218 protein-coding genes, 3 tRNA genes, 1 pseudogene, 1 riboswitch and 1 other annotated feature (2 of these 224 only partly in view) are annotated in these 230,686 nt (G+C 56.4%); of the genes and pseudogenes, 113 read left to right on the top strand and 109 right to left on the bottom strand.

Annotated features, from left to right (window positions below; all coding sequences use genetic code 11):
• A protein-coding gene (pdhR, locus tag V1603_RS06975; protein WP_014882565.1) for a pyruvate dehydrogenase complex transcriptional repressor PdhR crosses the window boundary here: on the bottom strand, positions 1-320 show its 5' end (the start). It extends 445 nt beyond the left edge of the window; the window shows 320 of its 765 coding nt (coding positions 1-320); the start codon lies at positions 318-320; the stop codon falls past the left edge of the window.
• A 263-nt stretch (positions 321-583) separates the two neighbouring features.
• On the opposite strand from pdhR, the gene V1603_RS06970 reads away from it, so the two are divergent.
• From V1603_RS06970 to V1603_RS06955, 4 genes are all read left to right on the top strand, one after another.
• Positions 584-811, top strand: a complete 228-nt coding sequence (locus tag V1603_RS06970) for a hypothetical protein (protein WP_116342538.1) — start codon at positions 584-586, stop codon at positions 809-811.
• A gap of 46 nt (positions 812-857) precedes the next feature.
• A complete protein-coding gene (gene aroP / locus V1603_RS06965) occupies positions 858-2,228 on the top strand; it encodes an aromatic amino acid transporter AroP (RefSeq protein WP_028015528.1) in 1,371 nt (456 codons plus the stop codon).
• Between the two features lie 165 nt (positions 2,229-2,393).
• Entirely contained in the window at positions 2,394-3,791 is a 1,398-nt protein-coding gene (locus V1603_RS06960; RefSeq protein WP_395313685.1) for a glycoside-pentoside-hexuronide (GPH):cation symporter, read from the top strand.
• Between the two features lie 10 nt (positions 3,792-3,801).
• Positions 3,802-4,752 (top strand): family 43 glycosylhydrolase, encoded by a 951-nt coding sequence (locus V1603_RS06955; protein ID WP_395313684.1) that lies wholly within the window; start codon positions 3,802-3,804, stop codon positions 4,750-4,752.
• Positions 4,753-4,770: 18 nt separating this feature from the next.
• On the opposite strand, the gene ampE is transcribed toward V1603_RS06955, so the two are convergent.
• Positions 4,771-5,625 carry a beta-lactamase regulator AmpE gene (ampE, locus tag V1603_RS06950; protein WP_116342532.1) on the bottom strand — a complete coding sequence of 285 codons (855 nt, stop codon included), beginning with the start codon at positions 5,623-5,625 and terminating at the stop codon, positions 4,771-4,773.
• A 9-nt stretch (positions 5,626-5,634) separates the two neighbouring features.
• The gene (gene ampD, locus V1603_RS06945; protein WP_395313683.1) at positions 5,635-6,186 is read right to left on the bottom strand and encodes a 1,6-anhydro-N-acetylmuramyl-L-alanine amidase AmpD; all 552 of its coding nucleotides are present in this window, start codon (positions 6,184-6,186) and stop codon (positions 5,635-5,637) included.
• Positions 6,187-6,273: 87 nt separating this feature from the next.
• Here ampD and nadC point away from each other — a divergent pair, with 87 nt between their 5' ends.
• The 4 genes from nadC to hofC all read left to right on the top strand — a co-directional run bounded on the left by nadC (position 6,274) and on the right by hofC (position 10,346).
• Entirely contained in the window at positions 6,274-7,167 is an 894-nt protein-coding gene (gene nadC, locus V1603_RS06940; protein WP_395313682.1) for a carboxylating nicotinate-nucleotide diphosphorylase, read from the top strand.
• Positions 7,168-7,341: 174 nt separating this feature from the next.
• Positions 7,342-7,779: a prepilin peptidase-dependent pilin gene (ppdD, locus tag V1603_RS06935; protein ID WP_395313681.1), complete on the top strand. Its 438-nt coding sequence runs from the start codon at positions 7,342-7,344 to the stop codon at positions 7,777-7,779.
• A gap of 10 nt (positions 7,780-7,789) precedes the next feature.
• Positions 7,790-9,172, top strand: coding sequence for a type II secretion system protein GspE (gene gspE / locus V1603_RS06930; RefSeq protein ID WP_395313680.1), 1,383 nt, complete (start codon positions 7,790-7,792; stop codon positions 9,170-9,172).
• Positions 9,162-10,346 carry a protein transport protein HofC gene (gene hofC, locus V1603_RS06925; protein ID WP_192982002.1) on the top strand — a complete coding sequence of 395 codons (1,185 nt, stop codon included), beginning with the start codon at positions 9,162-9,164 and terminating at the stop codon, positions 10,344-10,346. Before gspE ends, hofC begins: the two co-directional genes overlap by 11 nt.
• A 41-nt stretch (positions 10,347-10,387) precedes the next feature.
• Here hofC and V1603_RS06920 read toward each other — a convergent pair whose 3' ends face one another.
• Positions 10,388-11,431, bottom strand: a complete 1,044-nt coding sequence (locus V1603_RS06920; RefSeq protein WP_163330321.1) for a GMP reductase — start codon at positions 11,429-11,431, stop codon at positions 10,388-10,390.
• 228 nt (positions 11,432-11,659) lie between these two features.
• On the opposite strand from V1603_RS06920, the gene coaE reads away from it, so the two are divergent.
• The 3 genes from coaE to yacG are packed head-to-tail and all read left to right on the top strand — an operon-like array spanning position 11,660 to position 13,227.
• The gene (coaE, locus tag V1603_RS06915) at positions 11,660-12,280 is read left to right on the top strand and encodes a dephospho-CoA kinase (RefSeq protein WP_395313679.1); all 621 of its coding nucleotides are present in this window, start codon (positions 11,660-11,662) and stop codon (positions 12,278-12,280) included.
• Positions 12,280-13,023, top strand: a complete 744-nt coding sequence (zapD, locus tag V1603_RS06910) for a cell division protein ZapD (RefSeq protein ID WP_028015517.1) — start codon at positions 12,280-12,282, stop codon at positions 13,021-13,023. The genes coaE and zapD overlap by 1 nt, the downstream gene beginning before the upstream one ends.
• A 9-nt stretch (positions 13,024-13,032) precedes the next feature.
• A complete protein-coding gene (gene yacG / locus V1603_RS06905; protein ID WP_028015516.1) occupies positions 13,033-13,227 on the top strand; it encodes a DNA gyrase inhibitor YacG in 195 nt (64 codons plus the stop codon).
• Between the two features lie 34 nt (positions 13,228-13,261).
• Here yacG and mutT read toward each other — a convergent pair whose 3' ends face one another.
• The 23 genes from mutT to leuO form a co-directional block, all read right to left on the bottom strand.
• The gene (gene mutT / locus V1603_RS06900) at positions 13,262-13,654 is read right to left on the bottom strand and encodes an 8-oxo-dGTP diphosphatase MutT (RefSeq protein ID WP_116342516.1); all 393 of its coding nucleotides are present in this window, start codon (positions 13,652-13,654) and stop codon (positions 13,262-13,264) included.
• A gap of 56 nt (positions 13,655-13,710) precedes the next feature.
• On the bottom strand, positions 13,711-16,416 hold the full coding sequence (secA, locus tag V1603_RS06895) for a preprotein translocase subunit SecA (RefSeq protein ID WP_116342514.1): 2,706 nt from the start codon (positions 16,414-16,416) through the stop codon (positions 13,711-13,713).
• Between the two features lie 57 nt (positions 16,417-16,473).
• The gene (gene secM / locus V1603_RS06890; protein WP_116342631.1) at positions 16,474-16,977 is read right to left on the bottom strand and encodes a secA translation cis-regulator SecM; all 504 of its coding nucleotides are present in this window, start codon (positions 16,975-16,977) and stop codon (positions 16,474-16,476) included.
• Positions 16,978-17,258: 281 nt separating this feature from the next.
• A complete protein-coding gene (lpxC, locus tag V1603_RS06885) occupies positions 17,259-18,176 on the bottom strand; it encodes a UDP-3-O-acyl-N-acetylglucosamine deacetylase (RefSeq protein WP_061099229.1) in 918 nt (305 codons plus the stop codon).
• A 101-nt stretch (positions 18,177-18,277) separates the two neighbouring features.
• The gene (gene ftsZ, locus V1603_RS06880) at positions 18,278-19,429 is read right to left on the bottom strand and encodes a cell division protein FtsZ (RefSeq protein WP_008501978.1); all 1,152 of its coding nucleotides are present in this window, start codon (positions 19,427-19,429) and stop codon (positions 18,278-18,280) included.
• Positions 19,430-19,492: 63 nt separating this feature from the next.
• A complete protein-coding gene (ftsA, locus tag V1603_RS06875; protein ID WP_006173845.1) occupies positions 19,493-20,749 on the bottom strand; it encodes a cell division protein FtsA in 1,257 nt (418 codons plus the stop codon).
• Positions 20,746-21,588 carry a cell division protein FtsQ gene (ftsQ, locus tag V1603_RS06870; protein WP_116342512.1) on the bottom strand — a complete coding sequence of 281 codons (843 nt, stop codon included), beginning with the start codon at positions 21,586-21,588 and terminating at the stop codon, positions 20,746-20,748. The genes ftsA and ftsQ overlap by 4 nt, the downstream gene beginning before the upstream one ends.
• 1 nt (position 21,589) lies before the next feature.
• Positions 21,590-22,510: a D-alanine--D-alanine ligase gene (locus V1603_RS06865; RefSeq protein ID WP_192981997.1), complete on the bottom strand. Its 921-nt coding sequence runs from the start codon at positions 22,508-22,510 to the stop codon at positions 21,590-21,592.
• On the bottom strand, positions 22,503-23,978 hold the full coding sequence (murC, locus tag V1603_RS06860) for a UDP-N-acetylmuramate--L-alanine ligase (RefSeq protein WP_116342508.1): 1,476 nt from the start codon (positions 23,976-23,978) through the stop codon (positions 22,503-22,505). Before murC ends, V1603_RS06865 begins: the two co-directional genes overlap by 8 nt.
• Before the next feature lie 56 nt (positions 23,979-24,034).
• Positions 24,035-25,099 carry an undecaprenyldiphospho-muramoylpentapeptide beta-N-acetylglucosaminyltransferase gene (gene murG / locus V1603_RS06855; RefSeq protein ID WP_166710113.1) on the bottom strand — a complete coding sequence of 355 codons (1,065 nt, stop codon included), beginning with the start codon at positions 25,097-25,099 and terminating at the stop codon, positions 24,035-24,037.
• Positions 25,096-26,340 carry a cell division protein FtsW gene (ftsW, locus tag V1603_RS06850; protein ID WP_028015508.1) on the bottom strand — a complete coding sequence of 415 codons (1,245 nt, stop codon included), beginning with the start codon at positions 26,338-26,340 and terminating at the stop codon, positions 25,096-25,098. The genes murG and ftsW overlap by 4 nt, the downstream gene beginning before the upstream one ends.
• Complete coding sequence (gene murD / locus V1603_RS06845; protein WP_166710111.1) at positions 26,340-27,656, bottom strand: UDP-N-acetylmuramoyl-L-alanine--D-glutamate ligase; 1,317 nt, start codon at positions 27,654-27,656, stop codon at positions 26,340-26,342. Before murD ends, ftsW begins: the two co-directional genes overlap by 1 nt.
• A 2-nt stretch (positions 27,657-27,658) precedes the next feature.
• The gene (gene mraY, locus V1603_RS06840; protein ID WP_008501985.1) at positions 27,659-28,741 is read right to left on the bottom strand and encodes a phospho-N-acetylmuramoyl-pentapeptide-transferase; all 1,083 of its coding nucleotides are present in this window, start codon (positions 28,739-28,741) and stop codon (positions 27,659-27,661) included.
• A complete protein-coding gene (murF, locus tag V1603_RS06835) occupies positions 28,735-30,093 on the bottom strand; it encodes a UDP-N-acetylmuramoyl-tripeptide--D-alanyl-D-alanine ligase (RefSeq protein WP_116342502.1) in 1,359 nt (452 codons plus the stop codon). Before murF ends, mraY begins: the two co-directional genes overlap by 7 nt.
• Positions 30,090-31,577, bottom strand: a complete 1,488-nt coding sequence (gene murE, locus V1603_RS06830; RefSeq protein ID WP_163330313.1) for a UDP-N-acetylmuramoyl-L-alanyl-D-glutamate--2,6-diaminopimelate ligase — start codon at positions 31,575-31,577, stop codon at positions 30,090-30,092. Before murE ends, murF begins: the two co-directional genes overlap by 4 nt.
• Entirely contained in the window at positions 31,564-33,330 is a 1,767-nt protein-coding gene (locus V1603_RS06825; protein WP_028015504.1) for a peptidoglycan glycosyltransferase FtsI, read from the bottom strand. The genes murE and V1603_RS06825 overlap by 14 nt, the downstream gene beginning before the upstream one ends.
• 15 nt (positions 33,331-33,345) lie before the next feature.
• Positions 33,346-33,711 carry a cell division protein FtsL gene (ftsL, locus tag V1603_RS06820; protein ID WP_006173860.1) on the bottom strand — a complete coding sequence of 122 codons (366 nt, stop codon included), beginning with the start codon at positions 33,709-33,711 and terminating at the stop codon, positions 33,346-33,348.
• Entirely contained in the window at positions 33,708-34,649 is a 942-nt protein-coding gene (gene rsmH, locus V1603_RS06815; RefSeq protein WP_028015503.1) for a 16S rRNA (cytosine(1402)-N(4))-methyltransferase RsmH, read from the bottom strand. The genes ftsL and rsmH overlap by 4 nt, the downstream gene beginning before the upstream one ends.
• Before the next feature lie 2 nt (positions 34,650-34,651).
• Positions 34,652-35,110 carry a division/cell wall cluster transcriptional repressor MraZ gene (gene mraZ, locus V1603_RS06810; RefSeq protein WP_014882537.1) on the bottom strand — a complete coding sequence of 153 codons (459 nt, stop codon included), beginning with the start codon at positions 35,108-35,110 and terminating at the stop codon, positions 34,652-34,654.
• 599 nt (positions 35,111-35,709) lie between these two features.
• A complete protein-coding gene (cra, locus tag V1603_RS06805; protein WP_014168621.1) occupies positions 35,710-36,717 on the bottom strand; it encodes a catabolite repressor/activator in 1,008 nt (335 codons plus the stop codon).
• A gap of 179 nt (positions 36,718-36,896) precedes the next feature.
• Positions 36,897-37,388, bottom strand: a complete 492-nt coding sequence (gene ilvN / locus V1603_RS06800; protein ID WP_045259452.1) for an acetolactate synthase small subunit — start codon at positions 37,386-37,388, stop codon at positions 36,897-36,899.
• 1 nt (position 37,389) lies between these two features.
• Positions 37,390-39,114 carry an acetolactate synthase 3 large subunit gene (gene ilvI, locus V1603_RS06795; RefSeq protein WP_166710107.1) on the bottom strand — a complete coding sequence of 575 codons (1,725 nt, stop codon included), beginning with the start codon at positions 39,112-39,114 and terminating at the stop codon, positions 37,390-37,392.
• Positions 39,115-39,494: 380 nt separating this feature from the next.
• Positions 39,495-40,457, bottom strand: a complete 963-nt coding sequence (gene leuO / locus V1603_RS06790; protein ID WP_395313678.1) for a transcriptional regulator LeuO — start codon at positions 40,455-40,457, stop codon at positions 39,495-39,497.
• Between the two features lie 590 nt (positions 40,458-41,047).
• Here leuO and leuL point away from each other — a divergent pair.
• The 5 genes from leuL (at position 41,048) to leuD (ending at position 45,907) form a co-directional block, all read left to right on the top strand.
• Positions 41,048-41,134: a leu operon leader peptide gene (gene leuL, locus V1603_RS06785; RefSeq protein WP_071786497.1), complete on the top strand. Its 87-nt coding sequence runs from the start codon at positions 41,048-41,050 to the stop codon at positions 41,132-41,134.
• A 91-nt stretch (positions 41,135-41,225) separates the two neighbouring features.
• Positions 41,226-42,797, top strand: coding sequence for a 2-isopropylmalate synthase (gene leuA, locus V1603_RS06780; protein WP_116342492.1), 1,572 nt, complete (start codon positions 41,226-41,228; stop codon positions 42,795-42,797).
• On the top strand, positions 42,797-43,888 hold the full coding sequence (gene leuB, locus V1603_RS06775) for a 3-isopropylmalate dehydrogenase (protein ID WP_163330310.1): 1,092 nt from the start codon (positions 42,797-42,799) through the stop codon (positions 43,886-43,888). Before leuA ends, leuB begins: the two co-directional genes overlap by 1 nt.
• Before the next feature lie 2 nt (positions 43,889-43,890).
• Complete coding sequence (leuC, locus tag V1603_RS06770) at positions 43,891-45,291, top strand: 3-isopropylmalate dehydratase large subunit (protein ID WP_163330309.1); 1,401 nt, start codon at positions 43,891-43,893, stop codon at positions 45,289-45,291.
• A 10-nt stretch (positions 45,292-45,301) separates the two neighbouring features.
• A complete protein-coding gene (gene leuD / locus V1603_RS06765) occupies positions 45,302-45,907 on the top strand; it encodes a 3-isopropylmalate dehydratase small subunit (protein ID WP_023345432.1) in 606 nt (201 codons plus the stop codon).
• Between the two features lie 86 nt (positions 45,908-45,993).
• Here the strand turns inward: leuD and V1603_RS06760 are convergent, their stop codons facing one another.
• Entirely contained in the window at positions 45,994-47,172 is a 1,179-nt protein-coding gene (locus tag V1603_RS06760) for a sugar efflux transporter (protein WP_116342482.1), read from the bottom strand.
• Positions 47,173-47,292: 120 nt separating this feature from the next.
• Positions 47,293-47,445, bottom strand: coding sequence for a glucose uptake inhibitor SgrT (sgrT, locus tag V1603_RS06755; RefSeq protein ID WP_116342480.1), 153 nt, complete (start codon positions 47,443-47,445; stop codon positions 47,293-47,295).
• A gap of 88 nt (positions 47,446-47,533) precedes the next feature.
• Here sgrT and sgrR point away from each other — a divergent pair, with 88 nt between their 5' ends.
• The 14 genes from sgrR (at position 47,534) to V1603_RS06685 (ending at position 63,495) form a co-directional block, all read left to right on the top strand.
• Entirely contained in the window at positions 47,534-49,189 is a 1,656-nt protein-coding gene (gene sgrR / locus V1603_RS06750) for an HTH-type transcriptional regulator SgrR (protein ID WP_395313677.1), read from the top strand.
• Positions 49,190-49,225: 36 nt separating this feature from the next.
• Positions 49,226-49,326, top strand: a riboswitch (TPP riboswitch).
• Between the two features lie 31 nt (positions 49,327-49,357).
• Entirely contained in the window at positions 49,358-50,341 is a 984-nt protein-coding gene (thiB, locus tag V1603_RS06745) for a thiamine ABC transporter substrate binding subunit (RefSeq protein WP_192981989.1), read from the top strand.
• Positions 50,317-51,927 carry a thiamine/thiamine pyrophosphate ABC transporter permease ThiP gene (gene thiP / locus V1603_RS06740; protein ID WP_166710100.1) on the top strand — a complete coding sequence of 537 codons (1,611 nt, stop codon included), beginning with the start codon at positions 50,317-50,319 and terminating at the stop codon, positions 51,925-51,927. Before thiB ends, thiP begins: the two co-directional genes overlap by 25 nt.
• On the top strand, positions 51,911-52,612 hold the full coding sequence (thiQ, locus tag V1603_RS06735; RefSeq protein ID WP_248096201.1) for a thiamine ABC transporter ATP-binding protein ThiQ: 702 nt from the start codon (positions 51,911-51,913) through the stop codon (positions 52,610-52,612). Before thiP ends, thiQ begins: the two co-directional genes overlap by 17 nt.
• Positions 52,613-52,948: 336 nt before the next feature.
• Positions 52,949-55,459, top strand: coding sequence for a type VI secretion system Vgr family protein (locus V1603_RS06730; RefSeq protein WP_395313676.1), 2,511 nt, complete (start codon positions 52,949-52,951; stop codon positions 55,457-55,459).
• Positions 55,459-57,639: a DUF3274 domain-containing protein gene (locus tag V1603_RS06725; RefSeq protein ID WP_395313675.1), complete on the top strand. Its 2,181-nt coding sequence runs from the start codon at positions 55,459-55,461 to the stop codon at positions 57,637-57,639. Before V1603_RS06730 ends, V1603_RS06725 begins: the two co-directional genes overlap by 1 nt.
• A 17-nt stretch (positions 57,640-57,656) precedes the next feature.
• Complete coding sequence (locus V1603_RS06720) at positions 57,657-58,352, top strand: hypothetical protein (protein WP_395313674.1); 696 nt, start codon at positions 57,657-57,659, stop codon at positions 58,350-58,352.
• Between the two features lie 3 nt (positions 58,353-58,355).
• Positions 58,356-59,051: a hypothetical protein gene (locus V1603_RS06715; RefSeq protein WP_395313673.1), complete on the top strand. Its 696-nt coding sequence runs from the start codon at positions 58,356-58,358 to the stop codon at positions 59,049-59,051.
• Between the two features lie 3 nt (positions 59,052-59,054).
• Positions 59,055-59,750 carry a hypothetical protein gene (locus tag V1603_RS06710; protein ID WP_395313672.1) on the top strand — a complete coding sequence of 232 codons (696 nt, stop codon included), beginning with the start codon at positions 59,055-59,057 and terminating at the stop codon, positions 59,748-59,750.
• A 3-nt stretch (positions 59,751-59,753) separates the two neighbouring features.
• Positions 59,754-60,449 carry a hypothetical protein gene (locus V1603_RS06705; protein ID WP_395313671.1) on the top strand — a complete coding sequence of 232 codons (696 nt, stop codon included), beginning with the start codon at positions 59,754-59,756 and terminating at the stop codon, positions 60,447-60,449.
• Between the two features lie 3 nt (positions 60,450-60,452).
• On the top strand, positions 60,453-61,145 hold the full coding sequence (locus V1603_RS06700; RefSeq protein ID WP_395313670.1) for a hypothetical protein: 693 nt from the start codon (positions 60,453-60,455) through the stop codon (positions 61,143-61,145).
• Between the two features lie 3 nt (positions 61,146-61,148).
• A complete protein-coding gene (locus V1603_RS06695) occupies positions 61,149-61,841 on the top strand; it encodes a hypothetical protein (RefSeq protein WP_395313669.1) in 693 nt (230 codons plus the stop codon).
• Between the two features lie 17 nt (positions 61,842-61,858).
• Positions 61,859-62,116 (top strand): PAAR domain-containing protein, encoded by a 258-nt coding sequence (locus V1603_RS06690; protein WP_039024331.1) that lies wholly within the window; start codon positions 61,859-61,861, stop codon positions 62,114-62,116.
• The gene (locus tag V1603_RS06685; RefSeq protein WP_395313668.1) at positions 62,116-63,495 is read left to right on the top strand and encodes a hypothetical protein; all 1,380 of its coding nucleotides are present in this window, start codon (positions 62,116-62,118) and stop codon (positions 63,493-63,495) included. The genes V1603_RS06690 and V1603_RS06685 overlap by 1 nt, the downstream gene beginning before the upstream one ends.
• Before the next feature lie 12 nt (positions 63,496-63,507).
• On the opposite strand, the gene V1603_RS06680 is transcribed toward V1603_RS06685, so the two are convergent.
• Together V1603_RS06680 and araC are read right to left on the bottom strand one after the other, a co-directional pair.
• Positions 63,508-64,275 (bottom strand): DedA family protein, encoded by a 768-nt coding sequence (locus V1603_RS06680; protein ID WP_163330303.1) that lies wholly within the window; start codon positions 64,273-64,275, stop codon positions 63,508-63,510.
• 128 nt (positions 64,276-64,403) lie between these two features.
• On the bottom strand, positions 64,404-65,249 hold the full coding sequence (gene araC / locus V1603_RS06675) for an arabinose operon transcriptional regulator AraC (protein ID WP_116342460.1): 846 nt from the start codon (positions 65,247-65,249) through the stop codon (positions 64,404-64,406).
• 337 nt (positions 65,250-65,586) lie between these two features.
• Here araC and araB point away from each other — a divergent pair, with 337 nt between their 5' ends.
• The 6 genes from araB to rluA all read left to right on the top strand — a co-directional run bounded on the left by araB (position 65,587) and on the right by rluA (position 75,691).
• Positions 65,587-67,296, top strand: a complete 1,710-nt coding sequence (gene araB, locus V1603_RS06670; protein ID WP_395313667.1) for a ribulokinase — start codon at positions 65,587-65,589, stop codon at positions 67,294-67,296.
• Between the two features lie 10 nt (positions 67,297-67,306).
• Positions 67,307-68,809 carry an L-arabinose isomerase gene (gene araA / locus V1603_RS06665; RefSeq protein WP_032649842.1) on the top strand — a complete coding sequence of 501 codons (1,503 nt, stop codon included), beginning with the start codon at positions 67,307-67,309 and terminating at the stop codon, positions 68,807-68,809.
• Between the two features lie 47 nt (positions 68,810-68,856).
• A complete protein-coding gene (araD, locus tag V1603_RS06660) occupies positions 68,857-69,552 on the top strand; it encodes an L-ribulose-5-phosphate 4-epimerase (protein WP_025758012.1) in 696 nt (231 codons plus the stop codon).
• 74 nt (positions 69,553-69,626) lie between these two features.
• Entirely contained in the window at positions 69,627-71,984 is a 2,358-nt protein-coding gene (gene polB, locus V1603_RS06655; RefSeq protein WP_395313666.1) for a DNA polymerase II, read from the top strand.
• Positions 71,985-72,112: 128 nt separating this feature from the next.
• The gene (rapA, locus tag V1603_RS06650) at positions 72,113-75,019 is read left to right on the top strand and encodes an RNA polymerase-associated protein RapA (protein WP_395313665.1); all 2,907 of its coding nucleotides are present in this window, start codon (positions 72,113-72,115) and stop codon (positions 75,017-75,019) included.
• A gap of 12 nt (positions 75,020-75,031) precedes the next feature.
• Complete coding sequence (gene rluA, locus V1603_RS06645; RefSeq protein ID WP_395313664.1) at positions 75,032-75,691, top strand: bifunctional tRNA pseudouridine(32) synthase/23S rRNA pseudouridine(746) synthase RluA; 660 nt, start codon at positions 75,032-75,034, stop codon at positions 75,689-75,691.
• A 30-nt stretch (positions 75,692-75,721) separates the two neighbouring features.
• On the opposite strand, the gene djlA is transcribed toward rluA, so the two are convergent.
• Positions 75,722-76,537 carry a co-chaperone DjlA gene (gene djlA / locus V1603_RS06640; protein WP_163330299.1) on the bottom strand — a complete coding sequence of 272 codons (816 nt, stop codon included), beginning with the start codon at positions 76,535-76,537 and terminating at the stop codon, positions 75,722-75,724.
• Between the two features lie 239 nt (positions 76,538-76,776).
• Between djlA and lptD the strand changes: the two genes are divergently transcribed.
• From lptD to apaH, 6 genes are read left to right on the top strand one after another with little or no spacing between them, the layout of a single operon-like run.
• Positions 76,777-79,128, top strand: coding sequence for an LPS assembly protein LptD (lptD, locus tag V1603_RS06635; protein WP_166710090.1), 2,352 nt, complete (start codon positions 76,777-76,779; stop codon positions 79,126-79,128).
• A 53-nt stretch (positions 79,129-79,181) separates the two neighbouring features.
• A complete protein-coding gene (surA, locus tag V1603_RS06630; RefSeq protein ID WP_116342448.1) occupies positions 79,182-80,468 on the top strand; it encodes a peptidylprolyl isomerase SurA in 1,287 nt (428 codons plus the stop codon).
• The gene (gene pdxA / locus V1603_RS06625) at positions 80,468-81,454 is read left to right on the top strand and encodes a 4-hydroxythreonine-4-phosphate dehydrogenase PdxA (protein ID WP_163330298.1); all 987 of its coding nucleotides are present in this window, start codon (positions 80,468-80,470) and stop codon (positions 81,452-81,454) included. The genes surA and pdxA overlap by 1 nt, the downstream gene beginning before the upstream one ends.
• Entirely contained in the window at positions 81,451-82,272 is an 822-nt protein-coding gene (gene rsmA / locus V1603_RS06620) for a 16S rRNA (adenine(1518)-N(6)/adenine(1519)-N(6))-dimethyltransferase RsmA (protein ID WP_110915128.1), read from the top strand. The genes pdxA and rsmA overlap by 4 nt, the downstream gene beginning before the upstream one ends.
• A 3-nt stretch (positions 82,273-82,275) precedes the next feature.
• A complete protein-coding gene (apaG, locus tag V1603_RS06615; RefSeq protein WP_014882505.1) occupies positions 82,276-82,653 on the top strand; it encodes a Co2+/Mg2+ efflux protein ApaG in 378 nt (125 codons plus the stop codon).
• 4 nt (positions 82,654-82,657) lie between these two features.
• The gene (gene apaH, locus V1603_RS06610) at positions 82,658-83,506 is read left to right on the top strand and encodes a bis(5'-nucleosyl)-tetraphosphatase (symmetrical) ApaH (protein ID WP_116342444.1); all 849 of its coding nucleotides are present in this window, start codon (positions 82,658-82,660) and stop codon (positions 83,504-83,506) included.
• Between the two features lie 81 nt (positions 83,507-83,587).
• Here apaH and folA read toward each other — a convergent pair whose 3' ends face one another.
• The 13 genes and pseudogenes from folA to V1603_RS06545 all read right to left on the bottom strand — a co-directional run bounded on the left by folA (position 83,588) and on the right by V1603_RS06545 (position 98,888).
• Positions 83,588-84,067 carry a type 3 dihydrofolate reductase gene (folA, locus tag V1603_RS06605; protein ID WP_006173915.1) on the bottom strand — a complete coding sequence of 160 codons (480 nt, stop codon included), beginning with the start codon at positions 84,065-84,067 and terminating at the stop codon, positions 83,588-83,590.
• 114 nt (positions 84,068-84,181) lie between these two features.
• Positions 84,182-86,047, bottom strand: a complete 1,866-nt coding sequence (gene kefC, locus V1603_RS06600) for a glutathione-regulated potassium-efflux system protein KefC (RefSeq protein WP_395313663.1) — start codon at positions 86,045-86,047, stop codon at positions 84,182-84,184.
• Positions 86,040-86,570, bottom strand: a complete 531-nt coding sequence (gene kefF, locus V1603_RS06595) for a glutathione-regulated potassium-efflux system oxidoreductase KefF (RefSeq protein ID WP_395313662.1) — start codon at positions 86,568-86,570, stop codon at positions 86,040-86,042. The genes kefC and kefF overlap by 8 nt, the downstream gene beginning before the upstream one ends.
• 103 nt (positions 86,571-86,673) lie before the next feature.
• Positions 86,674-86,907, bottom strand: a complete 234-nt coding sequence (locus V1603_RS06590) for a YgdI/YgdR family lipoprotein (RefSeq protein ID WP_116342438.1) — start codon at positions 86,905-86,907, stop codon at positions 86,674-86,676.
• A gap of 139 nt (positions 86,908-87,046) precedes the next feature.
• Positions 87,047-90,271, bottom strand: a complete 3,225-nt coding sequence (gene carB, locus V1603_RS06585; protein WP_395313661.1) for a carbamoyl-phosphate synthase large subunit — start codon at positions 90,269-90,271, stop codon at positions 87,047-87,049.
• 18 nt (positions 90,272-90,289) lie between these two features.
• Complete coding sequence (gene carA / locus V1603_RS06580; protein WP_010427050.1) at positions 90,290-91,438, bottom strand: glutamine-hydrolyzing carbamoyl-phosphate synthase small subunit; 1,149 nt, start codon at positions 91,436-91,438, stop codon at positions 90,290-90,292.
• A gap of 454 nt (positions 91,439-91,892) precedes the next feature.
• On the bottom strand, positions 91,893-92,714 hold the full coding sequence (gene dapB, locus V1603_RS06575; protein WP_163330295.1) for a 4-hydroxy-tetrahydrodipicolinate reductase: 822 nt from the start codon (positions 92,712-92,714) through the stop codon (positions 91,893-91,895).
• A 205-nt stretch (positions 92,715-92,919) separates the two neighbouring features.
• Positions 92,920-93,870, bottom strand: coding sequence for a 4-hydroxy-3-methylbut-2-enyl diphosphate reductase (gene ispH / locus V1603_RS06570; protein ID WP_116342434.1), 951 nt, complete (start codon positions 93,868-93,870; stop codon positions 92,920-92,922).
• 1 nt (position 93,871) lies between these two features.
• On the bottom strand, positions 93,872-94,321 hold the full coding sequence (gene fkpB, locus V1603_RS06565) for an FKBP-type peptidyl-prolyl cis-trans isomerase (protein WP_003856450.1): 450 nt from the start codon (positions 94,319-94,321) through the stop codon (positions 93,872-93,874).
• Positions 94,322-94,373: 52 nt separating this feature from the next.
• Positions 94,374-94,874: a signal peptidase II gene (gene lspA, locus V1603_RS06560; protein ID WP_028015470.1), complete on the bottom strand. Its 501-nt coding sequence runs from the start codon at positions 94,872-94,874 to the stop codon at positions 94,374-94,376.
• Positions 94,874-97,690: an isoleucine--tRNA ligase gene (gene ileS, locus V1603_RS06555; protein WP_395313660.1), complete on the bottom strand. Its 2,817-nt coding sequence runs from the start codon at positions 97,688-97,690 to the stop codon at positions 94,874-94,876. The genes lspA and ileS overlap by 1 nt, the downstream gene beginning before the upstream one ends.
• A 45-nt stretch (positions 97,691-97,735) precedes the next feature.
• On the bottom strand, positions 97,736-98,662 hold the full coding sequence (gene ribF, locus V1603_RS06550) for a bifunctional riboflavin kinase/FAD synthetase (RefSeq protein WP_116342430.1): 927 nt from the start codon (positions 98,660-98,662) through the stop codon (positions 97,736-97,738).
• A 7-nt stretch (positions 98,663-98,669) separates the two neighbouring features.
• Positions 98,670-98,888, bottom strand: a pseudogene (locus V1603_RS06545) (DUF2575 domain-containing protein).
• Between the two features lie 101 nt (positions 98,889-98,989).
• Here V1603_RS06545 and rpsT point away from each other — a divergent pair.
• Entirely contained in the window at positions 98,990-99,253 is a 264-nt protein-coding gene (gene rpsT, locus V1603_RS06540; RefSeq protein ID WP_003856458.1) for a 30S ribosomal protein S20, read from the top strand.
• 57 nt (positions 99,254-99,310) lie between these two features.
• Here rpsT and nhaR read toward each other — a convergent pair whose 3' ends face one another.
• The 4 genes from nhaR to dnaK all read right to left on the bottom strand — a co-directional run bounded on the left by nhaR (position 99,311) and on the right by dnaK (position 104,764).
• A complete protein-coding gene (gene nhaR / locus V1603_RS06535; RefSeq protein WP_080328999.1) occupies positions 99,311-100,210 on the bottom strand; it encodes a transcriptional activator NhaR in 900 nt (299 codons plus the stop codon).
• Positions 100,211-100,268: 58 nt separating this feature from the next.
• Complete coding sequence (gene nhaA / locus V1603_RS06530) at positions 100,269-101,444, bottom strand: Na+/H+ antiporter NhaA (RefSeq protein ID WP_116342428.1); 1,176 nt, start codon at positions 101,442-101,444, stop codon at positions 100,269-100,271.
• A gap of 173 nt (positions 101,445-101,617) precedes the next feature.
• A complete protein-coding gene (gene dnaJ / locus V1603_RS06525; RefSeq protein WP_008502040.1) occupies positions 101,618-102,763 on the bottom strand; it encodes a molecular chaperone DnaJ in 1,146 nt (381 codons plus the stop codon).
• An 87-nt stretch (positions 102,764-102,850) separates the two neighbouring features.
• Positions 102,851-104,764, bottom strand: a complete 1,914-nt coding sequence (gene dnaK / locus V1603_RS06520) for a molecular chaperone DnaK (protein WP_163330292.1) — start codon at positions 104,762-104,764, stop codon at positions 102,851-102,853.
• Positions 104,765-105,060: 296 nt separating this feature from the next.
• Here dnaK and satP point away from each other — a divergent pair, with 296 nt between their 5' ends.
• Entirely contained in the window at positions 105,061-105,627 is a 567-nt protein-coding gene (gene satP / locus V1603_RS06515) for an acetate uptake transporter (RefSeq protein ID WP_061099280.1), read from the top strand.
• On the opposite strand, the gene V1603_RS06510 is transcribed toward satP, so the two are convergent.
• From V1603_RS06510 to tal, 3 genes are all read right to left on the bottom strand, one after another.
• The gene (locus V1603_RS06510) at positions 105,604-106,926 is read right to left on the bottom strand and encodes an MFS transporter (protein ID WP_116342423.1); all 1,323 of its coding nucleotides are present in this window, start codon (positions 106,924-106,926) and stop codon (positions 105,604-105,606) included. The genes satP and V1603_RS06510 overlap by 24 nt on opposite strands.
• Before the next feature lie 122 nt (positions 106,927-107,048).
• On the bottom strand, positions 107,049-107,636 hold the full coding sequence (mog, locus tag V1603_RS06505) for a molybdopterin adenylyltransferase (RefSeq protein WP_061099282.1): 588 nt from the start codon (positions 107,634-107,636) through the stop codon (positions 107,049-107,051).
• Between the two features lie 110 nt (positions 107,637-107,746).
• Positions 107,747-108,700, bottom strand: coding sequence for a transaldolase (tal, locus tag V1603_RS06500; RefSeq protein WP_008502045.1), 954 nt, complete (start codon positions 108,698-108,700; stop codon positions 107,747-107,749).
• 262 nt (positions 108,701-108,962) lie between these two features.
• Here tal and V1603_RS06495 point away from each other — a divergent pair, with 262 nt between their 5' ends.
• Both V1603_RS06495 and yaaA read left to right on the top strand, forming a co-directional pair.
• Positions 108,963-110,393: a sodium:alanine symporter family protein gene (locus V1603_RS06495; protein ID WP_166710082.1), complete on the top strand. Its 1,431-nt coding sequence runs from the start codon at positions 108,963-108,965 to the stop codon at positions 110,391-110,393.
• Between the two features lie 66 nt (positions 110,394-110,459).
• Positions 110,460-111,233 carry a peroxide stress protein YaaA gene (gene yaaA / locus V1603_RS06490; RefSeq protein ID WP_061099284.1) on the top strand — a complete coding sequence of 258 codons (774 nt, stop codon included), beginning with the start codon at positions 110,460-110,462 and terminating at the stop codon, positions 111,231-111,233.
• 116 nt (positions 111,234-111,349) lie between these two features.
• On the opposite strand, the gene thrC is transcribed toward yaaA, so the two are convergent.
• The 6 genes from thrC to yjjY form a co-directional block, all read right to left on the bottom strand.
• Entirely contained in the window at positions 111,350-112,636 is a 1,287-nt protein-coding gene (gene thrC, locus V1603_RS06485; protein WP_163330291.1) for a threonine synthase, read from the bottom strand.
• A 3-nt stretch (positions 112,637-112,639) separates the two neighbouring features.
• Positions 112,640-113,569: a homoserine kinase gene (gene thrB, locus V1603_RS06480; RefSeq protein WP_047957721.1), complete on the bottom strand. Its 930-nt coding sequence runs from the start codon at positions 113,567-113,569 to the stop codon at positions 112,640-112,642.
• 1 nt (position 113,570) lies between these two features.
• Complete coding sequence (gene thrA / locus V1603_RS06475; protein WP_395313659.1) at positions 113,571-116,033, bottom strand: bifunctional aspartate kinase/homoserine dehydrogenase I; 2,463 nt, start codon at positions 116,031-116,033, stop codon at positions 113,571-113,573.
• A gap of 24 nt (positions 116,034-116,057) precedes the next feature.
• Positions 116,058-116,175: a sequence feature (Thr leader region), on the bottom strand.
• On the bottom strand, positions 116,114-116,182 hold the full coding sequence (gene thrL / locus V1603_RS06470) for a thr operon leader peptide (RefSeq protein ID WP_015572623.1): 69 nt from the start codon (positions 116,180-116,182) through the stop codon (positions 116,114-116,116). Its footprint overlaps the feature before it by 62 nt.
• A gap of 211 nt (positions 116,183-116,393) precedes the next feature.
• A complete protein-coding gene (locus tag V1603_RS06465; protein WP_320720980.1) occupies positions 116,394-117,080 on the bottom strand; it encodes a tRNA/rRNA methyltransferase in 687 nt (228 codons plus the stop codon).
• A 399-nt stretch (positions 117,081-117,479) separates the two neighbouring features.
• Entirely contained in the window at positions 117,480-117,620 is a 141-nt protein-coding gene (gene yjjY / locus V1603_RS06460; RefSeq protein ID WP_085928893.1) for a protein YjjY, read from the bottom strand.
• A gap of 95 nt (positions 117,621-117,715) precedes the next feature.
• Here yjjY and arcA point away from each other — a divergent pair, with 95 nt between their 5' ends.
• The gene (arcA, locus tag V1603_RS06455) at positions 117,716-118,432 is read left to right on the top strand and encodes a two-component system response regulator ArcA (RefSeq protein WP_003856501.1); all 717 of its coding nucleotides are present in this window, start codon (positions 117,716-117,718) and stop codon (positions 118,430-118,432) included.
• Positions 118,433-118,478: 46 nt separating this feature from the next.
• Here arcA and creD read toward each other — a convergent pair whose 3' ends face one another.
• Genes creD through creA form a run of 4 tightly spaced genes read right to left on the bottom strand, consistent with a single transcriptional unit; the run spans position 118,479 to position 122,486 of the window.
• Positions 118,479-119,831, bottom strand: a complete 1,353-nt coding sequence (gene creD / locus V1603_RS06450; protein ID WP_395313658.1) for a cell envelope integrity protein CreD — start codon at positions 119,829-119,831, stop codon at positions 118,479-118,481.
• A 56-nt stretch (positions 119,832-119,887) separates the two neighbouring features.
• Entirely contained in the window at positions 119,888-121,312 is a 1,425-nt protein-coding gene (creC, locus tag V1603_RS06445; RefSeq protein WP_395313657.1) for a two-component system sensor histidine kinase CreC, read from the bottom strand.
• Complete coding sequence (gene creB / locus V1603_RS06440; RefSeq protein WP_116342409.1) at positions 121,312-122,001, bottom strand: two-component system response regulator CreB; 690 nt, start codon at positions 121,999-122,001, stop codon at positions 121,312-121,314. Before creB ends, creC begins: the two co-directional genes overlap by 1 nt.
• 14 nt (positions 122,002-122,015) lie before the next feature.
• The gene (gene creA, locus V1603_RS06435; protein WP_014882476.1) at positions 122,016-122,486 is read right to left on the bottom strand and encodes a protein CreA; all 471 of its coding nucleotides are present in this window, start codon (positions 122,484-122,486) and stop codon (positions 122,016-122,018) included.
• Positions 122,487-122,697: 211 nt separating this feature from the next.
• Between creA and robA the strand changes: the two genes are divergently transcribed.
• Positions 122,698-123,567: an MDR efflux pump AcrAB transcriptional activator RobA gene (gene robA / locus V1603_RS06430; RefSeq protein WP_116342407.1), complete on the top strand. Its 870-nt coding sequence runs from the start codon at positions 122,698-122,700 to the stop codon at positions 123,565-123,567.
• On the opposite strand, the gene gpmB is transcribed toward robA, so the two are convergent.
• Positions 123,564-124,211 carry a 2,3-diphosphoglycerate-dependent phosphoglycerate mutase GpmB gene (gene gpmB / locus V1603_RS06425; RefSeq protein ID WP_008502057.1) on the bottom strand — a complete coding sequence of 216 codons (648 nt, stop codon included), beginning with the start codon at positions 124,209-124,211 and terminating at the stop codon, positions 123,564-123,566. The genes robA and gpmB overlap by 4 nt on opposite strands.
• A gap of 49 nt (positions 124,212-124,260) precedes the next feature.
• Between gpmB and yjjX the strand changes: the two genes are divergently transcribed.
• The gene (gene yjjX, locus V1603_RS06420) at positions 124,261-124,776 is read left to right on the top strand and encodes an inosine/xanthosine triphosphatase (RefSeq protein ID WP_166710072.1); all 516 of its coding nucleotides are present in this window, start codon (positions 124,261-124,263) and stop codon (positions 124,774-124,776) included.
• Here yjjX and trpR read toward each other — a convergent pair.
• Positions 124,767-125,096 (bottom strand): trp operon repressor, encoded by a 330-nt coding sequence (trpR, locus tag V1603_RS06415; RefSeq protein WP_061099291.1) that lies wholly within the window; start codon positions 125,094-125,096, stop codon positions 124,767-124,769. The genes yjjX and trpR overlap by 10 nt on opposite strands.
• A gap of 55 nt (positions 125,097-125,151) precedes the next feature.
• Entirely contained in the window at positions 125,152-127,089 is a 1,938-nt protein-coding gene (gene sltY, locus V1603_RS06410) for a murein transglycosylase (protein WP_163330286.1), read from the bottom strand.
• 226 nt (positions 127,090-127,315) lie between these two features.
• Between sltY and ettA the strand changes: the two genes are divergently transcribed.
• The gene (gene ettA, locus V1603_RS06405; protein WP_032660788.1) at positions 127,316-128,983 is read left to right on the top strand and encodes an energy-dependent translational throttle protein EttA; all 1,668 of its coding nucleotides are present in this window, start codon (positions 127,316-127,318) and stop codon (positions 128,981-128,983) included.
• A 91-nt stretch (positions 128,984-129,074) separates the two neighbouring features.
• Here ettA and V1603_RS06400 read toward each other — a convergent pair whose 3' ends face one another.
• Entirely contained in the window at positions 129,075-129,974 is a 900-nt protein-coding gene (locus V1603_RS06400; protein ID WP_166710068.1) for a LysR family transcriptional regulator, read from the bottom strand.
• A 108-nt stretch (positions 129,975-130,082) separates the two neighbouring features.
• Between V1603_RS06400 and V1603_RS06395 the strand changes: the two genes are divergently transcribed.
• Positions 130,083-131,084, top strand: coding sequence for a zinc-binding alcohol dehydrogenase family protein (locus V1603_RS06395; RefSeq protein WP_395313656.1), 1,002 nt, complete (start codon positions 130,083-130,085; stop codon positions 131,082-131,084).
• Positions 131,085-131,180: 96 nt separating this feature from the next.
• Here V1603_RS06395 and nadR read toward each other — a convergent pair whose 3' ends face one another.
• The 3 genes from nadR to serB are packed head-to-tail and all read right to left on the bottom strand — an operon-like array spanning position 131,181 to position 134,814.
• Positions 131,181-132,413 (bottom strand): multifunctional transcriptional regulator/nicotinamide-nucleotide adenylyltransferase/ribosylnicotinamide kinase NadR, encoded by a 1,233-nt coding sequence (nadR, locus tag V1603_RS06390; protein ID WP_006810194.1) that lies wholly within the window; start codon positions 132,411-132,413, stop codon positions 131,181-131,183.
• A gap of 35 nt (positions 132,414-132,448) precedes the next feature.
• Positions 132,449-133,834, bottom strand: coding sequence for a DNA repair protein RadA (gene radA, locus V1603_RS06385; RefSeq protein ID WP_395313655.1), 1,386 nt, complete (start codon positions 133,832-133,834; stop codon positions 132,449-132,451).
• A gap of 11 nt (positions 133,835-133,845) precedes the next feature.
• Complete coding sequence (serB, locus tag V1603_RS06380) at positions 133,846-134,814, bottom strand: phosphoserine phosphatase (RefSeq protein WP_116342399.1); 969 nt, start codon at positions 134,812-134,814, stop codon at positions 133,846-133,848.
• 117 nt (positions 134,815-134,931) lie between these two features.
• On the opposite strand from serB, the gene V1603_RS06375 reads away from it, so the two are divergent.
• From V1603_RS06375 to V1603_RS06345, 7 genes are all read left to right on the top strand, one after another.
• Complete coding sequence (locus tag V1603_RS06375; RefSeq protein WP_116342397.1) at positions 134,932-135,576, top strand: YtjB family periplasmic protein; 645 nt, start codon at positions 134,932-134,934, stop codon at positions 135,574-135,576.
• Positions 135,577-135,615: 39 nt separating this feature from the next.
• A complete protein-coding gene (lplA, locus tag V1603_RS06370; RefSeq protein WP_395313654.1) occupies positions 135,616-136,632 on the top strand; it encodes a lipoate--protein ligase LplA in 1,017 nt (338 codons plus the stop codon).
• A 226-nt stretch (positions 136,633-136,858) separates the two neighbouring features.
• Positions 136,859-137,563, top strand: coding sequence for a DUF1120 domain-containing protein (locus V1603_RS06365; RefSeq protein ID WP_395313653.1), 705 nt, complete (start codon positions 136,859-136,861; stop codon positions 137,561-137,563).
• Between the two features lie 54 nt (positions 137,564-137,617).
• The gene (locus V1603_RS06360; RefSeq protein ID WP_395313652.1) at positions 137,618-138,301 is read left to right on the top strand and encodes a DUF1120 domain-containing protein; all 684 of its coding nucleotides are present in this window, start codon (positions 137,618-137,620) and stop codon (positions 138,299-138,301) included.
• Between the two features lie 78 nt (positions 138,302-138,379).
• Entirely contained in the window at positions 138,380-139,087 is a 708-nt protein-coding gene (locus tag V1603_RS06355) for a fimbria/pilus chaperone family protein (RefSeq protein ID WP_395313651.1), read from the top strand.
• 25 nt (positions 139,088-139,112) lie between these two features.
• Complete coding sequence (locus V1603_RS06350) at positions 139,113-141,536, top strand: fimbrial biogenesis usher protein (protein ID WP_395313650.1); 2,424 nt, start codon at positions 139,113-139,115, stop codon at positions 141,534-141,536.
• Positions 141,533-142,105 (top strand): hypothetical protein, encoded by a 573-nt coding sequence (locus V1603_RS06345; RefSeq protein ID WP_395313649.1) that lies wholly within the window; start codon positions 141,533-141,535, stop codon positions 142,103-142,105. Before V1603_RS06350 ends, V1603_RS06345 begins: the two co-directional genes overlap by 4 nt.
• 39 nt (positions 142,106-142,144) lie before the next feature.
• Here V1603_RS06345 and deoD read toward each other — a convergent pair whose 3' ends face one another.
• From deoD to deoC, 4 genes are all read right to left on the bottom strand, one after another.
• Positions 142,145-142,867, bottom strand: a complete 723-nt coding sequence (gene deoD / locus V1603_RS06340; RefSeq protein ID WP_010427122.1) for a purine-nucleoside phosphorylase — start codon at positions 142,865-142,867, stop codon at positions 142,145-142,147.
• A gap of 128 nt (positions 142,868-142,995) precedes the next feature.
• Positions 142,996-144,219 carry a phosphopentomutase gene (deoB, locus tag V1603_RS06335; RefSeq protein WP_127729560.1) on the bottom strand — a complete coding sequence of 408 codons (1,224 nt, stop codon included), beginning with the start codon at positions 144,217-144,219 and terminating at the stop codon, positions 142,996-142,998.
• A gap of 53 nt (positions 144,220-144,272) precedes the next feature.
• Entirely contained in the window at positions 144,273-145,595 is a 1,323-nt protein-coding gene (gene deoA, locus V1603_RS06330; protein ID WP_395313648.1) for a thymidine phosphorylase, read from the bottom strand.
• Positions 145,596-145,704: 109 nt separating this feature from the next.
• Positions 145,705-146,484, bottom strand: a complete 780-nt coding sequence (gene deoC, locus V1603_RS06325; protein ID WP_032644972.1) for a deoxyribose-phosphate aldolase — start codon at positions 146,482-146,484, stop codon at positions 145,705-145,707.
• Between the two features lie 262 nt (positions 146,485-146,746).
• Here deoC and V1603_RS06320 point away from each other — a divergent pair, with 262 nt between their 5' ends.
• Both V1603_RS06320 and V1603_RS06315 read left to right on the top strand, forming a co-directional pair.
• Positions 146,747-148,294 (top strand): YjjI family glycine radical enzyme, encoded by a 1,548-nt coding sequence (locus tag V1603_RS06320; RefSeq protein WP_395313647.1) that lies wholly within the window; start codon positions 146,747-146,749, stop codon positions 148,292-148,294.
• Complete coding sequence (locus tag V1603_RS06315) at positions 148,269-149,129, top strand: YjjW family glycine radical enzyme activase (protein ID WP_395313646.1); 861 nt, start codon at positions 148,269-148,271, stop codon at positions 149,127-149,129. The genes V1603_RS06320 and V1603_RS06315 overlap by 26 nt, the downstream gene beginning before the upstream one ends.
• On the opposite strand, the gene V1603_RS06310 is transcribed toward V1603_RS06315, so the two are convergent.
• The 8 genes from V1603_RS06310 to V1603_RS06275 form a co-directional block, all read right to left on the bottom strand.
• Entirely contained in the window at positions 149,124-149,906 is a 783-nt protein-coding gene (locus V1603_RS06310; protein ID WP_116342387.1) for a TatD family hydrolase, read from the bottom strand. The two genes, V1603_RS06315 and V1603_RS06310, sit on opposite strands and share 6 nt — an antisense overlap.
• Positions 149,903-150,955, bottom strand: a complete 1,053-nt coding sequence (locus V1603_RS06305) for a patatin family protein (protein WP_116342385.1) — start codon at positions 150,953-150,955, stop codon at positions 149,903-149,905. The genes V1603_RS06310 and V1603_RS06305 overlap by 4 nt, the downstream gene beginning before the upstream one ends.
• Before the next feature lie 120 nt (positions 150,956-151,075).
• Positions 151,076-151,237 carry a DUF1328 domain-containing protein gene (locus V1603_RS06300; protein ID WP_003856556.1) on the bottom strand — a complete coding sequence of 54 codons (162 nt, stop codon included), beginning with the start codon at positions 151,235-151,237 and terminating at the stop codon, positions 151,076-151,078.
• A gap of 127 nt (positions 151,238-151,364) precedes the next feature.
• Positions 151,365-151,982 carry a molecular chaperone OsmY gene (gene osmY, locus V1603_RS06295; protein WP_028015434.1) on the bottom strand — a complete coding sequence of 206 codons (618 nt, stop codon included), beginning with the start codon at positions 151,980-151,982 and terminating at the stop codon, positions 151,365-151,367.
• Between the two features lie 300 nt (positions 151,983-152,282).
• Positions 152,283-153,872, bottom strand: coding sequence for a peptide chain release factor 3 (gene prfC / locus V1603_RS06290; protein WP_028015433.1), 1,590 nt, complete (start codon positions 153,870-153,872; stop codon positions 152,283-152,285).
• A 91-nt stretch (positions 153,873-153,963) separates the two neighbouring features.
• Entirely contained in the window at positions 153,964-154,641 is a 678-nt protein-coding gene (gene yjjG, locus V1603_RS06285; RefSeq protein WP_116342383.1) for a pyrimidine 5'-nucleotidase, read from the bottom strand.
• A gap of 19 nt (positions 154,642-154,660) precedes the next feature.
• Entirely contained in the window at positions 154,661-155,104 is a 444-nt protein-coding gene (rimI, locus tag V1603_RS06280; RefSeq protein WP_395313645.1) for a ribosomal protein S18-alanine N-acetyltransferase, read from the bottom strand.
• Positions 155,073-155,486 (bottom strand): DNA polymerase III subunit psi, encoded by a 414-nt coding sequence (locus V1603_RS06275; protein ID WP_116342379.1) that lies wholly within the window; start codon positions 155,484-155,486, stop codon positions 155,073-155,075. Before V1603_RS06275 ends, rimI begins: the two co-directional genes overlap by 32 nt.
• A 102-nt stretch (positions 155,487-155,588) precedes the next feature.
• Between V1603_RS06275 and rsmC the strand changes: the two genes are divergently transcribed.
• The 4 genes from rsmC to V1603_RS06255 all read left to right on the top strand — a co-directional run bounded on the left by rsmC (position 155,589) and on the right by V1603_RS06255 (position 157,112).
• The gene (rsmC, locus tag V1603_RS06270) at positions 155,589-156,617 is read left to right on the top strand and encodes a 16S rRNA (guanine(1207)-N(2))-methyltransferase RsmC (RefSeq protein WP_047363626.1); all 1,029 of its coding nucleotides are present in this window, start codon (positions 155,589-155,591) and stop codon (positions 156,615-156,617) included.
• Between the two features lie 174 nt (positions 156,618-156,791).
• Positions 156,792-156,878: transfer RNA gene (locus V1603_RS06265), tRNA-Leu, on the top strand.
• Positions 156,879-156,906: 28 nt separating this feature from the next.
• Positions 156,907-156,993, top strand: a tRNA-Leu gene (locus tag V1603_RS06260).
• 33 nt (positions 156,994-157,026) lie between these two features.
• Positions 157,027-157,112 (top strand) — tRNA-Leu (locus V1603_RS06255).
• Between the two features lie 41 nt (positions 157,113-157,153).
• Here V1603_RS06255 and V1603_RS06250 read toward each other — a convergent pair.
• The gene (locus V1603_RS06250; protein WP_116342625.1) at positions 157,154-157,384 is read right to left on the bottom strand and encodes a DUF1435 domain-containing protein; all 231 of its coding nucleotides are present in this window, start codon (positions 157,382-157,384) and stop codon (positions 157,154-157,156) included.
• Between the two features lie 254 nt (positions 157,385-157,638).
• On the opposite strand from V1603_RS06250, the gene V1603_RS06245 reads away from it, so the two are divergent.
• Complete coding sequence (locus V1603_RS06245) at positions 157,639-158,703, top strand: GGDEF domain-containing protein (RefSeq protein WP_061099315.1); 1,065 nt, start codon at positions 157,639-157,641, stop codon at positions 158,701-158,703.
• Between the two features lie 94 nt (positions 158,704-158,797).
• On the top strand, positions 158,798-159,586 hold the full coding sequence (gene fhuF / locus V1603_RS06240) for a siderophore-iron reductase FhuF (RefSeq protein ID WP_395313644.1): 789 nt from the start codon (positions 158,798-158,800) through the stop codon (positions 159,584-159,586).
• Positions 159,587-159,725: 139 nt separating this feature from the next.
• Here the strand turns inward: fhuF and V1603_RS06235 are convergent, their stop codons facing one another.
• A complete protein-coding gene (locus V1603_RS06235) occupies positions 159,726-161,030 on the bottom strand; it encodes a PTS sugar transporter subunit IIC (RefSeq protein WP_395313643.1) in 1,305 nt (434 codons plus the stop codon).
• A gap of 328 nt (positions 161,031-161,358) precedes the next feature.
• Between V1603_RS06235 and V1603_RS06230 the strand changes: the two genes are divergently transcribed.
• Entirely contained in the window at positions 161,359-161,817 is a 459-nt protein-coding gene (locus V1603_RS06230; protein WP_023331967.1) for a YbaK/EbsC family protein, read from the top strand.
• Between the two features lie 38 nt (positions 161,818-161,855).
• On the opposite strand, the gene bglJ is transcribed toward V1603_RS06230, so the two are convergent.
• Entirely contained in the window at positions 161,856-162,491 is a 636-nt protein-coding gene (gene bglJ, locus V1603_RS06225) for a DNA-binding transcriptional activator BglJ (RefSeq protein ID WP_116342372.1), read from the bottom strand.
• Complete coding sequence (locus V1603_RS06220; RefSeq protein WP_395313642.1) at positions 162,488-163,225, bottom strand: LuxR C-terminal-related transcriptional regulator; 738 nt, start codon at positions 163,223-163,225, stop codon at positions 162,488-162,490. Before V1603_RS06220 ends, bglJ begins: the two co-directional genes overlap by 4 nt.
• A 411-nt stretch (positions 163,226-163,636) precedes the next feature.
• Between V1603_RS06220 and V1603_RS06215 the strand changes: the two genes are divergently transcribed.
• The 18 genes from V1603_RS06215 to V1603_RS06130 all read left to right on the top strand — a co-directional run bounded on the left by V1603_RS06215 (position 163,637) and on the right by V1603_RS06130 (position 178,838).
• Positions 163,637-164,413 carry a threonine/serine exporter ThrE family protein gene (locus tag V1603_RS06215; protein ID WP_116342367.1) on the top strand — a complete coding sequence of 259 codons (777 nt, stop codon included), beginning with the start codon at positions 163,637-163,639 and terminating at the stop codon, positions 164,411-164,413.
• Entirely contained in the window at positions 164,404-164,877 is a 474-nt protein-coding gene (locus V1603_RS06210) for a threonine/serine exporter (protein WP_024908279.1), read from the top strand. The genes V1603_RS06215 and V1603_RS06210 overlap by 10 nt, the downstream gene beginning before the upstream one ends.
• 67 nt (positions 164,878-164,944) lie before the next feature.
• On the top strand, positions 164,945-165,586 hold the full coding sequence (locus V1603_RS06205; RefSeq protein WP_395313641.1) for a TetR family transcriptional regulator: 642 nt from the start codon (positions 164,945-164,947) through the stop codon (positions 165,584-165,586).
• 41 nt (positions 165,587-165,627) lie between these two features.
• Positions 165,628-166,080: a MarR family winged helix-turn-helix transcriptional regulator gene (locus V1603_RS06200; RefSeq protein WP_395313640.1), complete on the top strand. Its 453-nt coding sequence runs from the start codon at positions 165,628-165,630 to the stop codon at positions 166,078-166,080.
• 84 nt (positions 166,081-166,164) lie between these two features.
• On the top strand, positions 166,165-166,593 hold the full coding sequence (locus V1603_RS06195; protein ID WP_023310299.1) for an organic hydroperoxide resistance protein: 429 nt from the start codon (positions 166,165-166,167) through the stop codon (positions 166,591-166,593).
• Positions 166,594-166,728: 135 nt separating this feature from the next.
• Entirely contained in the window at positions 166,729-167,274 is a 546-nt protein-coding gene (dnaT, locus tag V1603_RS06190) for a primosomal protein DnaT (protein ID WP_166710044.1), read from the top strand.
• Positions 167,271-168,008 (top strand): DNA replication protein DnaC, encoded by a 738-nt coding sequence (dnaC, locus tag V1603_RS06185; RefSeq protein ID WP_045327555.1) that lies wholly within the window; start codon positions 167,271-167,273, stop codon positions 168,006-168,008. Before dnaT ends, dnaC begins: the two co-directional genes overlap by 4 nt.
• 84 nt (positions 168,009-168,092) lie before the next feature.
• Positions 168,093-168,575, top strand: a complete 483-nt coding sequence (locus tag V1603_RS06180) for a DUF2501 domain-containing protein (RefSeq protein ID WP_116342359.1) — start codon at positions 168,093-168,095, stop codon at positions 168,573-168,575.
• Positions 168,576-168,843: 268 nt separating this feature from the next.
• The gene (opgB, locus tag V1603_RS06175; RefSeq protein ID WP_395313639.1) at positions 168,844-171,135 is read left to right on the top strand and encodes a phosphatidylglycerol--membrane-oligosaccharide glycerophosphotransferase; all 2,292 of its coding nucleotides are present in this window, start codon (positions 168,844-168,846) and stop codon (positions 171,133-171,135) included.
• A 180-nt stretch (positions 171,136-171,315) separates the two neighbouring features.
• Positions 171,316-171,954, top strand: a complete 639-nt coding sequence (locus tag V1603_RS06170) for an EAL domain-containing protein (protein ID WP_395313638.1) — start codon at positions 171,316-171,318, stop codon at positions 171,952-171,954.
• Positions 171,951-172,490: a helix-turn-helix transcriptional regulator gene (locus V1603_RS06165; RefSeq protein ID WP_395313637.1), complete on the top strand. Its 540-nt coding sequence runs from the start codon at positions 171,951-171,953 to the stop codon at positions 172,488-172,490. Before V1603_RS06170 ends, V1603_RS06165 begins: the two co-directional genes overlap by 4 nt.
• 32 nt (positions 172,491-172,522) lie before the next feature.
• Positions 172,523-173,020 (top strand): spore coat protein U domain-containing protein, encoded by a 498-nt coding sequence (locus tag V1603_RS06160; protein WP_116342353.1) that lies wholly within the window; start codon positions 172,523-172,525, stop codon positions 173,018-173,020.
• Positions 173,021-173,022: 2 nt separating this feature from the next.
• Positions 173,023-173,799, top strand: coding sequence for a molecular chaperone (locus V1603_RS06155; RefSeq protein ID WP_116342351.1), 777 nt, complete (start codon positions 173,023-173,025; stop codon positions 173,797-173,799).
• Positions 173,720-176,011, top strand: coding sequence for a fimbria/pilus outer membrane usher protein (locus V1603_RS06150; RefSeq protein WP_395313636.1), 2,292 nt, complete (start codon positions 173,720-173,722; stop codon positions 176,009-176,011). Before V1603_RS06155 ends, V1603_RS06150 begins: the two co-directional genes overlap by 80 nt.
• On the top strand, positions 176,002-176,958 hold the full coding sequence (locus V1603_RS06145) for a spore coat U domain-containing protein (RefSeq protein ID WP_395313635.1): 957 nt from the start codon (positions 176,002-176,004) through the stop codon (positions 176,956-176,958). Before V1603_RS06150 ends, V1603_RS06145 begins: the two co-directional genes overlap by 10 nt.
• A gap of 128 nt (positions 176,959-177,086) precedes the next feature.
• Positions 177,087-177,827 carry a transcriptional regulator gene (locus V1603_RS06140; protein ID WP_395313634.1) on the top strand — a complete coding sequence of 247 codons (741 nt, stop codon included), beginning with the start codon at positions 177,087-177,089 and terminating at the stop codon, positions 177,825-177,827.
• Between the two features lies 1 nt (position 177,828).
• Complete coding sequence (locus V1603_RS06135) at positions 177,829-178,302, top strand: hypothetical protein (RefSeq protein WP_166710036.1); 474 nt, start codon at positions 177,829-177,831, stop codon at positions 178,300-178,302.
• A gap of 29 nt (positions 178,303-178,331) precedes the next feature.
• The gene (locus V1603_RS06130; protein WP_302219298.1) at positions 178,332-178,838 is read left to right on the top strand and encodes a GNAT family N-acetyltransferase; all 507 of its coding nucleotides are present in this window, start codon (positions 178,332-178,334) and stop codon (positions 178,836-178,838) included.
• Positions 178,839-178,928: 90 nt separating this feature from the next.
• Here V1603_RS06130 and tsr read toward each other — a convergent pair whose 3' ends face one another.
• Both tsr and hpaR read right to left on the bottom strand, forming a co-directional pair.
• Positions 178,929-180,593 (bottom strand): methyl-accepting chemotaxis protein, encoded by a 1,665-nt coding sequence (gene tsr, locus V1603_RS06125; RefSeq protein WP_395313633.1) that lies wholly within the window; start codon positions 180,591-180,593, stop codon positions 178,929-178,931.
• 83 nt (positions 180,594-180,676) lie between these two features.
• Positions 180,677-181,117 (bottom strand): homoprotocatechuate degradation operon regulator HpaR, encoded by a 441-nt coding sequence (hpaR, locus tag V1603_RS06120; RefSeq protein ID WP_395313632.1) that lies wholly within the window; start codon positions 181,115-181,117, stop codon positions 180,677-180,679.
• A 272-nt stretch (positions 181,118-181,389) separates the two neighbouring features.
• Between hpaR and hpaG the strand changes: the two genes are divergently transcribed.
• The 15 genes from hpaG to V1603_RS06045 all read left to right on the top strand — a co-directional run bounded on the left by hpaG (position 181,390) and on the right by V1603_RS06045 (position 198,347).
• Positions 181,390-182,667, top strand: a complete 1,278-nt coding sequence (gene hpaG / locus V1603_RS06115) for a 4-hydroxyphenylacetate degradation bifunctional isomerase/decarboxylase (RefSeq protein ID WP_116342339.1) — start codon at positions 181,390-181,392, stop codon at positions 182,665-182,667.
• Positions 182,664-184,130, top strand: coding sequence for a 5-carboxymethyl-2-hydroxymuconate semialdehyde dehydrogenase (gene hpaE / locus V1603_RS06110; protein ID WP_116342337.1), 1,467 nt, complete (start codon positions 182,664-182,666; stop codon positions 184,128-184,130). The genes hpaG and hpaE overlap by 4 nt, the downstream gene beginning before the upstream one ends.
• Positions 184,131-184,132: 2 nt before the next feature.
• Positions 184,133-184,984 (top strand): 3,4-dihydroxyphenylacetate 2,3-dioxygenase, encoded by an 852-nt coding sequence (hpaD, locus tag V1603_RS06105; protein ID WP_116342619.1) that lies wholly within the window; start codon positions 184,133-184,135, stop codon positions 184,982-184,984.
• Between the two features lie 9 nt (positions 184,985-184,993).
• Entirely contained in the window at positions 184,994-185,374 is a 381-nt protein-coding gene (locus V1603_RS06100; RefSeq protein WP_192981915.1) for a 5-carboxymethyl-2-hydroxymuconate Delta-isomerase, read from the top strand.
• Positions 185,375-185,505: 131 nt separating this feature from the next.
• The gene (hpaH, locus tag V1603_RS06095) at positions 185,506-186,309 is read left to right on the top strand and encodes a 2-oxo-hept-4-ene-1,7-dioate hydratase (RefSeq protein WP_023305397.1); all 804 of its coding nucleotides are present in this window, start codon (positions 185,506-185,508) and stop codon (positions 186,307-186,309) included.
• Between the two features lie 10 nt (positions 186,310-186,319).
• Positions 186,320-187,117, top strand: coding sequence for a 4-hydroxy-2-oxoheptanedioate aldolase (gene hpaI / locus V1603_RS06090; RefSeq protein WP_395313631.1), 798 nt, complete (start codon positions 186,320-186,322; stop codon positions 187,115-187,117).
• 21 nt (positions 187,118-187,138) lie between these two features.
• Positions 187,139-188,485: a 4-hydroxyphenylacetate permease gene (gene hpaX, locus V1603_RS06085; RefSeq protein ID WP_116342331.1), complete on the top strand. Its 1,347-nt coding sequence runs from the start codon at positions 187,139-187,141 to the stop codon at positions 188,483-188,485.
• Positions 188,457-189,389: a 4-hydroxyphenylacetate catabolism regulatory protein HpaA gene (gene hpaA, locus V1603_RS06080; protein ID WP_116342329.1), complete on the top strand. Its 933-nt coding sequence runs from the start codon at positions 188,457-188,459 to the stop codon at positions 189,387-189,389. The genes hpaX and hpaA overlap by 29 nt, the downstream gene beginning before the upstream one ends.
• 177 nt (positions 189,390-189,566) lie before the next feature.
• Positions 189,567-191,129: a 4-hydroxyphenylacetate 3-monooxygenase, oxygenase component gene (hpaB, locus tag V1603_RS06075; protein ID WP_010427196.1), complete on the top strand. Its 1,563-nt coding sequence runs from the start codon at positions 189,567-189,569 to the stop codon at positions 191,127-191,129.
• A 17-nt stretch (positions 191,130-191,146) separates the two neighbouring features.
• Entirely contained in the window at positions 191,147-191,659 is a 513-nt protein-coding gene (locus tag V1603_RS06070; RefSeq protein ID WP_163331020.1) for a 4-hydroxyphenylacetate 3-monooxygenase reductase subunit, read from the top strand.
• 178 nt (positions 191,660-191,837) lie between these two features.
• Entirely contained in the window at positions 191,838-192,755 is a 918-nt protein-coding gene (locus V1603_RS06065) for a YafY family protein (RefSeq protein WP_302219284.1), read from the top strand.
• Between the two features lie 190 nt (positions 192,756-192,945).
• Positions 192,946-195,099: a carbon starvation CstA family protein gene (locus V1603_RS06060; protein WP_163331018.1), complete on the top strand. Its 2,154-nt coding sequence runs from the start codon at positions 192,946-192,948 to the stop codon at positions 195,097-195,099.
• Positions 195,100-195,150: 51 nt separating this feature from the next.
• Complete coding sequence (locus tag V1603_RS06055) at positions 195,151-195,354, top strand: YbdD/YjiX family protein (RefSeq protein ID WP_116342321.1); 204 nt, start codon at positions 195,151-195,153, stop codon at positions 195,352-195,354.
• A 10-nt stretch (positions 195,355-195,364) separates the two neighbouring features.
• Positions 195,365-196,318: a GTPase gene (yjiA, locus tag V1603_RS06050; protein ID WP_395313630.1), complete on the top strand. Its 954-nt coding sequence runs from the start codon at positions 195,365-195,367 to the stop codon at positions 196,316-196,318.
• 184 nt (positions 196,319-196,502) lie between these two features.
• A complete protein-coding gene (locus V1603_RS06045) occupies positions 196,503-198,347 on the top strand; it encodes a 3'-5' exonuclease (RefSeq protein ID WP_395313629.1) in 1,845 nt (614 codons plus the stop codon).
• A gap of 72 nt (positions 198,348-198,419) precedes the next feature.
• Here V1603_RS06045 and V1603_RS06040 read toward each other — a convergent pair whose 3' ends face one another.
• Complete coding sequence (locus tag V1603_RS06040) at positions 198,420-199,778, bottom strand: esterase-like activity of phytase family protein (RefSeq protein WP_395313628.1); 1,359 nt, start codon at positions 199,776-199,778, stop codon at positions 198,420-198,422.
• A 410-nt stretch (positions 199,779-200,188) separates the two neighbouring features.
• Here V1603_RS06040 and V1603_RS06035 point away from each other — a divergent pair, with 410 nt between their 5' ends.
• Both V1603_RS06035 and V1603_RS06030 read left to right on the top strand, forming a co-directional pair.
• Positions 200,189-200,734, top strand: coding sequence for a YfaZ family outer membrane protein (locus V1603_RS06035; RefSeq protein WP_116342315.1), 546 nt, complete (start codon positions 200,189-200,191; stop codon positions 200,732-200,734).
• The gene (locus V1603_RS06030) at positions 200,734-201,054 is read left to right on the top strand and encodes a hypothetical protein (RefSeq protein ID WP_116342313.1); all 321 of its coding nucleotides are present in this window, start codon (positions 200,734-200,736) and stop codon (positions 201,052-201,054) included. Before V1603_RS06035 ends, V1603_RS06030 begins: the two co-directional genes overlap by 1 nt.
• A gap of 44 nt (positions 201,055-201,098) precedes the next feature.
• On the opposite strand, the gene V1603_RS06025 is transcribed toward V1603_RS06030, so the two are convergent.
• Complete coding sequence (locus tag V1603_RS06025; protein ID WP_116342311.1) at positions 201,099-202,469, bottom strand: NAD-dependent succinate-semialdehyde dehydrogenase; 1,371 nt, start codon at positions 202,467-202,469, stop codon at positions 201,099-201,101.
• 151 nt (positions 202,470-202,620) lie between these two features.
• On the opposite strand from V1603_RS06025, the gene V1603_RS06020 reads away from it, so the two are divergent.
• Complete coding sequence (locus tag V1603_RS06020; RefSeq protein WP_395313627.1) at positions 202,621-203,364, top strand: helix-turn-helix domain-containing protein; 744 nt, start codon at positions 202,621-202,623, stop codon at positions 203,362-203,364.
• Positions 203,365-203,411: 47 nt separating this feature from the next.
• Positions 203,412-204,050: a LysE family translocator gene (locus V1603_RS06015; protein ID WP_163331013.1), complete on the top strand. Its 639-nt coding sequence runs from the start codon at positions 203,412-203,414 to the stop codon at positions 204,048-204,050.
• Between the two features lie 30 nt (positions 204,051-204,080).
• Here V1603_RS06015 and V1603_RS06010 read toward each other — a convergent pair whose 3' ends face one another.
• Entirely contained in the window at positions 204,081-204,383 is a 303-nt protein-coding gene (locus V1603_RS06010; RefSeq protein ID WP_395313626.1) for a BrnA antitoxin family protein, read from the bottom strand.
• Complete coding sequence (locus tag V1603_RS06005) at positions 204,370-204,657, bottom strand: BrnT family toxin (protein ID WP_163331012.1); 288 nt, start codon at positions 204,655-204,657, stop codon at positions 204,370-204,372. The genes V1603_RS06010 and V1603_RS06005 overlap by 14 nt, the downstream gene beginning before the upstream one ends.
• 170 nt (positions 204,658-204,827) lie before the next feature.
• Here V1603_RS06005 and V1603_RS06000 point away from each other — a divergent pair, with 170 nt between their 5' ends.
• Entirely contained in the window at positions 204,828-206,096 is a 1,269-nt protein-coding gene (locus V1603_RS06000; protein ID WP_395313625.1) for a DUF445 domain-containing protein, read from the top strand.
• Here the strand turns inward: V1603_RS06000 and V1603_RS05995 are convergent.
• Entirely contained in the window at positions 206,086-206,949 is an 864-nt protein-coding gene (locus V1603_RS05995; RefSeq protein ID WP_395313624.1) for a LysR substrate-binding domain-containing protein, read from the bottom strand. The two genes, V1603_RS06000 and V1603_RS05995, sit on opposite strands and share 11 nt — an antisense overlap.
• Before the next feature lie 96 nt (positions 206,950-207,045).
• Here V1603_RS05995 and V1603_RS05990 point away from each other — a divergent pair, with 96 nt between their 5' ends.
• Positions 207,046-207,354 carry a carboxymuconolactone decarboxylase family protein gene (locus V1603_RS05990; protein WP_395313623.1) on the top strand — a complete coding sequence of 103 codons (309 nt, stop codon included), beginning with the start codon at positions 207,046-207,048 and terminating at the stop codon, positions 207,352-207,354.
• On the top strand, positions 207,354-207,734 hold the full coding sequence (locus V1603_RS05985; RefSeq protein WP_395313622.1) for a tautomerase family protein: 381 nt from the start codon (positions 207,354-207,356) through the stop codon (positions 207,732-207,734). The genes V1603_RS05990 and V1603_RS05985 overlap by 1 nt, the downstream gene beginning before the upstream one ends.
• Here V1603_RS05985 and V1603_RS05980 read toward each other — a convergent pair.
• The 7 genes from V1603_RS05980 to V1603_RS05950 form a co-directional block, all read right to left on the bottom strand.
• On the bottom strand, positions 207,725-208,789 hold the full coding sequence (locus V1603_RS05980; protein WP_045259544.1) for a DUF2955 domain-containing protein: 1,065 nt from the start codon (positions 208,787-208,789) through the stop codon (positions 207,725-207,727). The two genes, V1603_RS05985 and V1603_RS05980, sit on opposite strands and share 10 nt — an antisense overlap.
• A complete protein-coding gene (locus V1603_RS05975; RefSeq protein WP_395313971.1) occupies positions 208,779-209,846 on the bottom strand; it encodes an HlyD family secretion protein in 1,068 nt (355 codons plus the stop codon). Before V1603_RS05975 ends, V1603_RS05980 begins: the two co-directional genes overlap by 11 nt.
• Positions 209,843-210,313: a MarR family winged helix-turn-helix transcriptional regulator gene (locus V1603_RS05970; protein ID WP_116342297.1), complete on the bottom strand. Its 471-nt coding sequence runs from the start codon at positions 210,311-210,313 to the stop codon at positions 209,843-209,845. Before V1603_RS05970 ends, V1603_RS05975 begins: the two co-directional genes overlap by 4 nt.
• Positions 210,314-210,866: 553 nt before the next feature.
• Positions 210,867-211,562 (bottom strand): ArsR/SmtB family transcription factor, encoded by a 696-nt coding sequence (locus V1603_RS05965; protein ID WP_395313621.1) that lies wholly within the window; start codon positions 211,560-211,562, stop codon positions 210,867-210,869.
• Positions 211,537-211,932, bottom strand: a complete 396-nt coding sequence (locus tag V1603_RS05960) for an amino acid-binding protein (protein WP_163330746.1) — start codon at positions 211,930-211,932, stop codon at positions 211,537-211,539. Before V1603_RS05960 ends, V1603_RS05965 begins: the two co-directional genes overlap by 26 nt.
• On the bottom strand, positions 211,925-212,248 hold the full coding sequence (locus tag V1603_RS05955) for an antibiotic biosynthesis monooxygenase (RefSeq protein WP_163330745.1): 324 nt from the start codon (positions 212,246-212,248) through the stop codon (positions 211,925-211,927). The genes V1603_RS05960 and V1603_RS05955 overlap by 8 nt, the downstream gene beginning before the upstream one ends.
• 75 nt (positions 212,249-212,323) lie before the next feature.
• A complete protein-coding gene (locus tag V1603_RS05950) occupies positions 212,324-213,739 on the bottom strand; it encodes an aldehyde dehydrogenase family protein (RefSeq protein WP_395313620.1) in 1,416 nt (471 codons plus the stop codon).
• 100 nt (positions 213,740-213,839) lie between these two features.
• Here V1603_RS05950 and V1603_RS05945 point away from each other — a divergent pair, with 100 nt between their 5' ends.
• Positions 213,840-214,742, top strand: coding sequence for a LysR family transcriptional regulator (locus V1603_RS05945; RefSeq protein ID WP_233002899.1), 903 nt, complete (start codon positions 213,840-213,842; stop codon positions 214,740-214,742).
• On the opposite strand, the gene V1603_RS05940 is transcribed toward V1603_RS05945, so the two are convergent.
• Positions 214,729-215,208 carry a carboxymuconolactone decarboxylase family protein gene (locus tag V1603_RS05940; protein WP_013095424.1) on the bottom strand — a complete coding sequence of 160 codons (480 nt, stop codon included), beginning with the start codon at positions 215,206-215,208 and terminating at the stop codon, positions 214,729-214,731. The two genes, V1603_RS05945 and V1603_RS05940, sit on opposite strands and share 14 nt — an antisense overlap.
• A gap of 101 nt (positions 215,209-215,309) precedes the next feature.
• Here V1603_RS05940 and V1603_RS05935 point away from each other — a divergent pair, with 101 nt between their 5' ends.
• Entirely contained in the window at positions 215,310-216,698 is a 1,389-nt protein-coding gene (locus V1603_RS05935; protein ID WP_163330743.1) for a PLP-dependent aminotransferase family protein, read from the top strand.
• A 40-nt stretch (positions 216,699-216,738) separates the two neighbouring features.
• Here V1603_RS05935 and V1603_RS05930 read toward each other — a convergent pair whose 3' ends face one another.
• Positions 216,739-216,900 (bottom strand): DUF1127 domain-containing protein, encoded by a 162-nt coding sequence (locus V1603_RS05930; RefSeq protein ID WP_116342282.1) that lies wholly within the window; start codon positions 216,898-216,900, stop codon positions 216,739-216,741.
• A 176-nt stretch (positions 216,901-217,076) separates the two neighbouring features.
• Here V1603_RS05930 and V1603_RS05925 point away from each other — a divergent pair, with 176 nt between their 5' ends.
• The gene (locus tag V1603_RS05925; RefSeq protein ID WP_395313619.1) at positions 217,077-218,495 is read left to right on the top strand and encodes a PLP-dependent aminotransferase family protein; all 1,419 of its coding nucleotides are present in this window, start codon (positions 217,077-217,079) and stop codon (positions 218,493-218,495) included.
• Between the two features lie 495 nt (positions 218,496-218,990).
• Here V1603_RS05925 and V1603_RS05920 read toward each other — a convergent pair whose 3' ends face one another.
• The 3 genes from V1603_RS05920 to V1603_RS05910 all read right to left on the bottom strand — a co-directional run bounded on the left by V1603_RS05920 (position 218,991) and on the right by V1603_RS05910 (position 221,671).
• Positions 218,991-220,112: a JmjC domain-containing protein gene (locus tag V1603_RS05920; RefSeq protein WP_395313618.1), complete on the bottom strand. Its 1,122-nt coding sequence runs from the start codon at positions 220,110-220,112 to the stop codon at positions 218,991-218,993.
• 122 nt (positions 220,113-220,234) lie between these two features.
• A complete protein-coding gene (locus V1603_RS05915; protein WP_028015368.1) occupies positions 220,235-220,837 on the bottom strand; it encodes an ATP-dependent Clp protease proteolytic subunit in 603 nt (200 codons plus the stop codon).
• Positions 220,838-220,900: 63 nt separating this feature from the next.
• Positions 220,901-221,671 (bottom strand): DeoR/GlpR family DNA-binding transcription regulator, encoded by a 771-nt coding sequence (locus V1603_RS05910; protein WP_395313617.1) that lies wholly within the window; start codon positions 221,669-221,671, stop codon positions 220,901-220,903.
• Between the two features lie 81 nt (positions 221,672-221,752).
• Between V1603_RS05910 and V1603_RS05905 the strand changes: the two genes are divergently transcribed.
• Both V1603_RS05905 and V1603_RS05900 read left to right on the top strand, forming a co-directional pair.
• Positions 221,753-222,139, top strand: a complete 387-nt coding sequence (locus V1603_RS05905; RefSeq protein ID WP_395313616.1) for a VOC family protein — start codon at positions 221,753-221,755, stop codon at positions 222,137-222,139.
• Between the two features lie 179 nt (positions 222,140-222,318).
• Positions 222,319-222,936, top strand: coding sequence for a response regulator transcription factor (locus V1603_RS05900; protein ID WP_116343923.1), 618 nt, complete (start codon positions 222,319-222,321; stop codon positions 222,934-222,936).
• 3 nt (positions 222,937-222,939) lie between these two features.
• Here the strand turns inward: V1603_RS05900 and V1603_RS05895 are convergent, their stop codons facing one another.
• The 5 genes from V1603_RS05895 to V1603_RS05875 all read right to left on the bottom strand — a co-directional run bounded on the left by V1603_RS05895 (position 222,940) and on the right by V1603_RS05875 (position 230,162).
• Complete coding sequence (locus V1603_RS05895; protein ID WP_395313615.1) at positions 222,940-228,522, bottom strand: ATP-binding protein; 5,583 nt, start codon at positions 228,520-228,522, stop codon at positions 222,940-222,942.
• Positions 228,523-228,531: 9 nt separating this feature from the next.
• The gene (locus tag V1603_RS05890) at positions 228,532-228,912 is read right to left on the bottom strand and encodes a response regulator transcription factor (RefSeq protein ID WP_116343925.1); all 381 of its coding nucleotides are present in this window, start codon (positions 228,910-228,912) and stop codon (positions 228,532-228,534) included.
• Positions 228,913-228,935: 23 nt separating this feature from the next.
• Positions 228,936-229,196, bottom strand: a complete 261-nt coding sequence (locus tag V1603_RS05885; RefSeq protein WP_395313614.1) for a XapX domain-containing protein — start codon at positions 229,194-229,196, stop codon at positions 228,936-228,938.
• The gene (locus tag V1603_RS05880) at positions 229,193-229,414 is read right to left on the bottom strand and encodes a DUF1427 family protein (protein WP_163330737.1); all 222 of its coding nucleotides are present in this window, start codon (positions 229,412-229,414) and stop codon (positions 229,193-229,195) included. Before V1603_RS05880 ends, V1603_RS05885 begins: the two co-directional genes overlap by 4 nt.
• A 61-nt stretch (positions 229,415-229,475) precedes the next feature.
• Positions 229,476-230,162, bottom strand: a complete 687-nt coding sequence (locus tag V1603_RS05875) for a hydrolase (protein ID WP_028015361.1) — start codon at positions 230,160-230,162, stop codon at positions 229,476-229,478.
• 219 nt (positions 230,163-230,381) lie between these two features.
• On the opposite strand from V1603_RS05875, the gene V1603_RS05870 reads away from it, so the two are divergent.
• A protein-coding gene (locus V1603_RS05870; RefSeq protein WP_395313613.1) for an amidohydrolase crosses the window boundary here: on the top strand, positions 230,382-230,686 show its beginning. The gene runs 1,567 nt beyond the window's last position; the window shows 305 of its 1,872 coding nt (coding positions 1-305); its start codon is at positions 230,382-230,384; the stop codon falls past the right edge of the window.

The raw sequence follows: 230,686 nt of genomic DNA, 5'->3' as shown, positions 1-230,686 counted from the left end.
AGCGCGTGACGGGTCTCAAGCAGATCAAACTGGGATTCTGGGTGGTCAGAGAGAAGTTCTACCAGCGGATCGCTGAAGCTCTGCCACAGGCTGTTTTGCACAAAGGTTCCGCCGCCCTGGCGACGAAGCAGCAAGCCCTTTGCTTCGAGGCGTTGAATCGCCTCACGCAGAGAGGGGCGTGAAACGTCGAACTGTTTTGCCAGCTCGCGTTCTGGCGGAAGTTTCTCACCCGGGCGCAGAGTCCCTTCGAGGATTAAAAACTCCAGCTGCTGCTCAATCACATCAGATAGTTTTGGTTGGCGAATTTTGCTGTAGGCCATATTCCCTGTCTTACGCCTTTTTGCCCGGAGTCAATTGGTCTTACCAATTTCTGGTTCGTATCGCTAAAGTAACAAAGTATTCACCTTCTGTCCATATTGGTTTTGATTGAAATCAGTAAACCCTGCACATTTTAACAACCTTACAGAAATAACGTTTCAGAAATGTAACTTTGCACAAATGAGTTGATTACTCCCAAAGAGGGAGTTTTAACCATAATGAAACGAGGGTTTTTGCAATCTGAAGCGATTCAACAGGGCAAATAATGAAAATTCGTCCACTTAATAAGCATTTCTATTCTATAGGTTGGGTTAGGAAGAATAAGCGGGCCGATTTACAAATGCTTTCTTTTTATTCAAGTCGTCAGCATCCCTTCATAAAGCAGGTGCATTCGCAGGCGCTTACCACTATTCTGGCGCGTACGGAAGTCATCACCGCTTTTTTCGGTTTGTTTAACCGTAAAGAAATAAATACAGAATATGGACTTTCATAATTACACACGCTCAGCGTGAACATAACAACCACACACGAGGTTTCAAATGGAAGCTCAACAGCACGGCGATCAGCTAAAGCGCGGGCTTAAAAACCGCCATATACAGCTCATCGCACTGGGCGGTGCGATTGGTACCGGCCTGTTTCTGGGCAGCGCATCCGTTATCCAGTCAGCCGGTCCCGGCATTATTTTGGGTTACGCGATAGCCGGTTTTATTGCCTTTCTGATTATGCGCCAGCTGGGAGAAATGGTCGTTGAAGAGCCGGTAGCAGGCTCATTCAGCCATTTTGCCTATAAATACTGGGGTAGCTTCGCGGGTTTTGCCTCCGGCTGGAACTACTGGGTGCTGTACGTTCTGGTTGCAATGGCAGAACTGACCGCCGTCGGGAAGTACATTCAGTTCTGGTACCCCGAGATCCCCACCTGGGCCTCCGCAGCGGCATTCTTCGTGATTATCAACGCCATTAACCTGACCAACGTGAAAGTGTTCGGCGAGATGGAGTTCTGGTTTGCCATCATCAAAGTGATTGCCGTTGTGGCGATGATCATCTTTGGCGGCTGGCTGCTGTTCAGCGGCAACGGCGGCCCGCAGGCTACCGTGCGTAACCTCTGGGAACAGGGCGGCTTCCTGCCTCACGGCATGACCGGTCTGGTAATGATGATGGCGATCATTATGTTCTCCTTCGGCGGCCTGGAGCTGGTGGGCATCACCGCCGCAGAAGCAGACAATCCGGAGCAGAGCATTCCGAAAGCCACTAACCAGGTTATCTACCGCATCCTGATCTTCTATGTGGGCTCGCTGGCGGTGCTACTCTCCCTGTTGCCGTGGACGCGCGTGACCGCTGATACCAGCCCGTTTGTTCTCATCTTCCACGAGCTGGGCGACACCTTTGTCGCAAACGCCCTTAACATCGTGGTGCTGACCGCAGCGCTCTCCGTTTACAACAGCTGCGTATACTGCAACAGCCGCATGCTGTTCGGCCTGGCCCAGCAGGGCAACGCGCCTAAGATGCTGCTCAACGTTGATAAACGCGGCGTGCCGGTCAATACCATCATTGTTTCAGCCATCGTGACCGCGCTGTGCGTGCTGATTAACTATATGGCACCGGAATCGGCGTTTGGCCTGCTGATGGCGCTGGTGGTCTCTGCGCTGGTCATCAACTGGGCAATGATCAGCCTGGCGCACATGAAGTTCCGCCGTGCAAAACAGCAGCAGGGCGTCACCACGCGCTTCCCTGCCCTGCTGTATCCGCTGGGTAACTGGATCTGCCTGCTGTTTATGGCGGCCGTGCTGGTGATCATGCTGATCACGCCGGGTATGGCGATTTCCGTCTACCTGATCCCGGTCTGGATTGCGATCCTGGGCGTTGGCTATCTCTTTAGCCAGAAAAGCCGTAATGCCATGAAGGCGCACTAAGCCTCCCCCCGCGGCACCTTGCTTTTGCGGGTGCCGCGCGTTGTTACCTCCCTCACACTTTCACGCCCATAGCGCATTTATCCATATCACCGCCCTGATACTGCAACGCATATATTCCTTTGCCAGCAAATAATTCTCTCCATACCGTAAACCGGAGAGCTGTCGATGGATAACAACAAACTGTCAGTAAAAGAAAAGATCGGCTATGGGATGGGCGACGCGGGATGCAACATTATCTTCGGCGCCATCATGTTGTTTGTTAACTATTTCTACACGGATATTTTTGGCCTGGCGCCTGCGCTGGTCGGGGTACTGCTGCTTTCCGTCCGCGTGATTGACGCCGTAACGGACCCGATCATGGGGGCGATTGCCGACCGTACCCGCAGTAAATATGGCCGGTTTCGTCCATGGCTGCTGTGGATTGCCTTCCCCTACGCGCTGTTCAGCATCCTGATGTTCACCACCCCGGAGTGGAGCTATAACAGCAAAGTTATCTATGCGTTTGTCACCTACTTCCTGCTGTCGCTCACCTATACCGCCATCAACATCCCCTACTGCTCGCTGGGCGGGGTGATCACCAACGATCCAAAAGAGCGCGTGGCCTGCCAGTCGTATCGCTTCGTGCTGGTCGGCATCGCCACGCTGCTGCTCTCATTAACGCTGCTGCCAATGGCCGACTGGTTTGGCGGGGATAACAAAGCCAAGGGCTACCAGATGGCAATGACCGTACTGGCGCTGACAGGTACCTGTATGTTCCTGTTCTGCTTCGCCACCGTGCGCGAGCGCGTACGCCCGGCGGTACAGACCAACGACGAGCTGAAAAATGACCTGAAAGACGTGTGGAAGAACGACCAGTGGGTACGCATTCTGCTGCTGACGCTGTGCAACGTCTGCCCGGGCTTTATCCGCATGGCGGCGACCATGTATTACGTCACCTGGGTGATGGGTCAGAGCACCCACTTCGCCACCCTGTTTATCAGCCTGGGCGTTGTCGGCATGATGCTCGGCAGCGTGCTGGCAAAAGTGCTGACTGACTGCTGGTGCAAGCTGAAGGTCTTCTTCTGGACCAACATCGTGCTGGCGGTATTCTCCTGCGCCTTCTACTTCTTCGACCCGAAAGCCACCGTCACCATCGTGGTGCTCTACGTCCTGCTGAACATCCTGCACCAGATCCCGTCTCCGCTGCACTGGTCGCTGATGGCCGACGTGGACGACTACGGCGAGTGGAAGACCGGGAAGCGCATCACGGGCATCAGCTTCTCCGGCAACATCTTCTTCCTGAAATTAGGGCTGGCGATTGCCGGTGCGATGGTCGGCTTCCTGCTCTCCTGGTACGGTTATGACGCGGGCGCGAAAGCGCAAAGCGCGGACGCCATTAACGGGATCGTGCTGCTCTTTACCGTTATTCCCGGCATTGGATACTTAATTACCGCGGGCGTGGTACGTCTGCTGAAGGTGGATCGCGAAACCATGAAGCAGATTCAGGCCGATCTGGAGAAGCGCCGCACCAACTACCGCGAGCTGAACGACTATCAGGAACTTAAAGCCGCTGAGACTAAATAAGGAAAGCCGAATGCAAACCTGGCCAAATCCGTTTATCGAACAACGCGCCGACCCGTACATTTTACGCCATGAGGGGCAGTACTATTTTATTGCCTCCGTGCCGCAGTACGACAGGCTGGCGATCCGCCGCGCAGACTCGCTGGAAGGGCTACGCGACGCTGAAGAGGTGGTAGTCTGGCGCAAACCCGACACCGGCCCGATGAGCCAGCTAATCTGGGCGCCCGAACTGCACCACGTCGACGGCAAGTGGTACATCTATTTTGCCGCGACGCACACCCAGGCGCTCGACGCGCTCGGGATGTTCCAGCACCGCATGTTCGCCATTGAATGTGCTGACGGCGATCCGCTCACCGGTACGTGGACGGAAAAAGGTCAGATAAAAACGCAGTTCGACACCTTCGCCCTGGACGCCACCACCTTTGTTCATCAGGGGAAACGCTGGTATTTATGGGCGCAGAAAGCGCCGGATATCACCGGCAACTCCAATCTTTATCTGTGCGAAATGGCGAACCCGTGGACGCTGAAAGGCGAGCCGGTGATGCTCAGCAAACCGGAATACGACTGGGAATGCCGCGGTTTCTGGGTCAACGAAGGCCCTGCGGTGCTGTTCCATGACGATAAGCTGTTTATCAGCTACTCTGCCAGCGCCACCGATGAGAACTACTGCATGGGATTACTGTGGATAGATATGAACGCCGATCCGCAAAACCCGGCAAACTGGCACAAATCCCCTCGCCCGGTTTTCGTCACCAGCTTTGAGAACCGCCAGTACGGGCCAGGACACAACAGCTTTACGCAAACGCCGGAAGGGGAAGATGTACTGGTGTATCACGCGCGTAATTACACCGAAATTGAGGGCGATCCGCTGTACGATCCGAACCGTCATACCCGCCTGAAGCTTGTCCGCTGGGACGAAAACGGGATGCCTGATTTCGGCATCCCGCCTGCGGATACGCTGTAGCGTTTGCGGCGCGCTGGGTTACACCAGCGTGCCGTAAATGGTCAGCAGCGCCACAATAACGACCACCGCAAACGACGTTTTCTTCGCCATTGAAACGGCGGCTTTTGGCGTTTCAATCTTGTCGGTATGCGGCTCGCGCGCCAGTGAGAACTGAGCCAGGCGCGTTAACACCTGGTACTGCGACGTATGGCGGTCGCCAAGAGAAGCGAACCATGCGGGCAGCGCTTTTTCACCGTGGCCAATTAACGCGTACACCACGCCCACCAGACGCACCGGAAGCCAGTCGAGCACGTGCAGGATGGCATCAATGCCGGACAGCAAACGCTCATGCGGCGTCAGATAACGGGCAAGCCAGGTCTGCCAGGCGCGCAGAAACGCATAGCCCATCAGCAGTACTGGCCCCCACGGGCCGCCCACCACAAACCAGAACAGCGGTGCCAGGTAGTAGCGGAAGTTAATCCACAGCAGCGCGTTTTGCAGCTCGCGCAGGAACTCGCGCTCGTCGCAGTCCGGCGGCACGCCGTGGATCATCGTCAGCTCGCTCGCCATCGCTCCGCGCGCGTGGGCATCGTCACGGGAGGCGGCTTTCAGGTAGGCATGATAGTGCAAGCGCACCTTGCCCGCACCAATACACAGCACGCCGAGCAGGATCCACACCACCAGCAGCGGCACGTTGAAAAACAGTCCGTACAGCGAGCGCAGCAGCAGGAAGGTAATCGCCATCACACCCGCCATCATCAGCAGCGTGCGCAACATGGAAAAGTGCTTGATGCGGCGGAATAACACTTCCAGCCGGTGATCCAGTTGCCAGTGTTCGCCGAGCTTGAACAGGCGTTCAGCGATGATAACCAGCAGCATGGTAAACAACGTCATGGTATCTCCTTATTCTGACGACGCGGCAAGCATGGCGCGAAACCGTGACCAGTCAAATGCCGGGCCGGGATCGGTTTTTCTCGCCGGAGCGATATCGCTGTGCCCGGTAATATTGTCGGCGATTGCCGGGTAGAGTCCGATAAGCGTGAGGGTAATAGCAACCAGCTGCTGATACTGAGCATCGGTGTAGGGGGTCGTGTCCGTACCTTCCAGCTCGATCCCTATTGAGAAATCGTTGCACCGTTCGCGCCCGTGATACATCGACACACCGGCATGCCAGGCACGCTTATCAAAAGGAACATACTGAACCACCTCACCATCACGGCGAATCAGGCAGTGAGCCGACACGCGCAAATGCGCAATCTCAGCGAAGAAAGGATGGGCATTGGGATCTATCGTTCCCGTGAATAACGCATCGATCCACGGGCCGCCAAACTCACCCGGCGGGAGGCTAATATTATGAACCACCAGCAGTGTGGGCTTTTCATCCTCCGGGCGGCAGTCGTGGTGCGGCGAGGGCACATGCCGCGCATCCACCAGCCATCCGTTTTCTAACAACATGCTGGAACTCCTTCTGTATGGTGCAATGACTCGGTTCAGAGTAGCATGTTTCAATATTATGATTCGTTACCAATTTGGAGTTTTATCATGCCGCCTCGCCGCTACAACCCCGACCACCGACGTGAAGCGCTTCTGGAACGTATTAATATGGATATTCCGGCAAGCGTTGCCCATGCGTTGAAAGAAGACCTGGGGGGTGACGTTAACGCCGATAAAGACATTACCGCACAATTGTTGCCAAAAGAGACACGCTCGCACGCGGTCATTATCACCCGTGAGGAGGGCGTTTTTTGCGGCAAGCGTTGGGTTGAAGAGGTCTTTACTCAGCTGGCGGGCGACGATGTGCAGGTGACATGGCACGTTGAAGATGGTGATGCGGTGACCGCCAATCAGCCACTGTTCGAGCTGGACGGGCCATCCCGCGTATTGCTGACCGGCGAGCGTACCGCGCTCAATTTTGTCCAAACGCTCTCTGGCGTCGCCAGTGAAGTTCGCCGCTACGTTGAACTGCTGGCCGGCACCCGAACCCAGCTGCTGGATACCCGCAAAACGCTGCCAGGCCTGCGCACCGCCCTGAAGTATGCGGTACTGTGCGGCGGCGGCGCAAACCATCGTCTCGGTTTATCCGATGCCTTCCTGATTAAAGAGAACCACATAATTGCTTCTGGCTCCGTCCGTCAGGCGGTGGAGAAAGCCTTCTGGCTGCACCCGGATGTGCCGGTTGAGGTGGAAGTTGAAAGCCTGGAAGAGCTGGAGCAGGCGATTAAGGCCGGGGCCGATATCATCATGCTCGATAACTTCGAAACGGAGCAGATGCGCGAGGCGGTGAAACTGACCAACGGCCGGGCCCAGCTTGAAGTCTCCGGAAACGTCACTTTCGACACGATCCGTGAGTTCGCTGAAACCGGCGTGGATTACATCTCCGTCGGCGCGCTGACCAAGCACGTTCGCGCCCTCGACCTCTCAATGCGCTTCAAATAACGCGCGCTCCCCTCTCTGCCCGGAGAGGGGAATTTCAGCTCTGCTCGCAAATCCATTGTCTCTTCCTGCAACACGGAATGAATTCTCTGAAGCCTCTTTCCCGTTCCCTTATTTGCCCCTCGTTTCTGCCCTGTCCCGCTGACAAAGTAGCGCCACTTTGCATAAGGAGCAGATATGGACAGACAACAAGGATTCACGCTCATTGAGCTGATGGTGGTCATTGGCATTATTGCGATTCTGAGCGCCATCGGCGTTCCCGCCTATCAGAACTACCTGCGTAAAGCAGCCCTCACCGATATGCTGCAAACTTTCGTGCCTTACCGTACCGCCATTGAGCTTTGTGCGCTCGATCGCGGCGGCGTGGAAAGCTGCGATGCCGGCAGTAACGGTATTCCCTCTCCTGCCACGACGCGTTACGTTTCAGGAATGAGCGTGGCGAAAGGGGTCGTGGCCTTAACGGGCCAGGAAAGCCTGAACGGACTGACGGTAACCATGACGCCACAGTGGAACAACGGCAACGGTATGACGGGCTGGACGCGTGACTGCAACATCAGTGATGACAGCGCGCTTAAGCAGGCCTGCGAAGACGTCTTCCGCTTCGACACTTACTGAGGAGCGGATAATGAACACCGATCAACTCGTGGCACTTTGTCTTCGCCACCATGCGCTGCTGCTCACCAGCGACAGCGACATGATTAGCATCGCCGTCGTGGGAAACCCCGCGCCTGAACTGATGGAGGCCCTGCGCTTCGCGACCCAGAAGCGGATTGATATCGAATGCTGGAGCGCTGAACGCATGGAAAAGCACCGGCAGTTAACCGCGCAATCGCATCTGCCTGTCGTTTCACAACCCCACTCCGCGGTGGATATCCTCAACCACACGCTGCAGCAGGCAATAAACCAGCGCGCGTCTGACATCCATATCGAACCGATGGAGCACGCGTGCCAGATCCGCTTGCGTATCGACGGGGTACTTTACCCGCAGCCTCCCCTTTCCGCCGCGCTGACGACGATGCTCAGCGCCCGGTTAAAAGTGCTGGGTAATCTGGATATTGCAGAACGCCGCTTACCGCAGGACGGTCAGTTTACGATTGAGCTGACAAACGAGCCGGTCTCGTTTCGTATCTCCACGCTTCCCTGCAGCTGCGGGGAAAAAATTGTGCTGCGCCTGCTGCACCAGGTTCAGCAGGCGCTGGAACCGAACGCGCTTGGCATGAGCGCTAAACAGCTGGCCTGTTTTAATGAGGTACTCCACCAGCCTCAGGGGCTAATTCTGGTCACCGGCCCAACGGGCAGCGGCAAAACCGTAACGCTCTACAGCGCGCTGCAGGCGCGTAACACCCCTGACGTCAACATCTGCAGCGTGGAGGATCCCATTGAGATCCCGCTTGTAGGGTTAAATCAGACTCAGATTAACCCCCGCGCGGGCTTAACATTCCAGAGCGTACTTAGGGCGCTGCTCCGTCAGGATCCGGACATCATTATGGTCGGGGAAATTCGTGATGGTGAAACGGCAGAAATTGCCATCAAAGCCGCACAGACCGGACACCTGGTGCTGTCGACGCTGCACACCAACTCGACGATGGAAACCCTCATTCGTCTGGAGCAGATGGGCATTGCACGCTGGATGATCTCTTCCGCGCTCTCGATGGTGATTGCCCAGCGGCTGGTTCGACGCCTTTGCCCGCACTGCCGACAGAAAACAGGGGAGCATACGGACTTACCGCGCTCGGCCTGGACGCGGCAACTTCCTCGCTGGCAGCCCGCAGGCTGCGATCGTTGTTATCACGGTTTTTACGGCCGCGTGGCCATTTTTGAAGCGCTTGCGATCGATAATCCCCTGCGCCAGGCGATTGCCAGCGGGGCAGGCATTGAGGTGATAGAAGCCAGTGCACGGCAGGCGGGACTCATCTCGCTGTTTGAACACGGCTGCATGGCCGTCGAGCAAGGGCTCACTACGCTTGAAGAGTTAGTGCGTGTTCTGGGAATGCCCGATGGCCGCTAATCAACTCTGGCGCTGGCGAGCAATCTCCGCTGAAGGAGAACCCCGAAGCGGGGTTCTCTGGGCCACAGACCGCAGCGCGGCCTTCACCAGGCTGATGCGTAACGACCTCCATCCTCTGGCCCTGACCCGATGCGCTCAAAGACACCGCTGGCGTCCACATCACTGCTACGAGATGTTTCGTCAGCTCGCAACGCTTCTGCAGGCCGGCCTGACGCTCGCACATAGTCTGCAAATGCTGGCAGACCAGCATCCAGTAGAACCGTGGCGGGGGCTACTGCAAAGCGTTGCCGATGAACTCAGCGAAGGGCGTCCTTTTTCTGAGGCGCTTAAACGGTGGCCAGCAGTCTTTAGCCCACTGCATATCTCAATGGTGAAAACCGGAGAGCTAACAGGGAAGCTTGAAGCGTGCTGCCGGGAGCTTGCAGAGCAGCAAAAAGCGCAGCAGCAACTCAACGCGAAAGTGAAAAAAGCGCTGCGCTACCCGGCGATCGTCCTGACGCTGGCGGTGCTCGTCGTGCTGGCAATGGTCACCCTGGTTTTGCCCGAGTTTGCCGCGATTTACAAAACGTTTAACACCCCGCTTCCGGCACTGACGCGAATAGTGATGGGGATAGCCGCGTTTATGCAGTCATATGCCCTCGTGCTGTTCGCGATGCTACTTGTTCCCGTAACCGCTGCCTGGGCTCTGCGTCACCATCCTCGCTGGCAGCGTATTCTGCTGAGTTTTCCCGTAATGGGAGCGCTGGCGAAAGGGCAAAAGCTGGGGCAGATCTTCACCGTGCTGTCACTTACGCAGCAGGCGGGCATTGCCTTCTTACAGGGTCTTGAGAGCGCAGAAGAGACCGCTGAAAGCCGGTACTGGCAAGGGATACTCAGCAGCATAAGGGAGGACATCGAAAAAGGTCTCCCCGTCTGGTCTTCCTTCCAGAAAGCGGCGATGTTTACCCCGCTCTGCATCCAGCTCTTACGAACCGGCGAGATGTCAGGTTCGCTGGACGTCATGCTGGCAAACCTTGCCCGCCATCACACGGAACAGACCTTTCAACGGGCAGACAACCTGGCGGCGCTTCTGGAGCCGCTGCTGCTGGTTGTTACTGGAGTCATCATCGGCACGCTGGTGGTGGCAATGTATCTGCCGATTTTCCATCTGGGAGATGCGATGAGCGCGGGGTAGTGCAACAGCGCTGGCGCACGGGCATGCGCCAGCGAAAGCCATTACAGGCTATTGAAAACGCGGTTTTCCTGCTCCTGAACGCGAATAAACGTCGTGCGTTTCGTCAGCTCTTTCAGGCGGGATGCACCTACGTAGGTGCAGGCTGAGCGCAGGCCACCGAGAATATCGCGCGCGGTGTTTTCAACCGGACCGCGCAGTGGCAGCTTCACGGTTTTGCCTTCTGCCGCACGGTATTTAGCCACGCCACCGACGTGACGGGTCATCGCGGACTCAGAGCTCATACCGTAGAACAGCATGAATTTCTCGCCGTTCTCTTCCACTACGGTGCCGCCGCTCTCTTCGTGACCTGCCAGCATACCGCCGAGCATCACGAAGTCCGCGCCGCCGCCAAAGGCCTTTGCGACATCGCCCGGCATGGTGCAACCGCCGTCGCTGATAATCTGGCCGCCCAGGCCGTGCGCCGCATCGGCACATTCAATGACCGCGGAAAGCTGCGGATAACCAACTCCGGTCTTAACGCGCGTGGTGCATACGGAGCCCGGGCCAATGCCCACTTTCACGATGTCGGCACCGGAAAGGATCAGCTCTTCACACATTTCACCGGTCACCACGTTGCCCGCGATGATAGTTTTGTTCGGCCAGGCTTCGCGCGCCTTGCTGACGAACTGTACGAAGTGCTCGGAGTAACCGTTCGCCACATCAATACAAACGAAGCTAAGCGCTGGGTTGGCATTCAGGATCTGTTTGGTCTTTTCGAAATCTGCATCGGAGGTACCCGTGGAGACCATTACGTGCTTCACCACATCAGCAGAGGCGGACGCAACAAACACGTTCCACTCTTCAGGAGTGTAGTGCTTGTGGACTGCAGTAAGAATATCGAACTGAGCCAGCGCCGTTGCCATCTCAAAGGTACCGACCGTATCCATGTTGGCAGCAATGATTGGCACGCCAGACCAGGTCTGACCGGAGTGTTTAAAGGTGAATTGACGTTCGAGTTCAACGTCTGAGCGACTTTTCAGTGTAGAGCGTTTAGGGCGGATAAGAACGTCTTTGAAACCTAACTTCAGATCTTCTTCGATACGCATGTGCGGATTCCTGGGGTTAGAGGCAAATATGTTAAAAGCACAACTCCAGTGACGCTATCATACGCACTAATACCTGCTCCGCAAGACTGCGAAATTCTCTTTTTTTACGCTACAATCCTATAAATTTACCTGGTAAAAAGCGGGTAAAGAGAATCAAACAATTACTGTCGCACGTTTGTTTTTTAAGCAACTGATTTTCATAATGAATAATTCCCAGGATTTGATTTAATGGGGTATATCGTCGCAGTAACCGGCGGCATCGGTAGTGGCAAAAGTACCGTTGCGGACGCGTTTTCTCGTCTCGGCATCGCGATTATTGATGCCGATATTATTGCCCGTCAGGTGGTAGAGCCCAATACACCCGCGCTAAAGGCCATCGCAGACCATTTCGGTCAGGCAATCATCAATGCAGACGGCACGCTGAACCGCCGTCAGCTTCGCGAATATATTTTTTCTGATTCTGCGGAAAAAGCCTGGCTTAATGCCCTGCTCCACCCCATTATCCACCAGGAAACTCAGCGTCAGATAGCCGCAGCCCGCTCGCCCTATGTCCTGTGGGTGGTTCCGCTCCTGGTGGAAAATCAGCTGTATAAGAAAGCCAATCGGGTACTGGTGATTGATGTCACACCCGAAACGCAAATCCAGCGAACCATGACGCGCGATCACGTCTCGCGTGAACATGCTGAACAAATTCTTGCCGCTCAGGCCACGCGCGCTCAGCGCCTTGCCGTTGCGGATGATGTTATTGATAATAACGGCGCACCAGATGCCATTGCATCGGATGTTGCCCGTCTGCACGCGCAGTATCTGACGTTCGCCGCGCAGGCCGTTGCACAGGAAAAACCATAATGTCCACTCACATTCTTTTTGAGCACCCGCTTAATGAAAAAATGCGTACCTGGCTGCGCATTGAATTTCTTATCCAACAGCTTTCACAACATCTTCCTGTTAACGATCATGCCACGGCGTTGCACTTCTTTCGCAACGTAGGCGATCTGCTGGATGTGATTGAGCGTGGCGATGTCCGTACGGAGCTGTTGAAAGAGCTGGAGCGCCAGCAGCGTAAATTACAGGCCTGGGCCGAAGTGCCGGGCGTGGATCAAAGCCGGATTGACGCCTTACGTCAGCAATTGAAAAACAGCAGCACAACGCTGATGGCAGCGCCGCGCGTTGGGCAATATTTACGAGAAGACCGTTTGATTGCGCTGGTGCGCCAGCGCCTGAGCATACCGGGCGGTTGCTGTAGCTTTGACCTGCCAACGCTGCATATGTGGCTGCATATGCCGCAGGAACAGCGCGATCGTCAGGTAAACAGCTGGCTGGGCAGCCTGGAGCCGATGAATCAGACGTTATCGCTGATCCTCGATCTTGTACGTAACTCTGCCCCGTTCCGCAAGCAAACCAGTCTCAACGGTTTTTATCAGGACAACGGCGACGACGCCGATCTTCTGCGTCTAAATCTGTCTCTTGGCGAGCAGCTTTATCCACAAATTTCCGGGCATAAAAGCCGTTTCGCGATCCGCTTTATGCCGCTGGACAGTGAAAATGGCACCGTGCCGGAACGCCTCGATTTTGAACTGGCCTGTTGTTAAGGAGTGCCAATGTCTGACGTCACCACCGTAAACTGCCCAACCTGTGGCAAAACCGTTGTCTGGGGCGAAGTGAGTCCATTTCGCCCATTCTGCTGCAAGCGCTGTCAGCTCATTGACCTGGGCGAATGGGCGGCGGAAGAGAAACGTATTCCGAGCGAAGGGGACCTCTCGGATAGCGATGACTGGAGCGAAAGCCAGCAGTAACGTTCAAAGCCTGCTGGCGCTTCGTCCGGCAGGCCTACATATTTGCCGCTAAGCGGCGGATCACAGGCTCATTGGCTGGCGGGAATTTATCGGCATCACTGGCCTGAAGTTCCACCCAGTTACCCGGCTGTCCTTCTTTTCCCCATGGGTCACCTTCCCAGCTTTCCACCAGCCAGAACCACAGCGTGATGTGCCTGTCGGGAAACTGGTATTCCAGCTTATCAAACAGCGTGGCGCCAAGCGGGGTAATCCCCACCTCTTCCTGCAGCTCACGCACCAGCGCCTCTTCCGGCGTTTCTCCTGATTCGATTTTCCCACCAGGAAACTCCCACTTGTTCGCCATATGGGCGTCGGCAGCGCGCTGGGTGATGAAGATTTGGTTTTGCGGGTTGCGAATAATCCCGACGGCAATTTGCAGTATTTTCATAGTTTCACTTCCATAAAAAAGGCGCAGATGTCTGCGCCTTTTCTTTTTTTATGAACTTAGTTCAGACGGCCGTGGCAGGCCTTGTATTTTTTACCAGAACCACATGGGCATGGATCGTTACGACCCACTTTACGATCGCCGGTCTGCGCGGCGATCGCTGCTGCGGCTTCGCTTTCGTCGGTCTGGTGGCTCAGCTGCTGCATCTGCGCCAGACGCTCAGCTTCTTCACGACGCTGCTGCTCCATCGCTTCCACTTCTTCCGGCATACGCACCTGAACCTTACTCAGGGTGCTGATCACTTCATACTTCAGCGACTCCAGCATAGAGGCAAACATGGAGAAGGATTCACGCTTGTACTCCTGCTTCGGATCTTTCTGTGCATAGCCACGCAGGTGGATACCCTGACGCAGGTAGTCCATCGCCGCCAGGTGCTCTTTCCACAGGGAGTCCAGCGTCTGCAGCATCACGCCTTTTTCGAAGTGACGCATCATCTCAGCGCCAACCACTTCTTCCTTACGCTTGTAAACCTCCAGCGCGGTTTCAAAGATACGTTCGCGCAGGGTCTCTTCATGAAGCTCAGGCTCTTTGTCCAGCCACTCTTTGATTGGCAGATCGAGATCGAAGTCGTTTTTCAGGCGTTCCTGCAGGCCTTCAACATCCCACATCTCTTCCAGAGACTGCGGTGGAATATGCGCGTCGATGGTGGCTTTGAACACATCCTCGCGGATGCTGTTGATGGTTTCGCTCACGTCGGACACGTCCAGCAGTTCGTTACGCTGGGTGTAGATTGCACGACGCTGATCGTTGGCAACGTCATCGTATTCCAGCAGTTGCTTACGAATATCGAAGTTGCGGCTTTCCACTTTACGCTGGGCGTTAGCGATCGCTTTAGTCACCCACGGGTGCTCAATGGCTTCGCCTGGCTTCATGCCCAGCTTACGCATCATGCCGGACACGCGGTCGGAGGCGAAAATACGCATCAGCGCATCTTCCATAGACAGATAGAAGCGGGAAGAACCGGCGTCCCCCTGACGACCCGCACGGCCACGCAGCTGGTTGTCGATACGACGAGATTCGTGACGCTCGGTACCAATGATGTGCAGGCCACCGGATGCCAGCACCGCGTCGTGGCGCACCTGCCAGTCGGCTTTGATCTGCGCGATCTGCTCTGGCGTTGGGTTTTCCAGCTCTGCAACTTCAGCCTGCCAGCTACCGCCCAGCATAATATCGGTACCACGACCCGCCATGTTGGTGGCGATGGTCACGGCTGCCGGATAGCCAGCCTGAGCAACAATGTCTGCTTCTTTAGCGTGGAACTTGGCGTTCAGAACGTTGTGCTTGATGCCAGCTTTGGTCAGTTCGTTAGAAACCACTTCAGATTTCTCGATGGAGATGGTCCCCACCAGAACGGGCTGACCATTGGCAGTACGGTCACGAATATCTTCGATGATCGCCTGAATTTTTTCCGCTTCGGTCATGTACACCAGGTCCGGCATATCCTTACGGATCATCGGACGGTTGGTTGGCACAACCACGGTATCCAGCTTGTAGATGGAGCTGAATTCAAACGCTTCGGTATCTGCAGTACCGGTCATCCCTGCCAGCTTCTCGTACAGACGGAAGTAGTTCTGGAAGGTAATAGACGCCAGCGTCTGGTTTTCGTTCTGGATATCCACGCCTTCTTTCGCTTCAACGGCCTGGTGCAGACCGTCAGACCAGCGACGACCCTGCATGGTACGACCGGTGTGTTCATCGACGATAATGACTTCACCGTCTTTCACGATGTAGTCGACGTCGCGGGTGAACAGCGCGTGCGCACGCAGCGCGGCGGTCACGTGGTGCATCAGCATAATGTTGCTCGGAGAGTACAGAGACTCGCCTTCTTCCATAATACCTTCAGCCACCAGCAGCTCTTCAATTTTCACCAGACCACGTTCGGTCAGGTTCACCTGGCGCGCTTTCTCATCAACGGAGAAGTGGCCTTCACCCTGGAAGGTATCGGAGTCTTCTTTCTCCTGGCGCAGCAGGTGTGGAATGATTTTGTCGACTTTACGGTACATGTCAGAGCTGTCTTCGGCCGGGCCGGAGATGATCAGCGGGGTACGCGCCTCATCGATAAGAATGGAGTCAACCTCATCCACCAGCGCATAGTGCAGCTTGCGCTGGACGCGCTCTTCCGGGCTGAACGCCATGTTGTCACGCAGGTAGTCGAAGCCGTATTCGTTGTTGGTACCGTAGGTGATATCAGCGTTATACGCTTCACGCTTGGCGGGCGCCGGCAGGCCGGACATGTTGATGCCGACGGTCATGCCGAGGAATTCGAACAGCGGACGGTTGTTTTCGGCATCACGCTGGGCCAGATAGTCGTTGACGGTAACGACGTGAACGCCCTTCCCGGTCAGTGCATTCAGGTAAGCCGGCAGCGTTGCGGTCAGTGTTTTACCTTCACCGGTACGCATTTCCGCGATGCAGCGCTCGTTAAGCACCATACCACCCAGCAGCTGAACGTCGAAGTGACGCATGCCAAATACGCGTTTACTCGCTTCACGCACAACCGCGAAAGCTTCCGGAATAAGGCTCTCCAGGGTTTCGCCTTTTTCCAGGCGCGCGCGGAATTCCGCGGTTTTCGCCTTCAGCTCATCATCAGAGAGCTTCTCCATCGCCGGTTCCATACCGTTGATTACGTTTACAGCTTTGCGCATACGGCGCAGGGTACGATCGTTACGACTACCGAAAACTTTGGTTAATAATTTGATTAGCATAATAAATTCTCAAACGCCCCAGACGGGCAGATAAATTAAGGTATTGAAAAAGTTAATTTAGCTGAGGCGTTGAGGCCCGGCGCGGATGCCGTGAACCTGGCTAATCCATGTCGAAACGGAGAATGATACAGGGGGGACAAACCCGGTTTGCGCCGTCTGACTCACGTTCAGAGGCGGCTGGTTGTCCTGCGTCAGAAGCGCATTAAGCGTATCGAGCAGGGCAAGATGCTGAGCCTGAACCGGCAGCGTTTCTTCAGCAACAGGCATCGTCTGCGGCGCCATCGCGAACGACAGATGACGGATAACCGTGCGGATGGCGTGCTGCTGCCAGTAATCAACGGAGAAATTAGGACGACGGCTGGCTTCAAGCCACGCGAGATTAGTAAAATTAACCCGCGTCGAGAGATCGTGTTTAGTCGTAGTGGAACGTGCTGGTGTCGCCGCTTCCGCACTGTTGCTGAGCGCAGGCAAGCCGAAACTCGCCGCGACCATCCCTAATAAGAGATGCGGCCAGAAGTAACGTCTGCCAAATTGTCGCCAGCGCGTCAGTATTCCGCTCACTTGCTCCACCACATTCGCCCGCCAGTGCAGGCTGAGTTCAGTTATTCTTTTTTTAGCGCCCAGATATTACCACTAAAGCCACTACACAGCAGCAGGAATGACACCTTGTAGCAGGTAAAAACGGTCAATAATGCAGCGAACACACCGTTATTCGGCACCCGACAAAGGCCAGGGAATAGAGGGACAAATCAAAGAAGGGCAGAAATAAAAACGACTGGCTTCCCTGGTCGGAGAGAGTACCAGGTGAACCAGTCGCTTTTCTTACGAAACGGCGTTAACCGTTACGCCAGGACCATAGTCGGTGCTTTGAACGCCAGCGGCAGCTCAGCTTCGTCTTCGAAGGTCACATATTCCCAGGCTTCCTGTTTTGCCAGGACGGCCTGCAACAGTTTGTTGTTCAGTGCATGACCGGATTTAAACGCGGTAAATGCACCAATGATGTTGTGACCACACATGAAGAGGTCGCCGATCGCGTCCAGCATTTTGTGACGAACGAATTCATCTTCAAAACGCAGGCCGTCTTCGTTCAGTACGCGATAATCGTCAACAACGATGGCACAATCGAAGCTGCCGCCCAGGCACAGGCCGCGGGACTGCAGATATTCGATATCACGCATGAAGCCAAACGTACGTGCGCGGCTGATCTGGCGCATAAACGCATCAGCAGAGAAGTTCATCGCATAGCGTTGGGTGCTGGCATCAATCGCCGGATGGTTAAAGTCGATGGTAAAGTCCAACGAGAAACCATTGTACGGTTTGAATTCAGCCCACTTGTCGCCATCTTCGACGCGAACGGTCTCTTTAATGCGAACAAATTTCTTCGCACAGTTCAGTTCTTCGATGCCGGCATCCAGCAACAGATAAACGAACGGCGCAGCACTACCATCCATAATCGGGATTTCTGGCGCATCGACTTCAACAATAATGTTGTCGATACCCAGACCCGCCAGGGCGGCGTTCAGGTGCTCTACGGTAGAAATCCGCACGTCATGCTCGTTCACCAGACAAGTACAGAGCATAGTATCACGCACAGATTTGGCATCGGCCGGAAAATCTACCGGTGGATTCAAGTCGGTGCGACGATAGATGACCCCGGTATTGGCCGGCGCAGGGCGTAACGTCAGTGTGACTTTCTTGCCGGTATGTAAACCGACACCCGTCGCCTGAACGATACGTTTAAGTGTCCTTTGTTTGATCATCGTATAATCTCGCCAAATTAACTATCCAACCGAGAGTGTATATCACTAACGGTGGGCCAGTTTAGCACAAAGAGCGCAAATCCCCAAATTCCAGCCAATTCTTAGTCAGCTTGCTTACGCAGGAACGCCGGGATGTCCAGATAATCTGGCTCTTTTGCCGTTTGCGGTGTTGGGTCGTTCACCACTTTCGCGGCCGGTTTTTGCTCCTGAGTCAGAGGAGACATACCGTGCTGCTGGTAACGATCCATTACCGGTTGCTGAGTCTGCTTGTTGGTCACCAGGGTGATCTCAGGACGCTTGTCCATACCGATACCGGTCGCAACAACGGTAACACGCAGCTCGTCGTTCATTTCCGGGTCAAGAGACGTACCGATTACCACGGTCGCGTTGTCAGAGGCGAACGCACGGATGGTGTTACCCACGGTTTCGAACTCATCCAGACGCAGGTCAAAGCCAGCGGTAATGTTGACCAGCACGCCGCGTGCACCAGACAGATCGATATCTTCCAGCAGTGGAGAAGAGATAGCCATTTCAGCCGCTTCTTCTGCACGGTCTTCACCGCTCGCCACGCCAGAGCCCATCATCGCGTAGCCCATTTCGGACATCACGGTGCGAACGTCTGCAAAGTCAACGTTCATCAGGCCAGGACGGGTAATCAGTTCAGCGATACCCTGAACCGCGCCTTTCAGCACGTCGTTTGCCGCGCCGAAGGCGTCCAGCAGGGAGATACCGCGACCCAGAACTTTCAACAGTTTGTCGTTCGGGATAGTGATCAGCGAGTCCACATGCTTGGACAGCTCGGTGATACCCTGCTCAGCGAAGGCCATACGCTTTTTGCCTTCGAAGTTGAAAGGCTTGGTCACGACAGCAACGGTCAGGATACCTAAATCTTTTGCCACTTCAGCCACAACAGGTGCTGCACCGGTACCAGTACCGCCGCCCATGCCTGCTGCGATGAAGACCATGTCCGCACCTTCCAGTGCAGCACGCAGGGCTTCACGATCTTCTTCAGCCGCGTTACGGCCAACTTCCGGGTTAGCTCCAGCGCCCAGGCCTTTGGTGATACCACCGCCGATCTGGATAGTCTGGCCAACTGCCGTCTTACGAAGTGCTTGCGCATCGGTGTTAACTGCAAAGAATTCAACACCTTCAATGCGTTCACGCACCATATGCTCTACGGCGTTACCGCCGCCGCCACCGACGCCGATGACTTTAATCACCGCGTCGTTGGTCAGTTCCATAGGTTCAAACATAATTTCTCTCTCCGTTGTGCCTGTCGCCCGAGACCGCTAATTCTCTCCGGTCTCTTTAAAAAATTAAAACTCTTTTCGCAGCCAGTTGTTCAGTCGTTTGACCCACGACCCCACTGAGACGCGTTTTTCCACTTCTGCTTCACCACTGAGATGAGATTCCTTCCCGTAGTGGAGCAGGCCCACTGCCGTTGAATAGTACGGCTCCTGGGCATAATCCGTTAAACCGGTAATATTCAGCGGCGCACCAATACGCACCTGCGTATGGAACACGCGCTGAGCGCAGGCCGCAAGACCTTCAATTTGCGCTGCACCGCCGGTTAATACAATCCCCGCCGCAAGATGATGTTTCACGCCCTGCTGACGAAGCTGTTCCTGTAACTGTAAAATCTCTTCGTTGACCAGGTTGAGCAGCTCGGTATAGCGTGGCTCAATCACCTCTGCCAACGTCTGGCGCTGCAGGCTACGCGGCGGACGACCGCCCACGCTCGGCACTTCAACGCTCTCATCTTTGCCAACAATAGACCCCAGCGCACAGCCGTGGCGCACTTTAATCGCTTCTGCATCGCTCGGTGGCGTACCAAAAGCGTAAGCAATATCGCTGGTCACAACGTTCCCTGCGTATGGGATCACTTTGGTGTGGCGCAGCGCACCGCCGGTATACACGGCCATGTCCATTGTACCACCACCAATATCGACCACACAGACACCCAGTTCACGTTCGTCTTCGGTCAGCACGGAATAACTTGCCGCCAGACCGGCGAAAATAAGTTGGTCAACTTTCAGGCCACAACGTTCAACGGCTTTCACAATGTTCTTCGCCATATCGTTGTGACATGTGATCAGGTGCACTTTTGCCTGCATACGCACGCCAGACAGACCAACCGGGTTCTTGATCCCTTCCTGGTAGTCGATCGCATACTCCTGCGGGATCACGTGCAGCACGCGATGCTCATCGCGAACGCGCACGGACTTCGCCGTATGCACAACGTTTTCAACGTCTTCCTGCGTCACTTCTTCTTCGGAAATCGGCACCATACCGATTTCGTTCTGGCAGCTGATGTGCTTGCCAGAAAGGGCCAGATAGACAGAAGAAATCTGGCAATCTGCCATTAATTCAGCCTGATCGATGGCGCGCTGTACGCATTTCACCACCGACTCAAGGTCGTTTACCCCACCTTTATCCATACCACGGGACGGGCAACTGCCCACGCCAATGATATTGACCATACCGTCGGGCAGAACTTCCCCTACTAAAGCGGCAACCTTCGCGGTGCCAATCTCCAGTCCAACTACCAGTTTTCTGTCCGTCGCCTTGATCATTGTTGTTCTGCCTGTACCTGTGCCTGATTCTGTTGCTGATTAGGTTCCTCGACCGGAGCCGGCTCCCAACCGACTGCTGCGCCTGAGTCATAGCGCAAATCAACGTAGCTTATCCGTTTGCCGTCCGTCTGCGCCTGCTGCTGTAAAACCGGGTAAAGTTCTACAAAACGCGCCAGACGTTTCATTGTGTCGCCGCGTCCCAGGTTGAGCTTAATGCCGTTCGTCAACGTCAGCTGCCAGGAGCGGCGCGCCGTCATCGCAGCATCTTTTAACGTAAACCTGTCCTTCGCCAGCACCTGGCCCATTTCACGAAAACCCTGCAATACTTCGTTTTCGCTGCCTTCCGGGCCATACAACATCGGTAAATTTTGCTTGTTGACACGATCGCTCGGGACGCTGAAGGAATTTCCGTCTACGTCAACCATGTGCTGATCATTCCAACGCGCAATGGGCACATATTCAACCAGATGAATCTTCAATTCATCAGGCCATTGTTTTCTGACGCTCGCCTGTTTTATCCATGGCAGACGTTCAATCTGGCTCTGAATAATATTGACGTCCTGCGTCATAAAGGTGCCGGGCGATCCCAGCGCCAAAATTGACTGGCGAATATCATCGTTACGCGTGTAGTGACGCTCACCGGTCACCACCAGCTTCGACAGCGGCAGCCGCTGCGCATCTTCCATCCAGCCCAGCACCATCCAGCCGCTGATAAACACGGTGCACAGCACCCCGAGCAGGAAAATAATCCCTGCAAGACGCGTTCCATTACTCCGGCGTGAAGAAGTATATTCTTCTTCGTCATCGCGGTTGCGCGTGTTCAATGCAGCCTGAGACATATCAGCCCGCCTGGTCCAGAATACGTACGACTAACTGAGAGAAGCTCATTCCCGCCTGACGCGCCGCCATCGGCACAAGGCTGTGGCTGGTCATTCCCGGCGAAGTATTGGCTTCCAACAGATAAAACTGCCCGTCATTGTCCTGCATCACATCAATGCGTCCCCAGCCGCGACACCCGAGAACATTCCAGGCTTTTACCACCAGGGACTGTAATTCGGCTTCACGCTCACCTTCAAGACCACAAGGGCAGAAATATTGCGTCTCATCAGAGAGATACTTCGCCTCATAATCATAGAAGACTCCGGCGGGTTGGATGCGAATTGACGGTAAAATTTCTTCGCCAAGCATCGCGACGGTAAATTCCGGCCCGCTGAGCCATTTTTCAATCAGAACTTCTTCATCGTGTTGAAATGCCAGCGCTAAAGCAGATGACAAATCTTCAGCTTTATCGACCTTTGACATCCCGACGCTCGACCCTTCCCGGCTCGGCTTTACAATAACCGGTAAGCCCAGTGACGCAATGCGTGTATTAACGCTGTCCGACAGGCCCAATTCAAATTCGCGACGGGTCAGCGCCACCCAAGGTGCAACAGGTAGCCCCGCGCCCTGCCAGAGTAACTTACTGCGCAGTTTATCCATAGAGATGGCGGAAGCCATCACGCCGCTGCCGGTGTAAGGCATGCCGATCAGATCCAGAAGCCCCTGCAGGGTTCCGTCTTCACCGCCACGACCATGTAGCGCGATAAAGACCTTATCGAAGCCCATCGCTTTTAATTGCGTCACGTCGACCTCTTTTGGATCGACCAGGTGCGCGTTTACGCCGCCTTCACGCAGGCCCGCCAGCACGGCAGCCCCGGAATTCAGGGAAACCTCGCGCTCGGCGGAGGTGCCGCCAGAGAGGACTGCAATCTTATCAGCCATGATGCTCATCCTCCTGGGTTTGCGGCTTCAGTTTGATTTCGGCTAAAGTACGGGCGATTTTGCCGATATTTCCCGCACCCTGAATCAGGATCAGATCGTTACCGGTCAGGACCGGTGCCAGAATTTCCGCCACCTGCGCCGGATCAGATACCAGAATAGGGTCAACTTTACCGCGCCCGCGAATGGTACGACACAGGGAACGACTGTCCGCACCCGGAATCGGCGTTTCGCCTGCGGCGTAAACATCCAGCATCAGCAGGGTATCCACCTGCGACAGGACGCTGGCGAAATCGTCATACAGATCGCGGGTACGCGTGAAGCGGTGCGGCTGGAAGATCATCACCAGATTCTTCTCCGGCCAGCCCGCGCGTGCGGCTTTGATGGTCGCGTCTACTTCGGTCGGATGGTGACCGTAGTCGTCTACCAGCATCGCGGTGCCTGGCTTACCATTCACCGCATCCAGCGGGAATTCACCGAGGAAGTCGAAGCGACGCCCCGTGCCCTGGAAGCTTTCCAGCGCGCGCAGGATCGCTTCATCGTCAATGCCTTCTTCCGTCGCAACAGCCACTGCCGCAGCGGCGTTGAGCGCGTTATGGCGCCCTGGCGCATTGAGCGTGACGTGCAGCAGCTCTTTGTCCTGACGCGCCAGAGTGAAATGGCCCTGCGCACCAATCTGTTTGTACGCTTCCACGCGGACGTCAGCGTCTTCGCTGAAACCATAGGTAGTGATTTGACGACCGACGCGCGGCAGCAGCTCGCGGATCACCGGGTCGTCGACGCACATTACCGCACGCCCATAAAACGGCAGGTTGTGCAGAAAGTTGATAAAGGTCTGCTTTAAGTTCTCGAAGTCGCCCTGGTAGGTATCCATATGGTCAGCTTCGATGTTCGTGACAATCGCCACCATCGGCTGCAGATGCAGGAACGACGCGTCACTCTCATCCGCTTCCGCAATCAGATAACGGCTGTGGCCCAGACGCGCATGCACGCCTGCCGCTTTCACCAGACCGCCGTTGACGAACGTCGGATCGAGCCCGGCTTCCGCATAAATACTGGAGACCATCGCCGTGGTCGTGGTTTTACCGTGGGTGCCGGCAATCGCAATGCCGTGACGGAAACGCATCAGTTCCGCCAGCATTTCAGCACGGCGGATCACGGGAATGCGCGCTTCATGCGCGGCAACGATTTCCGGGTTGTCAGAGGAGATGGCGCTTGAGACCACCACCACGCTCGCATCGCGCACGTTTTCCGGGCGATGGTTGAAATAGATAGTCGCCCCAAGCGACGCCAGCTGCTGCGTTACAGGGTTTGGCGCCAGGTCAGACCCGCTGATCTGATAGCCTTCGTTAGCTAACACTTCGGCAATACCGCCCATGCCAGCACCACCGATGCCAACAAAGTGAATGTGCCGGACGCGACGCATCTCGGGCACGATTGAACGCAGTTTTGCCAGTTGTTGTGTATTCATTCTCTAAACGCCATCGACTACTTAAAATTCGTGCCGCGCTTCACGCGCTGCGAGGGTTAAGCCTGGACTGCCAGGCTCACTTCTTTTGCCACCCGTTCTGTCGCATCCGGGATAGCAACCGCGCGCGCGCGTTGTGCCATCTCCAGCAGTGCGTCTCTGTTCCAGCCCGCCAGGGTGGTGGCGACCGCATCGGCGGTAAATTGTGGCTGTTCAAAAATTTTCGCCGCGCCGGCTTTCTCAAGCGGCAGCGCATTCCAGTACTGCTGTCGGTCTTTGTGCTGGAACGGCACGAACAGCGCGGGTAAACCGGCGGCGGCAATTTCGCTCACCGTCAACGCCCCCGAGCGGCAGACCACGACATCGGCCCAGGCATAGGCTGCGGCCATATCGTCAATAAATTCCGTCACTTTATGCTGCGGTTTTCCCGCTTCGGCATAAGCCTGCTCAACGGTCTGCTGAGCGCCTTTTCCGCTCTGGTGCCAGATCGTCACGGCATCCCCCAGCTTTGCCGCCACCTGCGGCATCGTCTGGTTTAAAATACGCGCCCCCTGAGACCCACCGACAACCAGCACACGAACCGGACCTTCACGTCCCGCCAGGCGGGCATCCGGCAGCGGTAGCGCCAGCACGTCCACGCGCACCGGGTTGCCCACCACGTCCGCTTTCGGGAACGCGCCGGGAAACGCCTGCATCACTTTGGTCGCGATTTTCGCCAGCCACTTGTTGGTCAGGCCGGCAATACCGTTCTGCTCATGCAGCACAACGGGAATACCCAATGACCATGCGGCCAGCCCGCCGGGTCCAGAGACATAGCCGCCCATGCCCAGCACCACATCGGGCTTAAAGCGCTTCATGATGGTGCGCGCCTGACGCCAGGCGTTGAAAATACGCACCGGTGCCAGCAGCATGGCCTTGAGGCCTTTTCCCCGCAGGCCAGAAATTCGAATAAAGTCGATCTCGATACCGTGCTTCGGTACCAGGTCGGCCTCCATGCGGTCTGCGGTTCCCAGCCAGCGTACCTGCCAGCCCTGATCCATTAAATGGTGCGCAACCGCCAGTCCCGGGAACACGTGTCCGCCGGTACCGCCCGCCATCACCATTAACCGCTTCGGTTGATTCATCGTGAACCTCGTGTAAACGCCTGGGCTTTCTCCAGACGCGTCTCATAATCTATGCGTAACAAAAACATAATGGCCGTCGACATGATCAACAGACTCGAACCACCATAGCTGATCAGCGGCAACGTCAGACCTTTGGTCGGCAGCATACCCGCTGCGGCCCCGACGTTAACCAGCGCCTGGAAGCTAAACCAGATACCAATTGAGCAGGCTAAGAAGCCTGAGAAGCGGTGATCGATCTCCAGCGCTTTCCGGCCGATGGACATAGCACGGAAAGCGACGAAGAATACCATTAATAGCGCTAATACCACACCGATATAACCCAGTTCTTCCCCAATAATGGAGAAGATGAAGTCAGTATGCGCTTCCGGTAAATACTCCAGTTTCTGAACCGAATTGCCCAGGCCTTGCCCCCAGACTTCACCGCGGCCAAACGCCATCAGCGACTGCGTCAGCTGATAACCGCTGCCGAACGGATCTTCCCAGGGGTTCCAGAATGAGGTAACGCGGCGGATACGGTAAGGCTCAGCGAGGATCAGCAGCACTACCGCTGATATCCCCATTCCGATAATGGCAATGAACTGCCACAGCTTGGCCCCTGCCAGGAACAGCATCGCCAGCGTCGTCACGAACAGCACCACCACAGTACCGAGGTCAGGCTGCGCCAGCAGCAGGATCGCCAGCACCAGAATCACGCCCATCGGCTTTAAGAAGCCGCGAAGGTTATTACGCACCTCATCGACCTTACGGACCAGGTAGTTCGCCAGATAGCAGAACAATGAAAGCTTGGTAAATTCCGCCGGCTGAATACGCAGCGGGCCGAAGGCGATCCAGCGCGATGCCCCGTTAACGGAGCTCCCGACAACCAGCACGATCAACAGCATGATGATAGAAGCGATCAGCATCGCGGTACTGTGCCGCTGCCAGAACGCCATCGGCAGACGAAGCGTCACCAGCGCCAGGCAAAACGCCAGAATGATGTACAGCCCGTCACGCTTGGCGAACAGGAAGGGATCGTTCGCCAGACGCTGCCCAACGGGCATGGAAGCCGAGGTCACCATGATAAAGCCGATCGCCGCCAGCCCCAGCGTCAGCCAGAACAGGGTGCGGTCGTACATAATCAGGCTATCGGAATCTTTATCCCGTGAAGCCATCACCCAGCCTTTCAGCGCCGCAAACAGCCACACCAGGATCCCAAATCCTGGCAGGCGCGGCATTTTCAGGCGAGGGAGAGATAAACGCATCAGCCTAACTCCTTCGCAAGGCGGGTAAAGACATCGCCACGCTGTTCGAAATTCTTAAACTGATCGAGACTGGCGCACGCCGGGGAGAGCAGAACCATGTCGCCAGGCTGTACGCGCGGGGCGATCAGGCGCATCGCCTGTTCCATCGTTTCAGTTTGCTCGGCAATTTCCGGGCGTAGTTCAGCCAGCTCGCTGCCGTCGCGGCCAAAGCAGTACAGGCGGATGTTATCGCCGGTGAGATACGGCTTCAGGGAGGAGAAATCTGCGGATTTGCCGTCTCCCCCCAACAGCAGATGCAGGGTACCGTCAACGTGCAGACCGTTCAGCGCGGCCTCCGTGCTTCCCACGTTGGTCGCTTTGGAGTCGTTAATCCAGCGCACGCCGTTATGCTCCAGCGCCAGTTGGAAACGGTGCGCCAGGCCGGAAAACGTGGTCAACGCTTTCAGGCTGGAAGAGCGCGGCAGCCCTACGGCATCCGCAAGCGCCAGCGCCGCCAGGGCATTGGTGTAGTTGTGCTGGCCGGAAAGCTTCATCTCTTTCACGTTCAGCACTTTCTCGCCTTTCACGCGCAGCCAGGTTTCTCCCAACTGACGGTTCAGATGATAATCACCCATGGTGATACCAAAGCTGATACAGCGCTCATCCGCGCCACGCACGGGCATGGTCAGCGCGTCATCGGCGTTAACCACGCAGACTTTGGCGTTTTCGTATACGCGCAGCTTGGCCGCGCGGTACTGCTGCAGACCAAATGGATACCGGTCCATATGATCTTCAGTCACGTTGAGGATTGTTGCCGCCGCCGCATGCAGGCTGGAGGTGGTTTCAAGCTGGAAGCTGGAAAGTTCCAGAACGTACAGCTCGCAGCCTTTGTCCAGCAGCATCAGCGCGGGCAGACCGATATTGCCGCCTACCCCTACGTTCATGCCTGCGGCTTTTGCCATTTCACCCACCAGGGTGGTAACGGTGCTTTTGCCGTTAGAACCGGTGATCGCGATAACCGGCGCCTGCGCTTCGCGGCAGAACAGTTCGATATCGCCAACAATCTCAACGCCCGCATCCGCGGCAGCGCTCAATGAAGGGTGCGCCAGCGCCATTCCCGGGCTGGCGACAATCAGATCGGCTGCCAGCAGCCAGTCATCATTCAGACCACCAAGGTGGCGTTCAACCTGTTCCGGCAGCTTGTCCAGACCCGGCGGAGAGACACGCGTATCCATCACGCGCGGCGTAACGCCGCGCGCAAGGAAAAAGTCCACGCAGGAGAGGCCTGTAAGGCCTAACCCGATGATAACGACTTTTTTGCCCTGGTAATCTGCCATGATTAACGTACCTTCAGCGTTGCCAGGCCAATCAGCACCAGCATCAGCGAAATAATCCAGAAGCGCACAATCACGCGCGGCTCCGGCCAGCCTTTCAGTTCATAGTGGTGGTGGATCGGTGCCATACGGAAGATGCGCTGACCGCGCAGCTTGAAGGAGCCAACCTGCAAAATCACCGACAGGGTCTCAACCACAAACACGCCGCCCATGATCACCAGCAGGAACTCCTGACGCAGCAGTACGGCGATAATGCCGAGCGCACCGCCTAAAGCCAGAGAACCGACGTCGCCCATAAAGACCTGCGCCGGGTAGGTGTTGAACCACAGGAAGCCCAGCCCCGCGCCAACAATCGCCGTACAGACGATCACCAGCTCACCCGCGTGGCGCAGATAAGGGATGTGCAGGTAGTTCGCAAAGTTCATGTTACCGGTCGCCCACGCCACCAGCGCGAAACCGGCGGCCACAAAGACGGTTGGCATAATGGCCAGGCCATCCAGACCGTCGGTCAGGTTAACGGCGTTGCCGGTGCCAACAATCACAAAGTAGGCCAGCAGGATGTAGAACAGCCCCAGTTGCGGCATCACGTCTTTAAAGAACGGCACCACCAGCTCGGTGGCAGGCGTGTCTTTCCCGGCCAGATACAGCGCGAAGGCCACGCCCAGCGCAATCACTGACATCCAGAAATACTTCCAGCGGGCGATCAGGCCCTTAGTATCTTTACGAACGACTTTGCGGTAATCATCCACAAACCCGATAATGCCGTAGCCCACCAGTACGGTCAGCACGCACCAGACGTACGGGTTGGACGGGTAGGCCCACAGCAGCACGGAAACAACGATCGCGGTAAGGATCATGATCCCGCCCATCGTCGGCGTACCGCGCTTGCTGAAGTGCGACTCCGGACCGTCGTTACGTACGACCTGGCCGAAAGAGAGTTTTTGCAGACGGGCAATCATGCGCGGGCCCATCCACAACGAGATGAACAGCGCAGTCAGCAGGCTGACGATGGCGCGAAACGTCAGATACGAAAAGACGTTAAAGCCAGAATAATATTTGACCAAATGTTCGGCCAGCCAAACTAACATGTCCCGTTCTCCTGTAATGCGTGCACAACCTCTTCCATGGCGGCACTACGTGAACCTTTCACTAACACTGTCACAATTTGTTTTTCTGTAATTAATGCCTTAAGGCGCTCAATTAAGGCGGCTTTATCGGCAAAATGTTCGCCAACGCCGCTGGCACGGCTAATCGCCTGGCTCAGTTTTCCTGCGCTCAGCACGCAGTCCAGCCCCGCCGCTTTTGCCGCTTCACCGACCTGGGTATGACAGGCTTCGCTTTCATCGCCCAGCTCGGCCATATCGCCAACCACCATGATGCGGTAGCCCGGCATTTCAGATAATACCTGCACCGCCGCCGTCATCGAGCCGACGTTCGCGTTGTAGGAGTCATCCAGCAGCAGCTTGTTTTCCGAAAGCTGAATCGGGAACAGACGTCCCGGCACGGCTTTCAGGTTCGCCAGCCCCGCTTTGATCGCCTCATGCGACGCGCCCACCGCCGTCGATAACGCCGCTGCCGCAAGCGCATTGGCGATGTTATGGCGTCCCGGCAGCGGCAGCAGCACGTCTACGCCACCCGTCGGGGTGGTGAGGGTGAACTCCGTACCGTGCGACGTCACATGGATATTGGTCGCGGTAAAGTCACTGTTGGCCGCATTCGGCGAGAAGCGCCAGGTTTTACGCGAACCAATGATGCTTTGCCAGTTCAGCCAGTCGTTGTTATCGGCGTTAAGAATGGCAATACCGTCATCCGGCAGGCCGGTGTAAATCTCACCTTTCGCTTTCGCCACGCCTTCCAGCGAGCCGAAGCCTTCAAGATGCGCCGCCGCCAGGTTATTCACCAGCGCCGCTTCCGGGCGAGTCAGGCTTACGGTCCAGGCGATTTCGCCCTGGTGGTTTGCCCCTAACTCAATCACCGCAAATTCATGTTCTTTGGTCAGGCGAAGTAATGTCATCGGCACGCCGATGTCATTATTGAGGTTGCCCGCGGTATAGAGCGTATTGCCGCACTGGCTGAGGATCGCCGCCGTCATCTCTTTCACCGACGTTTTGCCTGATGACCCGGTCAGTGCGACAACGCGAGCAGGCACCTGCTGACGCACCCAGGCGGCCAGCTCGCCGAACGCGAGACGCGTATCGTTCACCACAATCTGCGGCAGATCGATATCGAGCCTGCGGCTGACGAGCAGCGCACCGGCGCCGTTCTCTTTGGCCTGTTCTGCAAAATCATGCGCGTCAAAACGCTCGCCTTTCAGCGCCACAAACAGACAGCCCGCAGTAATTTTGCGGGTGTCCGTCGTCACGGCATCAATGGTCAGGTCTTGCCCGTGCAGGTCGCCCTGCAGGATGGCAGCGGCCTGACGTAACGTGATGCTAATCATGCCACTACTCCCAGCAGGCGTGCTGCCGTTACGCGGTCCGAGTAGTCCAGACGGCGATTGCCAACAATCTGATAATCTTCATGCCCTTTGCCCGCCAGCAGAACAACATCATTCTCCTGCGCCTGCATAATGGTGTTGGTCACGGCTTCCGCACGGCCTTCCACCACGCGGGCACGACCGGCGTCCAGCATTCCCGCCAGAATATCGTTGATGATGGCGCGCGGCTCTTCGGTACGCGGGTTGTCATCGGTCACAACCGGAATATCCGCGAACTGCTCGGCAATAGCCCCCATCAGCGGGCGTTTGCCTTTATCGCGATCGCCGCCGCAGCCAAACACGCACCAGAGCTTACCGGTGCAGTGCAGGCGCGCTGCTTCCAGTGCTTTTTCCAGCGCGTCCGGGGTGTGGGCATAATCAACCACTACGGTCGGTTTACCCGGCGCGCTGAACACTTCCATACGGCCGCAGACCGGCTGCAAACGCGTTGACGTTTCCAGCAGCTCCGCCATCGGATAACCCAGCGCCAGCAACGTCGCCAGCGCCAGCAGCAGATTGCTGACGTTAAACGCCCCCATCAGGCGGCTTTCAATTTCACCTTCCCCCCAGGAAGAGGCAAAGCGTATCGTCGCGCCGCTGTCGTGATAGTTAACATCAACGGCCTTTAGCCAGCGGCCGTGGCAGTTCGGATTGATATGGTCTTCCATCGACACCGCAACCGCGTCCGGCAGCTTCGCAAGCCAGCGGCGGCCCACTTCGTCATCGGCGTTGATGATAGCCTGGCCGTAATGGTGAGTAGAGAACAGCAGCCATTTCGCGGCTTCGTAGTGCTCCATATCACCATGGTAATCAAGGTGATCGCGGCTCAGGTTGGTGAACACTGAAGCAGCAAATTTCAGCGCCGCGACGCGGTGCTGAACCAGACCGTGCGAAGAGACTTCCATCGCGGCAAAGGTTGCCCCCTGCCCTGCCAGACCGGCAAGCACATGCTGTACGTCAACCGCCGAGCCGGTGGTGTTTTCCGTCGGGCTCACTTTGCCCAGCAGGCCGTTGCCTACGGTGCCCATCACGGCCCCCGTTTCACCCAGCAGCTGAGCCCACTGCGCCATCAGCTGCGTGGTGGTGGTTTTTCCGTTCGTGCCCGTCACGCCAACCAGACGCAGCTGGTCAGAAGGTTCGTGATAAAAACGTCCTGCCAGTGCAGAGAGACGCTCATTCAACTGGCTGAGATAGACAACCGGCACCCCGTGAATTTCACGGATCTCACCGTCGGTTGCCTCGTCTTTGGCCTCAGCAATAATGGCAGCAACACCTTGCGCAATCGCCTGCGGGATATAACGACGCCCGTCCGCCTGATGACCGACCACCGCCACAAAAAGATCGCCAGAAGCAGCCACGCGGCTGTCCAGTACCATCTCTCGTAGTGCTCGCGCAGGTAACATAGGCACCCACGGAGCGAGAAGGTCGCGCAAATTACGATCTGCCACCTGTACCCTCGCCTTGATTAATTACAAATTCACTTTTTTCGCCCGTCGCCAGCGCATCCGGTTCAACGTTCATGGTGCGTAACACGCCGCCCATGATGGCGCCAAACACAGGCGCAGAAACGGCGCCGCCGTAGTATTTACCCGCCTGCGGATCGTTAATGACGACCACAAGCGCAAAACGCGGATTGCTTGCAGGCGCAACGCCTGCGGTATAGGCAATGTATTTGTTGATGTAGCGACCGTCTGGCCCCACCTTTTTCGCCGTACCGGTTTTAATGGCGATGCGGTAGCCTTTAATGGCCGCCTTCACGCCGCCGCCACCCGGCAGCGCCACGCTTTCCATCATGTGCACAACGGTACGAACGATGGATTCCGGGAAGATACGCTCGCCCGGAACCGGTGGATCAACTTTGGTGATGGACAGCGGGCGATAGACGCCATAGCTGCCAATCGTTGCGTAGACTCGCGCTAACTGTAACGGGGTTACCATTAGCCCGTAGCCGAAAGAGAAGGTGGCCCTCTCTATGTCAGACCACCGTTGTTTTTGAGGATATAAGCCACTGCGTTCTCCGACCAACCCCAAATTGGTCGCCTTTCCCAGTCCAAAACGTGAGTAAGTCTCTACTAACGCTGAGGACGGCATCGCTAACGCCAGCTTTGAAACACCGACGTTACTCGACTTCTGTAACACCCCGGTCAGGGTCAATTCGCTGTAGCGCGCCACGTCTTTAATCTCGTGGCCGTTAATACGGTAAGGGATCGTGTTCAGGACCGTGTTTTCATTGACGATACCGCGCTGAAGCGCCGTCATCACCACCATCGGTTTCACCGTGGAGCCGGGTTCGAACACGTCGGTAATCGCCCGGTTACGCATCGCATCTTTTGCGGTGCCGGTAAAGTTATTCGGGTTGTAGGACGGACTGTTGGCCATGGCCAGCACTTCGCCAGTGCTGACATCCACCAGCACGGCGCTGCCTGACTCGGCCTTGTTAAACGCCACGGCGTTGTTGAGCTCGCGGTAGACCAGCGCCTGCAGGCGCTCGTCAATACTCAGGGCCAGGTTGTGCGCCGCCTGGCTGTCCGTAGAGGAGATATCTTCGATGACGCGCCCGTAGCGGTCCTTACGCACAATTCGCTCGCCCGGCTGGCCGGTAAGCCACTTATCGAAACTTTTTTCAACGCCCTCAATCCCCTGGCTGTCGACGTTGGTGAAGCCAATGAGGTGAGCGGTTACTTCACCGGACGGATAGTAACGACGGGATTCTTCGCGCAGATGAATGCCCGGCAGCTTCAGTTTTCGAATGTAGTCCGCCATGTCAGGGTTAACCTGGCGCGCCAGATAGATAAAACGCCCTTTCGGGTTCGCGTTGACGCGGGAGGCAAGCTGATCCAGCGGCATTTTGAGCGCATCTGACAGCGCTTTCCAGCGGTTATCAAGCGTGATGCCACCGGCATCGTGCAGCTCTTTCGGGTCGGCCCAGATCGCTTTCACCGGCACGCTCACCGCCAGCGGGCGGCCTGAACGGTCGGTTATCATTCCGCGAGAAGTCGACACTTCCTGAACGCGAAGGGAGCGCATATCCCCCTGGCGTACCAGCATGTCAGGGGCGATGATTTGCAGCCACGCCACGCGCCCCAGCAGGAAACCCAGCGCCAGTAAAATGCAGCCGCAAAGCAACGCAAAACGCCAACTGATAAAGTTGGCCTGTTCTTCCTGACGTTTTGGTTTTAGCGTTTTTGCCGCTGCTTTCATGCGTCGCGTTTTCCCTTATTTTTGTACTACGATATTTTCCTGGGAAGGATCAACATGCTGCAGTTGCAGCTTTTCCGTTGCGATCCGTTCAACCCGGCTGTGATCGCCGAGCGCGTTTTCTTCAAGGATCAGATTTCGCCATTCAATATCCAGCGCATCGCGTTCAAGCACCAGCTGCTCGCGCTGCGCAGTCAATAAACGTGTATGGTGAGCCGTGGTCACCACCGTAACTGCCGTAACAATGATGCAAATGAACAGGCAGAGTGGCAGCTTCCCAAACCGCAAAAGATCGTCGCCGATCACGCCAGGCAAAGCATGGCGCTCGTTGCTTCCTAACGATCCCTTAACTTTGCTTAGGGTCTCTGTCACTCTGCCGATCATGCGTTCGTCCTCTCTGCAACTCGCAGCACTGAACTACGGGCGCGTGGATTCTCTGCCACCTCTTCTTCGCCCGGCATCAACTTGCCTAATGCTCGCAACTGACGGCCACCCAGCTTCCTGAGTTGTTCTTCCGTCATCGGCAGCCCCGCTGGCACTTGTGGACCGCGGCTCTGTTCACGCATGAAGCGTTTCACAATGCGGTCTTCCAGCGAATGGAAGCTGATGATGGATAACCGCCCACCCGGGGCCAGCACGTCGAGCGAGCTTTTTAGCGCCAGCTCTATTTCCTCCAGTTCACTGTTTACCCAGATGCGAACCGCCTGGAAGGTACGGGTCGCGGGATGTTTGTGCTTATCCTTCACCGGCGTCGCCGCCGCAATCACTTCGGCCAGCTCTTTGGTGCGGGTCATTGGCTCAACGCGGTTGCGCTCAACGATGGCGCGCGCAATGCGCTTGCCAAAACGTTCTTCGCCAAAGGTTTTGATCACCCAGGCAATATCCGCTTCGTCAGCGGTCTGCAGCCATTCGGCGGCAGACTGGCCACGCGTCGGGTCCATACGCATGTCCAGCGGACCGTCGCGCATAAAGGAGAAGCCGCGTTCTGCATCATCAAGCTGGGGTGAAGAGACGCCAAGATCGAGAAGAATCCCGTCGATCTTGCCCGTAAGATCGCGCTCGGCAACGTAATCCGCGAGCGCAGAGAAAGGTCCATGCACGATGGAAAAGCGTGGGTCATTGATGGTCTGTGCAACGGCAATCGCCTGCGGATCGCGATCGATTGCCAGCAGACGCCCTTCCTCTCCAAGCTGGGAGAGGATCAAACGCGAGTGACCACCGCGACCAAACGTGCCATCAATGTAGATGCCATCCGGACGAATGTTCAGGCCGTTCACGGCCTCGTCCAGCAGCACCGTTTTGTGTTTATAATTTTCCATCATATTTATAGAGACAAGTCCTGCAGCCGTTCCGATAAAGTTGCGGAATCAGACTGCTCAGCGTCGATATCTTCCTTGACCTGTTGATACCAGGTCGTTTCGTCCCACAGTTCAAACTTGTTGAACTGTCCGACCAGCATCACTTCTTTGGTCAGACCGGCATGTTGCCGCAGCACGGGCGCAATCAGTAATCGCCCGGCGCTATCCATCTGACACTCACTGGCATGTCCCAATAACAGCCGCTGCACGCGGCGCTCTTGCGGGTTCATGCTCGACAGTCGCGACAGCTTTTGCTCAATAATTTCCCATTCAGGTAAGGGGTAAAGCAGCAGGCAGGGGGAGTTGATGTCAATGGTGCAAACCATTTGACCCGAAGCGTTCTCAATCAGCTGGTCGCGATATCGGGTTGGGACCGATAAACGCCCTTTGCTGTCGAGATTGACTAACGTAGCTCCACGGAACATGCCAGTCTCACCCCTCCTCACCACTTTAACCCACAAATTCCCACCTAAAGGAGTTTACGGAGCGAGGGAAAAGCTTGTCAAGCCAGGACTCTCCCTATAAGGACCCGAAAGGCCGCTATTTACAGAGATAAACAGACCTGGCTAATAACTGCACAACTGGCGAGGCAAAATTAACGTTATGAATATTTGTAAGAAAAAAACCGAATATGCACACTAGCGTTAAGGCTCACTCAATATCATCGCAGATAAATATAAAGTGTCAGTTTGCGACGCGGGCAGCATTTTATGACAGATTCTCTGGGGATAACAGCGCCAGATTCACGCAAGCGGACGGTGAAGGCGACGGCTGCGCTGCTGGCCGGTCAAGGGGGAAGGAAAAACGGCTGAATATTCATCGACCGAAGAGGGTTTGTAACAAAATAATACAAAGAGAGGCTTTTAAAATGGCTTCGTGATTCTTTAAGGACCATTTTAAACGACAAAATGAATTAGGAAAAATAGTAGATTATGATCTCTCAAGAATTATCCTAATTTCATTGCGGGAATTAACTCTGCAAATTATTCCAGTAAAAAGGGGCGGTTTTCGCCGCCCCGTCATTTCATTTATGGCGGCTCAAAATTCCGCGATGATAGAGATTACGTTTGATACGCGTCAGACCCGGCTTCGGTTTACGTGGCTCATCCAGGCTCGCCAGAACAATCTCCAGGACGCGCTCAGCTACATCGCGGTGACGCTGAGCCACTGCCAGCACCGGGCACTGAAGGAAATCGAGAAGCTCGTTATCCCCGAACGTGGCAATCGCCAGGTCGGAGGGAAGCTTGCCTTCACGACGTAAGGTGACATCCATCACCCCCTGCAGAAGAGCAAACGACGTGGTGAACAGCGCCTGGGGCATCGGGTGCGTCTCCAGCCATTTTTCGAACAGCTGCGCAGCGGCTTCGCGTTCATAGCTGTTGGCATAGAGATAGTGGACTTCACGCGGATCGTCTTTCCAGGCGGTTCTGAACCCCTGCTCACGCAGGAAGCTCACGGAAAGCTCAGGCAGCGCGCCAAGATACAGCACCGTTTCAGCGGGGAAAGTTCTCAGCTCAGCGGCCAGCATTTCCGCGTCATCCTGATCGGCACCCACTACGCTTGTGAAATGCTCACGATCGAGTGCGCGGTCCAGCGCAACGATGGGGAAAGGATCGTTCGCCCAGCGCTGGTAGAACGGATGCTCCGGCGGTAAGGAGGTCGAGACGATGATGGCATCAACCTGACGCTGGAGCAGATGCTCAATGCAGCGCATCTCGTTATCGGGCTGGTCTTCAGAACAGGCGATCAGCAACTGGTAACCGCGCTGACGAGCCTGACGTTCAAGATAGTTGGCGATACGGGTATAGCTGGTGTTTTCCAGATCCGGGATCACCAGACCAATAGAGCGGGTGCGCCCGGCGCGCAGGCCGGCAGCGACAGCATTCGGATGGTAGTTATGCTCACGAACCACCGCCATAACTTTTTCAACGGTCTTATCGCTGACACGGTACTGCTTTGCTTTGCCGTTAATCACATAGCTGGCCGTTGTTCGTGACACGCCGGCTAGCCGGGCGATTTCATCCAGTTTCACAATTGCCCCTTAAAAAAAGAAAAGAGTCCATGGCCCTGTCAAGGTTATGGTTAAATCTTTTAACATCTAAACGCAGAAAAGCCTTCGCGGCAACCGCTTTTATCTGCGTTGTCGGCTGATTACGCAAAAAAAAGCCCGGCTTTGGTGACCGGGCTGAAAGAGGCGAACCTTTTTAATAACTACCGCATGATTTTCTCGCCGCGTGACAGACCAACGATCCCCGATCTCGCCACCTCAACAATTTTTGCTACATCCCGCACGGACGCCAGGAAAGCGTCCAGCTTGTCACTGGTTCCGACCAGCTGAACCGTATAAAGAGAAGGCGTGACGTCGATGATCTGCCCGCGGAAGATATCCGCATTGCGTTTGACCTCTTCCCGCCCGTAACCGCTGGCCTGAATTTTTACCAGCATGACCTCACGCTCAACGTAAGCGCCCTGCCCCAGCTCGCTCACGCGCAGCACGTCGACCAGCTTATGCAGCTGTTTCTCGATCTGCTCAATCACCTTGGCGTCGCCAACGGTCTGAATCGTCATACGCGACAGCGTCGGATCGTCCGTTGGCGCTACGGTCAGGCTTTCAATGTTATAGCCGCGCTGCGCAAAAAGCCCAATGACGCGCGACAGTGCGCCAGACTCGTTTTCCAGTAATACCGATAATATCCGGCGCATATCAGGTTCTCTCCGTTTTACTTAACCACATCTCATCCATTCCGCCGCCGCGAATATGCATCGGATAAACGTGCTCGGTCCCATCAACGATGACATCCATAAAGACAAGGCGGTTGTTTTTAACGTGCTCAAGCGCTTCTGCGAGTTTCGTTTCCAGTTCAGCCGGATCGGTCACCCGCATCCCCACATGACCGTAAGCTTCAGCAAGACGAACAAAATCCGGCAGCGATTCCATGTACGACTGAGAGTGGCGGCCCGAGTAGATCATATCCTGCCACTGCTTCACCATGCCGAGATAGCCGTTGTTGAGGTTGAGCACCAGCACCGGCAGCTCATATTGCAGCGCGGTGGAGAGCTCCTGAATGTTCATCTGGATACTGCCGTCACCGGTCACGCAGACAACAGTTTCATTTGGCAGCGCCAGCTTAACGCCCAGCGCGGCAGGCAGGCCAAAGCCCATCGTGCCTAAACCACCCGAGTTGATCCAGTGACGAGGTTTATCAAACGGATAATAGAGGGCGGCAAACATTTGATGCTGGCCCACGTCAGAGGTTACATATGCATCGCCTTTCGTCAGTCGCCAGACCGCTTCGATGACCGCCTGCGGCTTAATATGCTCGCTTTGGGTGTCATATTTCAGACACTGCCGCGCGCGCCACTGCTCAATTTGCTGCCACCAGTCGCGGATCTCATCCAGCGGCTGAGCTGTGTTCTCCAGGGCCAGCAGATCCAGCATTTGTTCAAGGACCTGACGAGCGTCACCGACGATAGGTACATCAGCCGACACTGTTTTTGAAATTGAGGTTGGATCAATATCAATGTGCAGCACGGTGGCATTCGGGCAGTACTTCGCCAGGTTGTTGGTAGTACGATCGTCAAAACGCACGCCGACGGCAAAGATCACGTCAGAATGATGCATTGTCATGTTGGCTTCATAGGTACCGTGCATCCCTAACATGCCGAGCGCCTGACGGTGGGTGGCGGGAAACGCTCCGAGCCCCATCAGCGATGACGCAACAGGAAGATTGAGCTTTTCAACCAGTTCACGAAGCTGTGCCTCACACGCTGAATTGACAGCCCCGCCACCGACATAGACCACCGGTTTTTTAGCAGCCAGCAGCGTTTGCAGCGCGCGTTTGATCTGACCTTTGTGGCCCTGCGTTGTTGGGTTGTAAGAGCGCATGCTCACCGATTCCGGCCAGACATAAGGCAGCTTGTTTGCCGGGTTCAGGATATCTTTAGGGAGATCGACCACCACCGGCCCCGGGCGCCCGCTTGCCGCCAGCCAGAACGCCTTCTTCAGCACGCCAGGAATGTCTTCGGTTTGCTTGACCAGGAAGCTGTGCTTCACAACGGGACGCGAAATCCCGACCATGTCGCACTCCTGAAACGCGTCATAGCCAATCAGTGATGTCGCGACCTGTCCGGAAAGGATCACCAGCGGAATAGAGTCCATGTACGCAGTCGCAATGCCGGTAATGGCGTTTGTCGCACCGGGCCCCGACGTGACCAGGACCACGCCTACTTCACCCGTCGCACGCGCCAGGCCATCGGCCATGTGCACCGCCGCCTGCTCATGGCGTACCAGCACATGGTCAATGCCCCCTACCGTATGCAGCGCATCATAAATATCAAGAACCGCACCGCCAGGATAGCCGAACACTTGCTTTACGCCCTGATCGATCAGCGACCGGACGACCATTTCCGCGCCAGACAACATCTCCATGCTTTGCCTCCAGGCATTTTGTTATAGACGGACCGCCGAATTCATTTCCGCACCGTCTTGCGATCGGGATGAACCCGTCTTCTATTTTGCAGAGTGATACTTACCTTAACCGCTCGTTATGAGGCAGGCAATTCGCAAACCAGGAGAGAGAAGAGGCAGTGAAAGCAGAAAAAACAGACATTGTCAGAGGATATGGTTAATTCATCTGAAATTAGAGGACGAGATGATAAATCATCGCTGAAAAGCGCGGCGATCCAGAAAATCATCTATTTTTACAGGCCTGGCAGCCGCCAGACAAAATACACAACAGAACAAAATATCAATAAATGAAATAAAACCAGGATAAATCACATGCAGAGATGCAATTTATCCTGACTCGATTATCGACGGCAGATGCTAATAAGTAGCTCTTCCATCCACTGATGTCCTTTATCCCGTCCAGCGGCTTCATGCCAGGAGAGATAGCAGGTACGGCTATTTAGCTTGAGCGGCAGGGGCAGAATTTGCAGATTTAATGCGCCAGAGAACTCTTCTGCCAGCCAGCGTGGCGCAATTGCCACCAACTGCGTCTGGGAAACGACGTTTAATACGCTGACCATGGCCATTCCCTGATAAGCCACGCTCGCCTGTTTCTCCGCAGTGTCGTACCACGGCAGGCTAAAGGAGGCATATCTGTCGAGCGCGACAACGGCATGCTGTTCGCTATAAACGTCACTTTCACGTAGCGGAGCATTCAGTCGTGGATGTTTTTTGCTGGCAACCAGCACCATTTCATCTTTAAACAGCGGTACGCAGGAAAATTCAGGTCGGCGGAATTCTTCATAACCCAGGACGAATTCGGTTTCCTGGTAACGTAACTGGTGTTCAGTGTTTTGATTTAAGGACGATTTAAAGACAAGATTAATATTAGGTGCGATCTCTTCAACTTTATTATAAATAATTGATGTCAGATAATTATCTAATGGGCTGCAGACGCAGAGATGGAATACTCTCTCACTGCTTAAGGGTTCAAAGCCCGAGCCTGGCAGCTCATTTTGCACCAGCTGCAGCGCCTGGCGGATGGAGCCGAAAAGCTGGAAAGCCCGCGCTGTCGGCTGGATCCCTCTGCCATAACGAACGAATAATTCGTCGTTGAACATCACTTTAAGCCTGGCAACCGCGTTGCTTACCGCAGGTTGTGACATTCCCAACGATTGTGCCGCCCGGGTGATATTCTGCTCCTGCATGACGGCATCAAACACCGTCAATAGATTAAGATCCACCGTGCGCAACTGCGGTTTAATCCCATCAGTAACTTGTGGTTGTTTAATATTATTTTCTGGCACTTCTGACTCCACTGTCACGCTACACTCCCTTCGCCAACGCACTGTAATAATTTCAGAAAATATGATTTACCATGCAAATACGACCAGCGAAAGAAAATTGTTTAAAAATCGGAATATATAAAGATCACGTAATAACGTTAAAATAAAAATAGACGCAAAAGATATGTTTAACTTTAGTGCTGGAATGAAACCATAAACCGAATCAATATACAACAACCATCCAGTTAAGGATGACTTAAGTATAATTAAACTGTTATCGCTGTTGCTCAGTACTAAGTTAATAATCTGTTATCACCTTTCATTTCAGTGAAGTCAAAACACACTTACCAGAATGATAAATAAGTGATATTAAAGAATTTTTAAAAGGACACCTACATAACAAAACGATCGCCTGAAAAATACCTATTAATTTTATTTGTTTCTGCAAATGTTTTTTAAGTCCAAATTTAGACAATTTGTAAAGCCAGACAAGAAAAATCCAGCACAATAAGCTAAAGCACACATCCTCCCTGCTCGACCTTCCGGGGCCGTTTTTACCATCAGGGGTTGACATGCACAGTCGTATCCAGTACCACTAAAAGCATATTGAATTTAACGGAGCACGATTCATGACACGCACCATTCGTTTCACCGGTCTACTACTACTAAACGCATCCACTGTGCGCGGTAGACTGGCGGGCGAAATTCAGCGTTGAATCGTCACCAGTAAGACTAAAAACCCGCGCCACTGCGCGGGTTTTTTTATGCTCGTAGCAAGGCGCCCTAAGACTGACAAGGACCTAACCCATGAGCCAGCAAGTCATTATTTTCGATACAACTTTACGTGACGGTGAACAGGCATTACAGGCAAGCCTGAGTGTAAAAGAGAAACTGCAGATTGCGCTGGCTCTCGAACGTATGGGCGTCGACGTGATGGAGGTCGGCTTCCCGGTCTCGTCTCCGGGTGATTTCGAATCCGTCCAGACTATCGCCCGCACCATTAAAAACAGCCGCGTGTGCGGTCTGGCGCGCTGCGTAGAGAAAGACATCGACGTTGCTGCTGAGTCGCTGAAAGTGGCCGAAGCCTTCCGTATTCACACCTTTATTGCCACCTCCCCCATGCATATCGCAACCAAGTTGCGCAGCACGCTGGATGAGGTCATTGAACGCGCGGTATATATGGTTAAGCGCGCACGCAACTACACCGATGACGTTGAATTCTCCTGTGAAGATGCGGGCCGTACGCCAATCGAAGACCTGGCGCGCGTAGTGGAAGCCGCCATCAACGCGGGCGCGAAAACCATCAACATCCCGGACACCGTCGGCTACACCATGCCGTTTGAGTTCTCCAACATCATCACCGGCCTGTATGAGCGCGTACCGAATATTGATAAAGCGATCATCTCAGTGCATACCCATGATGATTTGGGCCTGGCCGTAGGCAATGCCATCGCCGCGGTGCACGCCGGCGCGCGTCAGGTAGAAGGCGCGATGAACGGTATCGGCGAGCGCGCGGGCAACTGTTCGCTGGAAGAAGTGATTATGGCAATCAAGGTGCGCAAAGACATCATGGACGTGCACACCCGCATCAATCACAACGAAATCTGGCGCACCAGCCAGACCGTCAGCCAGATTTGCAACATGCCGATTCCGGCCAACAAGGCGATTGTCGGCACCGGCGCCTTCGCACACTCCTCCGGCATTCACCAGGACGGCGTGCTGAAGAACCGTGAAAACTACGAAATCATGACCCCGGAATCTATCGGCCTGAACCAGGTGCAGTTGAACCTGACCTCCCGTTCCGGCCGTGCGGCGGTGAAACACCGTATGGAAGAGATGGGCTATCAGGACAGCGATTACAACATGGATCAGCTGTACGACGCGTTCCTGAAGCTGGCCGACAAGAAAGGCCAGGTGTTCGATTACGACCTGGAAGCGCTGGCCTTCATCAACAAGCAGCAGGAAGAGCCAGAGCACTTCCGTCTGGATTACTTCAACGTGCAGTCCGGCTCCAGCGACATCGCCACCGCCTCGGTCAAACTGGCCTGCGGTGATGAAATTAAAGCGGAAGCGGCAAACGGCAACGGCCCTGTCGACGCTATCTATCAGGCGATCAACCGCGTCACCGAGTACGACGTTGAGTTAGTGAAGTATGACCTGACGGCGAAAGGACATGGTAAAGATGCGCTGGGTCAGGTGGATATCGTCGTCAACTACAATGGCCGCCGTTTCCACGGTGTGGGCCTGGCGACGGATATTGTCGAATCCTCCGCGAAAGCGATGGTGCATGTCCTGAACAACATCTGGCGCGCCGCTGAAGTCGAAAAAGAGTTGCAACGCAAAGCTCAGAATAAAGAGAACAACAAGGAAACCGTGTAATGTCGAAGAATTACCATATTGCTGTGTTGCCGGGTGATGGTATTGGCCCGGAAGTAATGGCACAGGCGCTGAAAGTACTGGAAGCCGTTCGCACGCGTTTTGCGATGAAAATTACCACCAGCCACTACGACGTGGGCGGTATTGCGATTGATAATCACGGAACGCCATTGCCGAAAGCCACCGTTGAAGGCTGCGAAAATGCCGATGCCGTGCTGTTTGGCTCCGTCGGTGGCCCAAAATGGGAACATCTCCCGCCGGCAGAGCAACCAGAGCGCGGCGCGCTGCTGCCGCTGCGTAAACATTTTAAGCTGTTCAGCAACCTGCGTCCGGCGAAGCTGTATCAGGGGCTGGAAGAGTTCTGCCCGCTGCGCGCGGACATCGCGGCCAACGGATTCGACATTCTCTGCGTGCGCGAGCTGACGGGTGGGATCTACTTTGGTCAGCCAAAAGGTCGCGAAGGCAGCGGCCAGCATGAGAAAGCGTTTGATACCGAGGTGTATCACCGTTTCGAAATTGAACGTATCGCCCATATCGCGTTTGAGTCAGCACGTAAGCGCCGCCATAAGGTGACCTCCATTGATAAAGCGAACGTGCTGCAGTCGTCCATTTTGTGGCGCGAGATCGTCAGTGAAGTCGCTAAGCAGTACCCGGACGTTGAGCTGTCGCACATGTACATCGACAACGCAACGATGCAGCTGATTAAGGATCCGTCCCAGTTTGACGTGCTGCTCTGCTCCAACCTGTTCGGCGATATCTTGTCTGACGAGTGCGCGATGATCACCGGTTCTATGGGCATGCTGCCATCCGCCAGTCTGAATGAAGAAGGCTTTGGACTGTACGAACCGGCGGGCGGCTCCGCACCGGATATCGCCGGCAAAAACATTGCTAATCCGATTGCGCAGATCCTCTCCCTGGCCCTGCTGCTGCGCTATAGCCTCGATGCAGGCGACGCAGCAACCGCAATTGAAAACGCCATTAACCGGGCGTTAGAAGAAGGCGTCCGTACCGGTGACTTAGCGCGCGGCACGGCAGCAGTCAGTACCGATGAAATGGGCGACATTATTGCCCGCTATGTCGCTGAAGGGGTGTAATCATGGCTAAGACGTTATATGAAAAGTTGTTTGATGCGCACGTTGTTTACGAGGCACCAAACGAAACCCCGCTGCTGTACATTGACCGTCATCTGGTACACGAAGTGACCTCTCCGCAGGCATTTGACGGCCTGCGCGCGCACAAGCGCCCGGTACGTCAGCCGGGTAAAACCTTCGCGACTATGGATCACAACGTCTCCACCCAGACCAAAGACATTAATGCCTCGGGTGAGATGGCGCGTATCCAGATGCAGGAGCTGATCAAGAACTGCAACGAGTTTGGCGTTGAGCTGTATGACCTGAACCATCCGTATCAGGGCATCGTCCACGTGATGGGGCCTGAGCAGGGTATTACCCTGCCGGGCATGACCATCGTCTGCGGAGACTCCCATACCGCAACCCACGGCGCGTTTGGCGCGCTGGCCTTCGGGATCGGCACGTCTGAAGTGGAACACGTTCTGGCGACCCAGACCCTGAAGCAGGGCCGCGCCAAAACCATGAAAATTGAAGTAAAGGGTAAAGCCGCTCCGGGCATTACCGCGAAGGACATCGTGCTGGCCATCATCGGTAAAACCGGCAGCGCGGGCGGTACCGGCCACGTTGTGGAATTTTGCGGCGACGCGATTCAGGCGCTGAGCATGGAAGGTCGTATGACCCTATGCAACATGGCTATTGAGATGGGCGCAAAAGCTGGCCTGGTCGCGCCGGACGAAACCACCTTCAACTATGTGAAAGGCCGTCTGCATGCGCCGAAGGGTCAGGATTTTGACGACGCGGTGGCGTACTGGAAAACCCTGAAAACCGACGACGGCGCGACCTTCGATACCGTTGTCACGCTGCAGGCGGAAGAGATCGCCCCTCAGGTGACCTGGGGCACCAATCCGGGCCAGGTGATTTCCGTCAACGACAGCATCCCGGACCCGGCGTCCTTCGCCGATCCGGTCGAGCGCGCCAGTGCGGAAAAAGCGCTGGCCTATATGGGACTGAAGCCAGGCGTACCGTTGACCGATGTCGCCATTGATAAAGTCTTTATCGGTTCCTGCACCAACTCACGTATCGAGGATTTACGCGCGGCGGCAGAGATTGCCAAAGGCCGTAAAGTGGCGCCGGGCGTGCAGGCGCTGGTGGTTCCAGGCTCCGGTCCGGTGAAAGCCCAGGCGGAAGCGGAAGGTCTGGATAAGATCTTCATCGAAGCAGGCTTCGAGTGGCGCCTGCCGGGCTGCTCAATGTGTCTGGCGATGAACAACGACCGCCTGAATCCGGGCGAGCGCTGCGCCTCTACCAGCAACCGTAACTTTGAAGGCCGTCAGGGCCGCGGTGGACGCACCCATCTGGTCAGCCCGGCAATGGCCGCCGCCGCGGCAGTTACCGGCCATTTCGCCGATATTCGCAGCCTGAAATAAGGAGACAATCATGGCAGAAAAATTTACCCAACATACGGGCCGTGTTGTCCCGCTGGACGCCGCTAACGTCGATACGGACGCGATCATTCCTAAGCAGTTTTTGCAGAAAGTGACCCGCACCGGTTTTGGCGCACACCTGTTTAACGACTGGCGTTTTCTGGACGACAAAGGCGAAGTGCCGAACCCGGAATTCGTCCTGAACTTCCCGGAATACAAAGGTGCCTCCATTCTGCTGGCGCGGGAAAACTTCGGCTGCGGCTCATCGCGTGAGCATGCGCCATGGGCGTTGACCGACTACGGCTTTAAGGTAGTTATCGCCCCGAGCTTCGCGGATATCTTTTACGGCAACAGCTTCAACAATCAGCTGCTGCCGGTGACGCTGAGCGACGAGCAGGTCGATGAATTGTTCGCGCTGGTTAAGGCGAACCCGGGCATGGCGTTTGAGGTGGATCTGGAAGGGGAAGTGGTGAAAGCCGGGGATAAGACCTACAGCTTCAGCATCGATGCCTTCCGTCGCCACTGCATGCTGAACGGTCTGGACAGCATTGGCCTGACGCTCCAGCACGAGGACGCCATCTCCGCGTACGAGAAAAAACAGCCTGCGTTTATGGGCTAAAAGCAGTGGCCCGCTGCACGCGGGCCATTGCTTCCCTCCGATACCTGTCAGACAATCGTTTCATTTCGTGAAGCCACCTCCCGGAATCAAACATCCTTGACCCGGCAGGTCAGCCCAAGCGTAACCACCGAAATCGCCGCAATCACCCAGTAAACCGAGGCATGGCCATAGCTTTGCGCCAGCGCCCCCTGAATCACCCCCGCCAGAATAACGCCCGTCGAAATGCTGTTGGTAAAAAGCGTGGTCGCAGAGCCTGCGCGTCCGGGCATAAGATCCTGGAACCAGAGCATGCCGATCCCGGCAACGATGCCAATAAACACAGCGTTAAACAGCTGCAGCGCAAGCAGCGCTTCACGCGAATGGAAAAGGATCAGTCCCGCGTAAAACAGCACCCCGGCCGCCACGGCGACGATCATCATCCGACGCTTTCCGAAGCGCTTCACGTAATACCCCGCCAGAATCATCGCTGGAATTTCCAGCCCGGCAGCTGTGCCCATTAAGATCCCGGCAAGCTTGTCCGGCAGGCCCAGATCGCTGCTGATCCACAGCGGCATATCAATGATGTACATGGTGTTGCAGGTCCACATCAGCGTGGAGGCAATAAACAGCATGCGGACGTTTTTATCCTGCCAGCCGCTCACCTGCGTGATGGGCTTATCCGTCGTCTGCTCAATCCGAGCGACGGACGGCAGCGCAAAGGCAATCAGCGCCAGGCTAATAATAAAAATGCCTGCCGCGATAGAAAACATGACCGTGAAGCCATAGTTCAGCGCCAGCATGAAGGCCAGCGGCGGGCCGATGACCCATGCAAGAGAGAGCTGCGCACGCATCACCGAGCTGAACATCACCACCTCCCGCGCCGAGCTGTCGGCGTATTCACGGGCCAGCGCGAACAGCTGCGGCATGGCGGTATTGGCAAGAGAGGCCAGCAGCACGCCGCAGGTAATGAGCGTCAGGTAGTGCCGGTTAAAGGCAAAAAGCAGCGCGTTGCCCACGGCCATCGCGCAGCAAAAGAGGATCAGCCTGCGGCGATCGCCCTGGCTGTCCGATCGTTTCGCCAGTCCCAGGCTAACGAGGATCCCGGCAATGGCGTTAACGGTATAAAACAGGCCAACCCAAAACGGCTGTGCGCCCACCTCGCGGCTGAGGAACAGGCTCAGCGTCGGCGCCTGTAGGGCCCCCGCCACGCCCATCATAAAGGCCACCAGCATAAAAGCGGCATATACGCCATTCAGGCGGCGCCCCATCGTCATCAACCACAGCATGCGCAAGTCCTTGTGAAAGCGAATCGAAATTGGGTGAAAGAATAAACGAAAAAAGCCAGCAAAAACATTTTGCTGGCGGGTGATAAACACCAATACTCAGTCACACATGATCGAGGCGAGTTAGCGGGAAGAGGTCGGTTTCGTAACGTCCCACTGCATCAGTTCTTCCAATATTTTCAGCCGTTGCTCTGCACACTGGCGGGCCAGCCAGGACGATCCTTTTGTCGCTGAAAAGTACTGCTGATAAAACTGACGTGCGGTAGACCTCTTCATAATTTACCTCCTCACTTCATCGGAAAGCATTATTGGCCTAATATAGGGATTAATAAATTGCTGATTTTTTGTCAGGAGTTCCTCTTTTATGCCATCCGGTCGACTGCAACAACAATTTATCCGCCTGTGGCAGTGCTGCGAGGGTCAATCGCAGGAGACCACGCTTAACGAGCTGGCAGAACTTCTCAACTGCTCTCGCCGCCATATGCGCACGTTGCTCAACACCATGCAGCAGCAGGGCTGGCTAAGCTGGGAGGCCGAGGCCGGACGCGGCAAGCGCTCTCGCTTAACCTTCCTCTATACTGGTCTGGCGCTGCAGCAACAGCGGGCGGAGGATCTGCTGGAGCAGGATCGCATCGATCAGCTGGTCCAGCTGGTGGGCGACAAGGCCGCCGTGCGCCAGATGCTGGTCTCGCATCTGGGGCGCAGCTTTCGTCAGGGCCGCCACATTATGCGGGTGCTCTACTATCGGCCAATGAAAAACCTGTTGCCCGGCACGGCGTTACGTCGTTCTGAAACCCATATGGCCCGGCAGATATTCAGCGGCCTGACGAAAATAAATGAGGAAAACGGGGAACTGGAAGCGGACATCGCGCACCACTGGCAGCAGCTTTCCCCCCTGCACTGGCGTTTCTTTTTACGCCCGGGCATTCACTTCCACCACGGACGCGAGCTGGAGATGAGTGACGTCATCACCTCCCTGGAACGCGCCCGCACGCTTCCGCTCTATTCACACGTCTCGCGGATCCACTCCCCCACGGCCTGGACGCTGGACATTGAATTGTCGCAGCCGGACATATGGCTGCCGTGGCTGCTGGGCTACGTGCCCTCAATGATCCTGCCCGGCGAATGGCGATCGCTGAACAATTTTGCCAGCCTGCCGATTGGCACGGGCCCCTACTCCGTGACGCGCAATACCAACAACCAGCTCAAAATCCGCGCCTTTGATGACTATTTTGGCTATCGGGCGCTGATCGACGAAGTGAACGTCTGGGTATTACCGGATCTCAACGAAGAGCTGAGCGCAGGCCTGACGCTGGAAGGCCCCACAACAAGCGAAAAGGCGTTCGAAAGTCGCCTGGAGGAGGGCTGTTACTACCTGCTCTTTGACAGCCGCAGCCACCGCGGAGCAAACCACGACGTCCGCACGTGGATCAGCCATGTTCTGGCCCCGGCTAACCTGATTTATCACGCAGAGGAGCAATACCAGACCTGGTGGTTCCCGGCATATGGCCTGCTTCCGCGCTGGCACCATGCTCAGCCGGTGCGCAGTGGAAAACCTGCCGGGCTGGAGACCATCACCCTCAGCTACTATCGCGATCACATTGAGCACCGTTTTATCGCGAAGATTATGAGCAAGCTGCTGGCGGCCGAAGGCGTGACGCTGGCGATACAGGAAGTCGATTATGATGAATGGCACCGCGGGGATGTCGTCAGCGATATCTGGCTCAATAGCGCCAACTTCACGCTGCCGCTTGATTTCTCGCTCTTTTCTCACCTGTATGAAGTGCCCCTCATTCAGCACTGTATCAACCGGGACTGGCAGCAGGACGCCGCGAAGTGGCGGGCAGGCGAAATGGATCTGGCCGCATGGTGCCAAGAGCTGCTGGCCGGGCAGACGATCGTACCGTTGATCCACCACTGGCTGCTGATCCAGGGACAGCGCAGCATGCGCGGCCTGCGGATGAACACCCTGGGCTGGTTTGATTTTAAATCCGCCTGGTTTGCGCCGCCGGAACCATAACGCTTTCGAAATATTCACCAAATCATTACAATAGCGCCGTTCTCAACGGGGTGCTGCATCACAGATGTGCGCTGAGATAATACCCGTCGAACCTGATCCGGATAACGCCGGCGAAGGGATTTGAGGCTGTCGCTCAAAATCCTTTGCCACTCAACTCTGAGGTGCAAAGTGTTAAAAAAAGTTTTCCCCCTGCTGGCGCTGTTTGCGCTGCCTGCTTTCGCGAAACCCGTCCTGACGGTCTACACCTACGATTCCTTCTCCGCCGACTGGGGCCCTGGCCCGGTGGTAAAAAAAGCCTTTGAAGCCGACTGCAACTGCGAGCTGAAGTTCGTGGCGCTGGAAGATGGCGTGTCGCTGCTCAACCGTCTGCGCATGGAAGGGAAAAACAGCAAGGCCGACGTGGTGCTCGGGCTGGATAACAACCTGCTGGAAGCCGCGACGCAAACCAGACTGTTTGCCAAAAGCGGCGTGGCGGCAGATGCCGTCAACGTGCCGGGCGGCTGGAAAAACGACACCTTTGTGCCGTTCGATTACGGCTATTTTGCTTTTGTTTACGACAAAAATAAGCTGAAAAACCCACCGAAAAGCCTGAAAGAGCTGGTGGAAAGTGACCAGAAGTGGCGCGTGATCTATGAAGATCCGCGTACCAGCACGCCGGGTCTGGGCCTGCTGCTGTGGATGCAGAAAGTCTATGGAGATAAAGCGCCGGAAGCGTGGCAGAAACTGGCCGCAAAAACCGTCACCGTGACCAAGGGCTGGAGCGAAGCCTACGGCCTGTTCCTGAAAGGCGAAAGCGATCTGGTGCTGAGCTACACCACCTCTCCGGCCTACCACATCATCGCAGAGAAGAAAGACAACTACGCCGCCGCGAATTTTGCTGAAGGGCACTATCTGCAGGTGGAAGTGGCAGCGCGTACCGCCGCCAGCAAACAGCCGGAGCTGGCCGAGAAGTTCCTGAAGTTCATGGTTTCACCGGCGTTCCAGAATGCGATTCCCGCAGGCAACTGGATGTATCCGGTCACCAGCGTTACCCTGCCCGCAGGTTTCGAGCAGTTGACCAAACCAACAACCTCGCTGGAATTTACGCCGCAGCAGGTCGCCGCGCAGCGTGCAGCATGGGTAAGTGAATGGCAACGCGCCGTCAGCCGTTAATTCCCGGCTGGTTAATCCCCGGCCTGCTCGCCGCCATGCTGATGGTGGTGGTCAGCCTGGGGGCATTCCTTGCGTTGTGGTTTAATGCGCCAGAGAGCGATCTGCTCGCGCTCTGGCACGACAGCTATCTCTGGCACGTTATCCGGTTCTCTTTCTGGCAGGCGTTTCTTTCTGCGCTGCTGTCAGCGATCCCGGCCATTTTCCTCGCGCGAGCGCTGTACCGCCGGCGTTTTCCTGGCAGGCAGGCTCTGCTGCGCCTGTGCGCCATGACGCTGATCCTGCCAGTTCTGGTGGCCGTTTTTGGCATTCTGAGCGTCTACGGTCGTCAGGGCTGGCTGGCTTCGCTCTTTGCATCTTTGGGGCTGGAGTGGACCTTTTCCCCTTACGGGCTGAAGGGCATCCTGCTGGCGCACATTTTCTTCAATATGCCGATGGCGACGCGCCTCTTTTTACAGGCGCTGGAAAACATTCCCGGCGAACAGCGCCAGATTGCGGCTCAGCTCGGCATGCGCGGCTGGTCGTTCTTCCGCTTTGTCGAATGGCCGTGGCTGCGACGTCAGATTGCCCCGGTGGCCGCGCTAATCTTTATGCTCTGCTTCGCCAGCTTTGCCACCGTGCTTTCGCTCGGCGGCGGGCCGCAGGCCACCACCATCGAGCTGGCGATTTATCAGGCCTTAAGTTACGACTACGATCCGGGCCGCGCCGCGCTGCTGGCGATGGTGCAGATGGCGTGCTGTCTGGTGCTGGTGCTGCTGAGCCAGCGACTGAGTAAAGCCATTCCCGCTGGCAGTAATCAAATAACCGGCTGGCGCGACCCGCAGGACAGCCTGCACAGCCGCGTCGCCGATTTTATCCTGATTACGCTGGCGCTCATGCTGCTGCTGCCGCCGCTGCTGGCCGTTATCGTTGACGGACTGAACCTCAATCTCACGTCCGTCCTGCAGCAGCCCGTCCTCTGGGAAGCGACGTGGACCTCGCTGCGCATCGCGCTGGCAGCCGGGCTGGTCTGTGTACTTCTGACCATGATGCTGCTCTGGAGCAGCCGCGAGCTCTACGCGCGTCATGCTCGTAAAACCGGACAGGCGCTGGAGCTGACGGGCATGCTGATTCTGGCGATGCCGGGCATCGTGCTGGCGACGGGCTTCTTTTTACTGTTCAATAGCACCATCGGCCTGCCGGAAAGCGCCGACGGCATCGTCATTTTTACCAACGCCTTAATGGCCATCCCTTACGCGCTTAAGGTGCTGGAAAACCCGATGCGCGACGTCAACAGCCGTTACGGTTTACTGTGCCAGTCGCTGGGCATGCAGGGCTGGCAGCGACTGAAGGTGGTCGAACTCCGCGCGCTAAAACGGCCGCTCGCCCAGGCGCTGGCGTTTGCTTGCGTGCTGTCGATTGGCGATTTTGGCGTGGTAGCCCTCTTTGGCAACGAAGATTTCCGCACGCTGCCGTTCTGGCTCTATCAGCAAATCGGCTCTTATCGCAGTCAGGACGGCGCGGTCACCGCGCTGTTACTGCTGCTGCTGTGCTTTGCCTTATTTACCGTTATCGAAAAACTTCCGGGGCGCGATGTTAACACTGACTGATGTAACCTGGCTTTACCAGCATCTGCCGATGCGCTTCACGCTCTCCGTGCGCCAGGGGGAGATGATCGCCGTACTTGGCCCAAGCGGCGCGGGAAAAAGCACGCTGCTTAATTTGATTGCGGGTTTTCTTCAGCCGGCAAGCGGCGCGATCGTCATTGAAAATCACGATCATACCCACACGCCGCCCGCAAAACGTCCGGTCTCAATGCTGTTCCAGGAAAACAACCTGTTTACCCATCTGACGGTGCGGCAAAACATCGCTCTGGGAATGCATCCGGGGCTCAGGCTGAACGACGCCCAGCGCCAGAAGCTGGAGATCATTGCCGCACAGATGGGGATCACCGGGTTCATCGACAGGCTGCCGGGCGAGCTTTCCGGCGGCCAGCGTCAGCGCGTGGCGCTGGCGCGTTGTCTGGTGCGAGAGCAGCCAATACTGCTGCTGGATGAGCCCTTCTCGGCGCTCGATCCCGCTCTGCGCCAGGAGATGCTGGCGCTGGTGCAGGACGTCTGTCAGCGCCAGCAACTGACGATGCTGATGGTGTCGCACAGTATTGAGGATGCCGCACGGATTGCGCCGCGATCGGTGGTGATTGCCGAAGGGAGAATTGCGTGGGATGGGAAGACAGAAGAATTGCTGAAGGGGAAAGCTACCGCGTCTTCACTGCTGGGCATCAGGGCAGTCTGATGCCCTCCCCTTCACTCAGAGGACGAATAAATCCTCCGCCATTTTTTCAAAAGTGATGAAAGCCCCTACTGCAAGTCCATAGCCGAATGTCGCTCTGAATGAAAAGTCAGAGCGCATATAACCCTGTTTGGCGACCGACGATCCTGAAAAATAATAAATCGAACTTTTTTATTATTATTTTAAATCACATTTTATTTATGAATTAATATCTTTTATATATACGAAAAATAAATACATCAGGCAAAAATAAATACATCAACATGATTTTTACCCTTACGTTTCTTTGCTAAGAGAGTATTATTTTATGATTTTACTGCTCTTGAAAGGGATATTGTCATGGCAGTGCGCCCAGGAAACTTTCAGCAAAATAACACGCTAAATCGCTATTTACTTTTTTTCCCACGTAACGCTAACGCGTTAAACGACGTACATTCCTTTACAGGCGAAGAAGCACTCAGCCAGCCCTATCGCTATACCATCCGATTTACCAGCCCCAATGCAAATATTTCACCTGACGCCGTTTTGAATCAGAAGGCGGAATTTCTTCTTCGCGCCCCTAACCCTGAGGCGTCATGGCATGGTCAGCCAACCTGGCTGCCAGTGCGCCAGATCAATGGAACCATTACTGCGTTTTCCCGCCTTAAGTCATCTTCAGATGAAGCGCTCTATGAATGCGTGCTTGAACATGAATTTGCGTTACTGAACAGAAACTTCCGTTCGGCAGTGTACACCGATGTCTCCGTGCCGGAGGTCGTCACGCAGTTGATGAAAGAGAGCCGTTATTTTGAAGGCTTCAATATTGATTTCGACAACCTCAGCTGTAGCTATCCCCGCAGGGAAATGATTATTCAGTGGAAAGAGACCGACCTGCAGTTTATTCGCCGCCTGTTGGCCGAAGTAGGAATATGGTTCCGTCTTGAAAATCACAGCACCACGCCGACGGAAACAGTGGTTATATTTGGCGACTCTGCCAGTCGCTATATCATTAGCGAAAAGAAATTCCCCTTTGTTCGTTGCTCCGGGATGACCAGTCATGATGAGTACGTGACAAAACTCGAAGAACGACACGCGTTAATACCCGAAAATATAATGGTGAGGGCCTATAACTACCGCGCCCCCCTCTCTCCACAGGCTGACAAAACTATTGTAAGTACCGACATTCCCGGTGGCATGACGGCAGGCAGAGAGTATCACCATTCAGATCATTTTCTTGAGGGCGGGGATTTTTATGGAAAAGAAAGCGAAACCGCTGCGTTCTATGCACGTTTGCGCTATGAGCGCCTGCTAAATACCCAGTGTGTACTCGGTGCCACAACCAGCGCAGCGGAACTGCAGCCGGGAATAAAGTTCGATATAACCGGTCAAATTCCTGATGGCTTTAAGAAAGGTTTTTTCGTTACGTCAATGACGATAACGGGCAGTCGCGCAGAGCATTATCAAGCCCTGCTGTCAGGCATCCCTTGCCGGCATGAGTATAGTTTCAGGCCAGAATTTCTTCCCCGACCACAAATTGCAGGTACCGTTCCCGCACGGGTAATGGCGATAGGCAGCAATAAAATCTATGCGGGGATTGATGCCACCGGACGCTACCGGGTGAAGTTCGATTTTGATCTCGATGAGAAACGTTCAGGCTTTGAAAGTGCGCTGGTGCGCCTTGCCAGACCGTACGCCGGAGATGTTTACGGTTTTCATTTTCCACTGCTCGAAGGTACGGAGGTCGCCATTGCGTTTGAAGGCGGCGATCCGGATCGTCCGTTCATCGCCCATTCCATGCATAACGGCGCGCACACTGATTTAGTCACAAACCGCAATGATACCCGCAACATCATCCGTACTGCAGGCCTTAATAAAATCCGTCTGGAAGACAAGCGGGGCCAGGAACATATCAAGATTTCAACAGAGCGCGGAAAGGGACAGCTCAGCGTGGGCCATCTTGTCGATGCGGAAGGAAAGCCACGCGGGGAAGGTCTTGAAGCGCGAACAGATGACTGGATGGCGCTGCGAGCGGCAAAAGGCGTAATGATCAGCACTGAGGCGCAACCGCGCGCCCAGGGACAACAGCTGGATATGACGGCGGCCATCGCGCAGCTCGAAAAAGCGCTCTCGCTGGCCATAACGCTGCAGCAGTGCGCAATGACGGCCGGTGCCGATGAGGTGGATACCGAACGACAAAATGCCCTGCTTAAGACGCTGAATAAGCTTTCGGGCTCGAGCCTGCTGACCTATGCCGGAGAAGGACAGGCCCACGTCACGCCGCAAAGCCTGCAGCTTTCGGCAGGTCAGGATCTGATTGCAACCGCTGGCCGCAACGGCAGCGTAAACGTGGTGAAAAAGTTCTCGCTGGCCGTAGGGGAAAGGCTCTCTCTGTTCGCCCGCAAACTTGGCATACAGCTGATTGCCAGTGCCGGTGATATCAAAACGGAGGCGCAGCGCGGAGCCCTGCACATGCTTTCTCAGGATGATTTCACCGTCACGAGCACGGCAGGCAAAATTAACGGCAGTGCGAAGCAGGGAATACAGCTGGTATGCGGTGGTGGTGGCATCCGTATTAGTCCCAGCGGGCTGGTTGAAATTTTCTCGCCAACCGGCGTGGACATTAAAGCGCCGAATTTTGCCTATAAAGGGGCGGAAAGCGTGCAAACGCAACCGCCTGCATTTAACAAGGGCGCGTTTGCACAGCGCTATCAGCTGCATGCGTCTGACGACCCGGAGCAGATCCTCGCTAACCGCGCGTTCCGCCTTAAAAGCTCGGCGGGCCAAATGATTGAAGGCGTGACCGACAGCAATGGCTGTTCCCCGCTGCTGGATGCGGCCGACCTTGATTCGTACAAACTGGAGGTACTCTGATGGCTGATGAGAAGAAAAGCCCGTATTGCCCGCGCGTGGTCTCAGAGAACGATATCCCCGTCCCCAAATCATTAAGCCTGACGGCGCAGACATGCAGGGTGGGCATTCCTCGTCCGATGCCGGGGATCGTGATTCTGGTTCATGGGGTAAACGATGTGGGTGAAGCTTATCAGAATCAGGAGAAAGGCATTATCGCCGGGTTAAATAAACGGCTTAACCGGACAGATATGTACGCGCATGAATGGAATCACTTCATCATGACGCACAATGAAGAAGCGCAAAAGAAAATCGCGGCGCCGGGCCGCTCGCCTGTTATCCCGTTTTACTGGGGCTATAAGCCTGTAACGCATGAAGAATACCGCGCAGATCAGCAGCGCTATCGCAATGAAGTCAGCAAGCTCAAGGCGGAGGCACATCTGCCGTTCGACGCTTACCAGGAGGATGATGCGAAGAAAAAAGCGGATTTGGGTAATGACGGCCAGGGGGCGTTTAAATACCAGAACGACAATTTTGGTAACGCGCTTGATGTTAACTATGCCAAGGGCGGCGGCACCTTTGCGAATGCGACAACCAATATTCCGGATATGCTGGGGCCAGGCGCGGGGGGATTCGCAACGTCCGCAGCAGGGATTATAACGTTGCATGCGAATGGTGGAGATTTCACGCACCCTATCTTTCCTAACCCGCACCGCATCTACCAGTTCTTCGCAGCACAGCGCCTGGCGGATTTGATTATTCAGATACGTCAGCCGCTGGAAACACGAAACGACGTTATCAATATAGTGGCCCACAGTCAGGGGACAATTATCACCATGCTGGCAAACATGCTGGTAAAGCAGGCGGGATATGAACCGGTTAACTGCGTCATTCTCAATCACTCCCCTTACTCGCTCGAAAGTCGGCTGGCTGAAGATATTCAACCGGGTCATCATCAGACATCCGATGCGCGGGTGCAGACGTTTAAGAACTTTTGCGCACTGATGGCGACGCATTACAACGGCGGTGAGATAACAGAAGCCGATATTCTGGCAATGGAAGCGGCCTGCACGCTGCGTAAACCGTCCGACAACCCGTTAAGGACGGATACAAGATACAGACGTGATAATAACGGCCGGGTCTATAACTATTTTTGTCCGAATGACGGCACGGTCTCCCTCAAGAACATACAGGGGTTCGGCTGGCGCGGTATTCCTGAAGATATTGCCAGCCATATTCCAAACCTGTATCAGCGGGTATTTTATCAACATGGAGAGGTGGGAACGACGCCGGACGGGAAACCGTTTAGCCTGCCGCCCGTGAGAACGGGTGATGCGGATTACGGTTCAGTCGGTAACGCCTCTTACACCGCGCATGACGTGATGGTGAACGGTGAAGAGCTACCGGTGAAGTTTATATTCACATTGCAGGGGGCAAATAATTATAAAGGCGACGATCCAAAAACGAGAGATAAGCCGTATACCGCCTCCATCGATCCGGACAGCCCGGACGCCTATATCTCCTACTCAGCAAAAGCCTACGCCATCAAACGGACGCAAAGCGCCACATACGGTGTTAGCAGATACCAAAGCCTCAGTTGGCGTCCCGGCCATGTCTTGACGCCCGATGAGCTCAAAATGGAAAGCTATGAGCGCGGTGTCCAGGTGATTAACGGAGTGGTGGCAGGTTCAAAGGATTTTCCGACCGTGACATTAACCTGGCTTCGCCCGCGCGAAGAGCTGGAAAAGGAATGGGCGAAATCCGACCCAGTAAGTTACAGCCAGCACTCGTCAATCGTGATGAGTGAATATGCCCCGTCCCATGCGATGGCTTTTGACCTGGCCATCGGCCAGTGCCGGTCCTTTGATTATAAGGCAGGCAAATTCTGGGAAGACCTGCTGCACCGTGCGGACTGGCGGGATCCGCTGAATACAAATTTGCAGGCAGTGGAGTATTACCGTTCAGGGATACTGCCTGATGAAACTACAAAATGGTTTATGAACAGACCTGATGACATTTTACCTAAAGGGAATTTTGGCGTGGTAAATGAATTTAACAATGCAACTAAGGTAAAGCTATCACGCGATCTAGCAGTAGGTAACCAGGAGGTTGCAAATCTGCAATGGGATATGCCCAAAGCAAAAAGTGACCGTGAACTGGGTTTACAAAATCATATATCGGCACTCGATATTCGCCCTTATTGAGCAAAACAGGGAAGTTAATGGAAATGAAAAATGCAGCAGGAACAGTCTTGGCTATATTGCTGATGGCTTCAGGCTGTCAGGCGAAAGAGCCGCCGATACAGGTGGTTTACCGTTTCGATGACCATCGTTATCTCGAACTGAAAGGCTGGGACTGTGAAGGTGAGCTCTGGTACACCGATACGCAGCGGGGGATTCATTCTGAACCTGTCAGCCAGTTTTACAGAATATTTACTAAAAAGTTTGTCCATCCCTCAGAACGATACATCGCTATTACTGGCTGGGGAGTCGGTGGGTTTCGTGTCTCTAAGGACTACGGGAAAACGTGGCAGGTTGCACAATTTTCTCCCGGAGGAAACGAACCGGATGGAATGAACTCACCCCCGCGAGATGATGTTCTTTCTTTCACAGTGGTGAATGACCAGGGCTTTCTGCAGACAAAGCACCGCCTTTATATGTCATCCAGACCGTTTGATGATCCACGCCTGGCAACTGGTGGGCCAGGAATTGATTATGTAGTTGAAGGCGTAACTCACAGAATTAAACCACAATCACCAGGACCTGCGTGGGGGCTCGATTACATCACTAAGGAGGCACTGGAGAACGATACGGCAAAATTCCATACCAATTATCAAAATTTACCCGATAAGGTCCCTGAAGTGAAAGGTTACACCGGCTGGGACCACATGCAATGTGACATGGATGCGGGGCGCTAACTGATGAAAGCATTATGTTCAGGCCTGGCTGTTGCTGCTGTACTGATGGCTTCAGGCTGTCAGGCCAATGAGCCGCCGACGCAGGTAGTCTATCGTTTTGATGACCATCGTTATCTCGAACTGAAGGGCTGGGACTGTGAAGGTGAGCTCTGGTACACCGATACGCAGAGAAAAATTCACTCTCAGCCTTACTTCCAGTTTTATCGGATATTTACACAAAAATTTATCCATCCTTCAGAGCGCTACATCGTGATCCCCAATTGGGAAGTTGATGGTTTCATCGTTTCTAAAGATTACGGCCAGACCTGGCGGTCTGTCAGCTATTCGCCAGGAGGGAATGAACCGGACGGGATGAATTCACCTCCGCGCGATGATGTTATTTCTTTCACAGTGGTGAATGACCAGGGCTATCTGCAGACAAAGCACCGCCTTTATATGTCATCCAGACCGTTTGACGATCCCCGTCTATTGCCCGGTGGTAAGGGTATTCATTACGAACTTCAGGATGGAGTGCAGGGCAATATTACAGCAGGAACGGGGGGCTGGGCATGGGGAATGGTTTATATGACGAAGCAAGGCCTCAAGGACACCGTACAGTCATTGCAGACTAATTGGGAAAACCAACCCGATAAGGTCCCTGAAGTAAAAGACTACACCGGCTGGGACCATATGCAATGTGACATGGGTGCGGGGCGCTAACCAATGAAAGCATTATGTTCAGGCTTGGCTGTTGCTGCTGTACTGATGGCTTCAGGCTGTCAGGCCAATGAGCCGCCGACGCAGGTGGTTTATCGCTTTGATGACCATCGTTATCTGGAACTGAAAGGCTGGGACTGTGAAGGCGAGCTCTGGTACACCGATACGCAGCGGGGGATTCATTCTGAACCTGTCAGCCAGTTTTACAGAATATTTACTAAAAAGTTTGTCCATCCCTCAGAACGATACATCGCTATTACTGGCTGGGGAGTCGGTGGGTTTCGTGTCTCTAAGGACTACGGGAAAACGTGGCAGGTTGCACAATTTTCTCCCGGAGGAAACGAACCGGATGGAATGAACTCACCTCCGCGAGATGATGTTCTTTCTTTCACAGTGGTGAATGACCAGGGCTATCTGCAGACAAAGCACCGGCTTTATATGTCATCCAGACCGTTTGATGATCCCCGTCTATTGCCCGGTGGTAAGGGTATTCATTACGAACTTCAGGATGGGGTGCAGGGCGATATTACAGCAGGAACGGGTGGCTGGGCGTGGGGAATGATTTATATGACGAAGCAAGGCCTCAAGGACACCGTACAGTCATTACAAACTAATTGGGAAGACCAACCCGATAAGGTCCCTGAAGTAAAAGGTTACACCGGCTGGGACCATATGCAATGTGACATGGATGCGGGGCGCTAACTGATGAAAGCATTATGCTCAGGCATGGCTGTTGCTGCTGTACTGATGGCTTCAGGCTGTCAGGCGAAAGAGCCGCCGACGCAGGTAGTCTATCGTTTTGATGACCATCGTTATCTGGAACTGAAAGGCTGGGACTGTGAAGGCGAGCTCTGGTACACCGATACGCAGCGGGGGATTCATTCGCAGCCGTATTCACAATTTTACCGCATTTTTACCAAAAAATTTATTCACCCTTCAGAGCGATATATTGTCCTCACATCATGGGGTGGGGGTGCCTTTACCGTATCAAAAGATTTCGGAAAGACCTGGCAGTTAGCGCAGTTTTCTCCCGGAGAAAACGAGCCGAATGGTGATTCCTCACCAGCTTATGATGAGGTGCTTTCTCTGACGGTAATAAACGATCAGGGCTTTCTACTGACAAAGCATCGCCTTTATATGTCATCCAGACCATTTGACGATCCGCGCGTATTGCCAGGTGGTTCTGGAATTAAGTACCAGCTTGAAAATGGTGAGGTGGACGAAATAACTTCAGATGCACCTGGCTGGAAATGGGGGATGGTGTATTTCACAAAAGGATGGCTGGAGGGAAAAGTCGTCAGGCGTGAATCAAATTATCAGAATTTGCCCGATAAGGTCCCTGAAGTGAAAGGTTACACCGGCTGGGACCATATGCAATGTGACATGGATGCGGGGCGCTAACTGATGAAAGCATTATGCTCAGGCATGGCTGTTGCTGCTGTACTGATGGCTTCAGGCTGTCAGGCCAATGAGCCGCCGACGCAGGTAGTCTATCGTTTTGATGACCATCGTTATCTCGAACTGAAGGGCTGGGACTGTGAAGGTGAGCTCTGGTACACCGATACGCAGAGAAAAATTCACTCTCAGCCTTACTTCCAGTTTTATCGGATATTTACACAAAAATTTATCCATCCTTCAGAGCGCTACATCGTGATCCCCAATTGGGAAGTTGATGGTTTCATCGTTTCTAAAGATTACGGCCAGACCTGGCGGCCTGTCAGCTATTCGCCTGGAGGAAACGAACCGGATGGAATGAACTCACCTCCGCGAGATGATGTTGTTTCTTTCACAGTGGTGAATGACCAGGGCTTTCTGCTGACAAAGCACCGGCTTTATATGTCCTCCAGACCGTTTGATGACCCACGCCTGGCAACTGGTGGGCCAGGGATTGATTATGTAGTTGAAGGTGTAACTCACAGAATTAAACCACAATCACCAGGGCCTGCGTGGGGGCTCGATTACATCACTAAGGAGGCACTGGAGAACGATACGGCAAAATTCCATACCAATTATCAAAATTTGCCCGATAAGGTCCCTGAAGTGAAAAGCTACACCGGCTGGGACCATATGCAATGTGACATGGATGCGGGGCGCTAACTGATGAAAGCATTATGCTCAGGCATGGCTGTTGCTGCTGTACTGATGGCTTCAGGCTGTCAGGCGAAAGAGCCGCCGACGCAGGTAGTCTATCGTTTTGATGACCATCGTTATCTGGAACTGAAAGGCTGGGACTGTGAAGGCGAGCTCTGGTACACCGATACGCAGCGGGGGATTCATTCAGAAGTGGTCAGTCAGTTCTATCGTATTTTTACTAAAAAATACGTCCATCCGTCAGAGCGCTATATAGCGATTCCGACCTGGCATTCCCCTGGCTCTATGGTATCAAAGGATTATGGCAAAACCTGGTACCCGTCCTCATTCTCGCCCGGCGAAAATGAACCTAATGGAGACAATGCACCTCCCTATGACGACATTCTTTCTTTCACAGTAGTGAATGACCAGGGCTTTCTGCAGACAAAGCACCGCCTTTATATGTCCTCCAGGCCGTTTGATGACCCCCGTCTATTGCCCGGTGGTAAGGGTATTCATTACGAACTTCAGGATGGGGTGCAGGGCGATATTACAGCAGGAACGGGTGGCTGGTCGTGGGGAATGGTTTATATGACGAAGCAAGGCCTCAAGGACACCGTACAGTCATTGCAGACTAATTGGGAAGACCAACCCGATAAGGTCCCTGAAGTGAAAGGCTACACCGGCTGGGACCATATGCGCTGTGACATGGATGCGCGATAAACGACTAAGGATAAACAATGAACGGCGTAATTCGCTTAGACGATCCGCTGGCGAACGGTGGAAAAGTGACTTCAGCTTCAGGGGCCAATTTCATGGGTAAACCCGTGGCGCTAAAAGATGACATCGTTGAATGCCTGCTGCACAAAGGGAAGTACCCGATTACAGAGTGCCATCCACGCTGGACGATGCTCGGACGAGGCGTGGTTGTCGACCGGTGTAAAGCGGCGTGCGGGTGTGAAATAAGGACAACGCTGCCAACGGCGGGGGCTATATAATGGAGTGGTGGTTATATTCGAAGCAGAAAGATGCTGACGTAAAAATGCCGACGTTAGCGATCGTTGCAGTGTATATCTTCGCTGTTGTCATGGGGATCATTCTTGAGATTTTTACCTGGCCTCAGAATAAACATGTGACGCTCTTTTTTTTCTTGCCGTCCGTACTGCTACCGCTCAGCCTGGTAACGTGTCTGGTATTTGCGCTGAAAATGATAATAAGTACCTCTGTAAACTATGCAGAAACTCGCAAATATATTGCAAAAGAGAGGGCTATCAGGCTCAAACGTTTTGCGCGTCAGAACATCACCATTGCAGCCTGGTCGGCCCTCTCTCCGGTCGATCAACTGGCGCTGAATATGCTTAAGCTTGAAGGTGAGTTTCCGCTGGCGCCCAAAACGCCGCTAAAAATTGAGGCAACCGAAGCGTTTGACCAGACTCCAGACGAAGCCGTCTTTTCGCGCCTGCTCGCGCCGATGGCCGATAAGCTCAAAATGAGTGCGTATCAGCGAAGGGATACATACGTCTGGGTTCGCGGGGGCGATGCGAACTGTGTTGAGGATCTGAGACGAGCGCTGGAAAATCTGAAGTTACACAGTGCGCACGGCGGCAAAATTCAGTTTATCAGCGAGTGCCCTGACTACTCGCTCATCGGGGACTGGATAGCGGCAAGCGACAAATTCATCGTTAACAGGCTGCTGATCGTCGTCGATATGCATGGTGAAGACGGTGACAGTAAGCGAATGGAAAACGCCTGCGCTTTTCTCTTCACTAACCAATACGTGCATACAGAGGGAGAGAAGCCGGTTTATCTGTACCAACCGATGAGTAAGATCACGGACGTAGAAGAAACGATGCCGGTTTATCTGGATGTTGGCCCTGTGACGGCCCCAAAAGCGCTCTGGTACAGCGGATTATCCCGTACGGAAAAATATCCTTTGATGCAGGCGTTGGATGCTAAAAACGCTGTTATGGAAAGGCTGGAAATGGAATCCTCGCTCGGGGAAAAGAGCGAGGGATACAGATGGCTGGCGCTGGCGCTTGCTGCCGATGCGGTAAAGTATGCGCAGGGAGCTCAGCTGGTGGCGAATTCAGCAATGAATAAATTCTCCGTCACCGCCCTTTCCTCGCAGGAAGCTCATGTACCCGAAATCTGCCGATGGGACGTTTGGCTGCTTCCTTTTGTTAATGGGGTAATGACGGGGCTATTTTTATTATTCTCGTTATTTTTCATTATGATGATAACAAATAAGCCCGGTGAGATGCCTTCCATACTGGTATTAGCGGCAAGCATAATACTCTCTGTTCTGGTTCCAGCGGTGACAGGCGCTTTCCTGTCTATCACCAGCTCAAACCGGGCTTACAGAGATATGGGGTTCTAGAGCGGAAACAGATTAACGGCTTACCACCTTCAACAGGATCTCGCCGTACACCGGCATCAGCGGGTGACGAATCAGCACCACCAGGGCCACCACCGCAACGCCCAGCGTCAGCGGGGCCAGCCACAAAAGACGGGAGCGCGGAAGATAGCGCGTCAGGCGATCGACGCTGGCTTTCGCGCTGCGCCATAGCCGCCAGCAGAGCCAGGCCGCCAGCCACAGCAGCACAGCCGTGCCCAGCAGCAGCCACTTAAACTCACCGCTTTGCATGCCGTCAGGGATATCAATCGCCGCGCCGGCGAGGATCCCCGGCAGGAAGTAAAACGGCGGCCAGAAGACGCAGCCGATGATGTTCGGCACCACGAACTTCGCGACCGGCAGGTCCAGCATCCCCGCCACCATCGGCACCAGCGGACGCGTTGGCCCAACGAAGCGGCCTACCAGAATGGTAAACATGCTGTGCTGATGCAGGGCATGCTCGGTTTTATCCAGCAGCGCTTTGTTCTTTTTCATAAAAGACCAGCGGTGCAGCGGCTTCTTAAAGCGCCAGCCCAGCCAGAAGGAGATCCAGTCCCCCATCAGGCAACCGATAATCCCGGCCAGCCACGCCTGCCAGAAATTAACCTCGCCGCTGCCGATCAGCGCGCCAAGCCCCGCCATCATCACGGTTCCGGGCAGGATCAACCCAACAAGCGCCAGCGATTCCAGAAACGCCACCAGCGCCACGGCGATGAGCGAGTACATAACGGACTGGGTAATAAAGTGTTCCAGCAATGCCTGCATAACTATTCCGGTCAGAAAACGAATCAGCGATTCTGCTTAGCGCCCCGCACCGCGTCAAGGCAACAATTGTCTGAATAGTTTACAGGTTGCTTTCCGCATTCACCTGCTTGTTTATCTTTTTTTACCGTTTATTCACATCCCGCGCGGAATTCGCTCGGGCTCGCGCCGGTGCATTTCTTAAACACGCGAGAGAAATAGAGCTGATCTTCAAATCCCACGTTGCGCCCAACGGTAGCAATCGGCATTCGGGTGGTGCTGAGCAGCAGCTTCGCCTGGCTGATGCGCTGATCCTCACGCCAGCTCAGAACGCTGACGCCCAGCTGCTGGCGGAACAGATGCGACAGCCGCGACGGCGAAAGACAGACGTGTTGGGCGACGCTGGCGATATCAAACTGGCTGTCGGCCAGATGGTCGCTAATGTACTGGCAGGCGTCGCGGACGCGGTTATCCAGCGGCGGGTTAAGCGATTCGTTGATGGCCTCCATGCGGCGCAGCAGCACCTGCTCAAGCAGGTTTATCGCCAGCAGTTCGGCATAGCGCCCGCCGGCCTGCCCCGCCTCAATAATCTGCGCGAACAGTTCGCGAAACTGCGCCAGATGAACCTCATCCGGGCGATAAAAGCCGGTATGCGCAAAAATAGCCGGCCACGAAAGCCACTCCTGCCAGTAGGCGCGCGGGCGGAAATAGACCCACTGGTGATACCACTCTTTAGCATCCGGATGACGCCCGTAGTGGTGGATCTCTCCCGGCGGGAACAGCAGGATATCGCCGGGACGGCAGACAAACTGCTGGTCACCGTTCTTGATGATCCCTTCCCCCCGCACGGTCAGGTTGAGAATATACCCTTTCATCCCGAGCGGTCGGTCGACGTAAAAATCGAGATATCCCTCAGCCTCGATAGGGGTCAGTCCCGCCACTAGGTGCGCGTTAAACGAGTATCCCGGCAACAGGGGATCGTTTTGCGTTTCGGCCATAGATTCAGTTCTCCCAAGGGTCCTGAAGGAAACCAATTGTCCATATCACTAAAAGCAGTATAAAAATGGCCTGCGAAAAGATCCAAAAAGCATCACGCCTCTTTTACGTCCGCCATGTTTCAGCCTTTCCCCCTGATTTCTCCGCCAGTACAGGCAGATAAGCAGTAACAAAAGTGTCTATAAGTGCGGCAGAAATGTCCACATTGAATATTTGCACGGCGTCACACTTTCCGTCGTAACAGCAATTTAGTCCATAAGATTAGCGGATCCTGCCTGACGATTTTCGCCCCCAGTCTCTAATGTTCTTCCATACCTGTTTTTTGGATGGAGCAACACCATGGCAATTGCAATTGGCCTCGATTTTGGCAGCGACTCGGTTCGCGCGCTGGCAGTGGACTGTACGTCCGGCCAGGAGATAGCAACCAGCGTTGAGTGGTACCCGCGCTGGCAGGAAGGGCGCTACTGCGATGCGGCGAACAACCAGTTCCGTCATCACCCGCGGGACTACATTGAGTCGATGGAAGCGGCAATCAAAACCGTACTGGCCGAACTGACGGACGCCCAGCGGGCCGAGGTCGTGGGGATTGGCGTCGACAGCACCGGCTCCACGCCTGCCCCGGTGGATGCCGAAGGCCGCGTGCTGGCACTGCGCCCGGAGTTTGCCGACAACCCGAACGCCATGTTCGTGCTGTGGAAAGACCATACTGCCGTGGAAGAGGCCGAAGCCATCACGCGCCTGTGCCATCAGCCGGGTAAAACAGACTACTCGCGCTACATCGGCGGGATTTACTCCAGCGAATGGTTCTGGGCCAAAATCCTCCACGTCACCCGCGCCGACGCAACCGTTGCGCAGGCCGCGGCGTCCTGGATTGAGTTGTGCGACTGGGTGCCTGCCCTGCTCTCCGGCACCACACGGCCACAGGATATTCGCCGCGGGCGTTGCAGCGCCGGGCATAAATCCCTGTGGCATGAAAGCTGGGGCGGCCTGCCTCCGGCCGCGTTCTTTGATGAACTCGACCCAATCATCAACAAGAATCTCAAATACCCGCTGTTTACCGACACCTTCACCGCCGATATTCCGGTCGGCACGCTTTGTGAAGAGTGGGCGACGCGTCTCGGCCTGCCGCAGAACGTGACCATCTCCGGCGGCGCGTTTGACTGTCATATGGGCGCCGTGGGCGCGGGCGCGCAGCCCAACACCCTGGTAAAAGTTATCGGTACTTCGACCTGCGACATTCTGACGGCAGATAAAGCCAGCGTCGGCGACCGCGCGGTGAAAGGCATCTGCGGCCAGGTTGACGGCAGCGTGGTGCCGGACTTCATCGGTCTGGAAGCCGGTCAGTCCGCGTTTGGCGATATTTACGCCTGGTTTGGCCGCGTGCTGGGCTGGCCTCTGGACCAGCTGGCAGCGGCGCATCCAGAGCTGAAAACCCAGATTGCCGACAGCAAAAAGCAGCTCCTGCCGCAGCTCACCGAAGCCTGGGCCAAAAATCCGTCTCTCGATCACCTCCCGGTGGTGCTGGACTGGTTTAACGGTCGCCGCACGCCGTTTGCCAACCAGCGTCTGAAAGGGGTGATTACCGATCTCAACCTGGCGACCGACGCTCCAGCGCTGTTCGGCGGCCTGATTGCCGCAACGGCCTTCGGTGCCCGCGCCATTATGGAGTGCTTCACCGAGCAGGGCATCGACGTGAACAACGTGATGGCGCTGGGCGGCATCGCCCGTAAAAACCCGGTGATTATGCAGGCCTGCTGCGACGTGCTGAACCGTCCCCTGCAGATTGTGGCTTCCGATCAGTGCTGCGCGCTGGGCGCGGCGATTTTCGCTGCCGTGGCCGCAGGCGTGCATTCCGATATCCCGGCCGCACAGCGGCATATGGCGAGCGCCGTCGAAAACACGCTCCAGCCGCGTGCCCGGCAGGCACAACGCTTTGAACAGCTTTATCAGCGCTACCAGCAATGGGCAAAAAGCGCCGAACTTCACTATCTCCCTGTCGCCGCCCCGGCCAAAAGCACCGCGGACACTACGGCAACCCTGACCCATTAAGGACACGATGATGACCATTTTTAATAACTATGAAGTGTGGTTTGTGATTGGCAGCCAGCATCTGTACGGACCGGAAGCGCTGCAGCAGGTGACGAAACACGCGGAGCACGTGGTTAACGCGCTGAACGCGGAAGCCAAACTGCCGTGCAAACTGGTACTGAAACCGCTGGGCACCACGCCGGACGAAATTACCCACATCTGCCGCGACGCGAACTACGACGATAAATGCGCAGGTCTGGTGGTGTGGCTGCATACCTTCTCTCCGGCCAAAATGTGGATCAACGGTCTGTCTATCCTCAACAAACCGCTGCTGCAGTTCCATACCCAGTTCAATGCCTCCCTGCCGTGGGACAGCATCGACATGGACTTCATGAACCTGAACCAGACCGCGCACGGCGGCCGCGAGTTTGGCTTCATCGGCGCACGCATGCGCCAGCAGCACGCGGTGGTCACCGGCCACTGGCAGGATGGCAAGGCGCAACAACGTATCGGCTCCTGGATGCGACAGGCGGTCTCTAAGCAGGATACCCGCCACCTGAAAGTGGTGCGTTTCGGCGACAACATGCGTGAAGTGGCGGTCACCGACGGCGATAAAGTCGCTGCGCAGATTAAATTCGGCTTCTCCGTAAATACATGGGCAGTGGGCGACCTGGTGCAGGTGGTGAATGAAATCAGCGACGGCGACGTGAGCGCGCTGGTGGATGAATACGAAAGCAGCTACCGCCTGACCCCTGCGGCACAAATCAACGGCGACAAGCGCCAGAACGTGCTGGATGCAGCGCGCATTGAGCTGGGCATGAAGCGCTTCCTGGAACAGGGTGGCTTCCACGCTTTTACTACCACTTTTGAAGACCTCCACGGCCTGAAACAGCTGCCGGGCCTGGCGGTACAACGTCTGATGCAGCAGGGCTACGGCTTTGCAGGCGAAGGCGACTGGAAAACTGCCGCTCTGCTTCGCATCATGAAGGTGATGTCGACCGGTCTGCAGGGCGGCACCTCCTTTATGGAGGACTACACCTACCACTTCGAAAACGGCAACGACCTGGTGCTCGGCTCCCACATGCTGGAAGTGTGCCCTTCTATCGCCGTCGAAGAAAAACCGATCCTCGACGTGCAGTATCTCGGCATCGGCGGTAAAGCCGATCCGGCGCGTCTGATCTTCAACACCCGCACCGGCCCGGCCATCAACGCCAGCCTGATCGATCTGGGCGATCGTTTCCGCCTGCTGGTGAACTGCGTCGATGCGGTTGAAACGCCACATTCGCTGCCGAAACTGCCTGTCGCCAACGCCCTGTGGAAAGCGCAGCCGGACCTGCCGACCGCGTCAGAGGCGTGGATCCTGGCCGGCGGCGCGCACCACACGGTGTTCAGCCACGCGCTGGATCTGAACGACATGCGTCAGTTCGCCGAGCTGCACGATATCGAGCTGACCGTCATTGATAACGATACCCGCCTGCCCGCCTTTAAGGACGCGCTGCGCTGGAACGAAGTCTATTACGGTTCAAAACGCTAAGTACGGAATGCCCGGTGGCGCTACGCCCACCGGGCAGGGAGACAACAATGTTAGACGATCTCAAACGTCAGGTGCTCGAAGCCAACCTGGCGCTGCCGAAACATAACCTGGTGACCCTGACCTGGGGCAACGTCAGCGCCGTTGACCGGGAAAAAGGCGTGTTCGTGATCAAGCCTTCCGGCGTGGATTACACGGTGATGACCGCGGACGATATGGTGGTGGTCAGCATCGAGACGGGTGAAGTGGTGGAAGGTAACAAAAAACCGTCATCCGATACGCCCACTCACCGCCTGCTGTACCGGTCATTCCCGACCATCGGCGGCATTGTGCATACCCATTCTCGTCACGCGACCATCTGGGCGCAGGCGGGCCAGTCGATCCCGGCGACCGGCACCACCCACGCGGACTACTTTTACGGCACCATTCCCTGCACGCGTCTGATGACCGATGCAGAGATCAACGGTGAGTACGAGTGGGAAACGGGTAACGTAATTGTCGAAACCTTCGAAAAACAGGGAATCGACGCGGCGCAGATGCCCGGCGTGCTGGTGCACTCCCACGGCCCGTTTGCCTGGGGTAAAAACGCGGAAGATGCGGTGCATAACGCGATCGTGCTCGAAGAGGTGGCCTATATGGGGATCTTCTGTCGCCAGCTCGCGCCGCAGCTGCCGGATATGCAGCAAACCCTGCTGGATAAACACTACCTGCGCAAGCACGGCGCGAAGGCCTATTACGGACAATAAACTGTATATATCTCCAGCATAAAACATTCAACCAGGCTATAATCAGGCCTGGTTTTGTTTTATGGGATAGCGGCGTGGCACAGGCGCAAGAAGGCTTTTTACTGACCCGACACTGGCGGGATACCCCTCAGGGCACCGAGGTCGCGTTCTGGCTGGCGACGGACAACGGCCCGCGGTACGTTACGCTGCCGCCGCAGGAGTCCGTGGCATTTATCCCTGAAGCGCACGTCGAAAAGGTGAAGCAGCTGCTGCGCGACGAAAGCGGCTGGCGCATTACCCCGCTTGAACTGAAAGATTTCCACCGCCAGCCGGTTTACGGCCTCTACTGCCGCGCCCATCGTCAGCTGATGCGCTATGAAAAGCTGCTGCGCGAATCGGGCGTGACGCTCTACGAAGCGGATATCCGCCCGCCGGAACGCTTTCTGATGGAGCGGTTTATAACCGCGCCCGTCTGGGTAGACGGCGCAGAGCAAAACGGCACCCTCATCAACGCTCGCCTGAAGCCGAATCCGCATTATCGTCCACCGCTAAAGTGGGTCTCCCTGGATATAGAAACCACCCGTCATGGCGAACTGTACTGCATCGGTCTTGAAGGCTGCGGGAAGCGGGTTGTGTATATGCTCGGGCCGCCGAACGGCGATGCGTCCGCGCTGGATTTTCAGCTTGAGTACGTCAGCAGCCGCCCGCAGCTGCTGGAGAAACTTAACCAGTGGTTTGCCAGGCACGACCCGGATGTGCTGATCGGCTGGAACGTGGTGCAGTTTGACCTGCGCGTGCTGCAAAAACACGCCGAGCGGTATCGCATCCCGCTGATGCTCGGGCGCGGAAATACGGAGCTGGAGTGGCGCGAGCATGGCTTTAAGAACGGCGTGTTCTTTGCGCAGGCCAACGGTCGACTGATTATCGACGGCATCGAGGCGCTGAAATCCGCTTTCTGGAATTTCTCCTCCTTCTCTCTGGAAGCGGTAGCGCAGGAATTGCTCGGTGAAGGCAAATCCATCGACAATCCGTGGGACCGCATGGACGAGATCGACCGGCGCTTCAACGAAGACAAACCCGCGCTCGCTACTTATAACCTGAAAGACTGTGAGCTGGTGACGCAGATTTTCCATAAAACCGAGATCATGCCGTTCCTGCTGGAGCGGGCGACGGTAAACGGCCTGGCGGCAGACAGGCACGGCGGCTCGGTAGCAGCCTTTAGCCACCTCTATTTCCCACGAATGCACCGTGCGGGCTATGTTGCGCCCAACCTCGGAGACGTGCCGCCGCAGGCCAGCCCCGGCGGCTACGTGATGGACTCCCGGCCTGGACTGTATGACTCGGTTCTGGTGCTGGACTACAAAAGCCTCTACCCGTCGATTATCCGCACCTTCCTGATCGATCCCGTCGGGCTGGTAGAAGGCATGGCGCAGCCGGACGACGCCCACAGCACCGACGGTTTCCTCGGCGCCCGTTTTTCTCGGGAAAAGCACTGCCTGCCTGAAATCGTGGGGAACATCTGGCACGGCCGCGACGAGGCTAAACGCCACGGCAACAAGCCGCTCTCGCAGGCGCTGAAAATCATTATGAACGCCTTTTACGGCGTGCTGGGGACCAGCGCCTGCCGCTTCTTTGATCCCCGTCTGGCCTCGTCCATCACCATGCGCGGGCACGACATCATGCGCCAGACCAAAGCGCTGATTGAATCCCGGGGCTATGACGTTATCTACGGCGACACGGATTCCACCTTTGTGTGGCTTAAGAGCGCACGTACAGAAGAGGATGCCTCGCGAATCGGCAAAGAACTGGTCGCGTTCGTGAACGCCTGGTGGCAGGAACATTTGCAAAAAGAGCGGTTAACCAGCGCATTAGAACTGGAATTTGAAACCCATTTTGCCCGCTTTTTAATGCCCACCATTCGCGGTACCGATCAGGGCAGCAAGAAGCGCTACGCCGGGCTGATTCAGGAAGGAGATAAGCAGCGTATGGTCTTTAAAGGCCTGGAAACGGTGCGCACCGACTGGACGCCGCTGGCACAGCAGTTTCAGCAAACCCTTTACCTGCGAGTGTTTCGCAACGAGCCGTATCAGGATTACGTGCGTGAAACCATCGCCAGCCTGATGGCGGGCGAACTGGATAACCAGCTGGTCTACCGCAAACGCCTGCGCCGCCCGCTGGCGGAGTACCAGCGTAACGTTCCTCCACACGTGCGCGCCGCGCGTCTGGCGGATGAAGAAAACGTGCGCCGCGGACGTGCGCCACAGTATCAAAATCGGGGTACCATTAAGTACGTCTGGACGATTAACGGCCCGGAACCCGTTGATTACCAGCAGTCTCCGCTCGATTACGATCACTATCTTACGCGCCAGCTTCAGCCCGTCGCCGACGGAATTTTGCCCTTCATTGACGACGATTTTGCTACACTAGTGACAGGGCAACTTGGCCTATTTTGACGCGTGACGAAATGGTTGCCATCCAGTACCATAGCGCCCTTTCCATTCCCGGACCCATTTTTCGATGACCGTCTTTTTTGACGGGGGTCGAACTATTGCCTGCAATTAAAGATTAGAGCCGAACAACTATGCCTTTTACACTTGGTCAACGCTGGATCAGCGATACAGAAAGCGAACTTGGATTAGGAACCGTCGTTGCCGTTGATGCGCGCATGGTTACCCTCCTCTTCCCTGCCACCGGTGAAAACCGCCTGTACGCCCGCAATGACTCCCCTGTAACCCGCGTGATGTTTAATCCGGGTGACACCGTGACCAGCCACGACGGCTGGCAACTGAAGGTTGAAGACGTAAAAGAAGAGAAAGGACTGCTCGCCTACATCGGGACGCGTCTTGATACCGACGAGACGAATGTCATCCTGCGTGAAGTGCTGCTCGACAGCAAACTGGTGTTCAGTAAGCCGCAGGACCGCCTGTTTGCCGGGCAAATTGACCGCATGGATCGTTTCTCCCTGCGCTACCGCGCGCGCAAGTTCCAGAGCGAGCAGTACCGTATGCCGTGGAGCGGCCTGCGCGGCCAGCGCACCAGCCTGATCCCCCACCAGCTGAATATCGCCCATGACGTGGGCCGTCGCCACGCGCCGCGCGTGCTGCTGGCTGATGAAGTGGGCCTGGGTAAAACCATTGAAGCTGGCATGATCCTGCATCAACAGCTGCTTTCCGGCGCAGCCGAGCGCGTGCTGATCGTGGTGCCAGAAACCCTGCAGCACCAGTGGCTGGTCGAGATGCTGCGCCGCTTTAACCTGCGCTTCTCCCTGTTCGACGACGAGCGCTATGCCGAAGCGCAGCACGATGCCGACAATCCGTTTGAAACCGAACAGCTGGTGATCTGCTCACTGGACTTCGTGCGCCGCAGCAAGCAGCGTCTTGAGCACCTTTGTGACGCCGAGTGGGATCTGATGGTGGTCGATGAAGCACACCATCTGGTCTGGAGCGAAGACGCACCGAGCCGCGAATATATGGCGATTGAACAGCTTGCAGAGCGCGTGCCCGGCGTCCTGCTGCTGACCGCAACGCCGGAACAGCTCGGTCTGGAAAGCCACTTCGCCCGCTTGCGCCTGCTCGATCCAAACCGTTTCCACGACTTCGCGCAGTTTGTGGAAGAGCAGAATAACTACCGACCGGTTGCGGATGCCGTCGCGCTGCTGCTGGCGGGAAAACGTCTCTCAAACGACGAGCTCAACACCCTGAGCGATCTGATTGGCGAGCAGGATATTGAACCGCTGCTGCAGGCCGCGAACAGCGACAGCGAGAACGCGGAATCCGCGCGCAAAGAGCTGATCGACATGCTGATGGACCGCCACGGCACCAGCCGCGTGCTGTTCCGTAACACCCGTAACGGCGTGAAAGGGTTCCCGAAACGCGAGCTGCACACCATCAAGCTGCCGCTGCCAACCCAGTATCAGACGGCGATTAAAGTCTCCGGCATTATGGGCGCGCGCAAAACCCAGGAAGAGCGCGCCCGCGATATGCTCTACCCGGAACAGATTTACCAGGAATTTGAAGGCGATACCGGCACCTGGTGGAACTTCGATCCGCGCGTAGAGTGGCTGATGGGCTACCTGACCGCGCACCGCTCCCAGAAAGTGCTGGTGATCTGCGCCAAAGCGGCCACCGCGCTGCAGCTGGAGCAGGTCCTGCGCGAGCGCGAAGGCATTCGCGCCGCCGTGTTCCACGAAGGGATGTCCATCGTCGAGCGCGACCGCGCGGCCGCCTGGTTTGGCGAAGAGGACAGCGGCGCCCAGGTGATGCTGTGCTCTGAAATCGGCTCCGAAGGCCGTAACTTCCAGTTCGCCAGCAATCTGGTGATGTTCGATCTGCCGTTCAACCCGGATCTGCTGGAGCAGCGTATCGGCCGCCTGGATCGTATTGGTCAGGCGCATGATATTCAGATCCACGTCCCGTATCTGGAAAAAACCGCCCAGTCCGTGCTGGTGCGCTGGTTCCACGAAGGTCTGGATGCGTTTGAACATACCTGTCCAACCGGCCGCACCATTTACGATCGGGTGCACGGCGATCTGATCGGCTTCCTGGCCGCGCCGGAAAACACCGACGGCTTTGACGATCTGATCAAGTCCTGCCGCGAGCAGCACGACGCGCTAAAAGCGCAGCTTGAGCAGGGCCGCGACCGCCTGCTGGAGATCCACTCCAACGGCGGTGAAAAAGCACAGGCGCTGGCTGAGAGCATTGAAGAACAGGATGACGACACTAGTCTGATTAGCTTCTCCATGAACCTCTTCGACATCGTCGGGATTAACCAGGACGATCGTGGCGAGAATCTGATTGTCCTTACCCCGTCAGACCACATGCTGGTCCCGGATTTCCCAGGCCTGCCGGAAGACGGCTGTACCATCACCTTCGAGCGTGATGTGGCGCTGTCCCGCGAAGATGCGCAGTTCATCACCTGGGAGCACCCGCTGATCCGCAACGGGCTGGATCTGATCCTCTCCGGCGATACCGGCAGCAGCACCATCTCCCTTTTGAAAAACAAGGCGCTGCCCGTAGGCACGCTGCTGCTGGAGCTGATCTACGTTGTGGAAGCGCAGGCGCCGAAACAGCTGCAGCTCAACCGCTTCCTGCCGCCAACGCCGGTGCGTCTGCTGCTGGATAAAAACGGTACGAATCTCGCAGGACAGGTTGAGTTCGAAAGCTTTAACCGTCAGCTGAGCGCGGTGAACCGCCATACCGGCAGCAAGCTGGTCAATGCGGTGCAGCAGGACGTGCACGCTATTCTTCAGCAGGGCGAAACCCAGATTGAAAAAGCGGCCCGAGAGCTGATTGACGCTGCGCGCAATGAAGCCGACGAGAAACTGTCTGCCGAGCTGTCCCGTCTGGAAGCGTTAAAAGCGGTCAATCCGAACATCCGTGACGACGAGCTGGCGGCGATTGAAAGCAACCGTCAGCAGGTGCTGGAAAGCCTGAATCAGGCGGGCTGGCGCCTGGATGCCCTGCGTCTTATAGTTGTGACGCATCAGTAAACGGAGCGCAAGATGGTGATGGAGCCGTATAATCCGCCGCAGGATCCCTGGCTGGTCATTCTGTATCAGGATGAACACATCATGGTGGTCAACAAGCCGAGCGGCCTGTTGTCCGTGCCGGGGCGTCTGGACGAGCACAAGGACAGCGTGATGACGCGCATTCAGCGCGATCTTCCGCAGGCAGAGTCCGTCCATCGCCTGGATATGGCCACCAGCGGCGTGATTGTGGTGGCGCTGAACAAAGCGGCGGAGCGTGAGTTGAAGCGCCAGTTCCGCGAGCGCGAGCCGAAAAAGCAGTATGTCGCCCGCGTCTGGGGCCATCCGGCGCAGGCGGAAGGGCTGGTGGATTTGCCGCTGATATGCGACTGGCCGAACCGGCCAAAGCAGAAGGTGTGTTATGAAACCGGCAAGGCCGCGCAGACCGAATATGAAGTGCTGGAGTACGCGCCGGATAATACCGCGCGCGTCCTGCTTAAGCCAATTACCGGACGTTCGCACCAGCTGCGCGTGCATATGCTTGCGCTGGGTCATCCTATTCTGGGCGACCGGTTTTACGCCCCGCCGGAAGCGCTGGCGTTAGCGCCACGTCTGCAACTGCATGCGCAGACGCTCACCATCACCCACCCGGCCTTCGGTAACGCGATGACGTTTAAAGCCCCGGTGGACTTCTGAAAAAAAAGCCCGACGCTGTCGGGCTTTTGCTTATTTGAAACCTTTCTTCTCTTTAATCAGCTCGTACGCTTTCTGGATTTCCTGCGCTTTTTGCTTCGCCATCTCCATCATTTCCGGCGGTAAGCCTTTCGCGACCAGTTTGTCCGGGTGGTGTTCACTCATCAGCTTACGGTAGGCACGTTTAATTGTGGTTTGATCGTCCGTGGGCTTCACGCCAAGCACGTTGCAGGCATCTTCCAGCGTCGGGCCACGCTGCGCCTGCTGCCAGCCGCCACCGGACGACTGCTGATGATAGCCGCCGCCAAACTGTGCCCCGCCCTGCATCATGCGCAGGAACTGGTCAAACTGCATACGGGAGATGCCCAGCTCTTCCGCAATGACGTACAGCACATCACGTTCATTAGGGTGAAGTGAACCGTCGGCAAATGCCGCCTGGATTTGGATTTCCAGAAACATCCGAATTAAATCAAAACGTCCGAAGCAGATGCTGCGGAACTGGCGCATCTTTTCACGCAGCGGATAGTTATCGGATTTACCGATGCGAAACGCATTTTGCGCAGCCACACGAGATTCACCGTGCAGATTCATGCGATCCATGAATACGCTGGCAATCTGAATATCGGCTTCTGTGACACGCCCTTTGGATTTGGTTAAGTGCCCCATAACCTCAAAGGTGGTGGAGAAAAAGAGTGACTGACGCTCGCGCTGGTTAGCAAACCAGGCCATTTTGCGGCTGCGCGCCTTATCAAACATGTGGCCGATAATAAGCCCAAGCACAATCCCCCAGAACCCGGCACCCATGATGATGGCGAACGCAACGCCGATTATTTTACCCCAATACTGCATATACTCCCCGGATAGTCATATTCCTGGCCGACGCAACGTCATCATCACTGTGTTCAAGTCACGGTCAATTGAAGGACATCGCCTATAATTTGCTTTATCATACTCGTCATTCGATAGCGAGCCTAACACTCTGGCACGCAAACGGGCAGGATTAACGCTGGTACTGCGCAGATGAGTAAGATAGTCTCTGAGCGTTTGTAAGCCGTAGCCACTGATGACGGAACAATAAAATATAACGTATGAAAAAACGTATCCCCACCCTCCTGGCCACAATGATTGGCTCCGCCCTTTACAGTCAACAGGGGCTGGCGGCCGATCTCGCCTCGCAGTGTATGCTTGGCGTCCCAAGTTATAATCGCCCACTGGTGGAGGGCGATACAAATAGCTTGCCGGTAACCATTACTGCCGATAGCTCCAAAGGTACTTATCCTGACAATGCCACGTTTACGGGTAATGTGGATATTAACCAGGGCAATAGCCGCCTGCAGGCGGATGAAGTGCAGTTGCACCAGAAGCAGCCGGAAGGCGCGGCCGAGCCGGTACGAACGGTGGATGCGCTGGGTAATGTGCACTATGACGATAATCAGGTCATCCTGAAAGGTCCGAAAGCCTGGTCAAACCTGAATACTAAAGACACTAACGTCTGGGAAGGTGATTACCAGATGGTGGGTCGCCAGGGACGCGGTAAAGCGGACCTGATGAAGCAGCGCGGTGAAAACCGCTATACGATTCTGGAGAATGGCTCCTTTACATCCTGTCTGCCGGGTTCAAATACCTGGAGCGTGGTCGGGAGCGAAGTTATCCATGACCGTGAAGAACAGGTCGCGGAAATCTGGAACGCCCGCTTTAAGCTCGGCCCAGTTCCGGTTTTCTACAGCCCTTACCTGCAGCTTCCCGTGGGCGACAAGCGTCGCTCAGGTTTCCTGATCCCCAATGCCAAATACAGCACTTCGAATTACTTTGAGTTCTACCTGCCGTATTACTGGAACATCGCGCCCAACATGGACGCCACGATCACGCCGCACTATATCCACAAGCGCGGCAACATCATGTGGGAGAATGAGTTCCGCTATCTGACTCAGGCCGGTGCTGGCCTGATGGAGCTGGATTATCTGCCGTCGGATAAAGTGTTCCAGGATGAGCATCCAACGGAAGGTGATAAACACCGCTGGTTATTCTACTGGCAGCATGCCGGGGTGATGGATCAGGTGTGGCGCTTTAATATTGACTACACCAAAGTTAGCGACTCATCTTATTTTAACGATTTCTCGTCCAAATACGGTTCGAGCACGGATGGCTATGCCACGCAGAAGTTCAGCGTTGGCTATGCGGTGCAGAACTTTGATGCAACCGTCTCGACCAAGCAGTTCCAGGTATTTTCTGACCAGTCCACGCCTACATATGGTGCAGAACCACAGCTGGACGTTAACTGGTATCAGAATAACGTAGGTCCATTCGACACCCGGGTTTACGCTCAGGCAGTACATTTCGTGAACACGGATTCGGATATGCCGGAAGCCACGCGTGTTCACCTTGAGCCGACGATCAATCTGCCGTGGTCTAACGACTGGGCAAGCCTGAATACCGAAGCCAAGCTGATGGCGACTCACTATCAACAAAAAAATGTTGATAATTACAATGCCACCCGAAATGCGCATCTGGAAGAGTCGGTAAACCGAACGCTCCCGCAGTTCAAAATGGACGGCAAGTTGATCTTCGAACGTGATATGGCCCTGCTGGCGGATGGTTATACCCAGACGCTTGAACCGCGTATGCAGTATTTGTACGTGCCGTATCGCGATCAGAGCAATATCCAGAACTACGACTCTTCTTTACTGCAGTCTGACTACAGCGGCCTGTTCCGTGACCGTACTTATGGCGGTCTGGACCGTATCGCATCCGCTAACCAGTTAACGACAGGCGTCACTACGCGCGTTTATGATGATGCCGCCGTTGAACGTTTTAACGTTTCTGTTGGTCAAATCTACTATTTCACCGAGTCACGTACCGGTGATGACAACATTAACTGGGAGAAAGACAACAAAACGGGATCGCTGGTTTGGGCGGGTGATACTTACTGGCGCATGACTGACCGCTGGGGTCTGCGTGGCGGCGTGCAGTATGACACTCGCCTCGATAATATCGCCACAAGTAGCGCGGCTATTGAGTACCGCCGCGATGAAGACCGGATGATGCAGTTGACGTATCGTTACGCCAGCCCGGAATATATTCAGGCAACATTGCCTTCCTATGCTGGCAATGAACAGTATAAAGACGGCATCTCGCAGGTGGGTGGCGCAGCAAGCTGGCCTATCGCCGACCGCTGGTCAATCGTAGGCGCTTACTACTTTGACACTAACGCGAATAAGCCAGCGGACCAGATGGTGGGTCTGCAATATAACTCCTGCTGTTACGCGCTGCGCGTCGGTTACGAGCGTAAGCTTAACGGCTGGGACAGTGAAAACAATCAGGGCAAATACGATAACGTGATTGGCTTTAATGTCGAACTGCGCGGCCTGAGTTCCAACTACGGCCTTGGCACGCATCAGATGCTGCGTTCGAACATTCTGCCGTACAGTAGCTCTTTGTAATGTGCTTGATTTAAAACGTAATCCGCTTTGCGGTTAATTGAAATGGAAAAAGTATGAAGAACTGGAAAACGCTGCTGCTCGGTGTCGCTATGGTTGCGAATACCAGCTTCGCGGCCCCCCAGGTTGTTGATAAGGTCGCGGCTGTCGTTAACAACGGCGTCGTGCTCGAAAGTGACGTTGACGGTCTGATGAAATCCGTGAAGCTCAATTCGGGCGAAGCAGGCCAGCAGCTTCCGGATGATGCTACGCTGCGCCATCAGATCCTGGAGCGTCTGATCATGGATCAGATTATCCTGCAGATGGGTCAGAAAATGGGCGTGAAGGTGACTGACGAGCAGCTCGATCAGGCCATCGCTAACATTGCAAAGCAGAACAACATGACGCCAGACCAGATGCGCAGTCGTCTGGCTTATGACGGTATCAGCTACGCCACCTACCGCAACCAGATCCGTAAAGAGATGCTGATTTCGGAAGTGCGTAACAACGAAGTGCGCCGCCGCGTCACGATCCTGCCGCAGGAAGTGGACGCGCTGGCAAAGCAGGTGGGCAACCAGAACGATGCGAGCACAGAGCTGAACCTGAGCCACATTCTGATCCCACTGCCAGAGAACCCAACGTCCGATCAGGCTGCGGAAGCAGAAAGTCAGGCACGTTCTATTGTCGACCAGGCGCGTAACGGCAGCGACTTTGGCAAGCTGGCTATCACCTACTCCGCTGACCAGCAGGCGCTGAAAGGCGGCCAGATGGGCTGGGGACGTATTCAGGAGCTGCCTTCCATCTTTGCTCAGGCGCTGAGCACGGCGAAGAAAGGCGATATTGTGGGTCCAATCCGTTCAGGCGTGGGCTTCCACATTCTGAAAGTGAACGATCTGCGCGGTCAGAGCCAGAACATCTCCGTGACTGAAGTTCACGCTCGCCACATTCTGCTGAAGCCGTCACCGATTATGACTGACGATCAGGCGCGTGCGAAGCTGGAGCAGATTGCCGCGGACATTAAGAGCGGTAAAACCTCGTTTGCCAATGCAGCGAAGGAGTTCTCTCAGGATCCTGGCTCTGCGAACCAGGGCGGCGATCTGGGCTGGGCGGCAGCGGACATTTACGATCCTGCCTTCCGCGATGCACTGATGAAGCTGAATAAGGGTCAGCTCAGCGCCCCGGTTCACTCTTCATTTGGCTGGCATCTGATCGAACTGATGGACACACGCAACGTGGACAAAACGGATGCGGCGCAGAAAGACAGAGCCTACCGTATGCTGTTTAACCGTAAATTCTCTGAAGAAGCGGCAACCTGGATGCAGGAACAACGCGCCAGTGCTTATGTGAAAGTGCTAAGCAACTAATGAAACAGCATCGTGTTGTTATCACGCCCGGCGAACCCGCCGGGATTGGGCCTGACCTCGTTGTCCAGCTCGCCCAGCGCAGCTGGCCGGTAGAACTGGTTGTCTGCGCTGATGCAACACTGTTACAAGACCGGGCGAAGCTGCTCGGTCTGCCTCTAACGCTCATCCCTTACGATGAAGGCCAACAGCCCGCACCACAGCAGGCCGGTACGCTCACGCTGCTCTCTGTCCCCCTTCGTACACCCGTTGTTCCAGGCCAGCTCAGCACGGAAAACGGCCATTACGTCGTTGACACCCTTGCTCGCGCCTGCGACGGTTGCCTGAAGGGCGAATTTGCCGCTCTGATCACCGGCCCCGTCCACAAAGGCGTCATCAACGAAGCGGGCATACCGTTTACCGGGCATACGGAGTTCTTCGAAGAGCGCTCGCACAGCCCGAAAGTGGTGATGATGCTGGCGACGGAAGCGATGCGCGTTGCGCTGGTGACAACCCATCTGCCGATCAAAGCCATTCCTGATGCGATCACCCCTGAACTCCTGCGCGAAATCATCGGGATTTTGCACCACGATCTACAGACAAAATTTGGGATCCCGCAGCCCCACGTGCTGGTCTGCGGCCTGAATCCGCACGCCGGAGAAGGCGGGCACATGGGCACCGAAGAGATCGACACCATTATTCCGGTGCTCAACGAAATGCGGGCGAAGGGGATGAATCTCAGTGGACCGCTGCCTGCGGATACCCTTTTCCAGCCGAAATACCTGGATAATGCCGACGCCGTGCTCGCGATGTACCACGATCAGGGCCTGCCCGTGCTAAAATACCAGGGCTTTGGCCGCGGGGTGAATATCACCCTCGGTTTACCCTTTATTCGAACATCCGTTGACCACGGCACTGCGCTGGATCTGGCAGGCCAGGGGAAAGCGGATGTCGGCAGTTTTATTACGGCGCTTAATCTCGCCATCAAAATGATTGTTAATACTCAATGACTAATCGAGTCCATCAGGGCCACTTAGCCCGTAAACGCTTCGGGCAAAACTTTCTCAACGATCAGTTCGTGATCGAAAGCATCGTGTCTGCTATTAATCCGCAGAAAGGTCAGGCTATGGTCGAAATCGGCCCGGGTCTTGCCGCGCTGACCGAGCCGGTAGGCGAACGCCTCGACGAGCTGACCGTTATCGAACTGGACCGCGACCTGGCCGCACGCCTGCAAACGCACCCGTTCCTCGGACCAAAGCTGACCATCTACCAGCAGGATGCCATGACCATGAACTTTGGCGAACTGTCGGAAAAAATGGGCCAGCCGCTGCGCGTGTTCGGCAACCTGCCGTATAACATCTCCACGCCGCTAATGTTCCACCTCTTTAGCTATACTGATGCCATTGCCGACATGCACTTCATGTTGCAAAAAGAGGTTGTTAACCGTCTGGTTGCAGGGCCGAACAGTAAAGCGTATGGTCGTTTAAGCGTGATGGCACAATATTATTGCAACGTGATCCCGGTACTCGAAGTACCGCCGTCCGCGTTCACGCCACCACCGAAAGTAGATTCTGCGGTTGTGCGCCTGGTGCCGTACAAAACAAAACCTTATCCGGTTAAAGATCTGCGCGTACTCAGCCGCATCACAACAGAAGCGTTCAACCAGCGCCGTAAAACGATCCGTAACAGCCTGAGCAATTCGTTTACCGTTGAGGTGTTAGCAGAGCTGGGGATCGACCCGGCAATGCGTGCGGAAAACATTTCCGTAGAGCAGTACTGCAAGCTGGCTAATTACATCAGCGAAAATGCGCCGCCGAAGGAGAGTTAAGCCATGATTGATTCGCCCCGCGTATGTGTCCATGTACAAAGCGTTTATGTTGAATCGCAATCCTCGCCGGATGAAGAGCGTTTTGTCTTTGCCTACACCGTGACCATTCGCAATCTGGGGCGGATGCCCGTGCAACTGCGCGGGCGCTACTGGCTTATCACTAACGGCAATGGCCGCGAAATTGAAGTTCAGGGTGAAGGCGTGGTCGGTGAGCAGCCCCACATCGCCCCTGGCGAAGAGTACCAGTACACCAGCGGCGCGGTGATTGAAACGCCGCTGGGTACCATGCAAGGCCATTACGAAATGGTCGACGTCGATGGCAACGTGTTCCGCGTTGCTATTCCTGTGTTCCGTCTCGCCGTAACCACACTCATTCATTAATCTAATGTCTACATATCTGATTGGCGACGTTCACGGTTGCTACGATGAACTGATCGCATTGTTAAAACAGGTCGACTTTACGCCAGGACAGGACACGCTCTGGCTGACGGGCGATTTAGTCGCGCGCGGCCCGGGATCGCTTGAGGTTTTACGTTTCGTCAAATCGCTGGGCGACAGCGTTCGCATGGTGCTGGGCAACCACGATCTTCACCTGCTGGCCGTATTTGCCGGGATCAGCCGCAACAAACCTAAAGATCGCCTCTCTCCCCTGCTGGATGCGCCAGACGCGGACGAACTGATTAACTGGCTGCGCCGTCAGCCCTTACTTCAGGTCGACGAGGAGAAAAAGCTGGTCATGGCCCATGCCGGGATCACGCCGCAATGGGATCTTGAGACAGCGAAAACCTGCGCGCGTGACGTAGAGGCAGTGCTGGCGAGCGACTCGTACCCTTTCTTCCTTGATGCCATGTACGGCGATATGCCGAACCACTGGAGCGAGGATCTCAGCGGTCTGGCCCGCCTGCGCTTTATCACCAATGCGTTCACCCGCATGCGTTTCTGCTTCCCGAACGGGCAGCTGGACATGTATTCCAAAGAGACACCGGAAAGCGCGCCTGCCCCGCTCAAACCGTGGTTTGCTATTCCTGGACCGGTGACCAGCGAGTACAGCGTGGTATTTGGTCACTGGGCTGCGCTGGAAGGAAAAGGCACGCCGGACGGGATCTACGGTCTGGATACCGGATGCTGCTGGGGCGGAGAGTTAACCTGCTTACGCTGGGAAGATAAAGCTTACTTTGTGCAGCCGTCCAACCGACAGCTGGACTTAGGGGAAAGTGAGGCCGTTGCCTCCTGACTATTGCCCCCCTCCCCAAAAGACCGCACCGAACAGTCCCCTCTCCCCTTTGGGAAGAGGGGAGAGGGGTAGGAAAATCACTTAACGACGCTCCAGAATCTCGAAGCAGTAGCTGTGGGAGTTCTGCGCATCGGCGTCGTGGAATTCGCTGAACACAGATTCCCATTCGTCCGGATCGTAATCCGGGAAATGGGTATCCCCTTCCACTTCTGCATCAATGTGGGTCAGATACAGCTTCTGCGCTTTTGGCAGGAACTGTTCATACACACGACCGCCACCGATCACCATGATCTCTTCCGCGTCACCACAGGCGGCAATCGCTTCATCAACGGACTTAACCCATTCAACGCGATCGTCAGTGCCCGGCTGGCTGCTGATAACGATATTCTTACGGCCCGGCAATGGACGACCAATCGACTCCCAGGTCAGGCGGCCCATCACTACCGGCTTGTTTAACGTAGTACGCTTAAACCATGCGAGATCGGCAGGCAGGTTCCACGGCATGGCATTTTCCATACCGATAACGCGGTCCACCGCCAGCGCTGCAATCAGACTGATCATTGAAAATTTCCCGGATGCAAAAAATTGCCGCCACTATACGGAAAGCTTAATCTTTCGTCGACTGGCGGCAGAGTAAAGATACAGAAATTTTTTATTATTGCTGGCAACTCCACTTCACGCGGAAGGTTTACTCTCGGGCTCGTCAGCCGGATCGCCGGTGTGCTTGCCCTCTTCCGTGCCCTGCCAGCCGTGACGCTGGATCAGCGACAGGTGATTGCGGTCCTCGTTAATGATTTCCGTCAGCATCGCGCTGGTGCGTTTAAACACCGCTGCACGCTCCGTGGCCGTGCTGCCTGCCATCGCCGCCATCTCTTCCACCATCCCGGTGTTAAAGCGGCGGAACAGGTCCGCACGTTCGCGCGCCTCATACGCGCCGAGCCCCAGATTTTCCAGCGCCATCCGGCCAGACTTCAGCGCGCCTTCGAATGTCTCACGTTCCGGCGCCTCAACCCCTGCCTGGCGCAGCCGGATGTAATGATCTACATCGCGCGCGCGGGAAATTATCGTCAGCGCAGGGAAATGCTCTTTTACCAGCTCCACCATCTGCATGCTGGTCTCCGGATCGTCAATGGCGTTAATCAACACCTCTGCTTTTGCCGCCCCGGCGGATTCCAGCAAGTCGACGCGGGTCGCATCGCCGTAAAACACCTTCATATCAAATTTACGCAGGGTATCAACATGGTCGGGGTCGTGATCGAGGATAACCATCTTCACCCCGCTCGACAGCAGTAAACGACCCACGATCTGCCCGTAGCGGCCAAATCCGGCGATAATAACGCGCGGCTGCTCCTCGTCGATCTCGTCGGCTTCGCGCTCCTGCTCGCTACCCGATTTTTCAAGGCGCGTCAGTACCACCAGCAGAACAGGCGTCGCCGCCATCGACAGCGCGACCGCCAGCGTCAACGCTTTCGCCCACTCGGGATCCAGCACGTTTGCCATCTGCGCGGCGCCAAACACCACGAACGCAAATTCGCTTCCCTGACCCAGCAGCACGGCAAACCAGCGGCGCTGCTTGTTCGGCACCTTCAATGGGCGCGCAATCAGCCACAGCATCACCATTTTAATGACGAGGAAACCGACGAGCAGGATGACAATCCGCAGCGGGTGCGTGACCAGCGTGCCGAAGTCGACGGACATCCCCACCCCGATGAAAAACAGCCCCAGCAGCAACCCTTTGAACGGCTCGATATCGCTTTCCAGCGCGTGACGGTATTCAGAGCTCGCCAGCAGAACGCCTGCGAGGAAGGCCCCCATCGCCATCGACAGTCCGGCTTCCTCAAGCAGCAAACCAAAGCCAAACACCAGGAACAGTGCCACGGCGCTGAACACTTCGCGCAGGCCCGAGCGGGCAACAAACCGCAGTAACGGACGGGTCACATAGCGCCCCAGCAGGACCACCAGCGCCAGCGCCCCCACGACTTTTAATGCCGAAAGCGCGAACGCACTCAGCGTCGTGGACGAGCCGCTTGCCGCCAGCAGCGGAATCATCGCCACCAGCGGAATAGCGGCAATATCCTGGAACAGCAGCACCGAAAACGCGCTGCGCCCCATCTGCGAGACCGTCAGATTTCGCTCGTTCATCGCCTGCATGGCAATCGCCGTCGAAGAGAGCGCCAGCGTCATGCCGATAAGCTCTGCCACTTTCCAGTCCATGCCTAACAGGATACAGAACCCGCCGAGCAGCAGTCCGCAGGCCACCATCTGCAGCGCGCCTCCGCCAAATACCGAGGCGCGAAGCTTCCATAATCTCTGCGGATCCAGCTCCAGGCCAATCACAAACAGCATCAGCACAACGCCAATTTCAGCGAAATGGAGGATCGCCTCCGCATCCGTGACCAGTCGAAAGCCCCACGGCCCAATGACGCAGCCCGCAATCAGGTAACCGAGAACAGAGCCCAGCCCCAGACGTACCGCCACGGGCACAATCAGTGCCGCCGCGCCGAGATAAATCAGCGCCTGTATCAGCGTATGGCTATCCATGGTGCGTCTCCTGCCACTCAAGTAAGCGTTGTTTATAATGGCGAGCCTGCGCCTGCAGCGTTTCATCGTCGCAAACAAAGGTGCAGTGCATCGCAAGCGGCGGGAGCCAGTTCAGTCCACAGTAAAGCGCAGTGGCCTGCAGCGGCTGCGCCAGCACGTCAAACCCGGGAAAGGAACCAATATCAAAGTGGCTTTCCCCACCGCCGGTAGTGACCGCCCACATCAGGCTTTTGCCTTTTAGCGCATGGCCGTTGTGACCATACGCCCAGCCATGGGAGAAGACTTTATCAATCCACAGTTTCAGGAGCGGGGGCGTGCTGTACCACTGCATGGGATGCTGCCAGATAATCAGATCGGCACGGGAAAGCGCCTCCTGTTCGGCAGCGATATCGATATTAAAATCGGGATAGAGTTCATAGAGGGAACGTATCTCTACGTTATCAAGCGTCCTTACCTGCTCAAGCATCCGCTTATTCGCATGCGAATGGTGCGGATAAGGGTGGGCATAAATTATCAGAATCATTGATTAGCCTGTGGTTACTGCTTTCTTTTAACAAAAGAGTGTAGTCAGTAATTCAACAGGCTAATAGTGAATATTATTGACGGGTTTACGTCAGAATTCTGAATTAGTTATCCAGTTCGCCCATCGATTTAACCTGGTCACGGTTAATCTGCTCAGTTTGGCCGGTTTCAGCGTTTTTGTAAGACACCAGACCGGTATCGTCATCCACCTGCGGTTTGCCGTCGGTGACAATGGTTCTGCCATCGGTGGTTTTTACGGCCTGATTAGACGAACAGCCCGCAACGGTAAACATTGTCGTGGCAGCCAGAACGGAAGCGATCAGTAATTTATTTTGCATGGTGTTTTCCCCTGCTCTCAGATGAATTTCGTTATCGACCTAACCATTTTAGGCTAACTGACTGAAAGCGGATGAAAAACCAGAAGGTTCTGAAGAGAGGAAGAATGCCCGGTTACCGAACGGCACCGGGCAATTTGTCTTACTTGCTAATCTGCGCGTGCATTTCCTGCACCGAAATCACCTTCTCGGTGGCGTCCGCGTTCAGCGCCATGGCCGTCGCGAAACCGCCGTTCAGGGTGGTGTCGTAGTGCACTTTGTACTGCAGCGCGCTGCGGCGAATCAGCTTGGAGTCTTCAATCGCCTGGCGGCCTGCGGTGGTGTTGATGATGTAGGTGTATTCGCCATTCTTGATACGATCCTGAATGTGCGGACGACCTTCATGCACCTTGTTCACCAGACGCGGGTTGATGCCGGCTTCGCCCAACACAATCGCCGTACCGTGGGTTGCATCCAGTTCGAAGCCCTGTTTCAGCAGCTTGGCGGCCAGGTCAACCACGCGCTCTTTGTCACCTTCACGAACGGAGAGCAGCGCACGGCCTGATTTTCTCATGGTGGAGCTACTGCCCAGCTGCGCCTTCGCGAACGCTTCTGCGAAGGTGCGGCCCACGCCCATCACTTCCCCGGTAGAGCGCATTTCTGGCCCTAACAGCGGGTCAACGCCCGGGAATTTGTTGAACGGCAGCACCACTTCTTTCACCGAGTAGTACGGTGGGATGATCTCTTTTGTCACGCCCTGCTGAGCCAGCGTCTGGCCTGCCATCACGCGTGCCGCCACTTTCGCCAGCGGAATACCAGTGGCTTTGGAGACGAACGGTACGGTACGTGCTGCACGCGGGTTCACTTCAATCAGGTAAACTTCGTTGTCTTTTACCGCGAACTGAACGTTCATCAGGCCGCGGACCTGCAGTTCGAAGGCCAGCTTTTGCACCTGCTGACGCATCACGTCCTGAATTTCCTGGCTCAGCGTGTACGCTGGCAGAGAGCAGGCGGAGTCGCCGGAGTGTACGCCCGCCTGCTCGATGTGCTCCATGATGCCGCCAATCAGCACCATTTCGCCATCGCAGATGGCGTCCACGTCCACTTCTACCGCGTCGTCGAGGAAGCGGTCGAGCAGCACAGGCGCATCGTTGGAGACGCTCACCGCGGTCTGGAAGTAGCGGCGCAGGTCGGCTTCGTCATAAACGATTTCCATCGCGCGGCCGCCCAGTACGTAGGAAGGACGTACCACCAGCGGGTAGCCAATCTCTTTCGCCTTCTCGACAGCCTGTTCGATAGCGGTCACGGTGGCGTTCGCAGGCTGTTTCAGCTTCAGACGGTCAACCGCCTGCTGGAAACGCTCGCGGTCTTCCGCACGGTCAATCGCATCCGGACTGGTGCCGATAACCGGCACGCCTGCCGCTTCCAGCGCGCGCGCCAGCTTCAGCGGGGTCTGGCCGCCGTACTGCACGATAACGCCTTTTGGCTTCTCAATGCGCACGATTTCCAGCACGTCTTCCAGGGTAACCGGCTCGAAGTAGAGACGGTCAGAAGTGTCGTAGTCGGTAGAGACGGTTTCCGGGTTACAGTTGACCATGATGGTCTCGTAACCGTCTTCGCGCAGCGCCAGCGAGGCGTGTACACAGCAGTAGTCAAACTCGATGCCCTGGCCGATACGGTTTGGACCGCCACCCAGCACCATAATCTTGTCGCGGTCGACGGACGGATTCGCTTCGCACTCGTCTTCATAGGTGGAGTACATGTACGCGGTGTCGGTAGAAAACTCTGCCGCACAGGTGTCGACGCGCTTGTAAACCGGGTGCAGGTCATACTGGTCGCGCAGCTTGCGGATTTCCGCTTCGCGCACGCCCGCCAGCTTAGCCAGACGCGCGTCGGCGAAGCCTTTACGCTTCAGCATGCGCAGGAAGTCTGCGTCCAGGCCGGTGATGCCCAGCTCAGCGACCTGTTCTTCGAGACGCACCAGCTCTTCAATCTGCACCAGGAACCAGCGGTCGATGTTGGTCAGGTTGAACACGCCGTCGACGGACAGGCCAGCACGGAAGGCATCGGCGATGTACCAGATGCGCTCCGCGCCCGCGTCTTTCAGCTCGCGGCGGATTTTGGTCAGCGCTTCCGGGTCGTCCAGGCTCACTTTCGGGTCAAAGCCGGTCGCGCCCACTTCGAGGCCGCGCAGCGCTTTCTGCAGGGATTCCTGCTGCGTGCGGCCAATCGCCATCACTTCACCGACGGATTTCATCTGGGTGGTCAGACGGTCGTTCGCACCTGCGAATTTCTCGAAGTTAAAGCGAGGAATTTTAGTCACAACGTAGTCGATGGACGGCTCGAAGGACGCAGGGGTGCGGCCACCGGTGATGTCGTTCATCAGCTCATCAAGGGTATAACCCACCGCCAGCTTCGCCGCCACTTTCGCAATCGGGAAGCCGGTCGCTTTGGAGGCCAGCGCGGAGGAGCGGGACACGCGCGGGTTCATTTCGATAACAATCAGACGGCCGGTTTTCGGGTTAACGGAGAACTGCACGTTAGAGCCGCCGGTTTCCACGCCGATTTCACGCAGTACCGCCATCGAGGCGTTACGCATGATTTGATACTCTTTGTCGGTCAGCGTCTGGGCTGGCGCAACGGTGATGGAATCGCCGGTGTGGATACCCATCGCATCGAAGTTTTCGATGGAGCAGACGATGATGCAGTTGTCGTTTTTATCACGCACCACTTCCATCTCGTACTCTTTCCAGCCAATCAGCGATTCATCAATCAGCAGCTCTTTGGTTGGGGAAAGATCCAGACCGCGTTCGCAAATCTCTTCGAACTCTTCGCGGTTGTAGGCGATACCGCCGCCGGTGCCGCCCATGGTGAAGGAAGGACGGATGATGCATGGATAACCCACTTCAGCCGCAACGGCCAGCGCCTCTTCCATGTTGTGCGCAATACCGGAACGCGCGGTGTCGAGGCCGATTTTCTTCATCGCCACGTCGAAGCGGCGACGGTCTTCTGCTTTATCAATCGCGTCGGCGGTCGCACCAATCATGGTTACGCCGAACTCGGCCAGCACGCCCTGACGCTCAAGCTCCAGCGCACAGTTCAGCGCCGTCTGGCCGCCCATGGTTGGCAGGACCGCGTCCGGACGCTCTTTCTCGATGATTTTACGCACCACTTCCCAGTGAATCGGCTCGATGTAGGTTGCATCGGCCATTTCCGGGTCGGTCATGATGGTTGCCGGGTTAGAGTTCACCAGAATAACGCGGTAGCCCTCTTCACGCAGGGCTTTACACGCCTGCGCGCCGGAGTAGTCGAATTCACAGGCCTGGCCGATGACAATCGGGCCAGCGCCAAGGATCAGGATGCTTTTTATGTCTGTACGTTTTGGCATGGTCTTCTCGGCTCCTGATTATTTAGCAGTCTTACGGTATTGCTCGATAAGTTCGATGAAGTGATCGAACAGCGGCGCGGCGTCGTGCGGGCCCGGGCTGGCTTCCGGATGACCCTGGAAGCTGAATGCTGGCTTATCGGTGCGATGAATCCCCTGCAGGGTGCCATCGAACAGCGACTTATGGGTCACGCGCAGGTTAGCCGGCATAGAGGCTTCATCGACGGCAAAGCCGTGGTTCTGCGCGGTGATCATTACCGTGTTGTTATCGATGTCTTTCACCGGGTGGTTACCACCGTGGTGGCCGAACTTCATCTTAACGGTGTTCGCACCGCTCGCCAGCGCCAGCAGCTGATGGCCGAGGCAGATGCCGAATACCGGGATGTCGGTTTCCAGGAAGGACTTAATGGCGGCGATGGCGTAATCGCACGGTGCCGGGTCGCCAGGGCCGTTGGACAGGAAAATACCGTCCGGATTCATCTTCAATACGTCTTCGGCAGAGGTCTGAGCCGGCACCACCGTCAGGCGGCAGCCGCGGTCAACCAGCATGCGCAGAATGTTGCGCTTGGCGCCAAAATCGTAGGCCACCACGTGGAACGGCAGCTCGCTCTCTTTTTTCGCTTCCGGCAGGTCGCCTTCCAGCGTCCAGCTACCCTGCGTCCAGCTGTAGGCTTCCGCGGTCGTCACTTCTTTCGCCAGGTCCATGCCGTTCAGGCCCGGGAAGGCTTTCGCTTTTTCCAGCGCCAGCGTCGCATCGAGGTTATCACCGGCGATGATGCAGCCGTTCTGTGCACCCTTCTCGCGCAGCAGACGCGTTAACTTACGGGTATCGATATCGGCAATCGCCACGATGTTATGGCGCTTCAGGTAAGAAGAGAGGTCTTCGGTATTGCGGAAGTTGCTGGCAATCAGCGGCAGGTCGCGAATGACCAGGCCTTGCGCATGTACCTGAGAAGATTCTTCGTCAGCCGCGTTGGTGCCGACATTGCCGATATGAGGATAAGTAAGAGTAACGATTTGGCGAGAATAGGAAGGATCAGTGAGGATTTCTTGATAACCGGTCATTGAAGTATTGAAAACGACTTCCCCAACCGCCGAACCCGTTGCCCCTATGGCCCGACCGATAAACTGGGTTCCGTCTTCCAGAACCAATAGCGCTGACTTAATCAAAACACCCTCCAGAGAATATTCACTCACTTTATTTGCATATTAATTCATAACCGTGTCATGGATCAATGCAAATGTGTTGCCAGCGGATTTTTGGCAAACGGCGGCATTCTGGAGATTTGGTGGGTAAAAGTCAACTTAAAACGGATATTTTGTTTAGTCTTTTGCGCATCTGGTGAGGCGAGTGAAGCTTAAGCGACAAAAAGATCAGGTAAATCACTGCGGAAAACGCTTGCGCGCCGAATTTAATGAAAAATGAGTCGACACAGCATCAAAAAGTGGACCAAATGGTCAAAATTTACATTTCAGTAACGAAAACCAGGAAGAATAGTTGTATTTTCATGGATCAATAAACAAAACAATAGCTAAACAGGTAAAATATAAGGGCAATAAAATATTGCCCTATGCAATCAAAGAATTACGACTGCAATAACCACATCACGATGGGTAATAATGCTTACAAATTGTTGAGATCCAGCACATCTCGCATATCAAAAAGTCCATCTTTCTTGTTTTTAAGCCACAAAGCGGAACGTACCGCGCCGTTGGCAAACGTCATGCGGCTTGAGGCTTTATGAGTAATCTCCACGCGTTCACCAATATCGGCGAACATCGCCGTATGTTCGCCGACGATGTCACCCGCACGTACCGTTGCGAAACCAATAGTGCCCGGTACGCGTTCGCCGGTGTGACCTTCGCGGGCATAGACAGCGCAGTCTTTTAAATCTTTATCGAGTGCATGAGCAATCGCCTCGCCCATCGCCAGCGCCGTGCCTGACGGCGCATCAACCTTGTAGCGGTGGTGGGCTTCGACAATTTCAATATCGGTATAGTCGCCCATGACCTTCGCTGCTTTCTCCAGCAGCTTGAGCATGACGTTAACGCCCACGCTAAAGTTCGCCGCGAAGACAATCGCGATCTCTTTTGATGCGTCCTGGATGGCCTGCTTACCCGCGTCATCAAAACCGGTGGTGCCGATCACCATCCCCTTGCCGTGCTGGCGGCAAAATGCCAGGTGCGTCAACGTACCTTCCGGGCGGGTAAAGTCGATAAACACATCGAAGTCATCTTTAACCGCATCCAGGCTGCTCTGGACGGTAACGCCCGTCTTTCCTGCGCCCGCCAGTTCACCTGCGTCGGCCCCCAAAAGCGATGAGCCTTCACGCTCCAGCGCCGCGCCCAGCGCTACGCCATCCATCTGAAGTGCCGCCTGAATCAGCTGACGGCCCATACGTCCACCCGCGCCCGCAATGGCGACACGGATCTGTGCATCATGCATAGTTATTCTCTTACGTTAAAATGATGTAAATCGTTTTCAGATTAACCAGCCTTCGCGGAGGCTGCCAACTGAAAACACCAATAATTAGAATTTAACGTGAAACCGACTTAAATATCAGTAAAAGACATGATTTTGTGGTCACGATAAAGTACGGGGCAAAAAAAAGGCCAGCACATGAGATGCTGGCCTTTTCGCTGTTTAGGGGTTATTCCACTTCGCGGGCGTCGATACGCAGCTCTTTCGGCACTTCGAAGACGATATTCTCTTCGCGTCCTTCCAGCGGAACCGCTTCGCCACCGCCCAGCTCCTGCAGACGGGTTATCACGTTCTGCACCAGGATATCCGGCGCGGAAGCGCCTGCGGTAACGCCAACGCAGACCGCATTTTTAACCCACGCTTCCTGGATGTCCGCCGCGTCGTCGATCAGGAACGCCGCTTTACCCATGCGCTGCGCCAGTTCGGCCAGACGGTTGGAGTTAGACGAGTTTTTGGAGCCGACCACCAGCACCACGTCCGCCTGTTCAGCCAGCGCGCGCACCGCTTCCTGGCGGTTGGTGGTCGCGTAGCAGATGTCATCCTTACGCGGCCCGACGATTTTCGGGAAGCGCTGGCGCAGGGCGTCAATCACATCCGAGGTATCATCAACCGAGAGCGTCGTCTGGGTCATAAACGACAGACGGGCGTCATTTTTCACGTTCAGCGTAAAGACATCTTCCGGCGACTCAACCAGATACATTCCCCCTTCCGGATTGCTGTACTGGCCCATGGTGCCTTCGACTTCCGGATGACCCGCATGGCCAATCAGAATCGACTCTTCACCGCGACGGCTGGCGCGCGCCACTTCCATATGCACTTTCGTCACTAATGGGCAGGTTGCGTCGAAAACGGTTAAATCGCGGCTTTTCGCTTCGTTACGCACCGCCTGAGAGACGCCGTGCGCAGAGAAGATCAGGATCGCACCGTCCGGCACTTCGCTGATCTGCTCGATGAAAATAGCGCCGCGCTCGCGCAGGCTGTCCACCACGTATCGGTTATGCACCACTTCGTGACGCACGTAAATTGGCGCGCCGTAAATCTCCAGCGCGTTTTCAACAATGCTGATAGCGCGGTCTACACCGGCGCAGAAGCCGCGCGGGTTAGCCAACAGGATCTGCATTTCAGGCCTCCAGTGCAGGATCGATTTCCAGCACTTCAACATCAAAATGAACGGTACGCCCGGCAAGCGGATGGTTGAAGTCAACGGTGATAGAGTCGCCGTTAATCTCGCGGATCACGCCAGGCATTTCGCTGCCGTCCATAGCGGTAAAGAGCATAATCGCCCCGATTTCCGGTTCGCCCGCGTCCATAAACTCGCGGCGCGAGAAATACTGGATCAGATCCGGGCTTGGCACGCCAAACGCGGCATCCGGCTCCAGCGAGAACGCTTTTTTCTCCCCCTCTTTCAGGCCAAGGAGCTGCTGCTCAAGACCTTCAGACAGGGAGGTATCGCCGAGACGAAACAGGGCAGGTTTGCCGTTATTGCGGGTGGATTCGGCGGTGGAGCCGTCATCCAGCTTCAGCGTGAAGTGAACGAGAACCGCGCTGTTGCTCTGTACGGATTTAGACATGCAAATTGCTCGCTTGTTTTGCCCGGTGGCATTACACCACCGGGCGAGTGTGTTACGCCTGCTCTTTCGCGGCCGGTTTAGGCAAGAAGCCTTCCAGCACGATTAACGCCGCACCGATGCAAATTGCGGTATCGGCCAGGTTAAAGGTCGCGAAGTGCCAGTCGCCGACGTAGAAGTCGATCATATCGACCACAAAGCCGTGCCACAGGCGGTCAAACAGGTTGCCGAGCGCGCCGCCAATGATCAGCGCGTAGGCAATGTTATTCAGCTTTTGCGTGGCCTTTGAGCGGTACATCAGCACGGCCAGCACCACGCAGATACCGAGAGCGATACCCGCAAAGAACCAGCGCTGCCAGCCACCGCTGTCGGCAAGGAAGCTAAACGCCGCGCCGTAGTTGCGTGCATAGTGCAGGTTAAGCGACGGGAACAGCGAAACCGTCTCCCCCAGAGCAAAATTCTGGAGGATCAGGAACTTGCTGCCCAGATCGATAATCAGCACCACCACAACCAGCCACAGCCAGCGCAGTCCTGTTGAACAGAGAGTTTTACTCATCAGGCAAACTTACGTTTTTCGCCGTCACCGGCGACGTTGCTTACACAGCGTCCGCAGATGTCTGCGTGTTCCGCCACCTGGCCGATATCGGTAGTGTAATGCCAGCAGCGCGGGCACTTCTCACCTTCGGCTTTGCTCAGCGCGACTTTCAGCCCCTTGAGCAGCTCGCTCTGCTGCGCATCAGCAGAAGCCTCGGCATAATCCGCAACTTTTGCTCCGGAGGTCAACAGGACAAATCGCAATTCATCGCCCAGCGCGGTCAGCTTCGCCGCCAGCTCAGGTTCGGCGTACAGAGTCACTGCCGCTTCCAGAGAGCCACCAACTTTCTTATCAGCACGCGCCTGCTCGATCACCTTGTTCACTTCGCCACGCACTTTCAGCAGCTCGTCCCAGAAGGCATCGTTCATTGCTTCGGTGCTGGAGAGATCGAACAGACCTTCATACCACTCGCCGGTGAAGACATATTTCTCACGGTCGCCAGGCAGATAGCCCCAGATTTCATCTGCGGTGAAGGACATGATCGGTGCCATCCAGCGCACCAGCGCTTCTGCGATGTGGAACAGCGCGGACTGGCAGCTACGGCGCGCCACGCTGTCCGCCTTCGCGGTGTACTGGCGGTCTTTGATGATGTCGAGGTAGAACGAGCCCATCTCGATGGAGCAGAAGCGCATCAGGCGCTGCACCACTTCGTGGAAGTCGTAGGACTCATACGCCTCAACGATGTCTTCCTGCGCCGCTTTCGCGCAGCCTACCGCCCAGCGGTCCAGCACGACCATCTCTTCCGGTTTCACCATGTCTTTCACCGGATCAAAACCGTTCAGGTTCGCCAGCAGGAAGCGCGCGGTGTTACGGATACGACGATAGCTGTCAGCAGCACGCTTCAGGATCTCGTCAGATACAGCCATTTCGCCGGTGTAGTCGGTAGAGGCTACCCACAGGCGCAGGATATCCGCGCCCAGCTTGTTCATCACGTCCTGTGGAGAAACGGTGTTACCGATGGATTTGGACATCTTACGGCCCTGTCCATCCACGGTGAAGCCGTGAGTCAGTACCTGACGGTAAGGCGCTTTACCCTTCATCGCGGTGGAGATCATCAAAGATGACATGAACCAGCCGCGGTGTTGGTCAGAGCCTTCCAGATACATATCGGCAGCGTGGCCGGCAAACTCCGGACGCACATCGACCACGGAGGCGTGAGTAGACCCGGAGTCGAACCACACGTCCAGGGTATCCGGCACTTTCTCGTAGTTGTCTGCGTCCGCGCCCAGGATGTCACGGGCGTCGAGATCCCACCACGCCTGAATGCCGTCAACTTCAACGCGCTTCGCCACTTCTTCCATCAGTTCCAGGGTGTTCGGATGCAGTTCCTGCGTCTCTTTATGTACGAACAGAGACATCGGCACGCCCCAGGTACGCTGACGGGAGATACACCAGTCAGGACGGTTAGCCACCATGGATTCGATACGCGCCTGGCCCCAGTCCGGGATCCACTGCACGCCTTTGATCTCTTTCAGAGACTGCTCGCGCAGGCCTTTCTGATCCATGCTAACGAACCACTGCGGGGTCGCACGGAAGATGATTGGCGTCTTGTGACGCCAGCAGCACGGATAGCTGTGCTGCATTTTCTCAACGTGCAGCAGCGCGCCGCTGGTGCGCAGCATATCAACGATAATGTCGTTCGCTTTGAAGACGTTGATGCCGTCCAGCGCCGGATAGGTGCCAGGCAGGTAAGAACCGTCCGGGCCAACCGGATTGGCGATTTCAAGACCGTACTTCAGGCTGATGTTGTAGTCGTCAGGACCGTGGCCACCGGCGGTATGTACCGCACCGGTACCCGCGTCCAGCGTCACGTGGTCGCCCAGGATCGCCGGAACATCGAAGTCCAGGAACGGGTGTTTGAAGCGCATCAGCTCAAGCGCGTCGCCTTTTACGGTACCCAGCACGGTGTAGTCGGTGATATTCGCGCGTTTCAGCACGCTTTCAACCAGATCTTTTGCCAGGATAACCGCGCGGCCATCAATCTGCACCAGCGCGTATTCAAACTCGCCGGAGAGCGAGATTGCACGGTTGGCTGGCAGCGTCCATGGGGTAGTGGTCCAGATCACCAGAGAGATCGGGCCGCTAACGCCAGGCAGACCGAATTTACCTTTAATGGCATCCTGATCGACCGCTTCGAAGGCCACATCGATAGAAGGTGAAGTTTTGTCGTAATACTCCACTTCCGCTTCTGCCAGCGCAGAGCGGCAGTCCACGCACCAGTGTACCGGCTTCGCGCCTTTGTGCAGGTGACCGTTACCGATGATTTTGCCCAGCGCACGGATGATGTTGGCTTCGGTTTTGAAGTCCATGGTCAGGTACGGGTGCGACCAGTCGCCCAGCACGCCCAGACGGATAAAGTCAGCGCGCTGGCCTTCAACCTGGGTGGCAGCGTATTCGCGGCACTTCGCGCGGAACTCTGCAGCGGTAAACTTCTCGCCAGGCTTGCCAAACTCTTGCTCCACTTTCAGCTCAATGGGCAGACCGTGGCAGTCCCAGCCCGGAACGTAAGGCGAGTCATATCCCGCGAGTCCTTTGGACTTCACGATAATGTCTTTCAGAATCTTGTTTACAGAGTGACCAATATGAATGCTGCCATTCGCATATGGAGGGCCATCATGCAGAATGAAGGTTTTTTTGCCTTTTTTAGCTGCACGAATGATGCCGTACAGGTCATCATCGGTCCAACGCGCCAGCATTCCCGGTTCGCGCTTGGCGAGATCGCCGCGCATCGGGAACCCTGTTTCCGGCAAATTCAGGGTTGATTTATAGTCACTCATCAGATTCTCGGTTCCGTATTTATCACGTAGGCAGTTAAGCCGGTTCTATAGCCCAAAATACTCGCGGGCCGTCAATTCATCTCGCGCGATTTGCGCCTTAAGTTCATCCAGCGAAGCAAATCGCTGCTCATTGCGTATTTTTTTACGCAGTATCACATCTATATGGCGACCATAAAGGTCCATTACAACGTCCAGCAGGTGCACTTCTAGCTGTTGACGCACACCAGCAACGGTCGGACGCGTGCCAATGTTGGCAACGCCGTAAAACGGCTTATCGCCAAGTCCTGCTACTTCCACCGCATAGACCCCTTTAACCGGGGAAACCTGACGACGCAGCGGTATATTCGCCGTCGGGAAACCTATCGTGCGGCCCAGCGCGTCGCCATGGACCACGCGGCCAGAGATGGTAAATGGATGTCCCAGCAGAGTTTCTGCCGTCTCCAGTTCATCATTAGCCAGCGCCTGACGCACCGCCGTGCTGCTGACGCGCACGCCGCCTTCACAGAAGGTCATCGCGCTGGTGACGTCAAAACCGTACTCCAGACCAGCCTTCTGTAATAGCAAGAAATCGCCCTGACGACCAGCGCCAAAGCGGAAATCATCCCCCACGGCGAGAAACTGTACGCCAAGACGCTTAACCAGCAGGTCGCTGACGAAATTTTGTGCTGTCAGTGCGGCAAAGCGACGATCGAAACGCACGCACAATACGTAGTCCACGCCGGACTCTGCCAGGTAGCGCAACTTTTCGCGCAGGCGAGTGAGGCGGGCGGGAGATTTATCGCCCGCGAACAGCTCCAGCGGCTGTGGCTCGAAAATCATCACCACAACGGGCAGGCCACGGGCCTCCCCTTCTTTACGCAATCCCTGCAACAGCGCCTGATGACCACGATGCACGCCGTCGAAATTACCAATAGTCAGCACGCACCCGTGCGGGGCTCTGCTGAGATTATGTATGCCGCGTATCAGCTTCATGTCTGGCTCAAAACAGTGAAAATCGCCAAAGTATACCTTGTACAGCGGTTAAGGTTAACCGGCGATTGTTCGCGCAAAACAGAAAGCCGTAATGATTTCATCAGGCTGACCTTTCACAGCGAAAAAATCTGCCCGTGAACTGCGATTTTTACGCCGAAAGGCTGTATTCACGAAAGACAAGCTGGTAGAATCCTGCGCCATCACTACGTAACGTAGCGTCGCTAATTAACGGCGCTTATTTGCACAAATCCATTGACAAAAGAAGGCAAAGAGGGCATATTCCTCGGCCTTTGAATTGTCCACATAGAACATATTTGGGAGTTGGACTTGGCTAATATCAAATCAGCTAAGAAACGTGCCGTTCAGTCTGAAAAGGCTCGTAAGCACAACGCAAGCCGTCGCTCTATGATGCGTACTTTCATCAAGAAAGTATACGCAGCAATCGAAGCTGGCGACAAAGCTGCAGCGCAGAACGCATTTAACGAAATGCAACCAATCGTGGATCGTCAGGCTGCTAAAGGTCTGATCCACAAAAACAAAGCAGCGCGTCATAAAGCAAACCTGACCGCGCAGATCAACAAACTGGCTTAATCGCCACTTGTTGTTGCTTGTTTAAAGAACCCGCTTAACGCGGGTTTTTTTATGTCTTCAGAACGCCGGTGGCGTAAATAGCGCCGAGTAGTCACGGTTGCAGATTCGCTGCACCGCCGGATGCTGAATCATCCTTTCGGCGAAAATGGCGTGGTACTCTTCCATCACGTTATCTACCCTGCCAATCTCCGTAATCTTATCGTCTGAATAGAGATCGTGCGCATAGAGCGTTGGTGCCACGAAGATCGCATTATGCGCTTCGCCGAAGGCTTTCATCAGCGCAGCATCGTCAAACTCACCGAGGATCTCCACGTTCAGCCCCTGTGAGTTAAACCAGTTCAGCAGCTTGCGTCCCAGCATGGAACGCCTTCCCGGCACCAGCAGGCGACGCTCTTCGAGACAGGCCGGGAAAGGTTTCTCCGGCGGCGGATTGATGCACCAGAAGCTCACGCCGCATTCGCCAATTTTCACTGAAAACAGCCCCTCCTGCTGTGTGGAGTCGATGGGGCAGTCCGAGATAATCATGTCCAGCTTATGCTGGCTCAGCTGCTCCAGCAGCATCTCGTGGGTGGATTCAAAGCAGCGCAGGTGGATTTGTTCATCCTCTACCACGGCGGCATCCAGCACGCCGCTCACCAGCCGTTTGGAGAGCGCATCCGCCACGCCCACGTCAAAGAGCAGGTTCGACTCTTTGCGGTAGTTGACGATATCCAGCATCTCCTGGCTCAGGGTGAACATTTTGTCCGCATAGCGGAAAACCAGTTCACCCAGCTCGCTCGGCTCAATCCCACGGCCCTTTCGCTTGAAGAGCTTACCCTGCAGACGTTCTTCCAGGGCTTTAATTTGCCCGGTGATGGTTTGCGGCGTCAGGTAAAGCGCCTCTGCGGCCCCCACGACCGAGCCCTGTTTATAGACGTGCCAGAAGTAGTACAGATGGTTGTAATTTAAATGAGACATCGCGTCTTCTCTCCCTGAGTGTGTATCGGGAGAAGGATCGCCTCCTCCCGGTGTTCCGCTATGCCTGGACGGCCTGTCCGGACAACTTCACCTTCAACAAGGTATACCCAATCACTGCGGCCAGTAATGACCCGATGAGAATGCCGAGCTTCGCCCAGACGATGAGCTCAGGCGCGTTTGCGCCAAACGCCAGCGTCGAGATAAAGATCGACATGGTAAATCCAATGCCGCACAGCACGCCGACGGCCATAATCTGACCAAAGCTTGTACCGTTCGGCAACGACGCCAGCTTCATCTTCAGCGCCAGCCAGCAGAAGAGGCTGATCCCTAGTGGCTTACCGATAAACAGCCCGGCAATAATGCCCAGCGGCAGGACAGACGTCAGCCCGTCCAGCGTAACGCCCTGCAGGGAAACGCCCGCATTGGCAAACGCAAACAGCGGCAGGATCATAAAGGCGACCCACGGATGTAGTACGTGTTCCAGCTGTTTAGCGGGAGACTTTCCGTCCTGCGGCTTAAGCGGCACGAAGAAGCCGACAATCACGCCTGCCAGCGTGGCGTGCACGCCGGATTTCAGCACTGCCGTCCACAGCACCATCCCCACCAGAATATAGATACCGATGCGGCGAACATTGAAGATGTTCAGCAGCGCCAGCACTGCAATCGCCCCGGCGGCCACGCTCAGGGACAGGATCGACAGATCGCTGGTGTAGAACAGCGCGATAATCACAATGGCGCCCAGGTCATCGATAATCGCCAGCGCCATTAGGAAGATTTTCAGTGCAACCGGAACGCGGCTACCGAGCAGGGCTAAGACTCCGAGCGCAAAGGCGATATCCGTTGCGGCCGGGATAGCCCAGCCGTCACGCGCGACAGGATCCTGCCAGGTAAATGCGAGAAAGAGCAGCGCCGGAACGACCATCCCGCCAATGGCAGCGATCACCGGAAACGCCGCGCGCTGGCGGCTGGCGAGCGAGCCGAGCACCAGCTCGCGCTTAACTTCCAGTCCTACCAACAGGAAGAACACCGCCATCAGCGCATCGTTGATCCACAGCAGCATGTTCTTGTTAATTTCCAGCGCCCCGACCTTCAGCTCGACGGGTGTTTCCAGAAATGCGTGATAGAGATCGCGGGTCATGCCCAGGTTAGCCAGCCCCATCGCGGCCGCCGCGGCAATAATCAGGATCACACCACCAGACGCCTCACTGCTAAAGAAACGGTGTAGTAATTTCATTTATGTTCTCTCTTTTACAACAATACCTCGATAAAACCATAATACCAAGCCAAATAGCTCGGCAAAAACAGATTAATATTGAGTATAGACTCAGTTTTACCGATCGATATCGGCAAATAAAAAAAGCCCGGAATCGCTTCCGGGCTTTTTGAAGATGAACACCAGCTAACGAACTAGCGGGTCAAATCATCGAAGAATTTTTTGACGCCATCAAAGAAGCTTTTGGAGCGCGGGCTGTTTTTCTCACCCGTTGGGCCGCCAAAGCTCTCCTGAAGCTCTTTCAACAGCTGTTTCTGCTTGTCGTTCAGGCCAACCGGCGTTTCCACGACGACGCGGCACAGCAGGTCGCCCTGAGCACCACCGCGAACGGATTTCACGCCTTTGCCGCGCATGCGGAACAGCTTGCCGGTCTGGGTTTCGCCAGGGATTTTCAGATTGACACGACCGTCCAGCGTCGGCACTTCGATTTCACCGCCGAGAGCCGCCATCGCGAAGTTGATCGGCACTTCACAGTACAGGTTGTTGCCTTCACGCTCGAAGATGGCGTGCTGTTTCACCTGTACCTGAACGTACAGATCGCCTGCCGGCGCGCCGTGCTCGCCTGCTTCGCCTTCACCCGCCAGACGGATGCGGTCGCCCGTATCAACGCCAGCCGGGATCTTAACGGACAGGGTCTTGGTTTTCTCAACGCGACCGTGGCCGTGACACTTGGTGCACGGATCTTTAATCAGCGTACCGCGACCGTGACAGTGCGGACAGGCCTGCTGTACCGCGAAGAAGCCCTGACGCATCTGTACCTGGCCGGAGCCGTGACAGGTTGGACAAGTCTGTGGCTGGGTACCCGCCTTCGCGCCGCTGCCGTGGCAAACATCACACTCTTCCAGCGTCGGAATACGGATCTCTTTCGTGACGCCACGAACGGCCTCTTCAAGAGTGAGATCCATGTTGTAGCGCAGGTCTGCGCCGCGCGCCGCGCGCTGACGACCACGACCGCCGCCAAAGATATCGCCGAACACATCGCCAAAGATGTCGCTGAAATCCGCACCGCCGCCAAAGCCGCCACCACCGAATCCACCGCCGCCCATGCCGCCCTGTTCAAAGGCTGCGTGGCCGTACTGGTCATAGGCCGCACGTTTTTGTGCATCGGTCAGGACTTCGTAGGCTTCTTTGATCTCTTTAAATTTTGCTTCAGCCTCTTTGTCACCCTGGTTACGGTCCGGGTGGAATTTCATGGCCAGGCGCTTATACGCCTTTTTGATTTCACGCTCTTCCGCAGTTTTCGGAACGCCTAAAATCTCGTAATAGTCTTGCTTTGCCATTGGTTTTTTTAAGCCCCTTAACATGCGAGCACGGGCGTGGAGAGTTCTCCTACGCCCGTGCCGATTAATTACCCTGCATCAGGGCGATTATTTTTTGTCTTTAACTTCTTCGAACTCAGCGTCGACAACGTCGTCGTCTTTCGCGTTGTTCGCAGAAGCGTCAGCGCCCGCCTGCTGCTGTGCGTGCTGCTGCTGAGCGATTTCCATCAGCTTCTGGGAAGCCTGTGCCAGCTCCTGCATCTTCGCTTCGATATCCGCTTTGTCTTCGCCTTTCAGAGACGTTTCCAGCGCGCTCAGTGCAGCTTCGATAGCAGTTTTATCTTCCGCTGGCAGTTTATCGCCCGCTTCTTCAACCTGCTTACGGGTGCTGTGCAGCAGATGGTCACCCTGGTTACGGGTCTGAACCAGCTCTTCGAACTTACGGTCGGATTCCGCGTTAGCTTCGGCATCACGAACCATTTTTTCGATTTCCGCTTCGTTCAGGCCAGAAGATGCCTTGATAGTGATCTTCTGCTCTTTACCGCTGTTTTTATCTTTCGCAGACACGTGCAGGATACCGTCAGCATCGATATCGAAGGTGACTTCGATCTGCGGCATGCCGCGCGGTGCCGGGTTAATACCATCCAGGTTGAACTGACCCAGAGATTTGTTATCAGACGCACGCTTACGCTCACCCTGCAGCACATGGATGGTTACCGCAGACTGGTTGTCTTCAGCGGTAGAGAACACCTGGCTGTGCTTGGTTGGGATGGTGGTGTTTTTGTTGATGAGCGCAGTCATCACACCGCCCATGGTTTCGATACCCAGAGACAGCGGGGTAACGTCCAGCAGCAGTACATCTTTCACTTCACCGGTCAGAACGCCGCCCTGAACCGCAGCACCGATAGCAACTGCTTCGTCCGGGTTCACGTCTTTACGTGGCTCTTTACCAAAGAATTCAGCCACTTTCTTCTGAACCATTGGCATACGAGTCTGACCGCCCACCAGGATAACGTCCTGGATATCAGATACAGACAGGCCAGCATCCTGCAGTGCAACTTTCAGCGGCTCGATAGAACGGTTCACCAGGTCTTCTACCAGGCTTTCCAGTTTCGCACGGGTCACTTTGATGTTCATGTGTTTAGGACCGGTCGCGTCTGCAGTGATGTACGGCAGGTTCACGTCAGTCTGCTGAGCGGAAGACAGTTCGATCTTCGCTTTCTCAGCGGCTTCTTTCAGGCGCTGCATTGCCAGCGGATCGTTACGCAGGTCAATGCCCTGATCTTTCTTGAACTCGTCAACGAGGTAGTTGATCAGACGGGTATCGAAGTCTTCACCACCCAGGTGGGTATCACCGTTGGTTGCCAGAACTTCGAAGGTTTTTTCGCCGTCAACTTCGTCGATTTCGATAATAGAGATATCGAAGGTACCACCACCCAGGTCGTAAACCGCGATAGTACGGTTGCCGACTTCTTTATCCAGACCGTAAGCCAGCGCAGCCGCGGTTGGTTCGTTGATGATACGTTTTACTTCCAGACCTGCGATACGGCCAGCATCTTTAGTTGCCTGACGCTGCGCATCGTTGAAGTAAGCAGGAACGGTAATAACAGCTTCAGTTACCGGCTCACCCAGATAATCTTCAGCGGTTTTCTTCATTTTTTTCAGCACTTCAGCAGAAATCTGCGGTGGTGCCGTTTTGGTGCCTTTCACATCAAGCCACGCATCGCCGTTATCTGCCGCGATGATTTTGTAAGGCATGATAGAAACGTCACGCTGAACTTCTTCGTCCTGGAAGCGGCGGCCAATCAGGCGTTTGATCGCAAACAGGGTGTTTTGCGGGTTTGTCACTGCCTGACGTTTAGCCGGCTGACCAACCAGAGTTTCACCATCCTGGGTATAAGCAATGATAGAAGGCGTGGTGCGATCGCCCTCGGCGTTCTCCAGCACGCGTGCAGTAGTGCCGTCCATAATCGCTACACAAGAGTTGGTAGTACCCAGGTCGATACCAATAATTTTACCCATCTAAACGTCTCCACTAAAAATTCAGTCAACATGTGGTTGTGTACCTGTAATAAGGGCAGAACGTGCTTTTTCAACTACCCAGATTTGATTTTTTTCAGGTCCACACACTGCGGTTGACTACAAGATGGGGTCGCGACGGCATCCATCAAGGGGGAACGATAAAAAAAATTTTAATTTCACCCTGATGAGATCATAGACGGCGTCGATGCCGCCCATTATGATGCCGCGCCCCGTCAGGGAGAATTGACGCGGGTTTAACCATTTCACCATATTAATGATGATTTTTTTGAGGACTTATGGGCAACACTAAGTTGGCTAATCCGGCTCCGCTGGGCCTGATGGGTTTTGGCATGACCACCATTCTGCTGAACCTGCACAACATCGGGATGTTCCCGATGGACGGCATTATCCTGGCGATGGGCATTTTTTACGGCGGTATCGCGCAAATCTTCGCGGGCCTGCTGGAATATAAGAAAGGCAACACCTTCGGCTTAACCGCCTTCACTTCTTACGGCTCGTTCTGGCTGACCCTGGTCGCCATCCTGCTGATGCCTAAAATGGGCCTGGCAGACGCGGCAAACGCCCACTTCCTGGGCGTCTACCTGGGCCTGTGGGGCGTCTTCACCCTGTTCATGTTCTTCGGCACCCTGAAAGGCAACCGCGCACTGCAGTTCGTCTTCCTGAGCCTGACCGTCCTGTTCGCCCTGCTGGCGATTGGCCACCTGGCGGATAACGAAGGCATCGTTCACGTAGCAGGCTGGATTGGCCTGGTGTGCGGCGCAAGCGCTATTTACCTGGCAATGGGTGAAGTGCTGAACGAACAGTTTGACCGCACCATTTTACCGATTGGTGAAAAACACTGATCCCTCTGTCGTGCCCGCCTCGCGGGCACGATATTCTCCCGCCTGACGAAGCCAAACGCCTAATCCCAGCCCCATCAGCGAGAGCGCGAGTACATACCAGGCAGGCGCCATCGGCGACACCCCCATCATCACCGTGACCACTATCGGCGTCAGCCCGCCGAAAATGGCATACGCGACGTTATAAGAGAACGAGATCCCGGTGAAGCGAACCTCCGGCGGGAAGGCGCGCACCATGACGTAAGGCACAGCACCCACTACGCCCACGCACAGCCCCACGATACCGTACAGCAGGAACAGCTGTTCAGGATGAGTGCCCGCCAGATGGTAGAACGCCCAGCTGGACGCGGCCAGTAGCAGGCTGCCGACAATAAAAGTCAGGCTGGCACCGAAACGATCCGCCGCCAGCCCGGCGGCCAGACAGCCAAAGCAGAGCATGATTGTCGCGATACTGTTCGCCTGTAAGGTCACGGCAGGGGCGAAACCGTACTGTTTCTGCAGCCACACCGGCGACATCAAAATCACCACCACAATGCCCGCCGACAGCAGCCAGGTGAGCAGCATCGACACCACCACCGCTTTTTTATGACGCACCACGACGGCTTTGACCGGCAGCTCCTGCGCCAGCGCCTTGCGCTGCTGCATTTCGAGGAAAATAGGCGTCTCCTGCAGCCAGCGGCGCAGGTACATTGCCACCAGGCCAAACGCCCCACCCAGCAGGAACGGAATACGCCAGCCCCAGTCGTGCACGGCCTGCTGCGTCATGCTGGTGTTGACTATCGTCGCCACCACCGACCCCAGCAGGATCCCGACGGTCAGCCCCGCCGTTAACGTTCCGCAGGCGATACCGATGCGGCGGGCAGGAACGTGCTCCGCCACAAACACCCAGGCCCCCGGCACTTCCCCGCCGATAGCCGCGCCCTGGAGAATGCGCATTAGCAGCAGCAATAGTGGGGCGAGAATGCCCATTGAGGCATAAGTTGGCAGCAGGCCAATGGCCAGCGTCGGCACCGCCATCAGCAGGATGCTCAGGGTAAACATCTTCTTACGCCCGACAAGATCGCCAAAGTGGGCCATGATGATGCCGCCCAGCGGACGCGCCAGATACCCGGCAGCAAAAATGCCGAAGGTTTGTACCTGACGCAGCCATTCCGGAATATCCGCCGGGAAGAAGAGCGCCCCCACCACGGCGGCGAAGAAAACAAAGATGATGAAGTCGTAAAACTCCAGCGCGCCGCCTAAGGCGGCGAGCGTGAGGGTTTTGTAGTCCTGTCGATTCAGAGGTCGGGTGTTATGTGACATAGCGAACCATTGTGCATGTGTTGTGGATAATTTTTTACAGTAATCGTAAAGAAAAAATTACTATATCGTAAATCCATTTACACGCTACTGCGGCTGGCGCTAATGTCACATTTTAGTTAATTTCAGGAGATTGTCTCGCGGCGTGCGCTTTTAGGACGAAATGCTGCTACCACTTTGTCGTCAGTTTCCACGTACGGCCCGTCAAGCAACTGTATACAATACGGTACACTCGCAAATATGCCGTGCACAATGACGCTGCCGTCCTCGGCTTTTAATCCTTCCAGCGTCTCTTTGATCGACTTCGGCTGTCCCGGCAGGTTCAGAATCAGCGCCTGCTTGCGGATCACCCCCACCTGCCGGGAAAGGATCGCCGTCGGGACAAAGTGTAGACTGATCTGGCGCATCTGTTCACCGAAGCCCGGCATTTCACGATCGGCGATAGCCAGCGTCGCGTCTGGCGTCACATCCCGGCGCGCGGGGCCGGTTCCGCCCGTGGTCAGCACAAGGTGACAGCTCATCTCATCCACCAGCTCACACAAGGTCTGCTCGATGATCGGTTGTTCGTCGGGGATAAGGCGAGTCTGGATCTCAAACGGGGTGGTCAGCGCACTCGCCAGCCACGCTTCCAGAGCGGGGATGCCTTTATCCTGGTAAACGCCGCTGGAGGCGCGGTCAGAAATCGACACTAAGCCGATGCGTAAGGTATTCATATCCATTCCATTCAAAAAGTACTGATTAAAGGGAATGATACACGCAGAGGGAAAATTCAGACAGGGATCAGAAGAAGACGCGTGACCGGGAGCCCGGTCACGCAGAATGATTACAGCAGGTCGCCGATCATTTTTTCCAGTTTTTCCTGGTCAACAGCAAACTTACGGATACCGTCCGCCAGTTTGTCTACGGCCATTGGATCCTGGTTGTGCTGCCACAGGAACTCAGATTCAGTGATGCGCTCTGGGCGTGCTTTCACTTCACCGGTGTAGGACAGTTTACGCTCCAGGGTACCTTCGCTCTCTGCCAGCTCTTTCAGCAGCGCAGGCGCGATGGTCAGGCGGTCACAGCCAGCCAGCTCGATGATTTCACCGACGTTACGGAAGCTTGCGCCCATAACCACAGTCTCATAGCCATGCTGTTTGTAGTATTCGTAGATTTCAGTCACAGAAATCACGCCTGGATCTTCAGCCGGTGCGTACTCTTTCTTATCGGTGTTGGCTTTGTACCAGTCCAGAATACGGCCCACGAACGGAGAAATCAGGTACACGCCTGCTTCCGCACACGCACGTGCCTGTGCGAAGGAGAACAGCAGGGTCAGGTTACAGTTGATGCCTTCTTTTTCCAGCTGCTCAGCAGCGCGAATGCCCTGCCAGGTCGACGCCAGTTTGATCAGGATACGGTCATTGCTGATACCCGCATCGTTGTACAGTTTGATCAGGCGTTTTGCTTTCGCGATTGACGCTTCGGTGTCGTAGGAGAGACGTGCATCCACTTCGGTAGAGATACGGCCCGGAACCAGCTTCAGAATTTCCAGACCGATGTTCACTGCCAGTTTATCAGTAGCATCCACAACCTGCTGCGCGCGGTCATTGCTCTGTGCTTTCGCCCAGGTCACAGCCTCGTCAATCAGTTTGCGATACTCAGGGATCTGTGCGGCGTTAAGGATCAGAGAAGGGTTAGTTGTGGCATCCTGCGGCTGGTACAGCTTCATTGCCGCGATATCTCCGGTGTCAGCTACGACAGTGGTGAACTGACGAAGGGAGGTCAATTTATCCGTCATGATAGTGTTTCTCTTTTAACGTGCCCTGGATAATTCACGCTACCGACAGCATGCCAGCAGCGGAAAAATGACAGGTTTACTTGTTAGGGGGATGTAACCGGTCTGCCCTGATGATAACACGACGGAGGGGTAGCGCAACCGCAGACAGTGCGCTTAGGCAGAGTATGATAAACTCAGAATATTAACAGGCTGCTAAGCAACAGCATGCCCAATCAGTGGTAGCGCTTACATATTCACATTGGCATCAACAAGAGGGACGTTAATGCCTGATTTCTTTTTCTTTATTAACGAAGTCCTCTGGGGTTCGATAATGATCTACCTGCTTCTGGGAGCAGGTATCTGGTTTACGCTACGCAGTGGGTTTATCCAGTTTCGTTATATCCGCAAGTTTGGCAGAAGTCTGAAAAACAGCGTCACGCCCCAGCCGGGGGGATTAACGTCGTTCCAGGTGCTCTGTACCAGCCTGGCGGCACGCCTTGGCAGCGGTAATCTGGCGGGCGTTGCGCTGGCCATCAGCGCCGGTGGGCCAGGCGCGGTGTTCTGGATGTGGGTCACGGCACTTCTAGGAATGGCTACCTCTTTTGCCGAAAGCTCGCTGGCGCAGCTTTACAAAGAGAAAGACAGAAACGGGCAGTTTCGCGGCGGTCCGGCCTGGTATATGGCGCGTGGCTTAGGAATGCGCTGGATGGGCGTTCTGTTCTCGCTTTTTTTACTTCTCGCGTACGGCCTAATCTTTAATACCGTGCAGTCAAACTCCGTCGCCCATGCCCTGCGCTATACCTTCTCCTGCCCGGAGTGGATCACCGGCATCGTTTTAGCCCTCTTTGTGTTGCTCACCATTTCTGCCGGCATCAAAGGCGTCGCCCGCCTGATGCAGTGGCTGGTTCCCATCATGGCGCTGCTCTGGGTTGCCGCGAGTCTGGTCGTCGCTGCGCTGCATGCCGACCAGGTTCCGGGCGTGATTGCGACCATCTTTAAAAGCGCCTTTGGCTGGCGTGAGGTCGCGTCTGGCGCCCTGGGTTACACCCTGAGCCAGGCGCTGATGGCAGGTTTTCAGCGAGGTATGTTCTCCAATGAAGCCGGAATGGGCTCCACTCCCAACGCCGCCGCGGCCGCCTCTTCCTGGCCGCCACACCCGGCAGCACAGGGGATCGTGCAGATGATAGGCGTTTTTATGGATACCGTTATTATCTGTTCCGCCAGCGCCATGATCCTCCTGCTGGCCGGCCCGGTACCCCATACCTCGGACGCCGTCGGGATCCAATTTCTCCAGCAGGCGCTGGTGAATCTTACCGGAGGCTGGGGGGCAGGATTTGTCTCGCTCATTCTGATGCTATTCGCCTTCAGCTCGATTGTGGTGAATTACCTGTACGCCGAAAACAACCTCATCTTCCTGAAATTCGACTCTCGTCCGGCCATCCTCTTGCTTCGCCTGGGCGTGATACTGATGGTGATCGCGGGCTCCCTTCTGAACATGCCGCTGGTCTGGCAGCTGGCGGATGTCATTATGGCGCTAATGGCAATCACTAACCTGACGGCGATCCTGCTGCTCTCGCCCGTTGTGAACCTTATTGCCAGGGATTATCTGCGCCAGCGCAAGTTGGGCGTCCCCCCGGTTTTTGATGCCGCACGCTATCCCGAAATTCAGTCACAACTCGCCCCCGGCACCTGGGATGATTTGCCCCGGCGATAACAGCTATCGATCAATTCAGGGCGATTTTTTGTTAAAGTCGCTCTAAATTTCCTGCAAGGACTGGATATGCTGATTCTGATTTCACCTGCAAAAACGCTCGACTACCAGAGCCCGCTCGCCACCGAGCGTTATACCCAGCCAGAACTGCTGGACTACTCGCAACAGCTGATCCGCGAAGCGCGTAAGCTCTCGGCGCCGCAAATCGCCTCGCTGATGAGCATCAGCGACAAGCTGGCAGACCTTAACGCGACCCGATTCCATGAGTGGCACCCGGATTTCACCCCCGCCAATGCGCGCCAGGCGATCCTGGCGTTTAAGGGCGATGTCTACACCGGCCTGCAGGCGGAAGATTTTAGCGAAGCCGACTTTGATTTTGCCCAGCAGCATCTGCGCATGCTGTCGGGTCTGTATGGCGTGCTGCGCCCGCTGGATCTGATGCAGCCATATCGTCTGGAGATGGGGATTCGCCTGGAAAACGCCAAAGGCAAAGACCTGTACCATTTCTGGGGCGACATCATCACCGACAAGCTGAACGCGGCGCTGCACGCTCAGGGCGATAACGTGGTGGTTAACCTGGCATCCGATGAGTACTACAAGTCGGTGAAACCGAAAAAGCTGAACGCGGAGATCGTTAAGCCGGTCTTCCTTGATGAGAAGAACGGCAAGTTCAAGGTCATCAGCTTCTACGCCAAAAAAGCGCGTGGCCTGATGAGCCGCTACATCATTCAGAACCGCCTGACGAAGCCGGAGCAGCTGACCGGGTTTAACAGTGAAGGGTATTTCTTTGACGAAGAGGCGTCGGGGAAAGGCGAACTGGTGTTTAAGCGTCACGAGCAGTAAAAAACAACCCCGCCTGCTGGCGGGGTTTTGCGTTAATGGCGTTTCCAGTCCGGTCCCGGACGGTGGTCGCGGTCGTTGCAGGCCCGGTAAGGCGTAGCCGCCACCGGGCAACACAATCACGCGCGCGTCATCATCAACTTACGCAGCGCCGCAAAGTCCGCCGGCAGCTCATGAGACAGCAGCGGCAGGTCAGCACGCTCGGCCAGCTCTTTCGGCAGCGGCAGCGTTTCGCCCAGGATCGCTTCCACGCTCTCTTTGAACTTCGCCGGATGCGCGGTGCCCAGGAACAGGCCATATTCACCCGGGTTAAGCTGGTCGCGCAGCGCCCGGTAGGCAATTGCCGCGTGCGGCTCAGAGGTGTACCCCACCGCCTTCAGCTCGCGCATGGTGGCTTTGGTGGTTTCGTCCGTCACCGCGGCGTAGCCCAGGTCACCCAGACGCCAGATCTTACGGCGGAACAGCTCTTCTACGCGCGGCCAGTTGTTCGGCTGTGACACGTCCATGGCATTGGAGAGCGTGGCCTGCGTGGCGTTAGGAGCCCATTTGCCGTCTTTCAGGAAGCGCGGCACGGTGTCGTTGGCGTTGGTAGCAGCGATAAAGCGTTTGACCGGCAGCCCCAGAGATTTCGCCAGCAGGCCCGCCGTCAGGTCACCAAAGTTACCGCTTGGTACGGAAACTACCAGCTGATTGCGCGCTTCCTGCGGCAGCTGCGCCACCGCTTCGAAGTAGTAGCAGATCTGCGCCAGCAGACGGCTGATATTGATGGAGTTCGCCGAGTTCAGCCCCAGCGCGGCCTTCAGCTCTTCATCATCGAACGCCTGCTTGACCAGCGCCTGGCAGGCATCGAAATCGCCGTCGATCGCCACGGTTTCAATGTTGCCGCCGAGGGTGCAGAACAGTTTTTCCTGCAGCGGGCTGATCTTGCCTTTTGGATAGAGGATCACCACGCGGACGTTTTTCAGGCCGTAGAACGCGTGCGCCACCGCCGCGCCGGTATCGCCGGAGGTGGCGGTCAGGATGGTCACCGGTTTGTCGCCGCTGATGTGGGTCAGCATCTGCGCCATAAAGCGGCCGCCGAAATCTTTAAACGCCAGGGTCGGGCCGTGGAACAGCTCCAGACAGCCAACGTCAGGCTCCACCTGCTTAACCGGAGCCGGGAAAGCAAACGCCGCGCGCACGCGCTCTTCCAGCAGCTCCTGCGGGATTTCGTCGCCGATAAACGCAGAAAGAATTTTGGTGCTGCGGGTGACAAAATCCTGCTTCAGCAGTTCATCAATCTCGGTCAGCTGAAATTCCGGCAGGTCATGCGGGAAAAACAGCCCCTGATTTTTGCCCAGCCCCTGAGTCACCGCCTGCGCGAAGCTGACCTGCTCGTTATGATCTTTAAGGTTGTAGAGTTTCATTAATTATCCCAGTACTCGTGCGCCAGCCGTGTCCAGACGGCAAATATGAACAAAGCCTTCCTGATTTTGCAGGTAGTGTTTAGAGAGCCAGTCCGCCACGCGCTGCGCGGTGTCTGGCTTATCGCACAGGGCGAACAGCGTCGGGCCGGAGCCGGAGATGCCGCACGCCTGCGCGCCGATATCCATTGAAGCCTGCCGCGCCTCGTTAAAGCCGGGCAGCAGCTTCGTGCGGTACGGCTCGGCAATGACGTCCTTCATTAGCTTCGCCGCCAGCTGCGGCTGACGGGTGTAGCAGGCGTGGATAAAGCCCGCCAGATGACGCCCGTGGGCGATGCAGTCCTGGCGACGATACTGCGCAGGCAGGATCGCACGCGCTTCCGCGGTAGAGACCTTAATGCCCGGATACGCCAGCACCCATAGCCACTCATCAAACCCTGGCACCTGCTGGCTGATGATGCCATTTTCTTCGATCATCAGCTGCATGCCGCCGAGGAAGCACGGCGCCACGTTGTCATAGTGAATGCTGCCGGAGATGCGCCCTTCCAGCTCGCCCATCAGGCCCAGCAGGCGACTGTTGTTCAGCGGCTTGCCGCAGTGCTCGTTCATCGCCACCAGCGCGGCGACCACCGAACAGGCGCTGGAACCCAGTCCCGAGCCAATCGGCATGCTTTTTTCCAGCGTCATGGCAACCGGCACGTTTTTGCCGATCTCCTGACAGAAGCGTTCCCAGCACTGATAGACGATATTTTCGCGCGGCTCAGACGGCAGCTTACTGGCAAAGCGGCCCACGTTATTCAAGCTGAAGCTCTCTGCCGCTTCAACCGTGACCGTATCGCCCAGCAGCGAACCATCTACCGGCGTCACCGCCGCACCCAGCACGTCAAATCCGACGCTCATATTGGCGCTGGAAGCCGGGGCATAAACTTTGACCATGTTAAACTCCTAACTTCCATGACAGGGTACGCAGCAGATCGGCAAACACACCCGCCGCCGTAACATCGTTCCCTGCGCCATAGCCGCGAAGCACCAGCGGCAATGGCTGATAATAGTGGCTGTAAAACGCGAGGGCGTTTTCGCCGTTTTTAACTTTGTACAGCGGGTCGTTGCCATCCACTTCGGCAATCTTCACCCGGCACACGCCATCTTCTTCAATGTTGCCAACATAGCGCAATACCTTACCTTCATCACGGGCTTTCGCCACTCGCGCGGCAAAAGCGTCGTCAAGCTGGGGCAAATTCGCCATAAAGGTGCTGACATCGCCGCTGCTGTCAAACTCGGCTGGCAACACGGGTTCAATCACGATATCGGAAAGCTCAAGCTCGCGCCCCGTTTCACGCACCAGGATCAGCAGCTTACGCGCCACGTCCATACCGGAGAGATCGTCACGCGGGTCCGGCTCGGTATAGCCCAGCTCGCGCGCGGCACGGGTGGCTTCCGAGAGGCTCATGCCCTCATCCAGCTTGCCGAAAATAAACGACAGGGAGCCGGAGAGAATGCCGGAGAAACGCTGCAGTTCGTCGCCCGCGTTCAGCAGGTTTTGCAGATTTTCGATAACCGGCAGGCCGGCACCGACGTTGGTGTCGTAGAGGAACTTGCGGCGCGACTTGCTCGCCGCCAGACGCATCTGGTGATAGTAATCCATCGACGAGGTGTTGGCCTTTTTGTTCGGCGTCACCACGTGGAAGCCTTCGCGCAGGAAATCGGCGTACTGGTCGGCCACAGCCTGGTTTGAGGTACAGTCAACGATCACCGGGTTAAGCAGGTGATACTCTTTCACCAGACGGATCAGGCGCCCCAGGTTGAACGGCTCTTTCGCCTCCTCCAGCTCCGCCTGCCAGTTTTCCAGGTTAAGACCGTGGACGTTGGTCAGCAGCGCCCTGGAGTTGGCGATACCGCAGACGCGCAGGTCGATATGCTTTTTCTTAAGCCACTCCTGCTGGCGCTTCACCTGCTCCAGCAATGCGCCACCGACCCCTCCTACGCCGATCAGGAACAGCTCGATCACCTGATCGGTGTTGAACAGCATCTGGTGCACCACGCGAACGCCGGTGGTCGCATCGTCGTTATCCACAACAACGGAAATTGAACGCTCGGACGAGCCCTGGGCAATCGCCACGATATTGATATTGGCCCGCGCCAGCGCGGCAAAGAATTTGGCGGAGATACCGCGCAGAGTGCGCATACCGTCACCGACCACAGAGATCACGGCCAGGCGCTCCTGAATGGAGAGCGGCTCCAGCAGTTCCTCTTTCAACTCCAGGTAGAACTCTTCTTCCAGCGCGCGGCGGGCGCGCAGACAGTCGACCTGCGGCACGCAGAAGCTGATGCTGTACTCGGAAGAGGACTGGGTGATCAGCACCACCGAGATACCGTTGCGTGACATGGCCGCAAAAACTCGCGCCGCCATGCCGACCATCCCCTTCATCCCCGGACCGGAGACGCTGAACATCGCCATATTGTTCAGGTTGGAAATACCTTTCACCGGCAGGCCATCTTCATCGCTGCTGGCACCAATCAGCGTGCCTGGCGCCTGTGGGTTACCGGTGTTTTTAATCAGGCAAGGGATCTGGAACTGGGCAATCGGGGAGATGGTACGCGGGTGAAGTACTTTGGCACCGAAATAAGAAAGCTCCATCGCTTCCTGATACGACATCGACTTCAGCAGCCTGGCGTCCGGCACCTGGCGCGGGTCGCAGGTATAGACGCCGTCGACGTCAGTCCAGATCTCACAACAGTCCGCGCGTAAACAGGCAGCCAGCACGGCGGCAGAGTAGTCGGAGCCGTTGCGGCCCAGCACCACCAGTTCACCCTTCTCATTTCCGGCGGTGAAGCCTGCCATCAGGATCATATGGTCAGAGGGGATTTTGCTTGCGGCGATACGGCGGGTTGATTCGGCAATATCAACGGTAGATTCGAGGTAGTGACCCACCGCCAGCAGTTTCTCAACCGGGTTGATAACGGTCACGCTATGGCCGCGCGCTTCCAGCACGCCCGCCATGATGGCGATGGAGAGTTTTTCGCCCCGGCAGATCAGCGCCGCGTTGACGCTGTCCGGGCATTGGCCCAGCAGGCTGATGCCGTGCAGCACATGTTTGATCTGAGCAAACTCCTGCTCAACGAAAGACTTCAGCTGCGCGAGCGGGAAACCATGCTGTGCCTCTGCCAGCCCCTGCAGCAGCTCAGAGAAGATACGCTCTGCGTCGCTGATGTTCGGGAGTGCATCCTGGCCACCGATGGTCTTTTCAATCATCGCCACCAGATGGTTTGTGATTTTTGCCGGGGCAGAGAGGACGGTCGCAACCTGCCCCTGCCTGGCGTTGCTCTCCAGGATATCGGCAACACGCAGAAAGCGTTCTGCATTTGCCACTGATGTACCGCCGAACTTCAACACTCGCATGGTTCTACCTCGTTTCCTTTAGCCGAAAAAAAAGCCCGCACTGTTCAGGTGCGGGCTTTTTTCTGTTTTTCCTGTACGCGTCAGCCCGCATCGTTACCTGTGGTAATGATGATGGTTGTGGTAATGGTGGTGATGCTGATGCGTTTCATGGATGTTGTGTACTCTGTCATTATTATCTGTCTGTGCTGTATTCTTTTAGGGTTAAAGGATCGGGCACCTTAAGTCAATGAATTTTTAATTTGATCACAATTCCGCAGACGTTCACGTCACGCTGCGCGCCGTTTTATTTTCATCCGAATCCCCCAACTGCAACCCTCCACGACAGACCTTTTCGCCATACTAAAAACTTATGGCAGCATTTTACTCGGCCAATTTTTTTTCAATATCGTGCAGCAAACGATGCAACATGGCGGTATCCCGCTGCTCAAGACGTCCAAGGCGCTGCTGTAGCCAGTCGGCCATTTTTCGATCGTCCGCAACGCCAAGGCTCGATAGCAGACTCTCCACGCGAGCACGAAGCGCGGCCAGCTGATTTTCATTTGCCGCTTCTGCCTGAGGTTGGGGGATTTGCATTAGGGAGGCTAATTGATAGCAATAGACCATGACCGCCTGGCCTAAATTCAGGGAAGGATAATCGGCTACCATCGGCGCACCGGTGAGAACGTCCGCCAGCTCAAGCTCTTCGTTGGTGAGCCCGGAATCTTCGCGACCAAATACCAGCGCGGCTTTCTCCAGCCACTGGCTTTTCTCCTCCAGCATGGGTACCAGTTCAGCAGGCGTGACGTAGTAGTGGAACTTCGCCCGGCTGCGTGCGGTGGTCGCAACGGTAAACGAAATATCGTGCAGCGCGTCGGCAAGCGTAGCGTAAGTCTTTATATTATCGAGAATATCACCCGAACCGTGTGCCACCCAGCGGGCGGCAGGCTCCAGGTGCGCAGTGCTGTCCACAATACGTAAATCGGTAAAACCCATGGTCTTCATAGCGCGCGCCGCAGCGCCTATATTTTCGGCTCTGGCTGGAGCGACCAGTACAATCGACAGATGCATTTATGCTCTCTTTTTAATCAGTTAGCGGGTAAAAATGTGATGCACTTCAACATATTACGCAGCGCGAATTTACAAATTTGCAACACAAATCACCGAAATAGCGTTTCATAATAAATTAAAGACGCTAAACTATTTTGTGTCTGAACAATCAGTTAGAATGTTAACAGGAGCCTATTATCCCTATGTTTTATAATGATAATGGCAACATGAATACCCTATTCTGATTGGATTCGCTTCGTTTATAAATCAATCTCCGCAACTAGTTGGTTTATTGAAAAATTGTGACAAAGGCTAGCATTCGGCTACGATGATTTCATCAAACTGTTAACGTGCTACAATTGAACTTGATATATGTCAACGAAGCGTAGTTTTATTGGGTGTCTGGTGTCACTTAGCCTGTTATGTTGCTGTTAAAATGGTTAGGATGACAGCCGTTTTTGACACTGTCGGGTCCAAAGGGAAAGTACCCAAGACCAAGCTAATGATGTTGTTGACGTTGATGGAAAGTGCATCAAGAACGCAATTACGTACTTTAGTCACGTTAAGCCGATCATGTTAATTTGCGACATGTATCAGGCAGGTCAGGGACTTTTGTACTTCCTGTTTCGATTTAGTTGGCAATTTAGGTAGCAAACATGCAGACCCCGCACATTCTTATCGTTGAAGACGAGTTGGTAACACGCAACACGTTAAAGAGCATTTTCGAAGCAGAAGGCTACGATGTCTTTGAAGCGACCGATGGCGCAGAGATGCATCAGATCCTTTCTGAAAATGATATCAACCTGGTGATCATGGATATCAACCTGCCGGGCAAAAACGGTCTTCTTCTGGCGCGCGAACTGCGCGAGCAGGCGAACGTCGCGTTAATGTTCCTGACGGGCCGTGACAACGAAGTTGATAAGATCCTTGGCCTGGAAATCGGTGCGGATGACTACATCACCAAGCCGTTCAATCCTCGCGAGTTAACCATTCGTGCACGCAACCTGCTGTCCCGCACCATGAACCTGGGCACAGTCAGCGAAGAGCGCCGTAGCGTCGACAGCTACAAATTCAACGGCTGGGAACTTGATATCAATAGCCGTTCGCTGATTAGCCCGAACGGTGAGCAGTATAAACTGCCGCGCAGTGAATTCCGCGCGATGCTGCACTTCTGCGAAAACCCGGGCAAAATTCAGTCCCGTGCAGAGCTGCTGAAGAAAATGACCGGCCGTGAGCTGAAGCCTCATGACCGTACCGTAGACGTGACCATCCGTCGTATTCGTAAACATTTCGAATCTACGCCTGATACGCCGGAAATTATCGCCACGATCCACGGCGAAGGGTACCGCTTCTGCGGAGACCTGCAGGAGTAATCCGGCAGTTAACCCATGAAAAAACGGCGCATTTGCGCCGTTTTTTTTATTTCCAGATCCGCATCGTATCGTCATCCGGCGATGCAGCTGGCTCAGACCGCTTCGGCTGTGAAAGTGAATACCAGTCGAGATGTCGGGTCAGGTACATCACGGCGAACAGTGCCAGCGCCAGCACCGCTGACCCCAACAGCAGCGCGCTATCCTCCGAGCGCAGCAAGAACCACATCACCACGTCCAGCCCCAGCAGGGCCAGCACGAACAGCCCGCTACGCTTCCAGCTTTTCATCACAGCCCGCAGGTACATCCCGTTCATCGCCGCACCAACCAGACTTGCAACAACCCAGGCTGGCGTAAAGCCGACGTGTTCTGACAGCGCCAGCAGCACCAGATAGAACAGCACCAGCGACAGCCCCACCAGCAGATACTGCATCGGGTGCAGGCGCAGCCCGGTCAGAGTTTCGAAAACAAAGAAGGCCATAAACGTCAGAGCAATCAGTAAAATAGCGTACTTGATCGCCCGGTCAGTCAGTTGATACTGATCGGCGGGCGTGGCTACCGTGACGCTGAAAGCAGGGATCGACTCCCACGCCGGAGATTCACTGCCGTTGAACCAGCTCTCAAGGTTGTTCGCAAACCAGCTGCTCTGCCAGTTCGCCTGGAAACCGGAATCACCAATTTTGTGCTTCACCGGCAGATAGTTACCCATAAAGCCTGGATGTGGCCAGTTGCTGTTCAGCGCCATTTCACTGTTACGTCCCACAGGCACCACGGCAAAACTTCCCGTCCCTGCCAGATTCAGCGACATCTCCATGACAAACGTTTTTGGCTCCAGCGCTTTGTCCGTCAGCGGGATATGAATCCCGGAAAGCCCCCCATACACGCCTGAACCCGGCTCTACGCCCAGCGTCTCACCGTTGATACTGGAGACGTTCACAGTGCCAATGCCGCGAGCGTCGCCCACGCCAACAACGATAAACGGCTGCCCCAGGGTCATCGCCTCCCCTTTCAGCTGCGTGATTTTTTCGGTGTTGAACCGTGCTTTTATGTTGAGTTTAGTGTTCCAGATCTGCCCGTCATAAATACCGATATTTCGGGACTCAACGTGCTGGTTACCCTCAACCAGCAGAGACTCCGGCAGAATAAAGCGCATATAGCTTTTCTTGTATTCGACGTTCTTCTCATCCTCTAACTTGTAGAAGACCTCCGTCACCGGGATCGCAATCAGTGGGCCGACCAGTTTTTGCGGTCCACTGGTACTCTGGCGAAGCGTATTTTCGACATCGTTACGGTAGCTTTCACGCTCTGAAATGAGGTTACTCACCATAAACAGCGGAACTAACAGCAGCAGAATGCACCCCAGCAGGGTGCTTACTTTCCAGAACAGGGGGGATTTCATCATTACGTCTCCTTTGTGATGAGGAGAGCGTAACCAGGCTGTGTGGGGGCAGTTTGAAGTTATGTGAAGGGACGGTGAAGTGTCAGCGTGGCCATCACGCCACCTTCATCACGATTACGCAATGTAATGTCTCCCTGATGCAGACGAGCCACCTCCCGGACAAAGGCCAGCCCAAGCCCGCTGCTCTTAAACCCGTTCTCCCTCGGCAGGGAATAGAAGCGTTCAAAAATACGATCCTGCGCGTAATCCGGGATCCCGCTTCCGCTGTCGGTGACGATCAGCTGTATCTGCCCGCGCTCTTCCCGGGCCGCCAGTTCTATGGATCCGCCCTGCGGCGTAAAATCGATAGCGTTATCCAGTAAATTGCCGAGCGCCTGTTCGAGCAGGTCGGGATCGCCTTCAACATAAAGCGAAGCAGGCTGGAGGGTCAGCGCAATCTCTTTTGTTGCCAGCTGCGCCGATCGCGCGTCGGCAAGCCGGGTAAACAGCGAGTCGACCCGGACGGCCTCGGGCGTAATCTCGACCCGATTTTCAAGCCGAGCCTGAGCGAGCAGTTTTTCAACCAGCGACTGCATTCGCGCGTTTTGTACCAGAATATTATCGATGAAACGAGCAGCCACCTGCGGCGGCGGCTGCTCGGCGAGTATTTCCGCCGCGCCGCGTATGGCGGCGATCGGGCTTTTCAGCTCGTGGGTGAGCGCATGGACATAGCGTTCAATATAGTTTTTCCCTTCGAGGCGAATGCGCATATTTTCCAGCGCCTGGGCCAGCTTGTGCAGTTCGCTACTACCTGGATTGGGCAGCGGGAGAGGCGTGTCGGTGGTCACCGAGTCGGCGTAGCGCGATAACGTACTGATGGAACGGTTGATCCACCAGGCGACAAAAAGACCGATCAGCAAAGCAATGCCGAGCAGCGCCCCGCCTGCCCACAGAATTCGCCGCTCGCTGCGATGGATAACCGGTGCCATCGCGCTGTTAGGTTTCCCTACCGACAGCACGCCGATGATTTTGCCCTGCTCCACAACCGGCGCGGCAACATACATCACCGTACTCTCCGGGTCTTCGGGATTGATCTGAGTACTGCGCGCGCCGTATTCGCCGCGAAGCGTCAGCCAGACGTCATTCCAGCGAGAGTAATCCTGCCCCACGGCCAGACCGGCGGAATCAAAAACCACTCTACCCTGCGCATCGGTCATATAGACGTGATACTCATTGCGCACTTTATGAATACCGCCGATATTGGCGCGGAAAGGCCGCTGATGGAGTTGGGAAAAGGCCTGCGCCAGTTTGCCCTGCTGCGCATTGCCCGAAAGAAGATCCTCACGCCCGACTTCGGCGAGCAAGGTCGCGGTATCGATCAACGTACCCTCGGTTGCCCTGCGCACACCGGGCTTCACTTCCTGAACAAAGATCGACAGCACAAACCACGCGGCGATGGCCACGATGAGGAAATATCCCAGCAACAACCGCATCCCAATGCGCATCAATAAAGGCCCAGACTATAGCCCATACCGCGATGGGTGCTGATGGGTGAAAGTTCCTCGTTCACCGCCCGCAGCTTGGCGCGCAGGGTTTTGATGTGGGTATCCACGGTACGATCGAAACTGTCCCCGTCTTCACCCCATACCTTGTCCATGAGTTGCTGGCGAGAAAATACTCGTCCGGGCGCCTGTAACAGGGTTTTGAGCAGCAAGAATTCGTAGCGGGTCAGGGGCAATGCTTCACCGCACCAGCTGATTCGGGCTGCAGGTTCGTTCAGCTCAAACTGCCCGATACGCACCGTCTCTGCTGGCGCGGCGGATTTTTGCATCCGCCGTAAAATGGTCCTTACCCGGGCACATACTTCGCGCGGGGAGAAAGGTTTGGCGACGTAGTCGTCTGCGCCCATTTCCAGGCCGAGGAGTTTATCCACTTCGTCACTGCGTGCCGTCAGAAACAGCACGGGCAGTGATGGATGCTGCGCAAGAAGCTGGCGGCAGAGCTCGAAACCGCTGATGTCCGGCAGCCCGACGTCCAGAATGGCGAGCGCCGGAACCTGCCGCCGCGCCGCCTCCAGCACCGGTAGCCCCCGTTCAAACGCCTTTACCGCAAACCCTTCCTGCTGAAGCATGTAGATAAGCGTATCGGCGATACTGGTTTCGTCTTCAACCAGCCAGACCACAGGTTGTTGCATGGTTCATCCCTGCATTAATGCCACGGCATAATCGGCACCGCGCTGATCGCGTTTTTCGGTGAGCCTTCCACGACTTTGTCGGAATACGCCAGGTAGGCCAGGGTGTTGCGTTTGGCATCATAGAAACGCACCACCTGTAGCTTTTTAAACACCAGCGAGGTCCGTTTCTGGAATACTACATCGCCCTGCGCTTTGCCGTTTTTGATTTTATCGCTCAGCTCAACCGGCCCCACCTGCTGACAGGAGATCGCCGCATCGGAAGTGTCTTCCGCCAGCCCCAGACCGCCTTTAATACCGCCCGTCTTCGCGCGGCTAACGTAGCAGGTGACGTTTTTCACGTCCGGATCGTCAAACGCCTCCACCACAATTTTGTGGTCCGGACCGAACATTTTGAACACGGTATCGACAGAACCAATCTGTTCCGCCTGCGCCGCACGGCCCGCTACCAGCAACAGGGCAGTAAGAAGCAAAGTCTTGTATTTCATATTGTTACCATTCTTTAAAATTGCACTGAGCAATTATTCAACACGTTAGTCAAAAATGTAGCAAGATCACAGGATTAGAATATATTCACCCAAAACGAAGGAGAAAAGGCATTAATGCGCAAAAAAAACACTGAATGCTAAAACATCAAAAAATGCTATTATCCGCTAACCTGTTATCAGGCACCTGCTGTTTTAAGGATGAGGATAGTATATGGATCAGGCTGGAATTATTCGCGACCTGCTCACCTGGCTGGAAGGTCATCTCGACCAGCCTTTGTCACTGGATAATGTGGCGGCTAAAGCGGGCTATTCCAAGTGGCATCTGCAAAGGATGTTCAAGGATGTCACCGGTCATGCTATCGGGGCCTATATTCGCGCACGTCGTTTATCGAAATCTGCTGTAGCGTTGCGCCTGACGGCGCGGCCCATTCTGGATATTGCTTTGCAGTACCGTTTTGATTCGCAGCAGACCTTCACCCGCGCCTTTAAAAAACAGTTCTCGTTGACGCCAGCGCTCTATCGCCGCTCGCCTGACTGGAGCTCGTTTGGTATGCGTCCGCCGCTGCGTCTGGGCGAGTTCGCAATGCCGAAATACGAAATGGTCACTCTGCCGGAAACCCATCTGATCGGTACGACCCAGAGCTATTCCTGCTCTCTGGAGCAGATTTCTGAGTTCCGTCATCAGATGCGCGTCCAGTTCTGGCGCGATTTTCTGAGCCATGCGCCGGCCATTCCGCCGATCCTGTATGGCCTCAACGAAACGCATCCAAGCCAGGAAAAAGACGACGAGCAGGAGGTGTTTTACACCACCGCCCTCACCCCTGACATGGCCAACGGCTACATTCAGGGCTCTAAACCTGTCGTACTGGAAGGCGGCGAGTATGTGATGTTCTCATACGAGGGTTTAGGAACGGGCGTCCAGGAGTTTATCCTGACCGTTTACGGAACCTGCATGCCAATGCTGAATCTGAATCGCCGTAAAGGTCAGGATATTGAGCGCTACTACCCGGCGCAGGATGCCAAACCGGAAGAAGGCCCAATCAATCTGCGTATGGAATTCTTGATTCCGATCCGTCGTTAACGCTGCAGTTCGTCAAGCGCAGGGGCATCGAGATGCGAAATGTCCCCTGCCATCTCCACCACCCAGCCCGACGCCAGCCACGCGCTTTCCTGGTAATCAATCCGGGAAATGGAGCAGTTGCGCAGACGCAAACGGCGCTCGGCATAAGCCGGCAATCCCAGAATGGTGCTCACCAGACAGCCCAGGGCGATACCGTGACTCACCAGCAGCGGACGGCTGCCTGCCGGAAGTTTGAGGCATTCCGCCAGTGCCGCATGCATACGCACGCTCAGCTCCTGCATGGATTCGCCCTCAGGAATACGGCCATCTTCGGTACCGTTCACCAGTGTGCGACGCCAGCCCTCTTCCGTTTCCGTCAGTGTATCGATATGGCGCTTTTCCAGCACGCCCATATCCAGCTCGCGCAGGCGCGGCTCAAGCATCACATCGCAGCCGCAGGCGTCTGCAATGATGCGCGCCGTCTGCTGTGTGCGACCTAAATCGCTGGTAATAACGTGGGTAATGCCCAGCGTTCTGGCGCGTTCCGCCACCTGCCACGCTTGCTGCACACCCTTCTCGGTGAGAGGACTGTCTGACTGGCCTTGAATACGTCGCTCGGCGTTCCACTGCGTTTCACCGTGGCGAACAAGGTATACCTGTAACATGCTTTTTTTCCGTTATACTGCGATGAGTTTTTTTGAATCGAGCTTAATTATGCACCATGTTGTCTCTGCTACCACCAATCCTGCCAAAATTCAGGCAATTCTAAAGGCTTTTGAAGAGATTTTCGGCGAAGGATCCTGCCATATTGAGGCCATCGGCGTCGAGAGTGGCGTACCTGAACAGCCGTTTGGCAGCGATGAAACGCGCGCTGGCGCACGAAATCGCGTGGCAAATGCAAAAGCCGCGGCCCCGAAAGCTGACTTCTGGGTCGCCATAGAAGCAGGCATCGACGAAGGCGCAACCTTTAGCTGGGTGGTGATTGAAAGCCGCGAGCAGCGCGGCGAAGCACGCTCGGCCACCCTGCCGCTGCCGGAGATCATTCTGGAAAAAGTCCGCGCAGGTGAAGCGCTCGGGCCGGTAATGTCACACTACACCGGCATTGATGAGATTGGCCGTAAAGAAGGGGCAATTGGCGTCTTTACGGCGGGTAAGCTCACGCGTTCAGGGGTTTACCATCAGGCGGTGATCCTGGCGTTAAGCCCGTTTCATAACGCCATTTATCGTTGATCGCCCAATAAGACTGACTCAAGCCACTGACGCAGCTCGACCGGCGCAGACTTCAGGCTGTTCGATCCACGGGTGATGGTCGCGATGCCCGCGCCCAGCTCGTTTTTCAGCTCGCGCTGGCTCATCTCGCCGCGCAATAGCTCTTCAATGATGCGCACGCGCGTGCCCAGCGCCTCACGCTCGTCCGGCGTGAGCATCAGCTGCATGAGGGGTAGGTGCAAATCCTGCTCGTAAGACTGGCGAAGCAGCTCCACAAAACGAAGCCACTCCTGGTGACGCTGTTCGGCCATCGCCGAGGAATATGGGGAATGCTGGGTCATGTTATGCTGCCTCTTGTACTCATTAGCGAGTACAGCATAACACAACCCATGCCGATCAGTAACGTCTCTGCCACTCAGCATCGCTCATCAGGGTATCTTTCTGCCCCATGAAGTAGCGATAGTAGGCGTCATAGGCCAGCACGTTCTTCACGTAGCCGCGCGTTTCCGAGAACGGGATGCTCTCGACAAACGCCACGGCGTCGATGCGTCCGGCGCTATTGCCAAGCCAGGTGCGCACGCGACCCGGACCGGCATTATACGCCGCCGACGCGAAGATACGGTTATTGCCGAACTGCTGATACACGTACTGCAGGTAGCTGGTGCCGATGTTGATGTTGGTATCCGGATCCAACAGCTGTGACGGGCTGCTGTACCCAGGGATATTAAACATCTTCACCGTGTGCGTTGCCGTGCCCGGCATAATCTGCATCAGCCCGCTGGCGCCCACCGGGGAACGGACTTTCGGGTTCCAGGCGCTCTCCTGACGAGCAATCGCCATGGCGTAGCTTTGCGGGATATCTTTGCCGCTGGTGTAGCGGTCAAACAGATCTTTATACGCCAGCGGGAAACGCTCTTCGAGATGATCCCACAGCTTACCGGCGATCGTCGCCTGCACGCTCAGATCCCACCAGTGATTATCAAACGCATAGCGGGCAAGCTGCGCTTTTTCATCCGTGGTGCGGCTGGTCACCAGGTTGGCCCACTCGCTGCGCGCGGTGTTATCCATGTTCCAGTACATCAGCTCGCGAACGCGCGCCATCTCTGGTCCCTGCGTCAGCGAAGGGTTCGCATTAGCGGGCGCTTTGTCGATCCTGAGCGTGTACTCTTCGCCCAGACGCTGGGCGGCCGCCATCGGGTAGAATCCACGCTGCTGCATCAGCGAGTGAAGAATATCTTTGGCTTCGCCTTCACGACCACGCTCCAGCAGCAGATCCGCCTGCCAGTAGCGCCATTCGTCTTTCTCTTTGGCATCCATCGGCAAACGCGCGAGCCAGGTGTTGAGGCCACGGCGGTCGCCGGTACCCAGCGCCATGCGCACGCGGCGTTCCACCAGCGACGTGGAGTTAGAACGCATAATGGCATCGTCTCGCCAGCGCGCCTGATCGTCAGTCACGTCCGTGCCCATCAGTCGCCACGCCACGATGTCGCGCAGCTCCTGGGTTTGATCTTCATTCAGCTGCTGCGCCTGCACCAGCTGCGGGATCATCAGCCGCGCGTTTTCGACATCGTCGCGCGCCACGCTGGCAAAAGCCACCGCCGCCATCTGGCGGGTAAAATCGGTCGAGCCCGTGCTGCGGGCAAAGGTCAGCACGCTGTTCGGATCGTTTGCCAGCGCGATAACCGCCGAGGAGATAGTCTGGTAATCGGACGGCATCTGCCCTGCCAGCGCGGTCACCAGACGCGTGTTGCCCGCTTTCATCGCCAGGCGGATGCGCTCAAGGTAGGCCAGCGGGTCCTGCTTGCCGGACGCGCGCCATGCGCCAAACAGGGAATCACAGGCGTTCGGCTGGCTTTTGCCGGTCAACCACAGATCTTTCGCCCCGGCCCATGCCTCTTCCTGCTGTCCGGTCGCCCATTTCGCATAGTAGTAATTACACTGCGCTTCGGTGGTATTCGGCTTGTCAGGGCTAAACGCCAGCAGGCCGCGCCAGTCTTCACGACGCGCCAGCTCATTCACAAAACGAGACTGGAGATTTCGGGCAGGCGGCAGGGTCGGGTTCGCCTTAATGAAATTATTCACGGTGACGGTCGGCTGGTTCATCAGATCGTCGGTAATCTGGCGATACTCCAGATACGGATACAGCGGATAATCTTTGAGCGTCGGCATCAGCGCCTGCACGGTATCCATCTGCTTGTTGTCCCACGCCTGTTTAATCTGGGCGTAGCGGTTACGTTGTTCATCCAGTGAATCTGCATGCACCGCCTGGCTTACCGCCATTACGCATACGCTGGCAGCCAGCAGACGCCAGACCACCCGTTTGGCTTTTTCCACAAGCTCTTCCTCATTGTTTTTTCGTCAATTGCAGCGTCTTGCCACGTCAAAGTCACAACAACTTATGCTAACCAGGCATCCTGCAACGCGCCACGTCATGGACACTTTTTTACCTTTCTTGCGCGTTTTAACACTCCCGACGTTCCTGGCTGGGATTAGGGCGTGAAAAAGGCTACACTTCGAGGCTGAAATTCCTTCTCATTAAGATAAAAGAGGCGAAGTCCACGTGGCTCAATTCGTTTATACCATGCATCGTGTCGGCAAAGTTGTCCCGCCGAAACGTCATATTCTTAAAAATATCTCGCTGAGCTTCTTCCCGGGCGCAAAAATTGGTGTTCTGGGTCTCAACGGTGCCGGTAAGTCCACCCTGCTGCGCATCATGGCCGGCATCGATACAGACATCGAAGGTGAAGCCCGTCCGCAGCCTGGCATCAAGATCGGCTACCTGCCGCAGGAACCTCAGCTGAACCCGGAACACACCGTACGTGAGTCCGTTGAAGAAGCGGTGTCCGAAGTGGTTAACGCCCTGAAAGGTCTGGATGAAGTGTATGCCAAATACGCCGAGCCGGATGCGGACTTCGACAAGCTGGCCGCTCAGCAGGGCAAATATGAAGAGATTATCCAGGCGCACGACGGTCACAACCTGAACGTGCAGCTGGAGCGTGCGGCTGATGCCCTGCGTCTGCCGGACTGGGATGCGAAAATCGCGAACCTCTCCGGTGGTGAACGCCGCCGCGTGGCGCTGTGCCGCCTGCTGCTGGAAAAACCAGACATGCTGCTGCTCGATGAACCGACTAACCACCTGGATGCGGAATCCGTGGCATGGCTGGAGCGCTTCCTGCACGACTTCGAAGGCACCGTGGTGGCGATTACCCACGACCGTTACTTCCTCGACAATGTCGCAGGCTGGATCCTGGAGCTGGACCGCGGCGAAGGCATTCCGTGGGAAGGCAACTACTCCTCCTGGCTGGAGCAGAAAGATCAGCGCCTGGCGCAGGAAGCTTCTCAGGAAGCGGCCCGTCGTAAGTCTATTGAGAAAGAGCTGGAGTGGGTGCGTCAGGGCGCGAAAGGCCGTCAGTCTAAGGGCAAAGCCCGTCTGGCACGCTTCGAAGAGCTGAACAACACCGAATACCAGAAACGTAACGAAACCAACGAACTGTTTATTCCACCTGGAGCACGTCTGGGGGATAAAGTGGTTGAAGTCAGCAACCTGCGCAAGTCTTACGGCGACCGCCTGCTGATCGACGACCTGAGCTTCTCCGTACCGAAAGGCGCTATCGTTGGGATCATCGGTCCGAACGGCGCGGGTAAATCGACCCTGTTCCGCATGATGTCCGGTCAGGAACAGCCTGACAGCGGCTCTATCACCCTGGGTGAAACCGTGAAGCTGGCCTCCGTTGACCAGTTCCGTGACGCGATGGATAACAGCAAAACCGTGTGGGAAGAAGTCTCCGGCGGTCTGGATATCATGCGTATCGGCAACACCGAGATGCCAAGCCGCGCCTATGTTGGCCGCTTTAACTTCAAAGGCACCGACCAGGGCAAACGCGTGGGCGAGCTGTCCGGCGGCGAGCGCGGTCGTCTGCACCTGGCGAAGCTGCTGCAGGTTGGCGGTAACGTTCTGCTGCTCGATGAACCAACCAACGACCTGGATATCGAAACCCTGCGCGCGCTGGAAAACGCCCTGCTGGAGTTCCCGGGCTGCGCGATGGTTATCTCGCACGACCGCTGGTTCCTGGACCGTATCGCCACCCACATCCTGGACTACCAGGACGAAGGTAAAGTGGAGTTCTTCGAAGGTAACTTCACCGAATACGAAGAGTACAAGAAACGCACGCTGGGCGCCGACGCGCTGGAGCCGAAGCGTATTAAGTACAAGCGTATTGCGAAATAAAAGCAAAACGGCAACTTCGGTTGCCGTTTTTTATGTTTGTACCCTCTCCCCGTGGGAGAGGGTCAGGGTGAGGGCATCAGGCCGCACAAAATCACCCACCCACGTAATACCGCTTCACCTCATCGAACTGCATCGCAAACTCGATATAGCTCATCAGCGCAGGCGAGTTCAGCTTTCGGCTCGGGTAGGCCAGCCACAGATCGTTACCTTCAACATTCCACTCAGGCAGCACCTGAACCAGCGCACCCTTTTCGATCTTATCTTCCAGCAGAAATGCGGGTAACAGCGTGATCCCCGCACCGGCAATCGCACATTCGCGGGCGTACACCAGATTATCGGTCATGTGCGCGTTATCCGGCAGGTAGCGGTAATCCTCGCTCTCGCGTCGCAGAAGCCACTCCGACCACGCCCGGTGCGTAATACTGCGGTGATCCACCAGCTGGCGAGGATGCGTCAGCGGCTCCCGGCGCGCCAGATAGTCCGGCGAGGCCAGCATGTAGCGCGGGCAATGCCCGATCATCCGGCCAATCAGGGAGGAGTCCTGCGGCCTGCCGGTGCGCAGCGCCACGTCAAAGCCGGACTCGACCAGATCCACCACGTCGTCAGAGATCGACACATCCAGCGAAACGTCAGGATAGCGAAGCTGGAACTCGGCATTCATATGCGCCAGCAGCGTCGCCCCAATCCCCGCCGGACAGGTGATCCGCAGTCGCCCGCTGGGGTTTTCACGCAACCGTTGAATGGCGTACTCCGCCCGCTCGCTGGCCGCCAGCATCTCGCGACAGTGCACCAGATAGTGCTCGCCTGCGAACGTGAGGCTGATCCTGCGCGTGGTGCGGTTGAGCAGGCGGATCCCCACCTGCTGCTCCAGCTGACTAATCCGCTGGCTCACGCTGGATTTTGGCAGTTCCGCCTTCTGCGCCGCCGCGGTAAAGCTGCCCATCTCCGCCACCAGCGCGAATAGAGCCATATCCTGCAGCTGTTTAAACATGATTGTTCATCCTGTGCGAACGCTGAGTTCTTGATTGTCCATCTTATCATGCAGCTGGCCACTTAATAGACTAGCCTCAACAAAACGCATGCCATTGAGGAGCACACCATGTCTGTTAAAGCCATTGCCGTTAACCCAGAAAAGCCATCCACCTTCATTGAAATCACCCCGCCTATGCCGCAGCCCGGCGAGCACGATCTGCTGGTGGAGGTGAAAGCCGTCTCCATAAACCCTGTAGACACCAAGGTGCACGCAGGCATTGTCAAAAACGGGCTGAAAGATCCGCGCGTGCTCGGCTGGGATGCCAGCGGGATCGTCAAAGCCGTGGGGACTGGCGTAACCGGATTCAAACCGGGCGACGAGGTATGGTACGCGGGAGACATCACCCGCCCGGGCAGCAACACCACGCATCAGCTGATCGATGCGCGCATAGTCGGGCACAAGCCTGCCAGCCTCGGCTGGGCGGCTGCCGCAGCACTGCCCTTAACCGCGCTCACCGCGTGGGAAGGCCTGTTTGAACGGCTGAACATTCAGGATGCAGGGGCGGACAAAACGCTGCTGATCATCGGCGGCGCGGGCGGCGTGGGCTCGCTGGCGATCCCGTTTGCGAAGCACAACAGCAAAGTGAAGGTCATCGCAACCGCTTCACGAGAAGATTCCGCCCAATGGTGCCGCGATCGTGGGGCTGACGCGGTGGTGAACTACCGCGATCTGAAAGGTGAGCTGGCAAAACAGGGCATCACCTTTGTGGATTACATTTTCATCCTCAACGACACCGACGGGCACTGGGATGCGGTCAGCGAACTGATTGCACCGCAGGGGCATATCTGTTCCATCGTTGAGAATGAACATCCGCTGAACCAGGACAAGCTCAAGTCCAAATCCGCCGCGCTGCACTGGGAGTTTATGTACACCCGCAGCATGTACCAGACCGCTGATATGGCGCGGCAGGGTGAGATCCTCAATGAGGTGGCGAAGTTGGTGGATAACGGCGTGGTAGAAAGTTCGCTGAGTGAAACACTGCACGGGCTGAGCGTGGAAAGTATTACCGAAGCGCACCGTAAAGTGCTGGAGGGGCATATGCGGGGGAAAGTGGTGGTTGAGTTCTGAGTGGTTTGATTCCCTCACCCCGGCCCTCTCCCAAAGGGAGAGGGAGTTAAAGTCCCCTCTCCCTTTGGGAGAGGGTTAGGGTGAGGGGGCGGTGATTTAACCCTGCTCCCCCATCATCTCCTTCACCAGCTCGACGCAGCGCAGGAAACGCGAGTCGTAGTCCGACTCTTCCACATGCACAAACTCAACGTTGTTTTCGTTGAGCATCTCCACCAGCATGGACTGGAATTCTCGCCTGTCCACCGAGCTGCCGAGGCTGCGCATGCCGTCGGCCACCCACGGGGTATTATTTTCCAGCAGGATCACCAGGTCAAAGCGGTATTCGTCAATCAGCGCCTGCACGAACGGGTGTTCGCGCCCCTCGTACTTTTTACAGAACGCCTGCGTGGTGACGAAATCGGTATCGATAAAGGCCACTTTATTGGCGTATTTCACGGCAAAATCAATGTACTGGGCGTGTCCGAGGGCAATTTTATCGTAGTCCGAATACTGCAATGCCATCTCGTCGCCGCCGAGGTGCGAGAACACATAATCGCGGCCATACTCCCACGCGCTGGTGGTGTTGAAGATGTTCGCCAGCTTGTTGACCAGCGTTGATTTACCGCTCGATTCACCGCCCAGAATAGCCACCGTGCGCACGAAGAACGGCTTCACTTCGGTCGGGATGTAATCCCAGTAGCGGAACGGGTTCTCGCGGATCTGCGCCCCGCTGATGTTCATAAAGGTGCGTTTTGGATCGATCAGCACCGTCTCGATGCCCAGATGCTCGCGGAACTGCGGCGCGTCGGACTCTTCAGAGGTGTAGATCCAGTTAGGCGCAATACCCTTTTCTTCCATAAACGCTTTGATGCCGTTGCTCCACACATCCCAGCCGTGCGGGTACGGCTCCATGCCCTCTTCGTTAAAAGCATGAATACGAATGTTTTTCTGGTACTTAAAGGTCTGCAGCAGCCAGCGCAGGCGGTCCGGCACGGTGGGCTGCTGCGACATGGCGCTGTCTTCAAACAGCTGACGGTCGCGAGTTTCGTCGTAACCCATGATGATGTGCAGCTCGTCGACCTGGCTACAGGCGCGCTGGATCAGATAGATATGCCCGGTATGCAGCGGGTAAAACTTGCCGAACACCACGCCGATGTTCTTTTGCATACGCGGGAATTCGAGCCCCAGAAAACGGTGCAGCGCTTCGAGCTTCTGCGCGCTGGGGCTTTTGATTTTGGCGTTCAGCAGTTGGCTCAGGTAGCCTTTGGTCATGCCGCTGGCGTCAGCCACCTGCTGCAGCGTGCAGCCTTTCTGACGGATTGCGGTTTTGATGTAGTCAAATGATGACATAAATTACGGTGCCTCCTGCAAAATCGAATACGTAATTATAAGTCGTCAAAGGCATTTAACGCATCTGCGAGTTTCTTCACGCCAAAGACCTGCATCCCTTCCGGGATTTTTTTCGGCACGTTAGCTGCCGGAACAATAGCCCGACGGAAGCCGTGTTTTGCTGCCTCGGAGATACGCTCCTGGCCGCTCGGCACCGGACGGATTTCCCCGGCCAGCCCCACTTCACCAAACACCACCAGATCCTGCGGCAGCGGCCTGTCGCGCAGGCTGGAGACCATCGCCAGGAGTAGCGCCAGATCTGCGCTGGTTTCAGTGACTTTGACGCCGCCAACCACGTTAACGAACACATCCTGATCCGCCATCTGCAGGCCGCCGTGACGGTGCAGCACCGCCAGCAGGATCGCCAGACGGTTCTGCTCCAGACCGACCGCCACGCGCCGCGGGTTACCCATCATAGAGTGATCCACCAGCGCCTGAATTTCGACGAGCAGCGGGCGCGTGCCTTCCCACAGCACCATCACCGAGCTGCCGGAGGTGATCTCATCGCCACGGCTCAGGAAGATAGCAGATGGGTTGCTGACCTCGCGCAGCCCCTGTTCGGTCATGGCAAACACGCCCAGTTCGTTCACCGCCCCAAAACGGTTTTTATGGCTGCGCAAGGTGCGGAAGCGGGAATCCGCGTCGCCGTCGAGCATCACGGAGCAGTCGATACAGTGCTCAAGCACCTTCGGCCCCGCCAGCGAGCCGTCTTTGGTCACGTGGCCGACCATCACAATCGCCACGCCGCGCGTTTTGGCAAAGCGCGTCAGGTAAGCGGCGGTTTCACGCACCTGTGCCACGCTGCCCGGCGAGGACTGAATGTCCGCCATGTGCATCACCTGGATGGAGTCGATCACCATCAGCTTCGGCTGCTCTTCTTCGGCGATCATGCAGATCTGCTCGATGCTGGTTTCGGAGAGCATGTTCAGGTTGCCGGTCGGCAGGCCCAGGCGGTGCGCGCGCATCGCCACCTGCTGCAGTGACTCTTCCCCCGTGACGTACAGAGTTTTCATCTGTTCGGCGAGCTTGCAAAGCGTTTGCAGCAGCAGGGTCGATTTCCCCGCGCCCGGGTTACCGCCGATCAGGATCGCGCTGCCCGGCACCACGCCGCCGCCGAGCACACGGTCAAATTCCTTGAAGCCGGTGGAGAAGCGCGGCAGCGCCTCCAGGCTGATATCTGAAAGTTTTTGTACCTTCGACACGCCTGCATTGCCCGCATAGCCACTCAGGCGTTCATTGCGGGCCACGCTCGGCGAAGCCGCCACACCACGCACTTCGGTGATGGTGTTCCAGGCATGGCAGGCGCTGCATTGCCCCTGCCAGCGCGGATAATCCGCACCACATTCATTACAGACAAATGCGCGTTTTGGAGCTTTCGCCACGGTTTACCTCGTTATTTCTGATTAAGGCTGCCGGAGAGAATGCAGAACACCCCCATCAGGTCAGCGTGACGGATAGTCACTTCCGTCTTTTCATTCACTTTTGGCTTGGCATGGTAGGCAATGCCAAGGCCAGCAACTTTGATCATCGGCAGATCGTTCGCGCCATCACCGATGCCGACGGTCTGCTCGACAGGAATGTCATATTTCTCCGCCAGGCGCGTCAGGGTGTTGGCTTTGTACTGGGCATCCACGATGTCGCCGATCACCTGGCCGGTCAGCTTGCCGTCCATGATCTCCAGTTCATTGGCCACCACGGTGGTCAGATGCAGTTTTTCCCGCAGGTAATCCGCGAAGAAGGTGAAGCCACCAGAGGCGATCGCCACTTTCCAGCCTAGGGACTGCAGCTTCAGCACCAGCTGCGTCAGTCCCGGCATCAGCGGCAGCACGTCGCGCACCTGGCGCAGAATATTGGCGTCGGCCCCTTTCAGGGTCGCCACGCGCTGGCGCAGGCTGGCGGTGAAGTCCAGCTCGCCGCGCATCGCACGCTCGGTGACTTCCGCCACCAGCTCGCCGCTGCCCGCCAGCTTCGCAATCTCGTCAATACACTCGATCTGAATGGCGGTTGAGTCCATGTCCATGACCAGCAGGCCAGGGGTTTTCAGGTGAGGGATTTTACCCAGCGGCGCAACGTCCAGCCCGGCGTCATGCGCCAGACGCGTTGCGCGCTGCGTCAGGGAACCCGCCAGCCGGATGACCTGGTAATCTTCCACGCACCAGGCCGCTACGATGACCATCGCCGCGCCCAGCCTGGTTTGATACTGGGTCAGGCGTTGCTTATCCAGGCCGCGTCCGTACAGCAGCCAGCCGCTACGGCCAGCGTGGTAATCCAGAGGCATCACCTCATCGCCACTTAACGAGAGCGGCAATCCTGGCCATAAAGAGACATCCGTTGGCAGGTCACACCAGGTAATGTTCGGCATTAAAGCTCCTGTAATTTCGTTCGCGCCGGAAGGTTCCAGAGGGAAAATAACGCATGAGGCTACCCTGTAACCATCACTTCTGGCAACATTAAGCCCTAAATTTTCAGCAGGTGGAATATGGCTCGCGCAAAACTGAAATTCCGGCTTCATCGCGCCGTGATTGTCCTTTCCTGTCTCGCACTGTTAGTGGCATTGATGCAGGGGGCATCGTGGTTTAGTCAGAACCATCAGCGGCAGCGCAACCCGCAGTTTGAAGAGCTGGCCCGCACGCTGGCGCGTCAGGTGACGCTCAACGTTGCGCCCCTGATGCGCACCGAGACGCCGGACGATAAGCGGATAGGCCAGGTCTTGCGTCAGCTTACGGAAAACAGCCGCATTCTGGATGCGGGCGTATACGATGAAAAAGGTGACCTGATTGCCCGCGCCGGAGAGCACGTCGACGTGCGCGACAGACTGGCGCTGGACGGCAAAAAAGCCGGGGGCTATTTTAACCAGCAGATCGTCGAACCCATTCAGGGCAAGAATGGTCCGCTGGGCTATCTCCGCCTGACGCTCGATACTCACACTCTGCCGACCGAAGCCAAACAGGTGGATAATACCACCAATATTTTGCGCCTGATGCTGCTGCTCTCGCTGGCCATTGGCGTCGTGCTGGCGCGTACCCTGCTTCAGGGCAAGCGCACCCGCTGGCAGCAGTCGCCGTTCCTGCTGACCGCCAGCAGATCGGTTCCCGAAGACGAAGAGAGCGAGAAGAAAGAATAGTGATAAAGTAGGCGAACGATTCGGAAAAGGAACTCTGCCATGACGACGTTACGCCTGCTTATCTCTGACTCTTATGATCCCTGGTTTAATCTCGCGGTAGAAGAGTGCATCTTCCGCCAGATGCCCGCCACCCAGCGCGTGCTGTTTCTCTGGCGCAACGCCGATACAGTGGTCATTGGCCGCGCGCAAAACCCGTGGAAAGAGTGCAATACGCGGCGTATGGAAGAGGACAACGTCCGTCTGGCGCGCCGCAGCAGCGGCGGCGGCGCGGTATTTCACGATCTGGGCAATACCTGCTTTACCTTTATGGCGGGTAAACCGGAGTACGACAAAACCATCTCCACCTCGATTGTCCTTAACGCGCTGAATTCGCTCGGCGTAACGGCGGAGGCGTCGGGGCGGAACGACCTGGTAGTGAAAACGTCCGAGGGCGACCGAAAAGTCTCCGGCTCCGCCTACCGCGAAACCATGGATCGCGGGTTCCACCACGGCACCCTGCTGCTGAACGCCGATCTCAGCCGTCTCGCTAACTACCTGAACCCGGACAAGAAAAAGCTACAGGCCAAAGGGATCACCTCCGTGCGTGGACGGGTGGCGAATCTGGTGGAACTGCTGCCGGAGATTACGCACGAGCAAATTTGCGACGCGATCCGTGACGCGTTCTTTAAACATTACGGCGAGCGCGTGGATGCGGAAGTGATTTCGCCGGATAAAACCCCGGATCTGCCCAACTTCGCCGAAACCTTTGCCCGCCAAAGCAGCTGGGAGTGGAACTTCGGTCAGGCCCCCGCGTTTTCTCACCTGCTGGACGAACGTTTTACCTGGGGCGGTGTAGAGCTGCATTTTGACGTGGAGAAAGGCCATATCACCCGCACGCAGGTGTTCACGGATAGCCTGAACCCGGCACCGCTGGAAGCACTCGCAGCTCGTTTACAGGGCTGTTTGTACCGGGCGGATATATTGCAGCAGGAATGCGACGCGTTGATTGGGGATTTCCCGGGGCAGGAAAAAGAGTTGCGAGAATTATCGCAATGGATAATAAATGCGGTTCAATAATACTGAATACCCCACTAAAGCCTGCGAAATAGCTTTAGTAGGGTAATTATATTTAATTTACATTTAATAACAGCAATACTATTAACTTATTTATTTAGCCCTTCTGAAAACGCATTGCAAATAATCTAACTAGACGCCTTCCCCATCCGAAACGAAAATGTAGGCCCGCAATATAATATTAATTATCCACTCCGAGATCTCCTCACAATTTCGTTAAGGATTAACGATGAAAAAGTTATTAATTGCAACAACCGTTGCTATGGCACTTTCCGCGGCGGCGCACGCGGCAGACTCAACCGCACTGTTAAAAGTTCAGGGTGTCCTGACTAACGACGCCTGTACCCCAACGCTGAGCGGCGGCGGTACCGTTGATTTCGGCACCACCTATGTTGATACGCTCTCGTCAACGGCAACCAACCAGCTCGGTAAAAAAGACATCACGCTGACTATCGCCTGCTCGGCCCCCACAACCGGCGTTGCCTGGAGCATTGAAGATAACGTCGGTTCGCCTGCATCAGTAGGCATCACCAACCCTGGCTTTACCGCGGGTGGCAATATTGATCCCACTCTAATGCCATATGCCCAATTTGGCGTAGGCAGTACCACTGGCGGAGTCAAAATTGGCGCCTATGCCGTTACGGTTGATAAAGCAAACTCAACGGCTGATGGCGTCGCGCAGACCGTTATTGTGTCATACCCCGCTAATTTCCTGGGGTGGTCGATCTTTTACAGCGGTTCCAACGCCCGGGATTACGTTGAACATGATGGACACGTCTATTCGCTGGGAACGACTGCAGCCATACCCGTCGCCTTTACCAACGCCGTCTTCCCGCTGCGCGTAGCCCTCGCCGTGGATAAAACCAGCACGCTGGCGATTACTGACGATACCCCAATTGCAGGTCAGGCGACCATTACGCTTTATTACATGTAATCCCTTTTCGTGCCGCTGATATTGGCGCGATGAATTAACCGTTAAGGAACAACGATGAAAAAGATTTTACTCGCCAGTGCCGTCGCGATGGCGCTGACCGCCGCAGGCGCAAACGCAGCCTCTACCGCTGTACTGAAAGTGACCGGCCTGCTCGCTGTTGAAGCCTGCACCCCGACCCTGAGCGGCGGTGGCGTAGTGGACTACGGCCGTATCCACCTGTCTGAACTGTCTGCCACCACCGACAACCAGCTGGGCACCAAAGACATCTCCCTGACCATCAATTGCCCGGACGCCGGTGCGAAAGCGGGCTGGACCATTACCGATGACAGCGCGGCGTCTCGCGCTACTGGCGTGACCATCACTAACGGCGATGCCGCAAACGGTTCAGTAAGCAGCGCAGACCAGTCTTACGGCGTGGGTCTGGCAGGCGACGTTAAAATCGGTGCTTACTCGGTTTATACCGATGTCGCCAACGTCCTGGCTGACGGCGTAAGAGTGGATCCGATCTTCGGTGCGGCAACCACCCCGACCTGGGCGAAATCCACCACCGGTATCATCAAAAACGGCAATGCCGAAATGATGACCGTGGCGGCCACCGGTACCACTGCACCTCTGGCTTACAGCACCGCAGTATTCCCGCTGAAGGTTTCTCTGGCGATTGAGGACACCACTACGCTGGCCATTACGGATGATACCAACTTGTCAGGCCAGGCCACGATCACCGTGAAATATATCTAATTATCAACGCGATAATGAATGAATCAGGCCTCCTTTTATTGAGGAGGCCTTTTTTATCAGGTTAAAGGAATAATCTCGATGTCTATATCATCCTCTCTTTGCAAACTGGCGCTTGCCGCCCCATTTCTGTTTTCTGCCCTTGTTACGCAGGCGAATGCCGCGGGCATGGTGCCGGAAACAACGCTGCTGGTGATTGATGAATCCACCCACAGCGGCGTGATGAACGTCAAAAACACCGATAACGGCCCTGCGCTGCTGTACACCACCATTATCGATCTGCCCGATGACACCGGCATCAAGCTGGACGTGACTCAGCCCGTCGTTCGCGTCGAGCCAGGCCAACAGCAGCAGCTGCGCTTTATTATGCAGAACCAGCAGCCGCTCACGGTTGAGCACCTCAAACGCGTGACGTTTGAAGGCATTCCACCAAAAAGCACCGACAAAAACATGAAGATTGGCTTCAACATGCGCCAGGATCTGCCGGTGCTCATTCGCCCTAAAAACCTGCCCGTGGTCACCGATGCCTGGAAGCTGCTGACCTGGTCCGGCAGCGGCCAGACCATCAAAGTGAAAAACCCGTCTGCTTACGTGGTTCGCCTGGCGCAAAACGTCACTTTCCTGCCGTCCAATACCGTTGGGAAGTTGCAGAAAACCTATATCCTGCCGGGCCAGACGCTGGACGTCAGCGTGGCGAAAGGCATTACCGGTGATAAATCCGTGCGTTTCTATCCAGCCAGCCGCTACGGCATTAGCGTTCCGGATTTCACCGCGCCGTTAGGCCAATAATAATAAATATATTGAGAGTTAATGCGTGAACAACCTGAACCTTGCCTCTTTGATTCGAGCAGCGCTTTACTGCTCGCTGACAGTTTCACTGATCCCAGGCTCGCCGCTGCTGGCGAGGGAAGTGACCTTTGATACGGATATTCTTGCCACGCGCGGGATCAGTAAAAACCTGGCGGATTACTTTGCCGAGGCGCCGCGTTTTCTTCCCGGAAGACATACCGTTTCGGTCAAAATTAACGGCGTGGACAAAGGGTCACTGGCAGTGCTTTTTGGCGATAAAGGGCAGGTGTGCGCTGATGAGGACTTTCTCAGCGCCATGGGCTTAATGCCCTTGCGCATCGGAAAGAATGAATCCTGCCACAATTTGCTCGCGGATTATCCCTCTGCCGTCATTAACGCCATGCCCGGCAACGAAACGCTGGAGTTTTATTTACCGGCAGAAGCCCTGGATAACGGTTTTCTGACCCCGCAAAACTTTATTAAGGGCGGTACCGCCGGGCTGTTAAACTACAACCTGTTCAGCAGCCGCAGTGAATATAGCGGTTCAGAAAGCCAGGATTATACCCAGGCCAACCTCGAAGCCGGGTTTAACCTCGCCGAGTGGGCGGTGCGTAGCCGCTACATGATCACCGACGACAACGGGAAATACCGTTCAGACAGCCTGTATACCTACGGTGAACACGTGTTCCAGTCACAGAAGGTTCGCGCGCAGGTCGGGCAAATTAACGTTCAGTCTCAGCTTTTCGGCGGTGCGGCCATCAACGGCGTACAGTTTATTCCCGAACAGGGTTTAGCGCAGGATACGCCTGGCGTTACTGTTAAGGGGCTTGCTCGGGGCAACCAGGCGCGCGTTGAAGTTCGCCAGTCAGGACAGCTGATTTACTCCACGCTGGTTAACGCAGGGCCGTTCAGCCTTGAAAACGTGCCCGTTGTCCGCAGCAACGCCAACCTCGACGTCAGCGTGGTGGAAACCGACAACTCCATTACCCGCTTTACCGTGCCGTCCTCTTCGTTCAACTTCCAGGTATCGCGCCCGGTGGGCCTGGCGATGTCGCTGGGCCGCGTTCGCGACGTCGACAGCGATTACTCCATGCCCTGGGTCTACAACGTTTCCGACGGATGGCGTCTCGACAGGGACTGGATCACCACCGCATCCGGCGTACTCGCCCAGGACTACCAGGCCGTCGGGGGCATGCTGCAGTGGCTCCCGGCTCATCGCATGACGCTTTCCGGCTCGCTGCTGGGCAGCAAAGCAAACTACGGCGAATCGCAGCAGGGGGCGAAGGGAGAACTGAGCGCCGGGATGTCGATACCGGGCAACCTGAACGTCAGCTTAAGCGCGGCGAAATACAGCACCGGCTATCGCGAACTGACGGAAGCCCTTGTCGACGACTTTGACGGTTATCAGAGCAGCTACAGCGCGAACCTGAGCTGGAGCAATAATATGCTGGGTACCTTCTCTCTGGGCTATTACGGCTATCAGGCAACCAACGACAGCGATGATACCCGCAACGTGATCGTCTCCTGGAGCCAGTCGTTCAAATACATGAATATTACTGCCAACTGGCAGCACGCCGTGAATCAGCAGTCGGACGACGACGACGGCAGCACGCTGAACGACGACGATATGTTTTACGTCAACGTCAGCTTCCCGCTGGGATCGCAGCGTGTCGGTGCGTATATGCGCAGCCAGGGTGAGAAGACCAACTATGGCCTGCAAAATAGCGGTTCGCTGGGACAGGACACAAACTACTACCTCTCTGCCGATCGTGATGACCAGAATCACGAAAACAGCTTCAACGGCAACATTAATACCAACCTCCATTACACCCAGCTCGGTATTGGAGGAGGAACCACTGGCAGCGACCAGCGCAACTACAGCGCAACGCTCTCCGGCGGGATCGCCGCGCACCAACATGGCCTGACCTTCTCGCCATACGAGGTGAAAGAGACCTTCGGTATCGCTCGTCTGAGTGAACCTGAGAGCGGCATTGAAATCTCCACGCCTCAGGGCCGCGTCTGGACCGACCGCTGGGGTCAGGCCGTCGTTCCTGAAATGACGGAGTGGCGGAAGTCACGTATCGAAGTGAACGCCAACACCTTACCGAAGAGCATGGACCTGGCTAACGGGATCAAAAATATTTCGGCAGCCCACGCCGCCTTCAAAGAGCTGAATTTTGAGGTACTGAACACCCGCCGCGTCATGCTGGAAGTGAAACAGGCTGACGGCAGCTGGTTACCGAAAGGCATCAGTATTGTGGATGAGAAAAACAACTATCTGGTCAGCACCGTCGATGACGGGCGCATTTTCGTTTCCGATATGTCGAAAAGTCCGACGCTGTATGCCGTGGATGACAATATGCAGCGCCTGTGCCGCATAAAATACACGCTGAGTGACGCTCAGGACAAAGAAGCGTTCTATGAAATGGCGCAAGGAGTTTGCCAATGAGTTCCCGGGGAAAATATCTGCTGATTGCCGTTGCAGCCTTATCTTCACTTTCAGCCCGCACGGCCCTGGCGGATGATGAATGCCAGCTCTCCTTTACCAACAGCGGCGTCAGCTTTGGCCTGCTGAAGCAGAATGACGTCGTGGAGGCAAAACAAGGCTGGAACCAGATGCCGTCCAGGGAGATCAACGTCAACGTCAACTGCCCGGAAAGCCAGCCCATCGCCCTGTTTATCCAGGGGCGCGCCGGGGAAAAAGGCCGCTTCTACTTTGGTGATAGCAGCGGTCTGGCAGTGCGCGTGAGCAATATGGTGGTGGACGGAAAAAGCTACGCGTTCTCAAAAACGGTCGATCGCACGCAGTTCACCCCGAGCGGAGAGAGCCAGGAAAGCCTGTTACTGCGTAATAACGATGGGATCATTGCCGTCGATAACCAGGCTCCGGTAAGCGGTAGCCATATGAGTTTCACCATGAAATTGACGCCCGTACTTAACGATAGGCAATTTTCATACTCAACGGATATCACAACGCTTGAAAGTGATTTGATGTGGGAAGTGTTAACGCAGCAGTAAGAACATGCCGGGCAGCATGGCTGCCCGGCAAAGACAACATTACTCTTTATCGCCCAGCAGAACGGATTCCAGCGCGATTTTGATCATGTCGTTGAAGGTGGTCTGACGCTCGGCAGCGGTGGTCTGCTCGTGGGTACGGATGTGGTCAGAGACGGTACAGATGGTCAGCGCTTTCGCACCAAACTCAGCCGCGACGCCGTAGATACCCGCAGCTTCCATTTCCACGCCCAGGATGCCATATTTTTCCATCACGTCGAACATCTCGCCGCCGTCCGGTGCATAGAACAGGTCAGCAGAGAAGATGTTACCCACGCGCGCTTCAACGCCCAGCGCTTTTGCCGCGTCGACTGCGTCACGCACCATGCCGAAGTCAGCAATCGCCGCGAAGTCGTGGTCTTTGAAACGCATACGGTTAACTTTGGAATCGGTGCAGGCACCCATGCCGATAACGATATCACGCAGCTTAACGTCCATGCGCACCGCGCCGCAGGAGCCCACGCGGATGATTTTCTTCACGCCGAAGTCGGTGATCAGCTCTTTGGTGTAGATGGAGCAGGATGGGATACCCATACCGTGGCCCATGACGGAGATTTTGCGGCCTTTATAGGTACCGGTGAAGCCCAGCATGCCGCGAACGTTGTTCACTTCACGCACGTCTTCGAGGAAGGTTTCCGCAATGTGCTTCGCGCGCAGCGGGTCACCCGGCATCAATACGACGTCAGCGAAATCACCCATTTCTGCGTTAATGTGAGGAGTTGCCATCTTCAGTTCCTTTTCATTTAATATCTCCCTCTCCCTGTGGGAGAGGGTTGGGGTGAGGGCATCAGGCCGCACCCGTGTTTCTCGTGGGAGAGGAGCGGGATGAGGGCATCAGGCCGCACCCAATCCGTTTAGAACATGGCTTTGCCATATTCCATGTCAGACGTGCCAAAATATTTCGCAATGGTCTGGCCGATGTCCGCGAAGGTTTCACGGTGACCGAGCGAGCCCGGCTTCACTTTCGGGCCATACACCAGCACCGGGATGTGCTCACGGGTATGGTCGGTACCGGTCCAGGTTGGGTCACAGCCGTGGTCCGCTGTCAGGATCAGAATGTCATCTTCACCCACCAGCTCCATCAGCTCAGGCAGACGGCGGTCAAACAGTTCAAGGCCAGCAGCATAACCCGCAACGTCGCGACGGTGGCCCCAGGAGGAGTCGAAGTCCACGAAGTTGGTAAAGACAATGGTTTTGTCGCCCGCTTCTTTCATCTCTTTGATGGTGGCATCGAACAGCGCATCGAGACCGGTGGCTTTCACTTTTTTGGTGATACCGCAGTTGGCGTAGATATCCGCGATTTTACCCACGGAAACCACGTGGCCGTCTTTCTCTTCAACCAGCTTCTGCAGCACGGTTGGCGCTGGTGGCTCAACGGCCAGGTCATGACGGTTACCGGTACGCTGGAAGTTACCCGCTTTGTCGCCGATAAACGGACGCGCGATCACGCGGCCAATGTTGTAGCCGCCTTCGGTCAGCTCTTCACGGGCGATTTCGCACAGCTCGTAGAGTTTATCCAGGCCGTAGGTCTCTTCGTGGCAGGCAATCTGGAACACGGAGTCAGCAGAAGTGTAGAAAATCGGCTTGCCGGTTTTCATGTGCTCTTCGCCGAGCTGGTCCAGAATCACGGTACCGGAAGAGTGGCAGTTACCGAGGTAGCCCGGCAGGTTGGCACGCTTGACCAGCTTATCGAGCAGCTCCTGCGGGAAGCTGTTCTCGTGATCGGAGAAATAGCCCCAGTCGAACAGCACCGGCACACCGGCGATTTCCCAGTGACCGGACGGGGTGTCTTTACCGGAAGAGAGCTCGTGCGCCCAGGCGTAGGCGCCCACCACTTCCGCGTTGCCGTCCATACCGGCTGCGATTTTACCGGTAGAACCTTCATGCGCTTTCACCAGACCGAGGCGGGTCAGGTTTGGCAGAGTCAGAGGGCCTTTACGACCGTTGTCCGCTTCGCCTTTAGCACAGGCTTCCGCGATGTGACCCATGGTATCGGAACCCACGTCACCAAAACGTTCTGCATCTTCGGTTGCGCCGATGCCGAATGAGTCCAGCACCATAATAAATGCACGTTTCATAATTGTTCTCCGTACTTAGTGCTTCATAAAAATGCGATCAGATCAGTATACCGCTATTCGGTGATACGGCGATAGACCGTTGGGGTGTTTTCCGGCGCTTTATCATCAAGCGTAATGGCGGCTTTCACCGCTTTCGCCGCGTCCTGCCAGCTGGCTTCATCTTTGGCGTGGATCACCGCCAGCGGACGTTGGCCGTCAACGCTGTCGCCCAGACGAGCCATATCGGTAAAGCCGACGCTGTAATCGATGGTGTCGGATGCCTGACGACGACCGCCGCCCATAGACACGACAGCCATGCCGAGCGCGCGGGTGTCCATGGCAGAGACAAAGCCTTCGCTATCCGCATAGACGGCTTTGCTGAGCATCGCGGTCGGCAGGTACTTCGCGTAATTTTCGACGAAATCGGTCGGGCCTTTTTGCGCCGCCACCATGCGGCCAAAGATCTCCGCCGCTTTGCCGTTGTCCAGCACCGCCTGCAGCTTCGCGCGGGCCTCCGCATCGTTTTTAGCAAGCTTGCCGGAGATGAGCATCTCCACGCACAGCGCCATAGTGACGTCGAACAGACGCGGGTTACGGTATTCGCCGGTGAGAAATTGCACGGCTTCGCGGACTTCAACCGCGTTACCGGCGCTGGAAGCCAGCACCTGGTTCATGTCGGTCAGCAGCGCGGTGGTGCGCACGCCCGCGCCGTTGGAGACGCCAACAATCGCTTCGGCCAGTGCCTCAGAGAGTTCATAGGTCGGCATAAAGGCGCCGCTGCCCACCTTCACGTCCATCACCAGCGCGTCCAGCCCTTCAGCCAGTTTCTTCGCCAGGATAGAGGCGGTGATCAGCGGGATGGAGTCAACGGTCGCGGTGATATCGCGGGTTGCATAGAAACGCTTGTCTGCCGGAGCAAGAGAGCTGGTCTGGCCGATAATCGCCACACCAACGTCTTTAATAATGTCGCGGAAGCGGTTGTCGTCCGGGAAGATATCGAAGCCCGGAATGGCTTCCAGTTTGTCGAGCGTACCGCCGGTGTGGCCCAGGCCGCGCCCGGAGATCATCGGAATGTAACCGCCGCAGGCTGCCACCATGGGGCCGAGCATCAGAGACGTCACGTCGCCCACGCCGCCGGTGGAGTGTTTGTCCACAATCGGGCCGTTAAGGTTAAGGCTTTTCCAGTCCAGAACGGTTCCTGAATCTCGCATCGCCATGGTCAGCGACACGCGCTCGGGCATCGACATATCGTGGAAGAAAATGGTCATCGCCAGAGCCGCAATCTGCCCTTCTGAGACGGTGTTATCACGAATGCCGTTGATAAAGAAGCGGATCTCTTCGTCGCTTAATGCCTGACCATCACGTTTTTTACGAATAATTTCTTGTGCGAGAAACACGGTAACCTCCATGCGGAATCGGGGGAGTTGTGGCGGGTGGCGCTACGCTTACCCGCCCTACGATCCTGTAGGCCGGATAAGCGAAGCGTCATCCGGCATTGTCTGGCAATCAGTAGCTGCTTGCGCTCTTACCGTCGCCGTGACCCAGCGCTTTCAGCAGGCTGGCCAGCAGGCTGGACGCACCGAAGCGGTAGTGACGGGAATCCGCCCACTCTGCGCCAAACAGCTCGTCGGCAATTGCCAGGAACTGCTGCGCGTCTTCGGCGGTACGCACGCCGCCCGCGGGCTTGAAGCCAACGGTTTTGGACACGCCCATATCGCGGATAACTTCCATCATGATGCGCGCGCTTTCCGGGGTCGCATTCACCGGTACTTTACCGGTAGAGGTTTTAATGAAATCCGCACCGGCTTTGATGGAGATTTCAGACGCTTTACGAATCAGCGCCTCTTCTTTCAGCTCGCCGGTTTCGATGATCACTTTGAGCAGCACGTTTGCCGCCGCACACGCGTCTTTACAGGCTTTCACCAGGTCAAAACCGACCTGCTCGTTGCCAGCGATCAGCGCACGGTAAGGGAACACCACGTCAACTTCGTCTGCGCCGTAGGCAATCGCCGCACGGGTTTCCGCCAGCGCGATCTCGATATCGTCGTTGCCGTGCGGGAAGTTAGTCACGGTTGCAATGCGCACGTCCGGAGTGCCCTGCTCTTTCAGCGTTTTGCGGGCAATCGGGATAAAGCGCGGGTAGATGCAGACAGCGGCGGTGTTGCCCACTGGCGTTTTCGCCTGATGGCACAGGGCGATGACTTTTTCATTGGTGTCGTCATCGTTCAGGGTGGTCAGGTCCATCAGTTTCAACGCGCGCAGGCTGCTTGCAGTTAAATCGGTCATAACATTCTCCAACGGCAGTGCCGTATAAATTTTACCTTGCGGGTCTGTGAGTATTCTAACATTCACCCGCATCCACACTTCGACATTCATCACAGTTAATGAAAACTTCGTACAAATTTGCATTACTGTAATGAGATCTTCTTCAAACTTTAGCGCGTAAATTGCCGACTAAAGCAGCGATACCCCCTGTCGGATCAAAAGCCCCGACAGGCTGGCTTCCTACAATTCGCTCATCATCCGCAGAACACTCAAGGAAGCGAATATGCCCCACTCCAGCCCCGACGCCCTGCAACAACGTTGCCAGCACATTGTGACAAGCCCGGTGTTAACCCCGGAACAAAAACGTCATTTTCTGGCGCTGGAAGCGGAAAACAACCTGCCGTATCCGACACTTCCTGAGGCCGCGCGAGCCGCGCTGGACGAAGGGTTTATCTGCGACATGTTCGAAGGCCACGCGCCTTACAAACCCCGTTACGTTCTGCCGGATTACGCAAAATTTCTGGCTAACGGTTCAGAATGGCTGGAGCTGGAAGGGGCGAAAGATCTCGACGACGCCCTCTCGCTGTTAACCATCCTCTACCACCATGTTCCGTCCGTCACATCGATGCCGGTCTATCTCGGTCAGCTTGATGCGATATTAACTCCGTATGTTAGAATTCTAACACAAGAAGAGATCGATAGCCGAGTAAAACGTTTCTGGCGCTATCTCGACCGTACGCTGCCGGATGCGTTTATGCACGCAAACATCGGGCCTGCCGACGGCCCCATCACCCGTGCCATTCTGCGTGCCGACGCAGAGCTGAAGCAGGTCGCGCCGAACCTGACCTTCATCTACGATCCCGATATCACCCCGGACGACTTGCTGCTTGAGGTGGCAAAAAACATATGTGAATGCAGCAAACCACATATTTCTAATGGCCCGATGAATGATAAAATTTTCACAAAAGGCCGTTACGGCGTGGTGAGTTGTTACAACTCCCTGCCGCTTGCAGGCGGTGGCAGCACCCTGGTGCGCCTTAACCTCAAAGCCATGGCTGAACGCAGCATATCCATTGAAGACTTCTTCACCCGCACGCTCCCGCACTACTGCCAGCAGCAAATCGCCATCATCAATGCCCGCTGCGATTTCCTGTACGGGCAATCCGGCTTCTTTGAGAATAGCTTCCTGGTGAAAGAGGGGCTGATTGATGCCGATCGGTTTGTGCCGATGTTTGGCATGTACGGCCTGGCGGAAGCGGTAAACGCGCTCTCTGAGAAAGCAGGAATAGCGGGACGCTACGGAAAGGACGAACAGGCCAACGCGCTGGGTTATCGCATCAGCGAACAGCTTGCAGCGTTTGTCGAAAACACGCCTGTGAAACACGGCTGGAAGCAGCGCGCGATGCTGCACGCCCAGTCAGGCATCAGCTCCGATTCGGGCACCACGCCGGGCGCGCGTCTGCCCTACGGCGACGAGCCGGATCCCATCAGCCACCTGCTGGCTGTTGCACCGCACCATAAACACTATCACTCCGGGATTAGCGATATTTTAACGCTGGATGAGACGGTAAAACGCAATCCTCAGGCGGTGGTTCAGCTTTGCCAGGGTGCGTTCAGGGCCGGTATGCGTGAGTTCACCGCGAATGTCGCCGGTAACGATCTGGTCCGCGTAACCGGGTATATGGTGCGCTTGTCGGATCTGGAAAAGTACCGCGAAGCCGGATCGCGCACCAATACCACCTGGCTGGGTGAAGAAGCCGCACGCAATACCCGAATTCTGGAACGTCAGCCGCGTGTGATAAGCCATGAACAGCAGATGCGCTTTAGTTAGTCAGGTCATTCCCTTCTCCTGCGTGGACGGGCCGGGCAGCCGCCTGGCGCTGTTCCTGCAGGGCTGCAACCTGCGCTGCAAAACCTGCCACAACCCGTGGACCATCGGGCGCTGCAACGACTGCGGGGACTGCGTGCCCCACTGCCCGCATAACGCGCTGACCATTCAGGCAGGACGCGTCTGGTGGCAGGAGAGTCACTGCCAGCAGTGCGACACCTGCCTGCGCCTGTGCCAGCAGCAGGCCACGCCCATGGCGAACCGCCTGAGCGTGGAGGAGATCCTCACGCAGATCCGAAAAGCCGCCCCCTTTATTGAGGGCGTTACCGTGAGCGGCGGTGAAGCCACAACGCAATTGCCCTTTTTGATCGCCCTGTTCAACACGATCAAAGCCGATCCCGCCCTGCGTCACCTCACCTGTCTGGTTGACAGCAACGGTCTGTTAAGCGAAACCGGCTGGCAAAAGCTGCTGCCGGTACTGGATGGCGCGATGCTGGATCTGAAGGCGTGGGGGAACGAGCATCACCGCTTCCTGACCGGGCGCGAAAACCCGCAGATTAAACAGAGCATCCGCTGGCTGGCAGATCGTCACCGTTTGACGGAACTCCGCTTGCTGGTTATTCCGGAGCAGTGTGATTACCTGGAACATCTCAAGCCGCTAACGACCTTTATCCACGGGCTTGGGAATGTGCCGGTGCGCATCAACGCTTTTCATGCGCATGGGGTTTACGGCGAGGCAGCGTCATGGCGCAGCGCCACGCCGGAGGACGTTGAACCGCTGGCCCAGGCGCTGGAAAAAAAGAAAATAACGGTGATTCGTCCGGCGCTTTATCTATAGCGTGATGCCAAAAACCGAACGGGTATTTTCCAGCAGCGCGCCAGCAATCTCATCTTCAGGTTCCTGACGCAGTTCGCACAGCACGTCAAAAACGCGCGCCGCCTGTTCCGGGCGATTCGGCTGCCCCTGAAAACCATTCAGCGGCATATCCGGCGCGTCAGTTTCCAGCAGGAGCGCGGACAGCGGCAGCTGCGCCATCACATCGCGGGTTTTACTGGCGCGCGGATAGGTGATGGTGCCACCGACGCCGATTTTATACCCCAGCTCAATAAAACGCTGCGCTTGCTGCAGGCTGCCGGAAAAACCGTGTACAACGCCTCTTCGCGGCAGATCGATACGTTTAAGGTGCATTGCGAGCTTATCGTGCGTGCGCCTTGAGTGGAGGATCACCGGCAGATCGTGACGCTTTGCCAGCCTGAGCTGCGCGTCGAGGATCGTCTGCTGGCGTTCAAACTGCGGATCCTCGCGATAGAGATCGAGGCCGATCTCGCCGATGGCGACAAGTTTCTCTCCTGCACTTTGCAGCACCTGATCCAGCTCTTCAAGATGCTCATCACGATGGCGCTCAATGACAATCGGATGCAGGCCGAGCGCGGCATAAAGCGCGGGGTATCGCGTGGAAAGATCCAGCACGCGGGAAAAATAGGCCGCTTCTACTGACGGCACAATGATGGCCTGAACGCCTGCCTCGGCAGCTTTCGCAATGCTTTGCGCTTCATCCCCCGCAAACGGCGGGAAATCAAAGTGGCAGTGGGTATCAACAAAGAGGTGCGTCACGCCAGATCCTCGTTATCCAGTAAAGCGTCATTCGCCTGCGGGATATCCACCAGCGGCATCGTCAGGGCATCATTGGCGACAACCGCAGGCGGCATAATAATCCGTTTATGCCGATGAAGCGGCGGCTGCTCTGCCAGCATTTTCCCCACCGTCGCCAGGAAGTAACGCCCGCACAGCCGCCCCGTTTTGTAATCCATGCGCAGCGCAGGGACGCGGCTGCCCAGCGCCATGCTCAGCAGCGGCTTCGGCGGATAGATTTCAAAAATTCGCAGCTTACCCGGCGGTTTTTCAATAAAGCGCTGCATCGCGCCGTAGGTGGTTTCATGCTGCTTTGCGATGTTCACCAGCGGCTGCAGGCTGCTGTCTCCCAGCCAGCGCTCCATCCGTTTAAACCACTGGGGTGTGTAATACATTTGCGACGGCACAGTCCGGATCACGACGATGGTTTTCGCCCCGCGCCGGGCGGCTTCCTGCACCGGCACCGCGTCGCTGATGCCGCCGTCCAGATAGCTGATGCCGTCCAGCAGAGCTCCGGTACGATAAAAACCGGGAATAGCGCTGGAGGCGCGGATGATGTCCAGCCAGTTATCCTTCTGCGGTGAGAAATAGCCCGGCGAGTAGTCATCCCCCCGGCTGGCGCACATCCAGAACGCTTTGCCGCTATCAAACAGACGGGCGGCGGTATCCATGGCCAGCGGCATCTGGCTGGAGGTCGACTCCAGAAGCCAGTCGAGATCGATCAGGTTGCCGCCGCGCACGAAGCGCACCGGGTTAAAAAATTCTTTCGCCGTGGTGTAGCGCATGATTACTTTTCGCGCGTAGCCGGGCTGGTTACAGACATAGGCAGAGAGATTCTGCGCCCCGGCGGACGTACCGAAGTAGAGGTCAAACGGGTTGAACTGCGCGCGCATAAATTCATCCAGCACGCCGGCGGTGAAAATGCCGCGCTGTCCTCCCCCCTCACAAACCAGTGCGAGTTGACCCGCGCGAAACGGTTTTAACGTCAGCGGCGCAATATTGCCGAGCGTAACGGGAATTCGTTGCCCCACCTCTGCTTTCCTGTTTTGATTATTTTATCACTCCACAGTAACGCACCCGACCTGTAACGCAAATAAGAAAAAGCCAGTCGCAGGGACTGGCTTTATTTTGTTGAAGAAATATTGCGTTTGCTATGGACGTCGACGCCCCGTAAACAGGCTGACCAGGAACAGAATAATACCAACGACGAAGACAATTTTAGCTGCCCATGCCGCTGTACCTGCCAGACCACCAAAGCCCAATGCGGCGGCAATTAACGCGATAACCAGAAATATAATGCCCCAACGAAACATAAGCTTCTCCTTTACCATAGTTAATGTCGGCCGCTAAACGTGAGCGCTCAGGTCACTCACCGGCGTTTTTCCAGAGTCGTTCTTATTTCGCCCGCAGGATTTAGCCCGGCGGGCGAATGGTCCAGAATTACTTCGTTTTCAGATCGTTTTTAACGCTTTTCACACCATCAATGGCTTTCGCAATTGACTCGGCACGTTCACTTTGCGCCTGGGAATCAACCGTACCGGAAAGCTGAACCACACCATCTGTGGTTTCTACTTTCACCTTACGAGACGGCACGATGTCATCTGCTAAAAGTTTAGCTTTGATTTCGCTGGTGGTTGCCGCATCCCCGGCATAACCTTTCACCGACGCGTTTTTACCGTCGCGAACGTGCAGTTTATCGCTCACGGAGGCCACACCTTCGACACCCTTAGCGACTTTCACCGCCTGTTCTGCCTGCGCCTGGCTTTCCACGAAGCCACTCAGGGTGACCACTTTCTTGTCGGTCTTAACGGAAATATCGGTGCTCTTGATGGCTTCATCATCCACCAGCGCGGCTTTCACTTTTGCTGTGATAGAGCTGTCGTCCATGAAATTACCGACTTTATTCATAGAGCTATCGATTTTTTGCCCCGCAGTATCGGCCGTGGACTGTGCTTTATCCATGGTGCTGCTTTCCGCCAGGGCGGAACCGCTAACCAGAACGCTACCCAGTGTTACAGCCAGCAGAGTTTTAGAAATCTTCAGTCTTGTCATATTCATCGATTTATTCCTGTGTTTTACCCGCTATTCGGGCTACATACTTCCTTAGTAGTTTTATATATTGCGAATAAACACACGGGTGAAATGGAGAACCAATCGACATGCATTGAACAGTTAATTCATCCACACCCGGTGCTAAACACTGAGTTAAATATAGATCACTCTCACAATGCCGCTTTCAGAATTGAGTAAAAAACGCGCGAATAGCGTGAATTAGCGGTGAATTAAGAACATTCCGCAAGGGATTAATAAGACTGGAATAAAAGAAGAGCACGGCGATTGCCGTGCTCTGAGAGGGGATTAGTGTTCGCGCGTTTTGCGGAACTGTACGTCAGGATAACGTTCCTGCGTCAGGTTCAGGTTGACCATCGTTGGCGCGATATAGGTCAGGTTGTCGCCGCCATCCAGCGCCAGCTGAATTTCGTTCTTACGCTTAAATTCTTCGAATTTCTTCACGTCTGAACACTCAACCCAGCGCGCGGTCGCCACGTTGACCGATTCGTAAATCGCTTCCACGTTGTACTCGCTCTTCAGACGCGCAACCACCACGTCGAACTGCAGCACACCCACCGCGCCGACAATCAGATCGTTGTTGGCGATTGGACGGAACACCTGCACGGCGCCCTCTTCGGAGAGCTGAACCAGGCCTTTCAGCAGCTGCTTCTGCTTCAGCGGATCGCGCAGGCGAATACGACGGAACAGCTCTGGTGCGAAGTTCGGAATCCCGGTGAACTTCATCATTTCGCCCTGGGTGAAGGTATCGCCGATCTGGATCGTACCGTGGTTGTGCAGACCGATGATGTCGCCCGGATACGCTTCCTCAACGTGCGAGCGGTCACCCGCCATAAAGGTCAGCGCGTCGGAGATCACCACATCTTTGCCAATACGCACCTGGCGCAGCTTCATGCCCTTCTCATACTTACCGGACACCACGCGCATAAAGGCCACGCGGTCGCGGTGTTTCGGGTCCATGTTGGCCTGAATTTTGAAGACGAAACCGGTGAATTTCTCTTCTTTCGCTTCCACTTCGCGAGTGTCGGTTTTACGCGGCATTGGCTGCGGAGCCCACTCCACCAGACCGTCCAGCATGTGGTCTACGCCAAAGTTACCCAGTGCGGTACCGAAGAAGACCGGGGTAATTTCACCGCTCAGGAACAGCTCTTTGTCGAACTCGTGAGACGCACCCTTCACCAGCTCCAGCTCGTCACGCAGCTGCGCGGCCAGCTCTTCGCCAACCGCGGCGTCCAGATCCGGGTTGTCCAGACCTTTCACAATGCGCACTTCCTGAATGGTGTGGCCTTTACCGGTCTGGTACAGGTAGGTTTCGTCTTTATAGAGGTGGTAAACGCCTTTGAACAGCTTACCGCAGCCAATTGGCCAGGTAATTGGCGCACAGGCGATCTTCAGCTCGTTTTCCACTTCATCCATCAGCTCCATCGGGTCACGGATGTCACGGTCGAGTTTGTTCATAAAGGTGAGGATCGGCGTATCGCGCAGGCGGGTAACTTCCATCAGCTTGCGGGTACGATCTTCTACACCCTTCGCGGCGTCGATCACCATCAGACAGCAGTCCACCGCCGTCAGGGTACGGTAGGTATCTTCGGAGAAGTCTTCGTGGCCCGGGGTGTCCAGCAGGTTTACCAGGCAGTCGTGATACGGGAACTGCATCACGGAGGTGGTAATCGAAATACCACGCTGCTTTTCCATCTCCATCCAGTCAGATTTTGCATGCTGGCTGGAGCCACGGCCTTTAACGGTACCCGCAGTCTGGATCGCCTGTCCGAACAGCAACACCTTTTCGGTGATGGTCGTTTTACCGGCATCCGGGTGCGAGATAATGGCAAAAGTACGGCGCTTGGCCACCTCTTGCAGATAAGGAGACAACGTCATAATTAAATCTTCTTTTATAAGCGCGGCAGCACGCCACGCATCATGGAATACAAAATTGCGGCTATTTTACCCATCAACGGGGGGCAGGCAATCATTGTTTACACAGGAGTTGCTCCAGTTCGGTCAATGACGTGACGGTCCAGGTTGGCTCGATGCCTTCAGGCTTCACGCGGCCATGCGCATTTAGCCAGACGGTCGACAAACCTGACTTCATACCGCCAAGAATATCAGACTCTGCGGTATCCCCCACCATCAGCACGCGATCGCGGTCGGGATTACCGGCCTGCGCCAGCGCATAATCGAAAATCCGCGGATCCGGTTTCGGCACCCCCACCTCTTCGGAGATCACCAGCGCGTCAAAATGATCGCGCAGGCCGGTGCGCTCCAGACGGATTTGCTGCAGCGCGGTGAAGCCGTTAGTGATGATTCCCAGTTTCACTTTGCCTTTCAACGCATTCAACAGAGAAACCGCGCCCGGCAGTGGCGCGCAAATATCCGCCATCGCATTGAGAAAAGCATCATTCAGCGAGCCCGGACTCACGTTTAAGCGCTCCGCCCAGACGTCAAAACGCTGGTGCTGAAGCTGTAACGCAGTGATGGCACCATTCTGGTAATCCACCCACAGCGGCTTGTTCACCGCCTGATAGTCCTGAAAATCTTCAGCGGTGAAGGTCACGCTATAGTCGAGAAACATCCGCTGTAGGCCGCCAAACGAGTCAAACGTAAACAGCGTTTCGTCGGCATCAAAGAAAATCCAGTCCCATTTCATCGTTACAACCTTATCTTCGTTATCCAATCGGCAGAGCCATTATGATGGCGTCTTCACGTCCCTCTGCGGTGGGGTAGTAGTTACGGCGGACTGTCGCCTCGTTAAAGCCTAAGCTTTCATAGAGCGCGATGGCGGCGACATTCGATGCGCGCACCTCCAGCCACAGGGTGAAAACGTCACGGGTTTCGAGCTCACGAATGAGATGCTCAAGCAGTTCTCTTCCCAGCCCACGGCGCTGAAACGCCGGGTCGACGGCGATGTTAAACAGCGTCGCCTCGTCAAGAACGACCTGCGTGATGGCAAACGCGGCCATGGTGCCGTCAACGTCCAGACGGTAGTTCAGATAGCGCTCGCCCTGATTGCTGGCAAACGTTTTCTCGCTCCACGGAAAGTTGTGGGCGCGTGTTTCAATCGCGAACGCTGCGGTCAGGTCAGGCGTCGTGAGGGAAGAAATCGTGTTCATATTCGCAGATTTGTTGCCATAGCGCGCTGCGCGCCTTTGGATTGGCTTTCAGCTCGTCCAGCACTGGCGAGCTGATTTTGCTCCCCTGAAGAGAGATGTCGCTAGTCTCTCCGATGCGCCAGCTGTTACAGCGGCTATCAGGAGGAAGCATGGCAACCCGTTCAGGCGTCAGCTGTAAGACCTGGTCGGGCGTCAGCTTCAGGCTGCGAAGGACATCACCGATCAGGGGTTCATTCAGGGCAGGCAGTTCTTCCGCTACCATCACCAGCCGAACGTGCGCAGGGATGGAGATAGCGATTTCGCCCTGCAACGCCGTCGGGCGACGCAAGGCCCACTGGGTAATGCCCAGCTGCTGCAACTGCCAGTCTCGTCGGGATGTCATAGGGATAACTCCTGTCTCTCAGGCGCGCAAATATAGCAAATGTGTCGAAAGTGCGCCATCTACCTACTATAATCCCCGCCTGAGTTTATTGAGGAACAATTCATGTCTGCATTTACCCCGGCAAGTGAAGTCTTGCTGCGTCACAGTGATGATTTCGAAGAAAGCCGTATTCTGTTTGCCGGAGATATGCAGGATGACCTGCCCGCGCGTTTCGACTGTGCTGAAAGCCGTGCCCACACCCAATACTACCACCACTGGCAGGTGTTGAGCCGCCAGATGGGCGAGCGCGCACGCTTCAGCCTGGTGGCGGAGCAGAGCGATATTGCCGACTGCGATACGCTGATCTACTACTGGCCGAAGAACAAGCCGGAAGCCCAGTTCCAGCTGATGAACCTGCTCTCCCTGCTGCCGGTTGGCTGTGATATTTTCGTGGTCGGTGAAAACCGCAGCGGCGTCCGTAGCGCCGAGCAGATGCTGGAAGCCTACGCGCCGCTGACCAAAGTCGACAGCGCGCGTCGCTGCGGTCTGTATCATGGCCGTCTGGAAAAGCAGACAACGTTCGATGCCAACACCTTCTGGGACGAATACCAGCTTGACGGCCTGACCATCAAAACCCTGCCGGGCGTCTTCAGCCGTGACGCGCTGGATACGGGCAGCAAGCTGCTGCTCTCCACCCTGACACCGCACACCAAAGGCAAAGTGCTGGACGTGGGCTGCGGCGCGGGCGTGCTTTCAACGGTGCTTGCCAGCCATTCACCAAAAGTGCGTTTAACCCTGTGTGACGTAAGCGCCCCGGCGGTTGAAGCCAGCCGCGCAACGCTTGCCGCAAACGGCATTGAAGGCGACGTGATTGCCAGCAACGTCTTCTCTGACGTGACCGGCCGCTTTGACATGATTATCTCTAACCCGCCGTTCCACGACGGCATGGAGACCAGCCTCGAAGCTGCGCAAACGCTGATCCGTGGCGCGACTCGCCACCTCAACAGCGGCGGCGAGTTGCGCATCGTGGCGAACGCCTTCCTGGCGTACCCGAAAGTGCTGGACGAAACCTTCGGCTTCCACGAAGTGATCGCCCAGACTGGCCGCTTTAAGGTCTACCGCACCGTGATGACGCGTCAGGCAAAGAAATAATTTGCCATACAATGCAGGCCGGATAAGCGCCAGCGCCATCCGGCAAGCAGGTGTATCAATTCCGTCCATTTTTGCAGCAATCAATAAAAGGCGCGCAATTTTCAGTTGACGTAAAGCTGAAAACATCTAGAATGCGCCTCCGTGGTTACGATACTTTTACAGTATCGATGGTATGCGAAGGTGGCGGAATTGGTAGACGCGCTAGCTTCAGGTGTTAGTGTCCTTACGGATGTGGGGGTTCGAGTCCCCCCCCTCGCACCATAAATCACGTTGATATTGCTCGCACTGGGCGAAGGTGGCGGAATTGGTAGACGCGCTAGCTTCAGGTGTTAGTGTCCTTACGGATGTGGGGGTTCGAGTCCCCCCCCTCGCACCAACGAGGCGATATCAGAATTAGTAAGATGACTGTGCGAAGGTGGCGGAATTGGTAGACGCGCTAGCTTCAGGTGTTAGTGTCCTTAGGATGTGGGGGTTCGAGTCCCCCCCCTCGCACCAATTATCTTACATCCCTTCTGTAACTCCTCTTGTTTTCCCTGTTATTTCAAACTCATCAGTATCACCAGAATTCCACTGATCAATGCGACACACGATGGCAGTAAAACAAAGTGACGAAGTTGCTTATGCCAGATCATGCCTGACGTAACCAGCAATCCTGACACAATGATGGCCTTCCAGATATTGATGGAGAGATCGGCAAACATCAACACGCCAAGGATAACGCCCGGCAACAATACTCCCCATGCACTTCCCAGCGCCCTGTTCAACATACATCGCCCTTTCATAACGATAATGATAAACAATATCATATGATAAAAATTATCATTTGTCGCGCGGTGAAGCAAAAAAGATAGGCCTTTACCCTTATGTTGAATGACAGAAATTTCCTAAGGTGATAAATTGCTCACCTGTTAACTACACATAAAGTTTTTCTTATAATTACGCTTTGAGTTTTTTGCATATTTTAGTGCGAAACCACACCTATTTATCTGTTTTAATTAAATTTTAATAAAAACGCACGACTATGACATCACAATCCTGGCGGTCTTTGGTTCAAAGAAAATATCAATTATCGTTACGTTTATTTTTATTTCTGAACGCAACTTCAGCCGTGTTCTCGGTAACAAACCCGCTCTATTCTGTACGCGTGTTTTCTGCCCCTCTGATTGCAATTTTCGCGATCAGTACTGGCCTGTTCGTCTGGCACTGGAAAAAGCGCGCGCGGAAGATAAATATTCCTGCCGTTTCAGCAATCTTTGGTATTTTGTGGGCCTGGCAAATTGATTCGAAATTTTCGCTAATTACCCATGACCAGGCTATGTATTTGATAATAGCCTTACTCACGGTGCTTTTTATCGGAACGCTGGCCTTCGCCAGTAATATCAAAGCATTTACGCTGCACTCACTCCCCGCCTTTATTGTCTGCCTGTGGTTAAGCGACCAAGATATATGGCTAAGAATGTCCTATTCTTTCGCACTTCCTGTGGTGGCTATTGCTATTCATAACATTTTGCAAAGGCGCAACGATCGCTTCGCCCAGGAGCTGCTCTCTCGCCTGCTGGAAGAACGGGAAACGCTGACCGATCTCAGCATGATGGATCCTCTAACCGGGCTCTATAATCGTCGCGGCCTGCAGAGCCGTCTGGAGAACCTGCCAGCGGTAGAAAACGGCGAACACTTTGTCCTTCTGATGGATATCGACCACTTCAAAGCCTATAACGACCATTATGGCCATATGATGGGCGACCAGGCACTGAAACGCGTCTCTGCGGCCATTCGTGATGCCGTCCGTTCACGCGATATTGTGGCGCGTTTCGGTGGGGAAGAGTTCATGGTGTTGCTGACGAATATTTCCCTTGAACACGCCCGCCATACGGCAGAGCGGATCCGTCAGAAAGTCTATGATCTGAAAATCCCCCATCTTTTCAACGAAAGTGTCGCCACCAACGTCACCATCAGCATCGGTATTGCCATTTTCGAAAATGAAGACGTGGAAGGCGCGCTGGAGAGAGCAGACAGAGCGCTCTATGAAGCAAAGCATTTAGGTCGCAATAACATTCTGCTGAGTGAAGAGCTACAAACCGCTTAAGCGCGTAAGCGGTTAATCAGGACAAAAGTCTTGCCATTGGTATGAGCAATAGTTAGGATTGGCAATCATTATCATTTAGATTCCTATCTCAACTATGGCTACGCAAACCGCACACATCGTTGAACCACTCCTCTGGCGAGCGCCGCTCACCAGCCGGGATGGGTCGCTTGCGGATGCCATACGGGATAAGATTGCACAGACGCGCGCCCACCTTCTGGACTTTATCAGGCTTGATGAAGCGCCCCCGCATCACGCCATGACGCTCGCTCAGTGGCAGCAACCCTCTACGCTGCAGTCGCTGCTTGCAACCTATTCCGACCATATCTATCGCAATCAGCCGACCCTAACGCGGGAAAATAAACCGCTGCTTTCCCTGTGGGCACAATGGTATATCGGGCTGATGGTTCCCCCGCTCATGCTGGCGGTGTTAACCCAAAAGAGCATGCTGGCGCTCTCCCCGGATCATTTTCACGTCGAGTTCCACGAAACTGGCCGAGCAGCCTGTTTCTGGATTGACCTGCACGAAGATCGCGGCGCAGAGCAGTTCTCTGCTCAGGAACGTCTGGAACAGCTTGTCATCCAGGCCCTGATCCCAGTGGTGGAGGCACTTGAAGCAACGGGCGAGATCAACGGGAAGCTTATCTGGAGTAATACCGGATATTTAATCCATTGGTATTTAACGGAAATGAAACCGCTGCTCGGCGATGAGAAAGTGGAGGCCCTGCGTCAGTCCTGCTTCTTTGCAAAACAGCTTTCCGATGGCCGCGATAACCCATTATTCCGTACCGTTGTGCTCCGTGACGGGCTTCTGGTGCGTCGTACCTGCTGCCAGCGCTATCGCCTGCCGGACGTTAAGCAGTGCGGGGATTGCACGCTGAAATAATCGGGTGCGGCCTGATGCCCTCACCCTGCCCCTCTCCCACGGGGAGAGGGAACAAATACTAAAAACGGCAACCTGAAAGTTGCCGTTTTGCTTTTACCTAGGCCACCTGCTGATTGTCCTCTTCCGCATTACGCTGCGCTTATTCCGCTTCCTGCTCCAGCAGCTGTTTCTCGTACACTTTAAAGAACGGGAAGTAGATGATTGCCGATACGCAGGCCAGAACGACCACCAGAATAGCGGCACGGAAATCCCAGCCCAGCGCCCATGCTGCGCCTATCGGCGCCGGTGCCGTCCAGGGTACTACGGAAATAACACGGCCAATCAGATCAAACGTCATTGCCGCCCAGGCCAGCACGGCGTTAACCATCGGGGCCAGCAGGAACGGAATAAAGAACACCGGGTTCATCACGATCGGCGTACCGAAGATAACCGGTTCGTTGATGTTAAAGAAGCTGGGCACCACGCTCAATCGGCCGATAGAGCGTAAATGCGCTGAGCGACTACGCAGATAGCAAATCACCAGTCCCATCGTCGCACCCGACCCCCCAATCACGATAAAGAACGTCCAGAAGGCTTCCATAAAAATATGTGGCAGGGGATGACCGGCAGCCAGCGCGGTCTGGTTAGCCCCGAGGTTAGTCAGCCAGAACATCTGCAGCATCCCGGAGACGATGGCCGCCCCGTGGATCCCGGCGAACCACAGCAGATGCCCAATCAACACCGCCAGCAGGATTGCGGGCAGTGAGTCCGCCGCGGAAACCAGGGGCTTGAAGATGGACATAATTGCCTGCGGAATCAGCATGTCAAACTGAGACTGAATCAACAGGCTTAGCGGATAAAGCGTTAACACCACCACCAGCACCGGGATCAGCAGGTCAAAGGAGTTTTTGATCATCGGCGGCACCTGGTCTGGCAGGCGAATACCGATGTTATGCGCTTTCAGGAAACGCATCATCTCAACGCAGTAAATCGCCACCAGAATGGCGGTAAAAATACCCGTTCCACCCAGGCTGTCGACGGGAAGCGTGCCTTTGGTTTTAGGGGCTGCAACCAGCAGAAACGCCATCAGAGACAGCATCGCGCACATGAACGGATCCAGCTGGTGCGTTTTGACATAATGTTTGCCAAGGTTATAGGCGATGGCCGCGCAGATATAAATGGACATAATGCCCATCGTCATATCAAACGGCGTCAGGATCTGGCCTTCAAACTGCTTTGCCATATCCAGCCAGGCGCGCGCAAAACCCCAGGTGGTATCAGGCGAAAACGGTGGGTAAGCAAACACTAATAAAAATGAACCTACAATCATGAACGGCATCGCGGAGATAAACCCATCACGGATAGCCATGACATGACGCTGGGACGAGATACGCCCGGCAATCGGGCTCACGTAATTTTCAACGAAACGGAATATCAGATTAAACGCAGCATGGTTGGCAGACATGGTTGATCTCCTGTCAGACGTTTATTACGGGCGCACTCGCGCCGCACGTTGTTCCATAAATCAGCTTCACAACCTTGCTGGCTTGCGTACCAGCGGTACTGCTCAGACGAAATGGTTTCATAATTGGCTCTTATTATTGGATACAGGGGACGTTACATACTCAGTATTAATCTACGCATCACGCTCTGCAACCGGTTACTGTAACCGGTTTCTGTGATTGTGAAGAGGATCCAGAAATCAGCCATCCTGGATATTTGTTACTTAAGAGATATTTACAGAGCATAAATTCTTATGACAGATTACGCAGGATATTTGTCAGGAGGAAACAATGAGTTTGCAGTCCGTACAGCAGTTTTTTGCCGACAACGCGCCGGAGATAGAGGTAATAGAACTTAGCCAGAGTACGGCTACCGTTGCGCTGGCTGCTGCCGCCCACCGTGTAGAGCCGGGACAAATTGCCAAAACCTTATCGTTGAAGGTTAAAAATGAGGTGATTCTGGTCGTGGCGAAGGGTGATGCGCGTCTGGATAACAAAAAACTGAAAGACACGTTTGGCGCGAAAGCACGCATGCTCAGCAGCGATGAAGTGGTTACCGTTACTGGTCATCCCGTTGGTGGCGTCTGCCCGTTCGGGCTGGAAAACCCGCTCGCGGTTTACTGCGATATCTCTTTAAAACAATACGCTGAAGTGCTCCCCGCCGCTGGCGCAATTCATAGTGCCGTGCGTATTTCTCCAGACAGAATGGCAGAGCTGACATCCGCAAAGTGGGTTGATGTGTGCATCTGAATGATGCGCCAGAGCGTATCTGGCGCGCAAAAGGCAGGTTACAAAAATGTCGGTTTGCTTAGCCCCGCAGTTCGCGGTTCTCTAACCGGGAGATGGGTAAGAATATCCGCTGCGTCAAGCAACCCTACGTCAGAGTTCACCCCCAGCTTCACCATCGCATTAAACTTATGCGCGCGAATAGTCTTGATATTGCGCTCAAGCTGCGCCGCGATTTCGGGGATGGAATACCCGCATGACATATAACGCAAAATCGCTCTTTCCGTTGGGCTTAACATCCGGTTCTGACTGCAGTACCAGTGGTTAAGCATATTGTCATTAATGCGCAGCGTTTCGCTCAACAACACCATGAATTCCTTCATCAGGTGTTCGAGGGTCACCGATTTACTGACCACACCGTGCAGACGTGAAGGCGAAAGATGGCTAATCAACCGCGCTTCCATCTCATCCGAGACCAGGATAATGCGTTGGATATGGCTATGCGTAAACGCAAGATCCCGCAGATGCGCAAGGCAGTTACGGCGCTCTTCTCGCGCATCGGAAAGCGAATAGATCAGCGAAAAAAAATTCACGTGATGCAGTGCTTTCTTAAAGCCATCAAAATCATTAAACAGGTGCAGTTGATATTGGCTGAGTTCAGACTGCGTAAAAAGATGCTGCAGCCCGACCGCACTCATCGCGCAATTTTCGATGATGGCGATATGTCTTGTTGAATCGGTTTTTTCCATTCCTCGAACTCTCCATAGGCTGACATTAAACTCAGCTCTCTCATTCCCTGTGTACTGTTGATCCAGGCGTACATGTCGGCATTACTCCGCAATGAGAGCCTTCGCATCGCACTGTTTTTCTGCGCACTGATCGTTTTATTGCTCTTTTTAAGCAATGTAGCGATTTGGTTAATCCCCCACCCTTTGCCTAACAGGCGAAGCACCTTACGTTCAGAGTGCGTGAGCGCAATAAAGTGTTCGTCATCATCCTCACTTTCCTGAGGTTCTGGGGTTAATAACGTCTGGCTTATCCGCTCCGCGCGTTCACTCCCTGCCCGGATAGCGTTAACGACACCTTCAATAGGTTCCATATCAGAAAGCAGCGTGCTTTCCGGCCGCATAAGCAGCTCAACGGCAATAGGGTAAAACGGCCGGGAGACCAAAAAGATCCAGTGGATTTCCCGGTACTGGTTCAGTAAGCGGTAATACTCTTCGAGCGTACCCCGTGGGTTCCTGTATTCGCCTGAAACATCGGCGATAATCACGTCTGCGCGGCGCAACTGAAGCAGGGTTAATTCCTGCAGTGAGCGGCAGTAGGTCAATTCAAAATCGGGGAAATGACGCGCCATTACGTCCCCTAGCCCATTTTGCATTACGGGTATTCGGCTAATGACAACGCCATGCTTACCAGGCAGTGACAACATAGACCCTCCGTGTCCATTTTTCATTTGATGAGTAACCTTAAACGCATCAATGTATAAGTATTTTCGTCCCTGAGTGTAAAACGGATTAATACAAGCAGAAGATGAGATATGTTCTTGGTTTAAGAAACGCCTAAAACAGCGCTAATATCTCACAAAGCGCAAATAAATTTAATTACGTAGTCATTAAAATAACGACAATATAAAATTAGAATAACTAAATACAAATATCTTATATTTCCAAATTAATAATTCACCGCATTGATAAATTAATACAAAAAACCTTTCGTGGCGGGAGTCGCAACTGTTTGCATAAACCTTGATCTGATCCACAGCAAAGGTCACCGCACTTTGTGCTAAAAGTAGGCATTATGGGCCAATCGGCAACTATCCACTTTCTCTTCGGGACACGACATGCAGGCAGATCGGTCAACGCAGCGTGCTATCACGCGGCTCTGTATTCAGTGCGGTCTTTTTCTGCTCCAGCACGGCGCGGAAAGCGCGCTGGTCGAGGAGCTTTCAACCCGGCTGGGACTGGCGCTGGGAATGGACAGCGTTGAAAGCGCTATCTCATCCAACGCCATTGTGCTGACCACCATTAAAGACGGGCAGTGTCTGACGTCCACCCGTAAAAACCACGACCGCGGCATTAATATGCACGTTGTAACTGAGGTCCAGCACATCGTCATCCTGGCTGAGCATAAGCTTCTCGATCTCAAGGAGATTGAAAAACGGTTTAACCAAATCAAGCCATTACGTTATCCACGCTGGCTGGTCGTGCTCATGGTAGGGCTGTCGTGCGCCTGTTTTTGTAAGCTCAATAAAGGCGGCTGGGACGGCGCGATCGTCACCTTTTTCGCCAGCAGCATCGCCATGTACGTGCGCCAGATGCTGACGCACCGGCAGCTGCACCCACAAATTAATTTCTGCATCACCGCGTTTGTTGCCACCACGGTGTCTGGCCTGCTGCTGCGCCTGCCGCAGTTTGCCGCTACCCCGACGATTGCGATGGCCGCCAGCGTGCTTCTGCTGGTGCCGGGCTTCCCACTGATTAACGCCGTCGCCGACATGTTTAAAGGGCACATCAATACCGGCCTGGCACGCTGGGCCATCGCCAGCCTGCTGACGCTGGCGACCTGCATCGGCGTGGTGATGGCGATGACGTTGTGGGGGCTACGCGGATGGGCGTGATAGATTTTCTGCTGGCGCTGGCACAGGACATGCTCCTGGCCGCCATTCCTGCCGTCGGCTTTGCGATGGTATTTAACGTTCCGCAACGCGCGCTGCCGTGGTGTGCCCTGCTGGGCGCAATCGGTCATGGCTCACGAATGGTGATGATGACGGCGGGCTTTAACATCGAATGGTCGACGTTTATCGCCTCTATGCTGGTCGGCAGCATCGGTATTCAGTGGTCGCGCTGGTATCTGGCGCATCCGAAAGTGTTCACCGTCGCCGCCGTTATTCCGATGTTCCCCGGCATATCTGCCTATACGGCGATGATTTCCGCGGTGAAAATCAGCCATTTTGGCTACACCGAGCCGCAGATGATTCTTCTCCTGAGCAACTTTCTTAAGGCGTCCTCCATCGTCGGCGCGCTCTCTATCGGGCTGTCGATACCCGGGCTATGGCTCTACCGCAAGCGCCCGCGCGTTTGATATTTGTGTTATTTCGCTGCCGTGGAGATAATCTTTCTGGTCCGTTTGGTAAAAATAAGGAAAGGATGTGGCTAACCCTGGCAGCGAACACCCCGAGCACAGTGAAGAATCGAGCCTGAAAGAGAAAATTTTTCAGAGCGCTATCGCGCTGTTTGCCGAATTTGGACTGAACGGTGCCCGCATGGAGCAGATCGCCGAGAAAGCGGGTACCACCAAACGCATGGTGGTTTACCATTTTAAAAACAAAGAAAATCTCTACCTGCTCGTCCTGGAATACGTTTACACCCAAATTCGCGCCAGTGAAAAAGCGCTCAGCCTGGCGGATATGCCCCCTGTCGAAGCGCTGGTCCACCTGGTTGAAGCCACTTTTGACTATCACGCCGACCACCCGGATTACATCCGCATAATCTGCATGGAAAACATGCAGCGCGGCCGCTTTATGCAGCAGTCAAACTATCTTCGCCAGGTCAACCGCAGCGCGCTCGACCTGCTGGAAGGCATCCTGCGCCGGGGCAAAGAAAAGCTGCTATTCAGCCAGACGGTTGACGCCCGCGATCTTCACCGTCTGATCAGCAGCTTCAGCTTTCACTACGTTGCCAACAGCTACACCTTCACCCAGCTGTTTGAGGAGGGTGCAGACGAACAGGCCCAGCGCCAGCACTACCGTAAAATGGCCGTTCAGGTGGCGCTGCGTTATACCTGCCCCTAATATTGCTTGCAATTAAATCGCACACAATCTATATTCATTTCATGAACGCAAAAACGAACGACACGACCGCTGCGCTCCTGCTGGACAACCAGCTCTGTTTTGCCCTCTATTCGGCAAATCTGGCGCTTAATAAGCTGTACCGGCAACTGCTGGCACCGCTGAACCTGACTTACCCGCAATATCTGGTGATGCTGGTGCTGTGGGAGCAGGATGACGTGACGGTGTCGGACATCGGTGAACAGTTGTTCCTTGACTCCGCAACGTTGACGCCGCTCCTGAAGCGTCTGGAAAGCGCAGGGCTCATCAACCGCCACCGCTCGCGTAAAGATGAACGTCAGGTCGCCGTCACGCTGACTGAAGCCGGACGTGAACTTCAGCAGCAGGCATTGGGTATCCCACATGCGGTGGGATGCGCCGCACAGTGTGATACCGACACCATGCTGGCGCTCAAGCAACAGCTGGAACTTTTGCGACAACAGATTCAACGCGCGTGAGGCTATACTTTACGCGTCTTAGTTTACCCATATATATCGCACGCTATTAAATAGCACATACAAAAGTAAGATGAGGAACCTGCCATGTCTTTAGAAAAAGTTGTTTATACCGCCAAAGCAAAAGCAACCGGGGGCCGTGACGGCCGCGCGACCTCTTCCGATGGCGTACTGGATGTCAAACTGGGCGTACCAAAAGAGATGGGCGGCATGGGGGGAGAAGTCACGAACCCTGAGCAGCTGTTTGCCGCGGGTTACTCTGCCTGCTTCCTGGGCGCGATGAAGTTTGTGGCGGCTCGCGACAAATTTACCCTGCCAAAAGATGCGTTTATTGAAGGCGAAGTGGGTATCGGCCCGCTGCCAACCGGTTTTGGTATCGAAGCAAAACTGAATATCCACGTAGAAGGTATGGATCCTGCTGAAGCTAAAAAACTGGTCGATGCGGCGCACATTGTTTGCCCTTACTCTAACGCGACCCGCGGCAATATTGACGTCACGCTGAATATCATCGCGTAATCGGTTCTGTTCCCTCTCCCGCCGGGAGAGGGCCAGGATGAGGGCACCAGCCTGCACTTCCCCCTCCTTTCCTTCCCCCTCTCTGTGCTACCATAAGCCCATATCACGCCCGTAGTAATCAGTTGAGTAAGCGTTATGTCCTCCAGAATTCTGACCACCAGCATTGCTGGCATTGATGCCTTTATGCGCGACCCACGCGGTGTGTTGACCCACGCCGAAGGCGGCACGGTTGCGGTTTTTGCCGACAACGCGCCGGCGTTTTACGCAATCACGCCGGAACGTCTGGCACAGCTTCTGGAGATTGAAGCGCGGTTGTCACGCCCGGCGAGCGACGTCACGCTGGATAACCAGTTCTTTGATGAACCGGTTAATGCCCCACTGGCCGTTCCGATGGGTAAATTTGCCCTGTACGCGGGGTGGCAGCCTGACGCGGATTTTCAGCGGCAGGCTGCACTGTGGGGCATTGCGTTAACCCAACCCGCCACCGCGGAAGAGCTCGCCGCGTTTACCGCGTGGTGGCAGGCGGAAGGCAAAGTGTTCACCCACATCCAGTGGCAGCAAAAGCTCGCGCGTCATCTTCAAATAACCCGCGCCAGCAACAATGGCCAGCCAAAGCGCGATATCAACGCGTTTTCAGAACCGGATAAACAGATCCCAAGCGGATTCCGAGGTGCGAAATGAAGAACGTCGGCGACCTGATGAAACGTCTGCAAAAAATGATGCCTGCCAACGTGAAGCCCGCTTTCACCACGGGTGAAGAGCTGCTGGCGTGGCAAAAGGAGCAAGGTGAAATTCGTGCCGCCGCGCTCGCCCGCGAAAACCGGGCGATGAAAATGCAGCGCACCTTTAACCGCTCCGGTATTCGTCCCCTGCATCAGAACTGCTCGTTTGATAACTATAAAATTGAGACCACCGGGCAGATGAACGCGCTTGCCGCCGCACGTCAGTACGTGGATGAATTCGACGGCAATATCGCGAGCTTCATTTTTAGCGGCAAGCCCGGGACCGGAAAAAACCACCTCGCAGCCGCCATCTGCAACGAGCTGCTTCTGCGCGGTAAATCGGTCCTCATCATCACCGTGGCCGATATCATGTCCGCCATGAAAGACACCTTCAGCAACCGTGAAACCAGCGAAGAACAGCTGCTTAACGATCTGAGCAATGTGGATCTCCTGGTCATCGACGAGATAGGCGTTCAGACGGAATCCCGTTATGAAAAGGTCATCATTAACCAGATTGTCGATCGCCGCTCCTCCTCCAAACGCCCCACCGGCATGTTGACGAACCACAACATTGACGAGATGACCCGTTTACTGGGTGAACGCGTCATGGACCGCATGAAGCTGGGCAACAGTTTGTATGTCATCTTCGACTGGGACAGTTACCGCAGCCGCGTCACCGGCAAAGAGTATTAAGACAGTTCCAGGAATCACCAGCAGGGCGCAGGTATATACTGGAACCCCTTCCGGCCCAAAACGGACCTTTTTGAGAAAGCCATTATGAAAAAACAGATTCTTATCAGCACCTTTTTAGGCGCGCTGCTGGTTACCGGCGCAGCGCAAGCGGCTTCCTGGCAGGATTCCCTGTCAAGCGCAGCAAATGAGCTGACCAAAGAGGGCAGCAGCGCCCAGGGCGGGCTCTCGGCCTCTTCTCTCACCAGCCTGCTGAGCAACAGCTCCCAGAGCCTGAGCGCGGGCACGATGAACAACGCGGCGGGGATTCTGGAATATTGCGCAAAGCAGAAGCTGGCGTCCGTGACCGACGCGCAAAACGTGAAAAACCAGGTGCTGGGTAAACTGGGTCTCGATACGCAGGAACAGAAAGCAGATACCAGCTATATGGACGGCATTCAGGGCCTGCTTAACGCGCAAAACGGCCAGCAGCTTAACCTGAGCACCCTCGGCAACTCCTCTCTGGCAAAACAGGTGAAAACCAAAGCCTGCGATCTGGTGCTGAAACAAGGCGTTAATTTCATCTCCTGACCCGCCCCATTTTCTGCCACAACACGCCGCGTTTAATGCGATAGGCTTGCATCGCGGCGTTAAACGAGCGTTTTTCCTACCTGCCACCGTCTCAGCGTCCGTTTGACAGGATGCGACCATCCTCATAAAAACGATTTTATAAACCAAATCCTAACAACAGCACACTTTCGTGACACTAAAATTGCAGCTAAACGACATCGCCATTACATTGTCTTACCAAAAATAAACAGTTAGCCAGCGAAGCACCTGGCGTCATGAGGATATGCTGTTGTCAGAATTTATCTCTCTTATCCTTTTCCTGGCCTCCGTCGGCGTTTATGCCTGGAAAGCCGGCCGTAACACCTGGTGGTTTATCGCCACGCTGGTGGTGCTCGGCATTTTTATCATTTTAAACATTACCTTATACGCCAGCGATTACTTCACCGGCGACGGCATTAACGATGCTGTGCTCTACACCCTGACGAACAGCCTGACGGGCGCGGGGGTGGGTAAGTACATCCTTCCGGGGCTGGGGCTGATCGTGGCGCTGGTGACGATTTTCGGCGCGCTCGCCTGGGTGCTGCGCCGCCGTCGCCATCTCCCTCACCATCATGGCTACAGCCTGCTGGCGCTGTTCCTGGCGCTGGCCTCCGTTGATGCCAGCCCGGCGTTTCATCAAATTACCGAGCTTGTGAAATCCCAGTCGCGTGACGGCGATCCGGACTTCGTGGCCTATTACAAAGAGCCGTCGAAAACGATCGCCAACCCGAAGCTCAATCTGGTCTACATCTACGGTGAAAGCCTGGAGCGTACCTACTTTGATAACGACGCGTTCCCTAACCTGACGCCGGACCTGGGCGCGCTGAAAAACGAAGGTCTCGACTTCAGCCACACCATGCAGCTGCCCGGCACGGATTACACTATCGCCGGAATGGTGGCTTCCCAGTGCGGTATCCCGCTCTTCGCGCCTTTTGAAGGCAACGCCTCCGCTTCAATGTCGACGTTCTTCCCGCAGAATATTTGCCTGGGCGATATTCTGAAAAACTCCGGCTATGAAAACTACTTTATGCAGGGAGCAAACCTGCGCTTTGCCGGAAAAGATGTGTTTCTGAAATCCCACGGTTTTGACCACCTGTATGGCTCGGAAGAGTTAAAAACGACTGTTGCCGATCCGACCTACCGCAACGACTGGGGCTTCTATGACGATACGGTGCTGGACGAAACCTGGAAGAAGTTCGAGGAACTTTCCCGCGCGGGCAAGCGCTTCTCTCTCTTTGCGCTGACGGTGGATACCCATCATCCGGACGGGTTCGTCTCGCGCACCTGTAAGCGCAAAAGCTATGACGTGGACGGCAAAAACAATAAGTCTTTCAGCGCCGTGACCTGTAGCCAGGAGCACATCGCCGCGCTGGTCGAGAAAATCAAAACCTCGCCCTGGTTTAAAAACACCGTCATCGTCGTCTCGTCCGATCATCTGGCGATGAAAAACAGCGCGTGGGATCAGCTCAACAAGCAGGACCGCAGCAATCTGTTCTTCGTCCTGCGCGGCGACAAGCCGCAGCAGGAGACGATCGGCACCAAGCGCAACTCCATGGATAACGGCGCGACGGTGCTGGACATTCTGGGCGGCGACAACTTTATTGGCCTTGGGCGCAGCACACTGTCCGGACAATCCCTGTCGGAGATCTTCCTCAACATGAAGGAGAAAATTCTCGCCTGGAAGCCCGACATCATCCGCCTGTGGAACTTCCCGAAAGAGATGAAAGACTTCACCATCGATCGGGATAAAAACACCGTCGCCTTCTCCGGCAGCAATTTCCGTCTGCCGCTGCTGGTACGCGTGTCGGATAGCCGCGTTGAACCGCTGCCGGAAAGTGAGTACTCCGCGCCGCTGCGTTTCCAGCTGGCCGATTTCGCCCCTCGCGATAACTTCGTCTGGATCGACCGGTGTTACAAAATGGGCCAGCTCTGGTCACAGCCGCTGGCGCTTTCTACCGACTGGTGCGTCTCTCAGGGGCAGCTTGGCGGGGAACAAACCGTGCAGAAGGTCGACAAAGCTCAGTGGAAAGGCAAAACCGCCTTTAAAGATACGGTGATTGATACGGCTCGCTATCAGCACAACATCGACATGCTTAAAATCGTCGACAACGACATTCGCTATAAAGCGGACAGCTTCATCTTTAACGTGGCAGGTGCGCCTGAAGAAGTGAAGCAGTTTAGCGGCATCTCCCGTCCGGAGTCCTGGGGGCGCTGGTCGAACGCGCAGCTGGGCAACGAGGTGAAAATTGAGTACACCCATCCGCTTCCGGAACAGTTCGACCTGGTGATCACAGCCAGAGCTTACGGGCCCAACGCGAATAAGCCCGTGCCGGTGCGCGTGGGCGATGAAGAGCAGACGCTGACGCTTGGTAACGACGTAAGCACTCACACGCTGCATTTCACCAATCCATCGCGCAGCAATACTTTAGTCATTGTGCCGCCAGACCCGCAGTCCACCAATGAAGGGAATATTCTCGGCCACTCACCGCGCCAGCTGGGGATTGGCATGGTCGAAATCAAAATTGTCAGCAAGCAAGGCTAACGCATGCCCCGCCCGGCATTCCGCCGGGCGGTTATGAAAATAAATAATTCTATATAAAGCTTATAAATCAGACAAAAACTCTTTATATAAGCCAATTTTATTTATAAATATCCCGCCAAAAGCCACCACCATAGAATGTACAGCTTCTGAAATCACTACGGAGCGGTACACACTTTTATCATGCTAACCGGCTATAAGTTCGAGTCCATCCGGGCATTGCGCAGTGAAAATGTCATTGCCTGGGAGGTATTGTCCACGGCAAAACCCCACGTCAATCTTGAAGACTACTTTAGCTCAATGCCCTCTGCGCAGCGTAAAGAACACTTCTTTGCGCAGCTTCGCCATACCCTGTCTTGCGAAGAAGGCGACAAGTATTACCTCAATGCGACATCGGATTTGCTGCTGGAACCGGACTTCCTCGACAGGCTGAAAGAAGAAACCTCCTGCCCGGAGAGGCTGGCTATCGAAGTTACCGATCTCCATACGATGGTACAACTCGACGATATTCAAAGCCGGTCCCTGCGAACATGTATCGCGATGCTCCATCAGTGGGGCGTTGAAGTGTGGGCCGACGACGTCTGCGAAGACATTCTTCCCGAGCTGCTTGCCAGCCAGATCCGCTTCTGCGGCGTCAAAATTGACAAACATACCTTCTGGATCGGACGTACCGAGCAGGCTAAGTTCCTGCACCTCACCCGCCAGTACAAGCGTGTCGCCAGTAAGGTACTGATAGAAGGCATCGAAACCGCGGGTGATTTCGCGCTGGCCCGCGCCAGCGTGGCCGACTACGGCCAGGGTTATCTGTGGGGCATGAAATGACGCCTTTCATCCCGAATGCCGGCTATCAGGTCATCGTTCTGAGCAGCAATGCGTTTTTGTGGCTCGGCCTCCATTCGATAGTATCGACGGCCGTGTCCCCCCGTCCTGAGGCGTACTGGATCAACAACGTTACTCCAGAAGGGCTTCTGCGTTTGCAGGAGCTGCTCAGCACGCACACCGGGCAGAGCTGGCTGTTATTTACGGATATGGCCAGGGTCAACGACATTAACGCCCTGCCAGGCAATGAGCGGATCAGAGTGGTCCCGGGAAATGTGTCCCTTGCCCAGCTGAGCCACTGCTTTAGCAACATGACCTTCTCTTTAGAAAATACCGCCACGCTCACGTACCAGGAAATGCGGGTTTGCATGCTGCTTCAAAAAGGCTTCAGCCCGGTGCGTATCGCACAAATCCTTAATAAGTCACCGAAAACGATCTACACCCACAAGCGTAACGCGATGAACAAATTTTGCTGTCAGAACCTGGCAGAATTCCATCGAAAACTCTGCCTGCTGGACGCTCTGGCCACTTCTCTGTAATTGCACTGTTATTCACGTCAGGAAATAAGATCATGAAAATTATCTCCACTGCTGTATGTTGTTCCGCTCTCCTGCTTCCTGCCGCTGCGATCGCCGCAGACAGCACCGCAAGCGCGACGATGCACGTTTCACTTGAGGTGGTAAAATCCTGCACCCTCAAAGCCAACGACCTCAATTTCTCACGCCACGGGTCGGATGAATCAAGCGAAATTCAGGCCAAAACGCAGGTCGATATTGTGTGTACCAACGGTACGCCGTTCACGCTCTCTGCCACCAGCAACGATAGCAGCGAAAACGGCACCTTCTGGCTGAAGCCGGAAAACGGTGAAACGGGCGCACAGAAGATAGCGTGGAAACTTTTTGCCGATGAGAGCAAACAGACGCAAATCACCAGCACCGATGGGCTTACCGATACCGGCAACGGCATGGCGCAGGAAGAGACGCTGTATGGCGTTATTGACGCAGGGGCGCTGACGACCGCGCAGGCGGGCGCCTACAGCGACGATGTCACCTTAAATCTGGTGTATTGATCATGCGGCGCTGTCTTCCCTGCATCATTCTGTGGCTCCTGATGCTGACGCTGCTGTCTCGCTACGCGCTGGCCGCCACGCTTCAGGTGGCCCCCGTGACGCTCGATCTCCAGAGCGGTCAAAGAGCATCCGCGGTTTACCTCACGAACAGCGGCAAAGCGGCCATCCATGCTCAGATACGGGTTTACGAATGGACCCAGCAAAACGGCAAAGATGTGTTAACGGCCACCGACGAGGTGGTCAGTAGCCCGGCGATGACCTCTCTGGCCCCGGGCCAGCAGCAGCTGGTGCGCATCATCGTTATGGAGCCCGGCATCCGTGAACAGGAGCAAAGTTACCGCCTGGTCATTGATGAGCTGCCGGATGAAACGTCCCGTGCTGCCAACCCCAACGCGGTGCACTTTCTGCTGCGCTACTCGATTCCCGTCTTTATTGCCGGAAACCAGAATATGCCCGTCAGCCGCGATGCCCTGAGCTGCGAACAAGCGGAGCCCCCGGGAACGATCCGCTGCTATAACGCCGGGAACAGCCATATTCGCCTGAGCCACCTGCAGGCCCTGACGGCCAGCGGGCAGGTTGTGGGATCGGTGAAAGGGCTGGCGGGCTATGTGCTACCGGGACAGACCGCGCTTGTGACACTTAAGCAGGCTTCACACCACACGCTCAGCGCTCTGCGCGCCTATCTCAATGATGAACACCATGCCAGCCAGATCCCCCTGCGCCCGCTCGCTACTCGCGCTCCTGCTTTGGCTACCGCTCACGCTGTCAGCCCGGGTTGAACCCGCCGCCGACACCCTGCAATGGCTGGCCATCACGGTGAATCACGCTCCTCGAGGAGAGCTGTGGGCCTGCCGGGTCGTGGGTGAGGCGCTGTGGATTGACCGCGGCGACCTCAAAAAGCTGGGGCTTCGCGCCCCGGATGACCACAGCGAGTGGGTTGAGCTGACGTCCCTGCCTGGCCTGAAGGTCAGTCTCGACTTACACGCTCAGCAGGTCTCCCTTACCGCCGACGCAAAGGCGCTCGACGGCCAGCAGCGCCTGACTATCGAGAGGCCGACCGCGCAGTATCGCTATCCCGAGGCGCAGCCCATCAGCGCGTTTACGCTCGGGTATGCCCTTTATGCCAGCGACTCCCAGGGGAACCGCCAGCTTAACGCGCAGACCTCGTTGACCGCATCCGGGGCGCTTCCCGGCACCTTCAGCAGCAGCTTTTCAAGCCATGCGGGGGAGGAAAACAGCGCTGGGCGGCCCAGCCACACGCGTCTTGAAACCCGCTGGCAGTGGGACAACGCAGACTCGCTGACCAGCCTGGCGCTGGGCGACAACATCACCACGGGCACCCGCTGGAGCCGGCAGGTACGTTTTGGCGGCCTGCACTGGGCGCGGAATTTTGAGCTTAATCCGCAGCTCAACACCGAACCGCGCAGCCGCTACAGCGACACTGCCGTCCTGCCTTCAACGGTCGATCTTTACATCGACGGGCTTAAGCAGAGCAGCGAGCACGTGACACCGGGGGATTTTCTGCTGGATACCCTGCCCTCCTTCACCGGAAGCGGACAGGCGCAGGTGGTCATTACCGACATCAACGGTCAGCGTCGCACCGTACAGCTCGATCTCTACGGCGCGCCGGGGATGCTGGCGGAAGGGCTCAGCAGCGGCTCGCTGGATATCGGCTGGATGCGGCAAAACTACGCCCTGCGATCGAATGACTATGCCCCCGATCTCGTGCTCGACGCGGGCTGGCGCTATGGGGTAAGTAACCGGCTGACGCTGGCGCTGCACACGGAACAGCAGAGCAAACTGCGCAATGTCGGGACAGGCGTCGACTGGCTGATCTCGCCCGACATCGGGATTGTTAGCCAACATGTTGCCCTGAGCGACAGCCCCTATGGCCAGGGAAAACAGTGGGGCCTTGGCTGGCAATGGAACGGCAGCGGGACGGGCTTCTCTGCCAGCACCGTCCGTACTGATGCCAATTTTGCCGATAACGCCCGCACGATCGGCGCCCTGCCGGTCAGACGCAGCGATAGCGTCTGGCTAAGCCACTCCGTTCCTCATTTTGGTACCGTAGGCGCAGGCTGGGTACAGCAAAACATTCAGGGCAACAAACAGCGCTACCTCAACGCCTCCTGGTCCGTCTCGCTGCCGGCCCATCTCTCCACCACGCTGAGCTATACCCGTTCGTTTACGGATGCGTCGAGTAACGTTCAGCTTATGCTTTCGGTCCCGTTAGGCCGTGCGGATACTCTCTCCGTTCAGACCAGCCGCGAGACATCACGCATGGATTATCGCCACCAGCCGGACGATCGGCTCGGCGGCTGGTCATGGCAACTGGGACAAAGCGTTGGTGAGCGCCGGGATACCTATGCGGACGTGGGCTATCTGGGTCATGCAGGCGAGTGGCACGTCGGGCTGGAGCAAGGCGCTAAGCTGGGCAACCAGTACGCCTCAGCCGAAGGCAGCCTGACGCTGCTGGATGGCAGCCTTCATGCCCTGCGCTACAGCCAACAGGGTCTGGCGCTGGTCTCCACCCACGGCGTTGGACACGTGCCGGTAATGCTGGAAAACCGCCCGGCAGGCGAAACCGATGAAAACGGCTATCTGCTGCTGACCGACCTGCCGCAATACCACAGCAGCAAGGTCAGCATCAATCCGCTGGATCTCCCTGCCGATGTAATGTCCCCCGTCACCGACATGGATGCCAGACCGGGCAACGGCAGCGCGGTAAAGGTCGATTTTAATGTCCATCACGCCGTGACGGTTCAGGCCCGGCTGGTCGACAGCCGCCACAAGCCGCTCCCGCTGGGCAGCATCGTTTCAACGCCACGCGGCGCGACCATCGTCGGACGCGACGGTTTTATCTGGCTTGAAGATCCGCCCCTGCCGGGTGAACTGGTGGTGAAAACCGGCGAGGGGGAGTGTCGGGTCACGCTTCCGGCCCCGCGCACCGCGTCATCAATACAGAATATTGGAGAACAACTGTGTCATTAAAAACACCGTTATTGCTGCTGCTCGTGCTGTCCATGAAGGCGATGGCGGCAGCGTGCTGGATAACCTCACCCGCCGCCATCAACTTTGGCAGCGTCGTGGCGGGAAATGCCGCCTCGACCAACACCGAGGTTAAATTTAGCTGTCAGGCCGACAATAACGGCACGATGGAATATATCAACGTCTGCCTGAGCAGCATTGATGCTCCACCCTTTCAGATGCTCTCGAACGGGGACCAGGAGGGGAAACAGTACACCCTGCTCTTCCGCCTGCTTAACGGCGTCGCGCGCTCTCAGGAGCTGGGCCCGGCCAGCGGCGGGGATCTCATTCAGCAGACCCTGACTGCACAAAGCAATACCAGCATCAGCGGTAGCTTTCCGCTTATCGCCACCCTCCCATCGGGGCAAAACCAACTGCCGGCGTACCACTATTACAACTACAACATGAATCTTCGCATCGCCTGGCACAGCGCCACCCGTCAGGATGCGCTGCAAAATTGCTCGGACGGCTCCGCGGAGGGCGAGCAGTTGCAGGGCGGCACCAGCGCGCAGGCCGAAATCAGCCAGGGGTGCTACATAGAACGCGTCACCCCGCTTAACTTCGGCACGCTGAGCAGCACCGCCACGCTGCACCCGACGCGTTCCACGGCAACACTCACCACGCGATGTCCGGCCGGCACGGCGTTTACCCTTGCCATGGGCAACGGCAACCATGCCAGCGGCAATCAGCGGCAGCTTTGCAACGACGAAGGCCAGTGCCTGCGCTATGCGCTCTGGCAGGATGCCGCTGCCACGCAACGCTGGGGCGATTCGCGCAGCGGGGATGCGCTGGTCGTCACCCATCCCGCAGGCGGCACCCAAAGCTTCACCGTTTACGGAGAAGTCCCGGCCCAGCCTCTGAGCGGTACGGGGGAATTTATTGACGACGTGATAATTACGCTGACTTATTAAACCACTCAAAAAACCGTCTGGATCAATGTTATCGGTAACAATGGCGTTAAAATAGCCAGCAGCTCTGCTTAGAAGATGTAAACACCTTCTCTTTTTTTTCATTATCTCTGTCTGTTTTACAACAACTTATGAAATACCTGCTTGCTGACGCCATCGTCTACAACGACGAGGACGGTTCTGTTTCTCTTATCAATGCGCCGGATGAGGATGCGCAGATCCTCACCTGCACGGCCAATACCATCCTGAAGCTGCTGGTCCAGCATCATGGCAACGTGATTGAACGGGACACCTTTCTCCATGAGGTCTGGGATCGGCGAGGGCTACAGGGATCGAACAACTCGTTAAACCAGTACATCAGTATTTTGCGCAAAATGCTGGTAAGCCTGCTTCCCGACGCGCTGTTTATCGTCACGGTCCCTAAGACGGGCTTTATGCTCAGCGCCGACGTCACGGTAACGCCCCAGGAGGAGGCGCCCCCGGCCGCCAAAATGGCGAAACCGGCATGGCGCGCTCGACCGGAACGGCTGTTCTGCGGCGCGCTTACTCTGGCGATCGTGACGCTGTGCCTCTGGATAACGGCGATCAAACCAGTAAACCCGCAGAGGGAAATCCATCTGCTGACCCATATCGGCTCCTGTCCGGTCTACACCTTTACGCCGCTGGCGGATGTGTTTCACGAGAAGGCGATTGCCCTGGCGCAAACCCTTCAGCAGGACGGCCATCTCCCGTGTCTGAAAAATTCCATTTTCTATATGCACATCCAGAGAACGCTTTTTTACGGCCACGAAGGACGGCTGGTGCTTTCCCAGTGTTCCCTCACGCGGGATAAAGCGAGCGCCTGCCGTACGCTTTACTATTACGAGTGGTGATATGCGACAGATAAAAATTTGGCTCATTCTGATCTTTAACCTGATGCTCATCGGCGCCGCGCTGGCGTGGTACTTCTACACGCCCCCGCTGTCGGTGGCCTGCGACGGTAACCTGACCTTCTCCGACAGACGCGACAATCACGATTTCACGTTTGATGGGGAGATCATCATGCGGTTCCACCCCGACAAAACCGGGTACATCACCCTAAACGGCAACGTCGAGAACGCCCCGCAAAATTGGGAAGTGTCGCGGCAGGAGATGTTTAAGTGGCGGCACGTGGAGGGGGAACTCTATGAAATCATCATTCAAAAAGTGGAGCGTTTTAGCCACGATGCGATGCCGCCCGGCGTATTTGAAAAATACGTGGCAGGCCTGACGCTGGGGAAAAAAAGGCTCCTGACGATAGAGCGCACGCCGCATGATGCGCTGGTGATTAGCAACTTTTACTCGCCGGTGCTGGTCTGCTCGGAATAATGTCGGAAGGTCAGGCTATACTTCCCGCCATGAACATTTACATTCGCCCCACCACCAGCGACGACGTTGCCGCCCTGCCCGCCCTTGAACGCGCGGCGGGCGAACGTTTTCGTGACGACCCGGATCTCGCCTGGCTTGCCGAGGGTGAGGTCATTTCCGCTGAACAGCACCTCGGCTATGCCGAACGGGGGCTAAGCTGGCTGGCGCTGGCGAACGAGCGTCCCGTGGGGTTTCTCCTTGCAGAGGCACACCCTTCGTCACTGTTTATTGTGGAGCTCTCGGTCGATCTGGCCTGGCAGGGAAAAGGAATTGGCCGGCAGCTCATCGCCCGTGCGGCTGACCATGCCCGCAAAGTGGGGCTGACATCGCTGACGCTGACGACGTTCCGGGACGTTCCGTGGAATGCGCCCTTCTATGCAAAGCTGGGGTTTGAATACATCACTGAACTCACGCCTGAACTGCGTGAAAAACGTGAAGAAGAAGCAGCGCACGGCTTAGCGTATAACTCCCGCTGCGCCATGCGTCTGCCGCTTTGATATCGCCCGGTGGCGCTTCGCTTACCGGGCCTACAACACCTTTCCGTAGGCCGGGCAGGGCGCAGCCGCCACCCGGCACAACGCGCAGGATTAGAACGTTTCCCAGTTATCGCCCGCGTCCGCCGTCGCGGCCTTACGCGATATCACCGGCGCGGCAACGCTTTTCGCGGCAGCAAACTCGCGCGCCTTCATCTGCTCCTGCTGAATGCGGAACACCGCCACGGCCTGCGTCAGGCGGCTCGCCTGCTCTTCCAGAGCCGCCGCTGCTGCGGCAGACTCTTCCACCAGCGAGGCGTTCTGCTGGGTCACGCGGTCCATCTCTGATACCGCCAGACCCACCTGGTCGATACCGCGGCTCTGCTCGTCAGAGGCAGACGCAATCTCGCCCATGATGTCGGTCACGCGGGTCACCGCGTTCACGATCTCACCCATGGTTTCACCGGCGCTTTCTACCAGCGTTGAGCCTACTTCCACGCGGCCCACAGAGTCTTCAATCAGGCTCTTAATTTCACGAGCTGCCTGGGCGCTGCGCTGGGCCAGGTTACGCACTTCCCCTGCCACCACCGCAAAACCACGGCCCTGCTCGCCCGCACGCGCCGCTTCTACCGCCGCGTTCAGTGCCAGGATGTTGGTCTGGAAGGCAATGCCGTCGATCACGCTGATAATGTCGGCAATCTTCTGTGAACTACCGGCAATGTCTCGCATGGTTTGCACCACGTTGTCCACCACTTTACCGCCTTTCTGCGCGGTTTCAGACGCGCTCAGCGCCAGATGGCTCGCCTGACGGGCGTTCTCGGCGTTCTGCTTAACGGTCGCCGTCAGCTGCTCCATGCTGGCAGCGGTCTCTTCCAGGGAAGCGGCCTGCTGTTCAGTACGGGAAGAGAGATCGTTATTGCCCATCGCGATTTCGCTCGCGCCGCTGTAGATCGCATTCGCGCCGTTACGCACGTCGCCCACGGTACGCACCAACTCACTCTGCATATGACGCAGCGAGTCAGCCAGTTCACCCATCTCGTTGGACCCTTCCACGTCAATGCGCTTCACCAGGTCGCCGCTGGCGATATGGCGAATATTGTCGATCAGACGCGTCAGCGGAGAGATCAGCGCCTGCTTGATACCCAGCCAGACAGCCACGATCACCACCAGCACGGCAACCAGCACGCTTATCAACACCCAGATCGCCTGGCTGAAGGAGCTGTTGCTGTCTTCAACCGCCATCTGGTACAGCTTGTCGTTCTGCTGCAGGTAGCTCACGTACTGCTTCTCAAAACCATCCTGGTAGCTCTGGGTCGGCTGGTCGAAGAAGGCGTTGATTTTACCTGCCCCCAGCAGCTGAATCAGCTCTGCCAGCGCACCGTGGTAGATATCGTAGTTACGCTTAATCTCCAGCGCAGCGGCGTCGCTCTGACGCGGGTCGCGCGGCAGGGCTTCATAGTCAGCCCAGTTTTTTTCCGCCTGTTTCAGCGAGGCAGACGCAATTTGCATCAGATCGTTAACGGTCGCGCCGCTGCCGATATTGCTCTGATCCATCATGTAGCGGATGCCCGCGCGGTTAAGGGTATTACGGGTTTGCAGCAGCGCAACCCAACTCCCGTTCAGGGTGGATTGTTGCTGACGAATGGTTTGCAGGACGGTGAAATTCTCTTTGTCATTCTTCAGAGCATTAAAGAAAAGACCACCGGATGTGAGTTGTAACAGGCCAAATATAGCTAAAACCAGCATTAAGCTGGTGACAATCTTGATACGGTTTAACATGTTTTCTCTTTCCTCAGACAGATACAGAATTTTCGGCCTGGAAAGGGAAAACTTTACGAAAATCATCCTGGAATTTGTGGTTTTTACTCTTCTTCCCGCGCTGCGTTATGGCGGTTTCCGAGTTCAATAAACTCTTCCAGCAGCGCCGTCAGCTGCTTCATCTTCTCCGGCGTGTATTCCGCCTCAATCTGCTGATACGCCTCTTCCACCTGCGCCTGGGCGTGCTCGTACAGCGCATTACCCTCTTTGGTCAGCGACACGTACAGCTTGCGCTGGTCGTTCACCGGCTTTAAGCGCAGCACCAGGCCGTCGCGCTCCATGCGCGTCAGAATGCCGGTCAGGCTCGGGCGCAAAATGCAGGTGCGAAACGCCAGGTCGTGAAAATCCATCGACGGATGCTCAGCCAGCACGCGCACGATGCGCCACTGCTGCTCGGTGAGGTTATGGCGCCTCACAATCGGTCGGAAGTAGGACATCGCCGCTTCCCGCGCCTGCAATAGCGCGATGGTTAATGAATCATGCATAGCCTCTCCCCTTCACATCATTAACAAGTAAACAATTCATAAAAGATCTTTTTATAAACAACACGTTTTCCGTCAAAAAGTCTAACAGAAACCAGTCAATTTATTTAACTATATGATTTAAATAGACATAAAAATCAATATGTAAATTTATTGTTATTCATATCACAAATTCTTCACTTCTGATTGCGAAATAAACAGCAAAAGCATAAAACCAGATCATTAACATATTAATGAATATCATAACCCGGGCCGTCGGGGTAAGGAGTATGTGAATGAAAGGTACCGTTTTTGCCGTCGCGCTGAACCATTACAGCCAGCGTGAAGCCTGGCGTGAGGCATTTGAAAAAGCCCCCTACAACACGCCGCCGAAAACGCCGGTGTGGTTTATCAAACCGCATAACACCGTGATTCGCGCGGGCGAACCGATCCCCTTCCCACAGGGGGAAACGGTGCTGAGCGGCGCGACGGTGGCGCTGGTGGTGGGTAAAACCGCCAGCAGGGTGCGCGTGGAGGAGGCCGCGGAATACATCGCGGGGTATGCGCTGGCTAACGAGGTGAGCCTGCCGGAGGAGAGCTTCTACCGCCCGGCCATCAAGGCCAAATGCCGGGACGGATTTTGCCCGCTCGGCGAACCTGTCGCCGTTGATAACGTAGACAACCTGACCATAATCACCGAGATCAACGGCCGCGAAGCGGACCACTGGAACACGGCCGATCTTCAGCGCAACGCCGCCGAACTGCTGAGTGCCCTGAGCGAGTTCGCTACCCTTAACCCCGGCGATGCAATATTGCTCGGCACCCCGCAAAGCCGCGTTGAGATCCGCCCGGGGGATTGCGTGCGTATTCTGGCGGAAGGGTTTCCGCCGCTGGAAAACCCGGTGGTGGATGAGCGTAGCGTCGCTATTGCTCACAGCACGCCGCCGCAGGCCACGCTGTTTGCCCTCGGCCTGAACTATGCCGACCACGCCAGCGAGCTGGACTTCAAGCCCCCCACCGAGCCGCTGGTGTTTATCAAAGCGCCAAACACCTTTAATGGCGACGGCCAGACCTCGGTGCGCCCGAACAATATCGAATACATGCATTACGAAGCGGAGCTGGTGGTGGTCATCGGTAAAACCGCGCGTAAGGTCAGCGAAGCCGAGGCGATGGAGTATGTTGCGGGCTATACGGTCTGCAACGACTACGCCATCCGCGACTACCTGGAAAACTACTACCGCCCGAACTTGCGGGTCAAAAGCCGCGACGGGCTTACGCCCATTAGCCCGAACATCATGCCGAAAGCGGCCATCCCCGACCCGCACAACCTTCGTCTTCGCACCTTCGTCAACGGCGAGCTGCGTCAGGAAGGGACCACCGCCGATCTCATTTTCAGCATCCCGTTCCTGATCGCGTACCTGAGCGATTTTATGACCCTGCAGCCGGGCGACATGATTGCCACCGGCACGCCAAAAGGGCTGTCAGACGTGGTGCCGGGGGATGAAGTGGTGGTGGAAGTGGAAGGCGTAGGCCGCCTGGTAAACCGGATTGTCAGCGAGGAGACTGCAAAATGAAAAAGATTAACCACTGGATCAACGGTAAAAACGTCGCCGGAAGCGAGTACTTCCACACCACCAACCCGGCCTCCGGCGAGGTATTAGCAGAAGTCGCCTCCGGCGGAGAAGCTGAAATTCACCAGGCCGTCGCCGCCGCCAAAGAGGCATTCCCGAAGTGGGCTAACCTGCCGATGAAGGAGCGCGCGCGCCTGATGCGTCGCCTGGGGGAGCTGATCGACCAGAACGTGCCTGAGATCGCCGCGATGGAAACCGCCGACACCGGCCTGCCGATCCACCAGACCAAAAACGTACTCATTCCGCGCGCCTCGCACAACTTCGAGTTCTTCGCCGAGGTGTGCCAGCAGATGAACGGCAAAACCTACCCGGTCGACGACAAGATGCTCAACTACACCCTGGTGCAGCCGGTGGGCGTCTGCGCGCTGGTGTCGCCGTGGAACGTGCCGTTTATGACCGCCACCTGGAAGGTCGCGCCGTGCCTGGCACTCGGAAACACCGCGGTGCTGAAGATGTCTGAACTCTCCCCGCTAACCGCCGACCGTCTGGGCGAGCTGGCGCTGGAGGCGGGCATTCCGGCGGGCGTGCTGAACGTGGTGCAGGGCTACGGCGCAACGGCAGGCGACGCGCTGGTGCGCCACCACGACGTGCGCGCCGTCTCCTTCACCGGCGGCACCGCCACCGGGCGCAACATCATGAAAAACGCCGGGCTGAAGAAATACTCCATGGAGCTGGGCGGCAAATCCCCGGTGCTGATTTTTGAAGATGCCGACATCGAGCGCGCGCTGGACGCCGCCCTGTTCACCATCTTCTCGATCAACGGCGAGCGCTGCACCGCGGGCTCGCGCATCTTCATTCAGCAGAGCATCTACCCGGAGTTCGTCAAGCGCTTTGCCGAGCGCGCCAACCGCCTGCGCGTTGGGGATCCAAACGATCCGAATACCCAGATTGGCGCGCTCATCAGCCAGCAGCACTGGGAGAAAGTCTCCGGCTACATCCGCCTCGGCATTGAAGAGGGTGCAACCCTGCTGGCGGGCGGCCCGGACAAACCGACCGATCTGCCCGCGCACCTGAAAGGCGGCAACTTCCTGCGCCCGACGGTGCTGGCGGACGTCGACAACCGCATGCGCGTGGCGCAGGAGGAAATCTTCGGGCCGGTGGCCTGCCTGCTGCCGTTTAAGGACGAAGCGGAGGGCCTGCGCCTGGCGAACGACGTGGAGTACGGCCTGGCGTCATACATCTGGACCCAGGACGTCAGCAAAGTGCTGCGCCTGGCGCGCAGCATCGAAGCGGGGATGGTTTTCGTCAACACCCAAAACGTGCGCGACCTGCGCCAGCCGTTTGGCGGCGTGAAGGCATCCGGCACCGGCCGCGAGGGCGGCGAGTACAGCTTCGAAGTGTTCGCCGAGATGAAGAACGTCTGCATCTCGATGGGCGACCACCCGATTCCAAAATGGGGGATCTGATCATGGGTAAACTGGCGTTAGCGGCAAAAATCACCCACGTGCCGTCGATGTACCTCTCCGAGCTGCCGGGCAAAAACCACGGCTGCCGACAGTCGGCCATCGACGGACATAAAGAAATCAGCAAGCGCTGCCGCGAGCTGGGCGTGGACACCATCATCGTGTTCGACACCCACTGGCTGGTGAACAGCGCGTACCACATTAACTGTGCGGACCATTTCTCGGGCGTCTACACCAGCAACGAGCTGCCGCACTTTATCCGCGACATGACCTACGACTACGACGGCAATCCGGCGCTCGGCCAGCTGATTGCCGACGAGGCGGTGAAGCTGGGCGTGCGCGCCAAAGCGCACAACATCCCGAGCCTCAAGCTGGAGTACGGCACGCTGGTGCCGATGCGCTACATGAACGCGGATAAGCACTTCAAAGTGGTCTCCATCTCGGCGTTCTGCACGGTTCACGACTTCGCCGACAGCCGCCGGCTGGGCGAGGCCATCGTCAGCGCCATCGAGAAATACGACGGCACCGTGGCGGTGCTCGCCAGCGGCTCGCTGTCACACCGCTTTATCGACGACCAGCGCGCGGAAGAGGGAATGAACAGCTACACCCGCGAGTTCGACCGCCAGATGGACGAGCGCGTGGTGAAGCTGTGGCGCGAAGGCCAGTTCAAAGAGTTTTGCAGCATGCTGCCGGAGTACGCCGACTACTGCTACGGCGAGGGCAACATGCACGACACGGTGATGCTGCTGGGGATGCTCGGCTGGGACAAATACGACGGCAGGGTGGAGTTCCTCACCGAGCTGTTCGCCAGCTCCGGCACCGGCCAGGTTAACGCCGTTTTCCCGCTGCCCGCGTAAGGAGCCACCATGCCGCACTTTATTGCCGAATGTACCGACAACATCCGCGAGCAGGCCGACCTGCCGGGGCTGTTCGCCAAAGTGAACGAGGCACTCGCCGCCACGGGCATCTTCCCCATCGGCGGTATCCGCAGTCGCGCCCACTGGCTGGATACCTGGCAGATGGCCGACGGCAAGCACGATTACGCCTTTGTGCATATGACGCTGAAAATCGGCGCCGGGCGCAGTCTGGAGAGCCGGGAAGCCGTGGGGGAGATGCTGTTTGCACTGATCAAAACGCATTTTGCAGATCTGATGGCGAGCCGCTATCTGGCGCTGTCGTTCGAGCTCGACGAGCTACACCCGACGCTGAATTTTAAGCAGAACAACGTGCACGCGTTGTTTAAGTAATACCGCACGGACTGTCCCCTCTCCCTTTGGGAGAGGGTTAGGGTGAGGGCAAATCTCTGCGGCCTGATGCCCTCACCCCGTCCCTCTCCCACGGGGAGAGGGAGAAAACAAACGTATAACAGGATATCGCCATGCTCGACAAACATACCCATACCCTGATCGCCCATCGCCTGCATCAGGCGGAGCAGTCCCGGGAGCAGATCCGCGCGATCTCGCTGGAGTACCCGGAGATCACCATTGAAGACGCCTACGCCGTCCAGCGCGAATGGGTGAGCCTGAAAATCGCCGAAGGCCGCGTGCTGAAAGGCCACAAGATCGGCCTCACCTCCAAAGCGATGCAGGCCAGCTCGCAGATCAGCGAGCCTGATTACGGCGCGCTGCTGGACGACATGTTCTTCCACGACGGCAGCGACATCCCCGTCGATCGCTTCATCGTCCCGCGCATCGAAGTGGAGCTGGCCTTCGTACTGGCAAAACCGCTGCGCGGCCCGAACTGCACGATCTTCGACGTCTACAACGCCACGGACTACGTCATCCCCGCGCTGGAGCTGATCGACGCCCGCTGCCACAACGTCGACCCGGAAACCCAGCGCCCGCGCAAGGTGTTCGACACTATCTCCGATAACGCCGCCAACGCGGGGGTGATCCTCGGCGGCCGCCCGATTAAGCCCGACGAGCTGGATCTGCGCTGGATCTCCGCCCTGCTCTACCGCAACGGCGTGATCGAAGAGACCGGCGTTGCCGCAGGCGTGCTTAACCACCCGGCGAACGGCGTGGCGTGGCTGGCGAACAAGCTTGCGCCGTACGACGTGCAGCTTGAGCCGGGACAAATAATCCTCGGCGGCTCGTTTACCCGCCCGGTACCCGCCAGCAGAGGCGACACCTTCCACGTCGACTACGGCAATATGGGCTCCATCAGCTGCCGCTTTGTGTAAGGAGACAAACATGCAAAACGTATTCAAAGCGGCGCTGCAGGCGGGCCGTCCGCAAATCGGTTTATGGCTGGGGCTGACCAGCAGCTACAGCGCCGAGCTGCTGGCGGGGGCAGGCTTCGACTGGCTGCTGATCGACGGCGAGCACGCGCCGAACAGCGTGCAAACCGTGTTAACTCAATTACAGGCTATTGCCCCCTATCCCAGCCAGCCGGTGGTGCGCCCGTCGTGGAACGATCCGGTGCAGATCAAACAGCTGCTGGACGTGGGGGCGCAAACCCTGCTGGTGCCGATGGTGCAAAACGCCGACGAGGCGCTGCTGGCGGTACGTGCCACCCGCTACCCGCCCGCGGGCATTCGCGGCGTCGGCAGCGCCCTGGCGCGCGCCTCGCGCTGGAACCGCATCCCGGACTACCTGCAGCAGGCCAACGACGCCATGTGCGTGCTGGTGCAGGTTGAAACCCGCGAGGCGCTGAAAAACCTGCCGCAGATCCTGGACGTGGAAGGGGTCGACGGCGTGTTTATCGGCCCGGCGGATCTGAGCGCCGACATGGGCTTTGCCGGCAACCCGCAGCACCCGGAGGTGCAGGCCGCCATCGAGCAGGCAATCGCGCAGATCCGTGCGGCGGGTAAAGCCCCCGGCATTCTGATGGCGAACGAGCAGCTGGCGAAACGCTACCTTGAACTCGGCGCGCTGTTTGTCGCCGTCGGCGTCGACACCACCCTGCTCGCCCGCGGCGCCGAAGCGCTGGCGGCGCGCTTTATCGAACAACCGGTTACGTCAGTGAATAGCAATAAATCCGTCTACTAAACGTAAGATCTGGAGCGCAGCATGACGACCTCTACCCTGCAAGATATGAAAGCTATAGAACATCGCGCGATCAACAAGCTGTTCCGTCGTTTGATCGTGTTTCTCTTTATCCTGTTTGTCTTTTCGTTCCTTGACCGCATCAACATCGGCTTTGCCGGGCTGACGATGGGTAAAGATCTGGGCCTTACGTCGACCATGTTTGGTCTGGCCGCGACGCTGTTTTACGTCACCTACGTGCTGTGCGGGATCCCGAGCAACATCATGCTGGCGAAAATCGGCGCGCGCCGCTGGATCGCCGGGATCATGGTGGTGTGGGGCATCGCCTCCACCTGCACCATGTTCGCCACCAGCCCCGAAACGCTCTACGTCCTGCGCATGCTGGTGGGCATCGCCGAAGCTGGCTTCCTGCCGGGGATCCTGGTCTATCTCACCTGGTGGTTCCCGGCCTATCACCGCGCCCGCGCCAACGCGCTGTTTATGATCGCCATGCCAGTGACCATGATGCTCGGCTCGATCCTCTCCGGCTACATTCTGGCGATGGACGGGCTATGGAACCTGAAGGGCTGGCAGTGGCTGTTCCTGCTGGAGGGGCTGCCGTCGGTGGTGCTCGGCGTGGTGACCTGGTTTTACCTCAACGACACGCCGGATCAGGCCACCTGGCTGGACGATGACGAAAAGCGGGCGCTGAAAGCGATGATCGCCCGCGAGCAGGAGGTCGCCATTGCCCAATCCGTCACGCCGCGATCGACGCTGCGCGAGGTGCTGACGCCTGCGGTGCTGCTCTACACGCTGGCCTACTTCTGCCTGACCAACACCCTGAGCGCCATTAACATCTGGACGCCACAGATCCTGCAAAGCTTCAACACGGGCAGCAGCAACATCGTCATCGGCCTGCTGGCGGCGATCCCGCAGTTTTGCACCATCCTCGGGATGATCTGGTGGAGCCGCCGCTCCGACAGGCTGAAAGAGCGAAAAAAGCACACCATCCTGCCGTACCTGTTCGCCGCGGCGGGATGGATGCTGGCCTCAGCCACCGATCACAGCCTGATCCAGCTGCTTGGCATCATTATGGCCTCAACCGGATCGTTTACCGCCATGGCGATATTCTGGACCACGCCGGACCAGGTTATTAGCCTGCAGTCCCGCGCGGTGGCGCTGGCGGTGATCAACGCCATCGGCAACGTCGGATCCGCCGTCAGCCCATTGCTGATTGGGATCCTGCGCGACGCGACCGGCAGCTTCAGCTCCGGGCTGTGGTTTGTGGCCGGGCTGCTGGTGGTCGGCGCGCTGGTGCTGACGCGCATTCCGATGACGCAGCGGGATCAACAGAGGAACGAGCATGTGCCAGAGCCCTATCGCCAACATTGATATCAGCAAGGAGTACGACGAAAGTCTGGGCACCGACGATGTGCACTACCAGTCGTTCGCCCGCATGGCGGCCTTTTTTGGCCGCGACATGCAGGCGCATCGTCATGATCAGTATTTTCAGATGCACTTTCTCGATACCGGGCAAATTGAGCTCCAGCTCGACGATCACCGCTACTCGGTGCAGGCCCCGCTGTTTGTCCTCACGCCGCCGTCGGTGCCGCACGCGTTTATCACCGAATCCGACAGCGACGGCCACGTGCTGACGGTACGCGAAGATCTGATCTGGCCGCTGCTGGAGGTGCTCTACCCCGGCACCCGGGAAGCCTTCGGCCTGCCGGGGATCTGCCTCTCGCTGGCCGACAGGCCGGACGAGCTGGCGGCGCTGAAGCATTACTGGCAGCTGATTGCCCGGGAATCCACGGAACAGCTGCCGGGGCGCGAGCACACGCTGGTCCTGCTGGCGCAGGCGGTCTTTACCCTGCTGCTGCGCAACGCAAAGCTCGACGACCACGCTTCGGGCGGTATGCGCGGCGAGCTGAAGCTGTTCCAGCGCTTTACCCAGCTGATTGATGCGCACTACCACCAGCACTGGACGGTGCCGGAATACGCTGGCGAGCTGCACCTCACCGAATCCCGCCTGACCGATATCTGCCGCCGCTTTGCCAACCGCCCGCCGAAGCGACTGATCTTCGACCGCCAGCTGCGCGAAGCCAGGCGGCTGCTACTCTTCTCCGACAGCGCGGTGAGCGAGATTGCCTGGCAGCTGGGGTTTAAGGATCCGGCCTATTTTGCCCGGTTTTTTAACCGATTAGTGGGGTGCTCGCCGAGCGCGTATCGGGCGCAGAAAGTACCGGTGTCGCCTGTTCCCCTCACCCCTGCCCTCTCCCAAAGGGAGAGGGAGTAACCGTCCCCTCTCCCTTTGGGAGAGGGTTAGGGTGAGGGAAATCACACTCTGCGATCTCTCGCGAAAAGTACCCGCCGTTGTCCCAATCGTCCCTTCACGTCTCGCCCCTCTCAGGCTTCAATTAAACAACAAAAACAAAACATAAATTTAACAACCCAATTCCGATACGAGGTCCCTATGAAGCCTGAAGATTTTCGCGCAGACGCCAAACGTCCGTTAACCGGCGAAGAGTATTTAAAAAGCCTGCAGGACGGTCGTGAGATTTATATCTACGGCGAGCGCGTCAAAGACGTCACCACCCATCCGGCGTTTCGCAACGCGGCGGCCTCCATCGCGCAGATGTACGACGCGCTGCACAAGCCGGACATGCAGGATACCCTCTGCTGGGGCACCGACACCGGCAGCGGCGGCTATACCCATAAGTTCTTCCGCGTGGCGAAAAGCGCCGACGACCTGCGCCAGCAGCGCGACGCTATCGCAGAGTGGTCACGCCTGAGCTACGGCTGGATGGGACGTACGCCGGACTACAAGGCCGCGTTCGGCTGCGCGCTCGGCGCCAACCCGGCCTTCTACGGCCAGTTCGAGCAGAACGCCCGCAACTGGTACACCCGCATTCAGGAAACCGGCCTGTACTTCAACCACGCCATCGTTAACCCGCCGATCGACCGCCACAAGCCTGCGGACGAGGTGAAAGACGTCTACATCAAGCTGGAGAAAGAGACCGACGCCGGGATTATCGTCAGCGGTGCGAAAGTGGTGGCAACCAACTCGGCGCTGACCCACTACAACATGATCGGCTTCGGCTCCGCGCAGGTGATGGGTGAAAACCCGGACTTCGCGCTGATGTTCGTCGCGCCGATGGATGCCGAAGGCGTGAAGCTGATCTCCCGCGCCTCTTACGAGATGGTGGCAGGCGCTACCGGCTCCCCGTACGACTACCCGCTCTCCAGCCGCTTCGATGAGAACGACGCGATTCTGGTGATGGATCACGTGCTGATCCCGTGGGAAAATGTGCTGATCTACCGCGATTTCGACCGCTGCCGTCGCTGGACGATGGAGGGCGGCTTTGCACGCATGTACCCGCTGCAGGCCTGCGTGCGCCTGGCGGTGAAGCTCGACTTCATCACTGCCCTGCTGAAGAAATCCCTGGAGTGCACCGGTACCCTGGAGTTCCGCGGCGTACAGGCGGATCTCGGCGAAGTGGTGGCCTGGCGCAATATGTTCTGGGCGCTGAGCGACTCCATGTGTTCCGAAGCCACCCCGTGGGTAAACGGCGCGTATCTGCCGGATCACGCCGCGCTGCAAACCTACCGCGTCATGGCCCCGATGGCCTACGCGAAGATCAAGAACATCATCGAGCGTAACGTGACGTCCGGGCTGATCTACCTGCCGTCCAGCGCCCGGGATCTGAACAACCCGCAGATCGACCAGTATCTGGCGAAATACGTGCGCGGCTCCAACGGTATGGATCACGTCGAACGCATCAAGATTTTGAAGCTAATGTGGGACGCCATCGGCAGCGAGTTTGGCGGACGCCACGAGCTGTACGAAATCAACTACTCCGGGAGCCAGGATGAGATCCGCCTGCAGTGTCTGCGCCAGGCGCAGAGCTCCGGCAACATGGACAAGATGATGGCGATGGTCGACCGCTGCATGTCCGAGTACGACCAGCACGGCTGGACCGTACCGCACCTGCACAACAACACCGATATCAACATGCTCGACAAGCTGCTGAAATAGCGCAGCGGGAGGTTGCAATGCATTTAGATGAACAACGCCTGCGTTTTCGCGACGCAATGAGCAGCCTGTCGGCGGCGGTCAATGTGGTCACCACCGAGGGCGAGGCGGGCCGCTGCGGCATCACCGCCACCGCCGTCTGCTCGGTGACGGATACCCCGCCGTCGGTGATGGTGTGCATCAACGCCAACAGCGCCATGAACCCGGTCTTTCAGGGCAACGGCAGGCTGTGCGTTAACGTGCTGAACCACGAGCAGGAGATCATGGCCCGCCACTTCGCCGGAATGACCGCCATGACAATGGAGGAGCGCTTCGCCCTCTCCTGCTGGCAGAAAGGCCCGCTGGCGCAGCCGGTGCTGAAAGGCGCGCTGGCCAGCCTCGAAGGCGAGATTATTCAGGTGCAAACCATCGGCACGCATCTGGTTTATCTTGTCGAAGTGAAAAACATTATCCTGAGTGACGCGGGACACGGCCTGATCTACTTCAGGCGTCGTTTCCATCCGGTCATGATGGAGGCGGAAGCCGCCGTGTGATCCCCCCTCGCGCTGGCCTTTTTTCGGGCCAGCGCCGCTTTCTACAAAAATTCCTAAGGTTTCCGCTAAATCACGCCGTTATATATCCATAAGAGAAATTTTCTGTGCCTGAATACTGACATCTCCGGTCAGTGCTTTTTGCATTGTTCAGCGCATACCCAATATACAGGAAGACCTTATGGCTAAAACGACGCGGAGCCGCTCGGCTGAACGTCTGGTCGATATTCTCCTTGAGCTACATTTACATGGCGTGGTAAACCGCAGTGCGCTAATGGAGAAATTTAAAATTACCGAGCGTACCGTCTACCGGGATTTAAATGCGCTCTCGCCCATTGTTGAACATACCGGTAACGGGCTATATCGGCTGATCCACTCCGCCCAATCTCCCGGCGGGCAGGGATTACATCACGCTCTGGCTAACTTCCTGAATGCCGATAATTTTTTCCCTGAAAGAAATACGGACTTCTGGCAAAAACTGGAGGCGCGCGTCGACGAAAACCATATTCTCATCCTCGGTAATGACGCAGAGCACACGGTACAGCGTGATATCCGCCGCCATTTAGCAAAAATCGAGAAATCGATTAAGAACCATAATGTTTGTCAGATCGTTTATAAGGGTAAAACCCGTCTGATTAATCCCTATAAACTCATTAACAAAAAAAATATATGGTATTTACAAGCTACCGAAAATAGCCGGTTGAAATCCTTTTCATTAAGCCAGATTAGCTGGTTTGATATTCAAAAAAACGTTTTTACCCCTGACGAAAATGTGCGGGCATTGCTGGAAAAAAGCCTCGACCCGTGGGTTTCTGAAACTACTTTCACCGTGAAAATATTCATTAAGGATAATATTTCACATTACTTCCTGCGCCGCGATCTCCTGCCGGAACAAGAGCTGCTGGAGCAACAACGCGGCGGCGTCACGCTTCGCTGCCAGGCGGCACACGAAAACCAGATCCTGCCGCTGCTGTTCTACTGGCTGCCGAATATTCAGATCCTGGAGCCGAGCTGGCTGAAGGAGAAGCTCATCAAGACGCTGGAAAACTACCTGTCGATGGAGCGCAGCCCGGAAAACCACGTGATCTCAATCACATAATTTCCCCAACCCGCGGTGAGGCAAAACCACTCGCCGCGTCCTTTGACCGCTCACCCGTCACTTTCAACCACTCACGCATTTACCGCCCTTTACGCGCGCGCGGATCTGGCACGATCGCTCCAGCATTATCAATACCTCCTCACAACGAACCCTGACCCTTTTTTCATTACATAAAAAACCAGGTCTTACTATGGATACTAAAAAACTACTTAAGCACGTGCCCTGGGCCTTACTCGGGATCCTCGGTGCTTTCTGTCTGGCGGTTGTCGCATTGCGCCGGGGCGAACACGTAAGCGCCCTGTGGATCGTGGTCGCGTCTGTCTCCGTCTATCTTGTGGCTTATCGCTACTACAGCTTGTACATCGCGCAGAAGGTCATGAAGCTCGACCCGACCCGCGCCACCCCGGCGGTCATTAACAACGACGGCCTGAACTACGTGCCAACCAACCGCTACGTGCTGTTTGGTCACCACTTTGCCGCCATTGCAGGCGCGGGCCCGCTGGTCGGCCCGGTGCTGGCCGCGCAGATGGGCTACCTGCCGGGTACGCTCTGGCTGCTGGCGGGCGTGGTGCTGGCGGGGGCGGTGCAGGACTTTATGGTGCTGTTTATCTCCTCACGCCGTAACGGCTCGTCGCTGGGCGAGATGATCAAAGAAGAGATGGGCCGCGTGCCGGGCACGATCGCTCTCTTCGGCTGCTTCCTGATTATGATCATCATCCTGGCGGTGCTGGCGCTGATCGTGGTGAAAGCACTGGCCGAAAGTCCGTGGGGCGTCTTCACCGTCTGCTCTACCGTACCGATTGCGCTGTTCATGGGCATCTACATGCGCTTCCTGCGCCCTGGCCGCGTGGGCGAAGTGTCGGTCATCGGTATCGTGCTGCTGGTCGCCTCCATCTACTTCGGCGGCGTGATTGCGCACGACCCGTACTGGGGCCCGGCGCTGACCTTTAAAGACACCACCATCACCTTCGCGCTGATCGGTTACGCGTTCGTTTCCGCCCTGCTGCCGGTGTGGCTGATTCTGGCTCCGCGCGACTACCTGGCGACCTTCCTGAAAATCGGCGTGATCGTCGGGCTGGCGATCGGGATTGTGATCATCAACCCTGAGCTGAAAATGCCGGCGGTGACGCAGTATATTGACGGTACCGGTCCGCTGTGGAAAGGCGCCCTGTTCCCGTTCCTGTTTATCACCATCGCCTGCGGTGCCGTGTCTGGCTTCCACGCGCTGATCTCCTCCGGCACCACGCCGAAGCTGATGGCCAACGAAACCGACGCGCGCTTCATCGGTTACGGCGCAATGCTGATGGAGTCCTTCGTGGCGATTATGGCGCTGGTCGCGGCGTCTATCATCGAGCCAGGTCTGTATTTCGCGATGAACACCCCGCCAGCGGGTCTGGGCATCACCATGCCAAACCTGCACGAGATGGGTGGCGAAAATACCGCGCTGATCATGGCGCAGCTGAAAGACGCCAGCGCACACGCGGCGGCGACCGTCAGCTCCTGGGGCTTCGTGATTTCGCCTGAGCAGATCATGCAGACCGCGAAAGACATCGGCGAGCCGTCCGTGCTGAACCGCGCAGGCGGTGCGCCGACGCTGGCAGTGGGTATCGCACACGTATTCCACAAAGTGCTGCCGTGGGCGGACATGGGCTTCTGGTACCACTTCGGTATTCTGTTTGAAGCGCTGTTCATCCTCACCGCGCTGGATGCAGGTACCCGTGCGGGCCGCTTCATGCTGCAGGATCTGCTCGGCAACTTCGTGCCGTTCCTGAAGAAAACCGACTCTCTGGTAGCGGGTGTTTTGGGTACTGCCGGCTGCGTAGGTCTGTGGGGTTATCTGCTGTATCAGGGCGTTGTTGACCCGCTCGGCGGCGTGAAGAGCCTGTGGCCGCTGTTCGGTATCTCTAACCAGATGCTAGCAGCCGTAGCCCTGGTGCTGGGCACCGTTGTCCTCGTGAAGATGAAACGCACCAAATACATCTGGGTGACCGTCGTTCCCGCGCTGTGGCTGCTGCTCTGCACCACCTGGGCGCTGGGCCTGAAGCTGTTCAGCACCAACCCACAGCTGGAAGGCTTCTTCTTCATGGCTAACCAGTACAAAGAGAAGATTGCCGCAGGCGGCGCGGATCTGACCGCCCAGCAGATTGCCAACATGAACCATATCGTGGTGAACAACTACACCAACGCGGGTCTGAGCATTCTGTTCCTGGTGGTGGTGTACAGCATTATCTTCTACGGCATCAAAACCTGGATGAAAGTGCGCAACACCGAAGGCCGTACGGATAAAGAAACCCCGTACGTGCCGGTACCGGAAGGCGGCGTGAAAACCTCTTCACATCATTAATAGGCCATCAAGCCCTGCGAATGCAGGGCTTGATTCTTATCAGGATTTGCGATGTTTGGTAACTTAGGACAAGCGAAAAAATACCTCGGTCAGGCGGCGAAAATGCTGATTGGCATTCCGGACTATGACAACTATGTTGAGCATATGAAGACCAATCATCCGGACAAGCCGTACATGACCTACACCGAATTCTTCCGCGAGCGTCAGGAAGCGCGCTACGGCGGAAGTGGAGAAGGCGGCGTCCGCTGCTGCTAAAGGAGAGACCATGACCCCGATTGCCGTTACCCTGCTGACCGGTTTCCTCGGCGCCGGTAAAACCACCCTGCTGCGCCACATCCTGAACGAGCAGCACGGCTTCAGAATCGCCGTCATCGAAAATGAATTTGGCGAAGTCTCGGTAGACGATCAGCTGATTGGCGATCGCGCCACCCAGATCAAAACCCTGACCAACGGCTGCATCTGCTGCACCCGCTCTAACGAGCTCGAAGACGCCCTGCTGGACCTGCTCGACAGCCGCGATCGCGGCGACATCGACTTTGACCGCCTGGTGATCGAGTGCACCGGCATGGCCGACCCCGGCCCGATCATTCAGACCTTTTTCTCCCATGAGATTCTTTGCCAGCGCTACCTGCTGGACGGCGTGATTGCCCTGGTCGATGCGGTCCACGCCGACGATCAGATGAACCAGTTCACCATCGCCCAGTCTCAGGTGGGCTACGCCGACCGCATCCTGCTGACCAAAACCGACGTGGCGGGACCCAGCGAAAAACTGCGCGAGCGGCTGACGCGCATTAATTCCCGCGCGCCGATTTACACGGTGACGCATGGAGACATCGATCTGTCTCAGCTGTTCAACACCAACGGCTTTATGCTGGAGGAGAACGTCACCGCGAAACCGCGCTTCCACTTTATGTCCGACAAGCAAAACGACGTGGCGTCGATTGTGGTGGAGCTGGACTACCCGGTGGACATCAGCGAGGTCTCCCGCGTGATGGAAAACCTGCTGCTGTCGTTTGCCGACAAGCTGCTGCGCTACAAAGGGATGCTGTGGATAGACGGCGAGCCGAACCGTCTGCTGTTCCAGGGCGTACAGCGCCTGTACAGCGCCGACTGGGATCGCCCGTGGGGCGATGAACCACCGCACAGCGTGATGGTGTTTATTGGCATACAGTTGCCGGAAGAAGAGATTCGGGCGGCGTTTGCGGGTCTGAAGAAATAACCAATCGCTCCCTTTTAATCATGAAAGGGAGCGCATTCCCCTAAAGCAAATTCCGCGCTTCACTCTTTCTGTTTGCAATATTGTCTGTTAATGTCCTTAACAATAATGAAATCCTGCTTAGATTAATATTTACGACAATAATAATTGCGCAGAGTTATACTATTCATGAATTGGTAGACATCACATGGCACTCATTATTCCCACAATCAGCAGCTGTAGCGAGAAGATCACGGCTGGAGAAAAAAGGCTGGCAAGACTCCTGGAGGGGGGCCTCAGCGAACAGTGTACCTGCTGGTATGATACCCGAATGGGAGACAAAGACGATCATCCTGATTTTGTGATTCTGGCTCCCGAAAAAGGGCTGTTGTTTATAGAAGTGAAAGACTGGTTTATCACAAAAATAAAATCGGCCAACAAAACGCATATTCATTATGAAACTAAAAACGGCGTCGAGCCGTGGAAAAACCCACTCGAACAGGTTCGACAATATACCTTTCATATCATCAACAGCCTGAAAAACGATCCTTTGCTTCGCCAGCAGGGAGATCATGAAGGCAGCTTTATTATGCCGTATGGATACGGTGTTTATTTGAGCAACATCACCCGGGCACAGCTGGAAAAGAGTTTTACCCCCGAAGCGTTAGAAGAAATATTGCCCACCAGCCAGGTGATTTGCAAAGATGAACTGACCGAGTTTATGCCCCGAGAACAAATCTCCGCCCGGCTCGAATCCCTTCTCAAACACCACTTCGTTCATCACACAACACCACAGCAGCTCGACCGCATCCGATGGCATCTTTATCCCGATGTCCGCATTAACCCATCGGTCACGCGGGTTGACCTGGATAATTTTACGTTCCACACACCTGATGTGGTATGCATGATGGACAGGAACCAGGAACAACTCGCCAGAAGTATGGGGACGGGACACCGGGTCATTCATGGTGTGGCAGGATCAGGCAAAACGCTCATTTTGTATCACCGCTGCATCGAGCTTGCCAACAATATAGAAAACACCAAACCGATACTGGTGATTTGCTACAACATTACGCTGGCCAAAAAGCTCAAAGCGCAGCTCGAACAGCACAACCTGAGGCTTCCTGTCGAGGTTATCCATTTTCATGCCTGGTGCTACCAGCAATTAAGCGCGCATCGACGTCTTCCCCCCAGGAGCAAAAACTTTATTGAACTAATGGAAAATGCGCTGACGGTGGCATTTGAAGAGGGCATTATCAAACCAGAACAGTACAGCGCCGTTTTGATAGATGAAGGACATGATTTTAAGCCGGAATGGCTAAGAATCCTCGCTAAGATGCCGGACGATAAAGATAGCTCCCTGCTTTTCCTCTACGATGACGCTCAGTCAATCTATCAGAAAAAGAAAGCTCTCGATTTTACCCTGTCCAGCGTCGATATAAAGGCGCAGGGCCGCACCACTATTCTGGATACCAATTATCGCAACACCCGGCAAATACTCCATTTTGCCAGCAGTATTGCTTTTAATTATCTCAATAATCACATTGAAGATTCCCTCAAATACCAGCTGCCCGCCGCAGGTGGACTGTCCGGAAACTATCCGGCGCTGGCAAGCTTTGATAATCAGGACGAGGAAATTACACGCGTTCTCGATTGGGTCACTGAGCAGCGACAACAGGGTGTTGCCTGGTCGGAAATCGCCATACTCTGCCCCTCAACTTACAGCATTTCGGGTATGCTCGGACCAAGGCTCGAAGCCCGCAAGATCCCCTACCAGATGATTGTCTCCAGCGATGATAAAAAACACTGGTCACCACAGAATGATTTCCTCTGCGTAATGCCGCTGCCAAGCAGTAAGGGTCTTGAATTTCAATCGGTCGCCATTATGGATGCCGCAAAGGAAAGGAATGAAGAAGATCTGAGCGACGATATTAAGCGACTGTATGTTGGATTTACCCGCGCGCGCCAGAATCTTCTGGTGACCATGCACGGAACCGGAAGTCTGCGCGATCATCTGGTCGAGACCTGGGAAAAGAGCGTTAAGACGGTCTAGCTGTCCAGTAAGCACCAAACAATCCCCTCTCCCCTGCGGGGAGAGGGTTAGGGTGAGGGGTAACGCCTGGTATTATTTCAACGCCTCCGGCAGCGTCACAATCCATAGCTCGCTGTCTGACTCCGGCTTCTTCAGCGGCTTCACGCTGAGCGTGGTTTCCACCGGTTTATCATCCAGCGTCAGCTTGCCTTCCGCGTTCACTCGATAATCCTTGAGCTTTTTGCCCTCGACCGGGTGCTGCATCGCCACCTTCACGCCAAAGTCGTTATCGTTCGCCACCGCAAGCCGTTTGCTGTCGATCAGCGCCAGCCCTTCGGCCTTCTCCTGCTGCCAGCCCAGCGCGCGCAGATCGACGACCTGCGTTTTTGCAGCAAGGATAATGCCGCGCTGCGCCAGGGTTTTCTCATCATCAAACTCCGGGTACTCGCCCGGCTTGTCGAAGGCGGTCAGGTCGCTCGCCTTGCTCAGATCCACCTTGTAGATAAGGTTACGCATCGCGTCGTTTTTATCCTCACCCTGCTCAATCAGCAGGATGTGCTGGTCATCCAGTGCCACGATGTCGCCGATTTTGGCATCGCTGTTTTTGCTGTAGGCCGCGCTGTCGATGGGGTAGCCGTACATCGCCGTTTTCCCGGTCGCCGGGTCGAAGCTGACCAGACGCGTAAACAATGCCTGCTTTTTGCTCTTACCGTCGATATCCAGCGTGCTTTGCACGGCGGCGATAATACGCCCGTCCGGCATCCGGGTCAGGCCTTCAAAGCCACGGTTCGGCTGGCGCCATTTGATAACGTTTGGCAGACCGCCCGCGATGGATTTTTCCCCTTCCGCGGCCTGCGGCCCGTGGATCGCCAGAATTTTCCCTTTGCTGTCGACGTTAATCAGGAACGGGCCATACTCGTCGCACAGCCAGAAGCCGCCTTTGCCGTCCGGGGTGATGCCTTCCGTGTCCAGACCGCGGTTGTCACCCTTCAGAATTTTGAGGGTATCGCTGAACGCTACTTCATTGGTGGAGCCAATCACGCCGCTTTGCAGCGGCAGGCCGTTAATCTCGCCTTTATCATCATGCAGCGGGCGGGCATCCGTTGCCTCAGCTTTGCCGTTCTGAACGCGGATAGTCATCAGTAGCGGCGCGAAATCCGGAGTGACAAAAATTTTGGCTTCGTTTTTGCCCATTTTGGGCGCATCGGCGTTGGGACCGCGATCGGTCACGGTCGCGAAGGTAAGGGCATCGCCCTGCTTGCCCGTAAACAGCAGGCCAGAACCAATCCCCACCGGGAGTCCATTCGGAAACGCGTCGGCAAACGCGCCGCTGTATTTTACGTGTGAGCCGTCAGGGAAGCTGACGACATAGCGCTCCGCCGTGGGCTGCGCCGCCAGGCCAGAGAAAGAGAGCGCACAACCGATAAGCACAGGAATAATTTTTCTTTTCATATTGTTAGTATCCAGAAAGTGAAGCCCACAACGTAATGAACAAACGTGTCAGAAAAATGACATAGAACGAAAACGTGGCCGGGCATCTGAACGAATATTGACCACAAAGATGTAAAAAATTGTTTTTTTATGTGATTTTAGAAATGGAATTGGAAATTATTAGAATCCCAATTAATTCATCTCAAATTACTATCCCCGGCTTGTTCAGATTTCGTTTAGTCACAAAATTAAACTGTTCCTCAACGCCTGAAATTTGTGCGTTGACACACCAACAACCTAACCTTTGCGTTACAAATAAAGATAAAAAAATTAACAATACCAGCATTAAAAGTCGATTTGCATCACATTTGCAGTCATAAACATCGCTTGTTAAGGTGCCCCCAGATTAATTTGATGATGAGGCACGAAACATGAAAAAAATGAATATCCTTCTCCTTTCTGCTCTGGCTGCCGTATCAGGTTCCGCACTGGCAATGGGCGGCAGCATTGAACAGGGTAAAAACTTTACCAACCTCAATCTGGAAATGGGGAAATCCTCATCCGGTGTTTATCTCGAAAGTAACTGGCTGAAAAACACCGACGACGGTACCCAGACTGGCGGCGTGGGCGCAGGTTACAACCTGGAAGTGGGCCCGGTGATGCTGAACGCGGGCGCAAAAGCCATCTACATTGGCCCGAAAAAAGGCGATAACGGCGTTGCTTTCCCGATTGGCGGCGGCGTAAACGTTGCGCTGACCGACAGCATCCACGTGTACGGTGAAGGCTATGCGGCACCAGAAGGCCTGAACAACAGCGTGAAAAATTACGTGGAAGCCAACGGCGGCGTAAGCTGGACCCCAATCAAACCGGTTACGCTGAAAGTGGGCTACCGCCACGTGAGCGTTGACGGCAAAGATGGTCGTCCAAACCACACCCTGATTGACGGCGCATATGTAGGCGGTGGAGTCAGCTTCTGATGAAACACCGCATCACCGCGCTTTGCGTTTTGAGCCTCACGCTGATGCTCACCGGGTGCGTCCAGTACAAATGGGTAAAACCGGGCGTCAGCGATACTGAGATGAATAAAAAGCTCACGGAATGCGAAGCGCAGGCCCTGATCGATCTGCCCCCGGATAACGTAGTGACCGGTTCGAGCTCGGAAAAAACGGACAAAAAGAACAAGAAAAAGGATATTTCCACGAGCTACACGGTAGAAGACGCGAATGAATATCGCCGGGATACGTTAGTCGACAGCTGCATGTTTAAAAGCGGCTGGGACAAGATCGAAGTGCAATAATCCCTTTAAAAAAACCTGCCGGCTGGCAGGTTTTTTATTACCTCTTACTTACGCACCACCACCAGCTTCTGGTTCACAAACTCTTTGATACCCAGATCCGACAGCTCGCGCCCGTAGCCGGAGCGCTTCACGCCGCCGAACGGCAGCTCTGGCGCGGTATCGGTGAGCCAGTTGATATACACCATCCCGGTCTCGATCCGCGACGCCATTTTCTTCGCGCGCTCGATATCCTGGCTGAACACCGCCCCGCCCAGGCCGTAGTGGGAGTCGTTTGCCAGGGCGACCGCCTCGTCGTCGTTTTTGACCACGTACATTTGCGCTACCGGGCCGAAGAACTCTTCAAAGTACGCCGGGTTGTCGCGGGAGATATTCGTCAGGATCGTCGGTTCGAAGAAGCTCCCGTCGCGCTGCACCGGCTTGCCACCATAGTGCAGTGTGGCACCATTTTTCACCGCCTCGTTAACCTGTCTGGTGAGCGTTTCCAGCGCATCTTTAGACGACAGCGGCCCCAGCGTGGTGCTCTCGTCCAGCGGATCGCCAATTTTCACCTGCTTAAACGCTTCGGTGAATTTGCTCAGGAAGGCATCCGCAATCTTCTCATGCAGAATAAAGCGCTTCGCCGCGGTGCAGACCTGCCCGGCATTGTTGAGTCGCGCATTCACGCCAATTTTGACGGCCTTCTCCAGGTCTGCATCATCCAGCACGACGAAGACGTCGTTACCGCCCAGCTCCAGCGTAGATTTTTTGATGTGCTTCGCCGCCTGCGCGGCCACCACGCTGCCGGCCTTTTCAGAGCCGGTCAGCGCTGCGCCCTGTACGCGATCGTCGGCAATGATGTTCGCCACCTGCTCGGACGAGATAAACAGGTTGGTCCACGCCCCTTCCGGCGCCCCCGCCTCGCGCACCAGGTGCGCAAAGGTCTCGGCGCAGTGCGGCACGATGCTGGCATGCTTGGCGATGACGGGGTTCCCCGCAGCCAGGTTCGGCGCCAGAACGCGCATCAGCTGGTAATACGGGAAGTTCCACGGCTCAACGGCCATCAGCACGCCGATGGGGTGATGCTCCACCCACGCTTCCCCGAGCTCAGAGTCATACTTCACCGGGGCCAGGAACTGCTTCGCGTTGTCGGCGTAGTAGCGGGCGATCTGCGCGCACAGCTTCACCTCGCCGCGGCTCTGTTCGATGAGCTTACCCATCTCCTGGCTGGCAATTTTCGCCAGATCCTCCACGCGCTCGTCGATCAGGTCGGCGAGCTTATGCAGCACCGGCAGTCGCTGGTTGATGTCGCCTTTCGCCCACTCGGAATGATAAAGCGCATCAGCCGCTCTGAGCGCCGCTTCGATATCCGCGTCGGTATGTGAGGGGTATTCTTTGATGAGCTGGTTAGTGGCAGGATTTACTGTCTGATAAGCCATGTCGAATCTCCTTGTTTTACCGCTTAGGGTATTAAGGGTAGTCAACATGACTGGCGATGGAGGTAAAGTTGGGTATATCCGGAAGGTTCTTAATGAAGCGCTGCCAGACGGTTCGCTGACGTGGTATAAAAAACCTCCAGAAGGAGTTTCCATGACCGATACCCGACACGTTCGCCAGACTTTTCACCGCACCCAGGGCCTTGAGCTGCGCAGCACCTGGCAGAGCACGCAGGCGTACAAACGCCACTGTCACCCTCAACTCTCCATCGGGGCGATTGTTGAGGGCCAGACCTGCTGCGTGTGCCATGATCAAGAGTACATTCTTCATCCCGGGGACCTGATTGCGATCCCGGCTTATGCGCCGCACAGCTGCAACCCCGTCGACGGGCAGCCGCGCAGCTACCATATGCTCTATATCGACACCGATCTTCCTCTGGCGCTACAGGTGATTCGTAACCCTGCCCTGTTTGCCCGTTACCTGGACGTCGTTAAGACAATGTCTCCAGTGTCCGTGGAGGCGCTGCTTTCTGCCCTTCCCCGCTGCGCGGATAACGCAGACGCGCTTCGGCCAACCAGCCAGCAGGTTCAGGAGGCGTTTCTTTCCAATCTCACCAGCCCGCCCTCTCTCGACGAACTTGCCCAACGCTTTTCGCTGCGCAAGGAGACGCTGATCCGCACCTTCCGGCAGGACACCGGCCTGACGCCGGGCAGCTTTCTCAACGTCTCCCGCGTGGAGTTCGCCAAAGCGCGGCTGCGCGCCGGGGACGACATCGCCGACGTCGGCTACCAGAGCGGCTTTGCCGACCAGAGCCATTTTCATAAGACCTTCGTCAGCTATACCGCCGCCACGCCGCGCCAGTACGCCACGGGCCGATCAATATCAGACAATAAATAGGTTCTGCAGCACCGTACTCTGACCTCAGATTGTTAACTGAGGTCGCTATGGAACTGTTCTTCCCTTCCGCTTTTCTCGCCCTGGCGCTGGCGCATTTTGTTGCGCTGTTGAGCCCGGGCCCGGATTTTTTCCTGCTTGTGGGCTACGCGGCGCGCTATCGGCTGCGTGGCAGCGCCGGGCTGTGCGTCGGCATCGCCGCGGGTAACGCGCTCTATATTGTTCTGGTGATTATCGGCTGGAGCGCGCTGCGCCAGTTTACGTGGCTGTTTACGCTGATCGAGCTTTGCGGGGCTCTGTATCTGCTGTGGATCGGCTCGCATCTGGTGCGCAGCCGATCTCAGGCGCTGGCGCTAAATGAAACTCACCAGCGCTTCCCTTCGCTGCGAAAGCAGATCCTGCTGGGGCTCGGTTCGGCGCTGCTTAATCCGAAGAACGCGCTGTTCTATCTGGCGCTGATGACGGCGCTGCTGGGGCCGGACGTCACGCTGCTTCAGCAGGCGATCTGCGGCGTCTGGATGGTGATGGTGGTGCTGGTGTGGGATCTGGCGCTGGTGACGCTGATGGGCTTATCGGCGGTGCAACAGAAGCTCAGCCGTTCGCTGTGGTGGATTGAGCGCACGGCAGGGGTGGTGCTGATGGGGTTTGGGGGGTGGGTGCTGTGGCGGCTACTGGAAATTTTACGCTGAGATAGCGGGCAGCCTGACGCCGCCCATTGCTTATTTTTTGTTTTGATCGCGCAGCATTGCTTCACGCAAAATAGCATTGAGCCTCGTCTGATAACCTTTTCCAGGCCGTTTAAGCCACTCCATCACGTCAGCGTCGATACGTACAGATGCCTGAGTTTTGAGTGGTCGATAGAACTTCCCTCGCACCGCCCCTGACCACTGTTCATCCCCCGTGGCAGGGATATCGCTGTAATCAATCTCTGCTTCCGATTTTTCGGCGAGTTCTTTGAGCTCAGCCTCACGACGAGCACTAACCTCAGGCGCACTACCGCGTTTATGTTTAACCATGCTCATAACGGCTCCTCTCTTTACGGTTCGCCTTTCGTGCGCTAATGATTCGAATGACTTCGTCACCACTTTCAAAACGTACCGTGTGTGCGACCATAATGACAATTAGACCATGTACAAGACCAATGGTCTGCCAACGGAACTCTCCATTTTCATGACGATCCTGCAGAGATAAATGGTAAGGATCGTCAAACACCAGAACAGCCTCTTCAAAGCGGATCCCATGCTTAATGAGATTACTTTTCGCTTTGTTGGTATCCCATTCAAACTCCGTTGGCATAGTGTACCCTTCCCTTATTGTATATACAAAAAAGCATATACAAAACGTTCGTAAATTGAACCGGTCGACATCGTTCAATTTCATTTTCTGAAGGCGCATTCCAGAAGCTGAAACGCGGAGGTCCTTCTCCTTCTTTGCACTTTCCCCCCGCTTCCCTCTATCCTTACCCCATGGAAAAAATCGCTGAACTCAAACGCGCCAAGCTTCTTGCGCTGTCGCTGCTGCTGGTTGCCGCCGCGGCGTTTATCACCACCCTCTTCCTGCCGCAGACCTTCTGGGTGCGCGGCGTGAAGGCCATTGCCGAGGCGGCGATGGTCGGCGCGCTGGCGGACTGGTTTGCCGTCGTCGCGCTGTTCCGTCGGGTGCCCATTCCGTTTATCTCGCGCCATACGGCGATTATCCCGCGCAATAAGGACCGGATTGGCGACAATCTTGGCCAGTTTGTGCAGGAGAAATTTCTCGATACCCAGTCGCTGGTCGCGTTGATCCGCCGCTATGAACCCGCGCAAATGATTGGCGCCTGGTTCAGCAAGCCCGACAACGCCCAGCGCGTCGGGCTGCATCTGATGCAGGTGATGAGCGGTTTTCTCGAACTGACCGATGACGGGCGCATTCAGCGCCTGCTTAAACGGGCGGTGCATAAGGCCATCGACAAGGTGGATTTCACCGAGACCAGCGCCGTGATGCTGGAGAGCATGACCAAAAACAACCGCCACCAGGTGCTGCTGGACGCCATCATCAACCGCCTGATTACCCTGATTCAGCGGGAAAGCACGCGAGAGTTTATCTCTGACCAGATCGTCCACTGGCTGAAGACCGAACACCCGCGCAAGGCGATGGTGCTGCCCACCGAGTGGCTGGGCGATCAAAGCGCGGAGATGGTGTCAAAGGCGGTGAATACCCTGCTGGACGATATCAGCCACGACCGCACGCACCAGATCCGTCAGGCGTTTGACCGCGCCACGCTAAAGCTTATCGACAACCTGAAAAACGACCCGGAGATAGCGGCCAAAGCCGACAACATCAAGCACTACCTGAAAAACGATGAGGCGTTTAACCGCTATCTGGGGGAGATGTGGGCCGACCTGCGCCAGTGGCTGAAGGCGGATATGCAGAGCGAGGACTCGCGGGTGAAGCAGCGCATCGCCAACGCCGGGCTGTGGTTTGGCGAAACGCTGTCTAACGATGCCAGCCTGCGCGCGTCGCTGAACGAGCATCTGGAGCAGGCCGCGCACCGCGTCGCGCCGGATTTCGCGGCGTTTCTGACCCGCCACATCAGCGACACGGTCAAAAGCTGGGACGCCAAAGACATGTCCCGCCAGATTGAGCTTAACATCGGCAAAGACCTGCAGTTCATTCGCGTCAACGGCACGCTGGTGGGCGGGACGATTGGCCTGATCCTGTTTTTACTCTCGCAAATCCCGACGCTTATCCATTGAGCGTCCTGAGGATCAGCGCCTTCATGCTGGTAATAGCTGCATCGGCGGAGGCGCTCCCCTGATGCAGCGCAATCCCCAGCTCTCCTGCGTTGGGCAGTAGGCGGTTGTCGATCTGTAAGGTCTCTGGCAGGCCAATACCTGTGCGAAGCGTAATCCCCAGCCCCGCGCTGACGCCCGCCCACAGCCCGCTCAGGCTATGGCTGGTAAAAGCGATACGCCAGGGTATACCTGCCGAATCCAGCGCCACGATGGCTCTGCTGCGCAGAAGGCAGGGCGCGTCAAACATCACCAGCGGCAGCGGCTCCCCTCGTTGCAAAAGTGCCTCAACGTCCTCACGGGACCGGCAAATCCATACCAGCGGTTCGCTGCGCACATAGTCGCCTTCTCGTCCTTCCTGCCAGACCATCGCCAGATCGAGTTCGTTTGCCTCAACACCCCGCAGCAGCGGCTGGTTGCGTTCGACGCGTGCGGTCAACCGGAGCTCAGGGTGCTGTCTGTTAAAATCGCCGAGCACCTGCGGCATCACGGACTCCCCGAAGTCCTCCTGCATACCCAGACGCACTTCTCCCTGCAGCTGCTCTCCCTTGATTGCCCGGAGCGCTTCATCATTTAGCGCCAGCATGCGTCGGGCGTAGCTCAGCAAAATTTCACCCTCCGGGGTCAGCGCCAGCGTTCGCCCCTGCTTCACGGTGAGCGCCACGCCGCACTGCTGCTCCAGCTTTTTTAGCTGGGCGCTAACCGCAGAGGTAGACCGGCACAGCCTGTCCGCCGCCACGGCAAAGCTGGTGGACTGAATACCCTCCACAAAGCTGCGCAGCGCGTCCAGGTCTAATACTGAAAACCGTTTATCCATACCATCCTCATTTTCGGGACGTTGTGTCCGAAACATTGCGATTTTCTTTATGGTGGCAGCCTGCGAGAGTCATTGCCAGACAACAGGAGGAAAAAAATGAATACAACACTGAATCGCGACACGCTTGCGCAGGTCTCCCCTAAACTGGCGGAACTCAGCCAGCAGGTGCTTTTTGGCGATATCTGGCAGCGTCCGCAGCTGACCGCGCGGGACCGCAGCCTGATCACGCTTGCCGCACTGGCCGCCCTGGGGCGCACCGCGCAGCTTCCCTGGCATATCGACTTCGCCCGACAAAACGGCGTGACGGACGACGAGATTGCCGAAGCGTTTACCCACCTGGCATTTTACGCAGGCTGGCCGGCAGCCGTCAGCGCTCTGACCTGCCTGGCAGAGGAGAAAAAATAATGCCGTTTGTTCGCATCATGACGGGTGACCGCTATACCGAGATGCAGAAAAAACAGATCTCGGACATTCTGCACCAGGCGCTGACGGAAACCTTCGCCGTTCCCTCGCAGGACCGGTTTCATTTTTTTGAATGCTTCGCGGCCGGGGATCGATACATTGACCGGCACTATCTCAGCACGGGCAGAACGGAGGGGGCGATATTATTCAATATCGTGGCCGGTAAGCCGAGGAGCAATGAACAGAAAGCTTCCCTCTATCGCCAGCTGGCTGCGCAACTGAATCAGAAGATGGGCATCGATGGTGGGGACGTGATGGTCGTTATCCAGTTTACTGCCGCTGAAGACTGGAGCTTCAGCGGCGGTATACGCTATCAGCCCTGAATGACGTAGCGCGTGGCAGCGAAGCGGTTGAGGATCAAATGCACCAGGAAGACCATCGTCAGCGTCGCCACCAGCGAAAACGTCACGGAGGTGATGCGGTAGAGATCGCTGAACACCAGATCGCTGTCCGGGTGCATGTTCTGCCCGAACATAATGCCGATGGTGGTGATGCTGGAAAAACCCACGCCCGCGCCCACTTTCTCCATCACGTGCAGACGCGCGCCAAACGCCAGGCCGAGGCCAATCAGCGGCATCATCAGCAGCATATGGCTGCTGTGATCGTAGAGGATAAGCTGCACCACCAGAATGTAGAGGCAGCCCAGCACCACCCCGACCACGCGCCAGATGGAGCTCATCACCGCGCCGCGATAGTGCATCGGGAACAGGATCAGAATCCCCGCCATCAGCGCAGAGAGCGAATCGCTTAAGTCGCTAATCTGAAACACCACGAAAATCATCGTCGCGACGCTGCCGGAGAGCAGCGACTCGTGGCGCACGCGGGCGTCGTCTTTCTCAATCAGCGGCGGCGGCTTGCGGGGCTCAACGTCTGGCAGCAGGTAGTTCATCAGCGCGCTCAGGCACACCGCCATCACGCTCGCTTCGATGTTGGAAAACAGCAGCGTGTGCCAGTTGGTGGTGGGGTAGCTCATAAAGTTGAGCATTACGCTCTGGCACACCACGCCCATCGAGCCAAACAGGAACAGCGGCCCTTTGCTCATAAAACGAAAACGCATCACGTACAGGGCAAACACCACCAGCGTCATGATAACCGGCCATTGCGACAGATAGCCGATGATAATCACCATTTCGACGCAGTTTAGCGATGCGCTGAAGATAAACTGCTTCGCCACGTGGCGGTTAAACACCGGCACCAGCGACAGCAGCATGATCGGGTAGACCACGAAAAACACGCCATAGCTGGTGTTGTAGAAGCTCGATATGCTCAGGGCAATCATCCCGGCAAAGACGATGCGCAGGGTCTGGCGAAAGTCGTTTGCCGTATAGACGATGTTGCCGTGCGGGGTAAACACCCGCGCCAGCGTATTAATAGACATAGTGCAGCAGGCTCACCAGGTGGATCTGCATCCCTGAGAAGAAGCGCGCAAACGGCCCTTCGCTGTTGTAGAGTTGCACGGTTGCCCGCGCGCCGGTTGGCAGCGGCTTCGGCAGCGAATCATCCAGCGTGACGTGAATGCGCATGCGCTGGGCGTCTCGTACCCAGCGGTTAGAGGTCTCCGGCTGGGAGAGCTGGCCGTTAACCGCCTCCTGGCCTGCGAGGATCCCCGCGTCACTGCTGGCCACGTGGGCGCGGAACACCTGTCCCGGGAAGGCGTCAAACACCACGGCGGCATCGGTGCCCTGATGGGTATGGCGCAGGCTCTTCTCGCGGAAATCGGCCACGATATCGGTCTGGTTGTTTACCAGCGCCAGCGCGGCGGAGCCGGATGAGGCGTAAAAACCGGGACTTAACTGCAGGTTACTGACCGTGCCGTCCGCCTGGGCGTAGACCTTTGTCCAGCCGAGGTTCAGCTCTGCTTCATCCAGCGCGTTGCGGTATTTTTGCAGCGTCACGTTGCGGTGCTCTTCGCGCTCGCCGCGCTGGATGCGCAGGTTCCGGATGTTGGCCTGAATGGAGCTGACGGACTGCTCGCTGCTCTGCCAGGCGGTGCGAACTTTATCCAGATCTGCCTGCGAAACGTTCTGTAACGTGCTCAGCTTCTGGTAGCGGTCAAAGGTCACTTTGTCGTTCCGCGCCGTCAGCACCGCGGTTTTCAGGCTGGCCTGCGCGGCGGCGATCTGCGCGTCCAGCTGTTCGTTGGACAGGCGTGCCTGCTCCAGCGCGATTTGCGCCGCTTCCACTTTATTGCGAAACGGCGTGTCGTCGAGCTCAAACAGCAGATCGCCTTTCTTCACCTGGCTGTTGTTGTGGACATGTACCGCCGCCACGTAGCCGGAGACGCGCGGAGAAACCGGCGTCACTACGCGCATCATGGTGGAGTCCGGCGTCAGCGGGATCCAGATATCCGCGACGACAAAATAGATAAACATCAGCAGGAAAGAGGCAATACTCACCCTTACCCAGCGGGCAAACTTTTGTTCAGGGGTCATTATTTTTCGGTCTTGTTGTCTTCTTCGCGGATTGTCCGCAAATTGCAGGCGATTTGATTCAACGTAGCGCTGAAAATCTCGATATGTTCCGGCGCGATGTGTTGCGATACGCGCGCCTGATAGGTCTCAATCACCTGAGTGAGCCTTTTTAATATGGCTTTTCCCTCAGGCGTCAGCGTCAGAAGCCGGATGCGCTTGTCATAAGGCGATGTGGTGCGCAGCAGGTAACCCTGTTTTTCCAGCTGTGTCAGGGTGCGCATCAGCGGCGGCAGTTCAATACCCTGCACCTCCGCCAGCTCACTCATTGAAACGTTATCCCCGAGCTGATGAAGCTGCATCATCACCGTCCAGCTCGACTGGGTTAACCCGGTATCGAGAATGGCGTCGTCGATCACCGCACGCCACTGGCGCACGATCATCGCCATCCGCATGCCCATCGGCCTGCGGCTAAACAGTTCTTCTTCACTCATGGGGAAACCTCTCGTCACACGCAGGCAAGATAATAGTTATCAGGGTAAGTATCAAGAAACGAGAGGTAAAAGCGCAGGAATTGCGAAAAGGATGTTCCCGCTCTCCCTGTGGGCTGAGGGATCCCCACAAAAGAATGCCAGCACGGACGACCCCCTCTCCCTTGAGGGAGAGGGCTGGGGTGAGGGGGAACATACGGCTCTGGTGGTCATTCCGTTCACCTTATGTTCCTTGCTACTCTTCGATTCCTGTATCGGTGAACGTGCCAGGGCGGCTCAATCGCCGCCGCCCTGGCGACCCGGGCTCCCGGCGGTAAATCGCCGCTTCGCGGTGCCCTCGGCTTATTCCTTTCGGCTTATCGGGGAGGGGCGGAGGCAACGTCCATGTAAAGCCCGCCCTCTCGGCGCATCCCTGCGCCTCGCCCCGGCCTGCAGGAAACGCCTCAGCGATTTACAGCCGGACCAGGGCGTCGCTGAAAGCCATTCATTTTCCTGAAGCAACATCCATCGCTTCAGGTAGAGAAATTACTGGGGATTCCTCAGCCCGCAGAGGAATTTAGCGGCTAAAATACTTCCTGACGGCAACCTTCCCCGTCGCCGTCACCACTACCTCCCTGTACCCCTCCACCCGCAGGATCCACCCTTTGCTTTCCAGATGAATAAGCAGCGCCGCGCCTGCCTCACCGCCAAGGTGAAACCGCCGCTCGCTCCAGTCCAGACAGGCGCAGCAGGCCTTGCGACGGGTATTAGGATTTAGCGGAATCCCAAGCTTCATAAACTGCTCCCGGCCATGCAGCGTGAGCGCTGAACCGTCTGACTCCAGCCAGCCTTCCGCCTGCATGAAATCGTAGATCTGCACCGCGACCGTTCCGGCAAGATGGTCGTAGCAGGTTCGGGCTTCCCGCATGGCCTTCGGCGCGGTGGTTTCCGGCGGCGCAATGCGGCTCCAGGAGAGCCCCATCATCTGTTCGACCAACTCCGCCACGTCGTGCCCCGCCAGACGATAGTAGCGGTGCCGCCCCTGAGACAGGCAGGTAATCAACTTTCCCTCCACCAGCCGGGCGAGATGCCCGCTGGCGGTCGACGGGGCGACGTCTGCCGCGGTGCTCAGTTCGGTGGCGGTCCATGCTCGCCCGTCCATCAGCGCGCACAGCATCTTCACCCGCGACGGATCGGCCATTGCCGCCGCCACCGCCGCGATGGCCTGTTCCAGCGCCACGCTGTTATCAGTCGGTAAGCTTGTCTTTAACATGTGCCGCCCAGGGTTCGGTGATCTCTGCGGCCAGCTTATCATCATCCGTCAGCAGAATAAGGTGATTTGCATGGTCGCTGTACTGGGTAAGAACAGACACGCCGCGTGCCGCCAGCGCCGCCGCAATTTCACCCAGCTCGCCGGGCCGCTCCTGCTTGAGTTTTCTGATAACCGGCCTGCACACCGCCTGCACGATAAACCCGGCCTCCATCAGCACGCGGCGGGCTTTTTCCCCGTCCTCCACCAGGAAATGGGCATCGGTACCGAATACGCCGCCGCCCTCAAGCCCCACGCCGTTGCGCCCCAACAGCTCTCCAAAGCGCGCCAGCTCGCCGGGCCTGTCGCTGAAAATCACGTGAACGTCATACATCCGCGTGCCCTCCGGTTTCGGAACTGTATTCCCGCACCAGCTGCGCCACCCGAATACGGTAGAAAGTAAAAATCGACTCCCGCCCTTCGGCCTGCGCCGCCTGATGGAAAACGTTCTGCTTCCAGCGGCGGACGGCCTCTTCATCCCGCCACCAGGAAAGGGACAGGATTTTGCCGTCGGTCGTCAGGCTCTGGAACCGTTCGATATCAATAAAGCCGTCGATGTCGGCCAGCAAAGGCTTAAGCTCTGCGGCAAGCTGCAGGTAGCGCGCCTGATGGGCAGGCGCGGCTTTGGCTTCGAAAATGACTGCGATCATGAGGGTCTCTCCGCTGTGATGTTGAGGAGAGAATGCGGGATGGAAAAGCACAATGCTTCGGTAAAGAGCGAAGTTTTAGCCCAGGACCGACCTCGGCTCCATAAACGCCCTAATCCCCCACTCGCCCATCTCGCGCCCCACGCCGGAGTGCTTAAACCCGCCGAACGGCGCTTTCGGTTCATGGGCAAGGGTGTTCACCAGCACGCGACCGGAGACAATCTGCTGCGCTACGCGGCGCGCGCGCTCCGCATCGCCGCCCAGCACCATCGCGCTCAGGCCGTAGTCCGTGTCGTTGGCAATCGCAACAGCCTCCGCCTCGTCACGATAGGGGATGACGCACAGCACCGGGCCAAAAATCTCGTCACGGGCAATCGTCATCCGGTTGTTCACGTCGGTAAACAGCGTCGGGCGCACAAACCAGCCGTCTCGCGTCCCGTCCGGTCTCCCTTCACCACCCGCCAGCAGATGCGCCCCCTCTTCGATGCCTTTACGGATATAGCCCTGCACCCGCAGCCACTGCTTTTCGCTGACCATCGGGCCGACGTCCGTCGCGCTGTCGCGCGGGTCGCCGGATTTCACCGCCGCCACGGCCTGCGCCAGCGCGGTTTCAATCTCCGCCTTACGCGCCTGCGGCACCAGAATGCGCGTTCCGGCCACGCACGCCTGCCCGCTGTTCATAAACCCGGCCTGAATCACCAGCGGGATCGCCTGCGCCAGATCCACATCATCCAGCAGGATGGTCGGCGATTTACCGCCTAACTCCAGCGTTACGCGCTTAAAGCTCTCCGCCGCATTGCGCAGGATCGCTTTGCCGGTATTCGTGGAGCCGGTAAACGAGATTTTTGCCACGTCCGGATGGCGGCTGATGGTCTCACCTACCGTCTCGCCGCGTCCGGTGACGATGTTAAACACGCCCGGCGGCAGTGCGGCGTCGCGCAGCGCTTCGGTGACAATCTGCGTTTGCAGGGCGCTCATTTCGCTCGGCTTGATGACCGCCGTGCAGCCCGCCGCCAGCGCGGCCGCCAGCTTGCCGCAGATAAACCCGGCGTCGCTGTTCCAGGGTGTGATAAGCCCGGCCACCCCAAGCGGCGTCATCTGCACCGTTGCCGCGCCTGCGGGAGTGACGAACTCAAACGCCTCCAGCGCCTCAATGGCCTGAGCAATCACCTCCGCCGGATAGCTGGCCATCCACGCCGAGCGCGAGGCGGGCGCGCCGTACTCTTCAACGATCGCGTCGAGCAGATCGTCGTGGCGAGCGGCCACGGCGGCGTGCATGCGCTTCAGCACCGCGATGCGTTCCTGCTTTGTGGTCTTCGACCACGCCGGAAACGCCGCTTTCGCCGCCGCAACGGCGCGCTCTGCGTCAACCTCATCCGCCAGACGTACCTGCCCTATAACCTGCGCCGTCGCCGGGTTGTACAAATCAAACCACTCGGTGCCGTGCGGGGTAACAAATTCGCCGTTAATAAAGATCTGTTCGATGGTGTGCATATAAACCTCCTCAGGCTGTGTGAGCACAGTCTGGCACGGCTTCTCCGTTGCGATAATCCACGCTATGCTGCAAGGGTTGTTTCGATTTTCAGGATAATCTATGCATCGTTCAGGTCTGACAGAGCTGGAAGTGGTCATGGCGGTGGTGCGGCGCGGCAGCTTTCGCGGCGCGGCGCAGGAGCTGGGCATGTCCGCCACGGCGGTAAGCAACGCCATCGCCGGGCTGGAGAGCCGCCTTGATACCCGCCTCTTTAACCGCACCACCCGCAGCGTGGCGCTCACCGACGCCGGACAGCGATACGTGGCGCGTATCGGCCCGGCCCTGCAGGAGATCCGTCTCGCCGGCGAGGAGATCCACAGCGACACCGGGGAACCCGCCGGCACGCTGCGTCTGAACGTGCCGAACCATATCGGCACCCTGTTTCTGGACCAACTGCTGATCGACTTTATGATCCGCTATCCGAAGATGCGCGTGGAAACGGTGAGCGAAGCGAGGATGATCGACATCGTCGCGGAAGGCTATGACGCGGGGATCCGCCTCGAAGAGTCCGTGCCGCAGGATATGATCGCCGTGCCGCTGACCGGGGAGATCCGCCAGCTGGTCACCGCCACGCCGGACTATTTTGCCCGTCACGGCATTCCGCAGACGCCGGACGATCTGCTTTCACATCAGGGGATCGGCATGCGCATGGCCCACGGCGGGATCTACCGCTGGGAGCTGGCGCGTCGGGGGGAAACGTACGCCCTTGCCGTGCCGCCGCGCTTTGCGACGTCCGATCTTTTTGCCTCGATCCGCGCTGTAAAAGCGGGATTAGGTGTGGGATTTTTGCCGGAACTGTATATCCGGGAAGAGCTTGAGCGTGGAGAACTGGTTAGCGTGTTAAACGACTGGGCGCAGCCCTTTGCCGGGCTGCGCCTGTATTACCCCGGCCATCGCCACGTCCCGCCTGGATTACGGGCGCTGGTGGCGATGATCCGCGAGCGCGGAACTATTCCAGGTTAGCCTTATTCAGCCCGTAAGCCGCGTCCAGCGAGCCCGGCGCCATGCGGGAGGTGATCCCCAGACGGTTCCAGGCGTTGATCGCCACGATGGCGAAGTTCAGTTCTGAAATCTCCACGTCCGAGAAGTGCTCCGCCACGCTGCGGTACAGCGCGTCGCTCACGCCGTGAACGCCAATCTGGGTCAGCGCTTCAGCGAAGGCCAGCGCTGCTTTCTCCCGGGCGCTGAACAGCGGGGACTCGCGCCAGGCCGCCAGATGGTACAGGCGCAGCTCGCGCTCGCCGGCAATTTTGGCCTCTTTCGAGTGCATATCCAGGCAGAAGGTACAGCCGTTCAGCTGCGATACGCGAATGTCGATCAGATGCTTCAGCGCCGGGTCGATGGAGGTTTTTGCCACCTCCATGCTCAGGGCAGACAGCGCGTTGGCGAGGGCAGGTGTAACTTTATGGTGGTTAACGCGAGTGCTCATTGTCTTTCCTCTTTTTGTGCGGCATGTGTCATGCGATGAGGCAAATCTACGCCGTTCATGACATAGTAAAAAGATACAAAAAGCGTGAAATGAGGTAGGACATGAAGCCGGGCTATCACGAGATTTATACCCGCTATCGCGACAACATCACGCGCGGGGTGCTGAAGCCGGGCGATAAGGTGCCTGCCATCCGCGTGTTGGCGGAAGAGTTGAAGGTGGCGCGTAAAACCGTCGAAACGGCGTATGCCATTCTGACAGGTGAAGGGTATCTGGTGAGCCAGGGCGCGCGCGGCACGCGGGTTAACCCCGATTTACTGCTGCCAGATAAGCCTGCCCCTGCGGAACAGCCCACCGGAGCGCTTCCGGCATCGCTCATCAGCCAGCGAGAGCGGGCGGGGTTTCTGCGCCCCGGCATCCCCGCCCTCGACAGCTTCCCGTATAAAAAATGGCTGCTGCTGGCGGGCCAGGCGACGCGCGCCATGCGTCAGGAAGAGATGCTCAACCCGCCGGTGCTGGGCTGGTATCCGCTGCGCCAGGCCATCGCCAGCTATCTCAACATTTCACGTGGGCTGTCCTGCAGCGCCGAACAGGTGCTGATCACCAGCGGCTACAGCGGCAGCCTGCGGCTGATCCTCGACACCCTCGCCAGCCGTAGCGACAAGGTGGTGTTTGAGGATCCGGGCTATTTTATGGGCCAGCAACTGCTCAAGCGGATCGTGCCGCGCCTGCACACGGTGCCGGTCGATCGTTCGGGTATCGATACCGAGTACCTGCTCCGTCACCATCGCGACGCGCGTTTTGCCATCGTCACCCCGTCGCACCAGAGCCCGCTGGCGGTGACGCTCTCGCTGCCGCGCAAGCAGCAGTTGCTCGACTGGGCCAGCCAGAACGAAGCGTGGATCATCGAAGATGATTATGACGGAGAGTTTCACTACACCCGCAAGGTGCTGCCGTCGCTGAAAAGCCTCGACCGGCATGACCGGGTGATTTTTATGGGCACCTTCAGTAAAACCATCATGCCGTCGCTGCGCATGGGCTACGTGGTGATGCCCGCCAGCACCGTCGGGGCTTTTACCGACTGCGCGGACATTACCACCAGCGGCCAGCCGGTGCTGACGCAAAAGATCCTCACCGCGTTTCTCAACGAAGGGCATTTTTTCCGTCATTTGAAAAAGATGCGCGCGCTGTATCAGACCCGCCGCGACTGGATGATTGCCGCCCTGCGCGAGGTGTATGGCGATCTGTTTTTCACCGAGCAAAACGACGGCGGAATGCATGTTGTGGCGTTCCTGACCAAAGGAAGCTGTGACCGGGAAGTGGCGCGCTGCTGGCAGGAACAGCAGTTGCAGGTGAACGCGCTTTCGGAGTGGTATCGCGGGTCGGGCAAACGCTACGGGCTGGTGATGGGCTATAACAACGTGCGGTCGTATCAGGAGGCGCTGGATTTGCTGGAAAGGCCGAAGCGGCAGACGCTTGCGCTGTTGAGCTGAACGTCGCCGGGTGGCGGCTACGCCTTACCCGGCCTGCGGTTTAAATATCATTGCGGGATAACCCAACGTCCTTGAGCTGCTCGTCGCTCATCTGGCTCAGGATGCGGCGGGTGCGGTTGATGCGATACCAGCTGCAGATCGTTTTGCCGATCCAGACAAACACAATAAACGGACGTTTTGAACGGTTTTCGTAGAATTCCATGATGCTCTCCTCGCTGTGCCAGTAGGGTTATCATCCTGGAAATCGGCCCGTGCAATACAGACTCAAAAACAACTTTTTTTTAACATACAGATCCGCTAAAACAGTATCTGCATGCCAATTTTTACGGCAATCTGTACTGGTTTTATAATCTGTATGGTGAAAACAAAGGATACAGCATGACGCGCTATCAACATCTGGCCAACATTCTGGCAGAACGCATTGAACAAGGGCTGTACCGCAGCGGCGAACGTCTGCCGTCGGTGCGCGCGCTGAGCCAGGAGCACGGCGTGAGCATCAGCACCATACAGCAGGCCTACCAGATCCTCGAAAATCTCCAGCTCATCACACCCCAGCCGCGCTCCGGCTATTTTGTCTCGCAGCGCAAGGCCCAGCCGCCTGTCCCGGCCATGACCCGCCCGGTTCAGCGCCCGGTGGACGTCACCCAGTGGGACGAGGTGATGATGCTGCTGGACGCCCGCGCCGACAAAGAGATGATCTCCTTCGGCGGCGGCTCGCCGGACGTGAATCAGCCGAGCCTGAAGCCCCTGTGGCGCGAGATGAGCCGCATCGCGCAGCATAACCCGAGCGAGATGCTGAGCTATGACGTGCTCGACGGGCGCCTGGAGCTGCGCGAGCAGATCGCCCGCCTGATGCTGGACAGCGGCTCTACCGTGGCGGCGAACGAGATTGTCATCACCAACGGCTGCCACGGCGCGCTGTCGATCGCCCTGCTCTCGGTGTGTAAACCGGGGGACATCGTAGCGGTAGAATCGCCGTCGTTCCACGGCACCATGCAGATGCTACGCGGGTTTGACATCAAGGCGATTGAAATTCCTACCGATCCCGAGACCGGGATCAGCATCGAGGCGTTAGAGCTGGCGCTGGAGCAGTGGCCGATCAAGGCGGTGATCCTGGTGCCCAACTGCAATAACCCGCTCGGCTTTATCATGCCCGAAGCGCGGAAAAAGCAGGTGTTAGCCCTCGCCCAGCGGCACGATATCGTGATTGTGGAGGATGACATTTACGGCGAGCTGGCGGCGGAGTACCCGCGCCCTCGCACTATTCATTCGATGGATATCGACGGCCGCGTGATCCTCTGCAGCTCATTTACCAAAACCGTGGCGCCGGGCCTGCGCGTCGGCTGGATTGTGCCGGGGCGCTATTACGACCGGGTGATGCACATGAAATACGCCGCGGGCGGGTTTAACGTGCCGGGCACCCAGATGGCGGTGGCGGCGTTTATTCGCGACGGGCATTATCATCGCCACGTGCGCCGTATGCGCCAGATTTATCAGCAGAATATGGAAACCTACACCTGCTGGGTGCGGCAGTATTTTCCGGCAGAGATTTGCGTCACGCGCCCGCAGGGTAGCTTCCTGCTGTGGATTGAGCTGCCGGAGAAGGTCGACATGGTGTGCGTCAGCAAGCAGCTGTGTCGGCTGAAGATCCAGGCCGCGGCCGGGTCGCTGTTTTCCGCCTCCGGGAAGTACCGCAACTGTCTGCGGATCAACGTGGCGCTGCCGCCGACGGAGAAAAATCGCGAGGCGTTGAAGAAGATGGGCGAGGCGATTGTGATCGCGATGGAGGAGGGCTAGTGCGGCCTGGTGCCCTCACTCCGACCCTCTCCCACAGGGAGAGGGATCCCCACAAAATAATGCCAGCACGGACGACCCCCTCTCCCTTGAGGGAGAGGGCTGGGGTGAGGGGGAACATACAGCTCTGGTGGTCATTCCGTTCACTTTATGTTCCTTGCTACTCTGTAACGACATGACCGGTGAACGTGCCAGGGTGGCTCAGTCGCCACCACCCTGGCGACCCGGGCTCCCGGCGGTAAATCGCCGCTTCGCGGTGCCCTCGGCTTATTCCTTCCGGCTTATCGGGTACGGGCGGAGGTAACGTCCCTGTAAAGCCCGCCCTCTCGGCGCATCCCTGCGCCTCGCCCCGGCCGGAAGGCAAACGCCTCAGCGATTTACAGCCGGACCAGGGCGTCGCTGTAAGTCTTCAATCTTTCTGAAACAACGTTATTGCTTCTGTTTAATCATTACTGGGGATTCCTCAGCCCACAGGGAGAGGGAGAAAACCGTGCCGTACTACTCGTCGAAGTACCAGTACCCCTGGTTAATCAGCCCGGTGAGTTCTTCAACAAACGCCGGATTATTCAGCGCTTCACCCAGCTCGGCCTGCCCGAGTTCGGTGTAACGGCACAGCGCATCCGCCGCCTTCGCGTCCACCGTCTCCAGCTGCTCGCTGTTGATGAAGAAGCTGCCATTGACGTTCAGCACGCGCAGGCCGTTCAGGCGAGACAGCGTTTCGCCGCCCTGCAGCGCGTCCAGCACCTCTTCCGGCGCGTACGGCGGCTCGGCGGCGGCGATATCCAGCTCGTGGCGCGGCGTGGAGACAAAGCTGCCGAACCATTTTGTGAAATCATCCGGCTTGCCGATCATGTCGATCATCATCTGACGAATGCGATCGAGCTCGTACTGCTCCACGCGGCCCGGATGTTCGCGACAGGTCAGATCCGGATCGCTGTAGTGCTCGCCGCCCAGATCGTTTTCCAGCGCGTAATCGGCGAAGCTGCTGATCAGATCGCGACCGTTCGGCCCGCGGAAGCCAACGGAGTAGTTGAGCGCCGTCTCATGGGTAAAGCCGTCGTGCGGGAATCCAGGCGGGATGTAGAGGATATCGCCCGGGGCCAGATCTTCGTCAATAATCGGCTCAAACGGATCGACATGCAGCAGCGCCGGATGCGGGCAGAACTGACGCATCGGCAGCTTGTCGCCCACGCGCCAGCGGCGGCTGCCCATCCCCTGAATGATAAACACGTCGTACTGATCGATATGCGGACCCACCCCGCCGCCCGGCACGGAGAAGGAGATCATCAGATCGTCCAGACGCCAGTCCGGCAGGACGCGGAACGGACGCACCAGCTCCGCCGCGGGCATATGCCAGTGGTTCACCGCCTGCGCCAACAGCGACCAGCCAGTTTCGCCCAGATCGTCAAAGTGCTCAAACGGACCATTGCTGGCCTGCCACTTGCCGTTGAAATGGCTCACCAGGCGGCTATCGACTTCCGGCTCCATCGCCAGGCCTGCCAGCTCGTCCGGGGTAATCGGGTCGACAAAATTTGGGAAGGCATTTTTCAGCACTACGGGTTGTTTTTGCCAGTATTTCTCAAGAAATTCCGGCCAGTTCAGGTTCAGTTGATACGCCATGGGTAGCACCAGTGAGAGGGGAAACAGGCGCGATTATAGGCAAGAAGGCAGAGGGGGAACTTGTCATGGGTCAAACGAGAGCGTGTAGGTCGGGTATCACCCGACCTACACGCCGCGAAAACTTAATCCAGGTTCAGCTCGTCATAATGGGTAATCAGTTTACCCACGATGCCGTAGTCCAGCGCTTCTGCCGGAGACATCCAGTAGTTGCGGTCGGTGTCTTTTTTCACTTTTTCCAGCGGCTGGCCGGTGGCGTCGGCGATCAGCTTGTTCACGCGATCCAGCATGCGGATGATCTCGCGCGCTTCGATCTCAATATCCGTTGCCTGGCCGCGCACGCCGCCCAGCGGCTGATGGATCATAAAGCGGGTATTCGGCAGCGAGTAGCGGTGCTCTTTTTTCGCCGCCAGGAAGATGGTGATCCCGGCGCTCGCCACCCAGCCGGTGCCGATGACGTGCACTTCCGGGCGGATGAATTTGATGAAGTCGTGGATGGTATCGCCCGCTTCCACGTGGCCGCCCTGGCTGTTGATGTACAGCTTGATTGGATCGTTGCTGACACTTTGCAGCAGGATCATCTGGGTGATCACTTTCTGCGCCAGCTCCTGGTTGATCTCACCGGAGATAACAATCGAACGGGACTCCAGCAGTTTTTGCTGCAGAGCGCCCGCGCCGCTTGACCCTTCCGCTTTATCCTTGTCGCTTTCTTTCAGTGTGTAGTGCATTGTTACGTCCTCAGCATTTAGCGCTCAAAACCAGAGTGTAGCCTGTTTTACCCGTGAAAGTCCTCAGGCGCACACAATGCGAACATCCTGCGCCGCCAGCGCGTCAAAAACGCCCTGCTCCATCCCCTCTTCCACCACCAGCACGTCAATGTCGCGGCTCTTCGCTACCACAAAGCGCGCGACGCCAGGAAGCTTGTCTGCGGTCAGGGCCACAATGGTCTGGGTGCTCCGGGCAATCACGGCTTTTTTAAACTCGCAGTCGGCAAAATCAAACCCCGTAAGCCCCGCCTCAGGATCCATCGCACAGCCGCCGATAAAGGCCTGATCGAAGATAATGTCCTGAATCTGGCTCGCCGCCGTAGCGCCAACCGTTCCGCCGGACGCTCGCTGGATCTGCCCGCCAGTGACAATCACCTCGCACAGAGGATGCAGCAGCAGCTCCGCGGCAATCGCCGGAGAATTGGTCACCACCGTGACGTTAAGATCCGCCGGAAGGGCTTTTGCCAGCGCCAGGTTTGTTGTCCCCGCGTCGATAAAAATGCACCCACCTGTCTGAACCAGTGTTGCTGCTTTCTGCGCGATTGTGTGCTTTTCTGCACTTATTTTCTGCTCACGGCTGAAAAAACTGCCCGCATCCGGAAGCTGAAGCACCGCGCCGCCGTAGACCTTTTTACAATAGCCCTCTTTGCTAAGTTCATGTAAATCACGGCGAATAGTGTGCTCGGACACGTTCATCTGGCTCGCCAGCTCGGTACAGACCACCCTTCCGCTCTCCTGAAGGATCTGTCGGATCCGCTCTTGTCGCTGTTCAGGAAAAGCTGCATAATCGAGCATTTAAAGTCCTTTGAAAAATCTAATCGAGTATCAATGCGCATAATGTTGCATAACCGCGCAACACAAACAACGAGGGTAACTATGAATATTGCACATGTCGCACTCTGGACCCGCAGCCTGAACGCACAGGTTCAGTTCTGGGAAACGGTTTTTAATGGCCGCTGCAACGAACGCTACGTCAGTAAAAATCGCCCCGGTTTCGAATCACACTTTATTACCCTGGATGACGGGCCGACCATCGAGCTGATGACGCTGCCGGACCTGCCGGACGCCCCCGCGCACCCGGAGTTTATCGGCTGGGCGCATATCGCCATCAACGTCGACAGCAAAGCGCAGGTGGACCGCATGGCAGCGCAGGCGCAGGCAAACGGCACGCTGCTCAGCGCCCCGCGCATGACCGGAGACGGCTTTTATGAAGCGGTGATCGCGGACCCGGACGGCAACCGCATTGAGCTTGTCGGTGCATAAAAACAGCGTTTCGCTCCTTCACCGCCCCTGCCCCGGCTCGCTATACTTCATATGGTTATCATATTGTTAAATGATAATGATAGTTAATGTGTTAAGATGAAAGGCAGCATAAACAGTCCCTTACGTACCCACCGGGACGGTTTGCATCCTCGACATTTAAATCAGCACCGGGGCGGTGAATGGAACACATTGTGTATGTGGTTGATGACGATGACGCAGTCAGGCAGTCCGTAATCGGGCTGCTGGAATCAGCGGGCCTGAACGCCGTCGGCTTTTCATCGGCAGAAACGTTTCTTCAGCATCGCTTTGAGGATCTGCCGTCGTGCGTGATCCTCGACATGCAAATGCCCGCCATCTCGGGCTTTGAGGTGGCTGACGCGCTCAAGGACAGCGGGCGCGAGATCCCGATTATTTTTCTCACCGGCCACGGCACTATTCCGATGTCGGTGCGCGCCATTAAAGGCGGCGCGTACGAATTTCTCACCAAGCCCGTCGAATCCACTGCGCTTATCGACGCCATTGAATCCGCGCTTCAGCTGGCGGAACACAACGCCGCGCGCAATAAAGAGCACTACGCCCTGAAGCAGCGCCATCTGTCCCTCACGCCGCGCGAGCACGAGGTGCTTGAGCTTGCCATCACCGGCAAGCTCAACAAGCAGATTGCCGCCGAGCTGGGCGTCAGCGAGATCACGGTGAAGGTGCACCGCCGCCGCGTGATGGAAAAAATGCAGGTACGCTCCGTGGCGGAACTGGTCAGGGCCGTTGAGCGCCTGACCAAAAGCCAGCCCGCGGAGTAACGTTTACTCTTCCTGCGCCGCCAGCGGCAGCGCAAAGGTAAACACCGTGCCGTGCGGCTCCCGGCGGCGCGCGCTCAGCTTCCCGCAGTGGCGCTCAATGATGCTGGCGCTGATGGTCAGCCCCATCCCCATCCCCTGCGGCTTGGTGGAGTAGAACGAGTCAAAAATCTGCTCCAGCCGCTCGGGCTCAATGCCGCTGCCGGTGTCAGCGATCTCGACGATCACTTTCCCGTCCGCGTTGCCGGTGCTGAGGGTAATGGTGCTGGCGCGATCCTTCACCTCGGCCATCGCCTCTACCGCGTTCATCACCAGATTCAGCAGCACCTGCTGGATCTGCACGCTGTCGCCAGTGATAAAGCTGTCCTGCGCCTTTAACAGATAATCAACGCTAATGTGTCGCTGCTCCAGCTCGCTGCGGGAGAGCGTGAGGATATGGCGGATCAGGTAGTGCATGTCGATGCGCGAGAAGGTGGGATCCTGCTTGCGCGTCAGGGACTGGATGCTGCGAATGATCTCCCCCGCCCGCGCGCCTTCCGCGGCGATCTCCTCCAGCCCTTCACGCACTTTATCCAGCCGGGCGGGCTCGCGGCTGAGCCAGCGCAGGCTCGCCCCGGCGTTCGAGACGATGGACATCAGCGGCTGGTTGATCTCGTGGGCGATGGAGGAGGTCAGCTGTCCGACGGTGGTGGCCCGGGAAACGCGCGCCAGATCCGCCTGCGCGACCCGCATGGCATCCTCCGCGGCGCGCTGGCTGGTGATATCGGTGATGATGCCGTAGTACTCGTTCACCTCGCTGCCCACGCCCACCGGATCGCCAATGCCGAGGATGTAGCGCATTGAGCCGTCGGGACGCTTAACGCGAAACTCCGCGCGCATGGAGAGCCCGTCGCGCACGCTCTGGGTGACGATGGCGCTAATGCGGGCGTAATCATCCTCGTGAACGAAGGTCAAAAACTCCGCCATGGAGATCATCTTTTGCTGCTCGGGCAGGCCGAGAATGCGGGCGTACTCTTCCGAGACAAACATCAGATCCTGCTCCAGCTCCCAGCGCCAGCTGCCGGTGTGGCTGATCTGCTCGCCCAGCATCAGCGAGGTCTGGCTGGCACGCAGCTCTTTTTCCACCCGGCGGCGCTGGATGTTCTCCGCAAGCAGCTCGGCATAGAGCCGCGCCGTCTCCAGGGAGACCGCGGCCTGCGCGCCCAAGAGGCTCACCACGCGCGAGTGCTCGGCGGTGAAGACCTCCGGCATCAGGCGGTTTTCCAGGTAGAGCACGCCCACCAGCCGCGCCTGTTTGAACATCGGAACGCACATAACCGCCGCCCCCGAGGTCACCAGATAGGGATCCTGGCTGAAGGGATGAAACTCCTCCGGCTTACCGGTGCGGATCTCCTGCCCGGTGCGGATCACCGCTGCCAGCACCGACAGCGGCATGTCGGTCGCCGTCGGCACGTCTTTCAGGATCCGCACCCGCACGCCGTCGGTGCTGGTCCAGGCGCTGGCCTCGATCTCCGGGATCAGGTTATCGCTCACGCGAAGCAACAGACCGCGCTGCGCCCCGGCGCGTTCGAGCAGGATCGTCATCAGGTTTTCAATCAGGCGCTCAAGATTGATCTCTTCCGACAGCGCGCGGGAAGCTTTGATCACACTCTGCAGATCGCGGATCGTTTCATTCTGGGCGAACGCCACCGTGTCGTAGGCGCTGGCCTGCCCGGAGGCCAGCAGGTGCGGGAAATCCTGCTCCAGCTGGCGCACCTTAGCCTGCGCGCCCGCGCGGCCCCAGGCGGCAATCGAGCCGCGGAAGTGGGCGTCCGACGCGGTCGGGTAGCCGCAGGCCAGCGCGAAGCGGCCCGCCAGCTCGTGGGCCAGGGCGTTGATCGGGTTAAACCCGCCCTCGCGGGAGAGCCGGACCGCCTTCTCATACTGCTCAAGCGCAATGCTGTTCATCCCGTCCAGACGGACGATTTCGGCGTAGATCAGCGCCTCTTTATCCGCGAACGTGCCGGGATTAACGCGTGCCCAGAGGGCGATTTTGTCGTAGTGGGCGTGAATGCTGCGGCGGTGATTCGCCGAAAACGTCTCCGGCGTCAGCTGACGGGAGAGCGCCAGCGCGCTGTAGAGATGGTAATCCAGCAGATGAATGTGCCCCGGCGCAGACCACGCGTACCAGCCCGCCATCTCGAGATCCGCCTGCGCGTCGGCATACTCGCCGCAGGTAAAGTGCGCCATGCCGCGGTAGAGCCAGTACCAGAACAGCATGGTCGAGGTCTGCTCCGGGGCCTGCTCCGGCGACGCGGGAAGCAGCGTCTCGGGCAGCGCCTGCGACGCGGTCCAGGTGCCGATGACCGGCGTGCGCAAAAACTCCACGAAGGTGCGCTGGAGCATCAAAATGGTCTCAACGTCCTGGAAGTGGGTTTTACGCACAAACGCCAGGCCACGATCGATGCTGGTCAACACCCCGTCCAGGTGATCGCCCCGCGAGAGGAAGTTAATGACCTGATGGCAGGCCGCAAAGCAGGCTACCGTCATATCCCCGTGGGTCACTGCGGCGGTGAAGCAGGCCTTTGCGCACTCGATGGTAAACGATAAAGGCTGGGTCCAGACGCTGAGCTGGTCGAGGGGCAGCAGGGTTTTGGCTTCGAACGCGTCGTAGCCGTGGCGGTTCACCATCTCGCGGGCCAGGGTGCCGTACTGGAACCCGAGGCGATACTCGGCGTAGCGGTGGCCAATCAGCACGCCAAACCAGGCCATCGCCGTGGTGGAGGCGCCGGTGATGCCGTGGTCGAGCGTCAGGTGCATCATGCGGCAGAGCAGCAAAAAGTGCAGACGCGGGCAGATGAAGCCGGCGCAAATGCTGGCGCTGTAGAGCAGGTTCATCACCGCTTCGGTTTCCGGGTTATCCATCCGCGAGAGCTGGGCAAAAAGATTTTGCGGCGCGTCGCCCGTGCGGTTGCAAAAGAGCGCCCAGGCCTCGTCACAGTCGGCATCTTCCGGATAACGGCCAATCTGAATACCAAAAATCCCCAGCCAGCAGAGCGCCGCCTCCAGCGCCAGACGGCTGTCCGACTGGCGAGTGTAGACTTCCACCAGCAGGTTGGCCGCCAGCGCCTTTTCGGTCAGCCCGCCGGGGCAGCCGAGAATGGCGTCACACAGCTCGCGGGTCCGCTCCAGGTGCCCCAGCGCAAACTCGCAGCCCGCCTCTTCGATATCGAGCATGAAGTCTGACACCGCCCCGGCGTTGCCCAGCGCTCTGGCGGTCTGGATATAGCCGAGCGCCGAAAGATAATCCCCCGTGCGCTTCGCCCGTCGCGCGGCCAGCAGGCTCAGCTCGCGGAACATCTGCCGCTGCGGCGCGGGCTGAATGCTGTCCAACGCGGCCGTGACGTGGTGAACGGCGCGGAACAGCAGTTCGTTCCCCGCCGCCTGACGCGCGGCGTCGGCCAGCAGGCTGGCTGTGGTCAGGTGAAGATGGCTTTTCTCATGCAGATCCAGCAGCGCAAAGGCGGCCTCCTGCACCCTGTCATGGGTGAAGGCGTACTCTTTTTCCGTCAGCACGATGAGCTGGGCCATCACCGCCGGGTGCAGCGCATAGCGCATTTCCGCCATCGACATGCCGACCACGCGGCATATCATCTCCATCTCGCCCGTGCCGCCGAGGCAGGCGAGGCTGCCCAGCAGACGGCGCGTCTCGTCGGGCAGCTCTTCAAGCTGCTCCAGCACCAGAGTCACGACGTTCTCGGTGTAGTGTCGGGCGCGGATCGCCTGCAGATCGTAGTGCCACTTATCCTGATATTTGTTGTGCACCACCAGCCCGTCATCCACGATGCGGCGGAAAAACTCGTGCACAAAGAGCGGGTTGCCCCCGGTTTTTTCATGGATCAGCGTGGCGAGGTCGGTCGTCGCCGCGCTGCGGGTGCGAAATATCGTCGCCAGCCAGCGCGCCACCGCCTTCACGGACAGCGCCTGCGGGACAATTTCAGTCGCGTTTTGCGCTGCCTCCGGCAGGCTCGCCAGCTGCTGTTGCAGTGTCGGTTCGGACAACGAACCGATATCGCGGTGGGCGATTACCAGCAGCAGCGGGATAGCGCCGCAGGTCACCAGCAGATGTTTCAGCGTATGCAGGCTGGCGGCGTCGCTCCACTGAAGATCGTCAAGCACCAGCACCAGCGGGCAGCCCTGAGTGGCAAAGGTTTTCACCAGGGCCAGCACCATATGGCTGAAGCGCGCCCGGGCATCAATGGAAAACGTATCCGCCGAGAAGCGCGGCTTGCTCTCAAGCAGCAGGCCCAGCTCGGGCACCAGGCTGACGGCCAGCGCTTCGTACCCCTCCAGAGCGCGGGAGAGGCGGATTTTCCACTTCGCCACCTCGTCTGCGGGCAGCCCCAGCAGGTGCAGCGTCAGGGTGCGGAACGCGGAGCTTAATACGCCGTAGGGCAGGGACGGCGAAAACTGATCGACTTTCCCCACCGCCAGCAGCACCTTACGCTGCTGCAGCGTTTTGAGCGCCGTCGCGATGATCGACGATTTGCCGATCCCCGACGGCCCGCCGATCGTTACCAGCTCCGGCACCAGGCTCTGCCCCACCCGCTCAAACGCGGCAATGACGTCATTCGCCTGCGGATGCGTCGCGAACAGCGAGTCCGCCAGATGGATCGCCGGGGTGCGGTCCTGCTGGCCGGGGGTAAAGGCGACGATCTCGCCCTCGCAGGTCAGCGTCGCCTGGCAGCGGCGGAGGTCGGCAATCAGCCCGTCGACCGTCTGGTAGCGGTTATCGGGGTGCTTTTCCAGTAGCTTCAGGATAATGGTGGACAGCATTCCCGGCACGTCCGGGCGAATCACGTCCGGGGCCAGCGGCTCCGAGGCAATATGGTAGTGCGCCCAGTTGGTCTGATCGTCCTCCCCCAACTCAAACGGCAGGCGTCCGGTCAGGAGTTCATACAGCACCATGCCGAGGCTGTAGAGATCGCTGCGGCCGTCAACGGGGCGCCGGGTGCGGGTGGTGTGCTCCGGCGACATGTAGGCGGGCGTACCGCCTGAAACGGCAAGCCGGGTCTGGGAAAAGGCGCCGGAGAGGCTGCAGGAGAGGCCAAAGCTGCCCAGACGGCAGGCGCCATCGTGATGAACAAATATCGAGCCGGGCTTGATATCGCCGTGGATCAGGTTTTGCAGGTGCATCTGGCGCAGGGGAGCGCAGATCTGGATCGCCAGTTCGATAAAGCGCGAGATCCCCGAAATAGCCCTGCCCGCGCGCCGCGCCAGCAGTTCAAACGAAAACGGCGCATACACCAGCGCGAAACGCCCCCGGTACTGGGTGGATGCGACGGCGCGGATGGCCCAGCTGTCCTGCAGCACGTCGCGCAGGGCAAACTCGTTTTTGAGCAGCCGTGTCGCCCGCTCCTCTTCTTCGTCGCTCACCGCGGTGGCAATGATGAACGAGCCGCCGGAATGGGGATGGCGCGCGTTCATCCAGGAGATACCGCCCTCCTGCGCCAGCACGGTAAAAATCACATCCTCTTTAAGGACAAAAACCCGCCCCTGGTGAAGATTCCCCTGGGCGGGCCAGAATGCAGGCTGCTCGTGTTCGTTCATCCGCGATCCTTATCGTCGGCGGGCCAGCTCCCGCTGTATATGATCCAGCAGAATATCGATGTTAATGGGTTTACGCAAAAATGCAGCGGCGCCCAGGCTGAGAGCGTACCGCTGCATATTTTCATCAGCATGACCGGAGATAAAGATCACGGGCGGCGGGGGAACGGCCAACAGCCGTAGCTTTTCAAACAGCTCCAGGCCGCTCATGCCCCGCAGCTTGATATCGGCGATCACCATCGCCGCGCCGGACAGGGCGAGCGGATGGCTCAGAAATACCTCTGCCGAATCAAACGTGTCGGCGGCATAGCCTTCCGACTCCAGGAGATTACTCAGCCCGCTGCGGACGGAACGTTCGTCATCAATGATGGCAATGCGCCACGGCAGCGTCATGCTGTCTTTCCTCAAACAAATCATTAAACGTCGCGATCGTCCTTCGCGGGCGCAGGGGGCGCCGTGCCGCTGATTTTCGGTACGCATTCGTGACGAAACCAGGCGAGGGTAAGCGGTTCGCGACTCAGTAAACGCCGTCCCACCGGGATGAGCTGTTCGCCCACCAGCATGCCAAACAGGCCAAGCAGGGCGACAACCGGCGGCGCCGGGGAATGGACGTCGAGCAGAGCGTAAATTACCCCAGCACCCACGCCGCACACCAGAGAAATTATCCATTCTTTCATGAGGTCGCTCCCGTCTGCGATTTGGCCTGCGGAGCCGTCACCTGAGGCGGCGGCGCGCCGTCGCGGGATAACAGATGGCGCGTCGCCTGTTCACCCGCCAGCATCCCCAGCAGGCCAATCAGCGCCAGCGCGGGCGGCGCGGGGGAGCGCACCTTCAGCACGGCATACATCAGGCCAATCAACACGCCTGCCGCAAGGGATATCAGCCCAGTACTCATTGTGAACTCCAGAGAAAGAGGCAGCGGCGAGCCGGATGAGGGACCAGCCCGCCAGCGGAACTTAGCGAGCCGGAACAGGCGCTAAGGTGCGGTGCTCGCTCTTCTGGCGAGACGGCGCTTTGTGCACCATGGTGTAAGCGTAATCCACGCCCATGCCGTACGCGCCGGAGTGCTCGCGTACGATATCCATCACCGCGGTGTAGGTCTCTTTACGCGCCCAGTCGCGCTGCCACTCCAGCATCACCTGCTGCCAGGTCACCGGGATCACGCCCGCCTGGATCATGCGCTGCATCGCGAAGTCGTGGGCTTCTTTGGAGGTGCCGCCGGACGCGTCCGCCACCATATAAATTTCGTAGTCGCCTTCCAGCATCGCGCACAGGGCAAAGCTGTTGTTGCACACTTCGGTCCACAGGCCGGCAACCACCACCTTCTTCTTGCCGTTGGCCTTCAGCGCATCACGCACCTTCTGGTCGTCCCAGGAGTTCATGGAGGTACGCTCCAGGATGTCCTGGCCCGGGAAGACGTCCAGCAGCTCCGGATAGGTATTACCGGAGAAGCTTTCGGTCTCAACGGTGGTGATGATGGTCGGGATGTTGAACACTTTGGCCGCTTTCGCCAGCGCCACGGTGTTGTTTTTCAGCACCTGGCGGTCAATAGACTGCACGCCAAACGCCATCTGTGGCTGGTGATCGATAAAGATTACCTGACAGTTCGCAGGGGTTAACACTTCGAGCTTTGAAGAGGTCATAGCATTTTCCAGTGGTTAAGGGTAGAAATCGCCGTGAGTGCCACGACGATAAAGTCACCCTCATCCTGCGGTTTTCCGTCGCCGCGCGTAATTATCTCTTCGTATAGTTAACCTTAGGTATAGTTATACTTTGGTATACCTATCCTATTGTATAACTGGATCTTTGCCGAAACCGGTTCCCATAATCCTGACCATTCCCCCTCTCAGTCAGGAGCAGTTATGGTTACCCTCGGTAAAGCCGATCTCATTCTGGTTAACGGCCAGTTTCACACCGTCGATCGCGAAAATCCTGTCGCGGAAGCCGTTGCCGTGCGCGACGGAAAATTTCTGGAAGTGGGTACCGTCGCCGAGGTGATGCAACACCACTGCGACGGCACCTTAGTGGTGGATTTGAAAGGCCACACCGCCATCCCCGGCCTGAACGACTCGCACCTGCACCTCATTCGCGGCGGGTTGAACTACAACCTTGAGCTGCGCTGGGAAGGCGTGCCGTCCCTGGCCGACGCCCTGCGGATGCTGAAAGA

Origin of the sequence: Enterobacter sp. ECC-219 (genome assembly GCF_043966805.1) — a bacterium.
GTDB classification, from domain to species: Bacteria; Pseudomonadota; Gammaproteobacteria; order Enterobacterales; family Enterobacteriaceae; genus Enterobacter; species Enterobacter cloacae_N.
The sequence above is the reverse complement of the archived record's forward strand: the minus strand, read 5'-3'. Positions and strand labels throughout refer to the sequence as shown.

What these genes read in the sequence shown, in the direction of transcription:
- osmY (WP_028015434.1), bottom strand. Translation starts at nt 151,982, where the DNA reads ATGAATATGACAAGACTGAAGATTTCTAAAACTCTGCTGGCTGTAACA.
- araA (WP_032649842.1), top strand. Translation starts at nt 67,307, where the DNA reads ATGACCATTTTTAATAACTATGAAGTGTGGTTTGTGATTGGCAGCCAG.
- tsr (WP_395313633.1), bottom strand. Translation starts at nt 180,593, where the DNA reads ATGTTAAACCGTATCAAGATTGTCACCAGCTTAATGCTGGTTTTAGCT.
- V1603_RS06760 (WP_116342482.1), bottom strand. Translation starts at nt 47,172, where the DNA reads ATGCTGTGGTTGATGACGATGGGGCGCCGCCTGAATGGCGTATATGCC.
- bglJ (WP_116342372.1), bottom strand. Translation starts at nt 162,491, where the DNA reads ATGAGTGCGGTCGGGCTGCAGCATCTTTTTACGCAGTCTGAACTCAGC.
- murC (WP_116342508.1), bottom strand. Translation starts at nt 23,978, where the DNA reads ATGAATACACAACAACTGGCAAAACTGCGTTCAATCGTGCCCGAGATG.
- leuA (WP_116342492.1), top strand. Translation starts at nt 41,226, where the DNA reads ATGAGCCAGCAAGTCATTATTTTCGATACAACTTTACGTGACGGTGAA.
- hpaH (WP_023305397.1), top strand. Translation starts at nt 185,506, where the DNA reads ATGCTCGACAAACATACCCATACCCTGATCGCCCATCGCCTGCATCAG.
- V1603_RS06210 (WP_024908279.1), top strand. Translation starts at nt 164,404, where the DNA reads ATGGGCGTGATAGATTTTCTGCTGGCGCTGGCACAGGACATGCTCCTG.
- V1603_RS05995 (WP_395313624.1), bottom strand. Translation starts at nt 206,949, where the DNA reads ATGGATAAACGGTTTTCAGTATTAGACCTGGACGCGCTGCGCAGCTTT.
- secA (WP_116342514.1), bottom strand. Translation starts at nt 16,416, where the DNA reads ATGCTAATCAAATTATTAACCAAAGTTTTCGGTAGTCGTAACGATCGT.
- araB (WP_395313667.1), top strand. Translation starts at nt 65,587, where the DNA reads ATGGCAATTGCAATTGGCCTCGATTTTGGCAGCGACTCGGTTCGCGCG.
- V1603_RS06035 (WP_116342315.1), top strand. Translation starts at nt 200,189, where the DNA reads ATGAAAAAAATGAATATCCTTCTCCTTTCTGCTCTGGCTGCCGTATCA.
- V1603_RS06400 (WP_166710068.1), bottom strand. Translation starts at nt 129,974, where the DNA reads ATGTTTAAACAGCTGCAGGATATGGCTCTATTCGCGCTGGTGGCGGAG.
- hpaR (WP_395313632.1), bottom strand. Translation starts at nt 181,117, where the DNA reads ATGCATGATTCATTAACCATCGCGCTATTGCAGGCGCGGGAAGCGGCG.
- dapB (WP_163330295.1), bottom strand. Translation starts at nt 92,714, where the DNA reads ATGCATGATGCACAGATCCGTGTCGCCATTGCGGGCGCGGGTGGACGT.
- V1603_RS06355 (WP_395313651.1), top strand. Translation starts at nt 138,380, where the DNA reads ATGTCTATATCATCCTCTCTTTGCAAACTGGCGCTTGCCGCCCCATTT.
- V1603_RS05940 (WP_013095424.1), bottom strand. Translation starts at nt 215,208, where the DNA reads ATGAGCACTCGCGTTAACCACCATAAAGTTACACCTGCCCTCGCCAAC.
- folA (WP_006173915.1), bottom strand. Translation starts at nt 84,067, where the DNA reads ATGATCAGTCTGATTGCAGCGCTGGCGGTGGACCGCGTTATCGGTATG.
- V1603_RS05885 (WP_395313614.1), bottom strand. Translation starts at nt 229,196, where the DNA reads ATGAAAGAATGGATAATTTCTCTGGTGTGCGGCGTGGGTGCTGGGGTA.
- hpaX (WP_116342331.1), top strand. Translation starts at nt 187,139, where the DNA reads ATGACGACCTCTACCCTGCAAGATATGAAAGCTATAGAACATCGCGCG.
- V1603_RS06680 (WP_163330303.1), bottom strand. Translation starts at nt 64,275, where the DNA reads ATGCAGGCATTGCTGGAACACTTTATTACCCAGTCCGTTATGTACTCG.
- V1603_RS06960 (WP_395313685.1), top strand. Translation starts at nt 2,394, where the DNA reads ATGGATAACAACAAACTGTCAGTAAAAGAAAAGATCGGCTATGGGATG.
- V1603_RS05960 (WP_163330746.1), bottom strand. Translation starts at nt 211,932, where the DNA reads ATGTATGACGTTCACGTGATTTTCAGCGACAGGCCCGGCGAGCTGGCG.
- ftsA (WP_006173845.1), bottom strand. Translation starts at nt 20,749, where the DNA reads ATGATCAAGGCGACGGACAGAAAACTGGTAGTTGGACTGGAGATTGGC.
- V1603_RS06025 (WP_116342311.1), bottom strand. Translation starts at nt 202,469, where the DNA reads ATGGCTTATCAGACAGTAAATCCTGCCACTAACCAGCTCATCAAAGAA.
- V1603_RS05930 (WP_116342282.1), bottom strand. Translation starts at nt 216,900, where the DNA reads ATGGAATTCTACGAAAACCGTTCAAAACGTCCGTTTATTGTGTTTGTC.
- V1603_RS06130 (WP_302219298.1), top strand. Translation starts at nt 178,332, where the DNA reads ATGAACATTTACATTCGCCCCACCACCAGCGACGACGTTGCCGCCCTG.
- nhaA (WP_116342428.1), bottom strand. Translation starts at nt 101,444, where the DNA reads ATGAAATTACTACACCGTTTCTTTAGCAGTGAGGCGTCTGGTGGTGTG.
- rsmC (WP_047363626.1), top strand. Translation starts at nt 155,589, where the DNA reads ATGTCTGCATTTACCCCGGCAAGTGAAGTCTTGCTGCGTCACAGTGAT.
- V1603_RS06040 (WP_395313628.1), bottom strand. Translation starts at nt 199,778, where the DNA reads ATGAAAAGAAAAATTATTCCTGTGCTTATCGGTTGTGCGCTCTCTTTC.
- V1603_RS05990 (WP_395313623.1), top strand. Translation starts at nt 207,046, where the DNA reads ATGAATACAACACTGAATCGCGACACGCTTGCGCAGGTCTCCCCTAAA.
- mog (WP_061099282.1), bottom strand. Translation starts at nt 107,636, where the DNA reads ATGAATACCTTACGCATCGGCTTAGTGTCGATTTCTGACCGCGCCTCC.
- aroP (WP_028015528.1), top strand. Translation starts at nt 858, where the DNA reads ATGGAAGCTCAACAGCACGGCGATCAGCTAAAGCGCGGGCTTAAAAAC.
- lspA (WP_028015470.1), bottom strand. Translation starts at nt 94,874, where the DNA reads ATGAGTAAAACTCTCTGTTCAACAGGACTGCGCTGGCTGTGGCTGGTT.
- hpaA (WP_116342329.1), top strand. Translation starts at nt 188,457, where the DNA reads ATGTGCCAGAGCCCTATCGCCAACATTGATATCAGCAAGGAGTACGAC.
- leuC (WP_163330309.1), top strand. Translation starts at nt 43,891, where the DNA reads ATGGCTAAGACGTTATATGAAAAGTTGTTTGATGCGCACGTTGTTTAC.
- V1603_RS05955 (WP_163330745.1), bottom strand. Translation starts at nt 212,248, where the DNA reads ATGATCGCAGTCATTTTCGAAGCCAAAGCCGCGCCTGCCCATCAGGCG.
- V1603_RS05945 (WP_233002899.1), top strand. Translation starts at nt 213,840, where the DNA reads ATGCATCGTTCAGGTCTGACAGAGCTGGAAGTGGTCATGGCGGTGGTG.
- dnaK (WP_163330292.1), bottom strand. Translation starts at nt 104,764, where the DNA reads ATGGGTAAAATTATTGGTATCGACCTGGGTACTACCAACTCTTGTGTA.
- V1603_RS05920 (WP_395313618.1), bottom strand. Translation starts at nt 220,112, where the DNA reads ATGGCGTATCAACTGAACCTGAACTGGCCGGAATTTCTTGAGAAATAC.
- V1603_RS06065 (WP_302219284.1), top strand. Translation starts at nt 191,838, where the DNA reads ATGGCTAAAACGACGCGGAGCCGCTCGGCTGAACGTCTGGTCGATATT.
- V1603_RS06710 (WP_395313672.1), top strand. Translation starts at nt 59,055, where the DNA reads ATGAAAGCATTATGTTCAGGCTTGGCTGTTGCTGCTGTACTGATGGCT.
- ilvN (WP_045259452.1), bottom strand. Translation starts at nt 37,388, where the DNA reads ATGCGCCGGATATTATCGGTATTACTGGAAAACGAGTCTGGCGCACTG.
- V1603_RS06235 (WP_395313643.1), bottom strand. Translation starts at nt 161,030, where the DNA reads ATGTCTGCCAACCATGCTGCGTTTAATCTGATATTCCGTTTCGTTGAA.
- V1603_RS06055 (WP_116342321.1), top strand. Translation starts at nt 195,151, where the DNA reads ATGTTTGGTAACTTAGGACAAGCGAAAAAATACCTCGGTCAGGCGGCG.
- V1603_RS06375 (WP_116342397.1), top strand. Translation starts at nt 134,932, where the DNA reads ATGGCTCGCGCAAAACTGAAATTCCGGCTTCATCGCGCCGTGATTGTC.
- apaH (WP_116342444.1), top strand. Translation starts at nt 82,658, where the DNA reads ATGTCTACATATCTGATTGGCGACGTTCACGGTTGCTACGATGAACTG.
- V1603_RS06195 (WP_023310299.1), top strand. Translation starts at nt 166,165, where the DNA reads ATGTCTTTAGAAAAAGTTGTTTATACCGCCAAAGCAAAAGCAACCGGG.
- carB (WP_395313661.1), bottom strand. Translation starts at nt 90,271, where the DNA reads ATGCCAAAACGTACAGACATAAAAAGCATCCTGATCCTTGGCGCTGGC.
- thiQ (WP_248096201.1), top strand. Translation starts at nt 51,911, where the DNA reads ATGTTAACACTGACTGATGTAACCTGGCTTTACCAGCATCTGCCGATG.
- thrC (WP_163330291.1), bottom strand. Translation starts at nt 112,636, where the DNA reads ATGAAACTCTACAACCTTAAAGATCATAACGAGCAGGTCAGCTTCGCG.
- hpaG (WP_116342339.1), top strand. Translation starts at nt 181,390, where the DNA reads ATGAAAGGTACCGTTTTTGCCGTCGCGCTGAACCATTACAGCCAGCGT.
- V1603_RS06140 (WP_395313634.1), top strand. Translation starts at nt 177,087, where the DNA reads ATGAAATACCTGCTTGCTGACGCCATCGTCTACAACGACGAGGACGGT.
- surA (WP_116342448.1), top strand. Translation starts at nt 79,182, where the DNA reads ATGAAGAACTGGAAAACGCTGCTGCTCGGTGTCGCTATGGTTGCGAAT.
- V1603_RS06165 (WP_395313637.1), top strand. Translation starts at nt 171,951, where the DNA reads ATGACGCCTTTCATCCCGAATGCCGGCTATCAGGTCATCGTTCTGAGC.
- creA (WP_014882476.1), bottom strand. Translation starts at nt 122,486, where the DNA reads ATGAAATACAAGACTTTGCTTCTTACTGCCCTGTTGCTGGTAGCGGGC.
- ftsQ (WP_116342512.1), bottom strand. Translation starts at nt 21,588, where the DNA reads ATGTCTCAGGCTGCATTGAACACGCGCAACCGCGATGACGAAGAAGAA.
- V1603_RS06160 (WP_116342353.1), top strand. Translation starts at nt 172,523, where the DNA reads ATGAAAATTATCTCCACTGCTGTATGTTGTTCCGCTCTCCTGCTTCCT.
- ileS (WP_395313660.1), bottom strand. Translation starts at nt 97,690, where the DNA reads ATGAGTGACTATAAATCAACCCTGAATTTGCCGGAAACAGGGTTCCCG.
- V1603_RS06045 (WP_395313629.1), top strand. Translation starts at nt 196,503, where the DNA reads ATGGCACTCATTATTCCCACAATCAGCAGCTGTAGCGAGAAGATCACG.
- V1603_RS06920 (WP_163330321.1), bottom strand. Translation starts at nt 11,431, where the DNA reads ATGCGTATCGAAGAAGATCTGAAGTTAGGTTTCAAAGACGTTCTTATC.
- V1603_RS06170 (WP_395313638.1), top strand. Translation starts at nt 171,316, where the DNA reads ATGCTAACCGGCTATAAGTTCGAGTCCATCCGGGCATTGCGCAGTGAA.
- ftsZ (WP_008501978.1), bottom strand. Translation starts at nt 19,429, where the DNA reads ATGTTTGAACCTATGGAACTGACCAACGACGCGGTGATTAAAGTCATC.
- V1603_RS06730 (WP_395313676.1), top strand. Translation starts at nt 52,949, where the DNA reads ATGGCAGTGCGCCCAGGAAACTTTCAGCAAAATAACACGCTAAATCGC.
- tal (WP_008502045.1), bottom strand. Translation starts at nt 108,700, where the DNA reads ATGACGGATAAATTGACCTCCCTTCGTCAGTTCACCACTGTCGTAGCT.
- V1603_RS05915 (WP_028015368.1), bottom strand. Translation starts at nt 220,837, where the DNA reads ATGCACTACACACTGAAAGAAAGCGACAAGGATAAAGCGGAAGGGTCA.
- thrB (WP_047957721.1), bottom strand. Translation starts at nt 113,569, where the DNA reads ATGGTCAAAGTTTATGCCCCGGCTTCCAGCGCCAATATGAGCGTCGGA.
- lptD (WP_166710090.1), top strand. Translation starts at nt 76,777, where the DNA reads ATGAAAAAACGTATCCCCACCCTCCTGGCCACAATGATTGGCTCCGCC.
- ilvI (WP_166710107.1), bottom strand. Translation starts at nt 39,114, where the DNA reads ATGGAGATGTTGTCTGGCGCGGAAATGGTCGTCCGGTCGCTGATCGAT.
- V1603_RS06150 (WP_395313636.1), top strand. Translation starts at nt 173,720, where the DNA reads ATGCCAGCCAGATCCCCCTGCGCCCGCTCGCTACTCGCGCTCCTGCTT.
- mraY (WP_008501985.1), bottom strand. Translation starts at nt 28,741, where the DNA reads ATGTTAGTTTGGCTGGCCGAACATTTGGTCAAATATTATTCTGGCTTT.
- pdxA (WP_163330298.1), top strand. Translation starts at nt 80,468, where the DNA reads ATGAAACAGCATCGTGTTGTTATCACGCCCGGCGAACCCGCCGGGATT.
- trpR (WP_061099291.1), bottom strand. Translation starts at nt 125,096, where the DNA reads ATGACCCAGCATTCCCCATATTCCTCGGCGATGGCCGAACAGCGTCAC.
- mraZ (WP_014882537.1), bottom strand. Translation starts at nt 35,110, where the DNA reads ATGTTCCGTGGAGCTACGTTAGTCAATCTCGACAGCAAAGGGCGTTTA.
- V1603_RS06320 (WP_395313647.1), top strand. Translation starts at nt 146,747, where the DNA reads ATGCCCCACTCCAGCCCCGACGCCCTGCAACAACGTTGCCAGCACATT.
- thiP (WP_166710100.1), top strand. Translation starts at nt 50,317, where the DNA reads ATGGCAACGCGCCGTCAGCCGTTAATTCCCGGCTGGTTAATCCCCGGC.
- sgrR (WP_395313677.1), top strand. Translation starts at nt 47,534, where the DNA reads ATGCCATCCGGTCGACTGCAACAACAATTTATCCGCCTGTGGCAGTGC.
- V1603_RS06100 (WP_192981915.1), top strand. Translation starts at nt 184,994, where the DNA reads ATGCCGCACTTTATTGCCGAATGTACCGACAACATCCGCGAGCAGGCC.
- V1603_RS05935 (WP_163330743.1), top strand. Translation starts at nt 215,310, where the DNA reads ATGAAGCCGGGCTATCACGAGATTTATACCCGCTATCGCGACAACATC.
- ppdD (WP_395313681.1), top strand. Translation starts at nt 7,342, where the DNA reads ATGGACAGACAACAAGGATTCACGCTCATTGAGCTGATGGTGGTCATT.
- fhuF (WP_395313644.1), top strand. Translation starts at nt 158,798, where the DNA reads ATGGCTACGCAAACCGCACACATCGTTGAACCACTCCTCTGGCGAGCG.
- V1603_RS06365 (WP_395313653.1), top strand. Translation starts at nt 136,859, where the DNA reads ATGAAAAAGTTATTAATTGCAACAACCGTTGCTATGGCACTTTCCGCG.
- gpmB (WP_008502057.1), bottom strand. Translation starts at nt 124,211, where the DNA reads ATGTTACAGGTATACCTTGTTCGCCACGGTGAAACGCAGTGGAACGCC.
- V1603_RS05970 (WP_116342297.1), bottom strand. Translation starts at nt 210,313, where the DNA reads ATGAGTGAAGAAGAACTGTTTAGCCGCAGGCCGATGGGCATGCGGATG.
- rluA (WP_395313664.1), top strand. Translation starts at nt 75,032, where the DNA reads ATGGTGATGGAGCCGTATAATCCGCCGCAGGATCCCTGGCTGGTCATT.
- lplA (WP_395313654.1), top strand. Translation starts at nt 135,616, where the DNA reads ATGACGACGTTACGCCTGCTTATCTCTGACTCTTATGATCCCTGGTTT.
- V1603_RS05925 (WP_395313619.1), top strand. Translation starts at nt 217,077, where the DNA reads ATGACGCGCTATCAACATCTGGCCAACATTCTGGCAGAACGCATTGAA.
- leuB (WP_163330310.1), top strand. Translation starts at nt 42,797, where the DNA reads ATGTCGAAGAATTACCATATTGCTGTGTTGCCGGGTGATGGTATTGGC.
- nhaR (WP_080328999.1), bottom strand. Translation starts at nt 100,210, where the DNA reads ATGTCTCATTTAAATTACAACCATCTGTACTACTTCTGGCACGTCTAT.
- yjjX (WP_166710072.1), top strand. Translation starts at nt 124,261, where the DNA reads ATGCACCATGTTGTCTCTGCTACCACCAATCCTGCCAAAATTCAGGCA.
- creB (WP_116342409.1), bottom strand. Translation starts at nt 122,001, where the DNA reads ATGCAACAACCTGTGGTCTGGCTGGTTGAAGACGAAACCAGTATCGCC.
- zapD (WP_028015517.1), top strand. Translation starts at nt 12,280, where the DNA reads ATGTCCACTCACATTCTTTTTGAGCACCCGCTTAATGAAAAAATGCGT.
- leuD (WP_023345432.1), top strand. Translation starts at nt 45,302, where the DNA reads ATGGCAGAAAAATTTACCCAACATACGGGCCGTGTTGTCCCGCTGGAC.
- V1603_RS06000 (WP_395313625.1), top strand. Translation starts at nt 204,828, where the DNA reads ATGGAAAAAATCGCTGAACTCAAACGCGCCAAGCTTCTTGCGCTGTCG.
- murF (WP_116342502.1), bottom strand. Translation starts at nt 30,093, where the DNA reads ATGATTAGCATCACGTTACGTCAGGCCGCTGCCATCCTGCAGGGCGAC.
- V1603_RS06200 (WP_395313640.1), top strand. Translation starts at nt 165,628, where the DNA reads ATGAACGCAAAAACGAACGACACGACCGCTGCGCTCCTGCTGGACAAC.
- V1603_RS06970 (WP_116342538.1), top strand. Translation starts at nt 584, where the DNA reads ATGAAAATTCGTCCACTTAATAAGCATTTCTATTCTATAGGTTGGGTT.
- V1603_RS05950 (WP_395313620.1), bottom strand. Translation starts at nt 213,739, where the DNA reads ATGCACACCATCGAACAGATCTTTATTAACGGCGAATTTGTTACCCCG.
- V1603_RS06865 (WP_192981997.1), bottom strand. Translation starts at nt 22,510, where the DNA reads ATGGCTGATAAGATTGCAGTCCTCTCTGGCGGCACCTCCGCCGAGCGC.
- yjjG (WP_116342383.1), bottom strand. Translation starts at nt 154,641, where the DNA reads ATGAAATGGGACTGGATTTTCTTTGATGCCGACGAAACGCTGTTTACG.
- V1603_RS06705 (WP_395313671.1), top strand. Translation starts at nt 59,754, where the DNA reads ATGAAAGCATTATGCTCAGGCATGGCTGTTGCTGCTGTACTGATGGCT.
- V1603_RS06180 (WP_116342359.1), top strand. Translation starts at nt 168,093, where the DNA reads ATGAAAAAACAGATTCTTATCAGCACCTTTTTAGGCGCGCTGCTGGTT.
- ampE (WP_116342532.1), bottom strand. Translation starts at nt 5,625, where the DNA reads ATGACGTTGTTTACCATGCTGCTGGTTATCATCGCTGAACGCCTGTTC.
- yacG (WP_028015516.1), top strand. Translation starts at nt 13,033, where the DNA reads ATGTCTGACGTCACCACCGTAAACTGCCCAACCTGTGGCAAAACCGTT.
- yaaA (WP_061099284.1), top strand. Translation starts at nt 110,460, where the DNA reads ATGCTGATTCTGATTTCACCTGCAAAAACGCTCGACTACCAGAGCCCG.
- nadC (WP_395313682.1), top strand. Translation starts at nt 6,274, where the DNA reads ATGCCGCCTCGCCGCTACAACCCCGACCACCGACGTGAAGCGCTTCTG.
- dnaT (WP_166710044.1), top strand. Translation starts at nt 166,729, where the DNA reads ATGTCCTCCAGAATTCTGACCACCAGCATTGCTGGCATTGATGCCTTT.
- hpaE (WP_116342337.1), top strand. Translation starts at nt 182,664, where the DNA reads ATGAAAAAGATTAACCACTGGATCAACGGTAAAAACGTCGCCGGAAGC.
- hpaD (WP_116342619.1), top strand. Translation starts at nt 184,133, where the DNA reads ATGGGTAAACTGGCGTTAGCGGCAAAAATCACCCACGTGCCGTCGATG.
- hpaB (WP_010427196.1), top strand. Translation starts at nt 189,567, where the DNA reads ATGAAGCCTGAAGATTTTCGCGCAGACGCCAAACGTCCGTTAACCGGC.
- murG (WP_166710113.1), bottom strand. Translation starts at nt 25,099, where the DNA reads ATGAATCAACCGAAGCGGTTAATGGTGATGGCGGGCGGTACCGGCGGA.
- hpaI (WP_395313631.1), top strand. Translation starts at nt 186,320, where the DNA reads ATGCAAAACGTATTCAAAGCGGCGCTGCAGGCGGGCCGTCCGCAAATC.
- ribF (WP_116342430.1), bottom strand. Translation starts at nt 98,662, where the DNA reads ATGAAGCTGATACGCGGCATACATAATCTCAGCAGAGCCCCGCACGGG.
- V1603_RS06395 (WP_395313656.1), top strand. Translation starts at nt 130,083, where the DNA reads ATGTCTGTTAAAGCCATTGCCGTTAACCCAGAAAAGCCATCCACCTTC.
- kefF (WP_395313662.1), bottom strand. Translation starts at nt 86,570, where the DNA reads ATGATTCTGATAATTTATGCCCACCCTTATCCGCACCATTCGCATGCG.
- V1603_RS06005 (WP_163331012.1), bottom strand. Translation starts at nt 204,657, where the DNA reads ATGCCAACGGAGTTTGAATGGGATACCAACAAAGCGAAAAGTAATCTC.
- apaG (WP_014882505.1), top strand. Translation starts at nt 82,276, where the DNA reads ATGATTGATTCGCCCCGCGTATGTGTCCATGTACAAAGCGTTTATGTT.
- V1603_RS06010 (WP_395313626.1), bottom strand. Translation starts at nt 204,383, where the DNA reads ATGAGCATGGTTAAACATAAACGCGGTAGTGCGCCTGAGGTTAGTGCT.
- V1603_RS06825 (WP_028015504.1), bottom strand. Translation starts at nt 33,330, where the DNA reads ATGAAAGCAGCGGCAAAAACGCTAAAACCAAAACGTCAGGAAGAACAG.
- fkpB (WP_003856450.1), bottom strand. Translation starts at nt 94,321, where the DNA reads ATGTCTAAATCCGTACAGAGCAACAGCGCGGTTCTCGTTCACTTCACG.
- rapA (WP_395313665.1), top strand. Translation starts at nt 72,113, where the DNA reads ATGCCTTTTACACTTGGTCAACGCTGGATCAGCGATACAGAAAGCGAA.
- kefC (WP_395313663.1), bottom strand. Translation starts at nt 86,047, where the DNA reads ATGGATAGCCATACGCTGATACAGGCGCTGATTTATCTCGGCGCGGCG.
- leuL (WP_071786497.1), top strand. Translation starts at nt 41,048, where the DNA reads ATGACACGCACCATTCGTTTCACCGGTCTACTACTACTAAACGCATCC.
- mutT (WP_116342516.1), bottom strand. Translation starts at nt 13,654, where the DNA reads ATGAAAATACTGCAAATTGCCGTCGGGATTATTCGCAACCCGCAAAAC.
- V1603_RS05910 (WP_395313617.1), bottom strand. Translation starts at nt 221,671, where the DNA reads ATGCTCGATTATGCAGCTTTTCCTGAACAGCGACAAGAGCGGATCCGA.
- ftsL (WP_006173860.1), bottom strand. Translation starts at nt 33,711, where the DNA reads ATGATCGGCAGAGTGACAGAGACCCTAAGCAAAGTTAAGGGATCGTTA.
- V1603_RS06690 (WP_039024331.1), top strand. Translation starts at nt 61,859, where the DNA reads ATGAACGGCGTAATTCGCTTAGACGATCCGCTGGCGAACGGTGGAAAA.
- V1603_RS06695 (WP_395313669.1), top strand. Translation starts at nt 61,149, where the DNA reads ATGAAAGCATTATGCTCAGGCATGGCTGTTGCTGCTGTACTGATGGCT.
- V1603_RS06345 (WP_395313649.1), top strand. Translation starts at nt 141,533, where the DNA reads ATGAGTTCCCGGGGAAAATATCTGCTGATTGCCGTTGCAGCCTTATCT.
- V1603_RS06685 (WP_395313668.1), top strand. Translation starts at nt 62,116, where the DNA reads ATGGAGTGGTGGTTATATTCGAAGCAGAAAGATGCTGACGTAAAAATG.
- V1603_RS06510 (WP_116342423.1), bottom strand. Translation starts at nt 106,926, where the DNA reads ATGTCACATAACACCCGACCTCTGAATCGACAGGACTACAAAACCCTC.
- prfC (WP_028015433.1), bottom strand. Translation starts at nt 153,872, where the DNA reads ATGACGTTGTCTCCTTATCTGCAAGAGGTGGCCAAGCGCCGTACTTTT.
- V1603_RS05890 (WP_116343925.1), bottom strand. Translation starts at nt 228,912, where the DNA reads ATGACGCTGCCGTGGCGCATTGCCATCATTGATGACGAACGTTCCGTC.
- ampD (WP_395313683.1), bottom strand. Translation starts at nt 6,186, where the DNA reads ATGTTGTTAGAAAACGGATGGCTGGTGGATGCGCGGCATGTGCCCTCG.
- V1603_RS05900 (WP_116343923.1), top strand. Translation starts at nt 222,319, where the DNA reads ATGGAACACATTGTGTATGTGGTTGATGACGATGACGCAGTCAGGCAG.
- dnaJ (WP_008502040.1), bottom strand. Translation starts at nt 102,763, where the DNA reads ATGGCAAAGCAAGACTATTACGAGATTTTAGGCGTTCCGAAAACTGCG.
- V1603_RS06725 (WP_395313675.1), top strand. Translation starts at nt 55,459, where the DNA reads ATGGCTGATGAGAAGAAAAGCCCGTATTGCCCGCGCGTGGTCTCAGAG.
- V1603_RS06030 (WP_116342313.1), top strand. Translation starts at nt 200,734, where the DNA reads ATGAAACACCGCATCACCGCGCTTTGCGTTTTGAGCCTCACGCTGATG.
- V1603_RS06020 (WP_395313627.1), top strand. Translation starts at nt 202,621, where the DNA reads ATGACCGATACCCGACACGTTCGCCAGACTTTTCACCGCACCCAGGGC.
- V1603_RS05965 (WP_395313621.1), bottom strand. Translation starts at nt 211,562, where the DNA reads ATGTTAAAGACAAGCTTACCGACTGATAACAGCGTGGCGCTGGAACAG.
- rsmH (WP_028015503.1), bottom strand. Translation starts at nt 34,649, where the DNA reads ATGATGGAAAATTATAAACACAAAACGGTGCTGCTGGACGAGGCCGTG.
- V1603_RS06300 (WP_003856556.1), bottom strand. Translation starts at nt 151,237, where the DNA reads ATGTTTCGTTGGGGCATTATATTTCTGGTTATCGCGTTAATTGCCGCC.
- V1603_RS06275 (WP_116342379.1), bottom strand. Translation starts at nt 155,486, where the DNA reads ATGACATCCCGACGAGACTGGCAGTTGCAGCAGCTGGGCATTACCCAG.
- V1603_RS06315 (WP_395313646.1), top strand. Translation starts at nt 148,269, where the DNA reads ATGAACAGCAGATGCGCTTTAGTTAGTCAGGTCATTCCCTTCTCCTGC.
- V1603_RS06230 (WP_023331967.1), top strand. Translation starts at nt 161,359, where the DNA reads ATGAGTTTGCAGTCCGTACAGCAGTTTTTTGCCGACAACGCGCCGGAG.
- deoD (WP_010427122.1), bottom strand. Translation starts at nt 142,867, where the DNA reads ATGGCAACTCCTCACATTAACGCAGAAATGGGTGATTTCGCTGACGTC.
- coaE (WP_395313679.1), top strand. Translation starts at nt 11,660, where the DNA reads ATGGGGTATATCGTCGCAGTAACCGGCGGCATCGGTAGTGGCAAAAGT.
- V1603_RS06155 (WP_116342351.1), top strand. Translation starts at nt 173,023, where the DNA reads ATGCGGCGCTGTCTTCCCTGCATCATTCTGTGGCTCCTGATGCTGACG.
- V1603_RS05985 (WP_395313622.1), top strand. Translation starts at nt 207,354, where the DNA reads ATGCCGTTTGTTCGCATCATGACGGGTGACCGCTATACCGAGATGCAG.
- djlA (WP_163330299.1), bottom strand. Translation starts at nt 76,537, where the DNA reads ATGCAGTATTGGGGTAAAATAATCGGCGTTGCGTTCGCCATCATCATG.
- V1603_RS05880 (WP_163330737.1), bottom strand. Translation starts at nt 229,414, where the DNA reads ATGAGTACTGGGCTGATATCCCTTGCGGCAGGCGTGTTGATTGGCCTG.
- nadR (WP_006810194.1), bottom strand. Translation starts at nt 132,413, where the DNA reads ATGTCATCATTTGACTACATCAAAACCGCAATCCGTCAGAAAGGCTGC.
- gspE (WP_395313680.1), top strand. Translation starts at nt 7,790, where the DNA reads ATGAACACCGATCAACTCGTGGCACTTTGTCTTCGCCACCATGCGCTG.
- lpxC (WP_061099229.1), bottom strand. Translation starts at nt 18,176, where the DNA reads ATGATCAAACAAAGGACACTTAAACGTATCGTTCAGGCGACGGGTGTC.
- V1603_RS06015 (WP_163331013.1), top strand. Translation starts at nt 203,412, where the DNA reads ATGGAACTGTTCTTCCCTTCCGCTTTTCTCGCCCTGGCGCTGGCGCAT.
- V1603_RS05895 (WP_395313615.1), bottom strand. Translation starts at nt 228,522, where the DNA reads ATGAACGAACACGAGCAGCCTGCATTCTGGCCCGCCCAGGGGAATCTT.
- creC (WP_395313657.1), bottom strand. Translation starts at nt 121,312, where the DNA reads ATGCGCATTGGGATGCGGTTGTTGCTGGGATATTTCCTCATCGTGGCC.
- V1603_RS06465 (WP_320720980.1), bottom strand. Translation starts at nt 117,080, where the DNA reads ATGCATCTGTCGATTGTACTGGTCGCTCCAGCCAGAGCCGAAAATATA.
- araD (WP_025758012.1), top strand. Translation starts at nt 68,857, where the DNA reads ATGTTAGACGATCTCAAACGTCAGGTGCTCGAAGCCAACCTGGCGCTG.
- rsmA (WP_110915128.1), top strand. Translation starts at nt 81,451, where the DNA reads ATGACTAATCGAGTCCATCAGGGCCACTTAGCCCGTAAACGCTTCGGG.
- arcA (WP_003856501.1), top strand. Translation starts at nt 117,716, where the DNA reads ATGCAGACCCCGCACATTCTTATCGTTGAAGACGAGTTGGTAACACGC.
- V1603_RS06715 (WP_395313673.1), top strand. Translation starts at nt 58,356, where the DNA reads ATGAAAGCATTATGTTCAGGCCTGGCTGTTGCTGCTGTACTGATGGCT.
- V1603_RS06360 (WP_395313652.1), top strand. Translation starts at nt 137,618, where the DNA reads ATGAAAAAGATTTTACTCGCCAGTGCCGTCGCGATGGCGCTGACCGCC.
- yjiA (WP_395313630.1), top strand. Translation starts at nt 195,365, where the DNA reads ATGACCCCGATTGCCGTTACCCTGCTGACCGGTTTCCTCGGCGCCGGT.
- ispH (WP_116342434.1), bottom strand. Translation starts at nt 93,870, where the DNA reads ATGCAGATCCTGTTGGCTAACCCGCGCGGCTTCTGCGCCGGTGTAGAC.
- satP (WP_061099280.1), top strand. Translation starts at nt 105,061, where the DNA reads ATGGGCAACACTAAGTTGGCTAATCCGGCTCCGCTGGGCCTGATGGGT.
- V1603_RS06700 (WP_395313670.1), top strand. Translation starts at nt 60,453, where the DNA reads ATGAAAGCATTATGCTCAGGCATGGCTGTTGCTGCTGTACTGATGGCT.
- V1603_RS05875 (WP_028015361.1), bottom strand. Translation starts at nt 230,162, where the DNA reads ATGACCTCTTCAAAGCTCGAAGTGTTAACCCCTGCGAACTGTCAGGTA.
- V1603_RS06070 (WP_163331020.1), top strand. Translation starts at nt 191,147, where the DNA reads ATGCATTTAGATGAACAACGCCTGCGTTTTCGCGACGCAATGAGCAGC.
- serB (WP_116342399.1), bottom strand. Translation starts at nt 134,814, where the DNA reads ATGCCGAACATTACCTGGTGTGACCTGCCAACGGATGTCTCTTTATGG.
- ftsW (WP_028015508.1), bottom strand. Translation starts at nt 26,340, where the DNA reads ATGCGTTTATCTCTCCCTCGCCTGAAAATGCCGCGCCTGCCAGGATTT.
- V1603_RS05905 (WP_395313616.1), top strand. Translation starts at nt 221,753, where the DNA reads ATGAATATTGCACATGTCGCACTCTGGACCCGCAGCCTGAACGCACAG.
- deoC (WP_032644972.1), bottom strand. Translation starts at nt 146,484, where the DNA reads ATGACCGATTTAACTGCAAGCAGCCTGCGCGCGTTGAAACTGATGGAC.
- V1603_RS06590 (WP_116342438.1), bottom strand. Translation starts at nt 86,907, where the DNA reads ATGCAAAATAAATTACTGATCGCTTCCGTTCTGGCTGCCACGACAATG.
- dnaC (WP_045327555.1), top strand. Translation starts at nt 167,271, where the DNA reads ATGAAGAACGTCGGCGACCTGATGAAACGTCTGCAAAAAATGATGCCT.
- V1603_RS06245 (WP_061099315.1), top strand. Translation starts at nt 157,639, where the DNA reads ATGACATCACAATCCTGGCGGTCTTTGGTTCAAAGAAAATATCAATTA.
- robA (WP_116342407.1), top strand. Translation starts at nt 122,698, where the DNA reads ATGGATCAGGCTGGAATTATTCGCGACCTGCTCACCTGGCTGGAAGGT.
- sgrT (WP_116342480.1), bottom strand. Translation starts at nt 47,445, where the DNA reads ATGAAGAGGTCTACCGCACGTCAGTTTTATCAGCAGTACTTTTCAGCG.
- V1603_RS06215 (WP_116342367.1), top strand. Translation starts at nt 163,637, where the DNA reads ATGCAGGCAGATCGGTCAACGCAGCGTGCTATCACGCGGCTCTGTATT.
- rimI (WP_395313645.1), bottom strand. Translation starts at nt 155,104, where the DNA reads ATGAACACGATTTCTTCCCTCACGACGCCTGACCTGACCGCAGCGTTC.
- creD (WP_395313658.1), bottom strand. Translation starts at nt 119,831, where the DNA reads ATGATGAAATCCCCCCTGTTCTGGAAAGTAAGCACCCTGCTGGGGTGC.
- hofC (WP_192982002.1), top strand. Translation starts at nt 9,162, where the DNA reads ATGGCCGCTAATCAACTCTGGCGCTGGCGAGCAATCTCCGCTGAAGGA.
- thrA (WP_395313659.1), bottom strand. Translation starts at nt 116,033, where the DNA reads ATGCGAGTGTTGAAGTTCGGCGGTACATCAGTGGCAAATGCAGAACGC.
- V1603_RS05980 (WP_045259544.1), bottom strand. Translation starts at nt 208,789, where the DNA reads ATGTCTATTAATACGCTGGCGCGGGTGTTTACCCCGCACGGCAACATC.
- V1603_RS06495 (WP_166710082.1), top strand. Translation starts at nt 108,963, where the DNA reads ATGCCTGATTTCTTTTTCTTTATTAACGAAGTCCTCTGGGGTTCGATA.
- V1603_RS06135 (WP_166710036.1), top strand. Translation starts at nt 177,829, where the DNA reads ATGCGACAGATAAAAATTTGGCTCATTCTGATCTTTAACCTGATGCTC.
- V1603_RS06220 (WP_395313642.1), bottom strand. Translation starts at nt 163,225, where the DNA reads ATGTTGTCACTGCCTGGTAAGCATGGCGTTGTCATTAGCCGAATACCC.
- V1603_RS06060 (WP_163331018.1), top strand. Translation starts at nt 192,946, where the DNA reads ATGGATACTAAAAAACTACTTAAGCACGTGCCCTGGGCCTTACTCGGG.
- deoB (WP_127729560.1), bottom strand. Translation starts at nt 144,219, where the DNA reads ATGAAACGTGCATTTATTATGGTGCTGGACTCATTCGGCATCGGCGCA.
- araC (WP_116342460.1), bottom strand. Translation starts at nt 65,249, where the DNA reads ATGGCCGAAACGCAAAACGATCCCCTGTTGCCGGGATACTCGTTTAAC.
- V1603_RS06955 (WP_395313684.1), top strand. Translation starts at nt 3,802, where the DNA reads ATGCAAACCTGGCCAAATCCGTTTATCGAACAACGCGCCGACCCGTAC.
- V1603_RS06250 (WP_116342625.1), bottom strand. Translation starts at nt 157,384, where the DNA reads ATGTTGAACAGGGCGCTGGGAAGTGCATGGGGAGTATTGTTGCCGGGC.
- V1603_RS06720 (WP_395313674.1), top strand. Translation starts at nt 57,657, where the DNA reads ATGGAAATGAAAAATGCAGCAGGAACAGTCTTGGCTATATTGCTGATG.
- murD (WP_166710111.1), bottom strand. Translation starts at nt 27,656, where the DNA reads ATGGCAGATTACCAGGGCAAAAAAGTCGTTATCATCGGGTTAGGCCTT.